The organism is Dysgonomonas termitidis, from assembly GCF_054657735.1.
Genome location: NZ_BAAHYD010000002.1, coordinates 2,941,246 through 3,171,931 on the forward strand (window position 1 = coordinate 2,941,246; position 230,686 = coordinate 3,171,931).

Consider the following 230,686-nt stretch of genomic DNA (forward strand, 5'->3'; position numbering starts at 1 on the left):
CAATCCAAAGACTTTCTACGACTGGAAGAAAACCCGTTCCGATTTCAACGACGCGGTGGATGATGCCATTACCCGCCGCGAAGAGACGCTTGTCGCCTCGGCACGTATCGGACTGAAACAATTGTTAGAGGGTTATGTACAGAAAAAAGAGAAGGTCACCTATGTCCCTGACAAGGACAATCCGGTGGAGGATATGGTGAAATGCCGCGTAGTGGAAAAGAAATTCTGCCCGCCGAGCATCCGTGCTATAAAGTACGTGCTGGACCGTGAGGAAAGGAAGAAAGACAAAGACCGTTTACTGGCATCGGAGCGCCATCCGCTGGTCATTGAAGTACAGGACGAGGAAACCCGGCGTCAGCTGATGATATTAAAGGAGAATGGCTTCCGTCCGGGCGGCTCGCTCAATCCGGAGGTAGTGGCGGCCGTGGATAAGGAACTGGAGGAGGAAAACAAAGTGAAAGGAGAAGAAAGAAAAACGAAAAACGGGCATGAGCAGACGGAACAAGTTATAGAGCATCCGCCTGTCATACAATTACCTGTCGCCCCGTTAGAAAAACCCAAGCCGAAGAATCTCTATCCGTTTCTGCCGCCGGGATATACATCGAGAACAGATTAATTTCTGGTTACAAGTTTGCCTCGCCTTCGCTTCGGCGAATGTTATTTCTTCGCCCCAGGGCAGTTACGAGTTACAAGTAAAGAGGTTATTCTTCATTCTTAATGCGAATCGGCAGTTAAGTTTTTACGTTCGGTTTTTTTCTAACGCGACAGTCGGCTTGTATTTTTAAGATCATTATTTGTTCAAAAGCTACGTCCGGCACCACCGCCTCCGAAGCTACCACCGCCTCCGCCACCAAAGCTGCCTCCTCCGCTGCTCCATCCACCGCCGGAAGAACTTCCGCCTCCCCAGCCGCCGAAGCCGCCTCCAAAACCTCCGCCACGCCTGCGCCCACCCGAAGAAGGGCCTCCTTTGCTATTTTTGGAAATAAAATAGAGGATAAGTAATACAGCAACTACAAGCACGATATTTGCAATAAGAGAGCTGCCCTGATCATTATCTTCATCAGCTTTAAATTCTCCCGCCAGATATTTAATAATGGCAAGGGCTGCCGCTTTGGATGCATTGTAATAGTCCCCCGTTTGCAGATATGGGATCATATATTCGTCTATGATGCGGCCACAACGGGCATCGGTAAGTATATGTTCCACACCGTAGCCTGTGGCGATGAATACTTGCCCGCGTTCGTTGCCTATGCGCGGTTTTATCAGTATAAGCACACCGTTATTCTTGTCTTTTTGTCCTATACCCCATTTTTCACCCAGACGTGCGGCATAGTCCGATACGGCATACCCTTGCAGGCCGGTCACCGTTACCACATATATCTGTGTAGATGTGCTGTCATTATACGCTTTCAGTATCTGCTCCAGTTCGTCACGTTGCGGGGTTTCGAATGTCCGGGCAAAGTCGTTAACGAGCCTCGGAGGCGACATTGGAGAAGGCAGATCGTCTTGCGCCTGTAATGAAATGGCGACAAACAAAAGCAAGAATATTCTAAATATCCGTTTCAATTTTGTAATATGTTAACTGCTGACTATTGATTGTTACCTAATTAAAATTCTACTTTAGGCGCGCTCTGAGCCGATGCGTCCGCTTCAAAATATCCTTTCTTTTCGAAACCGAACATGCCGGCAAAAATATTTTTAGGGAACATACGAATGTAAATGTTATAATCCCTCACTTTTTCATTAAACTTATTACGTTCGGTAGATATACGGTTTTCTGTTCCGGTAAGTTCATCCTGTAAGGCAAGGAAGTTAGTATTTGCTTTCAGGTCGGGATAATTTTCCTGTACCATCAGCAAGCGTCCCAGGGCAGCTCCCAGTTGTCCTTGCGCTTCCTGGTATTTTTTGATATTTTCTTCAGTCAGCTGGTCTGCGTTCACATTCATTTGTGTTGCTTTTGCACGGGCATCCACCACTGCCTGAAGAGTTTCCTGCTCGTGTGTGGCATACCCTTTCACGGTGGCTACCAGATTAGGAACAAGGTCGGCACGGCGCTGATAAGCATTCTGTACCTGAGCCCATTGCGAAGTTACACCTTCTTCTTTTCCTACCATACTGTTCTGAAGCGACTTTGCATACATAAATACAATCAGTCCGAGAACCACAAGCACAATAATGGCGATTATTCCTTTCGTTAATTTCATTGTTTCTGTTTTTTTGAATTAATATCAGATATATTTATGACTAAAACAACAAGGGAGAATGTTTTGTTGCTGTGATATATAATTAAGCCATAAAAGTATTAAATTATGTGGAGATTTCACTTAAGTAAGGTCGGTAATTAGGGCAAACGCGCGAAATTTAGCACCTGCTTAAATTTTATAGCTGAACTTTTTTATAATTATTCTGAGATATTTTTTTTGATACCAGCGGCCAGCGCAGCTAATTAGCAGCCTCGATCAAAAGTAAAAATGACACCGGATTTATTTTAAAAGAACCCTATGAAAAATTTTCGTTAAATTTTAAACGGGCTCTTGATCTTTTCAAAAAAGTTTATCTATATGTATATGATAGCTTTTAGCCATTAGCTGATAGCTTTTAGCTCTTTGAAATGATGAACGAGCCCCCAAGGGGGACTTACAGAGAGGAAAAAAAGGAACAGATAAAAAATAGTGGAAAAGTGTAACTTTTGCATACGCTTCGCTCCGCTCAGCAGGACAACGTACAGCACTGTTCACTGATATATCTGTTACTTCTATTACTTTTTAACTGAATATAGTCAATAAATCTAAATGCGCCGATAAATTATAAATCGGGTTTTGCTTCTTCACGCCTTTGCGGGAGAATATTATTATATATTAATATATCCATAAAGAATAATTTATAACTTTAGGCATGTTTCAAGGATTCAATATCTCCGGTTAGGTGTACAAATCCGGGCAGGCGGCGTTAACTCTGAAAAATAAAAAATAAAAAACTATGGACAATCCTCCATACAAAGAAGATATACTGAAAGACGGATTCGAGTCGCAAACCCTCAAATTGGGAGATGATTACGAGGGCACAGTTACAGCTACCCTTATACGCCGCCTGTGCAAAAGCGGAGCCGAAAAAGCGATATTGTACATACACGGATTCAACGATTATTTCTTTCAGTCGGAGATGGCGCACCGCTTCAATGGCGAGGGGTTTAATTTTTATGCCGTCGACCTGCGAAAATACGGACGTTCGTATCTCACCCATCAAAAATTTAATGATATACGCAATCTGAAAGATTATTACGAAGAGATACTCCAATCTTTGAATATAATACATAGCGAAGGAAATAAAGAGATTCTTCTGTTTGGCCATTCCACAGGCGGACTTATTTCCACTTTATTTGCCAAAGATCATACGAACAGCAGATTGTTTGATGGACTGATACTCAACAGCCCCTTTTATGAATTTAATCTCGCTAAATGGATCAAAAGGCTTTTGCCCCTTGTATCTTTTATCGGGCGGTTTATCCCTAAAGTTACTATTCCAGGAGGGTTCAGCGAAGAATATGGGAAGAGTATCCACAGATTATACAGGGGGGAATGGGAATATATACTGGATTGGAAGCCTAATCTCGCTCCTAAAATAAATCTGGGGTGGTTGCGTGCAATTCACAAAGCCCAAAGTGAACTGAAAAAAGTATTCTATATACCTAAGCCCATATTAATATTGCATTCAGCTCAGTCGGTAACGGATATCAAAAACTTGGAACAAGTATCGGGCCGCGATGCTATATTGAATGTAAATGACATTGAACGCATAGCGCACAATATAAAAGGTAATGTGGAAATACTTTCTGTAGAGGGAGGATTACATGATCTGATATTATCGGCGGAGAATGTACGAAACAATGTCTACAATATGATATTCGATTGGATAAAACTAAATGATCTGTAACTCACCATTTCTTTTTCCTACCCTATCTGTTTCCCGGGATAAGGCATTCTATTTGCATTGTGTATATATTTATTAATTAGATAATTAAATGCAAGAATAGTGTATTGTTTAATATAAATATAATCCATTCTCATATATGATCTTATATTAATTATTATATTTTGTTTAGATGCTAAAATAAGAAAAACCTGATTTAATAAGGATTTTAAAGAGTAATTTATTATTTAATAATCAGATGTAATATATTACGAACAATGTGTATATAAATAAATATATCGACCATTCTCAAACTGTTCTATCTTTTGAACTAAAAAAAACGTTAAAAAATATACTTCTGATAATATTACTGATCCTTATACATACCTATTGTTTCTCCTATAATCTTCAAATCCGACTATCAGAACATTTATTCCTCTCAATAGGGCTTTTATTAACCGGTTTCATTGATGAACTTTACAAAACGATAAGTCATATAAGGAAATGATGCAGCTTTCTAAAAATAAAGAAACAGGTACCTTACAGGAAAATAATATTTCCTCGGTTTTACTTTCGGCAGTATCTCAACTGGCAAAGAACATTGAAACTAAAAAGCCGGGCTATCCGGCAGATCGCTGGAACGGTAGTTTCTGAATAAAATTATCTGAGTATGAAAATAGCACTATTCCTCAAAAAAGACATAATAGACGAAGCGTACCTGGATACAGTACCTATTATTGTATTGCACATAGACAGTAAATCGGTAGTGGAGATAGAAAAAGACATTATCGTGAAGAAAGACGTCAACTATGTAGCGCTTTGGTTATTAACCAACCGCATCAAAGAAGTGTATGTAATGGATATTGACCCTCTGGTGAAAAAGCTGTTTGAAAAGCTGGGAGTTGCAGTCAAAAAATTCGAAGACATAGAAAAGCATCCTCTGCTAAAGCGATTTATGTCATGAAGCAATATCCGGTATGGCCGGTCTCTTTCTTTATGTCGGAAGGATTCATGCAGGTTAATACCTGTTTTTCAAAATGTTACTACAGACATCTACCCTGCCTTATAATTATAAAACTTAGTTTTCCCGATACTGCACCGGTGTCATTCCAGTATGTTTCTTAAAAAAGCGCCCGAAAAAAGACGGATTGGGAAAATTCAGTTCTTCCGAAATCTGCAAGATAGTCAGGTCTGTAGTCTTAAGCATATATTTTGTAGATGAAATAAGTATCTCATTTATCCACGAGAAGGCTGTGCGGCCTGTACGTTCTTTTATGATGGTAGACAGGTATTTGGGTGTCAGGCACATCTTATTGGCATAAAACTGGAGCGTTTTTTCCTTTTTATGATTATGCAGTAATAGCTTGAAAAAAGTAAAAACCTGCTCTTTCTGATATGAATTAGCATCTGACATCGTATCTGTTGCGGGATTATCTTCCGATTCCTTTATTTTGTTATAATAAATAGCTCCTACTTCTATTAATAACGCGTAGAGGAGACTTTTCGCCATTTGTTCCCTAAAGGGATGATCCCGACGTTTGTATTGGGTTACAATAAATGAATGGAACTCAAGCAGTTTCCCGGCTTGCGCCTCCGATATATGAAGGCAGGGCGACTGTATTATGCTCATCGAGATATCAAAATTACTTGAAACAGGTATTTCCGTTAGAAAATCGGGTGAGAAAATAAGGAACTCAGTCATCATGTCGTCACTCTGTTCAATGATCTCGAGTACATAACTAGGTAAAATGGTCAGTATAGTTCCCTTCTTGGTTTCATATTCCTTAAAGTTTATCTTTATCTTTCCCACACCGCTGATGCAAATGGCAAATACCACCCCGTCGATAATGATGGGATAGTTCGATGACATAGAAGGGAAATGTACCGCCTTATCCGATACGATAAAGTTTTTGATCGCGAACGGGTCTATCTGTTCCGAAATATCTTTGAGTTGTACTTTAGATAAGTTCATATGGTCTGTTATTATTTCTTCACGCTATCGGTATAAATAATTATCGGCACCCGGGGGCCTTATGAGTTCTTACCCGTAAAATAATGAAAAGGCAATTTATATCATAACATCTCTAATTTTTAAAGGCCGGATAACCTCATATTTACAAACGTACTATTTTTTATTCAAAAGCGACCTTTTTCCTTTATAAGAATTTCAGGACATACTGTAGGAATATCAGAACATTAGCCGGAAATACTTTTTCTTCATTTTTTGCGAAATAAGAATAATAGGACATTATTACCGCCATACGGGGCTTTTTTCACCATTGGTTTTGCACGACCTTTGTCATGTATTCGAAAGCAATGTAAGGTAAGGTGAATACGAAATAAAGATTAGTTAGGTTATCAATTTTAAAATGAAAGATTATGAAAAAGCTATTTTTTACACTTGCAATTATGTTCGGTTTGACTTCGGTTGTTAATGCCCAGACAGGCAAGGTCTGGATAGGTGGTAGTACAGGTTTTAATACAAGCAAAATAACAGATGGCGAACGATTGACAAATTACAACATAACACCTGAGGTGGGCTATATGTTGTCGGACAACTGGGGCGTAGGAATGAAACTGGGATATGCACATAAAGAATATAATGTGCCGGATGGTAAGGCTAAGTCCGACGGGTTCACAGTAAATCCGTTTGCGCGTTACTCATTCCTCAGAGGAAATATAGGTGGTTTGTTTGTTGATGGCGGCGCCGGATATACTTACAGTAAGGTAAAATCTACCGATACGAAGGTGCATGAGTTGGAAGTCGGCTTCAGACCCGGCGTTGCCATCAATGTTTCCGACAATCTGACCCTGACCGGAAAATTCGGATTCTTAGGCTATCAGTATGAAAAATTCGGCAGCCAGAAGACCAATACTTTCGGCTTCGATTTCGACCTCAGCCAGATACAATTAGGTTTAAATTTCGTGTTCTGAATAACTATATAAGCAATTACTCTAAATTACTCAAAAATCTCTTCAAAACATTGAGAGGCTGCTCCCGGGATGGAAGCAACCTCTCGCTTTTTATTGTAGTTCATTTGCTTATTTCATGGTTTTCCCCAACTCCGCTAATTTGCTTATCGTTCTAAAATTACGTGATGTGAATGGAACATCCGTTTTCTGTATACTGCCCGCTAATTTGGAATTACGGATACTCTTACAAAACAGCAGGTATATATCCCGCCCTGCTATCTTGTATTCATCTCCTTCCTTATCATATTTTATCAGGCGCCCGATATCTTTTGATGACGGATTCCGGGAAAACATAGATACATACAATACCTCACCTTCCGATGCAGCCATAGCCCCGGCTATTTTTTTCAACGTGAACGGGCATCCCGCTATAATGGTTTCCAATTCGCTCAATGTCCTCAATATTACGGCAACAGGAAACCCGAAAGTACGTTCTATAGTTGTTTCTATTTCTATGCGGAGTTGTTCTTCTTCCTTATCGGAAATAAACAATACATTACCGCTCTGAATGTATGACTGTACGTTTTGAAAGCCCAAATTTTCGAATACTTTTTTCAATTCAGCCATCTTTATAATATTCTTTCCGCCGACGTTAATACCCCGCAATAGTGCTATGTAGATCATAATTAAATATATAAGGAACTTTAATTTTAAATTCTTAATTAATTTATTTTCTCTTATCCGCCCTGTATAAATCAATGGACTTATAGCCCTTTCGAATAATGCCGGCCATCTCGTCAAGCCGTTTTTTTACAGTTTCCTCCGAGCGTGTATTATACACGAAACGTGCCCACCCTCGCTGATAACCGGGCGTAAGGTTATTAAAAAAAGCAAGTATCTCTTTATCTTCAGCGAAGTGTTTTTGCAGATCAGGAATACGGCCTATATAATCTGAAACGCACTGGCTGAGTTGATTTGCCCGGCCCTTCCGCGTTTCTTCATGTTTAAGCCCGATAAGAGTGAATGTATCATCAAAAGCCAGCATTTTAAAAAATTTCAGCAAACTGCCTTTTACATAACCATCGTCGTCCACGTCCACCCGCTCAAAAAAATCGTCACGGCCGATATACTCTTTATACCTCTTATTTCCTTTTTTGGGATAGATAAAGAACAGATTGCCGCCTCTATCCAGCATATCCTTCTCTATGACCATCTGCAATTTCTTCATAAATTCATCCAGAGTGAAGACAAATGCAAAAATGGTATTGTATTTTTCCTTTTGCACGCTATTGTCAGGAAGCAGGCTATCCAGGTCATGTATATCTCCGGGTTTATCCAGCGCCAGCACACTCCCGTAAGTATTAATTCTCAGTTTATTTATTATCTGTCCGCTCATAATTATATCGTATAAGGCATTATGTGTTTTCGGTCTGCAATTTAATATAAAAATGAGAACTCCGTACCCTCGCCTGAAAAATCATTCTGAGGATACGGAGCAAAAATTTTGTTCAATTTATCTAAAGGTTGAAAAGTCTGTTCACTCTTTTGTTTCTCCGTTATATTTTATACTCATAATTTACCATCCATAAAACTTCGAATTTATCTGTGAAATGGCCGAATAATGCGCCCCAAAACATTTTATCCAAAGGCATTATCACTTCCCCTCCAGCCGAAAGCTCATTGAATATACGCTGAGTTTCAGCTTCACTATTCATATTTACCGATAAAGATATATTGTCTCCAAACTTAGTCCTGATACCAAATACTTCGGATGTATCGGAACCCATAAGAATAGTTCCGCCTCCTATAGGCAATGACATATGCAGTATTTTTTCTTTCTCTGTATCGGGGAGCGGCTGTTCCGAAGGCATATCTTTGAAACGGCTCAGGTATGTAAATTCACCGCCAAATACAGATTTATAGAAATTGAAAGCAGCCTCGCAATTACCGTTGAAGGAAAGGTAGGGATTAACTGTTGCCATTCGTATTTTAAGTATTAAATCATTAGATACTATTACTTTAACTGTATGGCAGTATCAATTAACAATTAACCGTATTATTTATCTTATCTGCCTTTCAAGATATTAAACATTTTTGGGGTTAATAATGTTTTCAAAAGTGAATAATTATTTTCATAAACATTTAATACACTGTATATAAGGCGTATATTGTCAATAAATGTTGATTTATTTTCGCCTTTCTCCTAATGGAATACTTATTCCAAATTGAAAATTAAGCGCCCGACTGGTAGTAGGAATAAAATCTGATGAAATATGAGGCGTTGCATAATCACTCGCGAGGAACAAATTCAAACCTTTGGAGGGTACAATATGGAGTGCCAGACCAAATGTATCGAACTGACTGTGATTGACCGAATAGGTCAGACTGGTTGCAAACCATGTACAAGGACGGTAATTAGCAGAAAGGGTGAATTCCGAAATATTGGAATAACTGCCGAAACGGATGGTATATAATGCTCCTCCGGAAAGTTTATTCTTTATCAATTCGTATTCGGCTCCCAGATTCATATTCATACGAAGCATGGATGCCCGCCCCCTTTTGGTCTCCCCTTTCAGGTTCACTGCTTTTTTTATATCGTCCAGCGCGTCCTGAAAAACATCGAATACCGAAGAACCGTCCCTTTCATATATCGAATAATCGTTAGGGGAAACAATTACCTCTGTTTCGGGAGATTGCAGGTTTATGGTATTAGCCTTAGACCATGATATAAAACCAATATCGTTTATTGCTCCGGAAATCTTCAAACCGTTCAGAGCCGGAATCAGTTCTCTCACGTCATACACCACACCCATATCTATACCCAGTCCTAAACCCGGCAGATTAAAACTACCGAAAGTAAAGCCATCCAGATTTCCTTTTTCATCGTATCTGGGCGCTATGCCGGGGGCGGAACCGATTAGCGTGGCTTTTGATTTTGCTTTCCAGTAATCGGGACCAGCGTCTATATTCAGGCTTTTGGTATCTAATTTAAAATCGGCCAGCCCGCCAAGAAATTTCACCCGTGCACCCAATGTTAGTTTCTCATTCATAAACATACGTGAATGTGCAACACCGATTTCTATAAACGAATAACCCGTGGCATGCAGGTCGGACAGGTCGTATGTAGACTGCTCTTCCTGTCCGAATCCTCTTTTCAGAAGTTCAAAAAACGGTTTCGGAATATTAATATCTGCATGGGTTCTTATACCCAGATCGATATTCCAGTAATCATCCCCTTTGAAAAAGCCCAGTCCGAAAAGCTTTATATTTACATCCGTATTGGCATAATTATCGTAGGACAGTTTTGACAGAAATTGCTCTGCACCTACACTCTGATGCATAAAGGTCACACGCCCGCCATCGGGCCCCCTGAACGTAAAATTGTGTAAATTGATTTTATTCGTTTGCGCATTTGCGCCTATGCCGGGGAGCACTGGAATTACAAGGTATCCCTGTTCGGGACGTAATGCCGGATTAAGGCTGTTTCGGAGATAAGAGGTCTCCATAAAATAGTCCGATTGAGTAACCTGCCCATATCCTCCATTTATGGAGAAAATGCATAAAATGGTTATCGACACGGCATGTAGTCCTGTAATAAACTTCATATTCCTATCAACTGTGTTTAAAGTTCATAGTAGAAGCCACCGGTTTTTACTATGGCTCCCCATATATACAGGTAGTCGTCGTTGCTCAACCATAAAGTAGCATCTTTTGATTTGAGGACAATTATAAGCTGCAAATCGGAAGCATTCTCCATATATTGCATGTACCCGGACGTAATCTTGACAGAGAATTCCTGTTCTATTCCGGTAGTCAGCGTTTGTTTCGGTATAATGACTTGGGCAATCCTTTGCTTTTCGGTATTGATGATATTGAAATAGACATCGAGTGACACTCCCCTGGTAGCCACATAAATATCTATTTTTGCAGATATTTCCACCGTCTCGCTGCCTTCATAAAAAAATTTCCGGACCGCATTATCGTCAAACAGTCCGCGTATTGTATCGCTCAACGCGATAGAGCCGTCAGGAATAGGTATCCCCCACGACCCGTCCAGTTGCGGCAAACCTTTTATATATATTGTATCAATATCGCCTAATGGAATAGGCGGAATACTTATTACTCCGCTTTTATCCATATTCCCCCAGTCGTAGTCTTTATCGACACAGGCCTGCAAGCCCGACAGGAGTATGATGGCCAGGAATATATGGCTGTACTGAAGTCTCATTTTGGCCGATTTTTTTGCGATTTCCGTATTATATCCGGTTGTAACAACAAATTTAAAATATATAAACCGGAAATCCTATTTTTTAACGGAAAAGCAAGGTGAAAATGGTATATAAATTTATTTTTAACACTGTTTTTACTGATATTAACTTAATTAGACCCGGTTGTTTATAAATTAAAATCATTATCTTTATATACCTGAATATAACACTGTAAACCAATAATGACACAGGACAAAAATACCGGAAAGGGAATATCAAACCTGCTGAAAAGAATGTGGCAGGGTATTGTGGGAACAAAGAAGAATGACGTCACTGTGTATTTCATATCGGGCATGTGCTACAATTGCAGCGTATTTAACAACCTGAAATTACCCAGGGGGTTCAGGAAAAAATATATAGAATGGCATATTCCCCGGCCCGATGAATCGCTGGATGAGTATGCGCATGTAATGGCCGGAAAGATAGATACTTCGCGCCCTTATGTATTGGTAGGTTATTCGTTCGGTGCTGTTATCATGCAGGAAATGGGCCGTTTCTTGGAACCTGTAAAAAGTATAATAATATCGTCTTTCAAAAGCGAAGATGAAATCCCTACCCTGTTCCGTGCCGTGAAAAGAACTAATCTGGCAGAACGGGTGCCGATGCGTGTATATTCTTCTACTGAATTTATAACCAACGCATTCAACCGTTTTGTATATAATATGCCTGCTTCGGAGTTGTCGGAAGTAATGACATATACCGACCCGGCATATATTAAATGGGCTGTGAAACAAATTACAGAATGGATACCGGGAGGAAACCACAAGCATCTGTATCATATACATGGCACTCTGGATCAGATATTTCCCTATGAACATATAAGAAATGCATTTCCGGTCGAAGACGGCGATCATCTGATGGTAATAAAAAAGGCAGACGTTGTAAGCTCTGTTCTTAGCGGGATATTACTGATGAAGGAAGAAGATGAATAATATGAACCAGAAAAAACATAGGCTACAGTTTTATAAGATAATAAGTAGCACCACCCACCTTATTACCCATCTGTAGCCTGCTCTTTTACCTAAATTATTGCAGTTATACAGGTTATCCGTATCATTCTATACGTCACAAGAACGCCGTCATACACTTTTGCTGGTATAACATATACGTATTAAACAGTCAATAAAATTCTCTGCTGACTAAAAAGTTTAAAGAATTGTTTTTTCATGAAGCTTAGCGTGTACTTGTGATCTTACCGGTTGCAAATATATATAATATTTGGAGAAAAAACTCGATAAGTACCAAAACTCTCAATATAATTTTATCTATTATATGAAGTTTGTATTGGTCAAACCGAATATTTTTTTTAACTTCGGGGCATCAAAGTATTTAGATGTGGCTATAGAAAGACAGAAATTGCAATACAAAAACACAACTTTTCCTACCATTTTTTTCTTTGAAAATTTGGAAGTTAGTTTTATTTTGTTAGAGAGAGAGAGAGAGAGAGAGAGAGAGAGAGAGAGAGAGAGAGAGAGAGAGAGAGAGAGAGAGAGAGCTTATTAGCTACTACCCTTAAAAAAATAATCCACTATCATTTCTACAGTTTAATTGATTGCGCCCATATATGGGTGCGCAAAATTTACACATTTATTCCGAAATCACAATACAGGGTATATTCTGTTTTCCGGCAGAGTACGCCCTGTATTATTTTTCTCCCGGGGAAAGATAAATCCTATATTATGATTTTAATTATGAAACTACAATTATGGAACGAAAAACTTTAAAACTATTGGTCATAGGCGCATTATCCCTTATGACTTTACAACTGCAATCGCAAGTGACCATCGGTTCGGGTCTAGAACCCAGACGAGCGGCTTTGCTCGACCTGAAAACCCGCCAGGGCGCTGCGGGTACGGTATCTTCCGTTTCGGATGACGCTAATATCACTTCCGGATTGGGTGACGGCGGTTTGCTGCTTCCCCGCGTAAAACTGGTCAGCATCAGTACCCTCGAACCATTTATCCCGACCAGCGATCCTGACTTTACAGCCAATACCGACAACCTGAAAGAGCGCCTTGCCGGACTGATGGTGTATAATATCACCAACAACGGTGTGGGTAGTACCCTCTATCCTGCTGTTTATACATGGAACGGAGCGATATGGGTTACCTCACAGGCTAACGAGGCCGTATCGTCTATTACAGGGCAACCCCAACAGTTCACCTTCTACGAACTGGGTACTGAAACGGCCGCACCGCTAACCTTTACAGTAGACGGGCTGGGTACATGGACGTACCAGTGGTATCAGGTAACGGGTAATAATGTGCATGTGCTTATCGGTACACCTATTGGCGGAAGCGGGACCATATCGGGCATAGGAGCTACCACTACTTCCTTCACTCCTGCTGGAGCCCTTAAAGGCACTACCCGCAATGCCAATAATACAGGCTTTTATAAATTCTACTGCATCGCTACAAGCACCCTCGGCGCAGAATTAACCTCCGACATAGCCGAAGTAGCCGTGGGCTGTGGAGCTAAGAATAATGCCGGCGAATGGATTTCCTTTATGTGCTTTAACCTGGGAGCTACCGACCTGACTATTGCCGCACAAAGAAATCATCCCATGACCAATATTCTTAACGATTCAGACGGCAGGCATTATTATATTGCAGGAGAAGAAAACCTTTACGGCGACTTGTACCAGTGGGGCCGTATCGGCGACGGACATCAAAAGCGGGGAGCCGCACAGGGTTTTACTGTCGGAGCAAACACCGCGGGGACAAATCAGGTAGCCTATGGTTCAGGTCCGACGTACGAGGACGGCAATCTGATTGGTCCAACAACGCGTTACCCATGGAGACAGGTGGCCCGTACGGACGCTACTCATTACGGTATGTTTATTTACGGAACAGGTTCAGGACAAAATTACAACTGGGCATATAACTTGCTTGCAAACCAGATAGACCAGTTGTGGCGTACCGGACGTTTTGCCCCTAATGATCCCTGCGCCAAGATCAAGGAAGACGGGTTGACTTACGAAAGCTACTACCCTGCCCAAAGTAATAATATTAATGATGGCAGTGCAGATACGAGCTGGCGCACACCTTCGCAGGACGAATGGGGAAACCTGTATAAAGGCGGTACTGTTTCGGGATTTTCGTCAACAGCCACAGCTAATACCTGGGTATGGTACAATACTAACGGTCGTGGGTACGAAATCAGACCTGACGGCGCCACTACAACCCTCTTTTTGCCTGCTAATGGCACCCGGAGCTACGGCAGTGGCTCGCTCTACGGCCAGGGCGTGAACGGCTACTACTGGAGTATCAACATTATCAGTACAGATGCGTACGGCCTGCACTTCAACAGTGGTAGCGTGTACCCTGCCTACAGTATCTACCGCGCAGAAGGCATTGCTTTGCGTTGCATCAAGAATTCATAATCCGATTAAGATTTTATTAACTATATATAATGCACAAAACCATCAGGCTTTTCAGCATTCAATCCTTACTTTTACTGCTTCCGTCAATATTCTTTGCCCAGTCCGTATCCGTCCGGCTACCGTGGTATGCCGGACGCGACTATTATTTCTGCCTGCCGGAAGGGGCTAAGGAGGACACTATCGGAAGAGGGAAACTGGATGCCGGAGGCAGGGCGTCTGTTACCCTGCCACGAAACTACCGGGGAGTGGGACGCCTCTCTATCAGGAAATACGGCAAAATATGGAATATCGTTATCAACGGCAAAGAGGATGTTTTAATGAGTGAAGCCCCCTCCGGCTCCCCCGAAGGGGCAGGACAGGAAGCAAGCCCTGTATTTGAAGGCTCAGCCGAAAATAGTTTCCTGATTAATTCACTTGCCCGGCAAAACAAGATCATAAGCGAATATGTCGAAGTTTCGGGCCGTCCTCAAAACCAAAGCCCGTCCTATGTGCTGGCTCCGCCTGAACAGCATATGCTGGCATTGGATAATGAGTATAAGACTTTTCGCAAAGAAATAAATGACAGCCCTTTGTATGCCGCCCGCATAGTGGAGATACTGAATTGCCTTTCGGGAACAGGCAGTTCTTTCAATGTGTCGCAGGAGGGCATATTGGAAGAATTGAGGGATTTTATTGTCGGTAAGGTCGATTTTGGCGATCTGTACACCAGTGGTTTCTGGCAGCCTGTATTCGAAGTATGGGTGCAAACTTCGGTCAACGACAGCCTGCTGCTCAACGATGCCCGCCATATGATCGACAGGTGCGGCAACGATATATTTATCCGCAGGGAAGTAACGCAGGCTATTATCCGTATGTTCACTAAATATGCAAAAGACGCCCTGCTTGCCGAACTCGGCACGGAATACCTTACTATGCCTCTGAACGGGCAGCCTGCACCGGAGATCGTAGCAGGCGATAGCCTTTTCCTTCCCAAACACAGCCTGATCGTTTTTTACGAGACAGGTTGCGGCAACTGTCATAATGAGTTGGAGGAACTGAAAAGTAAATATAAACTATTGACAGATAACAATATCCGTGTGATAACCATTTCCGCCGATGTGGATAGGAATGTATTCGTGGAAACGGCAACGGGTTTTCCTTGGGTAGACAAGCTTTGCGACTTCAAAGGCTTCGACGGGGAGAACTTCCACAACTACGGCATTGTAGGTACGCCCACATTTATCCTGACCGACAGGGAAGGTATTGTGCGGGGACGGTACGCACAACTCAGGGAACTGTTTAAGAACTGAGGAATAGTATAGATTATAGAGCTTACTAAATATTATCGCTTAGTTTTGTTTAGTTTGTATTTTGACCCGGTGAGCCACGACGGTTCGCCGGGTCGAATACGTCAACGCCCACCGAAAGGCAAAATCCTGAAAAGGCAGGAGAAGCCAATAAAAGACAAAAAGTCTGTTAGTCAGTAGATTAACAGACTTTTTCGCTCCGGGCGAGAAGTTCACCCAATGGTAGAAAATGATAACCCTTGTTTCTTGCATCTTCTTTTTCTTTTCGGGCAAAATAAGCTATGTCCGCGCCAAAAAAGCTCAATGCGTCAGCTATCATGCCTCCCGATTTACCCAGTCCTATAATACCGGCCTTCAATCCTGTAATTTCGCGGGGCATCCCATCCCAAGGTTCCTGTCCGAATCCATGCAGACAACGCACAAGCTCGCTTATCACATATTCTACCACTCCTTCGTCACCATAATCCCGGATGCCTGTTACGGTAATACCCCGTTCGTTAGCATAACGGATATCCACGTTGGCGCTTTCGGGAGAATACAGAGAACAGCACATCCCGATATATTTAATATCGGGACATCTTTCCAAGATATAACGATTGATCTGTGATGTATAACTCAGGAGTACAGCGTCTGCATCTCCTATGCGCGCAACAATAGCGTCGTCGCCTATAGGTATATCCTGATGCATAACAACTTCTTTTGCAAAAAAATACAATTCCTCCGCAGCCGGCGGAATCAGGCTTACGGGCTCTATGGCTACAAGTTTTTTAAACATATCCTTAAAGATTAGAAACAATAAAGATAGTAAAAGAAGCCTGCAAGGACAAATCCCTACTCTGCCTGCACTTACATTATACTATATTATCCCCAGTGCCATAACGGCAATACCCCACTCTGTATTATTTAGTTTCATTGTTAACAGGCAGGCTTATATTTAACCACTGTTCACCGTCCCATACATAAACCCCATCCGGCATTGCACCGTCCTGCTTATCTTTATTCTGGTGAAAGATCATCAGTCCGGTCAGATCTTCCTTCTTGTCGTTATAGTCAGGAGTATTCTCCTCTGCATAAGGCGATAAACTGGTACGGGATTTCAGTTGTACCTTGTACAAGACCAATCCTCCGTAGATCGCCATAGGCTTTGGTTCTCTTTTTTTGGGCTGCAATACCGTGTTTACCGTTTCTTCCTTTACCGGGTTCTTCTTTTTTTCAATAACCGGAGTGCCTGATTGGGAATATGCCGCTACTGTCAGCAGCAGACCGATAATAATACTCAATGTAACTCTGTAGTATTTTCTTGTTTCCATTTTTTTTGTTTGAAATGTTAATAAAATCAAGTTATATAGGCATACTGTTACCCGGTTCAGGGGGTTATCTGTATTTATGTCAATATGTTTCATCTTTATTATGTTATATAAATAGAAAATAGGATTACCCTACCTGTCGCAGACAAGGTAATCCGTAAAAGACAAAAAATTTCCGCATATAATATTCATAATGTAAGATAAAGACAATTGAGATGCGGAAAAAGGAATAATATTATTTAGATATATCATATTCTTTAAGAAAATCCGGATATTGGCGAAACTGATTATTCAAAATATTTCAGGTTTTAATGCCCGGAGATAAAGTATATGATTCTAATATTCTGCTATTAGGAAATAGTATTACCTCAATATATTTTTTTATTCTCATATATTCAGTCGTTTAATTTTCGTTTTGTTGTTTGCTTCTGTTCCTATTCCCATTCACGTTTGTAATGCATTGTGCATGCTGTAATACAGAACTATATAAAACTATCGGTATCAATAAACAATGTATCAGAATGCACAAACGGAAAAATCAGCGCTTTCGCAAAATATTATTCATCCATGTATGCCATCAACAGCCTGTAACCAGGCCATGATTTACTGTTTTTAATACTGTTCTTTTAATTTGTTATTCTTTATATTTATCCGTTGTCAATTACTCTCTGATAAAAAGTCAATTCTTATTCTGTATCTCTGAATTATTTCAATTGCAAAGTTATATGGATGAAACAAAAATGCTTTTACATATATCCACCATAATGTAACAAAAAATCGTACATATGTAAAACATAGCTGGTCAGGGGCTTTATTCTCAAAAAAAGGGTAGTTCCTTTCTAATTTTCCTGAAAATCCGGTTCACATCCGTTTTCCCATATCTTCCCGTATTTCCTTATATTTGAAGGTGTATCCCCTAAATATGTCTTGCAGAAATTGGTAAAATGAGAGATACTGGAAAAGCCGAATTCGTCACAAATATCTTTAAAGCTTTGTTTTTCGAGCCGTATTTCATAATAGATTTTTTCCGCCTTGTTCCGGAGCATCCATTTATACGGGGAAACGCCGAATACACGCTTGAAGTGCTTCTCGAAACCGGAAACCGAGTAATGAAGCGCCTCTGCCAATTCGCTTACCGATTTATAGTTGTGGCTATTACGCATAATATAAGATGAAAACACGGAATCGGCACTGAGAGCCTTACGAAAAAAAAACGATAAATCTTTCTGGGGATAAAAAGCACGCAGGAGAAAGAACAACTCTTTTACTTTATTCCGGTAAAATATACCGCAATATATTCCTTGGTTGATACAGGTCAGCACAAACTCAATATATTTCTTTATTTCCACATTTAGGTCTAAAAGATATAAATCGTCCATGGTTTGATCGTTTTCGTTCTCAAAAAACCTGGCAATATCCTCAATATTCATGCAATTGCAAAATGTAATTTGTTCCTGAAGCCGTATGATCAACAAGGTAGAATACTCTAACGCATTAAGTGAATAATGTTGATTTACAGGAAGATATACAGCCTTATTTTCTTCAATAATCGCTCCAGTATGACTTGCGAACGACAAAGAAACTTTTCCTTTTATAAGAAAAACCATCTTATCATTCAGGGAATTATTATCTATCAGGTCATTCTGATTCAGTTCCAACAACTGAATAGTAGAATGACGCCCTTTTTCTTTATAAGGGCACGATAATTTATCCGAACAATATAATTCGCTCATATAAATTGGCTAATAAAACAAAAAACTATAGAATGACCTTATCATTAATAAGACCAGGTTCAACTCGTCTCTTGTAAAAAGTAATAATTAAATTAAATGAAAGTAGAGATATAAATAAGAATAGGTACTTCTTGTAAGAATTTGTATTCGGCACAAATGTAGAGGTTTGAATTGAATTATTTTTTACATATTTCCTCCATTTTTTATTATTTTTCTTCCATCCTAATGGATGCAGTATAAGTATATTATCCCGATATGTATAAGCGATATATAAAAAAAATGTTATATAATCTTATATATTCTTATCGTGAATTTAGAGGTTACCCTTCCCGTTGTAATTATATTTTTTAAATTACTGAGAACAAAATCAGGCAGATAGGTGTTTAAAAGACAGACGGAATGGAGGACAAAAAATAGTGATTCGAAATAAACATTTTATCATTTCATCACTTTCTTCGTGTTGCATTATAGAACAAATATCATCATTATTGTTTGCAATTTGTATATTTCTAACAGCTTCGATTTGATAAATATTACAGGAATATTTAATCATCGTAATTATATTCATGTAGCAAATATCTTATTTAAGATTCATTTTCGGGAGTTTTCTTGAATGTCCGGCCCGGGCATAAGAGATATAATTACATAAAAATTCTCATAGCGGTCTATTAATTAAGGAATATAATTTATGAATACTTTCTGTGATAATGATTGCCCTATGGCTGAAAAAGAAGATCCTACCTTTGAACTTTTAAAACTGGATCAGGGAAATGTAATTAAAGAAATATCAGCCGAAGATATAATGGCCTTTGTTATTAAAGGCAAAATCGATTTGTCTATAGACGTATCTATTAATTCTGAAATAAAAGTAGATGACATCATATACCTGCCTATAGATTGTCACTACTTAGCTCGTATTCTGGAAGATTCAACTTTGCTAATTGTACGCATACATGATCCCATTTTATTTTGCAATTGCCTGCGTATCATGGATCTAATAAAAAGTAACCTTGACGAATGCTGTAAAAGTAAGCATTACGTATATTTACTGGAAACAAATCCGGAAATCAAACAGTTTATATCGTTTATCCAGACTTGCATTGATAAAGGCATATGTTGCAGGGAGTTTTTTCAACACAAAATCGCAGAATTATTCTTTCTGATGCGGGCATTCTATCCCCAGGATAATCTTGCCCAGTTTTTCAGTAGAGCATTACATTCTGATTCGGGCTTCTCTTCTTATATCACACATTATGGACATAACTATAAATCGGTAAGCGAATTGGCAGAGGCGCTTCATTACTCGGTTTCCGGTTTCGAGAAGCACTTCAAGCGTGTATTCGGCGTTTCCCCGTATAAATGGATGCTCCGGAACAAGGCGGAAAAAATCTATTATGAAATACGGCTCGAAAAACAAAGCTTTAAAGAAATTTGTGACGAATTCGGCTTTTCCAGTATCTCCCATTTTACCAATTTTTGCAAGTCGTATCTGGGAACTACCCCTTCCAACATCAGAAAATCCGGAAAATCCATTGCCTATTAACATAGGCAATTAATAGATAATCTTTCGTCTGTAAAGGCTAATATTCCCTGTATTTTATTTCTTATTTCTTATATATTAAAAATAAGCAAGAGGCTCCGTTGATTGACAAATATTTAAATTCTAACAATATCCCATTGTTACATTTTTTCACACTACGAGGAGAAAATGTAAAATATAATGGCGAAAATCTATAAAATTTATGTGAAATTTTAGAAATAACTTGCAGTCATAAATTGAATGCAAATTATATTGAATGAAAATAAGAGTGAAATACTGCATTTTCAATCCCAATTCATCGGCTGAAAATCGAATTATCAGATATGCTTCAATAAAGGCATACACTGTAGCTTCACAACACCTGGCGAACAATGATAATCTAAAGAGGATACAGTTATTAAATAAAAGATCGTGTAAAAGGACGGCATGGTTAGAAATGGAATAGCCCAGACAGCTATAAAACAGAAAGATCAGATATTACAGGCAATGTATAAGGCCTTTTTAACATAATGTCAAACAACAAATCCGGCAAATAAAAAATACAAGGAGGAATTATGCAAACAGGCATTTAGTTTACCTCATACGAGTATGAAAGAATATCTGCATTAATATTTCTTATACTCATTCTTTATTAATCTAAAACTTTAATTCCTTTTTACAATTTGTTATTCTTTTGTTTTACTGTTTGTCATGATCGGAATTACCTTGATATAAATCAGTTCAAACAGAATCTCTACAATAGTTTGTGTCACAATAACTGCGGCGACCAGCTGATTTTCAGGGGCAGGCAAAGATAACGCAAGCGGCAGAACGACTAAAGAATTTCTTGTACCGGTAGAGAATGAAACAGCCCGTGAACCATATACATCAACTTTAAATATTTTAGCCGAGAGCTTTCCTGTCAAAGGGGCAATAATGGCAAATGTAACATAGATCGGTACAACGGTTAATATTGGTGCCGGATCTTCATATAACATCCCGACTTGAGAAGCAATAACGACAAAAAATGTCAATGCCATAAGCGGGACTGGTAACCAACCCGAGAAACTCAAAATACTTTTTCCTATTCTATTATCTGACTTTGAGATTAACTGTGTTATTATTGAAAGTACAAATGGAATAACGATCAAATAAAAAAATGCTTTCACAAAAGGTGTAACCTCGATTATACCGACAGTCTCTTTTCCAAGAAAAAACCACAGGTACAGAGGTAATAATACCATTTGAAAAATAAACAGTAAGGGGGTGGAAGCCAAAACCGATTTGGAATCTCCTTTCCCCAAATGGGAAAAAACAATTACATAATCAATACATGGCGTCAATAAAACAAGAAGAACCCCAATACTGGTTACAGGGTTTAGCGGAAAAATACTTACTAAGAGCCATACAAGCAACGGTATCAGTATAAAGTTTCCAAATAAGAGAGCAGCGAAGAATGAGCGATTTTTTAATGCCTGTTTCAGTTCCAGAAAAGGAATCTGACAAAACATACTGTAAAGTAAAACCCCGATTATTGGTTCAATGGCGTGTTCAAATATATTCGATTGATCCCAGGCCAATCCAACGATAACACTGATCAACAGTATTATTATATAGATACTTATTTGCTTTTCTTCAAGTATACTTTTATTTATCATGAAATTTCTATCATTATGCAGGATTTACAAAAATATAACTATTCACAAGAATATCCAATATCTAACTAAAGCGAGGGAATATGTCAGGAATAAGAAAATGAAAAAAGCTTATAATCAATTATTAATTTTCTCTTCCTCCTTTAAATTGGACAGGTGATATAGAAAATTGCTCTTTAAAGCACTTACTGAAGTAGAAAGGGTCATTAAATCCTACCTTGTAAGCAACTTCAGAAACATTCAGACCGGTTGTTTTCAGTAGTTCTGCCGCTTTTTTCAGGCGTATTATCCGTACGTACTCATTTGGAGAGTAGCCTGTAATTCCTTTTACTTTTTTATAGAGCATGGTTCTTCCCAGATTCGTAGACTGAGCGAATACATCGACTGAAAAATCAGGGTTATCCAGATTTGTATCAATTATAGAATGTACTTTGTCTATAAAGGCTTTATCTTTGTCTGTCGTACAAATCGTGGTAAGTCCTATTCCGGGTTCCTGTGAAAATTTCTGCTGTAATTTCTCCCGTTGTTCGATAAGTTTAATAATCCGGGCCATCAGATATTTTGTACTAAAAGGTTTGATTATATAGGCGTCTGCACCCGATTGTATACCTTCTACCTGATGTTCTACAGATGAATGGGCTGTGAGCAGAATTATAGGAATATGACTTGATTGAAAATCCGATTTCAGCCTCTTTGTAACTTCAAAACCATCCATTTCGGGCATCATAACATCGCATATAATCAGGCTGGGTTGCTCATTTACAGCCATATTAAGCCCTTCAACACCGTTGGGTGCGGTCAGAATACTGAAAACAGGTTTTAATTGTTCCGTCAGGAATGACCTGATATCTTCATCGTCTTCAATAATAAGAATCTTATATGAGCTCAAAGTTCCGTTCAGGTTATCCTCTTCAAATATATTCTCTTCAATGGAAGAAGAGTTGATTACGGGTTCAGGATGGATGATGTTCTCTCTGTTATAATTGCTGTCGGCCAAAGGAATCGTTACAATGAACGAAGCACCTTCCCATTCGGATTCTGAATATTCGATACGTCCCAGATGTACATTAACCAGCTCATAGGTAAGATTAAGGCCGATACCAATGCCCGGTATGGAATAATTAATCTGTTTGAATCTCTGAAACAGCAAGTCTCTTTTATCCTGAGGAATACCCGTCCCCGAATCAGAAACGGTCAGTTGCCAATAATCATCTTTTTCGTTAAATTCAAGCTTTACTGAAATATTACCCTCGGCCGGAGTATGCTTAAAGGCATTGGACAGCAGATTGAAAGCCACTTTATCCATCTTTCCCCTGTCTAATAATGTTATTTTCGAATCTTTGTCCGATGAGAATGTGAAATTGATATGATTTTTATCCGCTGTCTCAGTAAATATATGATAGATGTCAGAAAAAAAACTAACAGTTTCTGTATATTCCAGAGTGAGTTCCATTCTGTCTTTTTGCATTTTCCGGAATTCCAGTAATTGGTTTATCAGCCTCATTAAGCGTAATGAACTCTTCTCTAAAATCCTGATCTGTTTTTTTAAGGGCGCAGGCAAAGACTTCATTTCACTCATATTCTCAATACTTCCACTGATAATGGTCAGGGGTGTCCTGAATTCGTGAGATATATTGGTGAAAAAGCGTAAACGATATTCAGTCAGCCTTTTTTCTACTTCGACTGCATTATGTAGCCTGTTCATTTTCAGAATAAGTTTGGACGCGAAAAAGCAGAGGATAAGCGCTGTAATAATATATATAGCAATAGCTTTCGACGATGTCCAGAAAGGCGGGACAACGATAATCTCCAACACTGTTTCCTGTTCGGCCATAATACCGGAACTATTGCTCCCTTTTACTCTGAAAATATATTTTCCCGCCGGAATATTCTTGTAAGTTGCTACATTATATTGCGTGATGGGATTCCATTTATTATCATAGTTTTCAAGTATATATGTGTACCTGTCGGAATACGCGTCCTGAAAATTTAATGATGAAAATTCTATGCTAAAAGAATTCTGACCATTCTTTAACTTTATGGATTTCGTTTCGGTAATGCTTTTACTCAAAGGCGAATCCTGTCCGTTAGGTACTGCCGGAATACCGTTTATGCGAAGCTTGGTCAATAATACCGGCCGGTCGGGAGCATTGTTTTTGAAGGAAGATGGATCGAGTATATACATTCCGTTATAACTCCCCAGCATAATTTCTCCGTTTTTTCTTTTGTAACTCGAAGACTCACAGAACAGATCACTTTCCCAAGTGTCGGGGAAACTGTAATTCTCGAAAATCATTGTATCCAGATTCAATTTAGAAACTCCGCTTTCGGTACTTATCCATAAATTGCCGTTATTATCTTCTTCTATCGATTGTACTACATTGTTTATCAATCCTTCTTCGGATGAAAAATGTCTGAAGCTGATTTCTCCGTTCAGACTGTTTTTCACGGCTAAATTAAGGCCCCCGCCCGATGTTCCTATCCAGATTTGCCCCCGGCTGTCTTCGAATAAGCATTTTACTTCACTATGATTTAATGAAGCGGGATTGTTCCTGTCGAAATGAAAACTTCTGATATCAGCCGGTTGCTTATTCATTTTATCAGGGGTAAAGGTGACGATGCCATTGTTCCCTCCGAGCCAGATCATGCCGGATCTGTCTTGAATGATACACCGGATAAACTTTTGTTCGTTAGATATAGCCGGTATCCTTTCAAAGATTAAATCTTTACCATCCTTCTTACAATAGAGTAATCCTGCGCCGAAAGTCCCTACCCACAGGTTTTCTTTCGAATCGATTAATATCGAGTATATACTGTTATTAGCAAGACTTATGGTATCTGTCGGGTTGTGAGTATATGTTTTATATTCACCTCTGTTACCGGAGATGACCAACAGGCCGTTTCCTTTGGTACCTACCCATTTATCGCCCTTACTGTCTTCAATCATGCAATACGGCATTCCCTGCGATAATGAGATAATATTCTTTGATTGAAGGTTTTCATCGAAGACGTAAATATTGCCACTTTTCGTTCCTATCCATATATCTCCGGACTTATCCTGGAAAATAGTCCTGATTATTCTGTTTTCAGCGTTGGTCTTATCCATATCCGGAAAAAATACCTCATTCTGGTATTTTGTCAATGAGATTTTAGAAATACCGGTATGTTCTGTCCCTATCCATATCTCTCCGGATTTATCTTCGAATACGGAAAGAAGATAATTGGTTTTAAGCCCGCTGTTGTAGCGGGTATAATGGCTTAATTCTCCCGTGTTCTGATCTAAGGCGAACAGGCCGTTCCCGTATGTTGTAATCCAGATTATATCCCGCGAATCGCAATAAATATCATACCTTTCCAGATCAATGACCGGCAGAATGGATTTAGGTATTAACTCTATACGCCTAAATTTTTGTATAGGCTTTTCATACTTCCATATATTACCCGATTTGTTATATATCCACGGGTTATTATTGTTATCGGTAAATATCCTCGTTCCGGTCAGTTCCTCACCATTAAAAATATCTTTTGCGTCGGTTACTACGGATAAGCGGATATTTAATATATATGTTCCTTGTTTCCCGGTAATCAGAATTCTGTTTTCATCCAGGACAGCAGTCTGATTAATAATAAATTTACCTCTTTGCGGATAGATATCGATCATGGAAGAATATCTCTTCTTATTTTTTTCTCCTACAATAATTTTATTGTTATGAGTAAAAAAGTAAATGTATCTGCCTGATTCTTCAGCTTTCTGAAAGTTAAGATTATTGTCTCCCGTGATATAATATTCAGGATTATCCCTTATTATCTTATACAACTCTTTATCCGTCCCCAACCATATCTGATTACCCGAATCTTCATATACGAAGTTTACTATATTGGTTTGTATGTTATTCTTATCGAATAATGTCGGCAAAAGCTCGTTATTCACGTATTGAATGCGGCATGCGCCTTCTTTTGTTCCCCACAGCCAGATATCCCCGTTTCTTGTCACCAGGATATCCAGATAACTTCTCGCCTCATTCTTTCCGGTATAATCGACAAACGATTCGGTATGAGTATCGTAACAGTCGACAATCCCGGATGTAGAGAGTATCCAGATACGCCCGTTGTTGTCCTCTACCGTCTTTTTTATTTTGCTTTCGGTGAGTGACAATAAATTGAATTGAGGGCGCATTACATCAAATTCACGGCCATCATAGCGGTTCAGCCCATTTATGGTACTGACCCATATAAAGCCCCGTTTATCCTGCATGATACTCCTTACAGTATTGTGGGATAGTCCGTTTTTATTAGTAATATTCTCAAATTTCAGACCGTCGATGGCATATACAGGGAAAGTCAGAAAATACAGAAATATACAGATTAGATTTAATTTACTCATTTAATCAAAAGGCAACAATACAAAATTATACAAGTTCAGATAAAGGGAAGTTCTTTTCTTCTGTTTTTACAGGTGCTGTAAACATTTATCCATGCAATTTAACGATTATTCCATACGACGGGAACTGCGACAAGCATAAAATCGATTTTACTACACAAAAATACAGGTATAATGTCAAATCTTCGATGCGCGGCCCTTGAAACATCAATACATTTGTTGCGAATATTTTTTCACATCTGAAACTACATTATAAATAATACTATTGAAAATTCAAATTTTGGTTCCATAACCTAACTAAATTTAATATCATGAATAATTGTATGAAAAAAGAACGAAAGCCAATTCTTTTCAAGGTATTGCTATTCTTTGCTTTATCGCTTGTGAATAGCAGTATCATTTTTGCACAAAATGGGATTACAGTTTCCGGTACAGTGCAGGACGAATTAGGAACACTCGTGGGAGTGAGCATCGCGATTAAAGGAACTACTACAGGTACATTGACCGATGTGGATGGTAAATTTTCATTAACCGTCCCAAATGATAAGGTAGTTCTTACTTTCTCCTTTATAGGCTATGTTTCGCAGAACATAACAGTAGGTTCCGACAGAATTTTCAATGTAACGATGAAGACTGAAGATAATTCTTTGGATGAAGTAGTAGTTATCGGTTACGGCACCGTGAGAAAAAAAGATCTGACCGGATCTACCGTATCGGTCAAAGGTTCCGATCTGGCCAACATTCCGGTAACTACAGCAGCTCAGGCCTTAGCCGGTAAAGCTGCCGGTGTGAATGTTATTCAGCAAAGCGGCGCACCGGGCGCTAATGTTCAGATCACTGTACGGGGCGGCACATCTATTACGCAAGGTACAGAACCATTGTATATTGTGGACGGTTTTCAAATGGAAAACGGTTTGCAGAATGTAGATATTAATGATATCGAAAGTATCGACGTGATGAAGGATGCTTCCGCAACGGCTATTTACGGGGCAAGAGGATCGAACGGTGTTGTATTGATCACTACAAAATCCGGTAAATCGGGAAGAACGGAAGTTTCTTATAATGCATATGTCAGCTTCAACCGTCTGGGCAAAAAACTGGATTTATTAGGAGTCGAAGACTATGTGAAATATCAATATGAATATAACGTGCTTCGTGGTAATGCGGATAGTTTTGCCAATTTTTTCGGAGGTGATGTCAATGCAGCTGACTTTTATTCCGGAGCTTATTCCAGAATCTCTCAAGAATATGGGAATCGCGCGGGAATCGATTGGCAGGATATTGTATTCGGTGATACCGGAATTACCCAGAATCACAATATAAATATAAGTGGTGGCACCAATAAAACCAGGTATATGGTGAGTTATAACTATACCGGTGAAGACGGTATTATGGAGAAACATGGCTATAAGAAAAACAGTATTCGCGCCAAGATCAATCATGAATTAAGTAAAGGTGTACGTTTCGATTTTGCTTCCAGCCTGCAAATGACCAAGGTTGACGGTGGTGGTTCGCTGGGAGGAAAGCTAAAGCAGACAATCCTGCAACCGATCACCGGAGGGGCAAGGTGGACAAATGAACAAATGATAGGTTCCGATATAGGTACGGAGATCGGTAATATAATGAATGATGCCAATTATGATGCTCAAAACCCGATTCTGGATAACAGGGCTATTACTAACGAGAAATATACCCGTTTAGCAACTGTCAATGCCGGACTTGAATTTGATCTTATAAAGAACATGACGTTCCGCACGGCCGGCAGCTATACATGGCAGCAGATTCGTAAAGATTATTGGGATGACGGCAGCACCAAACAAGCTAAAGCAAATAAAAGCCCTTATGGTTATGGCTCCCGGGATAATAGTGAAAAATATTCATGGCAGATCACAAATACTTTGAACTATGCATTCAACCTGAAAGAAGTACATCGTTTTAATGTACTCTTGGGACAGGAGACTTATTATACCGAAAATATGATGCTGGAAAATGAATACCGTAGTTTCTCTGATGGTAACTTCGGACTGAATGATGTGAGTATGGGAATCCCTTATACATGGAAGTCTGATAAGGAGAAAGTAGGATTGGTTTCTGTATTTGGCCGTCTTTCTTATAATTTTGATGAACGTTATCTTTTTACGGGTACCTTGCGCGGAGACGGGTCGTCCAAGTTTGCCAGAGGCAAGCAATGGGGATATTTCCCTTCTGCTTCGGGGGCGTGGCGTATTACGGAAGAGTCCTTCATGGAAAATGTAAAAACGATTATGAATAATCTGAAACTGCGTGTGGGCTACGGTATTGCGGGTAACAACAATATTAAAAACAATATGTATGCGACCTCTTACGGATCCGGGCATTATGGATATAACGGAGGAGATTATATTACATACATTCCCGGTACGACATTGGGGAATCCAGACTTGAAATGGGAGAAAACGACCACCACTAATATAGGATTAGATATGGCTTGGCTCAACAGCCGTTTTAACCTCTCTGTGGACTGGTATAATAATGAATCATCCAACCTGTTGATAGAAAATAAAATACCTACTTCCACCGGATATTCTACCCAGATACAAAATATCGGCTCTATTCGCAACAGAGGGGTTGAAATCGTGTTGAATACAACGAATGTTTCCACCAAAGATTTTACATGGTCGACTGATTTTAATATCGCATTCAACCGTTCGAAAGTATTGGATCTGTATGGAAGTGACGAACTCAATTATTTTATAAAAGATTATGAATCCCGTATGGGATACAAAATAGAAGTGGGACAACCTTTAGGACAGTTCTACGGACTTATTTATGATGGCATCTATACTACCGATGATTTTATTCAGAACCAGGACGGAACTTATACGCTGAAGGATGATGTACCCTATCTGAAAGGAAGTACCCGCTCCAGCGTAAAAGTAGGCGATGTGAAATATAAAGCGATTGCCGGTGAAACGGATCAGGATGGAAATCCTGTTTTCTCTGTCAATGACCGTACGGTTATCGGTAAAGCACAACCTAAATTTACAGGAGGTATGAACAATACTTTCAGGTATAAAGGTTTTGACCTGAACATCTTCTTTAATTTTGTATATGGCAATAAAGTGTTCAATATGAGTACACAACGATTTATTGGTCCATATCTGGCAAATCAAAATACACTATCGAAGATGAGCGACAGGTTTACATTGATAGATTCTGAGACAGGCAAAGAGAGTACTAATCTGGCAAGATTGGCTGAGCTGAATCCCAACCAGAACGGAGGTTTATTATGGAATATTTCTTCCAATAATAAGACAGCTATCAGCGACCACAGTAGTTATTACCTGGAAGATGGTTCTTATTTGCGTCTGAATAATATTACCTTGGGTTATACATTGCCTAAGAAACTAGTACAAAAGGCAAGGATCAATAGTGTCCGGGTCTATGGTACGCTGAACAATATCCATACATTCACTAAATATAGCGGTTATGATCCCGAAGTATCGGCAAGCGATAATGCTTTGACTCCGGGTATAGACAATTCTTCTTATCCACGGGCAAAAAGTTGGGTGTTGGGAGTAAATTTAACCTTTTAAATAGATCATGAATATGAAAAAGATAATAAATATTTTAGGAATATCTATCCTGTTGCTGATGTTCAGTTCATGTGAGGACTGGTTGGACATGCCCTCCGAATCAAAAGCCGATAGCTCCAGTGTGTTTTCAACGGTGAGCAGAGCCGAAATGGCAGTAGTCGGAGCTTATCCATATATATTTACACAAGAATTGGGATACCAGTTATTGATGGGTACAGACGAATCAAGTTCGACGGAATCAAATTCCAAATACAATGTTTCGAATTATGATTATACGAATCTTACCGGGATGTTAAGTTCTACTTATACCACCATGTATCGCGCTATCGAATATTCCAATGTCTGTATTAAGAATATTCCTTTGATGAGTGCTGCCGAAGCTGAACAAACAAAGGTTAATTCACTGTTGGGTGAGGCTTATGCCGTTCGCGCGTATGCATACTGGAATATTGTGCGTTTTTATGGTGATGTTCCTTATACAGACATCCCTACTTCCGATTTGACGACTTTTTCATCTTCACGTGTCAGTCGCGATGAAATATGGGATCGTTGTATTGCTGATTTGCAGAAAGCCGTCGAATTACTCCCCTGGAAAAGTGAGGGGATGGTAAGTACAGGAGAACGTTTCACCAAGAATGCGGCGTATGGTATTTTAGCACGTGTAGCCCTGCATGCTGCCGGATATTCACTGCGCTGGGATTTGAATACCGTTCCTTATAATAAAAGCACTGTGAAAAATGCACAGCGTGAAGATGCAGCCCGCATCAGAGAACTATATCAGATAGCTGCCGACGCATGTGCAGCAGTCATTGCTAAAAATGAAAATAGCTTGTTAAGCAACTACGATCAGGTATTCCGTGACCTGGCTTTGAAACAATACAACAATGAAACGATCCTTGAATATGGCTGGTATGGCTCCGAAAGCCCGGATGTACGTACTGGTTATGTGAATGGGGTTGCTACCAGCGGAACAAGCGCTACATTCGGTAAAGGAGGTCCCCAGATGATAACTATGCCGACTCTTTACTTCGAATTTGATGAAGGAGATCAGCGCCGCGATGTATCGGTTTGCAACTATGGCATTCTGTCGGATGACAATTTGCAGATGAGTACATATATCGGGACTTGCCTGGGTAAATACCGTATCGACTGGAAAGCGGACCGGGGAACATCAGACAGTAAACGGGATATTAATTTCCCATTGTTACGCTATTCGGATGTATTGCTGATGTATGCAGAGGCTTTGAACGAATTGAATAATGGGCCTACGGAAGCTGCTGCAAACGCAATAAAAACAGTTCGTCTGCGTGCTTTTAATAAGGACGCTTCTAAGGTAGGTACTATTCCCTCAGAATATAACGGGTTCAAGGATGCCATTATCAAAGAGCGCAAACTGGAGCTTTCCAACGAATCGTTACGTAAGAGCGACCTTACACGCTGGGGTATATTATACGAATATTTAACAGCGGAAAGAGAGAAGCTGTACCAATTGGCAAAGCACGAAGGTCAATATGCAGATGTAGGTGTATACCGTGCATATAAGAAGGTGAAAGCTGTCGTTAAAAATCCGCTTATAGCTGTTCCTTATATTTCTATGGATGACACGGATATCAATTCTATGAACCTTACAGAAGGGGAAATTACGACTCTCAATACGATAAATGCCTCAGGCAAAGGCTATCTGGATAAAACTTTCTACGAAAATAGCGCCACAGGCAAAGTCTACTTTACCAAAAGCAGCGTGCCCACCGGAACAGACGTTACAGAAGTATCATATACTATATTAAATATGTTTGGTTGCCATTCGGTGAAACAGATGGGCGGGCTTTCCGTAGAGGACGTGCCGGGATTAGCTTCAGTTAATAAATGGATCGAGAATATGTTTTATGGCATGCAGAAGAATATGGTAGAAATCCTTCCATTCAATACTACGAATATAATTGATGTAAATCCCGGACTGATAGGTCAACAGCATCCAATGTATTAATCAGAAAGCCTATGCGTAATTTACTTCTTATACCGGTATGCATATTAGGATATATCTGTAATTTATCCTCGCAACCTCTTGCATTTCCTACTGCTGAAGGCTATGGTAAATACACTTCCGGCGGAAGGGGCGGACGTGTGATTACAGTTACCAACCTGAACGATTCGGGCACGGGAAGTCTGCGGGATGCCATAGAGCAGCAGGGAGCACGAATAATAGTTTTCGCGGTAGACGGGACTATCGACCTGCAATCGAAGCTGATTATTGAAACAGACAACATAACCATTGCCGGGCAAAGTGCACCTGGTGATGGAATCTGTCTCAAAGGTTACCCTCTCTATGTGAGGGCTAATAATGTGATTATCCGTTATATCCGCACCCGTATGGGGGACCTTCACGCGATAGAAGACGATGCGATGGGCGCTATGCGGGTAAAAGATTTGATTATAGACCATTGTTCCGTTTCGTGGTCGGTAGATGAGTGTCTTTCAGTTTACAGATCTGAAAATGTAACTGTACAATGGTGCATGGTTACACATAGTCTGGCTAAATCTGTCCATTCAAAAGGTGCGCATGGTTTCGGCGGAATATGGGGCGGCAGCAAAGCTACTTTCCACCATAACCTGTTGGCTCATCACAGCAGCCGGAATCCCCGTTTTGCGTCGGACGGATATTCTCCCGTAGATTTCCGGAACAATGTAGTTTATAATTGGGGATTTAAATCTGCTTATGGCGGAGGACAACACGGAAAAATAAATTTTGCGGCAAATTATTATAAGCCCGGCCCTGCAACTTCGGACAGCAAGAGGGCATGGTTTCTTGATCCGGCAGAAGATGGGACGGGCTCATATTACATTGCCGGAAATGTAATGGAAGGCAGCGATGAAGTTACTACCGATAACTGGAAAGGAGTGGGTACTGAAAAGAGGATAAAAGCCGGACAGCCGTTTCCTTATGAGCCGATTATGGAAGACATCCCTGAAATAGCTTACGAAAAGGTACTTGCCTACGCGGGTTGCAGCCACCGCAGAGATGAATATGATAAACGGGTGATTGAGGAAGTAAAGACAGGGACGGCCATAGGTGGGGAAACATATGGCGGAGGCAATAAAGGTATCATCGATTCGCAAAATGCAGTCGGTGGATGGCCCGGATTGAAACAAGGAAAATATTCCGCGGACAGTGACGGGGACGGAATACCCGATACATGGGAGACAGCACACGGATTGAACCCGAATGATCCTAAAGATGGAAATCTGTACAATCTCAATGAAGATTATACAAATATTGAAGTGTATCTCAATTCTTTAGTAAATTTAGACAACTATCATTATTCTGTGATAAGGAAAAATACAAATTTGAAAATAACGGGAAAATACCCTCAGGATAAGATTTCTGATTTTAGTAAAAAATTACAGCCGATTGGGCGTATTCTGGAATCGGAAGGATACTATGTATGGTGCTGTGCTCCGGTATTCGATAAAGAAGGAAAAGTCCATGTCTTTTATTCACGCTGGCCTGAAAAATATAAAATGGGAGGATGGATACATAAAAGTGAAATCGCACATGCTGTAGCAGATAAGCCGGAAGGGCCTTATACCTATGTGGAAACTGTATTGGTTCCCCGCCCGGGATATTTTGATGCGACGACCTGCCATAATCCGCATATACAATATGTGGACGGGACCTATTACCTTTTTTATATGGGTAACAGCGATGGAACGGTTTATACCAAACGTATCGGCATGGCAAAATCCGGGTCACTGGACGGGCCTTGGGAAAGATGCGAAAAACCGCTTCTGGAAGCAGGGAAGAGCGGTGAATGGGACGATTGCAATACGACCAATCCCGCATTCGTTTCACATCCCGACGGACAAGCATGGCTTTACTATAAGTCATGGAACAAAGAGGCTTACCAAAATGAAAAAGGAACTATCCGTGCCAACCGGAAATACGGTCTGGCTATAGCTGACAACATAGAAGGAAAATATAAGAGAATAAAGCAAAATCCGGTTGTCGATCTTTCAAAATACGGTGACAATAAACAGGTTGAAGATGCATATGTGTATATAGAGGATGGCAAATTTAAAATGCTGATGCGCGATATGGGATATTTCGATCATGAGGCAGGATTGATTTTCGAATCGGAAGACGGAATAAACTGGTCGGAGCCTCAGATAGCCTGGTTTGGCGCGGATGCCTATTTGCAGGAGCCGCCTGCTCCCAAACACCTCAAAAGATACGGACGGTTTGAGCGTCCGCAGTTATTAATGAAGAACGGAAAACCTGCATACCTTTTCAATGCTATGCAAGGAGGAAAATATGAAACAGCCTCCGGGTTTGTATTTAAAATATTATCTGATAATGAATAATACCTTTATGATGAAAAAATGGGCAGTTCTGCTTTTGACAGGCTTACTGGCTGGCTGCGGGAATAATGCTCCTGAAAAGATAGACCGTTACGCCCTGGTAGAGAGAAATAATCCGAAGGTGACGGAGTTCGAAGAATTATCTTCACTGTCCGTCGGCAACGGTAATTTTGCCTTTACGGCAGATGCTACCGGATTGCAGACATTTCCCGGGTTGTATTCTGCCGGAGTACCTTTGGGCACACAATCCCAGTGGGGGTGGCACAGTTATCCGGATACGGAAAATTTCAAACCCGAAGAGACCCTCAGAAATTACAACTTTAGAGGATGGGACGAGCCTTATGCCGTTCAGTTTAATGAAAAAGGCCGTCAACAGGATGCTGCGAATTATTTCCGTGTCAATCCTCACCGTCTGCATTTAGGTTATGTCGGGTTAGAGGTGACCGATGATAACGGCGAAAAGGTTAAGCCCGAAGAATTTAAGAATATTAACCAGACACTCGATCTGTGGAAAGGAATTATCTCCAGCCGGTACACAGTAAATTCCGATTCGGTATCTGTACAGACGGCAGTCCATCCTGACCGGGACCGTCTAGCTATAAACCTGAATTCACCTTTGATCGGAAAAGGAAAAATGCAAGTGAACTTCCGTTTTCCCTACCCTACCGGCAATCATTCAGACGATGCTACGGATTGGACTGTTCCGCAAAAACATAAAACGGAAATCATTTCCCGGGATGACCATTCTTTCGTCTTGAAAAGGACATTAGATACAACCGTATATTATATTTCGGTAAAATATGAAGGTAAAGCTGCTCTGTCGGAGAAAGAAGCGCATTATTTACTCCTGACACCTGAAAGTGATAAATTCTCATTCGTATGTGAGTTCACAGATAAAGCTCCCGCGAAACTGGATGACAATACAGATGAAACATTCGGGGCTTCATCACGGTATTGGACTGCATTCTGGGAAAAGGGGGGAGCCGTCGATTTTTCGAAATGTACAGACCCCCGGGCGAAGGAACTGGAGCGCAGGGTTATCCTGTCACAATATCTGATGGCAATACAATCTGCAGGAATGTATCCTCCGCAAGAGACAGGTTTGACTTATAACAGCTGGTTTGGAAAATTCCATCTCGAAATGCACTGGTGGCATGCCGTACATTTCGCATTGTGGAACAGAACCGATTTGCTGGAGCGTAGTATGGACTGGTATGCGCAGGTTTATCCCGTTGCTAAGCGGATAGCCGAAAGGCAGGGATTCAAAGGCGCGCGCTGGATGAAGATGACAGACCCTTCAGGTACGGAAGCGCCGTCGAAAGTAGGATCTTTCCTAATTTGGCAACAGCCTCACTTCATCTATATGGCGGAACTTATTTACAGGAATAACCCTTCGGAAGAGGTGGTTAAAAAGTATGGTTTCCTTGTTAATGAAACTGCTGAATTTATGGCGTCATTTGCCACCTACGACGAATTGGAAGGACGTTATATACTGAAAGGAATTATTCCGGCTCAGGAAACGTTGAGAGCTTCGGAAACGATCAATCCGCCTTTCGAACTCGCATATTGGCATTACGCCATGTCTGTGGCGCAACTGTGGAGAGAACGCGCAGGCGAAAAACGTAAACCGCAATGGGACGAACTGATTGATAAGCTTTCACCGTTGACGGCTTCAGATGGTTTATATTTAGCTTCCGAAGACGCTGTGGATACTTACAAAGATATCCGTTTTACGTCCGACCATCCGGCTGTATTGGGTGCATTGGGTATATTGCCTCAATGTAAGCTGGTACGCCCCGATTATATGAAGAACACATTGAACTGGATATGGGACAACTGGAACTGGGGTAAAACATGGGGATGGGATTATCCGATGACTGCCATGAGTGCGGCCCGTCTTGGCGATCCGGAAAAAGCGATTGGCGCCCTTCTGATGGAAAAGCGTACCAATACATATCTTCTTAACGGTCATAATTATCAGGATTCCCGTCTGCGGGTATATCTTCCGGGGAATGGGGGCTTACTTACCGCGGTGGCAATGATGTGCGCAGGCTGGGACGGAAATGGAACTGAAAACCCGGGATTCCCTAAAGATGGTACATGGAATGTCGTCTGGGAAGACCTGAAACCGATGCCTTAAATGAATGAAAAGTGAAAAATGAATAATTAAAAATGCAGGGGCAGAGTTTCTCTCTGCCCGTTTACTTACAACATGAGATATTTTGCGTTGATATACTTTCTGTTTGCAATTTCCTGTTTGCATGTTTCCGCTCAGCCGAAAGGCTATTGGCATGGAAAGGAACGGCAGTTACGCTATATGCCCGAAGACGGGGATTTCGTTATTGTGAATGGAAATAAGAAGTTTAACCGTGCCTTATATGGTACCAATACAGCCTTTCGCTTAGAAACAGGGGACCTGCCCGAATTCGGATTCTTTATGCCGGATATGGGAGGTAATATGCAATTAGGACTTATTAAAAACGGAAAAAGTATCTGGTTGAACGATGCGGAATATATCAAATCTGTTTACAGGGCGGGAAGCCGTATTTATGAAATAAAAGACCCGTTTATAGCTCATGGGGAAATTATTATTACAGCTTTGGCTATGGCCGGAACAGAAGGGATGATCCTGAAATTGGAAACTGTAAATTTACCTGCGGACGTGGAGTTGATATGCATGTATGGCGGGGCAAGCAACAAACGTTTCTCCCGGAACGGGGATTTAGGTGTTGATGATCCGGATGCCTTCGCTCTGAAGCCTGATGCTTGTGAGAATAACCGTTATACGATAAATCAGAATTCTTTTTCATTGGAATACGGACAAGGGACAAAAGGTGGGCCACTTAAAATAAAAGGAGTTTTTCCTGAAAAATCATTACTGAAAGAGGCTTCGCCTTATGCTGTAATGACTCCCCTTGGATTGTGGGATTCTTCTGTGCCCGGCAATAAGCCGGTACTCGTCTCTAAAACTATTTTGGATAAATCGGAAGTATATTACTTTTCTATAAAAAAAGAAGACAATAACAGTTTGAATTATACCCGGCTGAAAAATGAGTTCGATAAGGCTGAAACCAAACGTAAAGAAATAGCGGAAACGGTAAAAATCAATACTCCGGACCCTTATTTCAATACACTGGGAGGCGTATTGAGCATTGCCGCCGATGGTATTTGGGATGATGCCTCCAATACATGGCAACATGGCGCAGTCGGCTGGCGCATGCCGCTGAATGGTTGGCGGGCAGCGTATGCCGGGGATGTCATAGGCTGGCACGAACGTAGCCGTAAGCATTTCGACGGATATGCAAATTCGCAGATTACCAATATCGGGCCGGTTATCCCCCACCCTGCGCAAGACCGGAAATTAAATCTCGCCAGAGCCGAAAAAACATGGGGGACGCAGATGTATAGTAATGGCTATATCTGCCGCAACCCTGATAATACAAGCCAGATGCACCATTATGATATGAATCTGGTGTACATAGACGAACTGCTCTGGCATTTCAACTGGACCGGCGATATGGATTATGTCCGTAAAATGTGGCCTGTATTGAAGCGGCACTTAGCATGGGAAAAACGGAATTTCGATCCTGACGGCGACGGTTTATACGATGCTTATGCGGGAATATGGGCGAGTGATGCGCTACAATACAACAGCGGAGGTGTAACGCATTCTTCCGCATATAATTACCGTGCCAATAAAATGGCTGCCGGAATAGCTGAAAAGCTGGGAGAAAATCCCGAACCTTATAAAACTGAAGCCGGAAGAATACTGAACGCCATCGATAATCAATTATGGCTGCCGGACAAAGGGTGGTGGGCTGAATACAAAGACCTTATGGGCAACCGGATGATACACCCGGATGCAGCTGTATGGACGGTATATCATGCTATCGATTCTGATATTCACACGCCTTTTCAGGCCTATCAGGCAACACGTTATATAGATACGGAAATACCTCATATACCTGTATTGGCAAGCGGTTTAGAGGATGAAGGTTATCAGACGGTTTCTACTACGAATTGGCTTCCTTATTCATGGTCTGTAAATAATGTGGCCTTTGCCGAAGTTGCACATACCAGTCTGGCTTATTGGCAGGCGGGCAGAGCAGACGAAGCATACAAGCTGTTTAAAAGTTCCGTTTTGGATGGAATGTATCTGGGTAGCAGTCCGGGTAATATAGGGCAGGTCAGTTTTTACGACGCTGCGCGGGGAGAATGTTACCGTGATTTCGGCGATCCCATCGGAGTATATTCGAGAGTGCTTATTCAGGGACTTTTCGGGATATTACCCGATGCAATGAATAACCGGTTGGTTATCCGTCCCGGATTTCCCACACGATGGGATTATGCTTCCCTTTCTACTCCGGATGTCGTTTTTGATTATAAACGAAACAAACTGACAGACACCTATCTGATAAAAAACCGGTTTGGTAAGCAATTGCATATTGAACTGTTAATCAGGGCTAACCGGGAAAATATAACATCATTAACCGTAAACGGTAAAAAACAAGAATGGACGTTGGTTGAAAATATCGGCAATCCATTAATAAGAATAGACTGTACGGATGCCGAAGTGTTTGAGGTTGTTATCGAATGGTCGGGTAATACATTGAGTGATGCCGTCAGTCAGTATATGGGAGTAAAGGGTGAAAAATGGAATTTAAATTCTTCACGGGAGATAGTGAAAGTTTATGATCCCCAGCATGTTTTGCTAAATGTCAGGCAGAAAGAGAATAGCCTGTCCGGAATATTGAAAGGAGGAACAGGACACCGGACATTGTTTGTACAGGTAAAACAAGGCCGGATGTTGTGGTGGCAGCCCATCCATATCGAAATGCGAGAGCCGTTTTCCGTAGAATTTGACGCGGAAACGGACAAGTTGCAATTCAGGTTGAAGAACAATCAACAAACCCCGGCCAATATAAAATTATTTGTGAATAAGGATTCTGAAAATTATACCCGGTCTTTAACCTTAGGAAAAGGAGAAATATCGGCACTGATAACTATACCCGATGATAAAGTGAAGACCGGAACAAACTCCTTGCAGATAGAAAAAGAAGGGGAAGTTATTTACGATACGAATCTTATAAACTGGAATATCAGGAACAGCCAGCCTGTATATGAAACCATAGAGATAGATAAATACCTGAATGCTCCGGTTTCGCAGATATTCAGGAATGAATATCTGACACCCCGTTCTCCTTATACAACATTGCAGGTTCCGACGCAGGGTATGGGAGAATGGTGCCATCCTTTACTCACCGCCGCTATTGATGATGCAGGCCTGAGAAAATCCGTTGTAAACAACGAAGTCGCAACGCCTTTTGATATTTCTTTCCGGACAACAGGAGATACAAACGCGAACAATATAGCATTTACAACACTTTGGGATAATTACCCTGCCGAAGTAAGGATACCCCTTTCGGGTAAATCGTCACACGCCTATCTGATGATGGCGGGTAGTACCAATCATATGCAATGTCATGTGGTGAATGGCACGGCAACAGTTAAATATACCGATGGAAGCCAATTTGTTTTGCAGCTTGTTCCGCCTGAAACATGGGCTCCTATTGAGCAGGACTTCTATATGGACGGTCAGGCTTTCGGATCGAAACAACCCCGTCCGTACCGGGTAGCCTTTAAGACGGGTATAATCAGCCGGAATATGGAAAAGGATATGAAAATAGACTCCGGTGAAGTTTACGGAAGAAGTATTGATGGCGGAGCAGGAATAATTCTGGATTTACCGTTGGATAAAAGGAAAGAACTTCAGTCACTCGAACTGAAATGTATAGCCAACGAAGTGATTATAGGTTTGATGGGGATTACCCTTTTACGATAATAAGACAAGTTTATGAGAAAATTGGTATTAATTTTTATTTCGTTGTTTATTTTACAGTTGGCGCAAGCCCAGAAAACAGGAATCCTTTTTGCTGATTCCGAGATGAAGCGTTTTCCGCAGGCATGGCAGTTAGACCATGGGAAAAGATTGTATTTCGGATATTCGCAAGGGGTAGGCTGTACAGCCATGCTGAAAGTGTGGAAAAAGACCAACGATCGCAAATATCTCGATTATGTAGTTAATTGGGTAGATACTGTTATTAATGATAAAGGTGAAATCCATCTCTACAAAGTGGAATCCTATAATATAGACTATATAAATTCCGGTAAGGTTTTATTCGATGTTTACCAGCAAACCGGAGATGAAAAATACAAGCTGGCAATGGACAGGCTGGCTGCCCAGATGAAGATGCATCCACGTACACTGGAAGGCGCTTTCTGGCACAAACTGATTTACCAGCATCAGATATGGCTCGATGGTCTGTATATGGGATCGCCGTTTCTGGCACAATATGCAGTGACTTTCAATCAGCCCGATATAATAGAAGATGTAATCAGCCAGTTTCTTATTTGCGCCCGGCATACCTATGACGTTAAAACAGGCTTGTATTACCATGCCTGGGACGAAAGTAAAAAGCAACGCTGGGCCAATAAAGAAACCGGGCAATCTCCTAATTTCTGGGGGCGTGCTATGGGCTGGTGGTTTATGGCATTGGTCGATGTTTTAGATTTTGTTCCTGCAAATCATCCTCAAAGGGGAGAATTAATTAAAATGATAAACGGTCTGGCAGAAACATTACCCAAATATCAGGACAAGACAGGCCTTTGGTATCAGGTGTTGGATAAAGGGTATAAAAGCGGCAATTATCCTGAGGCATCGGTTTCGTCCATGTTTATGTATTCGTATGCCAAAGCTGTAAATAAAGGATATATCGATGATAAATACAGGGAGATAGCGGAAAAGGCTTATGACGGGCTGATGAATACATTGATAGTGAAGAACGCGGATGGCACATTGACCCTGACCAAATGCTGCGCCGTCTCCGGGTTGGGAGGGAATCCGTACCGTGACGGAAGTTTCGGATATTATGTAAGTGAGCGTATCCGCGATAACGACGCTAAAGCAACAGGTCCGTTTATTATGGGATGTCTTGAATTAGGAAAGTAACTAAATCTTAAAGAACCATGAAATACTATTATTTACCAGCCGTGCTGCTGGCTGTTATAAGTTGGGGTACGTCTTGTACGGATAGCCGGACGGAGAATAAATACGCATATCTCTACAAAGACTTGCCGTTCGAAATGGTCGCATTTTCTCCTCCCGTGTTTCCGGACAATGAAGTATCTATCAGAGATTACGGAGGAATAGGCGATGGTACCGGATTGAATACTGAGGCCTTTAAGAACGCGATTGAGGCACTTTCCCAAAAAGGGGGAGGCCGTCTGATTGTCCCTTCGGGAGTATGGTTTACAGGGCCTATTGTTCTGAAAAGCAATATCAATCTCCATTTGGAAGACCGTGCTATCGTGTTGTTCTCTCCCGACAAGGATTTATATCCGCTTGTAGAAACTTCGTTCGAAGGTTTGGATACCCGCAGATGCCAGTCGCCGGTTTCGGGAAAAGATCTGGAAAATGTAGCAATAACAGGAAGTGGGGCTATCGACGGGAACGGCCATTACTGGCGGCCGTTGAAAAAGCAGAAAGTTCCGGAAAGTCTCTGGAAAAAAGCGACTTCTAATGGCGGCGCATTTAAACGGGACGATTACTGGATGCCTTCGGCACAGTATCTGCACGGGGATACTATCAGCGACATGAATGTTCCCCGCCATTTGAAAACAGAAGAAGAATGGGCTTCGGTAAAGGATTTCCTGCGGCCAGTAATGATAAGTCTGCAAAATTGCAGAAATGTATATCTGCAAGGTATTATCTTCCAGAATTCCCCTGCATGGAATATACATCCGCTGCTGTGCGAAAATATAATTATAGACGGAGTACAGGTGCGCAACCCTTCCTATGCACAGAATGGGGACGGCCTGGATCTGGAATCGTGTAAAAATACCATTATAGTAAACTCCACATTCGATGTGGGAGATGACGGGATCTGCATCAAGTCGGGTAAAGATGAAGATGGACGCAGACGAAACCGTTCTTGCGAAAATGTGATAGTTGACAATTGTACTGTTTTCAAAGGTCACGGTGGATTTGTAGTAGGTAGTGAAATGTCGGGAGGAGTGCGGAATGTATCTGTGTCTAATTGCCAGTTTCTGGGTACAGATGTAGGGCTTCGTTTTAAAAGCAGCAGAGGACGGGGCGGAATTGTGGAGAATATTTATATTTCAAACATCAGCATGTTCGATATTGCGACAGAACCGCTTCTGTTCAATCTTTATTATGGAGGAAAATCTGCCGTAGAAACGCTCGAAGAAGGGATTACCCAGCCCCGGGAGGAAGTTTTCCCTCCTGTGGATGAAACCACGCCTACATTCAGGAATATTTATATAAAAGATGTGATTTGCAGTAAGGCACGCCGGGCTATGTATTTCTACGGATTACCCGAGCATCATATAGAAAATGTCAATATAGAGAATGTGACTGTTCATTCGCAGGTAGGCGCGGAGTTGATGGAGTCCGAGAATATCAGGTTGAAGAACGTAAATATTTATTCGGAGCAAGCACCTGCATTGTTACTTAGAAATGTGAAGAATGTGAGTGTGGAAGGCTTTAATACAGATGAGAGCTTAGAGACAATTTTTGAAATCACGGGAAGCAGGTCGCAAAATATAAACATCTCATCATCTTATGGAGCAGATAAATTAAAAACCGGAAAAGATACTCAACCGGATATTGTAAAACTGAATAAGCCGGATTAAGTTGCAGGTTCTTTGATTGCTTTGAAAAGCATAAAAAATAAATTAGTTGCGATAAAAAACGTATTATAGTATGAGAAAGATAATCTTAGCCTTATTCTTTTGTGCAGTTGTGAATTTGCAGTTTTCAGCAAAAGATGTATTTCCTGACGGGTCACCTGTTCCTGAATGGTTCAGACAGAATGAAGTTGCAGACATCAAAACATTAGGTATGACTTACCGGATTACAGATTATGGAGTAGTAAATGACAGTACCATAATACAGACAGGGGAAATTCAGTCTGTTATAGATAAAGCTTTTCAGGCAGGTGGCGGGGTAATCCTTATCCCGAAAGGAATATTCCTGAGCGGTTCCCTTTTCTTCAAACCCGGGACACATCTGTATTTAGAAGAAGATGCAGTATTGAAGGGAAGCGACGACATCAGCAATTTTCCTGTCCTGCTGACCAGAATAGAAGGGCAAAGCATAAAATATTTCGCGGCACTGGTCAATGCCGATCATGTGGATGGATTTACTATCACGGGAAAGGGAACTATCGATGGTAACGGATTGCGATATTGGAAGTCTTTCTGGCTGCGCAGGGAGGTCAATCCCAAATGTACAAATACAGAAGAGCTGCGTCCACGCCTTGTTTATATTTCGAACAGTAAAAACGTGCAGTTATCGGATGTCAGGCTGGTTAATTCTCCGTTCTGGACTACACACCTTTATAAATGCGAGAATGTCAAGTTGCTGAACCTGTATATTTATTCGCCGAAGGAGCCTGTAAAAGCGCCAAGTACGGATGGCGTAGATATAGATGTATGCACCAATGTGCATATCAAGAATTGTTATCTGTCGGTGAATGACGATGCGGTTGCCCTGAAAGGTGGAAAAGGGCCCAAAGCAGACAAAGACCCGGATAACGGGGCAAATCGTAATATAATAATAGAAGATTGTACTTACGGATTTTGCCATGCCGTTTTAACACTCGGCAGCGAGTCCATTCACAATCGCAATATCGTTCTACGCCGCTGTAATATAAATAGCGCCAAACGCCTTCTGTGGTTGAAGATGCGTCCCGATACTCCTCAGAAATATGAATACGTTTCAGTTGAAGATATCACGGGTAACGCGGATAGCTTCTTATACATAAGGCCCTGGATACAGTTTTTTGACCTGAAGGGAGAAAAAGAAATTCCCTTTTCATATTCGTATCATGTAACCATGCGTAATATTACTCTGGAGTGCGCCTCGTTCTTCGATGTACAGAAATCGGACCGCTACGGTTTGTCGGACTTTACTTTTGAAAATCTGGATATCCGGGCTGAAAAAGCGCTTGACATTCATACTGATTTTATAACCGGTCTCACTTTGAAAAATGTAAAAGTGAATGGTAAAGAGCAATGAGATAAACATGGAAGAGTATCAAAAGATCGTAATGTGAATGAAGAATAGAAAACTTTATCTATGTTATTAGCCGATAGCTCTTTGAAAGGATGAACGAGCGCCCAAGGGGGACTTACAGAGAGGAAAAAAGAACAGATAAAAAATAGTGGAAAAAGTGTAACTTTTGTAACTTTTTTGATATAGTTACGAGTTACTTCGCCCTTCGGGCAGTTACGGGTTACGAGTAGACAAGATACGAGTTGTTAACTGATATATCTGTTACTTTTGTTACTTTTTAACCATATACTGTTAATATATGTAAAAAACCTGCCGGTCATAAGGATAGGTTACAATACGAGAAAATTTAAAATATCAACTGATAAACAATAAAATTAATATAAGATGAATGTAAAAAGAATATTGTGCTTTATATTGGGAGTATTTTGCCTGGTTCCTGCTTTTTCACAAGCTACCCTCCCACCCGGGGAGTTAGCAGCAGTTATTGCGGAACGTATTATCTCGGAAACACCTTATACTTTTGTAAATACCAGAACCCGGCAAACTTATGCCAGCCTTAAAAATATTCCTGTGACACAGGATATTCGGGTTACCAGTGAATACAACGAATGGCATTATACCAATGGTGTTTTGAATATGGCTCTTTTAGAACTCGCAGATAAGACGGGTGATAAGAAGTTTCAGGATTATGCCTTCAAAAATATGGACTTTGTTTTCGATAAAGATAATCTGGGTTTCTTCGAAAAACAATATAATGAAGCATTCGAAAACGGAGGATGGCGTGCCATCCGTAATTTGAGCTGGCATATGATATTCCGTAATAAACGTTTGGATGATAACGGGCCTATGGGCGCAAGCCTTATCGAATTGGTGATGAGAAGGCCTAGCCCGGCATTTATGAATTATGTGAATACTACAGCCGAACATCTGCTGTATGCAGAACCTCGTCTGGAAGACGGAACAATAGCGCGTATATGGCCCCATGAAAACACGATCTGGGCAGACGACCTGTTTATGGGAATATCGTTCCTGTGCCGTATGGGTAAGATAACAGGCGATGTCAGGTATTTCGATGATGCGGCCAATCAGGTCTTGAATTACCACAAATATCTTTGGGATGACAGAAGAAAAATATATTACCATTGTTATCATACAGATGTAAAAGAGCATGGAGTCGCGCATTGGTCGAGGGCAAACGGATGGATGTTGATGGCCCAGGCGGATCTGTTAACTATGATGCCTGAGAGCCATCCTAAGCGTAGTGCCGTTATTGAGAACTTCAACCGTCAGGTGAAAGGTGTCCTGCAATATCAGGGTAAAAATGGATTGTGGCATCAGGTATTGGACAGAACAGATTCGTATGAGGAGATAACCGGAACAGCTATGTTTGTTTTCGGTATTGCCAGAGGTGTACGCGAAGGCTGGATCAATAAGGATTATATCTACGCCGCGGAACTGGGGTTGAAAGGGATGATGACTAAGATGACGGATAAGGGCGATGTAACAGCCATATGTGTAGGGACAGGGATTATGCCGTCCTTAACGTTCTATTACAATCGTAAAACGCAGGAAAATGCCCCGATGGGTGAAGGTCCTGTGCTGAGGGCACTGACAGAGATGTCGTATGCCAAGAAATATTCTGAAATATCTGCGGATGCCCAATATGATAAAATACAGATAAAAAAATAAGTCAAAGAAACAATTGTTTTTTACAGGCATTCATTGTCAGGACATACACAGGAAACGGACAAGATATATCGAATAGAAAATTTAAGGAATACGGTCTTATAATTTACGGCGTTAGTCATGGCTAAATATAACAATTATCAAAAAAAATAAAAGTATGACCCGTACTGATAAACGTATGTTTAGTGGAGCAGCCGATCGTTTGGATGCAGAAAAGATGATGCTGAGCGGTGTCTCTGATATTAGCCGCTCGCTGGAAGGACGCTCGGCGGGCGTTTCAGTACAAAATGTCTCGGGGACTTTCGGCACAGCTCCGAAAATCCGTATACGCGGGGCTACTTCCATCTATGGTAATTCCAAGCCTCTCTGGGTGGTCGACGGCGTGATTATTGAAGATGTAACAGACATTTCTGCCGATCAACTTTCATCCGGCGATGCCGTAACATTATTGGGCAATGCTATTGCCGGACTGAATGCGGATGATATTGAATCTTTCGACATATTAAAAGACGGTTCGGCAACTTCTATATATGGAGCACGGGCCATGTCGGGCGTTATTGTTATTACCACCAAACGGGGAAGGGCAGGAACATCCAGTATCAACTATACTGCGGAACTGACTTCCAGAATGAAACCCAGCTACCGCAATTTCAACATCATGAATTCGCAGGACCAGATGGGTATTTACAAAGAATTGGAAGCTAAAGGATGGCTTAATTTTTCTGATGTATTGCGCAGGTCAAAGAGCGGTGTTTATGGCCAGATGTACAGGCTGATCGACAGCTATGACAGAACAAGTGGTGTTTTTGGATTGGAAAACACACCGGAAGCGCGAAACAGATTCCTCACAGATGCTGAGATGCGTAATACAGACTGGTTTGATGAATTATTTTCCAACAACATAATGATGAATCATTCATTGAGCATTTCATCGGGTACGGAAAGATCCTCTTCATATGTTTCCATGAGTTTCATGGAAGACCCGGGATGGCATAAGCAAAGCAGTGTAAACCGTTACACACTGAATGCCAATTCTCAGTATAATATCCTTAACAATAAATGCTGCTTTTTTCGGCTATTTGAACTATGCATAACGGTATGACTCTTTAGACTTTGACGGGTACGACATTTTTTGCATTCGTAACATTCTTTGCCTTTCTTCCAATAATGTTCCTTGCTCCCACATCTGGGACACACAACTCCTTGTTTATCTCTGTATCAGGAGATATTTCCGTATTGAAAAGTAGCCCGGTATTTGTACCGGGCTGAAATAATTATATAACCATTTAATTGAAATCATCTACGGTTTCTTGTAAGGGAGGGGTACATTTAATGCGGGCTGGTGGGTAAGCAAATATAAAAGCATCATGTCCTAACGCTATATTATGTAATAACCAATAATTAAGTGTATAATAGATATCTCCGTTCATATTTATGAATAAATCAGTATTATATCCTCTTTGTCGAGCAAAAGATAGCATGTTATCAAAGTTTTCATCAAATCCGAATCTACTATTATTACCATCAATGATAACCTCTGTTGTACTTCTGTTATGAGTTTCGTCAAAGCTCTTTCGTACCATTATTCCCCTTTTTTCATAAGGACTATATTCGACACCCTCATCTAATAGAATAACAGCACCTATTTCTCCATAAGCTTCTATTATTTCAAATACAACGGGGAATCGTTGTTTTAAAACATTTCTAAATTCAATAATACTTGCACGATCGCAATAATTTACCGTTCTTAATTTAGATAAAACCTCTTTTCCAAGCCAAAAATGGTCATTAAGATTTGTCTTATTATACATTGGATTAGCATAAGAAAGAGGTGGTGGTATGGTAACTGCGTCTGGGTTAAGGTCAGGACGAGGTTGACCAGAGGGACCACCAGCCATCTCTCCTAAACATTCCTTTAATTTTTGCATGTCTTTATCTTTATAGAATTGTTCCCAACAACGTGCATACGTTGCAGATTGACTCTCATCTGAGTTGACGATAGTGCTTTGTTCAGACTTTTTAATTGGTATACCACCGTTGTCTAAATTGTTTTCATAGACTTCATCGTGTCGTGTACAGTTCATAATGGTTAGTGATAAAAAGGCAATCACTAAAATAGAAGTAATGATAATTCTTTTCATGATTTTTTTTTTAAGTTAACGATTTTCAAATTTACTTAAGGGGACTTCTAAAAAACACTTTATTTTCATTTTGATTTACGAAAGATTATAAGCACTACTTTAAGAAACTCCCTTGTATATGGATATGGGGGAGTTTCTTGTGTATCTCTTATAAGTTGCATCATATATGTAGATTGCAGAAAGGGTAGAAAATAGGTTTGTCAGCCATTCGCTATTCTTCATTATTTTCTTATCAACATAAGGATCAATCGATTACATTTTTTTCAAAATAAAAGTAGCCGTTTTTCCATCATTATGATGCTCTCTCAAAATTCGTCCGCCTTTATCAGCCTTCACTGTTTCAGCCCTACCATTTATTAACAATTTATACACCGCCTCCGGAATAAGTCCCGTCAAACTAAACCCATAATCATCTTTTGAGTTTATTTTCCATGAATATGTTCCTGTTTTCCAACTAATAACATCAATATAGATAGGGTGTTCGGACTTTGAATCTATAGCTAAAGTCATCTCTTCTTTATTATCCGGGTAATAAGTCAATATAGTTCCGGACTTATTTACTCCTAGTTTACTTTTGCTTCTAAGTGTAAATTCGCTTGTACTAATAGTATAATCATCGACACTAAGAGCGAGATGATAATCTGTACCACGGAGCTTGTAGGAAAACTCTGTTCCATTAAGGGTTTTAAGCATATTCGGCTCCACTCCCATCCTGTTCCATTTTGGACGAATGCCGTATATGTCCCTATATAGCGCAGTAATACTAGTACAAATACCGGCCAATATATCAGAGCCTTGCCCCAATTGTGTATCCCTGCTATAACGCTGAGATGAAAGTCCATCCTTATTGTATTGTTCAAGGATATTCCGTATATATTTCAATGCTGTTTCTTTATTGTAACCAACATATGCCCTGATCCCCAGATATCCCCAGGTAGGGAAAATATCTCCATTTTCATATTTAGGGAATGGCCAATTATTCAGATGTACTTCTTCCCTTTTATAAGAATCGAAGCACAAAGGCCAGTGAAAAAGTTTCTCGGCCACAGTTCGTTTTTCTATTTCATTGAGGATAACAGCTATGCGTTCTTTATCGTCACAAAGGCCAAATGCAATGACAGCAAAATTAACAGGGGTTACTAAATTGTCTCCATGCACTGTTCCGTCTTTGTCTCGCCAATAAACATATTGTTTCTTTTGAGGCGACCAGAATCCACCATTGTCTACAGGCTTATTGAAGTTCTCTTTTAGTCGTGATGCTACGGAAAAATAATAATCTGATTTTTCTTTATCACCCAAAATCAATTCACAATTGGCCCACAATCGGAGTGCTTCATACATTTGGGCATTTACAAATCCATTTTCGAAACTGGCCCAAACTATATCGAGCCAATCGCTTGCCTTTTGCTCCGCAATGGAACTGTTTACCATTTCAAAGATGCCGTTATTGTTCGAATCTCGCTTTATTAACCAACCTAACGCCTTTTCACAACTTTCTTTATGCGAACGTAACCAATCTATATCACCACACAAATCAAACTGTTCGGCTGTATTGATAATATAACCTGTTTGAGAATCAACAGTATATCCCCATCTGGCTTCATAATAGCCTGTCTTATAATTAAATGTCCCCGGCATCTGGTCATCATCCGCATTGTGCCAACGAGACAATACGCGGCCATCGGCTGTTATTGCATAATTTCTTTCCTGATCAAGGGTTGATGACAAATTGCGTGTATAATTCTCATCATTCAGAGCCATACCAATTTGAGCGAAGAACGGTTCATGTAAACATTTCCAATTGGTGGTCCAACCGTTGGCTCCGACAATATTATTATCCACTACTCCATATCTGCCTGTTGTATTCAATAACTCACGCACTGCTTCGGCATCAATCGCAGGCAGCTTGCCTCTCGAATATTCCTTTTCGTAATCTATATATTGTATTTCGAGGTTGATCGAAGTATTACCTTTTTGTACATCGAAAGCAGAAAACACATCTGCCTTCTTTTCTACAAACCGGTTTAGATTGTAACGAGGTTCAAGTTCCACATCTGTTACAGACTGAGTAAATGTAAATTCGTTCTTTTCACTTTGAGAATATTTTGCTGCTATATACTTCTTTTCATCCGATTTTGCTGCTATGCGCAAAGCATCACCGGAATCGGGATTCCAAAATGTCACACCTCCTGTATGTACGCCATAAGTATCATTCACAGTAGCCAGATACTTACACCAAACCATACCGCCATTGTCCAATATACCACCTTTCCATACCGAAAGACTGGCAAAACTCCATTGTGGAAAAGCAGTTTCTTCCAATTTTGCAAGATTGCTGTATCGACGATCTATTTTCCAGAATATCTTATCATCAACAAGTTTAAAATCCCATGACTCGTTTACATTGATAGAGTTATCCCCATAAACTATATTACTCATGGTTATCCCTCCGTCCGTTTTTTTTACTTCTATGCCGGATGTACTGTTACATGAGGAAAATTTACCTCCTCGTGTACTGAAACAGGTATAGACACCTGATGATGATAACGTATTTTTCCCTTTGACATTCAATCCGGTAATCTTACACCCTTTCGAGTAATCTATCAAAATACCAAGATTATCAGCCGAATCTGTGATTCTAACTGTTTTGGAGGCTGCATTATGATATATATGTTTTTTTATCTCAGCATCAGCATGGCGCGTCCCACCTTTCAGACTGTCATTGTAAGCATTTAAAATTGAGGGATATATAAAAATCAATAATAACATTAATAGATAATATCCATTTGGATTTATCTTATTCCGGATTGAATATTCTCTTTTCATACCTATACAAATGTTTTTAATAAACGAGCTCTTAAAGTTTTATTCATAAGACTATGAAACTATTTACAATAAGTCCTTTTTACCATCAAATAATTCAGGGTAATGCTTTCTTATCAGATCCTGATCTTTCTTGTCCAGCTCTTCTAAAAGCCTTGGTTCGTCTTGTGGCCGTAATCCTTTTTGATTCATCACATTTATTAAACTCCAGTCTTTGACAGGTTTTTGAGGTGTAGGGTCGGATGGTTCTTTTGCCTCGATATCGTAGCGGGTAAAATCGATAACACGGAAGGGTGTCTTTCTATGCCAATCGCGCAATAAAGCCAACCGGAATTCTTTATTCATAAACCACTTTATCTCCAGATTATTATATGAATCGCCAAGTCCCGATCCTCTTTCCTCAAATCTGTAGTTCCAGTCGTCATTCGTCTTATTATGTTCACGCCAGATGTTTCCAAACTCCCCAAAACTTATAAAATGAGTATCGGGCCAGCGTTCTTTTGTCCCGCTCACCCACATTTCCATAGCTTTGCATATAAACTCCTTTCCAAATTCATGTACCATTTGTGCTTCCCAAATATTGGTTACCCAGCCAAATCCGTTTAGTTCCACACCTTTATCGAAATGAATGGATTGTGTATGCATAACTTCCAGATGTCCCAAGTCGAGTCCCCAACCTTTATATGTCTCTATCGGGCCTACCCCGCGCCGGCTGTTATATCCTTCAATACCATGTCCGTTTTGCCCACTACGACGTGCACATAGGAAATCCATTGTCCAGCCATCGAGATTCACGCAGTCTATAAAATCTTTTTTGCCTTGCGCCGGCTTGCAAAAATGTTCTGTTGACGGATAGAATGGGTATGACGGGGAGCCGTCAGCCCCTCCTCCGTCTATATTGTGCTGACTCCAGATGACAGCATGTGCTGTATGTATCTTTTCTTTTTCTGCAAGGTATTTTAAGTTGTCGGCTGATAAAAATCCGCCGATAACTGACTGGGGACGATATCCATTCCCAACCATATCGGATATGAGTTGAATTGCTTCAGACATTTCACGGTTTACCCGCTCACGGGGCAGATACATCGCCGGAAAATAACCCGGAAAGTAAGATACCTCGTCACCATATTTTTTCTGACATTCTACAATATACTGACGGATCTGCTTGTAATTTTCACGCTGGTCTTCCAATGCATTCATCGTAAAACCCCAGGTCAATCGTCCATCCGGATTGTTCTTGGCAAAGGCCTCTCTCAATGAACGAACCCCATCCAGAGTATGCCAGTCTCCCTCGTCACGTGGATGAAGTTTAACATCGCGCGATACTTCCCAAGGGGTAGTACGTATCATTATACAAAGGGTTACAAATCTATTCCCCTTGAGCGGGATAGTTTCATTATTGGAGCCAAAGAAAGGTTCTGAGGCTTTTAGTAAGTTGGTAAAAGCAAAGATTACAAAGAGGATTATAGTCTTTGGCAAAAGAATATTTTTGTTCATATTTATTTGTTTTTTACAACATCTTTCGAAAGAAATTAAGAACGCAGTGCATTCTAAAAAAACGAATGCACTGTATGGTATTCATTTTATCGTTTATTTGTACAATCAACAACTAGTTTATTATTTACAGGTATCAAACGAAAGATATAGTTGGCAGTAATTCCCTTGTCTATTATCCCTTCTTTGCATGTAATACTGTATTTGTAGTTCATAAATTCAGCATCGATACGATTGTTGTCTATGGAGCGGAATGGTAATTCTTTTCCTTCGACAGTTTTAAGCTCAAGAAACCAATTCAGTCCATTGCTCGAAGGTTGGCTAGATACTTCGAATCTATCCTCATAGAATATGATTTTGAAGATATTATTATTTTGATCTTTACATTCCACTTGCAGCACATCTTTAGCTATTTCTGTTACTACAGGTTCGTTCAACAGTACCTCTGTCTTGTTTCCTTCCTTATCTATACAATTAATACGCAGGCCTGCACGGTCATCAGCTGTACTCCACATAAATCCGTCGACAACAGGAAGCGTAAAATATAAAAACTGATTCCCTTCTCCGGGTTTATTCAGATATGCCGATTCCATTTTTTCATCGAAAAGATGAATATCTCTAAAGCGGAACGATTTCCCTTCCCATAGCAGGTTGGTACGATAATAGCGGCTATTGAACCAGACTGTTTTTCTCCCTTCATTACGAATATCTGTAAGTACAGTTACTGCCGTCGGCGGTGTAAGTGAATATTTTTCTTTAAACCATTTGCCCGATTCGCCCAATGTCTGTATCTTGATTTTATCTAATTTCTTTAGCGAATCGAATATAGGGAATTGCATTTCCAATCCTTTCTGCATGCCGTTCCATGTAAAGGAATTCTCCTGCCCGGCCTGTGCATAATTAAAAGCGAGGCATGGCTGATTTACGATCGACTCCAAAAGGTATTCAACCCATTTCTTGTCCATCCCCGAATCCCTGTACACCGGCTCCAGTGATATAACCCCCTGCCTGTCACGTCCCAGTCCGGTATCATATTGATAAATAGGGTCGCTTCCCAACATGCGGAAGATTGGCACGGGTATTTGCCCTTCGATAGTCTGGGCAGGCATGTAGGCATTCAGCTTGCTAGGGTAATAGGCCTGATTCCAGTATCCACCCCAAAGCGTATATCCATCTGTTCCGACCTGATCTTTACAGTTACAGGATGCTATTATCTTGTATTTTTCGTACATATATGCGAGTGTATGCGAATCGATATACCATGAACCTACCGATTGCGGATATTTTCCGAATATTTCCCTGAATTTCTCCATATACACATCTACCAGCTTTTCCCTCTCCTGTGGTGTATATCCTGTAGTGAAGGCAATATTTGCATGAGAAACCCATGAATGTTCTCCACGCCACTTTATACCTGCCGCCTCTACATGGGGCTGGGTAATCTCCCACCACGCACCGATTTCAGAATCCGGTTTCAGTCCTTTCTTGAGTAATTCCTGATATTTTGGATTTATCAGGGCATCGTATTGAAGTAAAAAAGTAGCTGCAAAAGAATATCTATTCAGTAAGTTTATTTGTTCACGAACTGTTTCAAATAATAAACTATCTGCATTTTGTACCCGATAATCAGTCTGGCGGATAAAGTTTACAATATTAATTATCCTGGGAGACCCCGGTTCTTTACTTTGCTCCTTCTTACCTGTATCAGTATTACATCCCAGGCATATTACAGTTAGGAGTAATAGTATAAATCTTGTTTTCATAAAACTCATAATAAATGAAATATATCTTTTAGTGATAGTTTATAGTTTATATCTTAATCACCGGCGACCCGTTTTTCCTGAAGCGAATAGCCGGTGATATTATTCTATGTTTCAGGTATTACTATTTGTCAGTCAACAAATATGGGTAATATTTCTTAATTAACGCAAGTCCATCCGGAGATATTTTATTAATTACCTTCGGTTTATCTTGCGAACGGCTCTGTTTTTGATTGATTTCTCCCATCAGGCTCCATTTTCTGGTCATATCCTTAGGTTCTTCTGCCTTGAGGTTATAGTTGGTAAAATCAATTACATTTTCCCGTCTGTTCTTCTGCCAATCTTTAATCAGTGCCAGACGGAAATCCTTGTTCATAAACCATCTGATTTTCAGATTAGAATCAGAGCCTCCGATACCTGAGCCTTTCAGCTCGAAACGGTAATTGAAAGAATTATCTTTGTAATGATCTCTCCATAATAAGCCGAATTCGCCCTGAGTGATGAACTTAACATCTGGCCAGTTTCGTTTTATCTCATTCAACCAGTCTTTCAGTCCTGAAATATCTATTGGAAGGGACAACTCCCAGCAATTAGTTACCCATGCAAAGCCGTTGAGCTCAAAACCCCTGTCATAGTGCATAGCGGTAGTATATAGCATCTGTGTCAGTCCTGTCAATTTCCCATAAGCCATTAAGGTTTCGATAGGGCCTACACCCATACGGCTGTTGAAACCATCGGCAAAACCATCTCTACGAGCCGAGAGGAAGTCCATTGTCCATCCGTCCAGATTCACACAGTCAATAAAGTCATCTTTGCCTTGAGCGGGCTTACAAAAATGTTCCTTCGATGGATAGAAAGGATAAGAAACTGCCCCGTCGCCATCCTGATTATCGATAGAGAATTGGCTCCATATATTGCCCTGGCATACATGGATTCCCTCTTTTTCAGCTAAATATTGCTGATTTTCGGCAGCCAGAAAGCCGGCAACAACACTCTTGGGGCGGAATCCGTTCCCGACTATTTCGCTCACCTTAGCCAGTCCATCGTGCAAATCTTTATTTACCTGTTCGCGTGTGTTATAAGCATTGGCAAAGTATGCACCCGGTATGAATGTAATATCGTCACCATACTTATGGTGATACCCGACTACCAGTTCACGAATCTTCTTATAATTTTCGGTTTGGTCATGTAATGCCAGCCAACTGAATGCCCATGTTATTCTTGCACCCGGAAACTCTGATGATACAGCTTCCCTAAATGCAATTACGCGTTCGGGAGTATGCTCCGAACGTTCGTCCATACCTTCGTTTCTGTCCCTGCTTACCTCAATCTGATTTACACGGATTATAGTATTCAGGGTGAGAAACCGGTTTCCCATCAGCCCTGCCGGTGCAGGCTCCCCCCTACCCTGTCCTTTCAGGGAAGATAGAGAGCCACACCAAACAAAAGTGAAGGTTAATAGAATTAATAAGTTTTTCTTTATCATCTTATAACCGTTAATATATTTTACCAGCCTGGATTATTGGGCAATAAATTCGGATTGAGCTTTGTTTCATCCAAAGGTAGAGAATAATAATAATTTTTAGGTGCCACAAACTTACGGTTTGTCTCAGGCTCTACAATATAGAAACCATTCTCATCCAGTTTTTTTGCACTTTCATCATCCAGCACTTTCAATTCTGCATACTCACTATCTTTATACCTGAAGCCTTTCAAAGCTCCGACCAATTCAGCTTCTGCAGTTTTCCAACGTCTGAGGTCATCACGTCTGAACCCTTCGAATGCAAGTTCTATAGTACGTTCCCTCCGTATCTCGGTCTGCATGTTCAGCCCGTTTGCCTGTACAAATTCGTTTGTAAGGGCAGGCATCTCTACTCCCTTTCGCGAGCGGACTACATTAATTGTATTATTCAGGACTTCATTGCTGATTTTATCATCTTTTTCGAATGTGGCTTCTGCCAGGATAAGTAATACTTCCGCGTAACGGATGATATGATAATCATAGTATGAATCGTTTACCCCGGTTCTTTCTTCTCCCATAAACTTCCAAAGCTTATATCCTGTCTTGGTATTAGGACGGGTCTCAAAACCCGGAGCACTGACCAACTGGCCATCCTGCGGGCTCAGGAATGTTGTCCCAGGTGTCAGGAATGTCTGAGTCATACGCGGGTCGCGATTCTTAAATTCATCTGCCATTCTGCTATATCCTTCGAATCCGGAATTTGGATCATCTATAGGCAAGCCCGTACTTTTGCACAGATACATCTCAGCCAGCTTTTTTGTCGGAGTACCTCTCTGTCCCCAATATACTCCGTGCGCCTGCGAATGCATACGTATATCCTTAAAGTAACGGTTGGAAAGAATCGCTTCGGGGGCATCGTCCCCTTCTTCGATAAACAGGTAACGGTAGCTTTCGGCTCCTGAGCCTTCGTACAGGGAATATTCACCACTTGTCCTTACCTTTTCGGCAGCAACGATAGCCTGTTCCAGTACATCCTTATAGTCGGTCCGGTGATTATGGTATTTAGCCCAAGTGCCGGCAAACAATGCCACTCTTGCTTTCAGTGCTAATACCGCACCCTGAGTGATACGGCCCCTATCATCGGCTGCCAGCTCACTCTGTTTTGGCAATTTTGTATAGATTGCTTCCAGTTCCGAAAGTATAAAATCTTCTACTTTGGCCTGAGAATCCCTATGAGCAAATAATTCAGGGGAATCCACATTTAATGTTTTAGTAATGACAGGCACGTCAGCGAATCTCTTCATCAAACGCCAGTAGGTATAAGCCCTGAAGAAACGGGCTTCGGCGACATAGCGTTCTATTTCGGAAGGATCGCCTTCGTAGACTTCACTTTTCTCTATAATTTTATTACAATTACGGACATCAGTAAACCGGTCATTCCAATTCCCATCCGAAGGATTTGCTATATATGTCCCATTACTTACACTATTTGCTCCTTCGCCGTAAGCAATATCACTTTCACTATCGCTTGTATTAAAACTTTCCATCCTGTCATACAAGAGATTTGCCGCTTTCTTATAATCGGCCGGGGTTTTCCAAAACTGAGGATCGCTTAGGTTTTCTTTCGGAAGCAAATCCATATCCTGGCAACCTGACATTACCATTAAAATAGCAATGAGCGCAGAAATTATTGATATATATTTTTTCATGATTATTTACTTTAGCGAAATTTAGAAAACAATATTAACACCTAACGAGTAATTACGGGCAAACGGATAACTCACAAAACTGCCTCCGTCTTCAGGGTCCCATCCGCCGGGCGCATTGTGTATTTCAAAGAGGTCTTCCCCGCTGAAGTATACCCTGACTTTCTCCAGTTTCGCTTTCAGTGTATACTTTTTAGGGATAGTATAGCCGACCTGCAAGTTCTTCAACCTGATATACCCTACATTATGTTTGGTGTTGGTAGAGATATAATAGTTATAATTTTTTCTGGTACCATCGTTTGATATAGCCGGATACTTGGCATCGGTTCTTTCAGGCGTCCATGTTTTTCCATACCAGTATTCTGCCGACTGATACCATGGTGCATTAAAAGGTTTACTGGCATCTCCTTCGAGGAACATCGTGCGTTTGCCTACTCCCTGGAAGAATGCACCTAAGTCGAATCCTTTATATTCAGCATTGAGATTGAATCCGAAGTTGTACCGCGGATTAGTGTTCCCTAAATAAACAAGGTCGCCATCCCCGTCGGCATATTCAGTCAGGTTACCATCGCCGTTCAAGTCTTTGTACTTGGCATCCCCTACTTGTATCCTCTTATCCTGTACGGTTCCGCTATTAGGGAAACGGGACTTGTATTCGGCGAGTTCCTGTTCATTTTGGATAATACCATCAAATACATATCCGAAATATGAATCCATCGGATAGCCGACAGGTGTCCTGTTATTCCCGTATCCTATTATAGAATTCCCGATTCTTTTGGCTATTTCATTCTGAGCATCACTTAAACTCGCTCTTACCGAATATTTGAAATCACCGATCTGGTCTCTCCATCCTAATATGATTTCCCAACCGTGGATTTTCAGTTCTCCACTGTTCGTTGAAGGAGCTGCAATCCCCAAAATGGAAGGATAAGTAATGGAAATCAACATATTCTCATTGGTTTTCCAGAAGTAGTCGAAAGACCCGTATAATCTGTTATTCAGGAAGCTGAAATCTGTACCGACGTTTACAGACCTGATAGTCTCCCATGTACGGGAAGTAGAAACCAGGTTCGACTGATTCGCCATCTGACCTTTTGCTCCATTGCCGAACGGATAATAATTTCTGCTGATATTAATTAGTTCAATGAAATCATAAGGGCCTATATTAGACTGATTTCCCATTTCTCCATAGGAAGCCCTGAATTTGAGATCGTCGAAGATATTCAGTGGCTTTATAAATGATTCCTCGCCTATACGCCATGTTGCATTTACGCCCGGGAAATATCCCCAACGTTCACCCGGGGCAAACCGGGAACAACCGTCGCCGCGTAATGTACCTTCGATAAAATACTTATTGGCGAATCCATAATTAAGCCTCGAGAAGAAAGAGTTGATGGTCCATGCGTTACCATCACTGGCTGCATCCTGGTCTTCGGGGCTCCCCATGCTGACAGGCATCTGTTCCTGCTGATCGAAATTGATACGCTTTGCCCAGAATTTGTCATAGTCGGCGGATTCATGAGACCCTCCGAACATTATACCTATATCATGTTTTTCAGCAAATATCTTTTTGTACTCTCCATATAACGTAAAGTTTTTAGACAGCGTTTTGGCATAATTACGCTCGGCGCTATTGGGTTTTCTTGCTGTCCTATGATTTACATTTTCCCAATTGTAGCTGTAAAGCATCTTCTGGACTATATACTCATCGGCATCGCTCTTGCGAACTATAGCCCGGCCTATAAGGTTTAGCCCGTCTATGACCTGCCAGCGCAATTGGTTGTTGAAAGTAAAATTTCCGGTTGTTCGCCGAGACTCTCCTCCATCTTCCAATACTTGTGCCGGATTATCAAAACCTTCGAAAGTATAGAAGTTTCCTGCCGGATTATATACAGGTGCCCAGCTGCGGGTTTTGTATATCAATTCCCATATATTCTGTCCCTGGCTAATACCGGAAGAATAATCCCTGTCGCTGGCCTCATAGGATATATTAAGGTCGTAATTCAGGTTTTTTACTATTTCTATATTGGATTTTGCACGCACAAAATAACGCTTGTCCAAATCTATTCCGAATTTAGGTAGTCCCTCTTCTTTCTGGTAACCCAGGGAAATGAGATATGTATATTTATCTCCCCCTCCGGAAAGGCTGATATTATAATTCTGAATATTGCCATTTCCTATAATATGTTCATTCCAATTCTGGTCTTTATAGAATTTCGGATATGCATTGCCCCAGCGTCCCCATGTGGTTCCGGATGGTATGACTTTATCGCTGCCCTCAAGAATGAGTTGTAATTCGTCCTGAGTATATTCTATAGGGAAAGAACCGTCTGTAATTTCGAGAGCCATAGCAGCATGCTGATAAAGATTTGCAGGCTTTTTCAATAGTGCAGGTTTCTTTACCGAGTAATACGCATCAAGGGTTACTTTCAGCTTTTGATTCCTGTTTGCTCCTTTCGTGGTAATCAGAACCACCCCATCGGCAGCACGCGCCCCGTAGATAGCTGCCGTCCCGTCTTTCAGAACAGATATGTTCTCAATATCGGCAGGATTTATCGTACTCAGGTCACCTTCTGCTCCATCAATTAAAATTAACGGAGAACCACCATTGGTTGAAGATATATCACGTACACGCAAAACCGGACTGCTACCCGGGGCTCCGCTTGTACGTATCACAGTAAGGCCCGGGACCTCACCCTGAAGTGCAGAGGCGGCATTTTGTACAGGACGGGACTGGAATACTTTAGAGTCGGCTGTTGCGACAGCTCCTCCCAGATTGGCCCTTTTTACAGTACCGTAACCAATCACAACTACTTCATCCATTTCGCGGATTTCTTCTTTCAGTGATATATTTATAGATCTTCTGTTAGCCACAGGCTCTTCATGTTTCAGAAAACCTATCATCGAATAAATCAGAACAGCATTTCCGTCGGGAACATTTATGGAATACTTGCCATCTGTGTCGGTGATTGTACCTAATGTAGTATTTTTAAGGACAACACTTACTCCGGGTAATACTTCCCCGTTTGCATCTGTCACTATGCCTGTTATATTCATTTGTTGCTGATAGGCTTCGCGGGTCTTATCTTCTCCCCTGTTTTTTTCAGTAAGAATAACATCTTTATCAATTACTTTGTATTCTACATTGTAATTTGAGAACAATTCGTCCAGAATAGAAAACACGGCCTTCTTTTTCACTTTTACAGATACCGTACGGTCTACATCGACCAGTTTATTATTGTAATAAAAGCGGAATTCCGACTGCTTTTCGATTTCGTCCAAAACATCGACTACTTTCTTGTTTTGGATGTCAAGTGATAATGTTACTTGTTGAGCATACGAATGTGCTGCAAAAGATACATTAATTGACAAAATAAGTAATGCCAACGATAATTTCATAGTAAGAGGAATTTTGTGTAACTTGAGGAAACGGTTACAATATCCCCAAGTTTGTTGGAGATGATGGATTTTTCTCATATTTTTGTTATGCTTTAAGTAAAAAATAAATTGTTTTTCGAATTTGTTTTTTAGCACGGAGATATGCTGGTAACATGTTTCCGTGTTTTTTTATTAGATTTCTTCCGGTTATTTTTTCATAGGCTGTTAAATTTTTAAGGTTAGTTGGTTTTCAATACATATATTTAAGTTGTTTTCCTTTCGTTCTATCGTCTTAATACCACGACAGATTTAGTTCCTTTTTTATCTTTCTGGTAAGTTATATTATAATCTATCCGCGAGGATATCCTCATATAATCCAGCACCTGATACAACGGTTTGTCTTCGAAGGTTCCGGTGAATGTATATGTATTTATAATATTATTTCTAACATCGAACTCTATATTATAAAAACGGGACAAACGGGTCAGCACTTCGGGCATTGGAGTATTTTTAAAAACCAGTCGGTTATATAGCCAATCGGTTTCTCTCGCCGTGTTTGCTGTAACGACACTCAGTTCATTTGAAACAAGTGAATAAACTGCTTTTTGAGATGGAGAGAGTACAGTTCCGGCATTTTTGCCGGCAATATCTATCAGCACACTGCCCGACACTAAAGTAGTTTGTATTATTTCATCTTCTTCATATGCCTGCATATTAAATTCTGTCCCCAGCACTTTAATGTGGTATTTTTTATCCGACGTACTTACAATAAATGGTTTATCGGCATTGTGAACTACTTTGAAATAAGCTTCTCCTGACAATGTAACTTTCCGTTCATCTCCCATATAATGAGATGGATAGGTCAGGCTACTTCCTGAATTGAGGTAAACGTTCGTTCCATCGGGAAGTACCAGTTGGGTATGAGAATTATCATTTGAATGTACAGTAATCATGGACGGAGTAAATGCTTCTTGCAAATCCGATTTTTGTAAGAAAAAAGACCCTATTCCGAATAAGCCGATTATCAATGAAGCGGCAACAGCAATTTTTTTAAAGAACAATATTCTTGTTTTTTTCTTCAATCTGTTTTCTACCTGCCTGAAAGCAGATTCTACATCACGATCTTTAAGTCGTTGCTGTGTTTTTTGAGCATAGTATATCTGGGCCAGATGAATTAATACAGTTTCATTCTCTTTATTTTCTCCAATCCAATTTTCGACCGATACCACTTCACTATCAGTAACATCTCCAATGATGTATTTAAGTAATAATCCTTCGTCCGGAATATGAATGTCTGAACTCTTGTCCGATTCCATCAATACTTTATCTTCTTTGTTAATCTGTTCTTACCCAATCTCAATATCTGAGAAATAAGGCTTGTCCAAATGTACTCTTTATATATACGACACATATCTGTAAAATAACCCTAAACTTTTGCATGATTATTTTTATATAAATTTTTATCAAGAAGCAAAAACATAAAGTATCCGAACTATTATTCTAAAATATCTTGATTCCTTACTCCTATTATTTTTTTATCTTTTTAGGTATCTTTTGTTCATTAAAAATTATCTTTGCCACTAACTTAATAATCGCTATGAATGAGCAATTGCTTCTATCTGAAATCCAAGAAGGGAGTCCGGAAGCCTATAAGAAAATGTTTATGAAGTATTATTCTCCTCTTTGTGAATATGCTTCTCAATTTATCTCTGATACAGATGCCGAAGAATTAGTACAGGATTTGATGGTCTACATTTGGGAAAAAAGGGAGTATCTCTCAATAGAGAGCTCTCTAAAATCATACTTGTTCATGTCCGTAAAAAACAGGTCTCTCAATGCAATACGGAATCAGGAAAAAAAGAGGAAGGTACATTCCATATTATATGAGAAGCTTAAACAACAGTTTGAAGACCCTGATTATTATATGACAGATCAATTATCTGTTGAAATACAAAATACAATAGAAGAATTGCCTGAAAGATATAAAGAAGTTTTTGAAATGAGCAGGTTTGGAGAAAAAACAAATGCCGAAATCGCAGTAAACCTCGGAATATCTATAAAAACGGTAGAATATCGCATAACAAAATCCTTAAAAATTCTCCGTGCCAAATTGAAAAATTATATTGCTAAGTAACCCGCTTAATTACATATGAAGAACGTTAGACGCTGGTATTAGCACAAAACACATCTTTTTATAGTATTTAATAAAAAGTTTTTTCCTAATTTTGTCCTGTTATTCCAAAGGGAATGGAACTTCCCTGTTATAAACCGCTAATCAAGTAGCTAATAGTTCCTACCAATCAATTAATCTGTAACAAGGTATGGGTAGGAATTATATATATAAGCATTTGATAGCGGATTTTTTATTTCCACAAGACACATCTTAATAAATTCGTAAATAAACATACAATTGATTTTGTATGCAGAATCCCTATATCATTTTACCAATACTATCAATTAAATAAAAAATTAAATCATGAAAATTTCAAAAATAGAAGTGTCAGAAGCCGGGGACGGCAACAAAAAAAACATTAAAAGAATAATTAAGTAACAATATGTACCGGATAAATTCATACAAAAGGTTAATGATCAAAGTGGAGCAGATTCCACTTCTGTTTTACCTGTTCAAATGGTTAATTATAACATTAATTGCAGGAGCATTGATTGGTTCAGCATCGGCATTATTGCTTTTTTCACTAGATTTAGTAACAAATTACAGAGAATCACATAGATGGGTAATTGCTTTGTTACCAATTGCAGGTCTGCTTATCGGATTGATGTATCATTATTGGGGTAGTAATATCGTAAAAGGGAATAATTATCTGATCGATGAAATACATGCACCCAAAGATATTATTCCCTTTAAGATGGCTCCTTTTATTTATATAGGGACGGTTATTACGCATCTTTTTGGAGGTTCTGCAGGGCGGGAAGGAACTGCAGTACAAATGGGGGGAGCAATTGCCGATCAGTTTTCCCGTCTGTTTAAACTAAGGCAGCGCGACCATAAAATAATGGTCATAGTCGGTATCAGTGCAGGATTTGCATCTGTATTCGGAACCCCATTGGCAGGGGCCGTCTTTGCATTGGAAGTGATTATTGTAGGAAGAATGAGATATGAAGCTATATTGCCAAGTTTTTTCGCGGCTGTTTTTGCTCACCTGACCTGCCATTTATGGGGAGCGGCGCATACTCATTATAGTATTCCTTTTGTTCCCGAACTAAGCATTCCGAATATCATGCTTGTAGTAGCCGTTAGTATTCTCTTTGGTCTTACAGCTATGCTTTTTTCCCGCTCGGTACATTTCTGGGCCAAATTGGCGAAAGATAAGATTAAATATGCACCGTGCCGCCCGCTTGCAGGCGGAGCGATTATAGCTCTGGCCGTTTGGGGCTTAGGCACAACGAAATATATCGGGCTCGGTCTACCAACCATTATCGAGGCGTTTTCTGTACAGCAGGATTGGTATGACTTTTTAGCAAAAATACTTTTCACGACATTCACCATAGGAGTAGGATTTAAAGGTGGAGAAGTAACCCCGTTATTCTTCATCGGTGCTACACTGGGAAGTGCATTATCCTGTATTATTCCTCTACCTATAGCTTTATTAGCAGGAATGGGGTTTGTTGCTGTATTTGCAGGAGCAACAAATACTCCTGTTGCATGTACCTTTATGGGAACCGAATTATTTGGGATGGAAAGCGGTATTTATATAGGGATTGCTTGTGTAATATCTTATTTGTTTTCGGGACATACCGGAATATACACTTCTCAGATAGTGGGGAGTCCGAAACATCTTATATATGGAAGGATAAAAGGTACGCACATAAAATAAACAACACTAGAGTTTACATTAATGTAAAATATATTTTTCCATTATGATCGCAATATGATAAATTATTATTACATTTGCATATACCTATTTACAAAAGCAAGTATAAAATATTACTTTATAAATAAAAATCTAAAATCGCGAAAATGGGAAAAAAACTAACCCTTAACGTTGTATTAGTCTTTACTGTGATTAGTATTACGGCGTCGTGTTGCATCGGCGGCAAAACACCTGTGAAAGTAAATCTTTTATCCAATTCATGGACGTTTGAGAGCACACAACCTGCCTCCGGGACTCTATCAATGCAAAGTGCAGAAGCAGAGCTATCTCTACCTGCCGATACAATGAAAGGTTTTACAATCAAATTCAAAGTTGATCTGAAAAAAATTGAAGGAGAAAAAGAGATTCTCAACATCCCCGAAATGATAAGAGTATGCCTTCGCCAACATGATGTACAAGACCGGAAGAGACAAAACTATCCTGCCTATAAAATGGCGGACGGTTCTGTTCCTGTTCTGGAGGCAATTTTAAAACTACAATTACCTACCGCGAACAATCCGATAGAAGATATGACAATAGGTATTCCTCTCGCTATGCTCGACAATCCCGAAGGAGAACATGATATCGTCCTCAATTTTACCGATGCACACTTTACAATGTATGTGGATGGCAAAGCGCTCGACAATGACTATCCGTTAGGGTATCCGGTGGTAAGGGGCAAAAGTAACTGGAAAATAAATACGGAGTATGTGAAAAACGCAGAATTCTTTTATCCTTACATACCTGCCAAAAGAGTAGAGTCAAAGAATGCGGAAACAGCTACAAATATACAATATTGGACTCCTGAAGGACATAATAACTGGGTGGGTGATGTTGCTACATTATATCATAATGGCCGTTATCATATATTCTATCTATACGACCGCCGCGAGCATGGAAGCAAATTCGGTCGCGGAGGACACTACTTTGAGCATATCTCTACCGCCGACTTCAAAACATGGACTGAGCATGAAGCAGCAGCTCCTATCGAAGAGCAATGGGAAACACTCGGAACAGGAACTCCATTTGTATTCAATGGCAAACTCTGCATTAGCTACGGGCTCCATACAACACGTATCTACCCTTCAGAAAAAACAACATTGCCGATGCTTTGGGACGAACTGAACAAGAATGGGAAAACAGGCTCACACGACTACAAAACCATAGCAGGAATCCCCGCCGGCTCTACTTATTCCATCAGTGAAGATGGAGTCACCAACTTCAAAAAGACTCACATATTATTTCACCCTTGCGAAAACCCAAGCGTATATACCAACCCTGAAGGCACGCTGCGTATGATAGCCAATTACGGTTCGAAAGGAACATGGGAATCTGAAAACATAGACGGTGGATGGCATTGTATCGACCCGGATTTCCCTCGTGGTGGCGACTGTACATTCTATTTCCGTTGGAACAAATTTGATTATATATTAGGTGGATTCAATTGGATGTGGTCAAAACCCGCTACCGATCCCGAAAACAGTTATGTTGACATAGTTCAGCAAGGCGTGGATTATTACAACGGACTTTCAGTTCCGGCAGTCAGTGAAATCAAAGATGGCCGCTTCCTTATGGCTGGATGGGTAAAAATGCGCAACTGGGGAGGCTCTCTTAATATATATGAATTGATACAACTTCCTGACGGCAGGATAGGTTCGAAATGGATGGACGAAATCGTTCCTGCGACCACAAAATCCAAAAATCTGGACAACAATGACAAAATAGTTCAACCAACCGGAGAAAAGCCGTTTATGCTGACATTCGATGTTCATCCGTCAGACATTAAAAATGGTAAAATGTCTGTACTGCTTTTACCGGAAAATGGAGATAAAGGCGCATGTGAATTCCAGATACGGTTAGACGGTATGTATGCACAATACGCAAATGGTTCATTAAGTAATTATTCCGGCAAAGAAAAAAGCCTGCGAGAAGGAGGTGCTCCGCATGGCGCGCACAACTATGCAATAGAGAAACTTATAGATACCGACAAGCCATTTACTGTACGTATGGTGGTAAAGAACTCCAATAAATTCGGTGGAGCGTTGATTGATACTGAAATTGCAGGAAAACGTACAATGATATCTTATCGTCCGGATCTGACTGTAAGTAATCTGAGATTTCGCACAGAAGGGGCAGACGTGAAGAATATAAAAATAGCTGAACTGATAGAATAAAACTAATAAAACAGTAAAGAAAGAGGTATCCTGCAACAGGATACCTCTTTTTATACCTCAGTAAAAATGCAGGTTGAAGTGAATTGTGTAAGTCAACTATAAAAAACCTCTTTTCCATTAATGGAAAAGAGGTACTGCTTTTTTCTATATTAAAATATTAATTCATATCTTTTCCTTTGATCTGAGTTGTAAGGAAGACTAGATATAAAATACAAAGTGTAATAACTGCTATTGCACCCGCCTGACTGCCAACGGTATCAGACGCCACTCCCATAAATACAGGAAATATAGCTCCACCCGCAATACCCATTATCATCAATCCCGACACTTCATTGTTTTTATCCGGAACCATATGCATGGCTTGAGAAAAAATCATGGGGAAAATATTTGAATTACCGATTCCCAGAAGAGCTATACACACATAGATAACAATTTGGTTTTCAGCAAAAAATAATACTAAGACCCCCAATAACATAATTACCACACTCAAAATGAAAAATCGTTTGGCAGACAGGTATGAGAGAATAAAAGCTCCGGAAAAACAACCGATTGTACGAAATACAAAATAGAGACTTATGGCATAGCCGGCATCTTCAATATTCATATTCAACCTCTCCATCAGAATCTTTGGGGCGGTAAGGTTCACACCCACATCTATACCCACGTGTACCAATATTCCTATAAACAATAAAACAACGACCTTATTTGCCAATAGAGAAAGGCACTTTATGAACGATGACGTTTTCCCTTCTGCCATGTCTTCTTTGATAGGGGTCAGAAACAAATAAATGATAGCAATAATGGATATTCCTGCGAATACAGGATACAAAAGCCGCCAGTTGCCATACTCCAAAGCTGCCCATGAAGCGATGATTGGCGCAATAAATGAAGCTATAGCCTTGAAAAATTGCCCCAGAGTGAGTGTACTAGCCAATTGATGGCCACTTACTATATTAGTTATCAATGGATTTAAGGACACCTGCATCAATGTATTACCTATACCCAACAGAGCAAAAGACACCAGCATAATTGGCAGACTGTAACTGATAAGGGGCACAATCATGGCAAGAAAAGTAACAATAAGGCTCAAAAGAACCGTCTTACGGCGCCCTATTTTATTCATCAACAATCCTGTAGGGATAGAGAAAATAAAGAACCATAAAAAGACCATACTCGGCAAGAAGCTCGAAACTGTATCAGATAGTCGAAAATCTAACTTTACATGATTGGTGGCAATACCTACCAAATCTACAAATCCCATGACGAAGAACGCGAACATCACGGGTATTATTTTAAACAAGCTTTTGTTTGTATCCATAGTGTTGGTTAATTTATATTTTTAGTTATACAATAGCACTTTACATCACAGTATTATATTTCTTTTCCGACAAACCATTAAGAAAAGAACAGCTTTCTTCTTCCGACTTAATAACACCAATAGCTTTAGCAGCATTTACTACTGCGCCCATTGCTGCTTCTTCGTTGTAAGACGAAAAGTAAAGCGGATGACCGAACTCTTTCTCTATCATCTCGCAAAGTAACGGATTGCGTTTTACCCCGTTGCCGCTACCGCATATATAACGGACCCGGCTCTCCAACTCAGGAAAATAACCTGTTTTGTAATGAACTGACAATCCTTTCAGAAAACCCGCGACAAAATCATCTGGTGTGAAATTTGCCGTGGTCAGATCAGAGATACAGCCTTTCACGCCTTCATTCTTCCGTTGTCCTTCGAGTAATGGTGATACTTCAAGGGGTATTTTTTTCGTACAGTTGTCTCTGCCAGCCTCCAACATACGTTGCCACAACATATTGTCGTCTATTTCAGTTAACCCGAAAAGTTTTTTTCCTGTTTCTTTAAAGAAGCTGAACAAGGACTCATAAACCGAACCGCCATTGATAAAGCTTGTGGCTACGAGATAAGATTTATCGTCGAACGGACGTATCTGAGTTTCATACCCATCTATATATTTAGCAAATGTATTAAGGTCATCTTTGGCTATAAGGAAAGATAACTGCGTTCCCGTACCCACATTCAGCAATATCGATTCTGTGTCGTTGACGACACTTCCCATAAAGCTGGCCTGATTGTCGCCGATGGCACAGACTACAGGAATGGTATCCGGCTTGCTATTAGTATAACCGATAATGGTATTGTTTGACACTATTTTTGGAAAGCTCAAGTTATCTATCTCTAACTTTTGAACAGAACTTTCGCGCCAACTATTTGTGAATACATCAAACAAACCTATACTATGAGCCATAGTCGGACTCATCTTAACTTCTTCATTTTCATTGCTCCCTGCCAATTGTCTTGCAAAATAATCGGCAACAGTACAAAAACTATCTATATCCTCGCGTCCGTCATACTTTAACCATTTATACAATGTCACGGCACCATATCCGCTGGCTATACTTTCGTCAGCACCTGTAAACCCTTTCATTTCTTCCAATATTTTTTTACCGCCTGGCATTACCAGTTCACCGCTTTTGTCCTGCCATGTAACCAGATTAGTTACTGCTTCCTTCTTGTTGTTCACGCCTATTATACCATGCATTTGCCCAGTAAAGCCATAAGCAATTATCTTTATATCAGGATAGGATTGAATTTTGTCTAATAATTTATTGAATAAATCTCTAAGCTTCTCCACCGACTGTTCTTTTCTGTTCGCGTCGGAAAAGCTTATATAAGCATGGGTATTATAACTGAATACTTTTTCGATTGTCAAATTCCTTACATTTACGATGACTGCCGAAAGGGAAGTAGTCCCAAAATCAATACCTACAATACATGGCTTTGTTTGCATAAAGAGATGTTTATATGGTTATTCTTATTTGTTATTAAAATATTCAATTACATTAATTGTTTTGTATGACTCAGCATAATCAAAATAAATTTTTCTTCAGTTATCCCGAGAAATAGATGTTTCGCTATCACCCAATAATACAGGAAAGAACCTATGCGGAACTGTATCACTGAAGTAAGAAAAAGAATAGTTTATTCTATATCTTATTGCATTATTTTATAGATTTTGATATCCTTTATGGCGATGCTCCCGTTTTTGACGGAGAAAAACAGATTTTCGCCCTTCTGCTCCCCCAAACGATTGATAATACAACGCTCATTGTTGATATAAACATCTATAATATCGTCCATCACAATAGCATTGAGTTTGACCTCGTTCCTTAGTCCATCTACTCCTTCCAGCCTGGATTCGAACAAAGAAACAATTTGTCTGCCTGGATTCAATGTCAGTTTATATCCTTTCTTATCCTTGTCGGTCGCACGCATATACAGACCAAATTCATCGTAGTTTCCTTTCGGCTCTATCGTCATCGTTATACGATACTGACGAGGCAGATCTTTCATCGAAGCTATGCCTACACCGTTTGAGGCATTAATTTCCAATACACCGTTCCGGTATGAGCCCTTATTGTCTGAAATAGCAGGAACACTGATAACCGGTGTGGGAACAGGCGACATGGCCGGAGCTACTTCGGGCAGATATCCGACCGACAGCGCTCCATCCTCTTGCTGGAACAATTCGCGCAACACAATACAGCCACCCCAAACCTGACCTTCCGAATCCAGATTATTCTTTTTTACATTTGTGTAAAACGCGACAATGCGACGGCCGTTAAGTTCCGCAGTTTTTGCCACATTTGCCCATTTGTCCACCATCGGCTGGGTACGGGGATATTCCCAAGGGCCATAAGGATTTTTCGATTTCACGTAATATGTATCGCCATGAATACTATACAACAGATAATACCAATCGTTCCATTTAAAGTAATCGGGGCACTCCGGCACTCCATACTGTCCTTTAAGTGGGGATTCGGTTTCTGTCCAGTTTTTCAGATCTTTAGATGTCAGGTGCACCAAATATCCGCCCATTCCGCCAAGATTCGGATTCTTTTCATATCCCGAAATAAAGAGATGAAACACTCCGTCTTTATCTTTAAACGCACGCGGATCTCTGAAATCGCGACTTACACACTCTTCGGGAGCAAAGTAGAATGGGTTCGGCTGCTGCTTTTTAAAAGTGAAGCCCCCGTCTGTACTCATAGCATAACTCAATTGTTCGTGGACACCCTTTTCGTCCTTCACGCGGGTAGAATAAAACGCATAGGTTTTATCGCCGTCGGCAATAACAGAGCCTGTGCAGATGGATTTTTCCCATTCTTCGTCTATACCCAATGCTACGGGATAATGTTTCCAGTTTACCAGATCGGTTGTGGTACTCAATGCCCACTGATGCCCGCCCAGGCCATTGAGCCCTGAATGATTTCCTTCGTCCAGAAGCCAATAAAGATAAAGCGTGCCATTATGGGAAAAAGGCATACAATCGCCCGAAAAAAGATGAGACTCAACGGGTTTGAAATACTGAAAATGTGTTGTCCGCTGAATGGCAGGATTATAGTCTTTAGCTACTTGCGAAAATAGTGAAGGACTGAGGATACATACTAATACAGCGAAAAAGATTCGTTTCATTGCATTTTATTTTTTACAAAATTTATTTATAAAGTAACTATTTTTTATATAAAGATGTTGTTCCCAAAAGCGACATTCTCCTCTGTCTTGTTATATCGGACTATAGCGAGACATCTAAAATGCATCTAACTAATGGGATTCTTCACTAACAACTAAAATGACAGGGAGTGAAAATCGACTTTCAGGACAACATCTCAGTCTAAGTAAAAAATCACTCCATCTTTACTTCTCTCAGGAAATACCCTTTTATATTTCTCCTTATCGGAGCTATTTCCGTATTACTTTTATCCATATAAGAATAATCTATAAAGAACTTGATTGTTTTTGTCTTTTTTTCTGTTTCGGTAATCTGTACAATATTTATTTCATTATCCTTTTCCTTGTTTGGTGTAGCAAAGGTTAATTCTATATCGGCATTATTGGCAGAAAACGCAAGCGTACTGTCACTATTTACCTTCATATTAATGATATAGTCTTCTTTTTCGCTTGCCTTGTTCAGGTAAGGAACATGGAAGTAACATGAATTCAGATCAACGATTCTCAAGCTTTGTTCCTGATTGATAAAGATATTGCCTTCCGAGCTTCTAAGGTCGACAGCCATTGTGTAACTTCCTGAATAATCGTTTACTAATACAATATTAATCAATGATTGGTTATAGCCGTTGATGCCAATACTATGTTTCGACACAGAAACAATTTCTACAGGAAGAACATAATTTTTGTACTTATCCATATTATTCAGATTCAGGTTCAATGGAATAAGGGCGTATTCATCTCCTGCTTTTATTGTTGTTTTCATCGATTCGAAAGAATAACAATCTTCGGGTAGCAAGGTATAATAAGATGCTTCGTCATTTCTGAATTTCTCGAAATTATATTCGTCTAGCAATGCCGAATTCACAGCTATTTCAACATCCATATCTTCCGAGATTACGGATGTTCCGCTTACAGCCACACTAATAGATGTGGCAACTGAGCTTTCGTTGCTGAATGGTATGGCCCACTCATGGTAACCGCTGCGGATGATAACTGCATATTTTTCGAACAGTTCTTCGGGTAATTCGTTACATCCGGTCGACAATATTGCGAACAAGATACTTAAAAATATATTTAACTTTTTCATATAGATCTTTCTTTTTTATTTCCAGCCGGGATTTTGAGTTAATTTCTTATTTCTGGTTAATTCAGACTTTGGAATTGGCCACAAATACATTTTTTCCAGGAATACTTTTGGCATATCGGATGGCCGTTCATCGTAGAATCTTTGTTTTTGAGCATCGCTATTGTTCATATCCACATTCAATCCCATAACCGGCAAGTTTTCTTCTACTGCCGCATCTTTCCATCTGCGCAAGTCGAAATAACGGGCAGATTCAAGGAAAAGTTCTACTTGCCTTTCGCGTTTCAGTTCTTTCTTAAACTGTTCGTAGCTGCTATAATCGGCATCGGACAGATCCGGCAAACCTGCTCTAAAACGCACCCTGCTGAATCCATAACGCATTCCCTGCCTCGATTCTATAGAACCAGTCTCACGCTTAACAGATATATTACCCTGCTCCGAGTATGAAGGTATTTCGTAAACCTGTCCCGAGGTCAGTTCATTCAGAGATTCAGCGTACCATAGCAGTACATCGGCATAACGAATGGCAGGCTCTACTTTGTATTTTACCTGACCTCCTATATTCCATGAATCTTCCGGATGGTAATATTTTTTCACACCTATACCTGTACGAAGGTAGAAGTCCGGCTCCGACAATCTTTTTCCGCTCGGATCATCTTTATAATAGAAATATTGCAGTCCTATCTTCTGGGTTTCTGTTGTACTTCCGTTTTCCCATATAGATCCGTTGAACGAAATAGATGCATATAATCGGGGTTCGCGATTAGCGTATCTCAGAGAAACATTATTCCCTATATACGGGTACTCTGACAAGGACAACGTAAATCCTTGTGTCTGATAAGGATAATCGGGACTCGAATGCGTTATCGGTTTTCCGTCGCACATCAGGTACGCCTTCTCTTGCTTCAATGTAGTAGCTATTGTATTCCAGCCTATCATTTGGCGTGGTGCGGCATGTTTAGATATATCATTCAGATCGTCGCTTGTATAGCTCTGACGTGTGAATATAAATTCAGGATTCTTTGATGCGGTCACTTCTCCATTAAAACACTGCATATATGACTTATACGGGTCAATACCGCCACTTCCGTTCGGGTATGGAGTATTCGCCGTTGACACAGTAGAAGGCACAGGCACGGTCTCCTCACCGGCCTTTACTGTCAGCAACTCGTAAACTCCGAGATCTATCACTTCTTTCGCGGCAGCAGCGGCCTTTGCCCACTTTTCTTCGCTATATGTCTGCGATATCAATTGCCGCCCTGCATCATCGGTCAGGGAACTCAAATCCATATTTCCATTATATAGAGGACTTGCCGCATATAGCAACACTTTCGCTCTGGTAGCAAGGGCTGCTCCACGAGTAGCCTGCCCCAATCGGGACGCATTACGGGTAGGTGGCAATACCCTTGCGGACTGTATCAACTCCTGATTAATAAAATCGATACATTCGTCATACGTATTTCTTGCCACCGCGAGGTCTTGATATTCCAGGCTTATATCCTGAGGCTCATCGGGCATAATGGGCACCGGACCATACTGTTTGATAAGCATCCAGTAAAAGTATGCGCGTAGAAAACGGGCTTGAGCTCTCAGGTCTTCCCTTTCACTATTGGATAGTTCGCCACACTTGTCTACATTGTGGATAAATATAGATGCCTTACGTATTCCCTGATAAAGATGCGACCAACGGTCTTCGCTCAATTGGTCAGAAGCTGTATATTCGCAGTTTTGATATTTCTGGCATCTTTTTCCTCCATCCCAATCGCCAAAAATGGATTCGTCTGAGGCAAATGCAAATGCTGTGGTGCCTTTATTTGCTATTTCAGCTCCTTTGCCGTTGAGCGTGCTATACGTGTTCCACAACCATTGTTCGGTATAATGCTTTTTCGAAAATACGGTGTCTATTGTTAACATATCGTTGACATACTTATCTATCGATAGATAATCGTCGCAGGAATTGAGCCCTGCCAAAGATATGACCGACAATAGGAATATATATATTTTTTTCATGTTTGTTCAGTTTAGAAGTTAACAGTTAAACCAATAGTAAAATTCTTTTGTATCGGATATACAGCCCCATTCCCCGAAGCCTGCTCCGGATCCCACCATCCGAATTCGTCCCATACACACAGATTATTGCCCAAGAAGTAAATACGTGCATTATCCATCAATAGTTTGCGGGATATTTTCTGGGGGATAGTGTATCCGAAAGTAAGATTTTTCAGACGCAGGTAACGTGCATTACGTAACCAGAATGTAGATGCCCTATTATTGTTGGTGCTATTTCCGTAGGTAAGACGGGGAAAAACAGCGTTTGGATTTTCGGTATCGGCCGTCCCCGATATTTCGCGCGATATCCAACGGTCATACGGGTTTGAAGCAACTTTGAGTATATTGCCCACTTCACCGTCTGCGAAAGGATATACTCCCGATCCGCCTACAAAGAAGTCGCTATTTCCTGCACCTTGGAACAATACGTTGAAATCGAATCCGTTCCATTCAAGGCTAAGACCCATCCCGTAAATCAGGCCCGGTGTAGTTGTATATCCGATAGGAACAATATCGTCATCGTCTATCTTGCCATCCCCGTTCACATCTTTATATTTGATATCTCCCGGTTTTACAGGTCCAAATGTATGTGTGGGACTATTGATAATATCGTTCTCATCTTTGAATAAACCTAACGCTTCCAAGCCTCTGGTCTGGTTCAAGCGGTAGCCCTGAGTCATTTTGTACGGCAGTTCATTGGCCGGTTCGTCATACTCCAATACATTCGTGTTCGTATATGTTACATTACCGCGTATGGTATATGAAACCTTTCCTATTTTATCGGTGAAAGCCATCGTTCCGTCAAATCCTTTATTCTCCATTTTCCCTACGTTGGCCCAAGGCACCTGGCTATCGGTAAGTCCTGTTGTACCGGGTATGTGCTCACGCTTCTTGAAAATATTTCGACGGGTGTCCTTAAAGAAATCGACAGAAAAAGATAGTTTGTTGAAAAAGTCCGCATCTATACCTATATTATGTTTCACTGCTGTTTCCCAAGTCAGGTAAGGGGTACCAATGGTAGATATCTGCACACCATTCATGCCAGTCTGCCCTGTCTCTCCAAAACTATATCCTCCTGTTCCGTTTACGATTGTAATATAAGGGAATCGCGTGTCTCCACTCAACTTGTCGTTACCTACTTGTCCGTACGAATATCTGGCTTTCAATTTAGTGAGCCATTTGAGATTGTTTGCGATAAGCGGCTCGTTAGAAATCAGCCATCCTCCTGCAATCGCAGGAAAGAAGCCGAAACGTTTACCTTTTTCAAAGTTTTCGGAGCCTGTGTATCCAAAGTTAAATTCGAAAAAATAACGATCCAAATATGAGTAAGTCGTTCTACCCGAAAATGCTACATTCCTTTGCGGCACGGCTTTAAAGACATCCTCTCCGGCATCGTTACGTCCATAATCCTGCTGATAGTAGAGTAATAAGCCTCCCACACGGTGATCTTCGCCAAATGTGTTTTCATAGTTAAGATTCATTTCTCCGTAATAACGCCTGTCACCCCACGAGCTTGTACTCTGGGTAAGGGGACTTTCGTCTTGAATCTTTGTTAGTACAAGATTACCTTTGGCATCGCGCTGTGTTGCCCGATAAAGGGTGGGGCTTTTTAGCCTTGATACATGATTTTCGTTATATGCATCGTATGAAAAGCGTGCATAAAAGTTCAATCCTTTGGTAAGGAAACTCAAATCCTGTCTCAAAGCCAGGTTTGTCTCTATTTTGTTGTTCCACGTTTGCTTATATCCCTTTTCGTTTAACAATACATACGGATTGGTCTGATTGCCGGCTCCATAGGTAGGGAATAATCCATTGGAATACAACTTGGGTACCGTTACAGGAGTAAGAGTTGCAAATGAATTGTATATTTCGCCCGAACTTTCATTTCCGGGACTATTCTGAGTTGCTATCCATCCAGAAACCCCTAACTCGATAACAGTAGATGAGGTAATGTTGACATCTATATTGGAACGGAAATTGTATCGTTTATAGTTGCTGTTTGTATCATAGTTTTTCATTTTGGCGGCTTTATACAAGCCATCTTCGTTGTAATATGCTCCTGATATATAGTAACGTGCGGTAGTTCCCCCTCCACTGATATTTAGCATAGCACGGCTACTGGTGGTAGTACTGTTTAATAGCTCATCCTGCCAGTCCATATTCGGATAAAGGTCTTTATCCAATCCATAACCTATAATGGCTATTTCGGAACGTGTATATTTCGGCTCTTCACCTCTGCTCAACCTTGCCTCGTTGGCCATATTGGCATAAGTGGTAGCATCCACATATTTAGGCAGGCGGGATGGGGTAGTGATACCATATTCCAATTTCGCATTGATGTTTACCTTACCTGCAGTACCTTTTTTAGTTGTTATTATTACAACCCCATTAGCGCCTCTATTTCCGTAAATCGCTGTGGCAGAAGCATCCTTCAGTACCGAAAAAGATTCGATATCTTCTACGTTTACTTCATTAAAGTTACGTTCTATCCCGTCTACCAATACCAAAGCAGAAGCATTTGCCCCAAATGTACTGATACCCCGTATCCAGAACTCTGAATAACTTTGTCCGGGCTCTCCACTCAATTGTTGAGCAATGATACCTGCCACATTTCCGGCAAGCGAGTTACTTAAACTTGCTGATGCCGAATTTTTAAGCAAAGGAGTCTCTACTGAAGTAATCGCACCTACTACACTTACTTTTCGCTGGACACCGGAACCCACAACGGTAACTTCCTCTAATGTGGTAGTAGATTCTTTCAATACCACATTGATCTCACTTTTCCCGGATATGGCGATTTCCTGAGTTTCGAATCCCATGAATGAAAAAACAAGGACATCATTTGTTCCGGCTTTAATTTTATAATTACCATCAACGTCAGCAGAAGTACCCAAGCCCGGTTGATTCTTAACCACAATTATTGCTCCTGTCAGGGGTTCTTTGTTTTCGTCAGTTATTTTTCCCATAACTGTCAGTTCTCGTTGGGCATTCATATTAACGGCAAACGCCAGAATGCTTATCAATAGTAAAGCTTTTTTTATAAAAGTGTTTTTCATATTATGTGTTATCCATTTTAGATTAGTATTCTGAATATCAATCATATTTGATCATACGAATGCGATGATTCCCCCTGTCAGCCACATAAACTGTACCTTCTTTGTCAACTGCCACCCCCATAGGCTCTTTGAATCTTGCCTGCGATGGCTTTCCGTCTATATAACCCGACCGTTCCGGTACTCCCGCAAAAGTAGAAACTACACCATCAGGGGTAATTTTACGGATAACATGATTAAATTCAGCTACATAAAGATTACCATCCTCATCGACAGCTCCCTGGAAAGGCACTCTGAATTGTGCCGCAGTGCCTACTCCATCAGCATATCCGGCAGAGAATTGTGTACCTGCAAATACAGTTGGATTTTCAAGCCCTTTTGTAGTAAAGTTGTAAATTGACTTGTAAATAGCATTTGTGTCCGCACCCATAAGATAGAGAATCTTTCCGTCGGGTGTGAATGTCATACTGATAAAGTTATCGCCGCCGAGTGTTGTTACAAGGGTGGATGTTTTGGTCTCGAAGTCATATCTATAAACACTTCCTCCCGGTTTGCATGCATAAAAGAGTGTACCATCTACAGGATTTACTGCAACGTCTGATGCCTGCTTTTGCTTTATTAAGGATCTAGCATTCATAAAACCATTGTCACGTGTAGTTGTAAACAGACCGATTCCGTTATCATCCCACACCTCATTAGTAATATATAGAGTGTTATAGTCGGCCGAAAAATCAAGCATCACAGCATTGGACATCCCTCCAGAGCCACGGAAAGGAGAAGTTACCTCATTTCTGCTCTGTGATATAACCCGCAGCCCTCTACCCTCCTCTATCAGATAGAGATCACCCTCATTGTCAACTGTTAAGGTACGAGGCATTACAAGCCACGCATCTTCGAGCGTACCGTTTATAACTTCGCTGCTTCCATCATTTTTGGTATGTCCGCAAAGAGTAGATACTACTTGCGAAAACCGGTATTCGAAATTATTAGGAAAAGTGTGGGCTTGTTTTTCATTATCTTTGCCTATCGTTACTTCTACAGGCCCTACATCTGCTCTCCGGGGGACTACTGCGTATATAACGGTTTCATTGACTCCGATCACTGCCGCATTTTTGCCATTGACCGATACTCTGACCAACGATGTGTCTATCCCGAAATTGGAGCCTCTGATAATCAGTTGGGTTCCAACACCTCCACTATCGGGAAAAAACTCCTCACATACGATTGGCATTTTAGGATCATATGCCAATCCTATATTTTCATTTTCTTTACAATTTTGAAAAAAGATTGGGATCAGGAAGGTGAAAAAGACACCAATCTTAAATAATAAATCAGATTTTTTTTTCATGTTATTAAATTTAAATTTTAGAATAGCGGTAACCATCAAATTTTCCCTAATCGTTATCTATAAGATCATTACAAAATAAGAATATGTTTCCCCGGCACTAATCAAACGTTTGCTTACCTCTGTAAAGAATCAACACCGCAAATGTAACTATATTTTTTTATAATGCAAATAATATGTAAATAAAATACAAACACAATGAAAACAATTTTCAAAGAAACAGAATAAGAATACATAAAATATAAGACGATCCTGATTACAAATGGAAAAATAAAATATGTAACAAACTATTTACATTCCAGAAGCGCATTTCTGATTAATTAAGAAATAATTGTTAACTTTGTTTTTCAATTAAGGAAAATGTGATGAGTATTAAATGGAGCTACAAAACAATATATGATGTATTAAAGAACGAGATAATAAACAATGTATATCCGTTCGAGTCTTACCTTCCTACCGAATCGGTGTTGGCCGAAAAATACTCTGTTTCGCGACCAACAATAGCCAAGGTATACAACACCTTGCAGGATGAGGGATATGTGGTAAAAAGACCGGGGATGGGCACCACGGTGATCTACAAAACACAAAAAGACATCCCTTTATTTGGCCTTTTACTGCCCGGAGCGGGAGAATCAGAGATATTTTCGATCATAAACGAACGTTTTCTCAACCAATCTAAAAAAGGACTGTTCAACTGCCTGTGGGAGGGCACCACTACGAGTAATGCTGAACTACGAAGAGATCTTATAGAAAAATGCACTATGGATTACATCAACCAGCATGTCGACGGCATATTTTTCGCACCTTTGGAAAGGATCAGGGATGCTGAAAAATTTAACAAGGAAATCTGTAAGAAATTGGAGGATGCAGGAATCCCTATAGTACTTATAGACAGGGATATCCTGGATTTCCCATTGCGAAGTCGCTTCGATCTGGTTTGTCTTGACAATTTTCATGCCGGATATATCATGGCTCAGCATTTAATAAAAGCAGGTTGTGAAAAAATTTACTTTTTCTCCAGACCTGATTCAGCGAACTCTGTCAATATGCGTTTTTATGGCGTTTCGGCGGCTATGCAGGACAGTGATTTGCAGTTTACTAAAAGCAATATTGTAATGGGTAACCCCGAAGATACAGAGTTAGTAAAGTCATTAAAAATAATACCTCGAAAAACAGGTATTATATGCGCTAACGACTCAACTGCTGCCGTATTAATGTCATCGATAGATGGCTTGGGAATCAAAATAACTTCTGATGTTCTTGTCGCAGGATATGACGACATGAAATACGCCGATCACCTGAAATATCCTCTTACATCTTTCCGGCAACCTTGTACAAATATAACAGATGTGGCGATAGATATGATGTTCTTGCGCCTCAAAAATCCTAGCCCGAAAGCGTTGACCGTGAATTTGGAAGGAACATTGCTAGCCAGAGAATCAAGCAGGTTCATATAAAAAAGACAAAAAAAATTGTATATTATCCTTCAACACCCCATATTCCTAACTTGTTTTAGATAAGTCGGTTATGCATGTACAGCCGGTATTCAGGCGTAAATCTTATTTAATAGATATCCTTCCATCATAGCCCATGGTCCACTTTTAAAGGAAAAATATCCTATTCTTACATTAAATCTTATTCTCTCCCGGTTATTCTTATGAAGTCTGAATATTGTACATATACCAAATTCGGATTGCAACCGCATTTTTCCATAAGACACAATAAAATGTTAACGCTTTTACAACAACCTTGTAAAGTTTTTGTAACAAATATTATTTCCCTTTGTATAAAATAAATCATTAATAACATTACTTTATATCGGCACTTATACTAAAAAAGAAAATCGGAAAAGCCAGCCAGGTCCAGAGCTGTATATCCGGTTTTCTTTTTATGTATATGCCGGATGGTTCCGGAGAGAACCATCTGGACAAGTTAAACGAATCCATTGAATATGAAATAAATATAGACTTATTTTATGAAAAAAACGATACTGTTACTTATCTTGCTTACCACTCTTTCCCATACCACAATATATGCATGGGGAAAAAGCGGTCACAGAATAATTGCACAGATTGCAGAACAAAATCTGAGCAGGAAGTCTTACATGAAAATTAAGAAATTATTAAATGGCTATCCGATGGCATATTCATCCGACTGGGCAGATCAAATACGGTCGGATACCACCGGCATATGGAAACATACATATGTATGGCATTATATCAATATCCCGTCTGATTTGGACAGATTGGAGTTCGGGAAAGCTATAAAAGCCGTTAAACAGGAAAATATATATAGTGAAATTCCAAAACTGGAAGCGATACTGAAAAACAAGAAAGCCTCTACAGAAGACAGGCGTATAGCACTCAACTTTATTATACACCTTGTGGGCGACCTGCATCAGCCCATGCATATAGGGCGGGAAGAAGATTTGGGTGGCAACAGAATTACCGTAAAATGGTTCAGGGAAAACAGTAATATACATGCAATATGGGATTCTAATCTAATTGATTTTGAGCAATACAGCTATATTGAATATGCATCTATACTGGGCAACATTTCTAAATCACAACAAAAGCTGATACAGGAGGGTAATCTTTCCGACTGGCTTTTCGAAACATACCGGTTAACTAACGAGATATATTCTTCTGTTCAGAGTGGCGATGAATTATCTTATGGCTATTCATACAAATATAAACACATAGTAGAGTTACAGTTACAACGTGCCGGAATCAGGCTTGCCCTTATTCTTAATAGTTGTTTTTAATCTTAAACATAGTACATATGAGTATTAAAATCAGGCTCATAATAATGAATTTCCTGCAATTCTTTATTTGGGGATCGTGGCTCACCACATTAGGGGTATATCTGGGTAATTCTTTGGGGTTTACAGGCAGCCAGACAGCCAGCATATTTGCTACAATGGGTATTGCGGCTGTTATAATGCCGGCCATTATAGGGGTAATTGCTGATAAATGGATCAATGCAGAACGCTTGTTGTGTATACTGCATATCGGAGGCAGTATTGTTCTATTCCTTTTATCCGGGACAACAGTTTTCGAACATTTTTTCTGGCTTATGCTTTTATATAATTCCATGTACATGAGCACATTAGGACTAGCCAGCAGCCTTTCATATAATACACTGAAATTCAATGGGCTGGACATTGTCAAATCTTTTCCGCCAATCAGGGTATGGGGTACTATCGGCTTTATCGGCGCAATGTGGATGGTTGACATATGCCGGTGGACAACTTCGAAACAACAAATATATCTGACAAGTGCGGCATCTTTATTATATGGTATTTATGCGCTCTCATTACCAAAATACCGAAGGGAACACTCATCGGAAAATATTTCCATAAAAAATATATTTGGTATAGATGCCCTGCATTTATTCAAGGAAAGGCAAATGGCAATATTTTTTATCTTTTCTATGTTGATCGGTTCCGCCCTGCAAATAACAAACACATTCGGACAGCCCTTTCTAACGGACTTTTCTTTAGTGGGCACTTATTCGGATTCATTTACTGTCAGGCATCCCGGTATATTGACTTCCGTATCGCAGATATCGGAGGCCTTATTTATACTTGCCATACCTTTCTTTTTGAGGAAGTATGGTATTAAAACAGTAATGTTGATGAGTATTGCAGGATGGATGCTTCGCTTCGGCCTTTTTGGTATAGGAGATCCCGGAGGCGGTTTTATCTTTCTCATTCTCTCCATGATTGTATATGGGCTGGCTTTCGATTTTTTTCAGATTTCAGGTTCCCTTTTTATCGAACAGCAGGTAAATCCTACGATCCGGATAAGTGCACAGGGAATTTTTATTTTCATGACTAATGGTATCGGCACTATAATAGGGACTAAACTGAGCGGATGGGTAGTAGATTATTTCACTGATATGAACGGATATCGTAGTTGGGAAAACATCTGGTTTGTCTTTGCCGGATATGCACTTGTTTTAGGAATATTGTTTTTGATATTATTTAATCCAAAAAAATCAATATAGGATTATTACACGGCTTTAACATCTGTTTAAATTACAACTTTACAAAAACGTAACTTTTAGTTAGGCACAAAGAAACTCTTTTCCTATTGCTTTGTGCCGAACTAAAATAGGCAAACTATATGAAAAGAATTATTTTATTATTGTTAATCATTTCAGGTATAAATTACTTTGCATCTGCTCAGGTCACCACATCATCGATAAGTGGCAAAATAACAGATTCAAACAATGAAGCCATTATTGGAGCTACGGTTCAGGTTGTTCATGAACCATCAGGAACGTTCTACGGTGGTGCTACAAATACAGACGGGCGTTATACTATCCAGGGTATGCGTGCCGGAGGCCCTTATATGATCAAAATATCATATGTAGGATATGAGACGGCCGTATTTTCCCAAATCACTCTAAAATTAGGAGAAACAGCTAATATTTCAACGCTCCTGAAGGAATCAACCCAATCCTTAAATGAAGTGGTAGTGATCGGGAAATCAGGTGTCGCTGCAAATAAAACAGGGGCAGCAACAAGTATGAATGCTGATGAAATCACCCGTATGCCTTCTATCACACATGGTATTGCCGATGTTATCCGCATGAATCCACAGGTGAATATAAGTAATACAGGAGCAATGTCCTTTGCCGGGATCAACAACCGTTACAATAGTTTTCAGATAGACGGGGCGATGAATAATGATGTTTTTGGCCTTACAAGTAACGGCTCCAATGGCGGGCAGGCGGGAACTCAGCCCGTATCTATGGAAACAATCGAACAAATCCAGATAAACATCGCACCTTTTGATGTACGCCAATCGGGATTTACAGGTGGTGCCATCAATGCCATTACAAAATCGGGAACTAATACTTTCCACGGGTCAGCCTATGGCTTTGGCAACAATCAAAATCTAATAGGTAAAAAATATACGCTGATGAACGGCCAGACCAGCGAAAAATACGACAAGCAATCGGAATATCAGACCGGAATTACCCTTGGAGGGCCTATTATTAAAAACAAACTATTCTTTTTTGCCAATTATGAGAAAGCAAACAAAGAATATCCCAATGCATATGGCTTAGGCGATCCTGCTTCGAAAATCAGTGCAACCGATGCACAAAGAATAATGAATACAATAAAGGAGATGGCCGAAGCACAAGGGGTAACCTATAATGGAGAATTCAGTAGCTCTGATGTGTACACAAAGTCGGATAAAGCAGGTGCCAGATTGGACTGGAACATTAATGACAAACATAAAGCTGCTTTTCGCTGGAGTCTCGTTTCCGCAAAACAATTGAATAGTGTGAGTTCTGCATCAAATCTGAATACTTCCGATTATAGTTATGATTTTGTGTCTAAAACCAATACATTCGTTGCAGAATTACAAAGTCGTTTCTCAGATAATATAAGTAATGAATTCCGTACATCATATGTTCGTGCACGTGACCGGCGCGACCCGGGATCTCCGTTTCCGATGATTCAGATTTCAAATGTAGGAGACGGTACGTTAAATATAGGTAATGAACGGTCTTCTATGGCCAACTCACTCGATCAGGACATATGGTCTTTTACAGATAACCTTACATTATATAAAGGTAATCATACCCTGACATTCGGTACCCACAATGAGTTCTATAATTTTGCCAACCTCTTCATTCAGGATGCTTACGGCACCTATTATTTTAGTAGTGTAGACGATTTCTATGCAGGTAAAATCCGTCAGTACCGATTCTCTCAGGCAAATGTAGATGTAACGGGCGATCCTTTATGGAAAGCAGCATTCGGAGCCGGACAATTAGGCTTATACGCTCAAGATAAATGGAATGTGACGGATAAACTCGACCTGACTTTAGGCCTTCGTATGGATATCCCTTTATTTTTTGATACTCCTGCCGAGAATGCCGGATTTAATGAATATGCGGCTTCTAAAAGCTGGGGATTCAAAACAAACCAGAAATTAAGCAGTTCCCCGATGTTTTCTCCACGTTTGGGTTTCCGCTGGAATGCAGGTGAAGATAACAAATATGTTCTCAGAGGAGGGGTTGGTATTTTTACGGGACGTATTCCTTTTGTATGGTTAAGTAATAATTTCTCTAATACAGGTATCCAGTTATCTACATACAATACTACTTCCGCAGGTAATTTGTCTTTGATTCTCGATCCAAACAGGCAACGGGAAAATACAGATAAATTGACTGCCGCAGGTAGCCAGACTATCAATGTATTCAGTGATGATTTCAAATTTGCTCAGAATCTTCGTCTAAACTTAGGCCTGGATTTTGAATTGGGTGGTATCGACTGGACTGCTGAAGCCATCTATTCTAAAACGCTGAATGATATTCTTTACCAGAATCTGGCTTACGATGTGAATGGAAAAACTCTGGGTGAAACCGTTTCAGGTCTGGAATTCGATCAGCGTCCAATGTTTGGAAGAGTAACTACGGGAACCGACTATGCATATATTTATGCCCTGTCGAATACAAGTAAGGGTTATTCTTACAATTTATCTCTGAAAGGTGAAAAGAAGTTTGACTTCGGGTTGGACCTGATGGCTTCTTATACATTCACGCGTTCCAAGTCTTTGAATAGCGGTACTTCTTCCGTAGCACAATCGAATTGGGCTTATAACTATACACGAGGTAATTCCAACGATCCTGAACTGGGATTCTCAGCCTTTAATATCCCTCACCGTATCAATGCCTCAATATTTTACCATAAAGAATACGGTAATACCGGCTGTAACTCATGGACAACTACTGTAGGCCTCATTTATACAGGTTCATCGGGGGCTCCTTACTCAATATATTATAACGGTGACTTGAACGGCGATAGCTCAAATGGCAACGACCTGATTTTTATACCTACCAATGCTCAGATCGACCAAATGCCGTTCCTGTCTACAACTGCTTATTCTGCCGATCAGCAGAAGGCCAATATGAAAGCCTGGATTGCAAATGATCCTTATCTGAGTAAACACCAGGGCTCATATTATGAGCGTTATGCGGACAATGAGGATTTTGAACATCACTTTGACTTCCACATTGCACAGAAACTCAATTTCAATGTATGCAACAAAGTTCATTCGCTTGAGCTTTCATTCGATATGTTGAATATAGGGAATATGCTGAATAAAAAATGGGGACGCTACGCATCTGCCGGAGGATCGTCCACTTATTACAGCCCTGTCAACTTCAGTAATGGCCAGTTCCAGTTCTTACACGATGCTGATTTCAACATGCGCTCATATAGTGATTACTATTCTCGCTGGAGAGGTCAGGTTGGACTAAAATATATCTTCTAAACTTACTCTCTTTTCATACATCACTTTATTCGGGCATTGCTTACAAAATTGCAATGTCCGATTTTTTATATATAGTATCCGGGTTCATAATCCGTGTCTTCCTCATTATCCTGATAAACAGGGGTGATGATTTGCATCTAGAAACACCATAACCTTTGTTAATAATAATAAAACAATATTGATAAAAAATCTTAATAAGCATACTCTACCTTCGTTGCGTGTGAGGTAAGCTATATCGATATTATATTTCATCACTACACTAGCTAAAAGTAATTATTTGTATTTGTTTAATGTCTAAATTAAAATCAATGAAAATTTTGGTGAAGAAACTTTTTTTTGCCTGCTGTTTAATTTTGTATTTCGTGTACCCATCAAAACAGCTGTATGCTGCATCCTATGATAGGGAAAATGAATTACTCAAATCAGAGGCAATCAGTTCTATTATTGTAGAAAAAGAGAATAGTAAGACACAAAGCCGCAGGGTAGTAAGAGGGCTTATATTAGATTCTACGAACGAGCCTATAATAGGCGCTTCCATTTCAGTAAAAGGTACGACATTCGGTGCTCTGACCGATGTAGATGGTAAATTTACTCTTCAGGTTCCGGAAGAAGGAGAAATTTTAGTTGTTTCTTTTATAGGCTATAAACAACAAGAAATAACATTAGGGAATGAAACATATCTTAAAATCATACTGCAACCTGACTCCAAGACTTTAGATGATGTAATCATTGTCGGGTATGGTGTTCAGAAAAAAGTTAACCTGACCGGAGCTGTAGATCAAATAACCAGCGAAGTATTTGAAAATCGCTCTGTACCGAATGTTACCCAAGCCTTGCAAGGTGCGATCCCAAATCTGAATATTCAGTTGACAGATGGCAAGCCAACCCGTTCTGCCAGTTATAACGTACGTGGTACCACATCCATAGGACAGGGGGGAAACGCCCTGATCTTGATAGATGGAGTAGAAGGTGATCCTTCGATGCTTAATCCGAATGATATAGCCAGTGTAACTGTACTAAAAGATGCCGCTTCGGCAGCAATCTATGGCGCACGCGGTACATTTGGGGTGGTACTGATCACAACTAAAGAACCTGCAAAAGATAAAACATCCATTACATATTCCGGTAGCTTTTCTATACAAAAGCCTGTCACTGTACCAGACTTTGTTACAGATGGATACGAATATGCTTCACATTTCTATGAAGCTTATCATGCGTGGAACAACTATTCTGCCGATCCTAAGAATATCAATAAATCCCAAGAGTTTTCACTTGGATGGTTGGAAGAGTTCAGAAAAAGAAAGGAACAGGGCACCACCGGTCAGGTTACCGTAGATGCCAATGGCAAATATATTTATTACGGTAACGAAGATTATTATGATGCCCTCTACAAGAAGAATACTTATGCTCAGGATCATAATTTATCTATAACCGGAAATAATGGGAAACTGAATTATTACCTATCAGGACGTTTCTATGGTTATGGAGGTCTGTTCAAATATAATACTGACGATTATAAAATGATGAACCTGCGTGCAAAAGGTTCGATACAGGTATATGATTGGTTAAAAATAGAGAATAATATGGACTTCTCTAATATGGATTACCACAATCCCATCAATGTAGGAGAAGGTGGTTCTATCTGGCGTAATATTTCTGACGAAGGACACCCCTCCTCCCCCATTTTCAATCCCGATGGCAGCCTTACATTCTCTGCCGCATATTCTATTGGAGACTTTATCTATGGAAAGAATGGAATTGATACTAATAACCGGATTTTAAAGAATACTACCGGATTCACAGCTTCTTTTCTGGAAAACAAGGTTCATATCAAAGGAGACTTCACATTCCGCAATACCGATAATAATCAAACACAACGCCGTGTGCCTGTTCCATATAGCATCAATGACGGTGAAATAAGGGAGCTTAGTACTCAGTATAATGACCTGAAAGAAAGCAGCATGCGAACAGAATACCTTGCTACCAATATTTATACCGATTACGAAGACACTTTCAACAGCCTGCATTATTTTAAAGGGATGATAGGGTATAACTACGAGCAATCAAGATATAAAAGCACTAATGTTCAGCGTAATGGGTTGTTGCTTAGCGATCTGGAAAATATAAATCTGGCCTTAGGTGATGCCATTACAACTTCTGGTGGGTATAACAAATGGCGTGTAGCCGGAGGGTTCTTCCGCCTCAACTATGCATTCAACAGCCGTTACTTATTGGAAGTAAACGGACGTTACGATGGGTCGTCCAAGTTTCCTAACGAAGAACAATGGGCGTTCTTTCCTTCAGTTTCGGGAGGATGGCGTATATCGGAAGAACCATTCTGGAAAGTAAACCGTAGTATTCTTTCGGATATTAAAGTGCGTGCCTCCTATGGTTCGCTGGGTAATGGTAATATCTCTCCTTACAGTTATCTCGAACTATTGTCTATCAAGACATCAGACCGAGTATTAAACGGGCTTAAAAACAAATATACCAATGCCCCGGATGTGTTACCTGACGGACTAACCTGGGAAACGGCAACAACAACAGACGCAGGGTTAGATTTTAGTATGCTAAACAGCAGACTCAGCTTTTCGGGCGACTATTATGTCCGCAAGACAAAAGATATGTACACTGTAGGAAAAACTTTACCCGATGTTTTCGGAGCCACTTCACCGAAAGGTAACTATGCCGACCTGACGACTAAAGGATGGGAAATAACACTGACATGGCAAGATCAGTTCATGCTGCGTGGTAAGCCTTTCAACTACAATATACGTGGTACGTTGTCCGATTATATATCTACAATAGACCGATATAACAACGCCACAGGAGATCTCAACGACTATTATGTAAATAAGCGAGTCGGAGAGATTTGGGGATATGTGACGGAAGGTTTGTTTTCCGATCAGGCAGATATAGACAACCATGCTGACCAGACGCTGATACAATCGTCATCTAAACGTATAACCTATCCCGGGGATGTGAAAATAAAGGATCTCAATAACGATAACGTTATAGACTATGGAAACAATACGGTTGACGACCATGGCGACAAAAAGGTTATCGGAAACATGCTTCCCCGCTATTCGTACAGTTTCAATATCGCTGCAGATTGGAATAACTTCTTCTTTTCGGCATTTTTCCAAGGTGTAGGAAAGCAGGACTGGTATCCCAGTTCTGAAAGTATTTTCTGGGGACAATATAATCGTCCTTACAATAATTTACCTCAGTGGCATATGGGCAACTACTGGACAGAAGATAATAAAGATGCCTATTTGCCGCGTTATGCAGGGTATAATAATTCTTTGAAAGAAACTCCCCAGACCCGCTATTTGCAGAATGTAGCCTATATCCGTTTGAAAAACTTGCAGATCGGATATACTATACCCAAACAAATAGTAACAAAAGCCAAAATACAAAATATGCGTGTATATGCTTCTGCCGAAAATATATGGAACTGGTCTCCTCTTTACAAACACACAAAAGATCTGGATGTAACAAATATATATGGTTCCGACCCCGATCTTACCGACGCCGATATGTCATCGGGCCTGAACGGAAAACGTGGCAGCGGAGATGGAAACAGCTATCCGCTAATGAAGAGTTTTAGCTTAGGTTTGTCTATTACATTTTAATAAAAACTATCAATGAACAATATGAAACGAATTATATATTTTTCGATAAGTATCTGTCTACTGTTTCTTTCTTCCTGCTCTTTAGATGAAATGCCGCAGGATTCAGTAACCAAAGAAACAATATTCGGCACAGAGAAAGGATTGCAAACATATTCTTACTCTTTCTACAATATGCTCCCGTCCGTTGCAGACGGATTCAGGCAGGATGCAATGAGCGATTATGGTGCCGTTACCAGTTTTGATAACTTTATACGTGAAGGAGCTTATTCGGCCGAACTTAGCTCGGGCTGGTCATGGTCAGATCTACGCAATATAAATTATTTTATTGCAAACTGTAACAGCGAAGCAATAGACGAATCTGTAAGAAACCACTATATAGGTTTGGCCCGTTTCTTTCGTGCTTACTTCTATTACACCAAAATTGTACGCTTCGGTGATGTGCCGTGGATAGACCGACCATTGACCATCGATGACGAATTACTTTATGCAGGCCGGGATTCACGTACAGTGGTAATGGATCATGTTCTGGAAGATCTCAATTATGCATGTGAAAACATTTCCCTTGCCAAGGATAATACAGGTTCATTAGTTACAAAATGGGTTGCATACGCGTTGAAATCGCGTATTTGCTTGTTTGAAGCCTCATTTCGCCGCTATCATACAGATCTGGGCCTGACCAATACAGTGGATAAATGGTATACGGAAGTAATCAGTGCATCCGAAGTTTTAATGAACGAAAGCGATTATACAATTTATACGGGAGCGGGTGAAGATGCATCGTTCCGGGCTTTATTTATAAACGATAAACCGGTTACATCTGAAGTTATGCTTGCCAGTTGTGCTGATGCAGGATTAGCTATTTTAGGCCAGGCAAACTGGTGGTGGACATCGGGAACATATGGAGCACGCTTTAGTATGATACGTACCTTTGTAAATACGTTTCTTAATATAGATGGTACACCTTATACAGACCGTGCAGGATACGAAACTATGCAGTTTTACGAAGAATGTCAGAATAGGGATAAAAGGCTAGCCCAGACAATCCGTACACCCGGTTATAAGAGAGACGGAGCCCTTGTTCCGCCCAATTTCAATGGGTATTCTTATACCGGCTATCAACCGATAAAATATACTCTCGATGCTTCGAAATATGATGCCGGAGCTTTGAATACCAATGCAATACCATTGTTTCGTTATGCTGAGGTATTACTTAATTATGCCGAAGCTAAAGCTGAATTGGGGACTCTTACGGATGCTGATTGGACAAACACCGTAGGGAAATTGCGCACACGTGCAGGTATTACAGGAGGTGTAAATAATAAACCGACCAAAGTAGATACATATTTCCAGGAAAACTACTTCCCGGATATATCCGACCCCGTAATCCTCGAAATACGCCGCGAGCGTTCTATCGAACTGGCATTGGAAGGATTTCGTTTTACAGATCTTAAACGATGGAAATGTGGCGAACTGATGACCATGCGTTGGACAGGAATATATGTACCGGCTTTGAATGTACAAATGGATCTTGACCACAATGGTACTATGGATGTTATCTTCTATAAGGGAGAAAAACCATCAGGCTTACCAGCCAGTTGTACGCCGGTTTCCGTAGGAGACGGTACACAGCAAGGTTTGACCGGATCTACTTCTGGCAATCTTACCTGGTCAGATGCAGACCCTCGTATCTGGTATAGCAACGGACGTCAATATTATTATCCAATACCACAGTCGGCTATCAATAAAAATAAGAATCTGAAACAAAATCCCGGCTGGGAATAATTAAAAAAAGAATATGAAAACAAGAATATTATTGTACCTGTTTGCTGTCCTATCAGCAATTTCAATGCCATCACGAGCAATGGATGGGATCACAGACAACAAGAACGAATTGATTATTGCTACTTTCAACCTCCGGATGGATACTCCGAACGACGGCGTAAATGCCTGGCCCAATCGTAAAGAAATGGTGAAGGGACTGATAATGTTCCACGATTTCGATATATTTGGAACTCAGGAAGGCTTTAAGCATATGCTGGATGATATTGCAGAATTAGATGGTTATGTCTATATCGGAGCCGGACGTGATGACGGTAAAGACGGAGGCGAGCACTCTGCTATCTTTTATAAGAGAGATCGCTTCGAACTGTTGGATAACGGTAACTTCTGGCTTTCCGAAACTCCGGATGTTCCGGGAAAAGGGTGGGATGCAACATGCTGCAACCGCATTTGCTCTTGGGGTAAGTTCAGGGATAAGAACAATGAAAAAGAATTCTATTTTTTCAATGTTCATTATGACCATCAGGGAAAGATTGCCCGTCAGGAATCATCCAAACTCTTGTTGGCACGGATCAGGCAAATAGCAGGAAATAAGAGCAGTATATTTGTTACAGGTGATTTTAATGCTGTGCCAACGGACGCACCGGTCCTTATATTATCTAATGATAAGCTATTGAAAGATTCATATACAATCAGCGAATACCCGTGTTACGGAACCGTAGGTACCTCTAATGGCTTCAAGATAGATATTGAAGCAAAAAACCGTATAGATTATATATGGGTAACCCCTGATATTAAGGTGAAGAGATACGGTGTGCTGAACGATATGCAAAACGGGCGCTTTCCTTCAGATCATTTTCCTGTACTTATTCAGGCGGAATATTAGAGATCACAGGCTTTTCGTAGTCTGTGAACCGGGAAAGATATAAAGAAACAGCTTTCAACCTATAGATTTGAAAGCTGTTATCTTTTACTCTGATATCTTTCAGGACTAACTAACTTTGCGCAGCAGCCAGCCTTTATAATTATATCATCATTTTATTCACTGAAAATCAGCAGGAAAAAATATTCCGGCAGGGAAATGGGTATAATTCTGGTAATTATTACTTAGCACCGGCTCTGTACCCTCCAGATCGAATACACTTATATTATTGATAAGAAAATCCCATCCATAGGCTTTTATTGTATTCAAATATACTTTTCCGGTCCTCGGATGTACAGCAATATTATTATATACAATATTTGCATTGGTAACGAATGTTTTTGCATTTACCATCTCTTTCGATTCTCCGGTACTAAAGATATGACGATATATTGTAGTCGAGGCATTGCTATAATAAAGTGTGTCACCTTTTGCTGTAATACCCGGTGTAGCTCCTGCTCCTGCTCCAACTTTACCGATAGTTATCTCGTTCGTCTTTATTGTAGAATAGTTACTGCTGCTCACTTTTGATATCTTATTCGGAGACCCAGTTGTAGACACCCATAGATTACCGTCCTTCGATTTGATTACGCCACTGATGGCCGCACCCATGTCAATTGTTTGGGTCACATTCGTCTTTCCTTTCTCCAGTACGACCAGCTTGCTGCCAATGGAAGCAAAAACTTTATTGTCTGCCACAGCCATTCTGTTCTTCTTAGCGCCTGTTGTTCCGGTAATCAATGTCAATTCTTTTGTTTTACTATTGAATAAATGAACGCCATAATTATCCCTTATAAAGATATTTTCATCATCAAGTACAGCAATATGAGTCGGCCAGTTCAGATTAGAAAGTTCATCATTATAAGAAGCTTCCTTTTTTAAAGTTTCACTGTTAGCTACGACTAACATGCCATCATTTTCGAAACCAGTTCCTATTGGATTTTTTCTTCCATTTTGAGAAATTATATACATTTTCCCATTCTGAATAAACAAGTCTTGTGTAACATTACCAAGTTCTGTTCCATTTGAGCTGTTATAAACACGATCATATAATTGGCCTTCAGGGGATATATAAATTAACGAGCCGTTTTCTGTGGTCATATTCCCTTCATTCAGAATGAAGACACCATCAACGGCAGAATAGCCTTTACCCGCAATACTAACTTTTACTACAGCTAAATAAGTTAGTCCGTTTTTGTCTATACCCTGCAATTTAAGCTCACCTATACCATATCCGCTTTGTGCGGCTACAACATTTACATATTTGTCCGGTATATGGATATTTGTTGTCCATCCCTCCGGTTTCGAAATGACTTCCATCGATTGAATATTAGCAAACTTTATTCTCAACCTTTGAGCCTGTCCTGCATTAAAGACAGCCGAAGTAACTTCAAAGGACAGGAATGTGCCTTGTGATTTGGGTATAACAATAGATGTACCATCAGCGAGAATAAATGTAACTGTATCTTCATTTTCTTCTATTTCTTTGAAGAAAGAATCTCCTTGCGCTTTTACCAAGTCGCCATTCGCATCCTCGATCCGGGTTCCATCTATCGTCCAGTATCCTTCAGAATCGATCGTTACCTTTGGACTTTCTCCATTTTTACCGGAAACAGGTAGTTTATTACCATCTTTATCGGTCAGAAAATCTGTTTGTTTATCGGTTATTATTGTCCAATAATATATACCGTCTGATTCTTTTATTCCAACAACCGGAGCTTTTTCCCCATTCAGCACTTCAATTGAGGTAGCATCATTAAAGGTTATTTTATATCCTTTATTATCACTCAATGCTTCAACGGTGGTAATAACTTTCCCTTTGTTTAAGGCATCCACAATCGTTTCAAGGGATGACACCTGATTCTTTAAGGACTCAACCTCTGTTTTGATTTTGTCAATCTCCCCTCTAAGATAAGAGTCGTCATAGTCTTCACTACAGCTGAATAAAACTATACAACTCATTAGAATAAATAAGTAATTTACTGCTTTTTTCATTTTTGTATTTAAAATAGTTTAAAATTAGTCTGGCAATGCTGCCGAGAATTTACTTCCTAACTGATTTCCTTCCCATTGGCTCATATCATCAAGGAAAGACCAGCCATCCCAACTGCCATTGATGAGTTTACGGCTTGATGCACCCCAGCTTGAGTATCCCCATGCGGCTGCCAACGAATCTTTGGTCCAATAACTCCAGTATCCATTATACCATCCTGCACACCAGTGATCAGCTGCGTCTGAATATGTCCAGCTATCATAATTGTAAGCATTTGTAGTCACTATCCCGTTTACCGGATATATAGGATTATTGGTTTCATTGTTATAAATGAGATAGTGGCTGCCTGATTTATTGATATTATACCCCAATCCGGCAATAGTATAACCCATAGACCCAGTCATATGAGTTAGGAAGATAAGCCTTGGGTCCGCCTTTACAATTTCCCTGAGCATGTCAATACCATACGCATCTCCATTCCATTTGTACCCCCAGACTAAAGCATCGGGTGTTTTACCATCATGCCATTCTATAACCAATGCTGCTTTATTCGTACCTGTTCCCACCCAGAATTTTACATCATCCATTGTGAAATCCGGATCTCCCCCATTTGAAGTATCTGCTGATTTGGTTAAATACGCTGATTCAATACCCCTAATTGTCGATTTTGATAAATCATAAGGTTGTCCTTGTACAGTAAATGTATTTTCTTTTGCACCCGACACATTTGAGTTATCCATAATTACATTTTCTTCCGAACAAGAAAAAAGTGTTATTAAGGAAATCAGAATTAGATAAGAGAATAATTTTTTCATAAGTTTTACTTTTTGTTAACAAGATTAATTAATTACGATTACTCGTCTATAGTATTTATACTTTTTCCTGACATATGCAGATCCTCCCCTCGTTCAACTTCGGTAGAGCACTCTCCAAGCCACCCATTTTCCTGGTTTATTCCGTTGTATATTTTCACAAAGTCAATACCTGGCAGATCAGCCTTGTTTCCATTTTTATCTATCGCCCAGTCAATATCAATGCCCGAATTATCATCCAGATTCGGATAATTATCCACATATCCGTATCTGAAAGCATATAAAACAAAATAGGTGCTAGCCTCATTAATACCGGGAACATATTTCCCTTCATTTATTCCATTCTCTGGCAATCGTATCCCCTTAAAAGTCATCTGATTTTCCTTGATCCATGCCGGATAATAGGTTTGCTGATGGTAAACATTCTTTACTTTATATCCACTATTGTTCTTATTATCTTTCCATCGGATATATTTTTCGATTGTCATATATGCGTTTGGATTATCAGGCTCACCAATTATTTCCGGATCTTCTTTCGCCGGTTTATAATATGTCATCTCATAGTCACGGTAAACTTTAGTATCATTCTTATTTTCTTTTGCATAAGAAAACCAAGGCTCATTATCAGCAGAAAAGTTACTGCTACCCTTAATTTCGTACCATTCATCCTCATCAGGTTTTCCGTTTTTGTTTTTATCATATGCGACCATGATAATACCGGGTTCGCAACTTCCGCCAAAAGGAGCTCCCGGACGCCCGTAATTGGCGCCAAAGGCATTTCCGTTAATTCTGAAATCACGTTTTCCCGGAACATTTATAATCGTATGGTCAAATCCAACTGTAACATATCCCCCCCATCCTCCAAGGGTAATCATCCAGGCATCTTCTCCAACCAGCCATTCGTTTGCTTTCCTTACCATATCTGCATGTGTATCACCTTCTGTATATTCGGGTAATTTATTAACAAATTGACCCGGGGCGGGGAGATAGTCAAAGACTTTGGATATATAAGAACTTAATTGTTTCTCCGTTTTTTTTACTGTAATCTTTATTACGCTTTTTATTTCTCCATCTGTCACATGTAAATTATATTCTCCCATTTTAGCTGCAACGAACATTGCTGTTTTAGAATTTGCAGAAGAAAGCCTGTACAAATCGGACGGAGCATCCAGAACTTCCCATTTTACGTTTTCTACATTGGTTAAGTATGCCGGGGCTTCAAGTGAAAGAATAGTATATACCGGAGTCTCAACTTTGATACTCTCTCCGTTTACTATTATTATAATCTCTTTTTCAGTTGTACCTTTTTTATTCGTTACATTCAAAATCAACTTATATTTTCCGGACTCTAAGGTCTTAAATACATAGTCTTTGGTATCTGCCACTGCCCTACTCTCCAGTAACCATGAATACGTCACTTCGCTATCGCTAACTATCGAGGGAGATAAGTTCAGTTCTGTACCCGCATCAACTACATATTTCTCATCCAAATTTGTAATAACAGGAGGGGAATCTCTTTTCACGACAGTAATTTCAATTTCTTTTTGCACGCTTCCTCCTGCATTTGTAACATTTAGCACAAGTTTATAGCTTCCCGCTACCCTTTCTTTAAAGGTGTAATTTAATGTATTCGCTACTTCCTGACCATCCAAAAGCCACCTATAGTTCTCCGGATTACCATTTGTAATAACAGGCTTCAGATCAAGGGCATCTCCTTCCAGTACAGTATATTTATCTTCCAGTCCGGAGATCGCTGGTGCTAGAACGTCCTCGTCACTACTGTCGGAACATGCTGACAGAAAGGCGAACAGGAACAACACATAAATCAATAAGTGTTTATTATTCATAATATGAGAATTTAGTTTTGTCAATTATTTATATGTCTTATAATCATTCGTTTTTATATATAGGTTGCAGAGCGAAATGCCCCGGTATGTTTCCTGAACGCACCACCCACTTTTTCTTCCCTTCCGGGCTAAAACAATATAGAAGGCCGGGAGTTACATAGTTTCCGGCATCGGTTATGTATATCTCTTTTGTTTCCGGATCAACCATGATACCATAAGGTTTCTGTATTTCTTTATCAGTACCATCTGTTATGATATTTTTAGTAATTATTTTGTGGGTACGTGTATCAACAAGACTATAAGATATAGTCCAATCTTGAGTGATATGGCTCCATTCTGTTCCGTAAACATATAACATATCATCGTCGATCCAGTAGTTTGTGGCAGCGACAGGAATAGTATCTGTTACCTTTTGCAACTGTTTATTAATAAAATAAAGACGGGCTGGCAGTCCCTTATAATCTCCGCGAGAACTTACCCAAAGGTCACCACGGCTATCGGCTTTTATTCTTTCCAGATTATATGCAACATCTATCCGTTTTTCTTCTTTGAATGTTTTTATATCTATGACAGATACAGTCCGCTCATAACCTGTTGTGTTGCTAGCTCCCATATAACCTCCCGAGTTGGCGACATAAATTTTACCATCCACGATCTCTAACTCATCGGGCTGAAATCCCACAAGGCAACGATCTACTTCTTTGAGAGTTGTGGTATCTATTTTTGCGACATAGCCTATCTGCTCGTAATTGGGGTCAATTATTACAGGACCGGCATAGGATGTTATATATGCATATCTTCCGAGAAATTTAATAAAGCGGCAATTGGGAATATTTATCTGGGTGATTCGTTTGGCCGTCTGGGCATCCATTACTTCTACTTTGTTAGAGCAATTGATTACTGCATATAATTTACTGCCATAAATACCAACATCATTGCCTACATCCCCCATTTCTTTAGGGACTGTGGGATTTCTTTCGGCATAGATATTCCGTGTATAAACTCCGGTTTCGAAATTATAATAATCCAAAGTTGCTTTATTACTGCCCATATTACCCTCATTGAGCAAATAAAAGCCTCTGTATCCGGTAACTTCCCTGGGCTCTCCCATAAGTTGGTCTTCAGAAAGAATCATTTCTATATCTTCGCGACAAGCACTGAAGCCGAACGTTATTATAATAGTAAATAGAAATAAGTATATTGTTCTTTTCATAGCTCTATAGTCAATAAGATTCTATAATTTCGTTTTGGCATCGGATAATTTAATACTACTTCATAGTCTTGGCCGAACAGGTTATTGATTTCACCCGCAATACGCATATTGATGTTATTCATCTTGAAGTTTTTGATAATAGCCATATCATGGGTATACCATGGTTGCTGGTAAAACTCTTGTATATTGACAGAATTTTCGTAACGTTCCCCAACATATATAAAACTATAATTAAGCTGCCACGATTTATGTGTCATACTGGCTATTACCGAACCACTATGCCAGGGGATGTAGTTTATCTGCCCGCCATAACTCATTTCCTGCAGTACCGGATTATCTTTCCTTGTAAAATCTTGTGCCTTTTGATACGTATACGCCAGTTTTAGATTCATACCTATATCGTAAAGCAATTGAAATGCAGCGGACAAAGAGGCATCGATTCCCCATATCTCTACGGACCCTATATTGGTCATGGTCCAGCGATATAGGCTACTCTTTGCCGGTTCAGCCACAATTTTATCCGTTACTTCATTATAGTATGCATCTGCCTGCATTTGGACATATTTAATAAATCCATTTTTGAACGAACGGCTATACTGGAACCCGACATCGAACTGATGTGTGAATTCCGGTTTTAGCGCTGAAAAGCCAATGTTTGTATAATACAGGTCATTGAATGTAGGCATTCTGAATATTTTTTTATAAAAAGCCCTGAAATTTAAATCCTTGTTTCGAAAAGGCTTATAAGAAATAAAAAATGCGGGGGTCAACTCTTGTTTATCTGGAGCGGCAACAACAGTATCCTGATAGGGAGAATCCGGATTATAGTTCCCAATTCTAAGATCTTCATTGACGAATGTGGCAAGGATACTTCCTTGTATTTTGAAATTGCCCATTTCGACGGCACTGGCCAGTGCTATCAGCGAAGTTGTCCGCTGGGGGAAGAAAAAGCCGGGCATATCCGAACTCAGAGAATTATATTGTACATCGGTAGATAACGAGATATCCCAATTCGGAGTTATAGCATATTTATTAGCTAATGAGCCATACCATTCCCGTTGATGAAAAGAATTATCAATACGCATAGTCGTGGTATCCGGATTGAGAAAGCGCATAAAATCGTAAGCAAATTTTGCATTAGCCTGTATTTCATATTTATTCGTTACACTTTTTTGAAAAGAGCCTTGCACAAAAAAGCTCCTGTCCCACTGACGTTGCGAATTTTTCCACACATTATTGACAATAGCTCCCGGAAGTCCCCTGTTTGAATCATAATAATATAATTTAACTTTCCACAAACCATCAGGGATCGTACCGTATAAACCGGCTTCTGAACGGAAAGAAAAAACATCTCCGTTTTTGCGTACAGCCGTAGTATCATACATCACTTCTTTTAAACCTGGATAAACTCTCTTGTAACGATATTTATACTTTCCCGAAGTATTCATCATTTCGACATTAAAAGAAGCTTTTAAGTCATTGCCTATTTTGTGTTCGTATAAGACCGAAGGGTTTATTAAGTCGAAAGAACCGGTCTTTAAAGTAGTTTTCAGGTTATAATTTTTGTTTTTTGAAAATTGAGGAGTTCTAGTGTGAAGATATACTGAGCCAGATGAACCAAAATCTTTAGCCGGCTGAAATATGTCGCTCTTCTGCCCATTATATAGGGAAATATCCTCCATGTTGTCGAGGGAGAATTTTCCTAAGTCGATTTGTCCATTCTGGGCATTTCCCAATTGTATACCATCATAAAATACGCCTACATGATGCGTACCCATACTGCGGATATTGACTGTTTTGAGTCCTCCTATGCCTCCATAGTCCTTAACTTGTATCCCTGAAAAATATCTGATGGCATCAGCAACAGAGAAACTATTGAGAGCCTTTAGGTCTTCGCCTGTTAACTTTTGTGCGGGAATTACTTCTTTATATGATCTGACCGTAACAACAACCTCTTTGAGATGTTGAATACTGTCCAGTTTACTTTGACCATGAGCAAACTGAAAAATATTCAATAGTACAACTATCGAAATTAGTTTTTTAGTATTATGCAAATACATTTTTAGCTAAATGAACGTTATCAAATAGCTTACAGAAAATTAATTATAATGAAGATTGAGTGAATAAGAAAGGCAAAAGCACAAAGCGCAGATTGATTTCCTATCAGTGTTCTTCAGCTTCATTTCCCGAAAGCTTTAAACTAATCAATCTTGGCAGGTCTTCTGACAATAGAAGTTAAAGATATAACTATCTGAATATAAGCAATTATTTGTATCGTATAGTACTATTTCATACATGAGACCATACTTGGACATGGTTTAATACTATGGACTTACAATAATAACCATATACAGTTTTATCTTCATAAAACTCCTTTTGACAATTCTTTTTTGTATTCTGGATACATAGACTTTACAAGAGTAAGGTCCAAATATAAAAAGTAGGACACAAAAAAGACCTGACAAAATTTGCTCTGGCAGGTTTTCTGACTCGTTCCATTTTACACGCCTTCCCGGATTTATCCAGTGGCATAAGAATGTGTAAAACTATTAAGAACTCACAGCAGCGGGTCTGTTCAGGATTTGCACCTGATTCCCTCTTCACCACTATCTACGAATGCAGAAAGTGGCACCAAAACAGTAGACAAAGGTAGGATAAATTTCAAAACTAATCCTAATTAATATGAATTAATTTAGAAGAATAATTCGCATCAGGTACAGGCAGGATAAAAAGCGGGTCATTTTACCGGGTTTCCGTTTGTCAGCTTAAACTTAACAACCATCCTTTCCGGAAGGACAATTAACTCCCCGGTCTTCGGATTTCTTGACTTGCGTTCCTTCATGGTTTTTACCTGGAATGACCCGAAACCTTGTATGGTGATATTGTTTCCTCCGGACAATACCTCTATAATAGTTTCCAGTACCGGGCTTAAGCTGTCGGCTATGTATTTCTGGGATACCCCGGCTTTCTTCGCGGCCAAGCTTACCAGTTTATCTATTTCCGATTTCTTCTTTGCCATAACATTCATTAAAATAAGCGTGCCTTCCTATTCCTGCGAACCAGAAGGCACCGGTCTAACAATATTCATGTCTTATCATTTACACCCAAAATCTGCCGGATTTTCTCCCCATAAATCATTTTTCCAATGTAATATTTTAATCTTATCCACTTCCGTAGAAAACACTTTCAAAAAGACTTCGGCTTTCCCCAATTCCGTATTTTTCTTCCCTGATGCCGTTTTTTTGTTGTTAAGCCAGGTTATAGCCGTAAAGCTGTCTGTATAAATAACCCTGGGATGGTAATTATTTTCAATGATATATTTTACAGCCGCAACCACCCCCAGGAACTCGCCGATATTCACCGTTTGGTTGCCTAAATCCTCCAGGAAAATTTGCCCTGTCCACAGAGCTTCTACAAGGGGTATTTATACTCCGGGACAACCTTGTTTTCCCTGTATATGCAAGGACATGGCAAGATTTATTGTAACTATTTTATTTCCAACACATTTAATCCGGTTGATCACAAGCTGGCGACTATATATACCAGAACCATATTTTGAACAGGGAAGAAGCCCAGGAAATAGCCGATGCTATCATGGAGCTCTGGTTAAAACAACTTGCCAGAAAAAAGAAAAGCTAAAATAAAAATATATATCGTATTTATGCGTTTTGCAAAAACTACGAAGAACAGCTTTTACTATTATAAAGAAGGTAAACGATTCGATTCCGGCAATGCTTCAGAATATTCGGAATACGAAATGCCGGCAGCCACTTGTCAACCATGATTCCCTTGTATAAAACAAAGACTTCCAGATAAATACCTATCGAGCATAGGGTAAGAATGGTATATGCTAAGGGAGTGAGTAGCGGAGTAGAAATGTCTATGTAAGTAGTTCATAAACAGTAAGCGGTCGCACAACATTGGCTAAGCCGGCATAGCCTGCTTGTCTATGTGTCTTATTCATAAATATGAATTGAAATAGTCACGGTTTAACCCCGAATAATCTATGATAAGCCTTAATAACTATTTCTTATAATCAGTATCTACAGCTATTTTATAGATTCTGAAAAACAGCACTCAAGGACTTCTATCTCTCTGAAAGGCACTTTACAATTATTGTGATTAGACATATTAACTTTTACTGTCAAAAAACTCTCTCATGTAATTTAACATAAATGATAGATTTATGTAATGAAATTATAACAATAAATAAGTTTTTTTGCGATAAAATTATAAAAATATACTATAGATGTAAAACAGGAAAAACGCTCTTAATAGAATCAGTTAATCGTTTTTATATTTTACAGTTTTGAACCTATAGGTGATGAGATCTTTTTGTCTAAAGATTGAAATATATATTAAAATAACATAGCTCTATGAATAAGCATCTCGCAGAGTTTAAATCTCAATTAACTACTATACTGGACACGAAAGATATTCCAATTGGTCTTTTTTCAGGAAAGATGGGACTGTGTATTTATTTCTATCATTTGGGGAAAATAGAAAACAACGAACGATATACTAAAATTGCAGAAAAATTGATTGATGAAACATTTGAACAAATTACTACGGTTAGTACTATTGACATAGAAAGTGGTTTGTCAGGAATAGCCATCGGTATAAATTATTTAATAAAAAACGGATATGTAGAGGGGGATGAAAATGTGATTTTGAAAGAAATAGACGATGAAATCTTCAAACAAGTCAGTTTTCAAGAATCGGATAATAATATATCTATCCTCATCCAAATATTATTTTATATTTATATAAGAAAACAATCCTTACAAAAAGAACAAGAGTATCTTTTCAATGAACTTACGATACAGATAATTAATACTCTTCATACAAAAATAGAATATATATTAAAGGATAATACCATCGGCTTCAATATAAATACAGATTTACCATTATTCCTTTTCGCGTTAAGTAAGATTTACCAGCTTAATATATACAGCTATAAAATCATAAAGATTATCCAGGAAATAACACCTTTCCTTTTATCTAAGTTTGGATTTCTTAATTCAAAAAAACTTCATTTATTATGGGGTATTAGCAAGATAAATGCCTGTATCAAAGACAAGCATCTTGCCGAATATTGTATTTTATTGACTAAACAAATCAATATTGATGATTTGCTCAATGAGTTTCGAAACAAAAATATGTTTGTAAAAGATGGAATTTCAGGAATATGTCTACTAATGCTATCGTTAGATAAAAATGAAAAGCAAAATCTGAACTTAAATACATTTTATATTAAAGCATTAGAAAAGATCGAAAAATCGTTGATTTGGGAATCATTATCCAACACTGAATATCTGAAAAGACATATCGGACTGAATGGATATTGTGGAGTAAATATGATCATGCATATAATAAGAGATTCGATATGAAAATAGATATGAAAGACACAACATTTATTATAGTTGTAAGACTAGATTCTATTGATCGCTTAGAGAATATACAAGCTGTCACATCCCAGTTATGTAAATATTTCGAGACGAATATTATTATTGTAGAAGTTACGGATTACTATAATGGGATTTTGAAATCGTTGTTACCGGGAAAGGTAATATATAAATTTATCGAAGATAAAGACAACGTATTTCATCGCACATTCTATTTTAATCAGTTAACAAATGAAATTGATACACCCATTATGGCATTATGGGATACAGATGTAGTTATTGATAAAAAAGCTATTGTGGAAGCAACTAACTATATACGTACAAATAATGCAGATATCGCTTATCCATATAATGGCATATTCCTGGAAACTTCAGATATTTTACGCAAATATTATCTAAAGACAAAAGATATCAGGGTTCTATACAGAAACAAGAACAAACTAGACCTTTTATACCATCAACCGATGGTCGGTGGCGCAGTAATTGTTAATAGAGAAAAATATATAGAGGCAGGGATGGAAAATGAAAGGCATTATGGCTGGGGAAATGATGATTTTGACCGTTACTACCGCTTTGCTGGATTAGGATACAGAATATATCGGGTTAATACTCCGTTGTTCCACTTATCACATTCCAGAGGGGACAATAGCAAATTCAGGTCTTCTCTATTTAGCCAGATATCGTCAGCTGCCCGTTTCAACTTTGAAAATTCATCCATGCAGGAAATTAAAGAAAATCTAACAATACACTCCTAAATAGCATAACTATTATTATGAAATTATTTCTAAACAATAAAGAAAAAAATATTTTATCCTCTTTTTTAGATTATCTGGATGTAAAGCATACAAAGGAATATACCAATAAACTATATAACGAACACCCCCATAAGTATAATCTATTTGGGTTATCAAGGATGTTATCTAGCTATAACATTGAGAATACAGGCGTTAAAGTTCAAAATAAACAGGCAGCAATAAGAGAGTTGGAAACCCCATTTATAGCCCATATAGGTTCTGATTTTGTCGTTGTCTATAAAATAACAATTGACAGGGTTTATTATATCTGGAATAAGAAAGATTTGAGTATCACTATTGACGAGTTTTGCGAGATATGGTCTGGAATTATATTATATGCCGAATCCGATGAGAATTCCGTTGAACCTGAATATAAATCGAACTACAAAACACAAATCTTCAAACAGCTTCAAAAAAAAGGATTATGGACAGCCATATTTTTTGTTTTAGCTATTGCTTTTATTCGCAATAACTTAGGTAAGGGAATTGAATATTATTTATTAACGACAGTTAATATAGCTGGTATTTATATCAGTTACTTATTGGTTTTAAAACAAATACATATACATAGCGAGTATGGAGATAAAATATGCTCATTGTTTAGCCAGAGTGATTGTAATAATATTTTGGAATCCGATGCGGCTAAGCTGGGTGGTGTAGTTGGTTGGAGCGAAATAGGATTAGGCTATTTTATTGGAAATATAGTTATTACAGCTTATTTTCCCAATCTAATACCATATATGGTTTTGATAAACATCTTAGCTCTTCCGTATTCATTTTGGAGCATCTGGTATCAAAAATTTAAAGCAAAACAATGGTGCCCGTTATGTCTGATTGTCCAATGTTTACTCGGGATTACATTTTTCCTTAATCTAGGATTTGGATTAATTCAGTTCCCTGAAATAAGTATTTCAGATACCTTATTAACAATTTTACTGTATCTGATACCCATATTGTTAATAAATACGCTAATCCCTAATTTAGGGCAAAACAAGAAAATGGAGCAAATAACGCAAGAATTAAACAGTATAAAAACTGACGAGAATGTATTCTCTGCAATTTTAAAAAAACAACCTTTCTATGAGGTGGATAAAAGTACATCCTCAATCTTATGGGGAAATACAGGGGCAGACATTCTTGTAACTATCCTTACCAATCCTCATTGCAATCCTTGTGCCAAAATGCATAAACGAATAGAAAAAATGTTGGATGAGTCAAGTAATCTGTGTATCCAGTATATATTTTCTTCGTTTGGAGAAGAATTAAATATTAGTAATAAATTTCTTTCTGCTATTTATTTTGAAAAAGAAATTAAAGAGAGGCGCAAAATTTATAGGAGATGGTTTGAAGAGAAGAACCTTAAAAATGAAGAAATTTTTGAAATATATAATGTGAATAAAGAAAGTGATATTGTAAGAAAAGAGTTTCAAAAGCATGAGAACTGGAAAAAGGCAACAGGGATCCGTCCTGCTACGCCGACAATCTTAGTCAATGGATATAAATTGCCGGATAATTATAAAATTGAAGATTTAAAATATTTTACAACATTAGATTTATAAATCTATTCCTTGTAGTTAAGTTGCGGGACTACAGGCTGCAAGCTGATCACTTGTTAATAAGAATCTGCAATATCACTTAAAATTTACTTTTATGAAGAAATTAAGTAAACTAAAGCTTCAAGGTGCTTCAGAATTGAAAGAGTATGAAATGAAAATGATTTTTGGAGGAGAATACTCTTCATCTGGTGGACGTAATTGCAATAGTAGCTGTTCTGATGATTGTGGTAGCAATATGAGGTGTGTAAACGAAACTCCTAATGCCCATAAAGCTACCTGCAAATGTAAGTTGAAGGACTGATATCAGAATCTAAAAAACACTGATCTGAATTCAATAAGCGAGAGTAATCTGGAAGGATTACTCTCATATAAAATATTAATAATATGATAAAAAGATTTTTCCACTTTTTGTTCAGCATTCTAATTTCAACTTCTTTGTTTAGCCAGACAAACAGATCTTTTCATGTGAAAGGATTTACTAATCCCTATTATGAAGGGAAAATGGTTGTACTTAGTTTATACAACGAAAAAAACAATGTCGTTTCTGAAGATTCTACGCGGATAGCAAATGGAAAATTTAGCTTCGAAGGCAAGGAATACAAAAATGGGGTTTCTTATATTGGAATTGCCGATCATTATTATAACAAAGTCATAGCCTTAATTCCGGAAACGGGAATAATCGAAATAGATGTCGACTCTGTAGATCATCATTTAGAAGGCACTCCTATCAATAATAAACTTCAGATGTATAGAGATTCCACACACGCTTATTATGATGATTATTTTAAGTATGACCGGATTCCGCAAAAGTCATCTATAGATAGTTTGATACAATTGAATAACTATATTTCTTATAACAGTTTTATAGGAAATATGATTATAGACAATATTGATAATCCATTAGGTGAATACATACTTTCAGGACATGCAACATCTTGTCCGGACAGTATTTTTGAGAAAATAATAACTAATATAGGAGATAGAAAGACGAACAAATCCATAACAAAGATCATTAAAACCAGAGAGAATTATAAATCACGGGAACTCCTTGTCGGGACTCAATATAAAGACTTTTCAGCATTCGATACCAATGGTATACCTGTTACGCTTGGCGATTTTGTTGGTCGATCGGATTTTTTATATTTGGATTTTTGGGCATCGTGGTGCGGCCCCTGTATAGATGATATTCCTGTCTTAAATAAAATATATGATAAATATAAAACTAAAGGTCTGGAAATTATAGGGATTTCTCTGGATAAAGAGAAAAAGAATTGGATTAATGCGATCAAAAAGCACCAAATTAACAATTGGCTGCATTGTGCAGGTTTAGATGATGCCTGGATTTCCGAAATAAGAAATAAATATAAATTTGATGGTATTCCTTATGGAATATTAATAGATAAGCATGGTGTAATTTTAAGTGTAAACATTGATAGTGAAGATTTGGATGAGTTGTTGGACAAGATTATAAATAGCAGTAACGGGAAATACTTAGGTTATTAAATGATATTTTAGCTATGAGTTTTAGGTGATTAGATATCATCTTCAATAAAACTAGATACAATTAAAAATAAGACAGTTATGTGTTGTTCCATTCTCAATCTATCTTATTATTGATAATTGGGGAAAATTGTATATTGGACTTCTGGTGAGATCAACACTTCAAAACTATTTTATAATAAATAATACTTTTTTATGTTACAAATATTCCCTTCTTCCCGTCAATTAGATGCTATGGATTGTGGTCCGACTTGCCTTCGAATGATCTCGAAGTATTACGGACGTAGCTTTTCGGTTCATTATCTGCGGGAAAAGAGCTTTATTACTCGAGAAGGCGTTTCCATGCTTGGTATCAGTGATGCCGCCGAATCAATCGGCTTCCGCACGAGTGGAATTAAAATAAGCTTTGATCAACTTGTAGCGGAAAAACCTCTACCTTGCATTCTACATTGGAATCAGAATCATTTTGTCGTCTGTTACAGTATCAAAAAGAAACGCAATGGTCATTATGAGATTAAGATTTCTGATCCAGCCGGAGAAAAATATACAATGAACAAGACTGAATTCCTCAAATGCTGGATTAGTTCCTGTTCAGGTGGGGAAGATACTGGCACAGCCCTGTTATTAGATCCGACCCCTGATTTCTACATACAGGATAACAGATTGGATGGATCAAATAAAAGTATCCACTATTTTCTTGGCTATCTCCGTCCTTACAGATCACAGGTCATACAGCTTATTATGGGACTATTAGTCGGGAGTGTACTTTCACTTATCCTGCCATTTCTTACCCAGGCTGCCGTGGATCAGGGGATAGGATATAGCAATCTGAATTTTGTTACACTTGTATTAATATCCCAATTAATCCTTTTTATTACTCAGATAGCAGTTGAATTTATCCGCAACTGGATTACGCTCCATGTCAACAGTCGTATCAGCATATCACTTATTTCAGACTTTCTCTCTAAATTAATGAAGTTACCACTCCGTTTCTTCGATACAAAGAACGTGGGAGATATCATGCAGCGTATCGGGGATAATGACCGTATCAAATCCTTCCTTACGGGTTCTACCCTGACCACCCTGTTTTCGTTTGTCAACTTTATCATATTTACCTTTATCCTTACTTACTATAACCTTACCATATTAGCTATATTTGTTTTAGGCAATGCTTTATATATCCTATGGATACTTTTATTCTTGAGGTATCGCCGGAAACTGGATATGGCACGTTTTTCACAAGCCTCTGCCGAACAAAGCAATCTGGTACAAATAGTAACAGGTATGCAGGAAATCAAGCTTAATAATTGCGAAAAGCAACAACGCTGGAAATGGGAACGTATACAAGTAAAACTCTTCAATATAAGCATTAAAGGACTTGCATTGGGACAATATCAGCAAATGGGATCGGTCTTTTTCAGCCAGACAACCTCACTTTTTGTCTCATTCATTGCCGCCCGCTCTGTTATCGAGGGAGAGATGACATTGGGCATGATGATGTCCGTCAGTTACATTATTGGCCAGTTATCCGGCCCAATCGGACAAGTAATAGGCTTTGTGCAGGCGGCACAGGATGCCAAGATAAGCCTCGAACGTCTAAATGAGATTCACAATAAAGAAGATGAAGAACAAACCATCGGATCGAAAATAAACGAATTGCCTGCACGTAAGTCACTCTATATAGAGGATTTGTATTTCAGCTACGACGGCGCAGACCGGGATTATGTCTTAAACGGAATAAACCTTATTATACCCGAAGATAAGATAACAGCCATTGTTGGAGCCAGCGGAAGCGGCAAGACCACTTTGATAAAACTACTTTTGGCTTTTTATCAGCCTAATAAAGGAAAGATAAAGGTAGAGGATATTCCAATCGATGATATAAATCCTCATTTGTGGAGACATAAATCGGGAGCCGTAATGCAAGATGGCTTCATTTTCTCCGATACCATAGCTAATAATATAGCTGTAGGAGAAGATATCCTAGATAAGAAAAAATTATTACGCGCAGTAAAGATCGCTAATATTAAGGAATTTATAGAATCATTGCCTCTTAAATATGATACTAAAATAGGAATGGAAGGAAACGGTATTAGTCAAGGTCAACGTCAGCGACTTTTGATCGCCCGGGCTGTGTATAAAAACCCTGATTTTCTTTTTTTCGATGAAGCAACTAATGCATTGGATGCCAACAATGAAAGGATTATACTAGATAACCTGAATAGTTTTTATAAAGGAAAGACTGTTGTTATCGTAGCCCATCGCCTCAGTACAGTGCAAAGCGCAGACAACATTGTGGTCATGGACAATGGCAAGATCATAGAAGAAGGAACACATAAGGAACTGACTGATAAAAGAGGAGTCTATTATACACTGGTAAAAAATCAACTGGAATTAGGTATATAACAAAGGCAGAATGAATAAAGAGTTTCAAAGAAATATAAAAGATATCAATAAAATAAAGAATATATCAGAATCCGATAGTTCAGATAAATCTATTGGTTTTACATTGATCGAAACGTCAATAAGTAATACCGATATAGAGCTTCGTAGCGAAGAATTCCAGGAAGTACTGGGTAGTATCCCCTCATGGATATTACGGAGAGGCATTACTCTCATTGCTCTTATTGTATTAGTTATTTTAATAGGAAGTTCCATTTTCAAATATCCTGATATAATAGCTACCACCATGACTCTTACAGGGACTACTCCTGCCTCTGCATTAATTACAAGAACCTCTGGAAAAATACAGGAGTTGAACATACAGGACAGACAAGAAGTGAAAACTGGGGATTATCTGGCTGTTATAGAAAATCCAGCAAACACAGAAGATATACAAGTCCTCAAACAATATATAGAATTATTGAACCAAAATATAGATACTCTAATAACCCTCCCACCCAAAGATCTTAAATTAGGGGCAATACAGTCTCTGTATTCCAGTTTCTATATAAGGCTTTTCGATTACTATGAATTCAAACGCCTGCAATACTATACACAAAAGATTGATTTTATGAAAGAAAAAATCAGTCAATATCAAAACTACCATAAAACCATTGCAGGACAAAGAGCTATAGTGAAAGAGCAGTTCCAACTGGGTAGAAATCAATACCAAAGGGACTCGGTACTGAATAAAAAAGGGGTCATCTCTTCCGAAGAGCTTGAAACAACCCGTAACCAATACCTGCAAGGCTATCTTTCACTGGAAAATATACATTCCACTATCCAAAATACCGAAATGCAGATAACCGGAATGCAGGAAAGCCTGCTTGATACCGAATACCAGTATCAGGATAAAAAGAATCAACTGGAGACACAGCTTAAAACCTATATAGCGCAACTCCTGTCCGAGATACAAGCATGGGAGTTGAATTATGCCCTTGTCACCCCAATAGACGGTCGTGTGACATTTACTAGCTATTGGGTAAAAAACCAAAATGTAACAACAGGGGAAACTGTTTTTACAGTTATACCAAAAGATAATCTGGAAATTATCGGTAAGGCCCAGATGCCGTTAACCCGTTCAGGCAAAGTAAAGCCGGGACAAAAGGTAAATATCCGTTTCTCTAATTTTCCTGACAATGAATACGGTATCATAAAAGGCACAGTAAAGAGTATATCACTGGTTCCAACAAAAAACACACTAGGAGAAACCTATTATACAGTAGAAATTGAACTACCAGATGGATTAAAGACAACCTACGAGAAAGAATTACCTTACCTTCCTGAAATGCAAGCGCAAGCAGATATTGTAACCGAAGATATTTCCTTACTAGAACGCTTTTTTATGCCTTTGAGAAAAATTTGGACAGAAGGAATGGACAACTAACGAATGAATATGAACAACACTAAAATCGTAATATTATGCAAGCTATTATCTTAGCCGCCGGAATGGGGACTCGTTTGAAAGAATTAACTCGGAATAATACAAAATGCATGATTGATATTTCGGGAAAAAAACTCATTGATTATACTATCGATTGCCTCTTAAAACATAATATTCGTAAAATCATTATTGTAACAGGATATTGTGATGATAATTTGGAAAACCATCTGACAATTCAATATCCGACAATACCTATTTCTTTTGTAAATAATCCATTATATAGTCAGACCAATAATATCTATTCGTTGTTTTTGGCTAAAGAATACCTCAATGAAGATGATACTATTTTGTTAGAATCAGATTTAATATTTGAAGAAAAAATAATTAGTAGATTACTTTCAGATCCATATCCTAATCTATCAGTAGTAGCTCCATATCAGTACTGGATGAGTGGAACTATGGTAGAACTGGATAAAGAAAGGAGGATAACATCTTTTATCCTGAAATCAGCCTTTGAACAAACCAATACATCCCAATATTACAAAACGGTGAATATCCATAAATTCAGCAAGAAATTTTCCCGAAACAGATATATTCCTTTTCTGGAAGCTTATACAAAAGCATTCGGAAATAGCCAATATTATGAGGAAGTTCTGGGTATATTAACTCAAATAGAAAAGACTGAACTAAAAGGATTGCCCTTAGAAAATGAGAAATGGTATGAAATAGATGATGTTCAAGACTATCAAGTTGCACAGACACTATTTTCTGCTGAAAAAAATATACTGAATAATTATAAAGAACACTACGGGGGCTATTGGCGCTTCCCTGATATGATAGATTTCTGCTATCTGGTTAATCCATTTTTTCCGACTAAGCAGATCTTAGAGGAGATAAAACAATTTTCTATAACCTTATTGACCTCATACCCTTCAGGAAGCCAGGTTAACAATCGATTAGCCGCAAATTTTTTTAATATAAGTCCTGATTGCATTGTTCTGGCCAATGGCGCATCCGAGCTGATAAAAGCCCTAATGAATATATTACGGGGCAAGACAGGAATTATCTATCCAACATTCGAGGAATATCCCAACTGTTTGGAAGAGCAAGCAAAAGTTTGCTACACCGTAAACTCCGATAATTTTAGTTATGGCTCAAAAGATATAAAAGAATATTTTGAAGACAAGGATATATCATCTCTTCTATTAATAAATCCGGATAATCCGAGTGGGAATATGATAGAGAAGAAGCAGGTTTTAGATCTCCTCTTATGGGCTGGAGAACGTAATATTTTTATGCTATTAGACGAATCATTTATCGATTTCTCAGGTAATGGTCAAGAAGATACTTTACTTGATAATAAGATAATCCAAGATAATCCACATCTGGCTATTATAAAAAGTGTATCGAAATCATACGGAGTTCCTGGTATTCGTTTAGGAATACTGGCTACCTCAAACAAGGATATAATTGACCAAGTAAATAAGCAACTACCCATCTGGAATATTAATTCATACGGAGAATTTTTTATGCAAATTATAGATAGGTATCGAAATGATTATAAGCAGGCCTGTATCCGGTTTATGGAGGAAAGGGAATATATATACAGTGAATTATGTAAAATTACTTATTTGAGAGTTATCCCCTCTAAAGCCAATTATTTTTTATGTGAGGTTACCTCACAATATTCGTCAAAAGAGCTAACCCGAAAACTATTATTGGAATATAATATTTTTATAAAAGACTGCTCCGATAAAAAAGGCATAAAAAACAAAGAATATGTTCGAGTTGCCATTAAAGACAGATTTAATAATAATAAATTATTAACGGCATTAAAAATGTTAAGAAATGAGAACAAATAACTACTTAAAATACCCGCAATTCCCAGATGAAAGAGAGGCAGGGGGAACTCCTCTAAAACAATTAAATATTGTCTTATTCAGACTGCTTAGAATATTTAATTTTATTTGTGAGAAATACAACATTGATTATTGGTTAGATTATGGGACTTTGTTGGGAGCAATACGTCATCAGGGTTTTATTCCATGGGATTATGATATAGATATAGGTATGCTCAGAGAAGACTATAATCTATTTATAGAGAAAGGTGTAAAAGACTTACCTTTTGATATATTTTTTCAAAACCGAGACTCAGATCCTAATATAGGTGAATGGGGCTTTATTGTTGAAGGCCGCTTACGCGATCGGTTCAGTAATAATATTGGCGCCCAAAAGTCCAAAAGTAGTTCAACAAACTGGCATAATGGTATTCAACTTGATATTTTTGTTTATGATTATGATTCAAAAAATGGCTGGTTTTCTAATGGATTTGAGAGAATTCTCAGCCAGTCCAGAATCTATTTAAAACTTGAGGAAATAGAATATTTGGATACGGCCAGCTTTGAAGGGCATGAATTTCCAATCCCGATCGGTTATGATTCTTATTTGAAACGTTGTTATGGTGATTATATGAAGTTGCCCAGCATCGAAGAGCAAGAGAAACTTCCTGATATTGATATTTTTAATTCTTGTGATCATCCGGAAAGCCTGATTTGGAAAGAATTTCACCCAACTAAAATTAAGACTTCCGAATAGATAGAGCAGAGGATTCTGAATCAAAACTTAATTGTATATTGGAACTATTTAATAGTGAAGAAGCCTGGGAAGATAGCCGACGCTATCATGAAACTCCGGTTAAAACAACTCGCCAGAAAAAAGAAAAGCTAAAAAACAGATCCGGTATTTACCAAACACTACCGGCATTCATTTGATAATTCTTGCAAATATTACTTCAACACAATACCCTTTCGGGTATTTATTAAATAAAATCCTTATATTTGTACCCGAAAAGGTATCAAATATGAATAATTTACCATTGAACGAATATGTGAAGACTAAACGCAAGGCGCTTGGATTTTCACGGGAAGAGTTCGCACAGAAAGCAGGTGTAGGGCTTCGCTTCCTGCGTGAACTGGAACAGGGGAAAGAAACCCTGAAAATGGATAAAGTGAACCAGGTATTAAAACTGTTCGGGATGCAGCTCGGCGCTGTGCCGATGGACAGGACTAATTTGATAGAGTAATGAAGCAAGCCGGGATTTATATGCACAATGCTGTTGCCGAAAATTCTTTGGTAAATGAATTTTTCTTTTAACCAGTTATCTGAAGGCGGTATTGAGTCGGCTGGGATAAAATGCATGGGTTCTTGATATCTCCAGGGACTATTTCTTTCAATCCCTCCCTATCTTTCCGGCCACTGGCAATATCCGTACCTTGAGAGTTGATTCCGGCAGAGAATTGTCCAATCTTCAATTTGCTTACTGTTTTATTTTTTATATTTCACTCTTTTATTAGTATTGGCCATATACATTCCGCATCTTTGTCCATTAAATATTATCGGATAATATGAAATTACTGGTTCTTCGTATCTTTTTGCTGGCTTAAATTTTATCGCATATAACATTTCTTTCACTATAGTTCTTAAAGAATCATTATCAATTTTCGGAATAGTTTTTACACAGACAGGAATACCATTTTCATCTATAATTAAAGTGGCAATTACTTTTTCATATGTATTATTCAAAAGAATTTCACATAATTTACAGATTATTGAATCATTTGATTCTTTTAATATTGGCGCTCGCGACCACCTTGTTATTAATAAATCATTATTTATACATCTAAAATAATCTTCGCATTTAACACTGTCCATCGTTTGCCCTTTTAAAAAATAAAGAAGACAAGATTAATAGACTACCTGAAATAAATAATATTTTCTTTACCATCTTCGATGGAATTTTATAAATGAAATTATCCCACTCCCTTATGAAATGGCTTTCCCATCAAGCAAGACATTTATTTTTCATTTCTTTTTAAATTGCTTTTTCTTCTGTTCCACTTTTTGCATATAGTCTTTCCAGTCGGATTCGTTACGCCAAATCCATTTGTTTTCTTTTAACCAGTTGTCTGAAGGCGGTATTGAGTCGGCTGGGGTAAAATGCATGGGTTCTTGATATCTCCAGGGACTATTTGTTTTATAATAGTCATCATCTGCCTTTGATATGATTCTAAAATAAATTCTTTGTATCGTATTTTTGTCTACAACCTTGTATCTTATCTCAGATATGGCTAGTGCCTTTAATAGAGCCGGTTTGTCATATGAATGTACGATAATAGTATCATTTTGGATGGTATATACCCCCCAATCAACTCCCCATCGGATTTGTTTGTTTCCAGACCAATTTAACACAGATTCAGACATATTTTTTTTGATTTCTTCTATGGGGATTCCACTTTTAAATCCGAAATATACCCAAGTTCCATCTTCAAAAAATGTAATTGCTCCATATCGTAATTCTGACGAAATAGGATAATATCCATCAATATTAATCAATGACCTAATGCCTGCGGTTCCCCCTTCAATCTTTATTGTTGAACTCTTTATAACTTCCTTTTGTGAGAAACAAGAAGATAAAGCCAATATACAAATGAATAATACAATATATTTCATAAATATTTAATTAATTATAATAGTTATCGTTCCCATAAAGATAAAGGATTATTATATCCGGAATAGAAATATCCGCCAGTCCTGAAATCATCATAATTTAGAAAATAAGGAGCATTGCCTAGCCATGTATATTTATGTATCAGGTTTTGTGTCAGATTTTGAACCATCGGATGACTAAATCCTATACGGGTTACCTGACGGCCATTTTTACTCCTATATCCGAACCAGGCAGGTGCAAAATGTACACGCCCGTTTATCCAAGCTCCATTTTTATTTTTTCCAAGAAGTGGAGCTTCTCTTTCTAAATCTTTACCTTCTCCATCTTGCTTCCCCCAATTAGTATACAGATATGTACCTATCGAATACCTACCGATATTGAGTTCAACGGCATTTGTACGCCAACGATCTTCTTTATCACCAAGCGCATCATTAGAAAAAGTGAAAGAATGATGGTTGAAATAGCCAGTAATAGAACCTACTTTCTGTGCTCCATATTTCTGCCCTTCAATCTCCGATACCCCATAATATGTTCTTCCATAGCCACCGCCCCAGCCATCAACAGTTGCGGCAGCGTTCCATCCCCAATGATTATTTCCAACCCCAATGCCCGCCCCGATACTGAAGTCTCCATCGGTATAGCTTGCTCCGATATTCATACCTCCTGTCAAGCCGCTTGTACCAAAACCAAGTCCCGGGGATACGGATAATCCGAAGTGGTTGTTGATAGGAATAGTCATCGGTGGCGCAAGTTGATTATATGCTGTACTGAAAGCCATAGATCCCGCGAAGTTCCATGTAGAGCCTGTAATGTGTCCGGAAGCCAAACCGGCGGTATTGTATCCAAGCCAACCCGAAAGAGCACCCATACCACCGGATGCGAATGCTTTCGCTCCCCAATCACCTGTATAAATTCCATATCCAACATAACCGGTAACAAATCCTATTCCGGCAATAAGCAAATCATCTAGTCCAAACCATTCCCCACTCGGGTCCGTATATTTCAGCGGATTATTCAAACAGTAACTATACCGGTTGTAATTCTGGCTAAATTCCGGAAACTGGACATACGGGTCCGGACTCAGGAATCGTCCGAGTACAGGATCGTACATACGCCCGTTCATATCGATCAATCCGAACTCTTTCAGGTGCTCATGTCCGGTGTAGCCGCGATGAAAAACAAAGGCAGAGCCTACCGTGCGGTTACCCCAGGCATCGTAACTCGCATTAAAGATTCCCGAGCCGTTACCGTCGGTGATCTTAATTATACTTCCCAGATGGTCGGTATGCACATAATAAATCCTATCCGTCTGTCCCGGTTGCTTTACATAGACAGCAGCCAATCCGTCGCCGCCGCTTATGTAATACATTTGCATAGTTACCCCGTTTTCGGTAACCGCTTCATAGTCCCCTGCAAAAACAATTGTTTTCTGCAAAACGTTATTCTTTTTCAGTTCGGTTTTCCAGCGTTGTTGGTCAGGACCATATGTGAAATTCAGCAGGAGATTGTCCGCTCCGACCTTCTCACTGATGCTTGCCGCTTTGTTGAATGCCGTATAGGTTATAGCCTGGGTTTCGGATGATGACAGATTGCCCGTATTTTCAACAGATGTAACGGCATGCGGCTTAGTTCCGTAACCATAAATGCCCAGCCCTGTCTTGGAGCTTATGTTCCCGTTTGCCAGATAAGTCATTTTCATTGAGGATACAGCTCCCTGCTTCACCGAGGTAAGCCTGTCCATTTTATCGTAAACAAATGTTTCGGCAGCCGGCAGCATACCGCTACGGGATGTCAGGTTGCCGGTAGCCCCGTCAAATACATAATTCATATCACGTAACACAAACGTTCCTCTATAGGTATCATAGACAGTTCTCAGGTTGGTGAGTAGTCCCTGCGCATTTCGCGTCCGGGTAGCGGTAAGCGTTCCGCCCAGTTGCGTAGTAGTTACCAGGCCCGTCGTTCCTGTCAATTCCCAAATAACCTGTGTACCGGCCAACACTTTTACCAGGTTCCCGTATGCATCATATTGCTTGTTTACCTGTAACCCGTCCGGATAAGTCGTTGCACCCAATTGTCCCTGTGCATTGTAGACGTAGGTATAATCGAGCGTTCCGCTGTTGCCCTCTACCTGCCATTTTTCTGTTAGGATACGCCCGTAGCTGTCATGGGTATAGGCTATATAATTATTGCCGGTCTGCACTTTGGTCAATTGGAGCAGTTCATTACCTGATGTACCATAAGTGTAGGTGGTGGCGACACCGTCGATAGTTGTTGTTATCAGGTGTCCTAAAGCATTATAAGCGTTGGTTGTTACCTTTCCTTTTCCCTCAACCTGTTTTGTCAACCTTCCGGCAGCATCATAAGTGTATGAAATTGTCCCGGCATCCGGGTCAGTTAAAGTAGCCTTATTTCCTACAATGTCATACGTCATGGAGAAAGTGGCGCCATCTGCTACTATATTTTTCGGTTTACCCGACGAATAGTAAGTATAGGCAAGGGATGATGCCGGAGTATAAGCTGCGGTCGTTCCCTGGTCAATAACGGTTTTGATATTACCCCAGGCATCGGAAGTTTTGGTATAGGTACTCCCGTTGGCAACAGTCGTAACCTTTCGGTTGCCGTAAGTATAAGAGGCATTCTGTCCTGTGCTGTTGCTTGACGAAGCTATTCTTCCCTGCGTATCGTAAGTATAGCTCTCGGTAGTAGTGAGGTTTCCTGTTTGTGACTGCACCTGTGAAACCTGCCCTTTCGGGTTATAGGATGTAGTTTTCTTTATACTCATGTTTTTCTCCCCGTAGGATTCCACCAGTACTTCACGCCCTTTATCATCATACCATGTCTTTACCCAGGGCTGTCCTGTTCCTTGGGTAAGGGCATAATAACACTTGGACTGGAAAATGTCCCAACCCCATTGATTTGTTATTTTAGTTCCATCGGGAAAAACAGTGGAGGTTCTGTTTCCCCAATTATTGTATGTATGTGTAGTAGTAAGCACATTGGTTGAAAGCGTTTCATCTTTTTCAGTCAGTACATTGCCCCAGGTATCATAGGTGTAACTGCTTACTGAAGACGCGGGGGTAGTATACGTTTTAGTTAAGAACCGGTAGGTTGCATCATATATATTATTCACCGTAACCGATGTTATTCCTGAACCGCTTTCTTTCGAAGTCAGCATATTACCGGTATTATCATAGGTGTAATCGGCAGTTAATTGCAAGGCAGCGCCTTGATTCTCGATAACATTCGTCCGGTATCCTTTAGTGGTATTGTATGTAATGGCTGTCTTTTGCGTAAAGGCGGCATCATCATCAGTATGTTTTTGGGTTGAAGTAATCAATTGGGGTTTATAGCTTCCACCTGCCAGTATGTAACTGCCGTATTGCACGGTCTTATACATATTGTTGCCGAAGTCTGCTTTTTCCTCTTCCTGATAACCATAAATGGTATTAAATATAAAGGTTGTGGTAACGGTATTTCCCTCCAGGTCTTTATCCGTTTTGGTCGAAGGATAGGCGAAATATTTTTTAGAGCCTTTGTCCACAACCGTCAGTGTCGCATTTGTTTCGGCGGTCTTATCCCCTACCGTTGTTTTGGAGTATGTCTCGGAAGGTATATAGAAGCTTGTATTCCATGTCCTGACACCCGATTCGGTGACTATGCCAAGTGTGATATTATCCACTTTCTGAGAGGTAAGCCCCAATATTCCCTTTCCTTGCAAATGTACTTTCAGTCCGCTGTATTGGTAATTAGTCGTCACATCTCCGGCAGCGCCGTTACTGACAGATACCGATTTAACCGCATGGAATGGAACCATGTAATCGGCCACAGGGTAAACACTTCCCGTTCCTTTGGTATAAATTCCTCCATTGGCAAATGAGGCGTAGCTAATCGTAGTCCTGCCGCCATAACTGTCCGTAATCGTGCCTACTTTTCCTGCATCCGCGGAGAAATTACTGTTCCTGTATAACCGCCATACAGGATCGCTGTTCGCATTTGTGCTGTTGTAACAATCGTAGCCATAGTTCATCAGTTCTACTTGCCCGTCTCCGTTAAAATCACCTGTTAAATAACGATAGGATAGCCCGTCATCTGTCTTGCTTGACGTAGCCGACTTAACTTGTGTAAGTGTAGTTCCGTCCGAACGCATCCAGTAAGTATAGGTTTTGCTCAATAGCGAGTACATTGCCTTGGTAATAAGCACATCGTCTTTTCCATCGGAATCAAAATCAAATACCATGCATTCAAATTTGTCATCGTCGCTACTGGTGGAACTTTGATCGTAAGCATAAATCGAACAAGCTACCGATCTGGAGAATGTGCCATCACCGTTATTGAGGGCAAAATACCAATTAGTATCATTTGTGTCATTTGTTATATAATCCATTAGTCCATCGCCGTTAAAATCTCCGGAACGTATCATCGTCCAGTAACCTGCGCCGAAATTACTTCCCGTTGTTTTTTTACTGTCGGTAAATGTGGATGTGCTTATTCCGCTACCTTGGTTCCAGAAAATAGTATATCCGCCACTGTAGAATATCATCATATCATCCAGTCCGTCTCCATTAAAGTCCGAGACAAACATCTTTTCAGGGTTAGTGGGTAAAGTAAGTTCGAAAGTGGCTTTATATAATGTGGTTCCGGAATCCCATCCTACTATTGCTCCCGAATATTTATTATTATAGTGGCCCTTTTCCATATATATGACATCCCCTTTCCCATCCTTATTGAAATCACCTGTTGCATTGAGTGGCATTTCAGTGCTATACTTCAGGGTAAAGACAAATCTGCCGGATATAGAACCATAATAAGTAAAAGAGAAATCTGCCCGTGTGCCATCATTCGTTAAATTTGGTATGAATAATTCATTTACGCCATTACCATCGAAGTCGACAGCAGAAAATCCGCCTTTTTGCTGACTCCAGTATCCCATATTAAAACTGCTGCCGATAGAGAAATTCTCACCGGTCATAAACTGTACATTTCCGGAGGAGTTGAGTGAAGCATAATATATATATGCGTGTGTATCATTAGTAAATGGAGTATTAACAGAAGCTATCCCTACTATATCCGTCAGCCCGTCCCCATTGAGATCTCCGGAAGTGAACCGTTGTTCTTCAAAATTAGCCGTGGGATAACTTGAAGCGGCATTTACTGTAGGTTGACTAACTGATCCGGAAAAAGAAGGCAGATATATCCAGTTTAATGTAATAGGTATTAAGGCTTCTCCCACCGCATTTTTTACAGTTACGCCTGTCAGGCGTGAGTATTTGGTTGCCGTGCCATCATTGGTGTTATTATACATTAAATCATAGTTGCGGTAAGTATTACTGCCGGTTTTGGTCGTGATTGTTTTCAACCGGTAGTTCATCTGTCCTTTTATATTGCCTTCAAGGAAAAAAGGAGTAACATCACTACGGGATTCGTAACTGAAAGTAATCGTATTGGATAAGCCTGTGGATGAATTTTTATTCGTCCCGTAAATAATCGTATTAGGGCGCATGAAGTTATCCGTATTGGAATAGGTGTATGACATTGTATTACCCAAAGGGTCTTCCGCATAATCCAAATACCATGAATATATCCGTGGCGAACTACCGGAGGTATAGCTTAGCCTACCGGATGTGGTATTGCCATAATAATATTTCATACCATCGGGTGCCTGTACTTCAAGCCATAGATTAGCTGTGGAGGTATTGTATGTACCATGAACGATCACTTTTGTAAAAGGGTCGGATTCCGGATAAAATACAGTTCCTTCCAATCCGGCCGTTCCGGATGAATAGTAAATCAACCGCTTCCCATCAAGGTAGAATGCATCATCGGTCATATAGGTAAGTGGTTTAGCCATACCGTCGTGATAAATATTTTTCGGCCCGCGGGTAATTACCGACAAACCGGATATATTACATCCCCATCCGGCGATACCATTACCTGACTGGCTGTTATAAACGATAGAGAGGTTTGGCTGCATACCGCCTACTCCCAGCGGAACTTCAATAGGGATTGAAAACGTAGCTCCACCAGTAGGCGATACGCCAAACGTTCCATTGATGCCACCTACAGCCTCGGATTTGTAACTTGATGTATCCGGCACATCGGGATAATTAAATTCATTTGCTTGCCCATACAGTATTGTTAGGCTTGACAAAGTTGACAGTATGACGAGTAATATCTTTTTCATAATAAATTACTATCAAATTTTGCTTAATTTTTAATTATTTTCCACGAGGAAATTTTCCCATCAAGGCTAATTTGCATGATGTATACGCCGTTGGCTTTAGAACTGATATCTATACTTTCCCGGTCAGAACTGATAGCATTCCTTGTTATAACCTGTCCATTTATATTATAGATAGTTATATTTCCTTTCTGTCTATTGGCGGCATCAGGGATTTCTATTGTCAACTGTCCTTTTGTCGGGTTGGGATATATCTTAACTTCGACAATGTCATCCTCCAAAACAGAAGGTTTTATATCCGCTATGCCGGATTTTAAGTTTGCTTGCTGTGTATTAAGGGTGATTGTCCTTGTTATCCTGTTTCCCGCAACATCATAACTATAATAATTTGAATTGGATGCCGGCATATTACCCTGAAGGGAAATAGTCAATTTCCCCGGTACATCCGGCACACAACAGCTACAGTCCAGATAAGTAGGATTTGCAAAAATAGTTGAAAATATATCCTGTCCCAGCATACTGGAATGTACAGGAGCAACACCGATATTGTAATTACCCGGAGGAAGCAACATTTCGTGGGAAGTCCGGACTACTTCTATATATTCTGTCGGTATTATTATAATACCTGCTATAGTGGTTGTGGATGGCCCTTCATAACTGACGTCTATCTTCAACCTCGTAGGGCGAGTCAAAGGTAAGTAATACAAAACAGCACAGCCAAAAGTAGATTTACTCCAAACCCTGGTCTCTTCAAACGTAAAAACCTCGGGGATCGGACTCTGAAAACTAAAAAAGCTGTTTATTGTTCCCTGCCCGGAGGTTATTACTAACCCTGTTTGGGCTGAAATGGAATTGATAATAAGCCAGAATATGACAAAAGATAATATCTTGATGGTTTTCATAATATTGGGGATTTAATTTATCCTATGTATGTATAGATAATGTTTATTTTTGTCGAAAAAAATGTAGAGATATCCTTTCTTTATTATTTATCTTTAGGTCTGATATATCCTACCGGGTTATGCGATTTTAGTTCGGCCCGTCGTTTTATTAACACATCTCCGGAGCGGTGAGTGTTAAGTTTCCCGCAGATAGATATTAGAAAGGATAATGTTCTTGTCTTCATTGGACTGGGCGCTAGTTTTTTTTACATTTAAATGTTAAAATTAATTGTTTTTATATAACCAATATATTATCCGGATATGTTTGACAACATAGAAAACGGAAGAAGAAAATATACAGCCATTGTATCTCTATACTTTTGTAAATTAATTGTTCCCATGGTTCAAAAAAGCTATACCCTTTTGGGCCTTATAACTCTTCACTGTAATATCTAATTCTTTTGGCTTTAAGAAAAGTTCTCCGGTTAAATCATTTAGTTATTAGAAATTTCCTCAATTAGCATAAGGTAATTATTTCCCCCAATGCCTTTCGAAGTTTATATATGATAATTTAAAAATGCAGCTAATTTTTTAGTGTCCCATCAATATAATTTTTCCACTTAAAATGCAGGGAAAAAACTTATTTATTTTAAAACCTAAATCTTTCGGGTAACATCGCTCATTAAACGTCGAATCCTTTTCTATCCTATTCTTTACCGTATAAAACGGTAAAAAATGGCCAGACAACTTATAGCCCGCGGGCAGGTAAATATACAAACCCTGAATGACGCCTACACAATCAACCAGTCGGTAAGCAGTTGCGTGTTCGCAGCGGCAAGCAAAGGTACGGTATTAAATGCGGTAAGCATCATGTCGACAATCAAAGTAATGAAGGGGGATACGGACTTCACAGCATTTACTATCGGCTCAATAAGCAAGCCTGTGGGATTCTCCGCAGTTACCGTAAACAATGCAGACAAGACTATAACCTATACGGTTGCGGCCTATACAGCCAACCTTCCTGATAACGGTACCATTACCATACCCCTTACCAATATGTCTGTTCAGGATTTACACCTGATTCCCTTTTCATCACTTTTCCTTCATTATGGAATTGTGGCACCAAAATCCGGATACAAAGGTATTAACATTTTTTAATATCAATACTCATAATTTTATTTTTACATTAAATAGCATATAAGTAATTTTTATTCCGTAAGTATGAATCACGATCTTCTCAGTCCCTGCTGCTTTTTAACCGTAATATCCCTATTGAAAAATTTTATAATTAAACACACATTGACAGATACCAAAACTTTGTAGTAATAAAATTCGTTATTACTTTTACCACCCAATAATAAAAATAGTTAGGGGAAAATAAATATATCATGTTTCAGATAGAAGTAAAAGACGTATATAAGTCATTCAAAGATGTACATGCCGTAAAAGGTATTTCTTTTGCAATACATCCCGGAGAATTTGTTGCTTTACTTGGGCCTAACGGAGCCGGAAAAACAACAATGGTTGAAATGATGGAAGGATTAAAAAAACCGGATTCGGGAGAAATTTTGCTGCAGGGTAAAAATTGGCAAAAAAATGAAAAAGAACTTCGGTCAATTATTGGTCTGTCATTACAAGAAACACGTTTTTCCGATAAGCTGACTGTCTTTGAAACCTTACGCCTGTTTGCCAGTTTTTTCCGGCTTGGCGAAGAACGAGCGAATGAGATTATCGAATTGACCGGACTGGATAGTAAACGAAAGTCGATGGTAGGAACACTTTCAGGAGGACAACGGCAACGGCTTGCTTTGGGTGTAGCATTATTAAATACTCCACAAATTCTTTTTCTGGATGAACCTACTACCGGACTCGATCCCAATTCACGGCTCGACCTTTGGAATATTCTGAAGGAATTAAAAGACAGCAGGGAAACCACTCTCATCCTGACAACCCATTATATGGAAGAAGCGGAATCGCTTTGCGACCATATCATAATTATTGATGAAGGGGAAATATTAAAGGAAGGGAAACTGGAAGAATTGCTAGACGAGAATTCCCGAAATCTCGACGAATTATTTATCAGTCTCACAGGGAAAGCTCTTCGTGAGAATGGAAATGTCATGCTGTAATAAATACTTGTACACTTTCAATTATTTCAATAATGGAACCAATCAAAAACAATCAATTATATCAACTCTTCAAGACCCAATTCCTGCTGACGATCCGTGAACCGGAAGTCCTTTTTTGGGGCATGATTTTCCCGGTGCTTATCTCTATTGGGTTGGGCCTGGCTTTTACACAGCAAACAGAATCAAAATTTAATGTTGTTCTTGTTGAGAAAAATAAGACAGAATTAGATTCACTTCTCAACATTTATGCTACAAATGCGCAGAGCAAAGGAGAAAATATCCAAAATTGGAAAGTCAGTAACAAAACACTGGGTAATACTGTATTTAAGTTTTTAGAAAGCGACTGGAATTCAGCTATCATATCACTAAAGAGAGGTGAAGCAGATGTGATTGTTACGGATTCGTTGGGTAAAGCCGTTTATCATTTCGATCCGCTCAATACTCAGTCTCAATTAGCATATATGAAACTTTCGGCATTGGTGAAATCACCCGATTCAAGTATGAATGCTGAGAATACGGATATAGAACCATTAACATTGATGGGTGTTCGTTATATCGACTTCCTGATTCCGGGACTGATTGCTTTCGGGTTGATGAGTTCTATCATGTGGGGCATTAGCTATACAGTTATAGAACGGAGATCTCAGAAATTATTAAGGCGCATGGTTGCGACCCCGATGAAAAAATCGAATTTTTTGTTTGCATTGATGTTTGTCCGTATTCTCATGAATGTAGTTGAATCTCTGATCCTGTTGTTTTTTTCCTGGTTAATATTCGATATCCATATTCAGGGTAATATCGGAGCGTTGATTGTTTTATTTCTGGCAGGAAATCTTGCTTTTACCGGAATCGCTATCCTGGTTGCATCCCGCACTACTAAAACGGAGGTCGGCACCGGATGGATCAATGCTGTACAAATGCCTATGATGTTGTTATCAGGTATTTTCTTTAGTTACCATAATTTCCCCGAATGGAGTATAGGAGCCATTAAGTTACTCCCTCTGACAGCACTTACCGATGGAATCCGGAGCATTTTTAATGAAGGAGCCGGATGGATGGAAGTGATTTATCCGACTTGTATATTATCTGCTCTCGGACTTATCTGTTTCGCTATAGGTATGAAACTATTTAAATGGAATTGAATCTACGATTCTCATCATTCATTTTTTTGTAGTCTATACTAAGCTGAATTACTATTTTGTAAAGGTTGAGTACAGATACCTACAATATGATATTTATTGTTAGTATTAAGATGGTGAAATAATTATAATAATAGTTCCAGAGTTAATCACTAGCCGCCAAATAAGATAACAATACTTCAGGCAGGAGCCTATCATAATGAGAATGTTTTTCTCATTATGATAGGCTCCTTTAATTTACTCACCGCACCATTTACATTACAACACATTTATATCCAGACACATTAGCCTGTCCATCTTTCTTTGGCATATAAATAGCATATAGAGAAGAAACGATTAAAAGGATTTTATAAGTATAACTAAAAAAGAAGAATATGCTTACAGTGATATTAATAATAGCAGGTATTGCCTGCTTCGGATTATTTTATAAAACAATAGATTTTTTTGAAAAAATATAAAATTTACGATTATGATTCCATTATTTATTATAGCAATAGGGGTGTTTTGTTACATCTGCTACGTTTTGGTACGTCCGGAAAAATTCTGATAAAATAACAGACAAGAAAAATATAAGAAAATATGAACACAGAAATTTTAGGCATAATTGTAATGTTTGTTCTATCTGTAACTCTGGCAATACCTTTAGGAAAGTACATCGCAAAAGTTTATGGAGGGGAAAAGACATTCTTTGATCCCGTCTTCAATCCGATAGACAGGCTATTATATAAATTGGGAGGAATTAACCCTCTGGCAGAGATGACCTGGAAGCAACATCTTGTAGCATTACTCACCATTAATTTTGTCTGGTTTTTACTGGGGATGCTGATCTTAATGACACAAGGCAGTCTCCCTTTGAATCCGGATAATAATCCGGATATGTCTCCTGATCTGGCATTCAATACAACTATATCCTTTGTGGTAAACTGCAACCTGCAACACTACTCAGGGGAAACAGGTATATCATATCTGGGGCAAATGTGGCTGATGTTCCTTCAATTTGTTAGCGCAGGTACGGGTATGGCAGCGGCAGCAGTTGTATTCAGGGCTTTCCGGGATAAAAGCACTACTCAGTTAGGTAATTTCTATGACTATTTCATAAAATCATGTACCCGCATTTTACTGCCTGTATCTTTTGTTATAGCCATCATACTCGTGTTCGAAGGTACTCCGATGACATTTGAAGGAAAAGACAGTATCACTACATTGCAAGGGAATACGGTAGAAGTATCCAGAGGACCTGCAGCTGCATTTATAGCCATCAAACATGTAGGAACAAACGGAGGCGGTTTCTTCGGGGCTAACTCAACTCATCCGTTCGAAAATCCTTCTTATCTGACCAACATGGCTGAAATGTTTGCGCAGTTTGTTATCCCGATAGCCATGATTTTTGCTTTTGGCTATTTTACAGGAAGAAAGAGGCTCGCGCGAATGATACTTGGTATAATGACGATCGGATTCTTATTACTCGTTATTCCGAATATAGCAATGGAAATAAATGGCAATCCCGCAATATCAGCGATGGGCGTTGATAATTCACCGGGAGCGATGGAAGGAAAAGAAACCCGCATAGGAGCTGCTGCTTCGGGATTCTGGAGTATTGTCACGACCGTTATTTCCACAGGCTCTGTCAACTCTATGCACGACAGTACGATGCCATTGTCAGGTATGAACCAGTTATTGGCTATGATGGTCAACTGCTTTTACGGTGGAGTTGGAGTTGGCATACTCAATTTCCTTATATTTATAATCCTCGCTGTATTCGTCAGTGGATTGATGGTTGGACGTACACCCGAATTCTTAGGGAAAAAGATAGAGGCCCGGGAAATGAAAATAGCCATGATTATTGCGCTGATACATCCGTTCCTTATTCTGGCAGGAACAGCGCTTGCGACAGCCTTTCCCGGCGAGGGGGCATCCACCCTTAATAATCCCGGATTCCACGGATTCAGTGAAATACTTTATGAATACACTTCATCTTCAGCAAACAATGGCAGTGGGTTCGAAGGATTAGGTGATAACACGCTGTGGTGGAATATAAGTACCGGAATCGTATTGATATTATCCCGCTTCCTTCCGATAATAGGCCCGGTAGCCATTGCCGGACTTTTGGCTGAAAAGAAGTTTATCCCCGAAGGTGACGGTACATTAAGAACCGATACGGCGACGTTTGGCACAATGGTATTTGCCGTTATCCTTATTATCGCATTGTTGTCCTTTTTACCGGCTCTAACCTTGGGGCCTGTTGCCGAATACTTCACCTTGTATTAAATATTATAAAGAATATGAATAAGAATCAATCTTTGTTTCAGAAAGAATTAGTGCAGGAAGCACTTAGAAAATCTTTTGTGAAACTGAATCCTAAAATAATGTTCCGCAATCCGATTATGTTCACTGTGGAGATCGGGACAATAATTATGTTTTTCGTTAGCCTATGGACTTTATCCGGAGAAACTTCGCAAGGTAGTTTCGCTTACAATTTCATTGTCTTTCTCGTTCTCCTGGCGACTGTATTATTCGCCAATTTTGCTGAAGCTATTGCTGAAGCACGGGGAAAGGCCCAGGCTGATAGTCTACGGAAAACGAGAGAAGAAACCCCGGCAAAACTTCAAGACGGGAGCATCGTATCTTCCGCTCTATTAAAGAAAGGAGATGTCTTTGTTTGTGAAGCCGGAGATATTATTCCTGCCGATGGGGAGATCATTGAAGGGCTTGCTACAATAGATGAAAGTGCCATCACCGGAGAATCCGCACCCGTTATCAGGGAAGCTGGAGGAGATAAAAGTTCGGTAACAGGAGGCACAAAGGTTTTGTCGGATAAAATAATAGTACAGGTCACAACCCAGCCCGGAGAAAGTTTTCTGGATAAAATGATCGCATTGGTAGAAGGTGCAAGCCGTCAGAAAACGCCGAATGAGATCGCTTTGACCATACTCCTTGCGGGATTTACACTTGTATTTATAATTGTCTGCGTTACGCTGAAGCCTTTTGCCGATTACGCGAATGTTTCGATTACAATTGCGGCCTTTATCTCACTATTTGTATGCCTGATACCTACGACCATCGGCGGGTTATTGTCTGCCATCGGTATTGCCGGTATGGACAGGGCATTACGGGCAAATGTAATTACTAAGAGCGGAAAGGCCGTAGAAACCGCGGGAGATATCGATGTCCTGCTTTTGGATAAGACAGGGACTATTACAATCGGCAACCGTAAAGCAACTCATTTTTACCCTGCCGATGGAGTAAATAATGATGAGTTTGTCAGAATTACCGTTCTAAGCTCATTAGCAGATCAGACACCCGAAGGCAAATCAATCGTCGAACTGGCTCAGGTGAATCCGTCTAATTACGATATGCCTGCATCCCGTTTCAAGTTTATAGAATTCACGGCAGAGACACGTTGCTCAGGTGTTGATGTCGGAGATATGCAGATACGCAAAGGAGCTGCCGATGCTATCCGGTCATTAGCCGAAAGAAACGGAAACCCATATCCGGAAGATGTAGCCAACATGGTGAAAATAATTTCAGAGAACGGAGGTACACCTTTGGTCGTATCGGTTAATAATAAGATTGTCGGTACGATTGAATTACAGGATATTATTAAACCCGGCATACAGGAACGCTTCGAACGCTTACGCAAAATGGGAATAAAAACAGTTATGGTAACCGGAGATAATCCGCTGACAGCAAAATATATTTCGGAAAAAGCCGGAGTCGATGATTTTATCGCGGAAGCCAAACCCGAGGATAAGATGAACTATATAAAAAAGGAGCAGAATGAAGGGCGGCTGGTTGCAATGATGGGTGACGGTACAAACGATGCACCTGCTCTCGCACAGGCCAATGTGGGTGTAGCCATGAACAGCGGGACTCAGGCAGCAAAGGAAGCCGGTAATATGGTGGATCTGGACAATGACCCTACTAAACTGATAGAGGTGGTAGAAATCGGTAAGCAGTTGCTAATGACAAGAGGTACACTTACTACATTCAGTATTGCGAATGATGTCGCTAAATATTTCGCCATTATTCCGGCATTGTTCATTACAGCCATCCCGGCTTTGCAAAGCCTCAATATCATGAGATTGAACAGTCCCGAAAGCGCTATACTTTCAGCTATTATCTTTAATGCAATAATCATCCCCATTCTGATTCCGTTGGCATTAAAAGGAGTCGCCTACAAACCGATAGGAGCATCGGCTCTGTTAAGACGAAATCTACTTATCTATGGTCTGGGAGGAATCCTTGTTCCATTTGCAGGAATCAAGTTGATAGACATAATCGTATCATTATTCATCTGATAAAAATAAAGAAAATGAAACAGCATATTATTCCGGCCATCAGGCTGACAGTCGCTACACTATTACTCTTTGCGGTTGTATATCCGGTTGCGGTTTGGGGGATCGCCCAACTTTCCCCAAATCAGGGCAAGGGAGAGATAATAGAACTCAATGGGAAAAAATATTACTCGAATATCGGGCAATCATTTACGGATGACAAATATTTCTGGTCACGGCCATCGGCTGTCGATTACAATGCAGCGGGTTCCGGGGGGAGCAATAAAGGTCCATCCAACGAAGAATACCTGGCACAGGTTCAGGCGCGCATAGATACCTTTCTGATACATAATCCGCAGGTAAATAAACCGGAAATCCCGGTTGATATGATAACAGCCAGCGGAAGCGGCCTTGATCCTGATTTTTCGGTACAGGCAGCAAAGGTGCAGGTGAAAAGAATAGCAAAGATCCGTCATATGGAAGAATCTAAATTGCTTGAGTTGATTGACCGGGAAACTGAAAAACCATTACTTGGTTTATTAGGCCCTGAAAAGATTAATGTATTAAAGCTAAACATAGCATTGGATAACTTATAATAATAAAGCCGATTTAAGAGTGTGTCTAAATTTTGCAATGAATAATGAATTAAATTATCTGTATATAAATGATTTAATGTGATATATGAAGAATAAAAATTACCGTCGAAAAATGAGTGAAACCTGTTACCTTTGTTACTTTTTAACAGTTACGAGTTACTTCGCCCTGCGGGCAGTTACAAGTTACGAGTAGACGAGATACAAGTTGTTAACTGAAAAACCTGTTACCTTTGTTACTTTTTAACAGTTACGAGTTGTTCACTGTTTACTGTTTACTGATATTTTTATACTTTTATTTTATATAAAAAACTACTTTTAAAGCAGATTGTTTCATACTAAGTATCTAAGAACTAATTTGAAGATCGTACTAAACGATGGATAAAGATAGAAAAAGCGCTGAATATTTTCTCAATTTGATAAAGCAATCGAAAAGAGGTAAATTTAAATTATATATCGGGATGATTGCCGGTGTGGGCAAAACTTACAGGATGCTGCAGGAGGCGCATATCCTTCTGGATGGAGGCGTAGATGTAAAAATCGGCTATATCGAAACCCACAACAGACGCGAAACTATGGTGTTATTGGATGGAATACCTGTAATTCCCAGAAGGAAAATCTTTTATAAAGGCAAAGAGCTGGAAGAACTGGATGTACAGGCTGTTATAAATTTACACCCCGAAGCCGTAATCATAGATGAACTGGCTCATACAAATATAGAAGGCAGCAAAAACGAAAAACGCTGGCAGGATGTACTTGAAATACTCGAAGCCGGCATCAATGTTATCAGTGCAGTAAACGTTCAGCACATAGAGGGACTGAATGAGGAGGTCAAAAAGATCACAGGTATAGAAGTTGCAGAGCGTATTCCCGACCGGATTGTAGCTATGGCGGATGAAGTTGTGAATATAGATTTGTCTGCCGATGATCTGGTGACCCGACTTAAAGATGGGAAAATATATCCGTCTGATAAGATACAGGCTGCATTAGCTAATTTCTTTAAGACCGAACACATACTTCGCTTACGGGAATTAGCTTTAAAAGAGGTCGCGAGCCATGTGTTGAAGAAAGCTGACAATGAAACTTTTTCATCTCAGCCCGGATTACATAAAAACTTTATGGCATGTATTGGCAGTAATGGAAAGAAAGCCAATAACATAATCCGTAAAACCGCTCGTCTGGCCAGTTATTACAGTGGTGAATGGTATGTGCTGTATGTGCAGACTCCGAAGGAAGGGGCAGATAAGATAGCCCTGGACAGCCAGCGGAAATTAATAAACAGCTTCAAGATGGCTGTTGAATTAGGAGGACAGGTAATACAATTAAAGCACAAAAATATACCGAAAACTATTTTGGAACAAGCCATTAAAAAAAATGTATCGACAGTCTGCATCGGAATGCCTTACATCAGCAGATGGCGTATGCTATTGTATGTCGCCACATATAAGAAAATATTAAGTGAATTAAAAAAAGAAGGTATAGACCTGATTATTCTGTCATGAAAATAAAGACCAAATTAACATCCGGAGTTGGACTGCTTTTCTGCCTGATTATATTATTGGCAGGTGTCAGTATCTGGTATATCAACGATCTGAGGAGAGATACCAGAAATATACTTATGGCGAATTATAATACGTTGGAATACTCCCGGAATATGCTGCTTGCCCTGGATGAGATGAGAACTGATCCGGGAGCAGTATCCGCATTTGAAGCAAATTTAAAAAAGCAACTGAAAAATGAAACCGAAATAGGAGAATCCGATAAAACATTGCAAATTTCAAATCTTTTCTCGGATTTGAAGCGTAATACAGAAAACGACAGCCTAAAGGTCATAATACGAAAGGATATTGCAGCCTTAATGAAACTCAACATGGACGCTATTGTTCAAAAGAGCGAGATAGCAAATAATACAGCGGAGAACGCCATCATCTCGATCATTATAACCGGAGTCCTGTGTTTTCTTATTGCTTTCACTTTGCTTGTCAAACTACCCGGAAACATAGCAAACCCTATCCTTCAGTTAACTGCAAGTATAAGAGAAATAGCCAATCAGAATTACCGGCAACGGCTAAACTATGAAAGTCATAATGAGTATGGAGATCTGGCTAAATCTTTCAATATAATGGCTGAGAAACTGGAAGAATATTCAAACAGCAGACTTGAGAAAATACTCAAGGAAAAGAAACGGGTTGAAACGCTTATCAATAATATGCACGATCCTGTTATCGGGCTTGATGAAAATAAAATTATTATTTTCATCAACGATGAAGCATTAAAAATAACAGGACTGTCCCGCAATGAGATTTTAAATAAACCGGTTCAGGATATCGCTGTCACTAATGATCTGATCCGTACACTTATTGTTGATCTGATTGATCCTTTAGCAAAAAAAGACGAGGCCCCGTTAAAGATCTTTTCTGATGATAAACAATCTTATTTTGAAAAAGAAATCATCCATATAGAGATCAATAAAACAGGAGAAAATATAACAGAACTGATCGGCTATGTTATCCTGCTAAAGAACATCACTATTTTCAAAGAACTTGATTCGGCTAAGACGAACTTTATCGCTACTATATCTCACGAGTTGAAGACCCCGATATCTTCAATAAAGATGAGCACACAGTTGCTTGAACACAATGAAACAGGAGTATTGAACGATGAACAAAAACAGTTAGTGGAAGGCATAAAAGAAGACAGTACACGACTTTTACAAATCACCGGAGAACTACTCAATATGTCTCAGGTAGAAACAGGAAATATTCAATTGAATATTCAATCCACAGACCCCGGGCTTATAGTCAGATACGCTATTGATACCATACAGTTACAGGCAGAGCACAAGAAGATAAAACTTCAGCTGGATATGGAACCCGGTATTCCATCGATTGTGGCTGACGCCGAAAAAACAGCTTGGGTCCTTATTAATTTTCTGACTAATGCCATCCGTTATTCAATGGAAGATAGTGAGATTATAGTTTCTTTGAAAAAAGAAACTAAAGGAGCTTTATTCTCCGTAAAGGATTTTGGTAAAGGAATCGATTCCAGATATAAGAAAAAAATATTTGAGCGTTATTTTCAAATACCGGGAAGTTTAAAATCGGGATCAGGTCTGGGACTGGCTATCAGTAAGGAATTTATCGAGACACAGGGAGGAACAATCGGGGTGGATAGCGCCCCGGGTATGGGAAGTACATTCTTCTTTATTATTCCATACGGTAAGCTCTAAGGTTTCAAACCTATTTATTAACTTGCCTGGCATAACAACAATAGAAGGGTTATCTCTTTGGAATATATTCTTAAAAGCATGCTGTTACTAAAAAACGACCAAAATGAGAAAGATATTATTGATTGATGATGAAGAAAAACTCCGTAAACTGATGGCCCGGATCATCGAACTTGAAAAGATAGAAGTATCTCAGGCAGAGAATGCAACAGCGGGGTTGAAGCTATTGGAGAAACAGTATTTTGATGTTATCATTTGTGATGTCAAGCTACCTGATGCTAATGGTGTCGATCTGATTCCTCAGATAAAAAGAATACAACCTTTGGCCGAGATTATTCTTCTGACGGCATATGGGAATATTCCGGATGGCGTTCAGGCAATAAAGAACGGGGCTTTCGACTACATAACAAAGGGAGATGACAACAACCGTATAATACCTTTGATATACAGGGCATTGGAGAAAGCAGAACTATTTAAACGGGTAAACCAGCTTGAACAAAAAATTGAACAAAAATATTCCTTTGACAATATTATAGGGAGATCTACCCCTATTCTTTCTGCAATAGAAATGGGACGTAAAGTAGCACAAACAGGTGCTACTGTATTATTAACAGGAGAAACCGGAACGGGGAAAGAAGTTTTTGCCCAATCGATACACTACGGAAGCCAGCGAAAGAATAAGCCCTTTGTCGCCATTAATTGCTCTGCCTTTAGTAAAGAGCTATTGGAAAGTGAGTTATTCGGGCACAAAGCAGGAGCTTTTACCGGAGCTTTAAAAGATAAAAAAGGTCTTTTTGAAGAAGCTCACCAGGGAACTATTTTTCTGGACGAGATCGGAGAAATGCCGGTTGATTTACAGGCTAAAATATTAAGGGTACTCGAAACGAAAGAGTTTATAAAAATAGGAGAAACCAAATCTCAAAAGGTAGATGTAAGGATCATTGCCGCTACCAATCGAGTTTTAGAGGACGAAATTGAGACGGAGCATTTTCGCCGGGATTTATTTTATCGATTATCTGTATTCCAGATACATTTACCGCCTCTGAGAGAACGCATTTCAGACATAAAATTGTTTGTAAGTGAATTTGTAAATCTGTTCGCAACCAAATCCAACAAAAGAATCAATATAATTTCTCAGGATTATTTAAAGTTATTGGAACAAAGTAGCTGGAAAGGAAATATAAGGGAATTAAGAAATGTTATTGAACGCAGTGTGATCCTAACCGATGATGATACCTTAAATATCGAGACATTACCTTTGGAGATACGATATCCGGGTACTAATTCACCTGAATTTATAACAACCCTGGCTTTATCAGATATCGAAAGGCTGCATATCAAAAAGATTTTAGATTACACGAAAGGAAATAAAGCCGAGGCTGCCCGAATACTCAAGATAGGAATAGCCACACTTTATCGTAAAATAGAGGAATATAAACTGTAAGAAACCAATGGAACAAAAAAGCTACACTTTCTTAGCTGATCAAACCCAATGCAGAAGCATATTTTACAGCCTCCATGGAATTATTTACATCTAACTTTTCTAATATCCTTTGCCTATGTGTATTAACAGTGTGGACACTGATAAATAGCTGTTCTGAAATTTCCTTACTAAGCAAGCCTTCTTTTATTAGCTGTAAAACAGCGATCTCTCTGGTGGTAAGATCTGATTTTTTTCGGGATAATAGGTTCTCAATAGAAAAAAACTTATTCTCTTTTACGTTTAAGATATGGCATCTCACTGTTTTAAATGAGCTTTGGTCAGGAGATAAATCCAAAACACTTAATGACAACCATGCATTACCCGACTTATCTTTTTCTAATAGGGTATATTGCTCTACCACCCTCACATACTGGCCTATAGCATTGCAAATACGAAACTCTGAGATCATTTTATAATCCTGCAGGTTTTCTTTATTCGCATGTAGGAACCGGAGTGCTGTAATACCGTTTTTAATCAAAGGATGCAAATCGTCAGGGTGCACGCGTTCATCTATACCCTCTTTACAATCACCGAATATCCCTCCGAAATTAAAGGATGTATATACATGCTTCCTCTTATACATATCAAAGACCGTTATCCCGCTGTTGGAAACCTTAGCTAGATGGGATAGCATTTGCTTATGATATTCCAGCAGAGAGTAATCAAGATCAGCTTCATCAAAACTCTGCAATGATAAAAGCCGTGCATGTTCCTTTTGTAAATCTTCCATATGACAATATAATGATAAATCAGTATTGATCTCGCAGAGGATAGTATCTTACTTTGTACAAAGCAAAATTAGGCAAAATCATGAATAAAACGTTATTATTTCTTTTATTAAATGTCATCTCATTAGGTATATTATGTGGTCAGTCATCTCAAAATATACGTGGTATAGTATATGACAAAGAATCGAATATCCCGATTGAATATGCAACAGTTGCAATACTGAACAGCAAGACACCTTTAGGAGTAAGCACTGATAGTTCAGGACAATTTAAAATACAAAACGTTCCGATAGGCAGATATGACTTACAAGTATCGTATGTTGGATATGAACCAATTGTCATAAAGGAGGTACTGGTTTCATCTGCCAAAGAATTATTCTTAGAAATACGAATAAAGGAAAATTCAAAATTACTGAATGAAGTTATTATTACTCCTCAAATAAATAAGGCTCAGCCATTAAACAATATGATATTGGGAAGTGCCCGTATGCTGAGTGTGGAAGAAGCGAGCCGGTATGCCGGAGGCTTTGACGATCCGGCAAGGTTAGCGACATCTTTTGCCGGTGTAACAAGCAGTGTTGGGAATAATGGTATTGTGGTAAGGGGGAATGCACCCAAATTTCTGCAATGGAGGATGGAAGATGTCGAAATCCCGAATCCTAACCACTTTGCAGAAGTAACTACTTTCGGCGGCGGAGGTTTATCGGCATTGAGCAGTTTTGTTTTAGGTAATTCTGATTTTATGACAGGTGCATTCCCTGCTGAATACTCGAATGCTTTATCTGGAGTGTTTGATATGAATCTACGCACAGGAAATAACCAAAAACGGGAGAATACTGTACAACTCGGTTTAGTCGGAATAGATGTTGCTTCCGAAGGCCCATTCAAGAAAGGGAGTAATTCTTCTTATATTTTCAATTACCGGTATTCAACACTAGGATTGCTCTCTTCTCTGTTACCCGAAGATGCAGAGAACACAAAGTATCAGGACTTGTCTTTTAAACTTAATTTCCCAACCCAAAAGGCCGGTATATTTTCCATCTGGGGAGTAGGCCTGATTGATTGTTCGGGGCAAAATGCAGAAACCGATCCTAACAAATGGGAATATATGCAGGATAAAGAAGATCAGGATGTAAAGCAGTATATGGGAGCTGTTGGTCTGAATCACAGATTAAGAGTATTGGGCAATGCAACACTTAAAACATCTTTGGCTACTACTGTTAGCGGACTTGATATGCATACTGAAAGAATGGATGCCAATGTAAAACCTATTCCTCAGAACTTAATCAAGTCTACCAATTGGAATTTTGTATTCGCTTCATCACTCAATAAGAAGTATAATGGAACACACACCAATAAAACAGGCTTGAGGGTTACAGGGCTTAAATATAATCTGCTATTAGAAGAAGCGACACATCAACAGCCAATGAATACCATAACCGATGAATCCGGTTTCAGTTCTTTACTATCTGCTTATACGAATTCATCTTTACAATTTTCGGATAAATGGACGCTTAATCTTGGTATCAATACGCAATTGTTTACACTCAATGATAATTATACGATAGAGCCCAGAGCAGCATTGTCATGGAAATTTAAACCAAATCAATCTTTAGCCCTTTCATACGGGCTACATAGCAGACTCGAAATGTTGAATTATTACTTTACTAAATCGAAAGAGGGTGAACTTATTAACAAAAATATGGATTTTACAAAAGCTCACCACATTGTATTATCCTATGACCTAAATATAGGAAACAACTATCATGTTAAGATTGAACCTTATTTCCAACAATTATACAATGTTCCTATTATAAGCGATAGTACATTTTCGTTTATAAACCTTCAAAATGATTGGTTCATAACCAATAAGCTTTCGAATAAGGGAAAAGGAGTCAATTATGGTATCGATATAACCTTTGAGCGGTATATGTCAGAAGGATATTACTATATGCTCACTGCATCTCTCTTTGATTCTCGTTACAAAGCAGGGGATAATAAATGGAGAAACACAAGGTATAACCGAAACTTTGTATTTAACGTATTAGCAGGAAAAGAGTGGATGGTAGGGCGCAGTAAACAAAATATGTTCAATGCTAATATTCGATTATCTTATCAAGGAGGAGACAGATACTCGCCTATTAATCTTGATGCATCACAGAAAGAGGAAGATGCTATTTATGATGAAAACAAAGCCTTCTCGAAGCAATTATCTCCGGCCTTTCTTTTACACTTTAATGTAAGCTACAAAATTAACAAGAAGAATTTATCCCATGAGTTTGCGATTAAAGTGCTGAATGCAACTAACTATAAGGACTATCAAGGTCATCGATACAATTTTAAGACGCATTTGGTAGATCCAGAAAGAGAAGCTGTGATGATCCCAAACATTAGTTATAAGATTGAATTTTAGTTTATTTATCTCATTGGGCATAGTTTGTGCTATTTAGCAATACAAACTTAATTGTTTGCCCTTTAACTGTCAGATCAGGTCGAAACTATTTCAAATAAGGGCAAAGGCCTGATAACCTTTATCTTATACTCGTTATCTGACAAAAAGAGTTCTTGTGCAAGCGATCTATCCAATCAGCTAGGCTTGTCAAACTCCCGAACATCCAAAATACTGCTAAGTCTTGAGGAAAAGAAATATATTACAAGAAGAATGGGGAAGGTTGATAAAAGAAATATGCTCTTCTCCTTAACAGCTAAGGGTAAAGAAAAGATGAAAAAAATACAGGCAAGAGAAAACATATATATAGAACTCATAAGCCGATTAATTAAGTTGATAAAACAATTCATTAAACAATAAGATTATATTAATTATCATAAAAAATAAATACAAGAATAAGCTTATCACAAACGGAATTTCAAGAGGTGCATCTGTCGCAGCTTGCTTAAGGATATTTGGTTACTCAGGTTATTAAGCAAGGAGGTCCAATTTATTACCTGATGCGAATTGAACATGCATACATCCTCCTCTACTCACCGGCTAAAGGCTCTGTTAAAATGGCTGGATTTGCGGCAGATAATATTCTTAGAGAAAAGATAAAAATTATTCAATGACACGATATTGAAAAAATAGACTTCTCAAAAACAATATCATCAGATGTAAAAACAATCGAAGAATGTTGTAAAGGTTATAAAACATGCAGAGTAGACATAACAGAGTCCTCTTTATAAATAGAAAAACTCAGCTATCATTCTGTATTTAATGTAAATTAATATTTCAGTCAAACAATTTCCTGAAGAATTATATTCTAATGGAAATTAAATAGTATCTTTGTAAGGAATATAAGAGTAAATGAATATGCAAATTATAAAAAACAATTGGACATATCTGTTAGGGGCCCTCATAGGAGCAATAGGCGGCTATATGTATTGGAGGTACATCGGATGTAGTACCGGAACTTGTCCCATAACTTCATCTCCGACAATCAGTACATTGTATGGATTACTGGCAGGAGGTTTATTCGGTGGGATTTTTAAAAAGAATAAAGTAAAGAAACAATAATAAAATAAATAATTATGGCAGGATTTCTTAGTCGGTTACTTGGATTAGAAGATAAAGCGGACTTTAAAACACTTATGGAGAATGGAGCTATACTTCTGGATGTCCGCACAAAAGAAGAATATAAACAGGGAGCAACAACAAATTCGATTAATATTCCTTTGGATAACTTGAGAAATAATTTATCGAAACTAAAAAAAGATAAACCAATTATCGCTGTATGTGCCAGTGGTATGCGTAGCCGCAGTGCAGTATTTTTTTTAAGGAGTAAAGGTTTTCAGGAAGTATATAATGGTGGAAGCTGGTTTAATTTTAGATAAATAAATGAATCGTATATTAAAAAACTGGGATCTTGCCCGGATAATTCGGTTGTTGTTGGGAATGCTGATAGCTATCTATTCAATATCCTCTAAGGATTATATATTTCTTGTCTTAGCCGGATTCCTGCTTTTTCAGGCAATTATAAATATTTCCTGTTGTGGATCTGCAGGATGCTATACGGACACCAAGTACAAAAAAAACATCTACGGTGATCAGATAAAAAAATATAAACCGGATTAAATGAAGTATATAATATTATTCATCCTGATGGCATCATCGCTTATATCTTGTAATAACAAGGCTGAAACAAAAGAAACGATTAAAAAAGAAAATAAAATGACAACAATATATTTAACAAAAGTTGAATTCTTATCAAAAGTTGTTAATTTTGAAACAAATCCTACCCAATGGAAATATTTGGGGGATAAACCGGCATTGATTGATTTCTATGCTGACTGGTGTGGGCCGTGTAAGGCTATAGCTCCGGTGCTGGAAGAATTGGCTGCAGAATATGGAGACCGTATATATATTTATAAAATAAATACGGAAACAGAGTCTGAACTTGCCGCCGCCTTCGGAATAAGAAGCATACCTTCTTTACTGTTTGTTCCGATGGACGGGCAACCACAGATGGCTGCAGGAGCATTGCCTAAACAGCAATTAAAGGAGGCTATTGATAATATTTTATTAAAAGAATGACAGTAAATATAAACTTATACTAAAATGACAGACAATATAAATAATTCGCAAGTAAGAACACTATGCCAGATCAGAGATGTGTACCGGGCAATTTATGAATTTGAATTAAATTTTCAGCAATTATATGATCTTGGCCTGAATGAAGGAATGCTACTATGTTCGCTAAATGCTCAGAAATATTCATCAAATGAATTAGCGGGTGTATTGGGGCTGAGCAATTCGAATACATCAAAGGTGATAAAGTCTGTAGAGAAGAAGGGGCTTATCCGACGTATTGTTGGTAAGGAGGATAAGCGCCAGATGTATTTTGCTTTGACTGATTTGGGAAAGAAAAAACTTGAATCGATAAAATGTGCTGAGTTCGATATTCCCGAAACGCTAAAACCCGTAGTCGAATTATAATAGTAGGCTATGAAAACAATTATAAATGCAAAAAATATACACTGCAATAGCTGTGTACGGTCCATAGGTAAAGAAATCGGTATTATTCCCGGAATATATGGTGTTAATGTGGATATTGCGAATAAAGTAATAGCAATCGATCACACAGAGGAAATCACAGAAAAAGAACTTCAGGAAAAATTTGAAAAAATATATTGATACGTAAACGAAACAGAGGCAAGGATAAATGATAAACCTTGCCTCTGTTTTTATTTATATTTTTTGCCCGATAAAGCGTATTACAGAGGCTTTCCCATTATGCCCTATCCCTTCTGCCAGTTTTATTTCTTTTTCTTCTAAAAGATCGATCTCCAAAGAATCAAAGATCGAGAGAATCTCTTGCTTCGAATACATCATATCCACAAGTGGAGGACCTCCTGCCGATGGGTTTTGTTGTTGATATTTTATATGATCTTTACTGAATCCTTCAATAATAATATGCCCTCCGGTTTTCAACAAAGGCAATAACGATCTGTGATATTTTGCTTTTAACTGTTCCGGTAGGTGAACATAGGTAAGAGCAATTACATTATAAGAATCAGCTACATAGTTTTGTGCAACATCCTCGAAATTTATTACTTTATACGAGATATCCGCATTGTTCTTATGTGCCAGTCGCAAGGCTTTTTCTTTAGCCTGCTGGCTTTGATCGAAAGCATCCACACTCCAGCCCCTCATAGCTGCATATACGCCGTTCCGTCCTTCCCCATCAGCAGGAAGAAGTACTTTTCCGACAGGAAGTGCATCTATAATTTCTTTGAAAAAAAGATTTGGCATTTCTCCATACCGGTATTCTTCAATATTGTACCGTTCATCCCATTTATTATTCATAATTATTCATTTTTAATTAATATGCACTGAAGAAATCCGGTTTAATAGTAAACCCTATTCTGATTTGATTTGTGTATTTTTTATAGTTCAGTAACCCTTCTCCATAACCGGCATAATAATCCAAAGTTAGGTATTGGTTTGAATTTTTGGACACCCTAAACGATAAAGATGTATGTAAATTAGGGTTTATAAACTTATCCCGTGGAATTATATTAAGGCTGAACCACCATAAATTATTCTTATTTATATAATTGACGGAAAAGATACCATATCCTCTGTAACGCAACAAATCTTTATTATTGCCGCCATCCACATACGGCAGATATATTTGTGCTTTAGCCGATAATCGCATATTGTAAAAGTATTTAGCTGACAGATTCACATAGTTCCAACTACGCGAATCCTCACCTGCCTTCCCATTCGATTCATGTTCCAGAGAAACCATTACCGCTCCTTTCAATTTGTTGTCTTTTATAACATACCTGCCTATGCCTATCCCCGGATTGTAATTTGTATCGCGGAAAGGACTTGATTCGTCATAAATATCCCAGAATGACTTCTGTGAATATGTAATATATAAAAACGAATTGAACGGAAGTACACTTCTGGTAACTCTGTGGCGAATGCTAAACTGAAAAAATGCATCTGCTGATTTTCTGGTTACCGATTTATTTAAAGGGATGCCAGTTACCATGTAATTATCCTTGTATACAGCAAAAGCTGCTTGTTTATCAAGAACAGCCCTTACAAGATCTTCCGAAACTTCAATCGGCTTATGCTTCAATACATTTATCGACTGCATCTCGTGCAGATAGTTGTTCCGAAGTGAAAGACTATCCACGTGCAAGATCGTATTCTCTTGTGAATAAGCAATCGGGACGTGTATAATAAAAGTAAAGAATATGGCTATTATGTAAATTCTTGTTTTCATATCTAAAAAAGAGAGCAAAAGACGATTTCAATATTCGGTTTTGCTCTCTCAAATCTAATTAATCAATTTACCGTTTAACGTTCAATTTATCGAGCAGGATTTCCAACGGACAAAATTTAGTGAAGGATGACTGGATAAGATTTAGACCTACAAAGGCAGGCAGCAACAACCATCCGGCAGAAACAAAATAAGCCAAAGAAATGCCTGCTAACACCATTGTTCCCGCTACTATACGTACAATATATTCACGTTTCATAATTAAATCAGTTTAGAAAAGTTTTCTACATCAAGAATAAATGCATGCACAGGAAAAGGGTTTTTTGTTTCAATATTGCAACTATCAATTTCTGAAATAGCCTTATCTGCAATTTCTTTCGTTATAAAGCTGAAAAGCATTATAGAATTGGTTTTAGCATTACTTCCATTCGCCGCAAACCAGCCCAGGTTTTCTTCTTTCTTTTTATACCCGGTTATGTTGGTTACACTAAACCGTTTTACTCCGGCTTTATGGAGCAGGTTTGCTACCCGCTCCTGATATTCTTTTATACTTAATACAACTAATAGTTTCATAATCATTTTACTTTCTTTTTCAACATTTTGTAATATAGTAAGGGTACAACAATCAGTGTAAGTACTGTAGAAGTTATCGTTCCACCCATCAAAGAGATTGCCAGACCCTGGAATATCGGGTCGAATAGGATAACTATCGCGCCTAATACTACTCCTCCCGCTGTCAATACAATAGGAGTTGTACGCACAGCTCCTGCTTCGATAACAGTCTGTTTCAATGGGATGCCATCTTTTAGTCTAATATCTATGAAGTCAATCAGTAATACCGAGTTTCGCACCATGATCCCGGCAAGGGCTATAAATCCGATCATAGACGGAGCGCTAAAGTAAGCACCCATCACCCAGTGACCGAAAATAATCCCAATCAGTGATAATGGTATGGCAGCCAGCTGTACTAACGGTGTGATAAAGTTTTGAAACCATGCCACAATCAGCACATAGATAATGATCAGTACAAATAGAAAAGCCAGCCCCAAATCACGGAATACTTCATAGGTAATTTGCCATTCGCCATCCCACTTTAAGGCAAAGTTGTCTTCATATTTTGGTTGCTCACTATATTCTTCCGATAAAATGTATCCTTCGGGAAGTTTTACCTGCGATAATTTTTCCGACACTTCCATAATAGGATATATAGGGCTTTCTAAACTTCCGGCGACTTCGGTCAACACATATACTACCCGTTTCTGATCTTTGCGATGAATACTTTTACCTTTTTCTGCTTGGGTAATATTAACTAAATCACCGATGGGAATACCCACTCCTTGTTGATTCACAACCTTCAGGCTTAAGATATCCTCAATACTTGACTTCTCTTTTTCGGACAATTGAAGTACAATACCGACCTGATTGACCGATGAGGGCTGATGCAATACACCAACAGACATACCCGAAAGAGCTGCTCTCATATTCTGAACCACTTGCGCATTCGGAATCCCCAATTTCATCGCTTTGTCTTTATCCACCTCAAACTTGTATTCGGTTTGAGCATCTTCTACCGACCAATCCACGTCGATAACATTATCTGTTACAGCCAGCATATCTTTTACCTGCTTGGCAACGGCAATCTGCTGTTGATAGTCGGGACCATATATTTCAGCAGCAATTGTAGACATCACCGGAGGACCCGGTGGTACTTCTACCACTTTTACATTGGCATTGTATTTTTTACCGATAACTTGCAAATCGGCACGTACCGATGTGGCTATATCATGGCTTTGTTCTTTACGTTCACCTTTATCTATAAGATTGACTTGTATATCTGCCACATTGTCTCCTGAACGCAAATCGTAGTGACGCACCAATCCGTTAAAGCTGATAGGAGCGGATATTCCCACATAAGTTTGATAATTAGTGACCTTATCATTCTGGCTTATATACACCGCCAATTCTTTAGCCACGGCTGCCGTACGTTCCAGGGTTGTGCCTTCGGGCATATCTATCACTACCTGAAACTCATTTTTATTATCGAAAGGCAGCATTTTTACCGGAACAGATTTTGTATAGAACATCACAAACGACCCGAGCAAAACGACAGCCAATCCTATCATAAAAGTCCAGCGACGCTTTCTGTTTTCAAGAAAAGGAGTTACTATTTTAGCATATAATTTATAGATTTTTGTCTCGTGTAAATCGGGCTCTTTTTCTTCATTCTCAAGCCCCTCTCCTTTTTTATCTTTATGCCTTAAGAATAAATAACCGAAATATGGAGTCAACGTCAAAGCCACCAGTAAAGAAAAGATCATGGCTATCGAAGCTCCGATAGGCATCGGGCTCATATATGGCCCCATCATTCCCGAGACGAACGCCATAGGCAATACGGCGGCAATAACGGTCAGGGTTGCCAGGATGGTAGGGTTTCCCACTTCATTGATAGCATACAGGGCAGCTTGCAATGGCGGCAGTTTTTTCATTTTGAAATGACGGTGCATGTTTTCGGCAATCACAATGGAGTCATCCACAACAATACCTGTTACAAATACCAAAGCAAATAAGGTAATCCGGTTGAGTGTATACCCTAAGAAGTAATAAGCAAACAGAGTCAGGGCGAATGTTACAGGTACGGAAAGGAATACCACCAGGCCTCCACGCCATCCCATAGCCAGCATTACAAACAAGGTTACTACTATAATAGCAATAGACAAGTGGAAAAGCAATTCTGACACTTTGTGCGACGCAGTCTCTCCGTAGTTGCGAGTAATCTCTACATTCAGATCGTTGGTGATCACATCTTTTTTCAAATGCTCCACTTTGTCAGTTACCACCTCTGCCAGCTTCATGGCATCGGCACCTTTTTTCTTAGCAATAGAAATAGTCACTGCCGAATAGTCGTCGGGCATACCGGCTTTTTTATCGCCCGAGGCGGCTCCATATCCAAACGAAACATATTGTTTAGGCACTTCGGGACCATCCTCCACGTCTGCTATTTGATATAGGTAGACCGGTTGATTGTCATTTGTTCCTACAATCAGATTTTTGACTTCATCTACATCTGCAAAAAAGTTACCGGTCTGAATAGAGTATACCAGATCGCCCGAAACAATATTTCCGCTATGCATCTGCGCATTATTGGCTTGCAAGGCTTGAGTTATGGCTCCAAAATCGAGCTTACTCTGAGCCATCTTATCTTTGTCGAGCATCACTTTCACCTGACGACTTTGACCTCCAACAACGTTTACCTGTGCTACATCCGGTATTTTCTTTATTTCGTTGCCAACCACTTCGGCTACCTGACGTATCTGATAATCGCCCATCTTATCACTCCAAAGCGTGAAAGCCAAAGCAGGCACATCGTCTATGGCTCGCGATTTAAGCAGTGGCATAGTTGCCCCTTGCGGCATACGATCCATATTCTTCATCATTTCGTTGTAAAGTTTTACTAACGAACGTTCTACATCTTCGCCCACATAAAATTGTACGGTGAGCATACCCATACCATTCATAGAAGTAGAATAGACATGCTCTACTCCTTTGATATTCGAAATAATCTTTTCGATAGGTTGTATTACTCCCGACTCCACTTCCTGAGGTGTCGCTCCGGGATAACCAATCATGACATCCACCATCGGAACTTCTATCTGAGGTTCCTCTTCGCGTGGAATAAAATATATGCTGAACAGCCCCAAGAGCATAAAGGCAAGCATGAGCAGGATACTCAATTTAGACTTGATAAACGCTCCGGCTATTTTTCCTGAAATTCCGTTTTCCATAATACTATTTATTTACAGACACCTTTACTCCGTTATATAATTTGCCTTCGGCTTTAGAAACAACTCTCTCGTTTTGGCTCAAGCCGGAAAGTACTTCTACCTGATTGCCAATTATCTTGCCTAAGCGCACCCAGCGTAAGTTAGCTTGATTTTGATCGTCGACAACGTATACCCCTGTAAGTTGGTCGCGATAAACAACCGATTCTCTGTCCAGTATGATTTTCGATAAAATGTCCTCTGCTTTTTTATTGGGTATCAATATGTTGACATACATACCTGACCGGATGTTGTCTTTGTCTTTTGCATCTATTGACAGTTTCATATAATATTGCCCTCCTGTACGGAACGCCGACGGGCTAAGTTCGGATATTTTCCCATCAAGCATTATCCTTAATGATCTCAATTCTATTTTGGCTACATCTCCTACTTTCACGTATTGAATATAATTTTCCGGAACGGAGGCCACAATCTGCAACTCTCCACTCTGCTCGATTGTTAAAATAGGCATACCCGGGTTAGCCATGCTACCCTCATCCATCATTTTTTGTGTAACAACTCCTGAGAACGGTGCACGGATATTGACATATGCCAACATCGCATTTACCTCATTCATCTGCTGACGAGCCATTTGCACTTTAGCATTCATCGAAGTATTCTGTAAAGCCACATTTTCGAGTTCCTTGTCCGACACGCTGTTTTGGTTGCGCAAAATTTTGAAACGCTCGTAATCCCGCTGTGCATTCTTCGCCGCTGCTTCAGCTTCGGCAATCATGGCCTGTACCTGTGCTTTTTTTGCCAGAATATCATCGCTGCTGATTGAAACGAGAAGCTGTCCGGCCCCTACTCTATCGCCGGGTTTAACATATATTTTGTTCACATAACCTATCATACGTGTACTGATAGTCGCCGTTTGCTTAGCAGTGACTTCGCCGCTAAGGTAAAAGCCTTTGTTAGTAGACTGAGCCGGAGAATAAACTTCTACTGTTAGTATAGTCTTATCTTTATCCTCTGATTTATAGGAAGAAGAGCAAGAATAAAAAGCAGATATCCCCATCATTCCTAAAAATGCATTTCTTAAAGTTTTCATATTTATTTACAGGTTTTATTTGTTATTTAGTTTTTGATAAAAAGTCGAGGTATGCCTCTGTTATATTATATGACATAATGGATTGTGAAAGCAAAAGTTTTTGCTGAGAAAGTTGTGCCTGTGCCATCAATAGGTCCGTGGTGCTGGCTAAACCTTCGCGATGACGATTAGCGAGAATACGCAAGGCTTCGCCGGCTTGCTCAACACTAACCTTTTGCTTATTTATCTCTGTCTGCGAGTCATTCAGGTCACGCTTGGTTTTATCCAGTTCCAGTTGTTCTTTTTTGACATGTAAATCTAATTCCTCTTGCATTTTATCACGTTGAAATTGAGCAGACTTCATCTTACTCCGATTCTGATTGCCGGAGAATATTGTCCAACTTAAGTTTATACCAATCAGATAAGAATCATTCCGGAATTTGAAGGCTTTAGAGTCATTTAGTCCATATGAACCGAAAGCATTAATACGGGGAAGAAAAGCCATTTGAGACGCCTTCACCATCATATTGGTTGCATCCACAGCCTTATTTAAAGCCATGATATCAGCACGAAACGTCGAAAGTTCCCGATGCTGATATAACCCTTGTTCCTGTGATAGCGAATCAACTATATAGACATCATCGTTATTTTCCAATCCCATCAAAAGACATAGTCCATCTGAGGCATTATATATATTGCTTTCAGCCTTTGTCAAGGCTGTTTCAATGATATTAACCTGGACCTGAGCATTCAATACATCCGACTTTTGAACCAACCCCTGATTGTAGAAATTGTTGACTGACTGATGTATTTGTTTCACATCTTCCAACGATTTTTGAAGAATGCCCCGGGCCTGATATGACATTTGTAATTGAGTGTATGCCTTTCGCACTTCAAACTCAATATATTCTTCGGTACGTGCGGCTTTGTATCTATAGACTTCCTCTTGAGCTTTTGCTCCTTTTCGGGCATAGATCATATCCATATTTAGTAATGGAATCTTAGCCTCTACCTGTGTACTATAATTTTGACTGGCTCCGGGATTATTCAACTTTGCCGGATCGAAGTCCATCGCTGTAACAGATTCCTGTTGCAAAAGAAAACCGAATGCATTTAGTGGATTGTTTGTGCTTAAAGCTGTATATCCTACCGTAATCTGAGGGAGAAATACTGCATCGGTTTCATGGTAATTTGCATTAGCTATTTTACTATCCAATTCGGACAGTTTCACATTACTGTTGTTTTTTACTGCAATTTCTACAGCCTCATCGGCCGAAATATACCTGGCGGGTTGCGCCTGGATTGAGAGGCTAAACCAAATCACACTTAATGTAATAATTGTCGTTCTTTTCATTTTTTATTATATTCTTAATTATCGCTACTATATTTTCCATTGGAAATATAAGACAAAGGAAAATAATATTTTCCAAAGAAACAAATTTCCACAGGAAAATATAACAGGAAAAATATTTCTTCCTTCATTATGAACATATGTTCATAATTATATTATCTTTGATTATTTTAAAACTGGGATCAGATATAATTTATGGCTCGAATAAAGAAAAAGAGGCTTGTCCAGATGGCTCCAGGTTTTGGAGGATTCAAACCATTCGGGGTACTCTGCAAAAAAGAAGACAAGATTCTTATCAATATTGAAGAATATGAAGCCTTGAAGTTATGTGATTATGAAGATTTGACTCAGGCCGAAGCTGCAAAATTAATGAATATATCACGACCTACATTTACCCGTATATACGAAAGTGTCCGATCTAAAATTGCACAGGCATTCATTGAAGGATTGCCGATCATTTATGAGGGAGGGGACAGCCTGATTGCAGAATGGTACACGTGCGATAAATGCGAAATTATATTTACACTAAAAGACGGAGGTGAAATGAACTGTCCTCTTTGCAGGAATAAAGAAATTACATTAAATAAATTCGAGTAGATGGTTATTGCGATTTCAACAAATACGAATGATTTAGATCAGCCAGTTTCTGAGAACTTCGGACGATGTCAATGGTTCTGCCTGTACGATACGGATACCCAGAATATGAGGTTTGTTGAAAATATAGCAGGTTCAGCAAAACAGAATGCAGGAATAAAAACTATAAATTTCTTACTTGAATTAAACATTGATACTGTCCTGTCTGGCCGTTTTGGTACAATAACCACTGTTTTATTAAGAGAAAAAAACATTCAGATAATTATACCCTTGAAAACAAAAACATTAAATGAAATTATAAATCAATTAAAAAATCAAAACTTATGAAAATAGCAATACCAACAAGAGCCAACGCTGTTGATAATCACTTCGGACATTGTGAGTCTTATTCTATATTTACAATTGGAGAGAATAAAAATATAGAAGATACCGAGACGTTAGCTTCTCCTCAAGGATGCGGTTGTAAAAGCAATATTGCTTCGGTTCTTCAAAATATGAATGTAACAGTAATGCTTGCCGGCAATATGGGTGCAGGAGCATCAAATGTCTTGGCAAAACATGGTATAAAAGTATATCGCGGATGCTCCGGAAACGCAACAGCATTAGTGAACGATTTTTTGAATGGCAGGGTAACCGATTCGGGTGAAGGGTGCAAGCATCATGAGGATGGTCATCAATGCGAACATCATTAATTAATGATAACAACTGTCTTAACCGATAATAACCCGTATATTAAACCCCGACTTCGGCAAGCTTCTATTCTTTATTTGATTCATTCTACAATCTTACAGCCTTCCTTTGAAAGAATCGACAGTTAACGACCACAGTAAGTTCTCTCTGAATTTTCATAGAATTATTATGTATCTATATATTAATATCATAAGTGAAATACCAGAAAAAAGACCGGAGAAATATTTCTCCGGTCTTTTGTATATCTTATCAAAAATATAAACAGATTAAATCATAAAACATATTTATTAATATATTTGCAAAATATGCAACATATCTTAATCATAGAGGATGAGCCGGGAATATATAACTTTCTGAAACAGGGGCTTGAAGAAGAAGGTTACAGAATAGCTATTGCCATCAATGGAAAACAGGGAATCGAACTTTTCCAATCGGAGAAACCTGATCTTATTCTTCTTGACTGGATGTTGCCCAAAATGACAGGAATCGAAGTCTGCAAGGCTATCCGGGAAAAAGATGCTGAGATACCTGTTTTATTTCTTACGGCTAAAGATACAGTACAGGAAACAATAGAGGGACTACAGTCGGGTGCAAATGATTATATCAAAAAGCCATTTAGTTTCGAGGAATTACTGGAAAGAATAAAGATTCATTTCCGAAACCATAAAAATATATCGGGCCTTACTTTGGGTAATATTTTCCTCAACCTGAAAACATACGAAGTAAAGGTAGATTCCTTAGATATTTCTCTTACCCAGCGCGAGTTTGAATTGCTTGAATTCCTGATTAGAAATAAAGGAAGCGTATGTAAAAGGGATGAGATTATAGAGAAAGTATGGGGTATTAACTTTGAGTATGACACAGGTGTAATTGATGTATTTATCAACGCCATCCGTAAAAAGCTCAATCTGGATAAAGATAACGGACATATTAAAACCATAAGGGGAGTAGGATATATAGCTAACGATTAACCATGAAGAATTTTTCATTCAGAAACAGGATTGCTCTCAATTACATAATAACGACCGCGTTATTGATTGGTTTCGTATTTGCCACTATATACATAGTCGTAGAATTCAGCGTATCGGGCCATCTGAATGAAGATCTGCAACGGGAAGTTGATCGTCATTCTAATGAGGTTGAAGTCAAAGATGGAAAAATCGCTTTGAAGAGACATAAAGAATGGATGGAAAGAGAACATAATACAGTTGGTGTTGATCCTGTGTTTATCGAATTCCTGGATATAGAAGGTAATCTTATAGATAAGTCTCCTAATTTGAAGGAAAGCCACTTACTCTACGACTCCAGCCAGCCCGACAATGTATTTTATAATGGAGAACTGGCTGAAAAAAGAATCAGGCAGGTCCAGGTCCCCATTATGGATGGAAACGGAAAGCATGTGGGACACCTCTTGGTTGCAGTGGCACGCGAAGGAGCTGAAATAGTATTGGAAACATTGCGGCATATATTGCTTATCACATATCCTGTTATACTTATCATTTTATTCCTCGTTGCCCGTTTTATTGCAGGTAGAAGTATCAAGCCAATCAATGAGATTATAAATACATCGAATAAAATAACACGGGACAACTTGACAGAGCGTATCCCGTTGCCTCACAACAAAGACGAATTATATATACTTTCCGATACGATAAACAAACTTCTCGACCGTATTGAAAAGACCATAGAAAGGGAAAAATCTTTTACATCGTATGCCTCGCACGAATTCCGCACTCCTTTGGCTATATTGAAAGGAACCCTTGAAGTCCTGATACGGAAACCACGCCAACAAGAAGAATACGAAGAAAAAATAAGATATTGTGTCAAAGAGATTGACCGCTTAAACCATTTAGTGGACGAACTGCTAATCCTAACACGTTATGAAAACCAAAAACAGTCTTTAAGACTGGAAGAAACCGACATTAAGCAAATTATTGACGAATCATTAAAATTTTTCTCCGGGAATATCTCACAGAAGAATATTCAGGTTATGACCAATATCCCTCCCGAAAATATCGGCATTAAAACAGATATATATTTATTTTCTACCATCATCAATAATATTCTCTCCAATGCTATTAAATATTCATATCAAAACGGAGAAATTGAGATTAAAGTCAATGAAAAGAATAAATATATTTTCTGCGAAATTAAAGATAATGGTATAGGTATTCCAGAAAAAGACCTGGAAAAGATTTTCGATAAATTTTATCGGTCTACAGACCATGCTGACATCAAGGGCTTTGGCCTGGGACTATCCATTGTAAGAAGATTCTGTTCTCTTCTCAATATCCGTATAGAGTTGTCCAGCAAAGAAGGTGCCGGGACTACAGTCAGGCTGAAAATCCCTTAATCTTAAGCAAATCTTAAGCAAACTATTTTAACATACTTCTACTTTTGTTTGTTATTAAAAATTAGGTAAAAAGAGAAGTAGATGTTAGAAAAGATCATACGGTTCAGTCTCAACCGAAAGCTTATTGTCTTACTGTTTACTCTAGCCATATTCATTTATGGCATTTATTCCGTATTCCATATACCAATCGGGGCTGTGCCCGATATTACGAACAATCAGGTACAGGTTATCACTACTTCCACCAATCTTTCTACAGAGGATATTGAGCAATTCATTACTTATCCCATTGAGATGGAGATGGCCAATTTGCCCGGGGTACAGGAAATACGTTCTGTCTCAAAATTCGGGCTGTCAGTTGTAACCATCGTTTTTGATGAGAGCATGGGTACTTACCTTCCCCGTCAGTTAATAGCCGAAAAAATAAAAACAGCATCGGAACTTATACCCGAAGGATTCGGCTCTCCTGAAATGGGACCTATATCGACAGGATTGGGGGAAATCTACCAATACGTTTTAGATGTAAAACCCGGATACAAAGACAGATATTCGGTTGCGGACCTGCGCACGATACAGGACTGGATAGTGAAACGACAGCTTTCGGGTATTCCCGGAGTGGTTGAAATCAATACATGGGGTGGCTATCTTAAACAGTACGAAGTAGCTATCAATCCATCGCGGTTGAAAGCAATGTCTATAACCACAGGCGATTTGGTAAGAGCTCTGGAGAAGAATAACAGCATTGCCGGAGGAGCATACATCGAAAAGGTAAACCAAAGCTATTTCATCCGGGGCGAAGGGAAAATCAGTTCCATTGAAGATATCGAAAGTATAGTAGTCAAGAATATGGACGGTATCCCTGTCTTAATAAAAGACATCGCTACAGTACGTTTTGGGAGCGCCAACCGTTTTGGTGCGATCACAGGCAATGGCCAAGGCGAGAAAGTGCTTGGGCAAATAATGATGCTCAAAGGGGCAGATTCAAAAGAAACCATCAATGCAGTAAAAAAGCGTGTAGAGGAAGTACAGAAAGTCCTTCCCGAAGGTGTATATATCAATGCATTCCTCGAACGTAGCGAGTTGGTAGCTAAAACGACCTTCACCGTTGCAGAAAACCTTATTCTGGGATGTCTGATAGTTATATTTGTGGTAGTAGTATTACTTGGTAATTTCCGCTCGGGAATTGTTGTCGCATCAGTTATACCGCTTTCACTCTTGTTTGCTATCTCCCTGATGAGGATATTCGGCATAGACGCCAACCTGATGAGCCTGGGAGCAATCGACTTCGGTATTATAATAGACGGTGCGGTCATCATAGTCGAATTTGTTTCGGCACAAATGACAGCGAATGCCTCCAAACTCAGTCATCTGCCTGTAGCCGACAGAAAGAAGGAAATAAACAGGATAACGCTAAGCAGTTCATCTACCATGATGAATTCAGCAATTTTCGGACAATTTATAATCTTAATAGTATTCATTCCGATACTCTCTCTTTCAGGTGTGGAAGGGAAAATGTTCCGTCCTATGGCTCTTACATTCAGCTTCGCGCTGATAGGTGCAATGTTGCTTTGCCTCACCTATGTCCCCGTAGTTTCATCCCTTATTATAAAACCACAGGTACAGAAAAGGAATGGAATAACAGTCCGTATAATGAGGTTACTGACCCGCTCTTATTTACCCGTTATCACATGGGGGCTAAAACATACAAAGAAAACATTGGCAGGAGCAGCCGGATTGCTTGTTTTGGCAATAGTTATATTTTCCCGAATGGGAGGAGAATTTATTCCGCAGTTGGATGAAGGTGACTTTGTTATCCAGCCTGTTCTGAAAACCGGAACATCTTTGGCTAAAACGATTGAAACGACCACGTTAATAGAAAAAACGATACTGGATAAATTCCCCGAAGTAGAACAAATTGTCAGCCGGATAGGTGCCGCCGAAGTACCTACCGACCCCATGTCGATGGAAGAAAGTGATATTATCGTGAAGGTAAAACCGAAAAGCGAATGGGTTTCGGCAAGATCGAAAGATGAATTAGCCGATAAGATAAAAGAGGAGCTGGAAGCTACTATCCCAAATATGGAAATCGAATTTACTCAGCCTATCGAAATGCGTTTCAATGAGCTTATTTCAGGTACGCGTTCCGATGTCGCCATCAAAATATTTGGAGAAGACTTGGGTGTATTGGCCGAAAAAGCCGAACAGATAAAGCAAGCGATAGCTCATGTAGATGGTGCCGCCGATATTATAGTGGAAAAGATAGACGGACTACCCCAAATGACTGTCGAATACAACCGCACACGAATAGCGCAGTACGGACTGAATATATCGGATATAAACGATATTGTAGCATTATCCTTTGCCGGAACGGCCGTAGGAAGTGTATTTGAAGGAGAACGCCGTTTCGATCTTATAATCCGCCTTGAAGAAAATCTTCGGAATGATATTGAAGACTTGCGAAATCTGTATGTCCCGCTTCCTAATGGTGGGCAGATTCCTCTTCGGGAACTGGCAAAAGTAGAATATGCCGAAGGACCGGCCAAAATCTCCCGCGACGATACCAAACGCCGGGTTGTAATAGGCGTGAATGTGCGCAACCGGGATATGGAAAGTGTGGTAAAAGATGTTTCTACTATTATTAATGAAAAAATCAATCTGCCTCCGGGATACTATGTGACTTATGGCGGACAATTTGAGAATTTGCAGAATGCCAAAGACCGTCTGATGATAGCCGTTCCCGTGGCTTTATGCCTCATATTTATACTTCTGTATTTTGCTTTTGGCTCAATGAGAGAGACGCTGCTTGTTTTCACAGCTATTCCGCTATCCGCTGTAGGAGGTATTTTGTTACTCTGGATGAGAGGAATGCCTTTCAGTATTTCGGCAGGTGTAGGATTTATTGCCTTGTTTGGTATAGCCGTACTGAACGGAATTGTATTGGTTGAACATCTGAAAGAATTAAAACACAGAGGAATGAAAAATGTGGACGAGCTAATTCTGAAAGGTACTACCGACAGGCTTCGCCCCGTTACACTGACTGCCGCCGCCGCTGCACTTGGTTTCCTTCCGATGGCTATTTCATCTTCGGCAGGTGCGGAGGTACAACGTCCTTTGGCAACAGTGGTTATCGGCGGGTTATTTACAGCCACACTTCTTACTATGGTGGTTTTACCCATTCTATTTAAAATGTTTGACAAAAATCTGACTCAGGATGAAGAAGATATTTAAATATATATGGCTAGGTTCGTTATTGGTATTTAGTCCGGTAGCCTATTCACAAAGCAATCCGGAACTGGACAGACTGATAGAGGCGGCACTTGCCAATAATAAAGAATTAAGTTCCTACCAATTGCAGACACAGGCTTCAAAAGCGAAAATCAATACAGCTTTCGATTTTGATAAAACGACTGTTTATTACGGATATGACGAAAATAATGTTGCCCCCAACGATAGGGCTTTAAGGGTATTTGGTATTGAGCAGACATTCTCATTCCCTACAGTTTATAGTGCTCAAAAGAAAGTATATAAATCGCAATGGGAACAAAATAAGGCATTGTACGAAATACAAAAAAACAAGCTTGCACTAGCCATTTCCCTTGTGTATGAGGAGATTGTTTATACTCAAAATAAAGAGAAACTATATACACAACTGGATAGCCTTTATTCTGCTTTTTCAAAGGCCGGAAGCCGTAAGTTTGAGCTAGGTGAATCTAATTATCTCGAAAAGATTACAGCGGAAGCCAAATCAAAACAAATATATGCGACACTGATTCAACTAAAAAGCCAGAGACAGGCTTTGTATGAACAACTGAAATCGTTGATACAAAGCGAAGAAAAATTTCATATAGGCAATGATAAGTTGAGCTTGCTCTATCTGGAAAATACCAGTATAGGCAAAGAATTGCAGAAGAATTATATGGCAACTGTCAGCAACACTTATAATTCTCAATTGAAGTTACAAAATCAGAATTGGCTTCCCGACCTGAGTGTTGAATTATTCACGGGAACCAATAAAGGTTTGGGATACAGACAAAACGGTTTTCAGATAGGAGTAGCTATCCCATTGTTCTTTAGCGGAAATATATCAAGAAAAAAAACTGCAAAGTTGGAACAGCAAAGCTGGGAGGCTATGCGCAGCAACCGCGAAATACAGATGGAAGGTTTCTATATGCAAAAACAAGCCGAACTGAACCAGCATAAGGAAATGATTAACTACTATACAGATAATGGACAGATGCTTTCGGAAGAAATCATAAAGACCGCCGATATGAGTTATAAAAACGGCGAAATAGACTTTTTCCAATACATCCAAAGTATGGAAAATGCGATCGGTATAGAGTCCGGTTATCTGGACAATGTCCTTGCTTATAATAAATCCTATTTAGAGTTACATTACTTCAATTTTAACGAATAAGCGATGAAAAGATATTCTTATTATATACTGTTTGCGTTGACAATTAGCTTTTTAGGTTCTTGTGGAGGAGAAAACAAACCTTCGGAGGGGGAAAACACCAAACAGGAAGACGTCTCTTTGGTAGAGATTACAAAAGAGCAGTTCAACTCTATGAAAATGGAGATAAATACTTTGCAGAAAAGGGAATTTGATAACACAATAAAAGCTTCAGGCAAAATAGATGTGCCCCCAAAAAACAGGGCAAAAGTAACTTCATTTGTCGGGGGATATGTCAAATCCATTTCTTTGCTTGTAGGTGATAAGATAGCCAAAGGACAGCCACTCCTTACACTCGAAAGTCCTGAATATATTGATTTACAGCAGTCGTATCTCGAAATAGCCGGGCAAATGGAATATCTGAAATCGGAATACGAAAGACAAAAAACCTTATTTGATGAAAAAATATCCTCACAAAAGAAATACCTCGAAGCCGAGAGCGGTTATAAACGGACCAAAGCAACTTATGAAAGCCTCCGTCAGAAGCTGAATATGCTTCGTATCAATCCGTCGCAGGTAGAGCAGGGAAAATTCTCGTCTTATATCACGGTTTATTCTCCTATTTCGGGTGATATTACAACTATCAGTGCCAATGTGGGTATGGCAATTTCATCTACCGATGTTATTATGGAAATTGTGGAAACACAGGCCATGCATCTGGAATTGGCTGTGTTCGAAAAAGATATATTCAATCTGAAAACAGGGCAAAAGATAAAGTTTACAGTTCCGCAAGTAGGCTCGGATGAGTTTGAAGCAAAGGTTTCACAAATTGGAAAATCAGTAGGAGGAAATGACCGTGTTATTAATGTTTACGCCTCTTTAGATACCGATACAAAGCAAAAACTATTGACAGGTATGTTTGTGGAGGCTCAGCTTGTAGCAGACTCACGTAATGCTTTGAGTGTTCCATTTGATGCTGTTACAACAGAAGAAGGCAATAACTTCCTTTTAGTTTTGGAATCGGAAAAAGAGGGTATTTATACTTTCCGCAAAACTTTAGTAAAAACAGGTGAAAGAAATGGAAATTGGATAGAAATTATTCCTGATGATAGGCTGAATTCTGAAATAAAGGTCTTGACTAAAGGAGTATATGATGTAATGTGATATTTTGAACTATAAAAACACGCATATTGGATAACAAGAAAAAGCCGGGTCAGGGCATAACTCCATTATTATCTCGTTACTTCAATCCAAACAGGAAAAAGAACAGGGGATTTAGCGGAATAACACGACAGTCAGTCCAAAATTATTCGTAAATTTGGTGGCAAAAACCGCTGTATTATTTGGTTTTATGAGAATCTACCATATCGTTGAGAATCAATAATACAACAATAAAATCACAGGCATGGAAGTTACTATCCAAATAGAAAGCAAGGCAGACCACAAAACCATTCGACATAATGGGAATACGATACACTATTTCGTGAGCGGAAACGAGCATGGAAAGACTGTTGTTTTTCTACACCCTGCGTTTGGCGACCACCGATGTTTTGACGGTCAAACAGATTATTTTTCAGCCAATTACCAGGTACTAACTGTTGATATGTTAGGACACGGATTGACAGGTGTAGGAAAATCAAAAGACAAAATTTCGGCGACTGCTGCACACGTTGCGAAAATATTGGAATCGGAAAACAGGGTAAGGGCACATATAGCCGGTGTCTCTCTGGGGGCTCTGCTTGCACAGGATTTTGCGCTGAAATATCCCAACAAGGTTTTGTCCCTTACGGCACTCGGTGGGTATAACATTAACAGGAAACAGCCGGAGGTAGCTAAATCCCAAGGGCTGGAAATGCTAAAATGGTTCATCATGATGATATTCTCAATGAATGCTTTTCGCAGATATACGGCGAATGTATCCGCTATAAATGAGGCGGAACAAATCCGTCTTTATGAAAGTGCAAAAAACTTTACACGAAAATCTTTTACCGTCATGTCGGGGCTGGGTAGGTTGATAGCCGATCGAAATATAGAGCGTAGGTATCCACTGCTCATTTTGTCGGGCGAAAAGGATAACGAATTGGCGCTCAAAATGGCAAAACAATGGCACGAGAATGATTCTGGCAGCGAATTTCACATTATTGCAAACGCAGGCCATTGTGCTAATATGGATAATGCGGAAGCGTTTAACGGGATATTGATGAACTTTATCACAACGAGAGAGTAAGATTTGTGGACAATATATTTTTCCAGTATAATTAGTTTCCCAACAAAAAGTCAATGTTATCTCTATTATATTCCAGCCGCATGGAGCCAGGCCTTTCTATATTAACAAAAACAGTTCGTGATTTTGCGAATTAAAATCATATTCGTATATTTGCGAACAATAAATATAGAGTCTATGTCAAAGAAAGAATTAACAGCCGATCAGGAACAATTAGCCCGTTTTGCTAAAGCATTGGGGCATCCGATACGCATTGCCATTCTGGAAATGCTTGCCAATCAGTCATGCTGCTATCATGGCGACATGTCAGAGATATTACCAATAGCTAAAAGTACACTGTCACAACATCTGAACGAGTTAAAAGATGCAGGATTGATTCAGGGAACAATTACATTACCCACCGTGAAATATTGTATCAATAACGAGAATTGGAATAAAGCTAAAGAACTGTTTGGTGGCTTGTTTACTCAATTACAGAAAACAGACGATATTTGCTGATATGATGGACATCAGGTTTGCGACCCAAAAAGATATCCCTGGCATTAAAGAACTGTATCGTTCAACTATCCTTTCAGTCAATATGAAAGACTATACACCCGAACAGGTCGGATGCTGGGCTGCAAGAGGAGAAGAAGCGAGTGTATGGGAGGAACATATTAATGAGCAATACTTTATACTTGCTGAAGAAAACAATACAATATTAGGGTTTGCTGCCTTAAAATTGTCAGGATATTTAAATTCCATGTTTGTCCATAAGGACTATCAGGGAATGGGCATTGCATCATTCTTACTTAAAAAGATTGAAGAGTATGCACGGTTGAAAGATATTTCAGAAATAATTGCTGATGTCAGTATTACAGCTCAACCTTTCTTCTCAAAAAAAGGCTATGTTATTCTGGAACAACAGACCGTTTGCATTGGTATTTCCATGACAAACTATAAAATATCAAGGGTTTTATCCTGATATTTTTTTTAGATATTTATTCGTTATTCGACGAAACAGGAACTGTTAGTATAAATACGAAATTATAAACAATATGAGAATTTTAATTCTGTGTACAGGAAATAGTTGCCGTAGCCAGATGGCACATGGATTTTTACAATCATTCGATCCTTCTTTATCTGTTTATTCCGCAGGGACAAAAGCAAGCGGAAAAGTAAACCCGAAAGCAATAGAAGTTATGTGGGATGCAGGAGTGGATATCTCGCACCATACATCCGATAGTATAGAGCTATATATGAATGATGAATGGGATTATGTGATTACTGTTTGCGGGGGTGCAAATGAAAGCTGTCCTGCATTCTCAGGAAAAGTAAAGAACCGTCTGCATATAGGCTTTGACGACCCTTCCGAAGCTACGGGAACAGCCGAATTTATTCAATCCGAGTATATCAGGGTAAGGGATGAAATCAAAACAGCATTTTATGAATTATACACCGATAAGATAAAAGGTCATGAGTAAAAAGAAAATGAGTTTTTTAGATAAGAACTTAACACTTTGGATTTTCCTTGCGATGGCTATCGGTGTAGGATTGGGGTATTTTATTCCGTCTTTCAGCAGCTACATTGATTCCATGTCGAGCGGTACAACAAACATTCCTCTGGCAATCGGGCTTATCCTGATGATGTACCCGCCATTGGCAAAAGTGGACTACAAACAACTGCCGAAAGTTTTCAAGAATGTCAGAATACTGACTGTCTCGTTAGTCCTGAATTGGATTATCGGACCTGCCCTAATGTTCTTACTTGCCATTCTCTTTTTACACGATTATCCCGAATACATGGTGGGGGTTATTCTGATAGGTCTTGCACGGTGTATTGCAATGGTACTTGTATGGAATGATCTTGCAGAAGGTAATACAGAATACGGTGCGGGACTTGTCGCCCTGAACAGTATATTTCAGGTATTCTTTTACAGTTTTTATGCGTGGATATTTGTAACAAAACTACCTCCCTTATTCGGATTCGAAGGTGCAATCGTAGATATATCCATAGGTACAATAGCCGAAACAGTCGCTATCTATTTAGGTATTCCTTTCCTGATGGGTATTTTAAGCCGTTTGATATTGGTTAAAATAAAAGGGGAACAATGGTATAAGGATAAGTTTATCCCTGCAATTTCACCAATTACTTTAATCGCTTTACTATTTACCATTGTATTAATGTTTAGTCTCAAAGGAGAACTGATCGTACAAATACCATTGGATGTAGTGCGAATCGCCATACCGCTACTAATCTATTTTGTTGTCATGTTCTTCCTCAGCTTCTTTGCTGGAAAATTAATGGGTGCGTCTTATGATAAAAATGCTTCGATAGCATTTACGGCCACCGGCAATAATTTTGAGCTGGCTATTGCAGTTGCAATAGGTGTCTTCGGATTGCATAGCGGACAGGCCTTTGCAGGCGTAGTCGGTCCGCTTGTCGAAGTGCCTGTACTTATACTGTTGGTAAATATTGCCTTTTGGCTCAAAAAGAAATATTATAAATAAAATAACACTTTTAATATGAACACGAACGAAGAAAAGAAAGCTTTAGTAAAGCAGAGATATAGCGAACTAGCATTGAATAGCGATGCTCTAAAGTCAGGTTGCTGTTGTGGAACGAGTCCTGCTACTCCTTCAAAAAAGGTCTTTACGATCATGAGCGAAGATTACAGCGGGCTTAAAGGATATGAAGCCGATGCTGATTTGGGTGTAGGCTGTGGATTGCCTACTGAGTATGCAGGTATTAAAGATGGTAATACCGTTTTAGACTTAGGCTCAGGTGCAGGAAACGACTGTTTTATAGCCAGGGCAGAAGTCGGAGAAAAAGGAAAAGTAATCGGTATTGACTTTTCTCCACAAATGATAGAAAAGGCACGAAAGAACGCAACAAAGCGAGGTTATATAAATGTTGAGTTTATCGAAGGAGATATTGAGAATATGCCTTTACCCGACAATTCTATTGATGTAGTAGTCAGTAATTGTGTATTAAATTTGCTACCCGAAAAAGATAAAATCTTTAAAGAAATATATCGGGTATTGAAAAAAGGAGGCCATTTCTGTGTTTCTGATGTTGTGCTGAATGGTGTATTTCCAAAAGAATTTACTGATAATGCTTCCATGTATGCGGGTTGTATAGCCAGTGCGATACAAAAGGACGATTATTTAGGTGAGATTGAAAAAGCTAACTTTTCTAATATTAAGATAGAACGGACAAAAACAGTTGTCATTCCCGATGAAGTCTTACTGGAGCATTTGGATGAATCGACAATTGAAAAATATAAAAGGGGTAATGTCGGAATCTATTCTATTACTGTGACAGGGGTAAAATCATAGAGTTGTTTAAGGGAGTCTCCATAAAGCAAAAGTTGCATTCTTTCAGTTTTCAGAAATATCAAATACCGTTCTTTGCAGTTAAAATAACAGGTTTGCCGGAGGTTACTAAAAGGGTATGCTCATGCTGAACACAAAAGCCTCCTTTATTACCTATAAGAGTCCAGCCGTCCTTCATTGTATTAACCGATGTGGAATCGGTTGTAATGAATGTTTCAATAGCAACAATACTATTCTTCTTAAATCTCCTGTACTCATACCTGTCGTAATAATTTAAAATACAGTCGGGTTCTTCATGTAGACCTCTTCCAACACCATGTCCTCCCAAGTTCTTAATAACCTTGTAACCTTTAGCTTTAGCTGTTCTCTCGATAATTCGCCCGACCTCTGATATCTTAACACCGCCTTTGATCGTGGAAATGGCATTGTGCAAAGCCTCGATAGAAGCATCTACTAATTTTTGATTCTCATTTATATCTTCTCCAAGCACAAATGAACCTCCGTTGTCTGCATAAAATCCGTTTAATTCAGCAGACACATCTATATTGACCAAATCTCCCTCATTAAGGACTCTTGAGGACGGGATACCATGTGCCATTTCATTATTAATACTTATGCAAGTCCACCCCGGAAACTTGTATGTTACAAAAGGAGCTGATTTTGCCCCGTAATGTTTAAGAATTTCTGCCCCGTAATTATCCAATTCTTTTGTAGTCATACCTGTTCTGGCGTATTCTCTCATTTCTTTCAATGTGATTGCAACGATGTCGCTAATCTCCTGGATACCTTTTAAATCTTCATCTGTCTGTACTATCATATTATTTTTTGAGGTAAAGTTATAACTAAGAAAAAGTCTGCCATAGTATAAATTAGACATATCGTAAACTCATTGTAGTTGAACATTATGCATATCTTTGTACCCAGTATGCCAATCAACTTTCTGAAAGAAATTATTCAGCAAAAAAAAGGTCTTCCCTATGGTGGATATTGGATGAGGAAATCCCCATCTGAGGAATGTATTGACTATATTGAAGGTTACTATTTGTTTTATGATATTCAGAATAAAGCTGACCATTGGATTTTTAATGATGGTTTTCCTGCAATTATTTTATTCCCTGATAAAAGCAATAAGGCTTGTATTAATACTGATGGTAAAGAAGATATCATAAAATCGGGTTGGGTTGATGCGGGCGTGATGAAGAAGGTCTATGCAAGATATCCCGAAGATCTGGACTACATCCTGATTATAAGATTTAAGCCTGAATATTTTCATAAACTGTTCAACTTACATCCATCCTTTTTCAAATACAATAATGTCAGAACATTAGCAGATATTAATTTTGATCCGGAATTCCTTGATAAAGTATTTTCCACAGATTCTATTGATGACAAGATTGATATAATCGAATCGTACATAAAGAGCCTGATTAAAGTAAATACCAGAACAGGTTTATTAAATTCGGCTGTTGAACTAATCAATCAAGCTAAGGGACAAATCTCCGTGGCTGATGTAATCAGAGAGATAGGAGTAAATTACAAATGGCTGGAGCGAAACTTTTTCAAGCATCTGGGGCTTACACCTAAAGAATACATACAATTACAACGATTCATCTCTGCATATATAAATTTGCATGCTGAACCTGATGATTTGTTGAATGTTGCTATCGCTAATGGCTACTATGATTATAACCATTTCCTTAAAGAATTTAAGGATTTTACGGGGAAAACCCCGGTAGAGTATATTTCCGGAAAAGAAGCATTATAAGAATATTATAGAGCAATCCTCATAATCAGACCTAACAAACTAAAAATTATAAAGTGTGCCCCTCATCAAAGTAATCTGCTACGATTGCTCGGAATATATCATCTGCAAAAATTCAAATTACCATAGCAGGGAGAAAATATAATATTGCTCCTCTTCTTCAGTTGGATGCCTGTTTTATGTCTTTTCCCGGCTATATGAATAAAAAGAAAAATCGTACAATATGTTGATATTGTACGATTTAACTAATTTTTTTGTCGCCTATTGCCTTTAACTTTGGCGGTATGGACGGAATCCATTGCTTTTTAGTCAGATAGCTATATATCAAATATTTGTGTTGCCAATTTTTATAAAGGTGAACACTTTAGTATATTTCAAAATATCACATTTTGTCTTAGTATTGGACACACTTGTCCGTACAATAGCTACTCGTTAAAAATATAATATATTTTAATTATATACTGAAGCTTAAAGAATTAATAAGTATTACCTCTTCAATTTATGTACCCGTATAGCCTACAATATCAATTGGTATTCTCATCTCTGATGCTATTTTCCCGTGCCTTTATTTAAAACTGTTTTACACTATGAACTGTTATATACAAACACAAAGACATCGGTTTATATTTGCAGAATATAATGAAATAAATCCCTGATATAATAACATAACAGGTTTTTACAAAGATTTAATAGCTAAAAAAATGGACAATCGTATTAATATTTCTGTGTTAGATTTAGGTATAGTAGTAGAAGGGCAGGATATTCCGGATGCGCTCACCGAAATTGTACACAATGCACAACATATTGAATCGCTGGGATATAAAAGAATCTGGATAGCTGAACATCATAATACGTCAAGTGCTTCTACTGCTGCCACAGCAGTATTAATAGGTCATATTGCTGAAAGAACAACTACATTAAGAGTTGGCTCCGGAGGCATCATGCTTCCCAACCATACACCTTTAGCCGTTGCTGAACAGTTTGGTACACTGGATATTTTATATCCCGACAGAATTGATCTGGGTTTAGGACGGGCACCGGGAACAGACCAATTGACAGCCGCTGCTTTGAGACGTAATAACTTATCTACGACATATCATTTTCCAGAAGATATTAAAGCTTTACAACAATATTTCAGTAAAGAGAACAGCAGTTCAAAAGTCCGGGCTTTTCCGGGTGAAGGGCGGAATGTCCCCATTTGGATATTGGGGTCTAGTACAGACAGCGCTTACCTAGCTGCCGAACTAGGACTACCCTATGTATTTGCTTCACACTTTGCTCCGGCACTTTTATTGACGGCAATAGATATTTATAAAAAGAATTTCAAGCCCTCTGTATATCATGACAGGCCTTACCTGATGGTTGGTGCGAATGTAATTGTAGCCGACACAAACGAAGAAGCTACCTTTCTGGGAACGAGCCTGCAGCAACTTATATTTGGTCTTGTTACGGGGAACCCTACTAAGCTACCACCACCTGTAAAAAAATTACCTGTGACTTTCTCCCGTCCCGATGTGAAACAGTCTTTATATAATATGTTGGCCTGCACATTTTGTGGCAATAAAGAAAAAGTAAGGGCTCAGGCAAGAGATTTTATGGAAAAAACCGGCGCTGATGAACTATTCATTACCAATTACATATATGATAAAGCAGCCCGTTTCAGATCATTTGAATTATTGGCGGAAGCTATGAAGCTAAAATCGTTGAAATAACGCAGGACATCAATCAAACAATAATAAATCAAGCGATTTAATATCTCTACTCAACAGAAGATTTTACCATAAATCTTTTATAAAAAAGCGGATGAAATAAAATTCATGGAAATTCATTTCATCCGCTTATGAGAGGTGTTTAACTATTAATAACTTGTAGAAAATGACAAAATAAAGCAATTTACTATTAGTGCTTGAAAATAATTTTACCTTTACAATACACCAGCCTTTTACTGTAAAAGATTACCCTTCTCGAAAGTATTTGAGAAAAAGAAAAGATCAGTCATATAAGGCATTAATTAATATAGTACAATGTCAATTACAAATATCCGTTTAGAAGTCATGCACTTCTTAGAAAAGAATGTAGATAATTTTATTACCCAGTTTCTGGTTCCTGTTGAAAAAATATGGCAACCTACTGATTATCTTCCTGATTCAGAGAAAGAAACTTTCTTTGAAGATGTAAAAGAATTACGCGAACTGGCGAAAGAACTCCCTTATGACTTCTGGGTCGTATTGGTAGGAGACACCATCACCGAAGAAGCTTTGCCTACTTATGAATCGTGGTTAATGGACGTAGAAGGTATAGAAAATGTAGACGGCGAAAAGCGCAACGGCTGGTCAAAGTGGATCAGGCACTGGACGGGTGAGGAAAACCGTCACGGCGATTTATTAAACAAATATCTTTATTTATCCGGCAGAGTGAATATGAGAGAGATTGAGCAAACCACACAACATCTCATCAATGACGGTTTTGATATTGGTACGGGAAGAGATCCGTACAAAAACTTTGTATACACCAGTTTTCAGGAATTGGCGACCTTCATTTCACACAATCGTGTAGCAGAAATGGCTCAAAAAATGAGTAATGAAAAATTGTCGAGAATGTGTAAACGTATCGCAAGTGACGAAATGAGGCATCACCATGCATACAGCGAATTTGTAAGGCGCATATTTGAGGTAGACCCGAGTGAAATGATGCTCGCTTTCCAGTATATGATGAATCAAAAGATAGTTATGCCCGCTCACTTCCTGAGAGAATCGAAAGAGAAAATAAGCACTGCCTTCGAACAGTTTTCAAATGCTGCACAGCGCATCGGGGTATATACCGCCAGTGATTATGTAGATATTATGCAAAAACTGATAGATAAATGGCAGATAGATAAAATTTCAGGATTAACAGATGAGGCAGAACGTGCCCGCGATTTTCTGATGAAGCTTCCTGTACGTATGTCTAAAATATCAGAACGATTAGTTATTCCTGTCGATTCTTATATTTTCAAATGGGTACAACCTGCTGTAAAATAATATCTTCGGCTCAATATGGTCCTCTCTATTAAATATAGATTAATCAATGATATAAGTGAAATTCGAAGTATTGTCATTACTCGTGGTAAGGCAGGTGAAAGATAAACTCTTATTGAGTCAGTTATTATTGAGAGCTGGTCTAAAAACGTCACAATTATTATCATCCATAATAAAGAATTTTCCATAAAAAAACTTGTTCTAAATTTTAAAAATAAGTTCTTTGAACATATATCAGAAGATTATTATGCCGTTAGAATTGGTGTAGATTAAAATAATCTATCTTTGTAATATGAAATATTTATCTTTTATATTAGCAATAAGTGTATTCCTATTATCGGTAATACCTTGCTGTTTTGAGGATAAATGTCTTTCTATACATACGGAAAGGCTGAACACAGAAGATGATACAAGCAAAGCTTGTGATGACTGTTCTGATAACAATTACAGTTGTTGCTCTCCATTTCTCCATTGTAATACCTGCACCGGCTTTCCTGAAGCCCGTTTCTATAAACCAATAACAATCGCATTAGGGTTAGTATCTGATTGTAACTCAGATTATGTATTTAAAGGAGACGTACCCGGTTTTATATCTTCAATCTGGCAACCGCCACAAGCATAAACGAACTTATTTTTTACAGGCCATACTAAATCTGACCTGCAATTTTTACGGTAATGCAATCTTTGTAATATCGTAGCTTTCATGCTATTTCTAATTGAAGATTTAAAACATTTATCATAATGAAAATGAAATTTATGCTGATGCTATTCTTAGCCTTCAGTTTTTCCAATATTTTCGCACAAAATACGCTTAAAGTCAAGTTGATTGATTGCGAAACGAAAGAACCTCTGATCGGTGCAAGTATTGTTCTTCAGAACACAACGAACGGCACATCTTCCGATACTGAAGGGTTGGTCGTACTCACAAATATTCCGGACGGGAAACAGAAATTCGAAATCACTTATGTGGGATATGAAAAGACCATACAAGAATTTATCTTTCCGCTTACTTCGGACGAACTTATTATTATCAAAATTGAACCTGACGAAGAAACATTACAGGAAGTAGTTGTCGCTTCTACAAGGGGAACCCGAACATTTAAAGATATCCCTACTCGTATTGAGTTTATAAACGGAGAAGAATTAGGAGAAAAAGGAGTCATGAAGCCCGGAGATATCCGCATGCTACTGAATGAAAGTACGGGTATTATGACACAGCAAACATCAGCCATATCGGGCAATTCATCCATCCGTATTCAAGGATTGGATGGTAGATATACCCAGATACTAAAAGATGGTTTTCCTGTATTTTCGGGTGCAGCAAGCGGTTTAGGCTTGTTACAGACACCACCTCTCGATTTAAAGCAGGTTGAAATAATCAAAGGTTCTTCTTCTACCTTATACGGTGGTGGGGCAATTGCGGGATTAGTAAACCTCATATCAAAAACACCTGAAGAGAAAAGAGATTTTTCAATACACCTGAATGGAACAACAGGCAAAGGACTCGATGTAAACAGCTTTTTCGGTCAGAAATTCAATAAGGTAGGTACTACCATATTTGCATCATATAATCGTAACCGGGCTTATGATCCGTCCGATGTAGGCTTTACGGCAATACCCAAGTTTGACAGATTTGTACTGAATCCTAAACTATTCTTATACCTGTCTGAAAATACAGATTTTAATTTCGGTATAAACTCTACGATAGAAAACCGTCTGGGTGGCGATATGAAATATGTAGATGGGAAAGGAGATGAAGAACATTCTTATTTTGAAAGGAATAAAACACAAAGACATTCAAGTCAACTTACATTTGAACATCGTTTTGATAAGCAAAACCGATTGAATGTAAAAAACAGCGTAACTTATTTCAGTCGTAAAATAGAGATCCCCGATTTCACGTTTGACGGCAAGCAACTATCTTCTTTTTCGGAGGTTTCTTATATACATACCAAAGAGAAAACAGAATGGGTAGCAGGTGCGAATATTTGGACAGATAAGTTTACTGAAAAGAAACTGACCGATTTTCCTTTGCGGGATTACAACATGACTACTTTAGGCTTGTTTGTACAAAATAATACAAAGATAACGGACTGGATAAACCTCGAAACCGGGTTGTGAACAGATTACATTACTGATTATGGATTTGCTGTATTACCCCGTATCTCGTCTCTTTTCAAGATCAATGAAAAGTTCTCATCCCGTATAAGTGGCGGATTCGGATATAAAGCACCTACCATCTTTTCAGAAGATAGCGAACGCATCCAGTTTCAAAATGTCTTGCCGATAGATGATGATAAGAACAAGTTGGAAAAAAGCTACGGGGCAAATGTGGATTTTACTTATAAAACGGGCTTATTTGGCGACCAGGTATTTTTAAGTATAAACCAGTTATTCTTTTATACTTATCTTAAAAATCCGCTTGAACTGCAAGCTGCGGAAAACAGCCGATGGCAGTTTAATAACATAGACGGTCATGTCGATAGTAAAGGTGCTGAAACCAATATGAAAATAACGTATAAGGATTTCGGTCTGTTTCTCGGATATACCTATACCGATGCGAATGTTAAGGAAGACGGCAGAAGCTATCAAAAAAAACTTACCCCGAAACATAAAATCAATTCTGTTTTAATGTACGAGGTGGAAGATAAATGGAAAATCGGATTGGAAGCCTATTATACAGGAAAGCAAAAACTGAATGATGGAAAAACAGGGCAGGATTATCTGATTTGCGGACTAATGATGCAACGTATTTGGGAAAAGTTTTCTGTATATGCTAATTTTGAGAACTTTACCGACAGACGGCAAACAAGATTCGATACTATTTATACGGGTTCGATGACTAAGCCCGAATTTCGGGATATTTACGCACCGTTAGACGGTTTTGTGTTGAATGCAGGTATTATCATTAAACTGTGAGATAGAAAATGTAAATTAAAATGATCTGTAAATTATTTGGATTGTAATAGCAAAGACTTAATCTGACAGTTGTAGTATTTCTATGATTGTCAGATTTCTTTTTTATAGTTCACTCCCACAGTTTCTTGACTTCCGAAAGTAAGAATATTTTGTTGTTGCATTATGTTTTCCAAGAGTTTTTCTTTAGCAATACTTTTAGTATCAAGAAAAGTTTGCATCGGAATTTTACCATAGCAGTATTTTCCTGAATGCGTTCTTTCGATATAATAAACCTCCATACTAATCATAAACTACGAAATTCTATCAAAATAAAATCCTTGAAAAAATTATAAAAAACATTTATAATATGCTATTGTTATAAATTGGCAGTTTTATGTTATTGTGCTAATATAAAAAGACACAACTTTGAACTACAAAACTCAACGGTTTAATTACCAAAACTTAAATAAATTGTAATACCATGAACTTAAAAAGAATGCTATGGAAGAAAAAGAGTTTATCTCTGATTCTTCTCTTGTTTGGGTGCCTTCCAATTATTGCTCAAACAATTAAAATAGAAGGAAAAGTGACTGACACAAGCGGAGAAGAACTTCCTGGAGTAAGTGTATCCTTAAAAGGGACGACTTCGGGTACAATAACTGATGCCGTGGGACTTTATAGTCTCAATGTACCCAAAACCGATCAGCCTATATTAGTATTTACTTATATAGGTTATAAAACCAGGGAAATTATTCTGACTGATGCCCAGACTAAATATGATGTGGTCATGGAAGAAACATCTAAATATCTGGATGAAGTAGTTGTTGTTGCTTATGGTGTGCAGAAGAAGGCTAATCTGACCGGAGCAGTATCGTCATTGCGTGTAGATGACATTAAAGACATCCCTGCTTCCAATACATCGAGCCTCTTGCAAGGACGTATGAGCGGAGTTACAGTGAGTAGCTTTTCTGCTCAACCGGGAAAAGACAGCGATGTGGAAATCCGCATCAGAGGTATCGGTACTTTTGGTAATAGTAACCCTCTTATATTGATTGACGGAGTAGAAGGCAACTTAAGCAGTGTAGCGCCTAACGATATTGAAAATATTTCGGTATTGAAGGATGCTGCTTCCGCTGCTATTTATGGAGTTCGCGCCGCTAATGGTGTTATTCTGGTTACAACTAAGCGTGGAGCAGGAACCAATAAGCTTTCATATAGCGGTTCTTTCGGCGTTCAGTCAGCTACAGTGTTGCCGAAGTTCCTCGATTCATGGCAATGGGCCACCCTCTTTAATGAACAGAATAATGCGCTTGGAGGTGATGCATCTAATCGTAATTATACTCCCGAAATGATTAATGCTCTGAAAACCGGTTCAGATAAACAACATTTTGCCAATACCAATTGGATGAAAGAAATTTTCAGAACCGCACCGATTCAAAATCACTATTTATCAGCGACAGGAGGTGGTCAGAATTCAAACTATATGGCATCTTTAGGTTATATGAAACAGGAAGGGGTTATGAGAGGTACAGATACCGAGCGCATAAATTTCCGACTGAATGCCGATAGTAAATACCTTAATATGATAACATTCGGGATGAATACTGCGGGAAGCTACCAGAAAACAGGAGAACCGCTGGGAGGTACATGGAGCGTCTTTAATCAGATAATAGATCAGACCAGGCCAACAATTCCTGTAAAATATGATAATGGTAAATGGGGACAATACGACGGTAACCCTAATTTCCCACTATATCAAAGTAATCCGGTAGAACTTACTACAATGTCTTCCCAACAAAATACTTATAAATTTGATGGAAAAGTTTATCTGGATGTTGAGCCTGTAAAGAATCTGCACTTCAAAACCAGTTTTGCTTATCAGTACAATCAAGCTAATTATTCGGCTTTTGAACCTACCCATAACCATTATAAATCGGATGGAAGCTATATTACAAGCGGTGTTGCCTCATTAGAAGAGCAAAAAGCGCAACAGCAACAATGGATAAATGAAAATATTGTTACCTACAATCTGGATTTAGAGAAAATTCATTCTTTAGGCTTTTTGGTGGGGCAGTCTTCTCAGTATAATGGTAACAAAACCTCGAATGCAAAAGGAGAAGGATTCCTGAGTAATGATATCCATGTAATGAATGCCGCAAAAACGACATCCGCCACAGGATGGGAAGAAGAAGCCACCCTGCGCTCATTCTTCGGACGTGTTAATTATTCTTATAACAATCGTTATCTGGCAGAGGCTAATCTCCGTCGCGACGAATCGTCAAGAATACCTAAAAAAAATCGGGTAGGTTATTTTCCTTCGGTATCCGCAGGCTGGAACATAGCAGAGGAAAGTTTTTTACAGAAACAAAATACAATAGATGCACTTAAATTAAGAATAAGTTGGGGTAAACTGGGTAATCAGGATATTGGTTTTTATCCTTTTGCACAAACTTATAACCTTGGATTAGATAACTATATATGGGGCAATAATAAGATTTCCGGAGCAGCATTGGCCAGTGCAGCAAATCCCGATATCAAATGGGAAACGACAACAACTACCGATATAGGTTTGGATGCTGTATTTGCAAAAAACAAACTAAGTCTTACTTTCGATTATTTTAATAAAGTTTCGTCAGACATATTACTACAACTACCGGTTAGTGCTTTGATTGGAGTTGATGAAGCACCTTATGTAAACGCTGCAGAAGTCAAAAACAAAGGTTGGGAAATAAGTCTGGGCTATAATGATAAGTGGAATGACTTTTCTTTTGGTGCAAATCTTAATTTCAGTCATGTGAAAAACGAGATTACCAGTGTTAGCGGACGTAAGGACTGGATTAATGACTGGACTATCAATTTGGCCGGAAACCCTATAGGATCATATTACGGATATGTAGCAGATGGGCTGTATACTACTCAGGAACAAATAGACAATGCTCCTGTGGGTATCGGAAGCCCTCGTATCGGAGATATTCGTTATCTGGATATAAGTGGTCCGGATGGAGTACCGGATGGAGAAATAACTGATAAGGATCGTACTATTATTGGAAATCCTTTTCCTAAAATCACATATAGTCTGAATCTTACAGCAGGATATAAGAACTTTGATTTTTCTGCATTCTTTCAAGGCATAGGCAATGTTGACCGTATTGTTATGGATTACCCTTCGATAGGAGGTGGAGCTACTAAAGAAATGTGGAACCGTTATAATGCAAGTGAAAATCCTGATGGAAAATATCCATCTTTAGGCAATTCGACGTATAATGCTCTTCCATCTTCTTTTTGGATAAAAAGTGCATCCTACTTGAGACTGAAAAATTTAGAGATAGGTTACTCGCTGCCTTCTTCAGTACTTAGCAAGGCTAAAGTACAAGGTTTAAGAGTATTTATATCTGCTCAGAATCTGGTCACTTTCAGCGGGATCAAAAATTATGATCCTGAAAAGTATGCTGCAGATAGCCGGAATTGGACTTATCCCAATGCTAAAACATTTTCAGTAGGATTAAACATAAACTTATAACTATAATATAATAATATACAGCCATGAAAAGAATTAAGATACAATTAGTAACACTAATTATAGGCTTGGGATTTATTTTGCCTTCTTGTTCGGATTTTCTGGACCGGGAGAATCCTTCATCCGCTTCGTCCGGTTCGTACTGGAATAATAAACAGGAAGCAGAAGCTATGTTAGCTGGATGTTACGGGGTGTTGCAGCAACAAGGCCTATACTTCAATTATTATAATGGAGCCGACCCCAGAGCATTGGATGGTTTTGGTACAACAGATGGCTCTAGTGGTTGGTGGTTTTGGTCTCCGGCAGATAATGCTTTGAGCTGGGGACAACTTTCCCCATCTCAGGAATTGGTAGAAGTTGTATGGGATGCATGCTATAAAGGTATTGCAAGATGTAATGAAGTTATTTTGTATGTACCACAGATGGGGACTGATAAAATAGAACAGGCAGATGCCGACAGGATCGTCGGTGAAGCAAAGTTTTTACGTGCTTTCTTTTATAATTACCTGACATCTCTGTATCGCGATATTCCGTTATCTACGGAACCTACTTCGACAGGATATATTCCTAAGAGTTCTAAAGCAGATGTTGTTCAGTTTATAACCGAAGACCTGAAAAAGGTTGTAGAATCGGACGCACTTCCTGACAAAATATCTGCAGACGAAAGAGGTAGAGCAGACAAAGGTGCTGCATGGGCTTTGCTTTGCAAAATCTATTTGTATAACCAGAAATGGACAGAAGCGGCATCTGCGGCGCAGAAAGTAATCGATTTGGGCTATAGCCTCGAAGATAATTATTTGAAGTTATTTAGTGAAGCTGGTAATGATAGTGAAGAAGTGCTGTTTGCAGTACGATTCAGTGCTACCATTGATGGTACAGAAAATAAGATGAGAGGATTCTTGTCTACTCGCAATAACGAAAACTACTATACTCCTATAACTGTTACAGGTGACTTGTTAAATGAATATTACGATAAAAACGGAAAGGCTTTGAGTAAAACTTCTTTTACTTCCGAAGAACTTCTCGACCCTGCAAACAGAGATCCTCGCTGGGGATACAACTTCATTGGAATAGAAGAAACATGGAAAAGCGATGACTGGATCAACTGGTATCAGGTACTGAGCGGACATATAAACAAATATCAGGATTATACCGTAACAGAGAAGTTCTATGACGATCAGGATTACTACGTTATTCGCTACGCTGATGTACTATTGATGCGTGCCGAAGCTCTGGCAAACAGTGGTGATAGCCAAAGCGAAATAGAAGGCTTGATCAATCAGGTACGCGATAGGGCAAGTGTAAAAATGCCACATGTAACGGCAACAGAAATTTCAGAAGCAGGAAGTATACTGAATGTAGTCAAACATGAACGCAGAGTGGAACTTGCCTTCGAAGGTCATCGTTATTTCGATTTGAAACGTTGGGGTGAATATAACAAGCTGTCCGAATATGGATATGTCGGTGAAACGAAATCTAAGGTTTGGCCTATACCACAAAAAGAATTAGACAACAATAAGGTTCTCACTCAGGCATTGGAATGGGGTGGTGAATAATTCATTCACGTAATTAATAAATAACATTGAGTTATCTGTTCCTTATACGGATAACTCAATGAATTTGAGACTGTATTCGCAGGACTTATCAGGGGTATTATATTCCGAAAAGGCAACAGATATGAAAAGAAACCATATTATATTATTTCTCTCAATTATCATAGGATTAATCAGTTGTAAAAAGACAAATAATGAGACTCGTAAACAACTATTCGATGATAACTGGTTGTTCCACTATGGAGATGTAACTAATGGAGAAAATCCAGCGTTAGACGATTCGCAATGGCGAATATTAGATTTACCTCACGATTGGACTATCGAGGATATTCCGGCCACAAACTCTCCATTCGATTCAACAGTCGTTAATGGCGTAGCCAGTGGGTTTACACGAGGAGGTATAGGCTGGTACAGAAAACATTTCCATATTGATAAATCGCAGGCTGAGAAAAAGTTTTATATACAGTTCGATGGTGTATATATGAACTCTGATGTCTGGATCAACGGCCAGCACTTGGGCAATCAATTTTATGGTTACTCCGCATTCGGCTATGATATTACAGATTTTCTTAAATTCGGAGAAGATAATCTTATTGCAGTACAGGTGAAAACAGAAACAGTAACCTCGCGTTGGTATTCAGGTTCAGGTATTTATCGCCATGTGTGGCTCACATCTACATCACCATTGCATGTCGACAACTATGGTACAGTTATTACTACACCCGAAATTTCGGAAAAGCAAGCCAAAGTAACCGTTTCATCTACACTAGTTAATTCTACATCTGAGAATGTAGAGGCTACCCTTAAGCTAAAAATAGTAGATTCTGACAAGAAAGTTATAGTACAAAACGAACAAAAATTCAACATATACAGGAATAAAAAAACAACTGTAAATCAGGATTTAATTGTAGAAATTCCTGCTTTATGGTCAACAGACTTTCCTGCACTTTACACACTTGTTACAGAAATAGAACACAATAATAAGATAACTGACAGGACAGAAGAAATATTCGGAATCCGTTCTATCCGGTTCGATTCCGAAAAAGGGTTCCTCCTTAATGGAAAAGAAATAAAGCTCAAAGGAGGATGTATCCACCATGATAATGGGCCATTAGGGGCAATGGCATTCGACCGTGCGGAAGAACGTAAGGTAGAACTACACAAAGCTGCGGGATTCAATGCGCTCCGCATGGCACACAATCCACCGTCGCCGGCTCTGCTCGATGCTTGTGACAGATTGGGAATACTAGTCATTGACGAAGCTTTCGATGTATGGAGATACGGTCACTTTGAAGAAGACTATTCTAAACACTTCTACGAATTGTGGAAAGCAGATCTGGAGAGCATGATTCTGCGCGACCGCAATCATCCTTCGGTCATTATGTGGAGCATCGGCAACGAGATTAAGCAAAACGATACGCAAGAAATAGCCGATCTGTCCCGAAAATTAGCTGAATATACCCGTTCTATCGACAGTACCCGCCCTGTAACGGCAGGAGTAAATTCTGTTTCATCTAAAAAAGATGCTTATCTGAAAACCCTTGACGTTGCCGGTTATAATTATTCTCCAAAAGAATATGTTACAGGCCATGAACGAAATCCCGGTCAATTGATTTACGCTTCTGAATCATATGCAAGTCAGGCCTACGATTACTGGAAAGACGTGGAAAAATATAAATGGGTAATAGGAGATTTTGTGTGGACATCATTCGATTATATCGGCGAAGCCAGTATCGGATGGTATGGATATTATCTCGAACAAAGTTTCTATCCGTTCTATATGGCGTACTGTGGAGATATTGATATTTGCGGCATCAGGCGTCCCCAATCATACTTCAGGGAAACTTTGTGGAGTCAGCAACCGATTATTCATATAAGTGTAACTCCGCCCGTACCATCATTTCCCCTCAATCCTAAAAAAGAAGACTGGAGTGTGTGGAACTGGCCGGATGAAATAGATTCCTGGAATTTCCAAGGCTATGAAGGCAAAGAGTTGAAAGTATGGGTATATACCCAGTGTGAAGAGTCTGAATTATTCCTTAACGGCAAATCGTTAGGACGGGAGAAGAATACAGAATTTACCAAAAACAAACTCGACTGGAATGTGCCGTATCAGAAAGGCATACTGGAAGCCAAGGGTTACGACAATGGAAAAGAGGTAACTGCATCTGTACTGAAAACAGCAGATAAGGTTGCGACAATAAGACTTACAGCAGACAAAACTGTTCTGTCTGCAAGCGGACAGGACTTAAGCTATGTCACAGTAGAACTGATAGATGCCACAGGTAATGCTAACCCGATAGCTGACGATTTGGTGACATTCAGTATCTCCGGAGAAGGCTCTTTGATTGCCGTTGCAAATTCCGATCCGATGAGTACCGAAAGTTTTCAGAAAAATTATCGTAAAGCATGGAGAGGCACTTGTCTGGCCATTCTCAAATCGGACAAAAAATCAGGGAAGATACTGCTGAAAGCAAATGTTGAAGGACTACCTCAAGCCGAAATATCAATTGATGTAAAATAGAGGATTATGAATATACTAAGATATTTTGTTGTTTCCATCTTGTGTGCAACCTTTCTGATCTCGTGCATGGGTGGGGCTGAAGAAGAGTTTGCGCGTAAACTGAACTTCGATAAAGGATGGAGCTTTCATTATGGAGATATGCCGGCTGACCGGATTTTTATGCAAGATACGATACAATGGACAACAGTCGATATACCTCACGACTGGAGTATGGATATGCTCTTTGCCAAAAGTGACGGAGGCATAGCCATAGGACAAACGCAAGGAGGAACAGCATGGTATAGAAAAACATTCACAATACCTTCGATAAGTTCTGACAAAAAGCTGAGACTATATTTCGAAGGAGTATATATGGAATCGGAAATATGGATAAATGGTAAACAAGCTTCTTTCCATCCCTACGGCTATACTTCTTTTTTTTGCGATATAACGGAATATTGCAATCCTGCCGGACAGGAGAATATTGTTGCGGTAAAAGTGAAGAACGAAGGCAGGAACAGCCGATGGTATGCCGGTTCAGGCATATATCGCCATGTATGGCTGATTACCGAAGACAAGCTACATCTGGATGAATGGGGTACGTTTATTACTACAGATATAATGTCGAATGAAGAAGCAAATATAAAGCTGGCAGTCGATATTTTTAATGAAACAGATAAGCCGGTAGAAGCTATTCTTTCCATTGAAATAAAAGACAGCCTAAACAATATTGTAGGAAACCGGCAGGAGGCTATTAATCTGAGTAATACAGAATCAAAAACAATAAACCAATCTATTGAGATATTGAATCCTTCTCTTTGGTCTGTCGATTCGCCCGCTCTTTACACTGCAAATATAAGGTTGGAATCGGAAGGTAAAGTTAAAGATATGATTTCTGTTCCTTTCGGAATACGCTGTATCTCTTTCTCTGCTGAGGACGGATTTCTTCTTAATGGGAAACCGATGAAATTAAAAGGAGGTTGCGTGCATCACGATAACGGATTGTTAGGCGCAGCAGCCATAGATCGAGCCGAAGAAAAGAAGGTGGAATTGTTGAAAGCAAATGGATTTAATGCCGTACGATGTGCGCATAATCCCCCATCTGAAAAATTTCTTGACGTTTGTGACCGTCTGGGTATTCTGGTAATAGATGAAGTTTTCGACCAATGGCAAAAGCAAAAAAATCCGGAAGACTATCATCGTTTTTTTGATGAATGGCACGAAAAGGATTTAGCTTCAATGGTATTACGTGACCGTAACCACCCTTCCATTATTATGTGGAGCATTGGCAATGAAATACAGGAACGTTCCGATTCGTCGGGGGTGAAAATTGCGCAACAATTGAAAGATATTGTCAAAAAATATGATAATACACGTCCGGTCACTGCAGCCATAAACGACTATTGGGATAATCCCGATTTGAAATGGAAATCAGCTTCTCCTCTGGCTTTTGAATCTCTCGATGTCGGTGGATACAACTATATGTGGTGGGAATACGAAAATGATACAAAATCCTATCCCGAAAGAATAATATATGGCAGTGAGACTACGGCTATGGAACGTACAGTAAACTGGGATTTGGTGGAGAAATATCCAAATATCATCGGCGATTTCATTTGGACTGCAATTGACTATCTTGGTGAATCGGGCATCGGCCATGCTATCAATATTAAGGATGGAGAAAAAGACCCACCACAGTTTCTCGACTGGCCCTGGTTCAATGCATGGTGCGGCGATATCGATATTTGTGGATACCGGAAACCTCAGGCAGCTTTACGCGATGTGTTATGGAACAATAGCAAAATAGAAATGCTTGTACACACACCTGTACCTACCGGATATAAAGAAAAAATAAGTTATTGGGGATGGCCGGACGAAGAAGCTGGTTGGAACTGGAGCGGCCATGCAGGTGAAGATATGGATGTGAAGGTGTATACCCGTTATCCGTCTGTGAGACTGTATCTCAATGGAAAACTGCTTGTAGAAAAAGAAACGGAGAAAGACAGGATAAACAAATATTCAGTCCGGTTCAACGTCAAATATGCGCCGGGTGAACTCAAAGCAGTGGGAGTAGATACGGATGGCGAAAGAGAATCTGTTATACTGACCACTAGGGGAAAACCCACAAAGTTGAGGCTAAAAGCCGACCGTCTGAATTTAAAAAATACAAAGAATGATTTATCTTATATACAGATAGAACTCGTAGACAAAGACGGAAATATTGTTCCTGATAAAGATATTAACCTCCAATTAAGTATTTCGGGAGAAGGTAAAATATTAGCAGCCGGTAATGCCTGCCCTACGGATATGGAGAGTTTCCGTTCCCTGACCCCGAAAACATATAAAGGAAAGGCTTTAGCGATTATCCAGCCGACAGGAAAAAAAGGAGAAATCGTACTAAATGTAATAACACAGGAATATAGCGAACAGTCCATATCTGTAAATGTAAAGTGAAATATGAAAGATTTCAGCTTTAATCAGAAATAGTACCATTGATATAATCATAAAAACGAATATAACCAATGAAGAAGAAAAAACAATTGCTTTTTTATGCAATCGTCTGCCTGATAACTATCTGCGCATATGCGTGCAAACAAACACAGGAAAAACGAGCTGAAATCATTCCGGGCATAGTATGGAACGATACTGATGGTAATCCGATAAATGCCCACGGAGGAGGTATAATGTTTCATGATGGTACATACTATTGGTATGGAGAATATAAAGGGGATTCGACCTACCGCCTCGACTGGGTGACTACGTGGGAATGCTGGCGTGCCGATGCCGGAGGTGTTGCCTGCTATTCTTCAAAAGACCTTGTAAACTGGAAATTTGAAGGCGTTGTACTGCCAAGTACACCGGAAGATTCGACTTCAGATCTCCATCCCTCTCAGGTAATAGAGCGTCCTAAAGTCATTTACAATGATAAAACAAAGAAGTTTGTTATGTGGATGCACATAGAGAGTCCCGATTATGAGAAAGCTCATGCCGGAGTGGCTACCGGCGATTCTCCCACAGGTATCTTTACCTATCTCGGTTCCTTCAAACCGAATGGCGAAGACAGCCGCGATCAGACCATTTTTAAAGATGATGATGGTAAAGCTTATCATATTTATTCATCGGAATGGAATAAAACACTATACATAGGGCTGTTAAATGATGAATACACACAACATACAGGAAAATTTACCCGTAATTTTATAGACCGGTCACGCGAGGCTCCGGCCGTATTTAAACATGAAGGTAAATATTACCTGGTAAGTTCGGGCTGTACTGGTTGGGATCCGAATGTAGCCGAATGTGCTGTTGCTGACTCTATGATGGGTGAATGGAAAGTGATAGGAAACCCATGTATCGGTAAAGATGCTGATAGTACTTATTTTGCACAGAGTACCTTTGTCCTTCCGGTTACAGAAAAAAAGGGTGCTTATATAGCCATGTTTGACCGATGGAATAAAACAAACCTGATAGACTCACGTTATGTCTGGCTACCTCTTACGTTCAAAGATGGAAAGCCGGTGATAGAATGGAAAGAAAGTTGGTCTTTAGATTAAAAAACACTTGCAAAATGAAGATATTAAAAACAGCAGCTTGCTTACTTTTTCTTTTGGCCTATGTTCAGATTCCGCTCTGTGCCGACAATCTGCCCGAATTTAAAAATTCCTTAACCTGTGGGCTTAAACAACCATTTACAATCTATAATAATTGGTCGGCCTATGACGAATTATCGGACAATATACCTCAAACAGAAGAACTATGCATGAAGATGCTGGATAATGTTATCCGGTTGAAGCAACAGGGAGTTCAGATAGATTGTTATATGATGGATGCATTTTGGTTTGATGTAGATGGAGGTTACAGGACATGGAACAGAAAAAACTGGCCTGATGGACCGGATAGCTGGTTGAAAAAATGTAAAGAAAATAACATCATTCCGGGACTTTGGTTTTCGACAAACCTTATTCAAAGCGGAGGTTCGCCTATGTTGAATTTTATTTCCGAATGGGAAGGCTCACAAACATCGGACGGAGCTATTCTAAGTCTTTTTGAAGGAGGATACCTCAACCATTTGATAGAAACATTGCAGATATACGCAGACAAAGGATTCGGTGTTTTTAAATTTGATTTCGCCTATTTCGATGCTGCATCCAGTTTTGCAAAAAGTTCGATGCTCTCCGCCGATATAGAGGAGGCTAACAAACGGGCTTTTATACAGGCAATAAAAAAGTTCAGAGTGAAAAATCCGGATATAATATTCATCGGTTATAATGGTTTTGGCGGTGATATGGAAAATACTGTAACATCTTTCCGTAAAACAGTTGACCCGCGATGGCTCGAAATATTCGATACCTTATATTCGGGCGACCCCCGCTTCTCAGATGTGCCAATGATGAATGTATGGCGTTCGCAGGATATGTATAGCGACCATATGGTGCAGCAGTTCGCTTTCAATGGTTTACCATTGCCGCGTATAGACAATTGTTCGTTTATGATAGGTGAAACGGGTACATGCTATAAAAGAGGTATCGCCGCATGGAAAAGCTCACTCATACTAAATCTGGCGCGTGGTGGATGGCTCAACGTTTATCATGGTAATATCGACCTGCTGAACGATGAAGATGCGCAATGGTTTGCCAAAGTGCAACAAACCTATCTGAAGCTCCAGCAATTCGGACAGACAACTATCATCGGAGGTATTCCGGGTAAATCCGAAGTATATGGATATAAAGCAATCTCTGCAGATGGGTGCTTATTTACTATTGTCAATCCGTCGCAATCGTCACAAGAAATAGAGTTGCCTTCAAAATCATATAATCAAGGACGCATCTTATTTACTGACAATGGATTCACACCGACATTGGATGGAAATAAATTGGTGTTAGGCGCCGAACAGATGGCAGTTGTAGGCTTTGGTAAATTTAATACAGCCGGATACGATTGGGGAAAAGAAAACGATGTGATAGTACCCCAAGCCATAACGTCTATGAAAACGGATATTCAAATAAATGATAACCATACAGCACAAATCCGGCTAGAGAACATTTCAGAAAACATACGCATTGTCTTTAGCCAACTGGATGGAAACAGCAAACCATTCCGTTCGTGGGGCGGAGCACCCCCTGATGGAATTAAGATGAATGAATTTCTGAAAATAACCGCTAAGCAGGGAAAGAAGAATATTCAGGTAAGAATCAATTATGATAAGATGATTTGGAGCGGTCTTTCGTGGGGAGTAGGAGAAATCGACTTAAAAGATATAAATACAAAATCCCCATTGACTATTACATGCTGGTCGAAGGACGGAGATAGTAAAAACTTCAAGATAGAAGTTTATAATGTGACATATTAAAGAATATAAGATATGAAAGGTACAAAGTTATTTATATTGTTTTTTCTCGTTTCGGTATTTCTTAATGCTCAGGATTTAAAGCTGGCTGCAATATTTACCGACAATATGGTGCTGCAGCAACAGACACAAGCTCCTGTATGGGGGTGGGCAAAAGAAAAATCCAAAATCAACATTACAACGTCATGGGATGGGAAAGAATATGAAGCCGTTGCTGATAAAAACGGTAAATGGAAAATTCCGGTAACAACCCCCATCGCAGGTGGCCCGTATACAATAACAGTCAGCAGCTCGCAGAAAGTAGAACTGAAGAACGTATATATCGGTGAGGTATGGCTTGCCAGCGGACAATCGAATATGAGTATGCGGCTGAAAGGATATAAACACCAGCCTGTTGCAGGCTCTACGGAAGCGATACTTAACTCGAAAGGGAAGAACATACATTTTATAAATATTCCCGAATTAGCAGCCTACAGACCACTAGATGATGTTAAAGATGTACGGTGGGAAACGGCATCCTTGTCTACAACAGGAGAATGTAGTGCAGTATGCTGGTTCTTTGCCGATCTGATAAATCAGCAACTGGACATACCTGTCGGTATTATCAACGCCAGTTATGGAGGCTCCAACGTGGAAGCATGGATGACAGATGTGGCTTGCAGCGAATTTAAAGATATAGAAGTTCCTCCCAAAAGTGATGAGACATCGCCGTGGATAGGAAATGTAGCCACCTTACTATACAATGGGATGATACACCCGATAGAAGGATATAGAATCAAAGGCATGCTTTGGTATCAGGGAGAATCCAGTATTTTCAATGTCCCCCGCTATGCACCTTCTGTTGCTGCAATGGTAAAGGATTGGCGCAAAATATGGGAACAAGGCGATTTCCCTTTCTATTTTGCCCAGATTGCACCCTACGACTATAAAGAGTGGAATTTCTTTACACCGCAATGGCCCGAAATATCGGCATATCAGCGCGAAGCACAGATAAAGACTCTGTCACTTATACCCAACAGCGCTATGGCGGTAACATTAGATGTCGGTGAAGAATTCCAGATCCACCCTCCACGCAAAAAGGAAGTAGGGCAACGACTGGCTTTTCTGGCTCTGGCGAAAACATATGGAGCAACGGGGTTTGAATACCAAAGTCCTCTGTATGAACGTATGGAAGTACAAGACGATAAGGCAATCATTTATTTCACTCAACAGTTTATGGGATTGACCAGTTATGGAAAAGAGCTGGCCCTCTTCGAAATAGCAGGGGAAAATAAGGTGTTTGTAAAAGCTAAAGCTTATCTCGATGAAGAAAAAAGTGCAATAGTCGTATCCAGTCATCTGGTGAAAGAGCCAAAGGCTGTACGTTATGCCTTTAAGGATTATGTTGCTGCTGAATTGTTCGGAACCGGAGGTCTTCCTGTCTCATCATTCAGAACCGACGATTGGGAATAGAACTAATTAAAAAATAAGAATATACAGTGTTATGAAAAACATTTTTAAAGTTATCACTTTAGTTGTAATCGTATTTTCGACGGCATGCAGCCAGCCGAAAACAACGACCAATTATTATTTCGATGCTGACAGTGGCAATGACTCGAATACGGGAACTACTCCCTCTCAGGCATTCAAAAGCCTGAGTAAGTTAAAGGAACTGGAAGTTAAAGGAGGTGACAGTATCCTGCTCAGGTCTGGCAGTATTTTTACTGAAAAATTTTACTTCTCCGGTAAAGGAGAACCGGGCAAACCGATAGTAATAGGTAAATACGGAGGAGAAGCAATGCCTCATTTGAAAGGCGATGCCTCGAATCTCGAAATGATGCATATTTATAACTCCGAACATATTGTAGTTCGCGATATAGAGATTTCGAATAAAGGAGAAAAAATCCGACCGCGTCTAAGTGGCTTGTTTGTTGAGATCTACAATTATGGCAAGGCGCAGGATATCACTATCGACAATCTTTTTATCCATGATGTATATGGTTCATTGATCAAAGGAGAAGGACACGAGCACGAAGATGCAGGAGGAGGGCAAGCCATGATGCTGAGAAATTTCAGGGATGACAATACCGATTCCATTCCTTCTTACTTCGATGGACTATTGGTTCAGAACTGTCTGATTAAAGATTCGCAGCGAAATGGTATTATTATGTGGGGCAACTGGATAAGAAAACAATGGCTGCCTAGCCTGAATGTTGTAATCCGCAACAATGTACTGGACGGTGTGCCTGGAGACGGTATTGTACCTACCGCCTGCGATGGGGCATTGGTCGAATATAATGTGATGAAGAATTGTCCTGCCACACTACCTGCTACAGAAGCTTGCGATGGTATCTGGCCTTTCTCCAGCGACAATACTATTGTACAATATAATATAGTGAGCGGTCATAAATCGCAGACAGACGGTTATGGTTTCGATTCGGACTATAACAGCAAGAATTCTTTATTTCAGTACAATCTCAGTGATAACAGTGATGGCGGATTCCTATTGTTATGCAATTCGGGCGGATGGCCCGAAGACTGGAGCGCCGGAAATCAGGGAACAGTAGTAAAATATAACGTAAGTATAAATGACGGAATCAGGAAACATATTGTGAAAGAGAAGAAGACCGATTTTTATTCACCTGTTATCCATATCACAGGGCCAGCGCAAAACAGCACGATAGAAAAAAACATATTCTATATCTGTAAAAAAGAATTGCCGGGAATGGATAAACGCCTTGTACATTCCGATGATTGGGGAGGGTATGCCGATAGTACCTATTTCAGAAACAATTATATTTTTGTAGAAGAGCCTACAATCGCTTTCGATGCAACCAAGTCTACAAATAATTTTATAGAAAAAAACCTCTATATAGGGCCTTTACAATATACAGGAGAAGGATTTGAGAAATATGACGGTAAATTCGACAAAGCTATGTGGTATGACGCTAGCGATGAAAACTGGAACAAACTAATAGAATTTGTAAAAGATAAAAAAGTATTGCTGAACGGGAAAGAAGTTCCGGTACTGGATGTAATCGGATATAACTGATATGGTAATGGAAGGAAGATATAATCTGCTGTGGATGCTAATTATAATATGGGGTTTAAGTTCCTGTAACAGAGAACCGGCAGGTATTGTTACTTTAAACATATATCCCGACAGCATCATCAATGATGTATCCAATCATCCTATTGGTATAAATCTGAATTACTTTATGGATGGCGGACGTTTTCCCAATGCTAAACAATCAGTCACAAAGGTATTGCAGGACATGAACGTAAAATACCTGCGTTATCCGGGAGGAGAAAAGTCCGATTTGTATATGTTTGCTTCTTCTCCTTATGAGAAATCGCAGCCAACAGTATGCCGTAGAATCGGGCTTGAAGACTATCCCGGAATGTTTTCGAAAGAAGGCAAACTGTTATTCGACCCGCTCGATTTTGATGAATTTATGCAAATCTGCGATTCTCTCGGTGCTGAACCTATAATTGTAGTTGCAGCCGACCGCTACCTGATGCCAAAAGAAAAAGGAAAACGTCCGGCAAAAAGGGATAAGCTTATAAAGCATGCAGCCGAATGGGTTCGTTACGCCAACATAAAAAAGAAATATGGTGTCCGTTACTGGATGATAGGCAACGAGAGTTGGAATAAGAATAATACAAATTCTACAGCCGATATATATGCACAGGATGTAATTGATTTTTCGAAAGCAATGAAAGCTGTTGACTCGTCTATTCTAGTGATTCCCAATGGTGATAATGAAGAATTTTTCAGAACAGTGATAACTAAAGCAGGTGACTATATAGACCGTTTATGCGTCAGCAACTATGGAGTATTCTTCTTCGACAACGGATACCAGTCGTACGGTGATTCTGCCAAATGCCTGATTTGGCCGGCGCAAACAGCCTTGAATGCAATGAACAGATATGCGACAAAAGAGCAGTTGAGCCGCTGGAAAATGATTGTTGCCGAATATGGCACCATAGACTGGTCTAACCTTTGGAAAGGAAGTAATGATATGGGACATGCAATCGTTTCTTTCGATATGACAGGGCAATTGCTGATGGAACCACAGATAGAGTTTTCATGCTTCTGGAATACCCGATGGATAGAAAATGAAACCAACCTCAGAGACCATGATGCGCTGGATAAGGACGGAAACCTGACACCTACCGGCACTGCATTGAAAATATGGGGTAATTTTCTGGGTAAACAAATGGTTAAGAGTGAATCGTGTGACTCCATTCTCACATATTCCAGTATCGACAAAGAGCGTAACTTATTATATGTTTACGTAATAAATAAAAGAGGAAGCTTATCCAGATTAAAGTTGGAAATACCGAATCATAAAATCGAATCTCTGTCTCAGGCATGGGAATATTTCGGAAAAACACCAGAAGACCTCAATCCTGTATGGCAGAGAAAGGACGATACAGATAAACTTATCGGACTGAAAGGATATTCGATTACAGTGCTCGAATATAAGCTTGATTTTAATTAACATAGTGAGTAACAGATATTAAGAAAAGGATGCTTAACTTGCGCAAGACATTGAAAAACAAAGACATCCTTTTTTATTCTTCCTTCATGAAACGAATCATACTCATACTACTTATCCTAATCCTGATTATACCATTACAGGCACAGGAATATACCCATTACACTACTATCGACGGGCTGTCGGGTACTGATGTGACTGCAATATGTGAAAATGAGAACTTTCTCTGGATTGCTACGAACGATGGATTGAACCGTTTCGATGGGCGGGAGTTTAAAGTATACAGGAATGACAACACCTCGCCAAACAGCATATCGGAAAATAATATAGAGACACTGATGTTTGATTCGAAGGGGCTTCTTTGGATTGGATTTAAGACAGGAGGCGCAGACATTTTTAATCCCCGGAAAAACAAGTTTATACATATCAGTGAGATTATAAAAGATTATCCCCAACGGGTAATATCTATTTATGAAGATTCGGAAAAGAATATCTGGCTCGGAACATGGGAAGACGGTTTGTATCAGCTGACCCCGACCGGCGAAGGTGATTTGTCATATCATGTATCGAAGCATTATCCTAAAAATATAGTATCAAGTATTGTAGAAAAGCCGAAAGGTAAGTTATGGATCGGAACCTATTATGGTTACTTCCTGTACGACATAGAGAATAAAAAAGATATATCGCTGAAAGAGAACTATTATGCTGTTACTCAATTTCTGGATACAGGCGAAAAAAACAGCCTCTGGTTTTCAGTTTGGGCAAATGGATTGTACAAGTTGGAGTGGAACGAAGATACCTTTCTTACCAAAGAAACGTCTATGACAAAAAATATGGGAGATATTTACCGTATTTTTCCGGCTACCGACAATAAGCTTTATTTGGGGACTTGGGGTGATGGTATAAAGGAGACCGGTACAGGATCTGATGTTTATCCCAAATCTCTGCAAATCGATGCTCCTGTTATACTATCGTTTTACAGAGACCGCCATAGTAGATTCTGGGCAGGGACATATGGTACAGGATTGTTCCGTCTGAATGATAAAAGCAAAGGGATAACTGATCTTTCACCGATTAATAAGAATGGGCTTTCAGCCGCATATTCATTGCATTATTTTGGTTCTGACCAATTATTAGTGGGAACTCAGGGTGATGGGCTTTATTTGTATGACATAAAGAATCATAATTTACAGCCCCGGTTGATAAAAAATACGGGCAGTTTATTTCACAAATATATCCTGTCTCTTTATAAAGATGATGAAGTACTGATTGTAGGAAACGATGATACAGGTCTACAATATGCTCCCCTAAAAGCGGATGGCAAAACAGATTTTTCATTACGTACCTATCATATAGATAAAAATTTTGGAAAAGTAACAGCAATCTTCAAAAGTAGTAATTCCATTTTCTGGATGGGAACTAAACAATATGGTTTAGTATCTATGAAATATGATTCGGCAAAAGAAAATTTTATTGATTATATTCATTACGACTCGTTCGGCATGGATGAAATTACAGGTTTTTCGGAAACTGTAGACGGGCAGATATGGGTGTCTTCACATAGTGGTATATACTTACTCGATCCTATGACAAATAAGGTACAGCAGTATGATGAAAATGTGTCTGAAATGATATACAGTCTGGCTGATGACCAGAAGGATAAGTGCCTATGGTTGGGAACATCCGGAGGGCTAAGAAGGCTGAATTATGCAGGTAATGGTAAAATAGAAAATCCTTTCTCTTCGGAAATGTTGCCCGATGGAGCCATTCGCGATGTTATATTAGATACTTACAATAATTTATGGTTTTCGGTGTCGAATCGTATATTTTGTTATACTAATAGTGCTCATGAGCTGAAAGAAATAAACTCAGGCATACCTAACAAACAGTTATTGTTTTCTACAACACGTTGCAAAACTAATGGTAAGCAGTATGTTATATTCGGAGGAACGAATAGCTTATTGCTAATAGACCCACAAGTAGTATTGAACCAGCCGGAACATACCAAAATTTTACTGACCGAGTTACAAATAGATCATCAGACCGTTGATGTGGGACAAAAGATATATGGTAAAATTGTATTGGATGAGGATACAGAATATACAGATTCGATAACCTTATCGTATCTCTGTAAATGGATTAGTCTGTCTTTTACAGAAGTGGGATGGGATAATTATCACAATAGCTATCAGTATCAGATAAAGGGGTTTAGCGACGATTGGCAATATCTGGATATAACAAAGCCGATAACATTTTCACAATTGCCTCCCGGAGATTATACTTTACAAATTCGGTTGAATAATACTTCGCTGACTAAAAAATATGATCCATTGTGGAGTCTGCATATCACAATTACTCCTCCGTGGTGGCAAACGGGCACTTTTTATTCGGTTTTACTGCTAGTGATATCCTTAGTGTTACTGGGTATATTCTTTATAATAAAGAATTACTACAAAAAGCGTCAACTGCAAAGGCTGAAAGAAATAGAAAAGAAAAAGAAGGAAGAACTTCTTCAAGAAAAAGAAAGTTTTTTTGCTGGATTATCACACGATCTGCTGACACCGTTCTCGCTGATTATAGCTCCCGTAAGTGATCTGATCAGAGATGAGACAATGAACGAAGATCAGCACGAAAAACTGGAAATCATATCTAAAAACGCTACATTTTTAGCCGATATATTCAGTACAATTTTAGATTTCAAAAGAGCCGAACAGATAGATACAGAGATAAAAGAAAAGAATATAGAGCTAGTATCGTTTGTTTATATTATAGTCAATGCCTTTGATTATCTGGCGAAATCGAATAAAATAAAATTATCCTATCATTCCTGCATATCGGATTTATACATATCAATAGACAATATAAAGCTGGAACGGATTCTCTATAATTTGATTAGTAATGCTCTGAAATTCACTAAGGAAGGTGGTGAAGTAGATGTGCTGTTAAGCTATGATGAAGTTGCAGGAATCTTTTATCTGAAAGTAAAGGATACAGGAATAGGTGTCAGCCGGCAAAATAAGGAAAAAGTGTTTGAGAAATTTTACAGAGAAGAAAAAAATGGCGATTCTCAGGGGCTTGGACTCGGCTTGTATACCACCCGTAAATTTTTACATATGATGGGAGGTGAAGTAAATATTGAGTCTATACCGGAAAAAGGAACTGTTTTCACAATCAATCTCCCGGCTAAAATGATCGATAGACCGAAACCGGCATTAGATATAAAAGACAATATTGATACTGACGGTTTATTTACAATTTTACTGGTAGAGGATAATACGCAATTGCGCGATTACCTGAAAAAAAAACTATCTGTTCACTTCGAGGTGGCTGTTGCTTCTAATGGCATAGAGGCATTGGATTTCATTAAGAATAATCTGCCAGAAATCGTGGTTTCGGATGTTATGATGCCTGAGATGGATGGTTTCACTCTTTGTTCAACAATAAAGAATACACCAATGTATTCAGAAGTGTTTGTAATATTACTATCTGCAAGATCCTCGTCTGAAGATGAAATGCAGGGCTATAAAGCCGGAGCGGATTTCTATATCAAAAAGCCTTTCGATCCCGAAATCCTGATCAAGCAAATGGTGAATGTGTATGCTACCCGACAACAACGCAGAAAACAAATAATCACAGACCTATTATCTCCTCAGAACGATAGCGCTAAATCGCATTCTAAAGATGATTTTCTGGGTAAAGCTGTAAAAATAATAGAGGAGCATTTAATGGATGAGAACTTTAAAATAGATGAATTTGCAGCTGAAATGAATTTGAGTAAAACTGTATTGCACCGCAAATTTAAACTGATAGTGGGAGAGACGCCAAATATTTTCATCAGAAACATTCGTTTGCATAAGGCGGCTAATATGTTGAAAGAAACAGATCTTTCGATATCAGAGATTGGTTATCTGGCAGGTTTTAGTCAGGCTCACTATTTTATTAAGTGTTTCAAGGAACTGTATCAGGATACTCCTAAAAATTTCAGAGTAAAAAATAAAGTTGGTGATACGAATACAAATGAAGATAATTGAAAAACTTTATCTATGTTATTTAAGTGTACCAGTTAGTAGCGTGCTAGTTTACAAGAGAGTAGAATCACAAAAGCCGACAACTAATTAAATAGTGTAAAAAGTGTCAGGTTTGTCAAGTTTTGAGATTGGCACATTCGTTTTCTGTTACTATTGTTACTTTTTAACTAAAATAAATAATCAAAAATAAAAATCAAGAAAGTAAATGGATACCCAAAAAGCACTTCGATTACTCTTTATTTTATGTATATTTTTATGTGTAAAGTTACACATATATTCCCAGCAACTCAACTATGACAAAGAAGTAGAAATCCTTCTATCGAAGATGACACTCAACGAGAAAATAGGGCAGATGAATCAATTGAACTTTTACGAAATGAATGATGAACTGCTTGAAAAAGTGAAGAAGGGTGAAACTGGTTCTCTACTAAATACGACAGATCCGAGAACAGTAAATCTGTTGCAAAAAGCAGCAATGGAAAGCCGTTTAGGTATACCATTACTTATTGCTCGTGATGTTATACATGGCTATAAGACGATATTCCCGATACCATTAGGACAAGCAGCTTCATTCGATCCACAAATAGCAGAAACAGGAGCTCGTGTTGCTGCTGTGGAAGCTTCCGAGAATGGTATCAGATGGACATTTGCTCCGATGATAGATATTGCGCGGGATGCAAGATGGGGTAGAATAGCTGAAAGTCCGGGAGAAGATCCTTATCTGACAGGCATAATGGGTGAAGCAATGGTGAAGGGTTTTCAAGGTACAGACTTGTCGGACCCGACATCAATGGCGGCCTGTGCCAAGCATTTTGTGGGTTATGGAGCTTCTGAAGGCGGGCGCGACTATAACAGTACCAGCATTACACCTAACGCTCTCAAAAATACATATTTACCTCCATTCCAAAAGTCGATCGATGCTGGAGTGGCTACGGTAATGACTTCTTTCAACGATAATGATGGTATCCCTTCATCCGGTAATAAAAACCTGCTGAAAAATATTTTGCGCGGCGAAATGGGATTTAATGGTCTCATTGTTTCAGATTGGAATTCGGTGGGTGAAATGATTACACACGGATTTGCTGCTGACGGGAAAGATGCTGCAATGATTTCTGCAAATGTGGGTCTTGATATGGAGATGAATACAGAACTATATATAAAACATCTAAAACAGTTGGTAGAGGAAGGTAAGGTATTAGAAACAAATATAGACAACTCGGTGCGTTATATATTGAAACTTAAATATCGTTTAGGCCTATTTTCTAACCCTTATATAGAAGTAAACAAGCCGACAACAACTTATTCGGATAAACATTTACAGGCGGCAAAAGATGCTGCTATCAAATCGGCTGTGCTGCTAAAGAATGAAAATGTTTTACCACTGAATGAAACTCAGAGAATTGCAATTCTCGGCCCGATGGCTGATGCTCCGTACGACCAGTTAGGAACTTGGATATTTGATGGAAATGCTTCGCATACAGTTACTCCAATAGGAGCACTAAAAAGTAATAAAGACTATAAGAATTTGAAGGTTATTTATGAACCTATTCTGCGATCTACTACAGATACAGATACCTCCAATTTCTCTAAAATACAGGAGATAGTAAAAAAAACAGACGTTGCTGTTATCTTTTTAGGAGAAGAATCCCGATTGTCGGGAGAAGCCCATTCTTTATCGAATATCAATCTGATAGGTGTTCAATCTGAACTTCTCAAAGAGGTGAAGAAAGCAGGCAAACCTGTTGTACTTGTAATTATGGCAGGACGTCCTCTGACTATCGAACGCGATTTACCGTATGCTGATGCCATACTATATAATTTTCATCCGGGAACAATGGGAGGCCCTGCGGTACTTGATTTATTATTTGGGAAGGCTAACCCAAGCGGAAAACTGCCAGTGACATTTGTGAGAGAAGTTGGTCAGATACCTTTATATTATAATCATAACAATACCGGACGTCCTGCACCGGATAATGCGAAAACGTTGTATACTGATGAAACAAATGCAAAACAAACGTCGGTGGGTGATGTATCCTTCTATCTCGATTCGGGCAAAGAGCCTTTATATCCATTTGGCTATGGTTTATCATATAGTAAGTTCGAATATTCGGACTTGACTCTCTCTTCAAATGTAATGGGCATGAACGATACTCTCACTATGAGTGTCACGCTAGAGAACACCAGTAGTATTGAAGGTACAGAAGTTGTTCAGTTGTATATCAGAGACCTTGTTGGTTCGATAATTCGTCCGGTAAAAGAGTTGAAAGGATTTCAGCGAGTGAATCTTAAGGCAGGGGAAAGTAAGGCTGTAAGATTTACTTTATCAGCTGAAGATCTAGCTTTCTATGATGTAGATATGACAAAAAAAGCAGAACCCGGTTATTTCAATGTTTGGGTGGGTGGTAGTAGTAAGGCCGAATTAGGTGATACTTTTTTGTTAGAATAGTTTTTAGTGTACTGGTCTACTATATAATAGGTACAAGTAAACAAGACACGGGATACAAACAAATTTAAGGGTAAAACGGAAAATATAGAAAACCGATACACTCAATAAATTATGATTACTTCACATAATATAATGTCTTCATTATAAAACGGGCTATATACACAACTTTCAATAAATTAAAAAGAGCCGTAAAGTTAATCGGGTAAGAAGAGTCTCCTACCCGTTAACTATACTATTTGATTAATAGCGATTTCTATTATATCCACCGTTTCCGCCCCGGTTGTTATATCCGCCGCTGCTTCTTTCGGTTTTTGGGCGTGCTATGCTTACGCCAATAGTCTTTCCTTCAAAATCGGTGTCGTGCAATCCCGATATGGCATTTTGCCCTTCGGTATCATTTGGCATTTCTACAAAACCGAATCCGCGCGATCGTCCGCTTTCCCTGTCTGTGATAATCTTTGCAGATTCAACTTCACCATACGCTGCAAATAATTCCTGTAAACTCTCGCTTGTTGTGCTAAAGTTTAGATTTGATACATAAATGTTCATTCTTTTTCTTAAATTAATTATTATTGATTACTGGCCGTCCTTATTGGCAAGAGTAATCCTTACGGCATTCATGCCTTTTTGACCACGTTCCAATTCGAATGTCACCATATTTCCTTCTGTAATGGAAGCCGGAGCACTACTTATATGGAAAAAATATTTATCCGTACTTCCTGTATGCTTTATAAAACCATATCCCTTATCGGGGTTAAAGTATTCTACACGCCCATTCAATATAGGATCTTCCAGATCTTCTTTTTTCGGTGTAGAAACAGCTATATTTTCGATCTTGATTTTTCGTTTATTAGTGAGATCGGGAGGAGTACTGGTTATAACTCCGTTTTCATCTACATAAGCAATCATATCCTCAAAAGAATCGGCTGGATTATTTTTTCTTTCTTCCCGTTTTTGCTGTTTCTCTTTTCTTTTTTGTTGTTTGTTTTTTTCTATTTCTCTCTTGTTAAATGAGTTTGATTTAGCCATACTTATTCTTAAAATATCTTTGTTTTTTATAATGAATACTTATTATTTTTATCACAGCAATTCTCTAGAAACTATATCTTCGATTTATGCAATTCTATATATTTCTCCACACGGGCATCTATCTCTTCCTGTGATAAATGAGCCGGAAGTTCAATCGTAGTCCTGTCACTAATTACGACATGGATAACATCTCCGGCACGCTCCTTTGCATTTTTCAACACTGACTCGGCTTGTTGTGTTGCCGAAGTTCTTTCAGAACGGGTTATTTCACCTTCTTTCTTATTTGCTGAAGAATTCTGTTTTGCTACCATATATTGTAGTTTTAGTGAATGTTTATTATTGACTCGATACTGTTAGACGCTTTCCTGTAAGTTTCTGAATATCCTTGAGCAAGCCTTGTTCATCCTGAGCACAGAACATCAAGGCCATTCCTGTATTCACGGATATATCTTCTTATTGTTTCTTCTACCAGACTATAGTTCATGAGACAGCCCCATTGTAAATAATGTTCTTTTTTCCACCAGGGTAAATTCTTCTTTCAGCCTGCATACAACTTCTTTTACACTGCTTATTTTCTGTGCCAGATGTGCATTTACTCCGGCAAAAGCATACCCTTTTCTCATATCACCTTTCGCAGCATTAAATAATGCTTTCATAATACAGTAGGGGCTCTTCGTATAGTCACAGGTCTTTATACAATGTACAGGGCAGGTTTTAGGTATTTCCAACCCTTCGGAAACACGTTTGAGAAATTCTCCTTTGATGGCACGCCCAGGCATCCCTACGGGGCTGTTGATTATCATTAAGTCGTCTTCTTTAGCAGTAAGATAGACCTGCTTGAAGGCTTCTGAAGCATCGCATTCGTCTGTAGTAACAAATATTGTTCCCATCTGTACAGCTGATGCCCCCATTTCGATAAAACGGTATATATCCCCTCCTGAAGATATTCCACCTGCGGCAATAACTGATATTGTTTTTATTTCTTTATATAATGCGACTGTTTCTATAACCTCGGGAATTATCTGTTCCAGAGAATACAGGTTATCATCAATTTGTTCTTTTTTGAATCCTAAATGCCCTCCTGCTTTCGGGCCTTCTACAACGATCGCATCAGGTAGGTAACCGTAATTATTATACCATTTCTCACAAATTATTTTTGAGGCCCGGGCGGAAGAAACGATCGGAACTAACTTGGTTTTACTATCCACAGTTCTATAAGATGGTAGGTCCAACGGTAGTCCTGCTCCGGCAAATATGACATCCGCTTTTTCTTCGATGGCTGTACGCGCCATATCTGCAAAATTGGATAAAGCCACCATTATATTGACTCCTATTATGCCGGTTGTTTTTTCTCTGGCTAAACGCAACTCTTCTTTTAGCCCCCAAATACTGCTCTTGATAAAATTTCCGTGGCCTTTATGGATAAGTCCCAAACCAGCACACGATATAACTCCTATCCCTCCTTCATTGGCTACCGCTGATGCTAAACCGGACAAAGATACGCCGACACCCATTCCACCTTGGATAACAGGAAGTTTAACTTCCATATTCCCTATAAAAAATGATTTCATCTTATTTACAAAAATGTGTTACGACAAAAGCATTACACATTCTCGTAACTGATTAATAGCATAAACAAGAAAGTTGATTTTGTTGTCGATTTTGACGATGGGAAGATCCGCTAACCAGCGCGGAGCAAAACATTGAGAAGATAGATACAATAAAAACTAGATTGCTCAAGGTCTAAAGATACGAAAAAAAATCCCATTTATTTATTGTTTTACAATATTTTATTGAATAACGGCCTCTGTGAATAGAAAGGGACTGAAATTTCAGTCCGCCTCTTTGTCTGTTTTTAAAAAAATATCGGTGCATACCATGCATCCTGATAATTATCTCCAATCAGATTGAATACTCCACTCAATTTACTATCATGAGCAAATTGTTTAGCTTCGCGAATACTATCAAATTCACCTAATAGCTTAAAACCTATATATAATCGATACATATTTGTTTATTTTAATTTAATGAAATTTATGCTGCTAATCTTTCTTCAATAAGAGGAATATTCTGATTGACAAGATTGATTATCCGATTTTCCATTTGGATAATTTGGTTTTCTGCTACTGCTTTAACTTCTGTTTCGATTGTTGTTCCTGTGAATAATGAATATAATATTGTTTAAAAGATTAGAAATAAGAAAATTGAAATAAGGATGATAAAGGCAAGGATAGAAAGTATCATCTTGATGAATAGCTTTACTATTTTAAATACAAGGCAGATAATCAGATAGCTACCGATAAGCCCAGTAATAACAGAAGTGGTTATACTCACTTGTGTCACTATCCATGCACACAGAGCCACTATTGCTACCCCTAAACCCAATTTGATGATGATTACAGAGGGGAGGGAGAATAGATATCTTTTGTTTTAGAAAAACTTCGTATATATACAGCGACACAAGGTTAGCATAGTCCCATAGCTGCGTTCAAACACTCAATAATTCTTGTTTCTTCATTATGTCCATCAGTTGATAATCTAAGCAATGGGAGCCCGATAATTTCCAGAATATGATTTTTCTTATAGTCCCTTTCCTGTTGCAACTCATTGTCATGGAACGATACGCCATCTACCTCGATAGCTAAAACAGGGGTCTTATCTATTTTATTGTACAGTAGAAAATCTATTCTTGAGCTATTCCTTATAAACTGGATTTCATCTTCAGAGAATGGCTCGAAATTCCGGACAAGGTCTCTGAGCCGATATTCTCTAACCATATCAACCGATGAAAATTGAATATTGTTTAATAGAATTTTTTCACTCAATAGCTTGTGAATAATAATCTCTGCGGCAGAGCCTTTCACATTCTTGTTTGATGAGAGGAATGAAAGAAATGTTTTGTTATACTCTTTATACAGAAGGTCGAATACGGAACAGATGCTACCTTTAACAACCGTTTCATTCGGATCTGTATTATAGCAAATATAGCGTATCATATCACCAATATTTGTACCGTGAGGAAGTTCCATTGATACAGGTTTTATCACAATAAATTCTTTTACTGCTCTTGACACGGCTACATTTATTAAGTTGGGGTTGTCTATAAATTCCCCTATTTTGTTTCTAACCGTATTAAATATAATCACATCTTTCTCACGCCCTTGGTACTTATGTATAGTATCGGCTTCCGCACCATCCGGAAGTTGTTTTTGCAGCATATCGGCATGCTTTCTATAGGGAGCAATAACTCCGACTTTCGTATAGTCTTCAGAATAGTTCTGACGGATGTAGAGGTCTGTTTCATCTATCTGTCTTTGACTATAATTATCTCTTTCGCCGGATATATTTGTTTCTATGATTCTGAACGGATGGTTACTACCATCAGTCATAACAACCAAATTGTTATTGTAGTATTTCTTATTGCAGAATCCAATAATAGTAGGATGGCATCTGTAATGTTCTTTTAGTAAAACCGATTTTATCTTATTCCCATACAAGCTTTTCAGCGAGTTCAAAATATTATGTTTGACATAATCATATGCAGGAGAAATATTGTACTCTGTTTGTAATAGCTCTGCAACCTCTTTGCTCTGTTTATCTACAATATGAGTAAGCTGCATACTATCTCCGACAATAACCACATTCCGACAACACGAGAAACATACGGCAGACTTTATAATATCTACCTGTGAAGATTCATCTATAATCAGATAGTCAAAAAGATATCCTTTAGGAATACTTGTATGAAGCGAGAGTGTAGAGCTTAGTATTACCGGATAACACTTTATAAAATCATCAAACTGTTTACGGTAATCATCAACATTAAACGTTGATTTTTCTAAATGGCTATATTTTTCAAATAACACACCATTAAATACCTCTTTAGATGTTTCAATAAAACATTTAAGGTTCGCTTCTTCATTATTAGAGGCTAACCAGTTTTCAAGGTCCAAGATTTCGTGTTCTATTTTTGCTATGTATAACTCATAGAATTTGTGGTTTACATAAACAGGTAATTCCTCACTGTAATGGCTAATGCTGTTAAGATCAAGTAAGCCATATTGTAAAACAAAACGCAACTTATTTATGAAAGACAACTTGTTTTTAAGATCAATGAATGATAATAAATGTTTCAACTTTAGAGTTTTACCAAAATTCAAGTTGCGGTAAAACTTCTTGTCGAGTACAGATTTTATGTTTGGATTGAGCGGCTGTTCTGCTTTTATGTGGCTAAATTCTATCTCGCCATCTGATAATTCCGTTTTTAAGGTAGCTAGTTTATTCCGGTACTGAAAACACGTTGTTAATATGGAATTCAATTCCAAAATCTCATTCTTTGCTTTTTTCAGGCGTTCTTTCGAAATCTTAAAATTCGGATTGACTGTTTGCTCTTCAATATTGTCGAAGAATGAAGCTTTATTTTCATTATTGCCAAGTGATGCGACAACCATTCCATAGCCAAATTTTTCTAACTTCTCCCGTACATTGAATACTGCAGAGTTGTTGTTAGAAACAATTGCCACCGTTTTATTCTGTACAATAAGATTGGCTATTATATTTAGGATTGTTTGTGTTTTACCTGTTCCGGGAGGTCCCTCTACGATGCTTATGCTATTCCTGAGTGTAGTCTCAACTGCCAGCTTCTGGCTCTCGTTGCATCCGAAAGGATAGATTAGAATTTCGTCAGACGAGCTAACAGGAGGATTGGTTCCGTCAATGTAGTTAGATAGTACCGACCTTGATTCTAGTAAATCTATACATTCAAGAGCCTTGAGCAATATTTCGGAACTTATTTGATTTGGATTTTTGTTATCTGTCTCTTCTGCTGGAATATCAAATGACACTTCTCCTGCCCTTTTCAGTATATACTTAAAGTAATTGATAACAGATTCCGCCTGCTCGATGTTCTTTCTTATATCACAGATTTCAACATCAGCATTTTTTTCAACTGGATAAGAACAACTTTCCTCATTCCGAAAAACCAAATAACGACCATAATTATCAACAATATTATATATGTTATTTAATTTACCATTCTCATATATACGAACATCCTCTCGTGTTGCTATCAGCGGATAGTATTTAACCTTATCAGTTCCGTAATTATAGCTTTTCCCATTATTAAATGTGATACGATATCCATTGTCAGTACGAACAACAGTTGAAACATCTCTTTTGTATTCAAACTTCAGAGATGTTTTATTTTTTAAGTATACTATGAACGGGTGCTTCATAAATCTCTCTTATTCTAAATTAGGTAATAGAGCATGTCTTGTTCTATTTACATTCGTTAATTTAAGTATAAAAATAAGTAATTTGCTTTTTATCTTGATTAAAATTAAATAAAAACCGAAATTCGATAGCTTTTATTGTTGTACAATTAATTATGAACTATTATCAGCCCCTTTGTAATTGCCGAGTAAGTCCTAATAAATAGAGCTTCGCATTAGGTCTACAAATATCTCTGTATATTATCAAAATAGATATTACAAACAGATTTCAGCTCCGGCATACAGAGAAAGTCCTGATTTGATAATGAAGCAAGACACTTTTCGATATAATTTAACAGAGAATCTACAACCAGGCCATGAAATTGCGGCTGTGAAATATTTTGACTTAGAGATGTATAAGCTAGAACCGGCTCAGGTTCCCGGTGTATTAAAGGTTTTTAAACTATTGAAAGAAGACGGCATAATTTTATAAAGGTAATACTTGAAAAACTTATGCAGCATAAATCTTTGTAAATTGGAATGAGAAGATTGGTACAAGAAAAAGGGGCTATTGCTCCTCTTCTTCAGTTGGATGCCTGTTTTATGTCTTTTCCTGGCTATATGAATAAAAAGAAAAATCCTACAATATCAATTGGTATTTCTTATCTTAAATGCTATTTTCTCTTGCCTTTATTTAAAATTGTTTTACACTATGAACTGTTATACACAAACATAAGGGCTTCGGTTTATATTTGTAAAATAAATAGAAAGAATTCTAAAAAGAAATTGTAGTACCCACAAAAGCCCAGCTAACTAATAAAAGAAGCATGAGTAAATTATTCTCAGAAAATATACATGGGCGCAAGACATTGATGCTAATGATAAAAGCTATTAATGAGCAACATCCCGGTATTGTGCTGTTAGCCGGCGACATGTCCGATGGAAACCCTGAAATAGTCATCAAAAATAAGTTGGGAATGGAGTTCAGCCGTTTGAAATCCAAATATGTATATATTTCGTCAATGGCAATCACTAACGTATCCAGGGTGGAGAAGACGGTGCCTGTCATCACGACGGTACGGACTTTTTCAACTGTAAAATTATGAACAATCAGAAATAAAACAAAACTACTCTCACGAGTTTGTCTGATTTTTACCGTTTCTTTTTTATTGAAATTTTTTCGGATGAATATACATACATCACTTTCCTTGTAATATGTTTTGTGATATAGTGTTTGAAACGGCAATTCTCCCGTAGCACGATACCCGCTGCAAAGTCCTTCTGCTAACATTAAGCAACATATATAAATCCTGATTGTCGAGAAGAAATTCCCCGTCTAACATATTCCTGTGCTTACTCATTTTATCGAGAGTTTTATCCTGTTTGTCGAAACGCTCCATGATTCGTTTCATCCATGCTTCAAATTGATTGTTGTCTATATACATGGCTGTTATTTTTTAGATGATATGTTCCCGGAATTATTCGCCTTATTTGCCTGTCTTTGTATAGAATGGGATTTATGACTATTGATGAGGTCATTCATACATTCGTCCTAGTGGTATGTAGAATGAAAACATCCGGTTTCACAGTTATTTTGAGGTGAAATCGGATGTATCAATGATAATTACCGATTAATACTGAATTTTGTATGTAATCGGATAATTGTGTTAGAGGGACATTACCAAACAGATTCCCACTGTCTCATGAATAGAGTTGTTCCATTAATTCTGTCGTTGTCCGAATTTTTAGAATTTCAAACCTACCTTAAACGAAATGGAGTGGTGACTTAACTGTTCTTCAAACTCTTTCAGAAAGTAGCTATCGCTATGCTTTTTCAGCCGCGCTAATTCTTGTAATTCATAGCCGATAGCCAGTTGCAGCTTCATTTTGTTTTTTAGCGGATATTGAATTCCGATAGAAGGATTCATAAAAAATCCGCCGTTGGCATTACCGGACGGGGCGAAAGAATATCCGGCGGCACATTCAGCATAAGGGGTAAACTTACGTTCTCTGCCGATTTGAAATCGCACATCTCCATAAACCGGAACGAGCATCTTCTGGTAAAAAGATAATCCCGTTCCCACTCCGACCGACCATCTTTCAGTCAGATTGTAATATCCCAATACCTGCCATGCAAAAGGAGTAGATGACGGTGTGCTCATCATTGGTAATCCTGTTCCGATAGTCGTTGCAAAAGCTATTTTACTTTCGCCGTTGGTTTGTGCTTTCACACTGATAACTATAATACTCAGAAGTAAAATGAAAATAATTCGTTTCATATCATTGAATGTTAATGGTAATTTCTTTTGCGATGTTTAATGCGGAAGTCAGAGAAGAAGTGTCGGGATAGATGTCCCCATTACTGCCGTCTGGGCTGCTGTGTCCTATTATAGTTGCTGTATATTGTTTCCGGCTTAAATCAAGATCTATTTCTGCCGAATAAACTACGGCAGGTTGTCCGCTGCCTCCTTCACCGCCAGAATAATCCGTTTCTCCCTCTTTTGCATTTTCAGGATAGTTATCGTTCCAGTCTGTCGAATGGTTCAGTTCAATTTTCACAACAAACTGTTTCAAATCACCAACCGGACGGATTTTTACGTCAAAGCTGCCGTGTGGTGTTGCACCGGAAATTCCATCAACCAAAGGCTGGTCTTTTGTCGGCAAGTAGAGTCCGTCAGGATATTGGACTCCACGTGCATGACACCATACAGGCAACGCTTCTTTTCGCCTGTTCCCGCCATTAGCTTGCCACGACTCGGTTGCTACCTTGTGGCTTGCATAAATGGTTGTAAGGTAATTGCCTGCCAAATCCTCCACCCATATAGCTATTTGAGGCGGATTCTTCTTTTCGATACCCAGAAACAATGGAAAATCATGTAACCATTCATCACCTTTTGTTACCAGAACCTTCATATCATTCTCCTTGTAGATTACCAGGTCCTCACTACATGAAGCCAGCACGCCGAGTGCTGTAACTCCTGCTACTACTAATTTTTTTGCTTTCATTTTTACTATATTTAGTTGTTAATAATGTGTCCATCCGGATACATGTAAGATAAAAAAATATCATACATACCTCTCTAAGCCTTCAGACTGCTTTATGCGGTAATTATCCTGCCTGTCCAAATAAATGATATAGTATTCCATTGCTTCGTTTGTCCGTAGCAATTCATCCAGTTTGCCTGCTTCGACCGCCATTATTGCGGTAGCATATGCATCGGCGGTCGTGCAATCGGGAGCAATGACCGTAGTGCTCAGAATACGATTGTTTGCCGGATAACCCGTCTGCGGATTGATGGCATGCCCATATTGTTTGCCGTTTCGGGAGCGGTAATTATTATAGTTTCCCGAAGTGGCAACTCCTATTTTTCCTGACAGGTGAAGGATTACTTCAAACTTGGAAGATTGTTCAGCCCCTAAATACTTCGGTGGTTTGATGATCCCGACAGACCAATCCGAACCTGTTTTATTCTTACCTTTCGTAACAATCTCGCCGCCAATATCAACCATGTAATCATGCACGCCTTTGCTGTCTAAGTAACAGGCAATAATATCACATGAAAGTCCGTCCCCGATAGCGGAAAAGTTCAATTGAACGCGGGAATCGTCCTTTTCTATGGAATTGTTTGTGAGCGAAATCTTGTTATAACCCACATACTCCCTTATTTGATTTATCAAGCTCTCGGATGGTTCTTCCATATTCTTGAAACCAAATCCCCAAAGATTGATAAAAGGGGAACAGGTAGGGTCGAATATACCTTTTGTTTTATTGGCAAGCTCCATCGAACGATTGAAGGCTTCGATGAAGATGGCGTCCAAAACAACCTTCTCATTCTTATTTACTTTCGAGATAGTCGATTGCGGGTCAAACGGGTTGAGCGATTTGTAGAAGGTTTCATAAATAGACAGAATCTCTTCACTCAAATCATACGGATGATTATAGGTTATCCTGTAATAGGTATGCCTTTCTCCCGACAATACGTGATATTGACTTTTGCCTCCACATTTGGCAGAGTTATATAATAAAAAAGGGAACATCTGCATTGTTAGTTGGTTATTGATTGACATATATAGTAATCTCTTTCACAATATACAAGGCCGTAGTCAATCTAGAAGTGTCAGGATAAATCTTACCGTCAGAACCATCCGGGCTGCTGTGCCCAATAAGTTCCCCTTTAAATTCGTTCTTCCCACTATCTAAGTCAATTACCGTTTGATAAACAACAGCCGGTTGCCCGCTGCCCACCTTTCCTCCGGAGTAATTAACATCTCCTTCTTTAGCGTCTTTGGGGTAATACGCATTGAAATCCGTAGAATGGTTAAATTCGCATTTGACAACGAATTGCTTAATATCTTCATTCATTTGAAGGTTAGCAGTAAAGCTGCCTTTGGGTGTTGCTCCGGTTACAGCGTCAGGCAACGACTCGCTCTTGGTTGGGAGATAAAGCCCATCGGTATACTGCTTCCCTTGTGCATAACTCCAACAGGGAAGTGCTTCTTTGCGTCTGTTTCCTCCGGCAGCTATCCACGACTGAGTTGCCAGTCTCTTACTCACATAAATTGTGGAGAGGAAATTTCCTTCCAAATCCTCTGTCCAGATAGCTATCTGCGGTGCATTTTTCCTTTTGATAAACCAAAAAATCGAAAAATCATGCAGCCATTCGTTCCCTTGTTTTATGGAAACCTTAATATTACCGTTTCCAAACTCCGGACGAACAGTATCCTGTCCGCTACAACTGATTGTTGCTAATGCTAAAGTCATACTTAGAATTATTTTTTTCATTGTAAACTATTTTGTTATAATATCTATCAGGGAATCAATCCCTTTAGCAATCTGTTTCCAGCCGTCATCGCTTTGGATGTCGATACCGTTATACATTTGGCAATTTTCTTCAAGCATAGCCAGATAGGCTATTCCCGCATCCATAAGAGCGGTTATGGCTTGTAATTGTTCCTTATCCACCTTTGAAAACCCGGACATCATTTCCATAAATTGTACTCCATTCTTTTCTCTTTGGGCACGGATTTCCACTACAAAATCCTTATCGGAAGAAAGTTCCCATCTCTTTAACCTTTTAAGTGCGATATTATCCCTGTATTCTGCTATTTCCCTGCGATAAAATGTTTTCAGATAGCCTTTAATATCCGAAACATCTGGCTGTTTCAATGGCGTATTAAGCCAAAAATCATGCTTTTTCATATACGCATAGATTATGCCGTCCAGGGATTTAAAATAGCGGTAAATGAGGGTTTTATTTACTCCTGCCTGTTCAGCGACTTTCCTTACTCCAAGCGATTCAAAACCCTCCTTGACAATAAGTTCTCCTACTGCTTTAATCAGTTTTTCTTCGGTCATATCCCGATCTCGTTCCATCTTCTTTAGTTTGATTTACAAATGTATCCAATCGGACACAAATATAAGTGTCCAATTGGATACATGCAAGTTTTTTGGCGATTATTTTTTGAATTGGATAAATAAAACTGCGAATTGGTCAGATACCGTCTGACTTATAGTTCAGTTGGTTTTTCATAGATAGAATAATTATATTTTGCTTTCTGTTTATTTTCAACTATATTTTCAGTCGTAATCTATTAAAGTGATGCAGAAAAAAGATTTAAAGGCAATTCGGAATCGTACCTGTTGATTTTACGGTATTAACGATGATTTTGGGTAATTATAAGTCCCCAAAAAGTAAAGTTGCCGCCATGGAAAAGTCAGGTAATTTGATTCGTTTGAAGAAGGGATTGTTTGTTGTATCACCTGAAGTGAACGATCAAACCATTTCCCGTGAATTGATTGCCAATCATCTTTACGGACCATCCTACGTTTCACTCGAAACGGCATTGTCTTCCTATGGGATGATTCCAGAAAAGGTGTATGCTGTTCGGTCGATATGTAACCGTTCCCGAAGATTACTTCCAAATCGGTATCCGTCAGAAAATTGTAAATGATCAATATGCTTATATGTTTGCTACGCCCGAAAAGGCAATGTGTGACATGATTGTCACCACACGAAACTTACGCCTGCAATCGGTTAAAGCGATGCGGGAATATATTGAGGAAGATTTGCGGATAGACCTTTCCGCTATCGAATCATTTGATACGGATATTATTCGGCAATGTATCGCCACGAGAAAGAAGAATATTGAATTGACACAACTTTTAAAATTATTGGAACGATGAATAATAGTATATTCGACCAAATGTTGTCGCGCTACGAAGTAAAGACAAATGACGACTATACCAATGCGTTGCACGAAGTTATGCAGCAAACGGCCTTAGCGGGACTTTATCGCGGCGGATTCTTTAATAAGGCTGCTTTCTATGGTGGTACGTGTCTTCGTATCTTTTATAGAATGCAACGCTTTTCGGAAAATATGGGCTTCTCGTTGCTGCAATCCGATAAGGAATTCCATTTGGAAAATTATTTCGACTATATTGTCGCCGAATTTAAGGCTCTTGGCCGCGACGTGGTTATCACCAAGAAAGAAAAAAAGAATCAGACCAATGTGGAATCCGCTTTCCTGAAAGACGACACAGCTGTTTACAACCTACAATTTAGGACAGAAAAGAGCGTGAAAATCAAAATAGAAGTGGATATAAATCCGCCATCGGGTTTTACTACCGAACATAAACTTCTGTTGCTGCCGTTCTCATTTATGACCCGTTGCTATGTGTTACCGGATTTGTATGCGGGGAAAATGCACGCATTGTTATTCCGTGCATGGAAAAACAGGGTAAAGGGGCGCGACTGGTACGATTTTGAATGGTATGTGCGAAACAATGTAGCTTTGGATTTCAATCACCTTTGCCAACGAACTTATCAATTGGGTTCGCTAAAGGAAGATGAACTGACGCGAGATTCATTCACGCAACTATTAAAAGATAAAATTGCCAAAATCAATATTGAAATGGTCAAGAATGATGTCCGTCCATTCATCAAAAATCCTTCGGAAATGGATATTTGGTCGAATGACTATTTCACGCAATTGGTGGATATGATTCGGTTTGAGTAATATGCAATACAAGTAATCGCCCTTTTGTTTGATTATAGCAAATTTTGTAATCTCACAAAGCCTATATTAAACACACCTATAAGAAGGATGATATATTGCTGAGAGAAGTTGATCGCGTATTCATTCAAGATTTAGAATTCTATTTGAAGACCGAGAGGATTTAGCACCGTTGAAATAAACTCTTGAAAAATTGTCCACTTACAGCTATTTTGTTAATTTTGGTAATTATCATCTTAATATATGGATAGCACAAATGTTAATATAGCCCAACAATTAGAAGAGATTAGAGCACCTTCTACCCGGCGGGTGTTCGAAGCAAATACAAGTTGCGATAAAATCAGAATAGTACTTCATAATATGGAGAGCCTGCATGAAGATATGATTCAGGTATATAAAACTATTCTCGACTTGTTAATACCTTCCAAGAAATATTTATCTGAATTGGTATCATTTTATGAGCAGTACAAAATAAAAAGTATTTTCTCTTTCTCTAACAAACTATCCTGATAAATAGAATATAGTAAAATGAATACCCTCACGGGTTGGTATGCAACAACCACGAAATAAGCCCCTTCGATATCCGGTACTTTCCTGACTTTCTCGTCAAATTCAAATCTCTTATTCTTTTTGCCGTAGTTTGATAAATTTCTGCAAAAGTATGGATTAAGAGTTATTATAGAAATAATAATAACTGTTATCTTTAAAAGAACTCAATGATTAGACAAAAACACGTCCGCAAAAACGATCCGAGGAAAAACATCCCATATCTGATTTTCTAAATAAAGGTTAACACTATGATTAAAAAGAAACGGATGAATTACCTTCTATTTATTTCCTTTTGATAATTATACTTATTGAGTCTCGAGTTGCTAGAGAGAGGGATTTGTATTAAATAAATCCAGAATTTGAGAGCTTCATGAGCGACTGATATCTTCCTCTTCCCTCTGATAAATTAAAAGAGAATAGCGTGTAAACATAGAATATATAAACTAATTAAAAAAGAATTTCTATCTACTTTTACAAGGTCGGGCAAAAGATTTTACTTATATTTTAAATACTTTCGATGCTTTGAATGCCGGAATTACATGCCTTGAAAGCAGTTGGGCTTTTTGGAAAGAATATTTTTCAGGAATAATAGGTAATAAAAATTAAAGTAGTAAATTTAATAGAATATGCTACCTTACAAACCGTTTACCAAGCATATTCAGAAATGTTTTTATAGGTAATAATTTTCTTAATAACAACACTGTTTTTGCTTCTTTACCAACCACAGTTCTGAAAGCAGTCCTTTTATTGGTTGCCAAATCATAAATGACTTTAACAATAGCTATTGGATTGCTGGTTGCTCCCGGTCTTTGAGCGGCTTTGAGTTGTTCTGAAACCCGTGCGGTTATGATATCATAATCTCCGATAACCTTACTGGTGCTAAATTTAACGTTTTCGCCGAAATTAGATTCAAACCCTCCGGGTTCGACCAAGTGCAAATCAATATTCAATGGCTTTAATTCGAAGAAAAGACCTTCCGTAAGACCCTCCAGCGCAAATTTGGACATATTGTAAAGAGAACCTAAAGGTAAAGCGGTACTTCTTCCCATGACCGAGCTGATATTGATGAACTTTCCTGATTTTTGTTCCCTGAAATATGGCAAGGTGTTTCGTATTACATTGATTACACCTTTAACATTGACCTCATATTGTCTGTCAATATCTGCGTCTTCCATTAGCTCCAAGGCTCCATACATACCAATCCCTGCATTATTTACAACGACATCGATCTTACCGAACACATCAACGATTTCCTTTAAGGCTTCAACGATTGTTTCCTGCTCTGTTATATCAAGTTTGATGACTTTGATATTTGAAATTTCATTAAGTTCTGTTTCTTTTTCAGGTGATCGCATTGTCGCAGCGACATTCCATCCTTTTTCCGCAAAATATTTGGCAGTGAGTCTGCCTAAACCAGTACTTGTGCCTGTTATTAAGACTGTTTTCTTCATTTTTAATTTGTTTTACACAAAAGTACTTTAAAATTGATATATATTTGTAACCAGTATAACAGAGTATACCAAAATATATTGAAATGGAAAGAAATCAGGAAGAAGAATTACGGGCATTGCGAGATACTTTGTATTTTATTGGCGGCAAGTGGAGAATCCCTATTATCAACTCGATTTGCAACGGCAACAGAAGATTTCGCGAAATAGAACGAAGTATTCCCGGAATTACAACAAGGATGTTGTCAAAGGAATTAAAAGATATGGAAATGAACAAGTTGGTAAAAAGGATCGTTTATCCGGATACTCCTGTTCTGGTACAGTATGAGCCAACAGAATATTGCCGTTCATTTGGCAACATTATCCGTGAGATGGTCATTTGGGGAAGAGCACACCGGAAAGTAATCACCGGGATGTAAATCCAATTGTATTTTTAAACCCCTCTAAACGGAAAACATATAATAGAAAGAAGTAGGCGATGGCTAATTCATCAGTCACTTCTTCATATGCTACTTATTTACAACGCTGTTCTAAAAGGCATCTCCTACCTTTTCTGAAAACAACTGGACTTCTTTTATTTTATTATCCTCAATTCTCAATAAATCTACGCCTTAAATTCAAGGCTTTACCAAAAAGGCGGATTATAGAAAGAACACTGGCTTATATATCGTATTCGAGACGAAATTTAAGTGAGCCATACAACAAACAAAACTTTGAACCATACAGCAAACTTATATCTTGTGTCTCACGATACCTTTGCACTAACAAAATTTTAAAATTCATCACAATGACAAAAGTTTGGTTTATCACAGGAAGCTCAAGAGGGTTGGGCAAAAGTATCACAGAAGCAGTTTTAGCAAATGGGGACAAAGTTGCAGCAACTGCAAGGAATCCGAAACAGTTAAATGATTTGGCAAGCAAATATCCGGATCAGATTCTGACTCTACAGTTGGATGTAACGAACAAAGAACAAATTCATTCGACAGTAAAACAGACTATAAAACATTTCGGACGAATAGACGTACTGGTCAATAATGCGGGATTTGGCATTACAGGAGCTATTGAGGAATATACAGACGAACAGGTACAAAGCCAGTTAGAAGTAAATTTGTATGCACCGATTGAAATTTCAAGGGCCGTATTACCATACATGCGAAAACAACGTTCAGGCTATATCTTTAATATAAGTTCCATAGGAGGCAGAGTGGGAACGGCTGGGCTCTCAATATATCAAACGGCAAAATGGGGAGTTGCAGGTTTTACGGAAGTGTTGAGTAAAGAAGTAGCACAATTGGGCATTCAAGTTACGTCCATTGAACCGGGTGGAATCCGCACCGATTGGGCAGGCGAATCCATGTCGTTCACGAAAGAAATTGAAGATTACTCAGAGGTTTTAAAACCCTTCAAAAATTACCTTGCAACAGCCGAAGCTTTAAGTGAGCCGGACAAAATGGCAAAAGTGATTCTCAATTTATCAGAACATCCCAATCCGCCTGTACATTTGGTTTTGGGTTCAGACGCTGTTACGATTTTAGAAGCCGTTGATGCCGACAGAAAAGCCGAATTTGAAAAATGGAAACCGGTAAGCATATCAACTGATTTTGACGGTGTAGAAAATCCTTACGCTTCCGAAGAAAACAGACAAAATATTCTCAAAATGAATAAGCATTCATAATGAAAAAAACAGTATTTTTAGTGGTAATAGCAATATTACCATTAATATATTCGTGTAAACCAAATGCGGTCATGGAAGACAGAATACAAATCCAGGACTTAATAAATGCTTACGCTCATTGCGCAGACAATCGGGAAGCGCAAAAACAAGCGGAACTGTTTACGGAAAACGCGGTTGTAAACGTGTTTAATGGAAAAGAAAAACAAGCTGTGCAAACTTTACGCGGACGTAAAGAATTAGCAGAGGCTTTTCAAGGTTTAAATCAATATGATATAACAACCCATTTCAACGGACAAAGCTACGTTGAAATAAATGGTGATTCTGCCACAGGCGAAAGCTATTGTTTAGCCCACCACATAAAAATTGCTGAAAAATCATTATTGATTATGAGTATTCGTTACCATGACAAGTTTGTAAAACAAAACGGACATTGGCTGTTTGCGGAACGAAACCTATATGTAGATTGGACAGACAACAGGGAATTATTACATTAATTTACAATATAACAGACAATGAATGAAAGCAACATAGCAAAACTGATAAATTTCTCCTGCCACAGTTCCGATTTTAGGGAAGGCGAACATTTTACCTCTATACACAGTTTGGGTATGGTTATTTCAGGTGTAATGGACCTTGATGATGGACAGAGAAAACAAAAGTTTGAAAAAGGAGATTTATATTCTGTACGGAAAAATCACTTATTGAAGTTTGTAAAATATCCGCCTGTAAACGGAGAATTCAAATCATTGACAATTTCTTTTGATGAAGAATTACTTCTTGATTTCAGTAGGGAATACAACTACAAATCCGGGATAAAACAAAAGTCAACCGCATATGTTACTTTTCAAGACGACAAATCTCTGATTTCATTTATGCAGTCGTTATTGGAATATAAAGAAATATGGGATGACAGCGATATCAGGCTTATCCGGTTGAAGCAAAAAGAGGCTCTGATACTAATGCTGAAGTATGATATCAATTTTAAAGATGTCTTATTTGATTTCAGCAAGCCATATAAAATAGATTTAGAGGATTTTATGAATAAGAATTATCATTTCAATGTCCGTCTCGATAAGTTTGCCTATTTGACCGGTAGAAGTTTAGCTACATTCAAACGTGATTTCCAAAAAACATTCGGCACATCGCCGCGAAATTGGTTGCAGCAAAAACGGTTGCAAGAAGCACACTACCTGATTAGTGAAACCGGTAAAACATCGTCAGACGTATATTTAGATTTGGGATTTGAAAACCTGTCGCACTTCTCTTATGCTTTCAAAAAGCAGTTTGGATATCCTCCTTCATCTGTTGTGAAGCAAAATAAATAAACTCGTAATAACTTGTCTTTGTCATAACAAATTATTTATTAAGATATGGAACAAAACAATTATCAGGGAGCATTACAGAAACCAATTGGTTCAGGTTTTAATGCAACATCAACTTCAAAAGAAGTAATCAAAGGAATTGACCTTACCGGTAAAATTGCAATTGTAACAGGTGGATATGCAGGTATTGGTTTAGAAACAACAAAAACATTGTCATCGGCAGGGGCAACGGTTATCGTTCCTGCAAGAGATATAGAAAAAGCGAAGAAAAGTTTAGAGGGGATTCCAAATATAGAGTTGGAAACGATGGATTTAATGAACCCTGCTTCTATCGACCTGTTTGCTGAAAAAATTTTGGCTTCAGGCAGGCCATTACATTTGCTTATCAATAATGCAGGTATTATGTGGGTTCCGTTAGTCCGTGATGAACGAGGCTATGAAAGCCAGCTTTCCACAAACCATTTGGGGCACTTCCAGTTAACATCAAGGCTTTGGAGTGCGTTGGTAAAAGCTAATGGGGCAAGAGTTATAAATGTATCATCCTGGGGACATCACTATTCACGTTTCAATTTTGAAGATCCGAATTTTCTAAACCGCGAGTATGAAACATTATTGGGTTATGGACAGTCCAAAACTGCAAATGTCCTTTTCTCTTTAGAATTAGACATCAGAGGTAAAAATTTTGGCGTACGTTCTTTTTCTCTGCATCCGGGAGCGATTGTAGAAACCGATTTGAAGCGACATATGACATCAGAACAGTTACTGTCAACAGGTGTCATGGACAAAGAAGGAAACATCATTCGTGACGCATCAAAAGGATTGAAAACTATTCAACAAGGAGCTTCTACTACAATTTTTACAGCGACGAGTCCGTTACTCAACAATATCGGTGGTGTATATTGCGAAAATACAGAAGTAGCTGAATTAGATTTGCAAGATGATGACCCACGCAAAAGAATGCACGGAGTAACACGAATTGAAGGCGTTATGCCTTATGCCCTGGAAAAAGATACAGCTAAGAAACTATGGTCAACAAGTGAAGAGCTTACCGGAGTAAAATTCGAAATCTGATTATCAATAACTAATGCGTAGTTCTTCACGAAACTACGCATTTTAAATTTTATTTAAATCCAAAAAAATTCGTCATGTTTTCAGAAAAATAGCAGATATAAAATAAAGAAGAACTTCTTAAGAAAGTTGATCATCATCTATTATTGACTAATTGAATCAGACTACTAATGTATTTTAGTGGAAAAGTATACAGCCGAAGTATCTTTACTACAATGCCCTAACTCTTTCTGTATTGTAAGGGGGGCATTCCTGTGCGTTTTTTAAAATAACTTCCAAAAAACGATGGATTCGGAAAATTCATCTCTTCGGAAATCTGGGATACCGTCATATTCGAACTTTTCAGAAAAGCCTTTGCTGCCATAATAACCATTTCATCAATCCATTGCTGGATATTTTTACCACTTGTTTCATAAATAACCTGAGACAGGTATTTTGGAGTGATGAACATCTTGCCGGCATAGAAAGCAATACTGCGTTCCTGTATATGGTGCTTAAATAATAACTTGATGAAGTGATGTAAATGCTTCTCTTTACGGGTTAAAGTCTCATCATCATTTCCTATCTTTTTATCGTAATATAATTGCAGAACCTCATAGATAAGTGTATATAATAAATTTTTTGCTATTTTCTCCCTGTATAAATGATTTGTTTTCTTATACTGCTTTACGATAAATGCATGGAACTCCAGTAAGTTATTGGCTTCATCCTCGTTTATCTTCAGATAGGCCTTTTCTTCTATATTTTCAAAAAGTTCGGTTTCTGTAATTAATTTAAGGTCAGATACAAAGTCAAAGGAAAAGAATAAAAATTCAATAAGCAGGTCATCGCTCTGTTCCAAAATCTCTACAATATAATTGGGCAGGATAGTTATGATAGCATTTGCTTCTATCTGGAATTCTTTCAAATTAATTTTTATCCGGCCTGTCCCTTTTGCACAAATAGCGAAGGCAATACCTTCAACAATGTGCGGATATCGAAAATCAAACGGATAATCATGGATATTTACTTTATTCTCGGATATGATAAAATTCTTTATTCCTAATGTCAGTGATTGTCCTTCTATGTCCTCTAAAGATATTTTTGGATAATTCCCTCTATTCATAATCTTGTTGCTTAGATTTTACAAATGAATAACAAAAATCTGAATAAATTGATGATTTATATCCAAAATACGAAATTTTGAACATTTTTACAGTAGTATTGGATTGAGACAAACCATATTATAACGAGATCTTTGCAAATCGAAAAGAGTAATGATAATCATTCTTATAAATAAATTATGAATAAACTAAATTTGATTTTGAGAAAATGCATATATGGACTCCTTATAACAGGATCGATATCCTGTTCTTCTAAAAAAGACGAAAATCCTTACCCAAAGGTTATTCCGGTCAGGATACAGGAAATAAAATACAGCGATGATATTTACCAGCAAGAGTATATTGGTACGGTAGAGGGGGAGAATGCCGTCGATATCAGTTTTCAGGTTAATGGTAATATCGAACAAATCTATGCCAGAGAAGGGCAAAGTGTCCGGAAGGGGCAACTATTGGCAAAATTGAACACAAGCTCTATTGAAAGCATGTACACTGCAGCTAAAGCAAGCCTCACTCAGGCACAAGATGCATACGACAGGCAGACGATATTATATAACAGCAACAGTCTTCCTGAAATTAAGTATATTGAGGCAAAGACGGTATTGCAGCAAGCACAGGCCAGTGAACGTATTGCTCATAAAAATTTACAGGACTGCAATCTGTATGCTCCATTTTCGGGTGTAATAAGCCGTCGTTATCAGGAACCGGGTGCTAATGTCATGCCGGGAACACCAATTTTCAATTTGGTAACAATAAACCCGGTGATGATAAAAATAGCGATACCCGAAAATGAAATATCTTCAATCAAAACAGGTGAAACCGGCCGTGTGAAAATATCTGCATTAAACGATGCGTCCATTGATGGTAAGATTGCCGAAAAAGGGATTTCTGCCGACCTTGTTTCACATACATATGATATAAAAGTACGAATCAATAATCCTGATTTGCAAATTATGCCCGGCATGGTCTGTAAGGTTTATTTAAGCAATCCTGCGGCCACAGCTAACGGACAAAATATTATAATTCCACTCAACTCAATTCAGGTTGACTATTCCGGCAAACGTTTTGTCTGGATTAAAGATAAACAAAACAAAGCCGTATACCGGGAAATAACACAAGGTAAACTTATAGGAAACGGTATTGTAATAGAAAAAGGGCTTCAGGAAGGGGATAACCTCATCATCGAAGGCTACCAGAATATCAGCCCGGGAATAACAGTGGAAACAGCTAAATAAGAAATAAAAGATGAAACAAGAATCAGGTATTATCGGCTGGGCGATGAGATACAATAAGATTGTATTGCTTATTGTAGTTGTATTGGTTTTATTCGGGGTTTACGCACTAAATGTAATGCCTAAACAGGAGTTTCCTGTCTTCACCATTCGTCAGGGAGTTGTAGTTGGCGTATATCCGGGTGCAACTTCTGCTGAAATAGAAGAACAATTAGCCAAGCCTCTCGAAAATTTTCTGTTTACATACAAAGAAGTAAAGAAATCAAAGACATATTCACATTCCAGAGACGGGATAGTTTATGTATATGTGGAGCTTAACGATGAGGTAAACAACAAAGATGAAGTATGGTCGAAAATAAAACATGGTCTGACTACCTTCAAAGCACGACTACCCTCCGGTGTTTTGGCACTTATCGCTAATGATGATTTTGGTGATACATCAGCTTTGCTAATCTCATTGGAATCTGAAACAAAGACTTATCGCCAATTAGAAACTTATCTCGAAAATTTGGAAGACCGTTTGCGTACAATTGAGTCTGTGTCGAACCTGCGCCGTTATGGCGTTCAAAATGAACAGATAAGCATTTATATAGAGAAAGACAAGCTGGCAGCATATGGCATTAATATATTAAGCCTGTATCAGACACTGATGACAAAAGGTTTTATTACAACTGCCGGAAGAGTAGATAATCCGGATATGGTAATACCGATACATATAGAAAGGCCATATCAGTCAGAAAAGAATCTCGAAGAGCAAATTATCTATTCCGATGTACAAGGGAATCATATTCGCTTAAAAAATATAGCAAAGGTGGTAAGGGAATACCCTAAACCAACAAGCTATACTACAAACAATGGTCAGAAATGCCTTATCCTATCCACTGAAATGCGGGAAGGCTATAATGTCATTCAGTATGGGAAAGACATAGATGCTGTTCTCCGGCAATTTCAGAATGACATCCCTGATGATATCCATATCTACCGTATAGCTGACCAGTCACAAGTGGTCGGGCATTCTATCGATACCTTCCTGAAAGAATTACTGATGGCCATAGTTGCAGTTATATTAGTAACCGTGGCTCTATTGCCCCTACGGGTTGCCGGGGTAGCAGCCTCTTCTATTCCCATCACTATATTTATATCCCTGGGGTTGATGCTTAGTTTTGGGATTGAGCTTAATACCGTAACGCTGGCGGCCCTGATTGTCGTATTGGGTATGATTGTCGACAACTCGATTGTAATTGTGGATAGCTATCTCGAAAAATTAGACCACGGCATTCCCCGCCGGCAGGCATCCATCGAAAGTGCAAAAGAGTATACTAAAGCTATCATTTCTGCGACATTAGCTATCAGCCTGACGTTTTTTCCATTCTTAATTATGCTGACAGGACAATTCCTCGATTTTGTGCAACTTTTCCCTTGGACAGTACTTATTACTTTGGGGATATCATTAGCCGTGGCCGTTCTGTTTATCCCGTTCCTGCAATATTTTTTCATACGCAAAGGCCTACATGAGCAATCCGGTTCAGAAGATAAAGCAAAGAAAAAATCTTTCCTCGACATATTGCAAAGTGCATATAACGGGTTGTTGGAAAAAGTTTTCCAATATCCGAAGATATCCATATCCATTGGTGTTGCTTCTATTATAGCGGGTATTTATATGTTTGCCCATCTTCCCCAGAAACTAATGCCTATTGCTGAACGGAATCAATTTGCAGTAGAAATTTATTTACCGCAAGGAAGTTCTCTGGAGCAAACCGAAGCTGTTGCACAAGACATGGAAAAAGTATTAAAAGCTGAAGAAACAGTAGCTTCTGTCACATCTTTCTATGGGACCGGCTCCCCCCGCTTTCAAACGGCTTACGCTCCCAAAATGGGAGGGACTAACTTCGCACAATTCATTGTCAATACGGCATCGAATGAAGACACTGAATTATTATTGGATAAATATTCTACAAAATATGCATACCACTATCCTAATGCTTTTGTGAAATTTAAGCAATTAGACTATCAGGCAGTGGATGCGGACATTGATATTCGTTTATCGGGAAATAATACCGCCGGACTCAAGAGATTTGCGGACACATTGATGACTGAATTAAAAACGTTAGACGAACCTCTGAGGATATATACAAATTTTGAAGAGCCTTTACCGGGTATTAAAATATCAGTAGACCCTGTCGAATCAAACAGGTTGGGAGTCAATGAAGCCATATTAGGTATTGGCCTGGCTTCCCGTTTCGGAGGAGCACCAATAACGACTATCTGGGAAAATGACTATTCGCTGCCAGTGGTATTAAAATCAAAATGGGAACAGAAGGACCCAACAGCAGAAGATATTTCCAACGAATATGTTTCAGGTTTGTTATCCCCAAGTGTGCCTTTACGGCAGATAGCCAGTGTTTCAGCGGATTGGACAGAGGGGCAGATTAACCGGCGCAACGGAGTCCGCACGCTATCAATCTTTGTCGATTTGAAAAGAGGCGAAAAAGTGAGTGAAGTTCAATCGAAAGTGGAGAATATAGTCAGCTCTGTTGCAGGAAAGTCATTACCTAAAGGCGTTTCAATATCTTATGGTGGCGTAAAGGAATCCGATGAGGAAACAATGCCTAAGATGGTCAAAGCGCTTTCCGTCTCGATTGTTATTATCTTCTTTATCTTGATATTTCACTTTAAAAAAGTAAGTCTTGCAACTCTGGTTCTGGCTTCTACCTCACTGAGTATTTTTGGTGCGGCCATAGGTATCAAAGTAATGGGAATAGACTTTAGTGTAACCGCAATACTGGGTATTGTAAGTTTGATTGGCATTATTGTCCGCAATGGCATTATCATGTTCGATTATACCGAAGAATTACGCTATAAACAGGGGAAGACGGTATTAGAAGCTTCAATCGAAGCCGGTAAACGAAGGATGCGTCCGATATTCCTGACTTCTGCTGCTGCATCTATGGGCGTCATACCTATGATTATCAGCAGAAGCCCATTGTGGTGCCCGATGGGGACTGTTATCAGTTTCGGAACGATTTTTTCCATGATATTTATCCTTACCCTATTGCCTTTGGCCTATTGGCTCATATACAGGCATGAAGATGACAAACCCAAGAAACAAAAACTGAATAATTATGAATAAAAAATATTTTATGATACTGGTAATATGTTCTGTAATAGTACACTTACCTGCACAAACAAAATATAGCCTCAACGACTGTAAACAAATGGCTGTTGAGAATAATAAAAAGATTAAAAATAGCCAACTGGAAATTAATGCTGCCAAAGAAGCGAAAAAAGATGCTTTTACAAACTATTTCCCTTCTGTCAGTGCTTCCGGGTTCGGATTTAAAGCAAAAGACCCATTGGTCGCACTTAATATGGGGGGAGCTCCTATCGGTTTCTTAAAGGATGGGATGACAGCAACAATCAGTGTTAGTCAGCCCGTATTTGTCGGTGGAAAAATCGTATATGGAAATAAACTGGCCGACCTGGGCATTCAGGTTAGCCAATATCAGTCCAGGCTATCGGAGAATGATATTCTCTTAAATACTGAGAATTTATATTGGCAACTGGTTTCCCTGTCTGAAAAAGAAAAAACATTGGATATTATAGATTCTCAGTTGGATGTCTTGTTGAAAGACGTGGAACTGTCATACAAAGCCGGACTTATCACGAATAATGATGTGTTGAAAGTAAAACTTAAAAAGAATGAGATAGCCAGTAACCGCATCAATCTGGATAATAACATCAGGCTTGTAAAAATGTCTATGTGCCAACAGATTGGACTAGAATTGACTACATCGGAGACTTTTGAAATCACTGCACCGAATATCGAGGAAGTAGAATCTCCTGCTGTCTATTATGTCAATCATAAAGATGCCTTACCCAATAGAATGGAAAGCAAACTTTTGGACAAGAACATAGAAGCATCCAAATTGCAGACAAAGATAAAACGAGCTGATTATCTGCCTACAGTGGCTGTTGGTGCTACCTATTATAAAGAAAATTTTCTGGATGGATGGACCGGAAACGGTGCTGTATTTGTATCCGTGAGCATTCCCCTATCGGGATGGTGGGGCGGCTCGCACGTAATCAAGCAGCAGAAGATAAAAGAACAAATAGCCTATAATGATAAATTGGATATGGAAGAACAGCTTTTATTACAGATGCAGAAGGTCAGGAATGATTTGGACAATGCATACAAACAAATACTGTTGGCGAAAGAGGCTATCGGGCAATCATCTGAAAATCTGCGCCTCAACAACGATTATTATAAGGCAGGTACAGTTACTCTTACTGATGTTTTGGATGCCCAGTTCTTATTACAACAAAGCCGGGACAGGTATGTAGAAACATATTCAGCATACGAACAAAAAAGGTTCGAATATTTACAGGTAACAGGAAGATAGCTCTTTTCATATAGATAATCAGGCCGGAGTATCGTATTAATATCTATGATTCTGATAAAATATCTTCTATGCCTGAATTTTGATGAGTATAGAATTGCTGGACATAACTACCATTATTATTTTTTCTAATTGCTTAGTATAGCTATTAATAGTAGTTTTGAGGTGTGTAGAAGTTATATTATAAAGTACGGGACTATTCAGTATATTTTTCGACCCTTCTTTAACGAAATCAATTTCATCAGGAGTACGTGGATTTTCAAAAAGTAGTCTAATTTATTTGAGATTAAAATCGTATTTTCTAAGGAATAATAGTAACTTGTATTAATTAATATTTTAGTAGCATTAAGCCAGAAGAGTAAATCTATTACTTTCGGATAGTCCTTTTGCGGCAACAATATACAGTGAAACTAAAATTTTGCTGTATATTGTGTTATTGATAGAAGAACTCGAATAAAGGTATTTATACATAGCTTTAAAGCTATATATCGCTAATTGAGACCACGTCATCACTTTTTATATATTTTTTAATCTAATATCTGAAATATATATATACTTTTGTGTATTAGAAATTTGATTCTAAGTTAATTTAGTCAATGAGACGGTTTATATCCATATTCCTTTCACTTATAATACTTGTAGTAGGGGCTCATCCTGTACTGGCAATGCATTTTTGTGCGGGCGATTTATTTTCCGTCAATCTGACTAAGGCCAATCAGCAAAATCATTTCTGCTGTGAAAAAATGGAGAATATGCCGACAGAGGATTGCGGGAGCAAATCTCATTCCCATCATAAACCACATTCAGCATTTACCGAAGAACATGACAATTGTTGTACTTTTAAGCAGGTAAAATTGTCGACAGATGATTTCAACCATCAAATCCAACAATCCAGCCTGAATAATATACTGCCATCCTTTTTCAATGTCTGGTTTGTATTATATTCAGCCGTCAACTATCTCGAATCTGACAGTTCTGTAATAGTTCAACATATTTTTCCACCCGGAGGGCTGGACAAGTTGAATATTGACTTGCTCGCCTATATTTGTACCTATCGTATTTGATATTTAAGCCTGGTAACATAACTGTTATCAGCCAACGTATTTTGTCTTTGACAAAACAGCTTCCATTGTTGTTTTGTTAAAGTTATATCTATTTAGCTTATACATTTATGTTTGAGATATCGACATTAAATGAATTAACAAAATATCAAATATATCAGACTATGCTAAACAAAATCATTAAGTATTTCCTGAATAACAGGTTGATAACAATGTTATTACTGGTTATTCTGGTTGTTTGGGGACTATCGACTGCGCCGTTTAACTGGCATGGGGGATTATTACCGCGCGACCCGGTTCCGGTGGATGCCATCCCCGATATAGGAGAAAACCAGCAGATAGTGGCAACCGAATGGATGGGACGTTCTCCCAAAGATATTCAGGACCAGATAACTTATCCTTTGACGACATCCCTGTTAGGAATGCCGGGGGTAAAGACCATTCGCAGTACTTCCATGTTCGGGATGTCTTTCATCTATATTATATTCGATGATAATGTGGAATTCTATTGGAGTCGTTCCCGTATCCTCGAAAAACTGAACTCTCTGCCGGCCGGTACACTCCCCGAAGGCGTTCAGCCGGGTTTAGGCCCCGACGCAACTGCTTTAGGTCAGATATTCTGGTATACACTCGAAGGCCGTAATCCTGAAACAAGAGAACCGACCGGAGGCTGGGACCCCGATGAACTGAGGACGGTACAGGATTTTTATGCCAAGTATTCAATTTCATCGGCCGAAGGGGTTTCCGAAGTAGCTTCCATCGGAGGATATATCAAAGAATATCAGGTGGAAATAAACCCTAATTCGATGCGTGCCTACAATGTGTCTATAATGGATGTGATGAATGCCATACAAAAAAGTAATCTCGATATAGGAGCTGAAACCGTTGAAATCAATAAGGCGGAGTATTTGGTACGGGGATTGGGATACATTAAAAAAGTTTCGGATCTGGAAGAAGCGGTAATTACTGTCCGCAACGGTGTACCGGTCAAGATAAAAGATGTTGCATTCGTCAATCTCGGACCTGCTACCCGTAGAGGAGGGCTGGATAAAGAAGGTATAGAAGCTGTAGGGGGAGTTGTCGTTGCCCGTTACGGATCGAATCCGATGCAGGTAATACAGAATGTGAAAGATAAGATAAAAGAGATGGAGGCCGGTCTTCCTCAAAAAACATTGGCAGACGGTACTGTTTCCAAGGTCACAATTGTCCCTTTCTATGACAGGTCGGGGCTGATACAGGAAACAATCGGCACACTCGAAACAGCTTTATCACACGAAGTCCTTATCTGTATTATAGTGGTCATTGTACTTGTCTTCAATCTGAGGGCATCGGTCGTCATATCGAGTATATTGCCCATAGCCGTACTGATGACGTTTATTATTATGCGTTATCTGGGTATCGAGGCCAATATTGTTGCCCTGTCAGGTATTGCGATAGCTATCGGGGTAATGGTGGATGTCGGTGTCGTCTTTGTCGAGAATATTATCCGGCATATGGAAGAAGAGTCAAATAAAGGCATAACGAAGGGTAAAGCCTTTATAGACCTGATATATAAAAGTGTGAGTGAAGTTTCAGGTGCATTATCAACAGCTATGCTTACCACCATCATCAGTTTCCTTCCTGTATTTGCGATGGAAGCTCAGGAAGGTAAGCTGTTTAAACCATTGGCTTACACCAAAACATTTGCCTTATTATCGGCTTTCTTGCTTGGAGTAGCCATGTTGCCCACATTAGCCTACTATGTCTTTTCATTAAAGATAAGTTCCAAACTTATCCGCAAAGTTTGCAATATCACGCTTATAGCCAGCGGAATCGTTCTGTTTATATTGACGGGGATTGTTCCTGTGCTGGGATTATGCCTGTTCGGACTGAACAATCTTTTTTCATATAAATGGAAAAACAAAAAAACACCGACTTACCTCAATGTCGGCATAGCTATCCTCATCGCAGTCTATTACCTGACTATAGAATGGCTGCCTGTGGGTACGCAGGAAGGTATTCCGGTCAACTTCATATTTGTTGTTCTGGCTATTGCCGTCATATTAGGTATGCTATGGGTCTTAGTCATTTATTATGAGCGAATCTTGCGCTGGTGCCTTGCCCATCGTTGGAAATTTATGCTGATACCAGTCATCACTGTATTCTTCGGCATGATTATCTGGGTAGGATTTGAGAAAACATTCGGCTTTGTAGCCAATGGATTTGAGGCGATAGGATGGAAAACATTCAGGCAAACCGGCTTTTGGCAAGCATCCGCTGATAAGTTTCCGGGTATCGGTGAAGAATTTATGCCGAGTCTGAATGAAGGCTCTTTCCTATTGATGCCTACAAGTATGCCTCATACCGGTATAGAGCAAAATCTCAGTTATATAGAAACGCTCGATAAACGTATATCCAATATTCCGGAAGTCGAAATCACTGTCGGTAAATGGGGACGTGTCAATTCAGCTCTTGACCCCGCACCTGCCCAGATGTTCGAAAATACCATAAATTATCGTCCCGAATATATACTGGATGAAAACGGGCATCGCCAGCGATTCAAAGTAAATGGTAAAGGCGAATTTTTGCTTATCAACGGCTCTACTTACAACCCTGAAGACGGATTCAGGCTTATTCCTGCGGATAGCCTTGTCATTGATAAAAATGGGGATTATTTCCGTCAATGGCGTCCTCAGATAAAGAAAACGGATGATATCTGGCAGGAAATTGTGAACGTTTCCCATATGCCGGGGCTTACTTCATCGCCTAAATTGCAACCGATAGAAGCCCGTTTGGTTATGCTATCGACCGGGATGCGTGCCCCGATGGGTATAAAGGTATCAGGACCTGACCTCGAATCTATCGAGAAAGGTGGGAAAGCTTTGGAAACGGCCTTGAAAGATATACCGTCGATACTTCCTTCTACCGTATTCTACGACCGTGCAGTGGGTGCTCCATATATCGAAATCAAACTGAACCGCCAGAATATGGCGCGGTACGGCATTACGGTAGCAGACCTGCAAGAGGTAATCAGTGCAGCAGTGGGAGGTATGCCGTTGACGACGACCGTGGAAGGACGCGAGCGTTTCCCTGTCAGGTTGCGGTATCCCCGCGAGTTGAGAGAAAATCCCGAAGAGCTGTCCCGGCTTATTATACCTACAGCCACAGGTGCGCAGATACCACTTGGCGAAGTTGCGGATATAGAATATACCAAAGGCGCGCAAATGATACAAAGCGAAAATACCTTCCTGCTGGGATACGTTATTTTTGATAAAGTTTCTGGTAAAGCAGAAGTGGAGGTCGTAAAAGAAGCCGATAAGATATTGAACGAGAAAATCGCTTCGGGAGAAATCCAGCTACCCAAAGGTGTTTCCTACAAGTTTGCCGGAAATTACGAACAGCAAGAGCGTGCCGCCAACCGTTTGCTTATAGTGATACCGTTAAGCTTACTGGCTATTTTGCTCATCCTTTATTTCCAGTTTAAAACTGTCACCGCCTCACTGATTCATTTCTCGGGTGTCATTGTAGCTTTTGCCGGAGGGTTTATCCTGCTGTGGTTCTATGGAGAGCCCTGGTTCATGAATTTCTCGATAGGAGGAAATAATCTGAGGGATATGTTCCAGATGCACCCTATTAACTTAAGTATAGCTGTATGGGTCGGATTTATAGCCCTTTTTGGTATCGCTACCAACGATGGCGTACTGATGGGAACTTATATACACGATACTTTTCTGAAAAAAAATCCCCATACCAAAGATGAAATCAGGGAAGCAGTAGTAAGTGCCGGATTGAGAAGGGTACGCCCGGCAGCCATGACTACGGCGACAGCATTGATAGCCTTACTGCCTGTACTTACTTCTACAGGAAAAGGGGCGGATATAATGATTCCGATGGCTATACCGACATTTGGAGGTATGCTTATCCAGTCCATGACAATGTTCGTAGTTCCTGTATTTCAGTGCTGGTGGAGAGAATGGGCTATCAGAAAACACGGAAGTATTAAAGAATAAAACAAAGGTTATGAAAAGAAATTATATAACATATTTATTGGTTGTATTCACAATGGTAATTCCCATAACGAATACATATGGCCAGACGGCTGACTCGCTGAGCCATTACCTGCAAGTTGCGGCTCAGAATAATCCCGGAATCAAAGCCGGCTTTCTTGCCTATCAGGCTTCGCTGCAGAAAGTACCGCAGGCAGGAGCTTATGAGGACCCTCAACTCGAAATGGGGATGTTCCTTAAGCCTATGGATATTGTAGGGGGGCGGCAGGTTGCCGAATTCAAGCTGATGCAGATGTTCCCGTGGTTCGGGACAAAAAAAGCGGCTCAAACCGAAGCTGTACATATGGCAAAGATGTCTTACGAAAAATTCAGGGAGACAAGGGACAACCTTTATCTGGATGTCTATACGCAATGGTATATCTTATGCAGTTTACAACAACGATTGATGAACAACCGGGAGAATAAAGCCTTACTCACCCAACTGGAAGAACTAGCGATGCGAAAATTTGCCTCCCCTTCGGGTAGTTCGTCATCGGGATATTCCATCCCCTCCCCGGCTCCCGCACCCCGGAATAATACTTCCGCCGTTGCAGGAGGCGGTATGTCAGGTATGTCTTCAACGGGAGGCACTAGCTCGTCGACAATGCCTGCATCCCAGGGAATGTCATCCATGAGCGGAGGTTCTTCAGGAATGAGTGCTTCTACGCCCGGCATGTCCGACGTACTCCGTATACAACTGGAGATAGTGGAAACAGATAATAACATTGCCAGTTTACTGTCTGAGATAGCAGCAGAAAAAGCCAGGTTCAATACATTGCTGAACCGCCAGGTGAACAGTGAAGTACAAATCCCCGAATCATTTGTGCAGACGCCTTTCCTCTTCGACGGAGAATCTATAATGGCTAAGATTGAAAAGCAGAATCCAATGCTGGGTATGATAACCGAAGAGGGACTCTCCTATAAGGCAAAAGGCGAAATGGACAGAAAGATGGGTTATCCGATGTTCGGAATCGGGGTACAGTATATGCTCAATAAAAAAACCGATGAAGCTATGCTTTCAATGGGCGATATGAATGGTAAGGATATGATAATGCCGATGGTATCGGTCAGCATTCCCCTGTACCGCAATAAATACAAGGCGCAACAGCGCGAAAGCAAATTGTGGTGGCAGGCCAGCCGGGAAAGGTACGACAATACCCGCAATACACTGGAAGCCGAATTATACAAGACCAAACACCTCCTGGATGATGCAGCCCGCAAAGTCGCCTTGTATAAGAAACAGGAGGAGCTGGCTAAGACAACCTATAATCTGATTGTACAGGAGTTTGTTTCAGGCAAAAGTGACCTGACGAATGTGATTCAGGTACAACGGCAATTGCTCGATTACCAGTTGAAAGAAGCGGAGTCGATAGCAGGTTACAATACGATGGTCGCTTCTATTGAGAAATTAATTTCATTTAAAAAAGATACAGAACAATAAAAACTTTCATATCATGGATACGAATAAAATAAAACAAGTGTTCAGGAATAATTATATCAGGTACGGAATTATCCTGCTTATAGGGCTTCTGTTAGGATGGCTGATATTTTCAGGAGGCACTGATGCTACACTCGCTGAAGACCATTCGGGGCATACCCACGAAATGACTACCGATGAAAACGGGAAACAGGTGTGGACTTGCTCGATGCACCCTCAAATAAAAATGGACAAGCCGGGTAAATGCCCCATTTGCGGAATGGATCTGATTCCTCTGAAAACGACAGGTTCCGGAGATGCAGCTATCGATCCGGAAGCAATACAGATGTCAAAGGAAGCCGTCGCACTGGCAAATATCCAAACGACAGTGGTTAGCAAACAAAACCCTGTGAAGGAGGTACGTTTGTACGGTACAGTACAGGCTGATGAACGTTTATCCCAGTCTCAGACATCACATGTCAACGGCCGTATAGAGAAACTATTCATCAATTTTACAGGTGAAAGCGTGCAGCAGGGACAGACCATTGCCACCGTTTACTCTCCGGAGTTGTTAAGCGCCCAGCAGGAATTACTCGAGGCTGCTAAAATGCAATCTGTACAACCAGCTTTATTACAGGCAGCAAGGGAAAAACTGAGGCTATGGAAGCTTACCGATGAACAGATTTCACGGATAGAGCATTCAGGGAATGTATCTCCGTATGTAGATGTGAAGGCAACAACCAGCGGTATTGTAGCCGCTAAGAAAATTAGCCAGGGAGACTATGTGAATCAGGGTAATGTTCTGTTCGATATTGCCAATTTTTCAAGAGTATGGGTTATGTTTGATGCCTACGAATCGGATCTTCCTTTTTTAAAGGTAGGTGATAAACTCGAATATACGCTTCAGGCATTACCCGGAAAGACATTATCGGGAAATATATCTTTTATCAACCCGATATTAGACCCGGTGACACGTACCGCGAAGATACGTATCGAAGCAGCCAATCCCGGTATGCAGTTAAAACCGGAAATGTATGCCAATGCTGTGATTAAATCACCTCTCAGACAATATAACAACCAGATAGTGATACCTAAATCTGCCGTACTCTGGACTGGCAAACGTTCCATTGTTTATGTGAAACAGCCCGATACCGAAACTCCGGCCTTTATGCTTCGCCAGATAGAACTGGGACCGTCTTTAGGTGATTCCTATGTGGTTCTGTCCGGAATAAATGACGGGGATGAAATAGTCACTAACGGCACATTTACAATAGATGCCAGCGCTCAACTCGAAGGCAGGCGCAGTATGATGAATGACGCCGATTCGAGGCCGGTAACGGGTCATGAAGGCCATAACATGTCCGGAGGCTCGGGAAATATGAATAAAGAAAATGAACATGCCGGTCATAATATGTCGCCGATGCCTGACAATATGCCTCAAAAAACATCAGATAAGCAGACTCATACAATGATTCCGGTACAGGGCAATTGCGACATGTGTAAAGATCGCATCGAGAAGGCGGCAAAATCCGTCAAAGGTGTATCTACCGCAAGCTGGGATCAGAAATCGAAACAATTACATCTGAATTTTGATTCAACTAAAACTTCAATCGAAGCGATTAGCCGGGCTATAGCCAAAGCCGGACATGATACCGATAAATATAAGGCAGACAAAGCGATTTATGATGCATTACCCGCCTGTTGCAAATACCGGAATAATTAAAATAACAGATTTTTATAATAACTAATTTTTAACTAAAATGAAAAAGATTTTTATAGTAACAATGACCTTAGGAGCAACCCTGTTTATAGCATGTAACTCTGGTGCTTCAAATAAGAGTGAACAGAAAATACCAATGGCAGAAACCGGACAACCGGAAATGAATCATGATTCAAAGAAAGACGCTAACCTCGAACATGCTACGCTTGACGTACAAGGAAACTGCGAACTATGCAAGGAGCGTATTGAAACAGCAGCAAAAAGTGTGAAAGGTGTTGCTTCCGCAGACTGGGACATAAAAAAGAAAGAACTCCATGTGAGCTTCGATTCCAAACAAACTAATCTGGATGCAATAAGTAAAGTCATTGCCAAAGTCGGACATCGTACAGATAAAGACCCTGCAGATCCGAGTGCTTACGATGCTTTACCTCCATGTTGTAAAGTGTGATTCTCCCAACTAGGGCCGACAGTACAAATATATAATTCTTTTTCAAACACCCCCATATTTTTGTGAGGGGGATTTGAAAAAGAATTATTTGTAAAAGTTTAGATTATCGACCGATGGGAACAATGAAGAAACAAGAATTATTGAGTGTTTAAACGCAGCTATGAGACTATGCTAACCTCATATCGCTGTATATATACGATATTTTTCTAAAACAAAAGATATCTATTATTAAAACTTTATCTTAAAATAATTTCAAGATAAAATAATGGATTTAATTGTATTTCTTATTACACTTCCCTGTAAAATTCAGCAATATATTCTTCCATAAATAAATGGCGTTTTGCTGCTATCAGCTTAGCCGATTCAGTATTCATCAGACCTTTTAGCTTAAATAACTTATCATAAAAGTGTTGAATACTAGAGTTTTCCTTCTCTTTTTCATCAGGACTATATAGGATGCAGTTCTTACTACCGCCATAAGCAAAACAGCGTGCAATGCCGATTGCCCCGATAGCATCCAACCTGTCCGCATCCTGAACAATTTCAGCTTCGATTGATGATGGCTTATTGCCTTTACTGAACGAAACCTGGGAGACAATCTCAATTACCCGGTCTATGATAGACTGCTCAACAGCCAAGGATTTAAGGAATGAGCTGATTAACTCTTCTGACTTATCTATTCCGTTGTTGAGTTTCTTATCGCCTAGATCATGCAGCCAAGCCGCTAATTGGACAGTAAAACTATTGGCCTGTTCTGTCTGCAAAATCCTTCGGGCATTAGTTACCACTCGTTCTATATGATAGTAGTCATGTCCCGTTCCTTCTTTAAGAAAAGTTTCTTTGATATATTCCTGTGCTTTTATCAGAATTTCTTTATTCTCCATTCTTCTGCTTATTGAAAAATTTCCATAATGGTAAATTCACACTCTTTGGATTGGTGTTCATTAATCAGAGGAACAAGCCGTCTGAAATGCTCTGTCTGGCAATGCCTGTCCAACGCATCATGATCCGGCCATTCTTCAATGAAGATAAAGTGAGTTTTATCGTCCTGATCTATATAGAGGTTGTATTCTATACAATCCTTTTCTAATTTGGTTTTAGCAACCAATTCAGCATAAAGAGGCTTTACTATTTCCAGATACTCTTCCTTAATAAAGTCCTCGGCTATAACTTTTATCATTCCTATTTATTTCCCCCCTGTAATTAATATTTAAAATGAATTATTTTGTATAACAAAGGTAAAGAGAATTACCGGATTCAATATTCTTTTATGATCATA

162 protein-coding genes, 7 pseudogenes and 2 riboswitches (2 of these 171 running past the window's edge) are annotated in these 230,686 nt (G+C 39.1%); of the genes and pseudogenes, 102 read left to right on the forward strand and 67 right to left on the reverse strand.

The genetic code is table 11. The features are described 5' to 3' along the window. On the forward strand, positions 1–616 hold the 3' portion of the coding sequence (locus ACYQ3L_RS16210) for a hypothetical protein (RefSeq protein ID WP_379995193.1). The gene continues 92 nt to the left of window position 1, outside the view; the window shows 616 of its 708 coding nt (coding positions 93–708); the start codon falls outside the window, past its left edge; its stop codon occupies positions 614–616. A gap of 182 nt (positions 617–798) precedes the next feature. On the opposite strand, the gene ACYQ3L_RS16215 is transcribed toward ACYQ3L_RS16210, so the two are convergent. Beyond that, on the reverse strand, positions 799–1,566 hold the full coding sequence (locus ACYQ3L_RS16215; protein WP_379995195.1) for a TPM domain-containing protein: 768 nt from the start codon (positions 1,564–1,566) through the stop codon (positions 799–801). Positions 1,567–1,607: 41 nt separating this feature from the next. Further along, entirely contained in the window at positions 1,608–2,204 is a 597-nt protein-coding gene (locus ACYQ3L_RS16220) for a LemA family protein (protein ID WP_379995197.1), read from the reverse strand. 775 nt (positions 2,205–2,979) lie between these two features. Here ACYQ3L_RS16220 and ACYQ3L_RS16225 point away from each other — a divergent pair. Beyond that, on the forward strand, positions 2,980–3,933 hold the full coding sequence (locus ACYQ3L_RS16225; RefSeq protein ID WP_379995200.1) for an alpha/beta hydrolase: 954 nt from the start codon (positions 2,980–2,982) through the stop codon (positions 3,931–3,933). A gap of 646 nt (positions 3,934–4,579) precedes the next feature. Beyond that, the gene (locus ACYQ3L_RS16230) at positions 4,580–4,873 is read left to right on the forward strand and encodes a hypothetical protein (protein ID WP_379995201.1); all 294 of its coding nucleotides are present in this window, start codon (positions 4,580–4,582) and stop codon (positions 4,871–4,873) included. A 114-nt stretch (positions 4,874–4,987) separates the two neighbouring features. Here ACYQ3L_RS16230 and ACYQ3L_RS16235 read toward each other — a convergent pair whose 3' ends face one another. Then, positions 4,988–5,881, reverse strand: a complete 894-nt coding sequence (locus tag ACYQ3L_RS16235; RefSeq protein WP_379995203.1) for an AraC family transcriptional regulator — start codon at positions 5,879–5,881, stop codon at positions 4,988–4,990. A 407-nt stretch (positions 5,882–6,288) separates the two neighbouring features. Here ACYQ3L_RS16235 and ACYQ3L_RS16240 point away from each other — a divergent pair, with 407 nt between their 5' ends. Next, positions 6,289–6,843, forward strand: coding sequence for an outer membrane beta-barrel protein (locus ACYQ3L_RS16240; RefSeq protein WP_379995205.1), 555 nt, complete (start codon positions 6,289–6,291; stop codon positions 6,841–6,843). A 108-nt stretch (positions 6,844–6,951) separates the two neighbouring features. Here ACYQ3L_RS16240 and ACYQ3L_RS16245 read toward each other — a convergent pair whose 3' ends face one another. From ACYQ3L_RS16245 to ACYQ3L_RS16265, 5 genes are all read right to left on the reverse strand, one after another. Then, positions 6,952–7,506, reverse strand: a complete 555-nt coding sequence (locus tag ACYQ3L_RS16245) for a DUF1697 domain-containing protein (RefSeq protein ID WP_379995207.1) — start codon at positions 7,504–7,506, stop codon at positions 6,952–6,954. A 43-nt stretch (positions 7,507–7,549) separates the two neighbouring features. Then, the gene (locus ACYQ3L_RS16250) at positions 7,550–8,218 is read right to left on the reverse strand and encodes a YdeI/OmpD-associated family protein (RefSeq protein ID WP_379995209.1); all 669 of its coding nucleotides are present in this window, start codon (positions 8,216–8,218) and stop codon (positions 7,550–7,552) included. Positions 8,219–8,378: 160 nt separating this feature from the next. Beyond that, complete coding sequence (locus ACYQ3L_RS16255; RefSeq protein WP_379995211.1) at positions 8,379–8,804, reverse strand: VOC family protein; 426 nt, start codon at positions 8,802–8,804, stop codon at positions 8,379–8,381. Between the two features lie 204 nt (positions 8,805–9,008). Continuing rightward, complete coding sequence (locus ACYQ3L_RS16260; protein ID WP_379995213.1) at positions 9,009–10,427, reverse strand: DUF5723 family protein; 1,419 nt, start codon at positions 10,425–10,427, stop codon at positions 9,009–9,011. 17 nt (positions 10,428–10,444) lie between these two features. Beyond that, complete coding sequence (locus ACYQ3L_RS16265; protein WP_379995215.1) at positions 10,445–11,050, reverse strand: hypothetical protein; 606 nt, start codon at positions 11,048–11,050, stop codon at positions 10,445–10,447. 222 nt (positions 11,051–11,272) lie between these two features. Between ACYQ3L_RS16265 and ACYQ3L_RS16270 the strand changes: the two genes are divergently transcribed. The 4 genes from ACYQ3L_RS16270 (at position 11,273) to ACYQ3L_RS16285 (ending at position 15,761) form a co-directional block, all read left to right on the forward strand. Beyond that, positions 11,273–12,022, forward strand: a complete 750-nt coding sequence (locus tag ACYQ3L_RS16270) for an alpha/beta hydrolase (RefSeq protein ID WP_379995217.1) — start codon at positions 11,273–11,275, stop codon at positions 12,020–12,022. 340 nt (positions 12,023–12,362) lie between these two features. Continuing rightward, the gene (locus ACYQ3L_RS16275; protein WP_459952442.1) at positions 12,363–12,593 is read left to right on the forward strand and encodes a hypothetical protein; all 231 of its coding nucleotides are present in this window, start codon (positions 12,363–12,365) and stop codon (positions 12,591–12,593) included. Between the two features lie 202 nt (positions 12,594–12,795). After that, complete coding sequence (locus ACYQ3L_RS16280) at positions 12,796–14,472, forward strand: fibrobacter succinogenes major paralogous domain-containing protein (RefSeq protein ID WP_379995221.1); 1,677 nt, start codon at positions 12,796–12,798, stop codon at positions 14,470–14,472. 29 nt (positions 14,473–14,501) lie between these two features. Beyond that, the gene (locus ACYQ3L_RS16285; protein WP_379995223.1) at positions 14,502–15,761 is read left to right on the forward strand and encodes a peroxiredoxin family protein; all 1,260 of its coding nucleotides are present in this window, start codon (positions 14,502–14,504) and stop codon (positions 15,759–15,761) included. A gap of 181 nt (positions 15,762–15,942) precedes the next feature. On the opposite strand, the pseudogene ACYQ3L_RS16290 reads toward ACYQ3L_RS16285, so the two are convergent. From ACYQ3L_RS16290 to ACYQ3L_RS16300, 3 genes and pseudogenes are all read right to left on the reverse strand, one after another. Continuing rightward, positions 15,943–16,533 (reverse strand): annotated as a pseudogene (locus tag ACYQ3L_RS16290) (NAD(P)-dependent oxidoreductase); the annotation flags it as partial. Positions 16,534–16,657: 124 nt separating this feature from the next. After that, positions 16,658–17,068, reverse strand: a complete 411-nt coding sequence (locus ACYQ3L_RS16295) for a hypothetical protein (RefSeq protein ID WP_379995225.1) — start codon at positions 17,066–17,068, stop codon at positions 16,658–16,660. Between the two features lie 836 nt (positions 17,069–17,904). Beyond that, a complete protein-coding gene (locus ACYQ3L_RS16300) occupies positions 17,905–18,798 on the reverse strand; it encodes a helix-turn-helix domain-containing protein (protein ID WP_379995227.1) in 894 nt (297 codons plus the stop codon). Between the two features lie 688 nt (positions 18,799–19,486). On the opposite strand from ACYQ3L_RS16300, the gene ACYQ3L_RS16305 reads away from it, so the two are divergent. Beyond that, a complete protein-coding gene (locus ACYQ3L_RS16305; protein WP_379995229.1) occupies positions 19,487–20,341 on the forward strand; it encodes a helix-turn-helix domain-containing protein in 855 nt (284 codons plus the stop codon). A gap of 662 nt (positions 20,342–21,003) precedes the next feature. On the opposite strand, the gene ACYQ3L_RS16310 is transcribed toward ACYQ3L_RS16305, so the two are convergent. Next, a complete protein-coding gene (locus ACYQ3L_RS16310) occupies positions 21,004–21,975 on the reverse strand; it encodes an arsenic resistance protein (protein WP_379995231.1) in 972 nt (323 codons plus the stop codon). Positions 21,976–22,096: 121 nt separating this feature from the next. Continuing rightward, positions 22,097–26,356: a hybrid sensor histidine kinase/response regulator transcription factor gene (locus ACYQ3L_RS16315; RefSeq protein ID WP_379995233.1), complete on the reverse strand. Its 4,260-nt coding sequence runs from the start codon at positions 26,354–26,356 to the stop codon at positions 22,097–22,099. A gap of 320 nt (positions 26,357–26,676) precedes the next feature. On the opposite strand from ACYQ3L_RS16315, the gene ACYQ3L_RS16320 reads away from it, so the two are divergent. The 10 genes and pseudogenes from ACYQ3L_RS16320 to ACYQ3L_RS16365 form a co-directional block, all read left to right on the forward strand. After that, positions 26,677–29,928: a SusC/RagA family TonB-linked outer membrane protein gene (locus ACYQ3L_RS16320; protein WP_379995235.1), complete on the forward strand. Its 3,252-nt coding sequence runs from the start codon at positions 26,677–26,679 to the stop codon at positions 29,926–29,928. Positions 29,929–29,941: 13 nt separating this feature from the next. Further along, positions 29,942–31,915: a RagB/SusD family nutrient uptake outer membrane protein gene (locus ACYQ3L_RS16325; RefSeq protein WP_379995237.1), complete on the forward strand. Its 1,974-nt coding sequence runs from the start codon at positions 29,942–29,944 to the stop codon at positions 31,913–31,915. An 11-nt stretch (positions 31,916–31,926) separates the two neighbouring features. Then, positions 31,927–34,287, forward strand: a complete 2,361-nt coding sequence (locus ACYQ3L_RS16330; protein ID WP_379995239.1) for a family 43 glycosylhydrolase — start codon at positions 31,927–31,929, stop codon at positions 34,285–34,287. Positions 34,288–34,297: 10 nt separating this feature from the next. Then, positions 34,298–36,424, forward strand: coding sequence for a hypothetical protein (locus ACYQ3L_RS16335; RefSeq protein WP_379995306.1), 2,127 nt, complete (start codon positions 34,298–34,300; stop codon positions 36,422–36,424). A 72-nt stretch (positions 36,425–36,496) separates the two neighbouring features. Next, positions 36,497–40,126: a DUF4450 domain-containing protein gene (locus ACYQ3L_RS16340; RefSeq protein ID WP_379995241.1), complete on the forward strand. Its 3,630-nt coding sequence runs from the start codon at positions 36,497–36,499 to the stop codon at positions 40,124–40,126. Positions 40,127–40,213: 87 nt separating this feature from the next. Beyond that, positions 40,214–41,293: pseudogene (locus tag ACYQ3L_RS16345) on the forward strand (glycoside hydrolase family 88/105 protein); the annotation flags it as partial. 17 nt (positions 41,294–41,310) lie between these two features. Beyond that, positions 41,311–42,996 carry a glycoside hydrolase family 28 protein gene (locus tag ACYQ3L_RS16350; RefSeq protein ID WP_379995242.1) on the forward strand — a complete coding sequence of 562 codons (1,686 nt, stop codon included), beginning with the start codon at positions 41,311–41,313 and terminating at the stop codon, positions 42,994–42,996. 70 nt (positions 42,997–43,066) lie between these two features. Continuing rightward, positions 43,067–44,383 carry a rhamnogalacturonidase gene (locus ACYQ3L_RS16355; RefSeq protein ID WP_379995244.1) on the forward strand — a complete coding sequence of 439 codons (1,317 nt, stop codon included), beginning with the start codon at positions 43,067–43,069 and terminating at the stop codon, positions 44,381–44,383. Positions 44,384–44,764: 381 nt separating this feature from the next. Beyond that, the gene (locus ACYQ3L_RS16360; protein WP_379995246.1) at positions 44,765–46,069 is read left to right on the forward strand and encodes a glycoside hydrolase family 88/105 protein; all 1,305 of its coding nucleotides are present in this window, start codon (positions 44,765–44,767) and stop codon (positions 46,067–46,069) included. Positions 46,070–46,223: 154 nt separating this feature from the next. Beyond that, positions 46,224–47,123: pseudogene (locus ACYQ3L_RS16365) on the forward strand (TonB-dependent receptor plug domain-containing protein); the annotation flags it as partial. A 23-nt stretch (positions 47,124–47,146) separates the two neighbouring features. Here the strand turns inward: ACYQ3L_RS16365 and ACYQ3L_RS16370 are convergent. From ACYQ3L_RS16370 to ACYQ3L_RS16410, 9 genes and pseudogenes are all read right to left on the reverse strand, one after another. Beyond that, positions 47,147–47,284: pseudogene (locus tag ACYQ3L_RS16370) on the reverse strand (transposase); the annotation flags it as partial. A gap of 68 nt (positions 47,285–47,352) precedes the next feature. After that, a complete protein-coding gene (locus ACYQ3L_RS16375) occupies positions 47,353–48,207 on the reverse strand; it encodes a hypothetical protein (RefSeq protein WP_379995248.1) in 855 nt (284 codons plus the stop codon). A gap of 252 nt (positions 48,208–48,459) precedes the next feature. Then, positions 48,460–51,033, reverse strand: a complete 2,574-nt coding sequence (locus ACYQ3L_RS16380; RefSeq protein WP_379995250.1) for a glucosidase family protein — start codon at positions 51,031–51,033, stop codon at positions 48,460–48,462. Positions 51,034–51,096: 63 nt separating this feature from the next. Next, positions 51,097–52,527, reverse strand: coding sequence for a DUF3863 domain-containing protein (locus ACYQ3L_RS16385; protein WP_379995252.1), 1,431 nt, complete (start codon positions 52,525–52,527; stop codon positions 51,097–51,099). Positions 52,528–52,613: 86 nt separating this feature from the next. Further along, positions 52,614–54,296: a hypothetical protein gene (locus tag ACYQ3L_RS16390; protein ID WP_379995254.1), complete on the reverse strand. Its 1,683-nt coding sequence runs from the start codon at positions 54,294–54,296 to the stop codon at positions 52,614–52,616. Between the two features lie 112 nt (positions 54,297–54,408). Continuing rightward, positions 54,409–55,770 carry a DUF3863 domain-containing protein gene (locus ACYQ3L_RS16395; protein WP_379995256.1) on the reverse strand — a complete coding sequence of 454 codons (1,362 nt, stop codon included), beginning with the start codon at positions 55,768–55,770 and terminating at the stop codon, positions 54,409–54,411. A gap of 20 nt (positions 55,771–55,790) precedes the next feature. Beyond that, entirely contained in the window at positions 55,791–57,455 is a 1,665-nt protein-coding gene (locus tag ACYQ3L_RS16400; protein ID WP_379995258.1) for a RagB/SusD family nutrient uptake outer membrane protein, read from the reverse strand. Positions 57,456–57,476: 21 nt separating this feature from the next. Next, entirely contained in the window at positions 57,477–60,851 is a 3,375-nt protein-coding gene (locus ACYQ3L_RS16405) for a SusC/RagA family TonB-linked outer membrane protein (protein ID WP_379995260.1), read from the reverse strand. Between the two features lie 263 nt (positions 60,852–61,114). After that, on the reverse strand, positions 61,115–62,146 hold the full coding sequence (locus tag ACYQ3L_RS16410) for a FecR family protein (protein WP_379995262.1): 1,032 nt from the start codon (positions 62,144–62,146) through the stop codon (positions 61,115–61,117). Between the two features lie 281 nt (positions 62,147–62,427). Between ACYQ3L_RS16410 and ACYQ3L_RS16415 the strand changes: the two genes are divergently transcribed. The 3 genes from ACYQ3L_RS16415 to ACYQ3L_RS16425 all read left to right on the forward strand — a co-directional run bounded on the left by ACYQ3L_RS16415 (position 62,428) and on the right by ACYQ3L_RS16425 (position 66,876). Beyond that, positions 62,428–62,964, forward strand: coding sequence for an RNA polymerase sigma-70 factor (locus ACYQ3L_RS16415; RefSeq protein ID WP_379995264.1), 537 nt, complete (start codon positions 62,428–62,430; stop codon positions 62,962–62,964). A 100-nt stretch (positions 62,965–63,064) separates the two neighbouring features. After that, positions 63,065–63,133, forward strand: a riboswitch (Fluoride riboswitch). A gap of 282 nt (positions 63,134–63,415) precedes the next feature. Beyond that, the gene (locus ACYQ3L_RS16420; protein ID WP_379995308.1) at positions 63,416–64,666 is read left to right on the forward strand and encodes a voltage-gated chloride channel family protein; all 1,251 of its coding nucleotides are present in this window, start codon (positions 63,416–63,418) and stop codon (positions 64,664–64,666) included. Between the two features lie 143 nt (positions 64,667–64,809). Then, on the forward strand, positions 64,810–66,876 hold the full coding sequence (locus ACYQ3L_RS16425; RefSeq protein ID WP_379995266.1) for a glycoside hydrolase family protein: 2,067 nt from the start codon (positions 64,810–64,812) through the stop codon (positions 66,874–66,876). Positions 66,877–67,033: 157 nt separating this feature from the next. On the opposite strand, the gene ACYQ3L_RS16430 is transcribed toward ACYQ3L_RS16425, so the two are convergent. The 7 genes from ACYQ3L_RS16430 to ACYQ3L_RS16460 all read right to left on the reverse strand — a co-directional run bounded on the left by ACYQ3L_RS16430 (position 67,034) and on the right by ACYQ3L_RS16460 (position 78,938). Continuing rightward, positions 67,034–68,194 carry an MFS transporter gene (locus tag ACYQ3L_RS16430; protein WP_379995268.1) on the reverse strand — a complete coding sequence of 387 codons (1,161 nt, stop codon included), beginning with the start codon at positions 68,192–68,194 and terminating at the stop codon, positions 67,034–67,036. A 40-nt stretch (positions 68,195–68,234) separates the two neighbouring features. Beyond that, positions 68,235–69,683 (reverse strand): sedoheptulokinase, encoded by a 1,449-nt coding sequence (locus ACYQ3L_RS16435; RefSeq protein WP_379995270.1) that lies wholly within the window; start codon positions 69,681–69,683, stop codon positions 68,235–68,237. 203 nt (positions 69,684–69,886) lie between these two features. Further along, positions 69,887–71,368, reverse strand: a complete 1,482-nt coding sequence (locus ACYQ3L_RS16440; RefSeq protein ID WP_379995272.1) for a family 43 glycosylhydrolase — start codon at positions 71,366–71,368, stop codon at positions 69,887–69,889. Between the two features lie 211 nt (positions 71,369–71,579). Next, complete coding sequence (locus ACYQ3L_RS16445) at positions 71,580–72,491, reverse strand: BT_3987 domain-containing protein (protein ID WP_379995274.1); 912 nt, start codon at positions 72,489–72,491, stop codon at positions 71,580–71,582. A gap of 15 nt (positions 72,492–72,506) precedes the next feature. Next, a complete protein-coding gene (locus ACYQ3L_RS16450) occupies positions 72,507–74,498 on the reverse strand; it encodes a RagB/SusD family nutrient uptake outer membrane protein (protein WP_379995276.1) in 1,992 nt (663 codons plus the stop codon). Positions 74,499–74,509: 11 nt separating this feature from the next. Next, a complete protein-coding gene (locus ACYQ3L_RS16455) occupies positions 74,510–77,593 on the reverse strand; it encodes a SusC/RagA family TonB-linked outer membrane protein (RefSeq protein ID WP_379995278.1) in 3,084 nt (1,027 codons plus the stop codon). Positions 77,594–77,630: 37 nt separating this feature from the next. Then, positions 77,631–78,938 carry an SMP-30/gluconolactonase/LRE family protein gene (locus tag ACYQ3L_RS16460; protein WP_379995280.1) on the reverse strand — a complete coding sequence of 436 codons (1,308 nt, stop codon included), beginning with the start codon at positions 78,936–78,938 and terminating at the stop codon, positions 77,631–77,633. Positions 78,939–79,300: 362 nt separating this feature from the next. On the opposite strand from ACYQ3L_RS16460, the gene ACYQ3L_RS16465 reads away from it, so the two are divergent. From ACYQ3L_RS16465 to ACYQ3L_RS16495, 7 genes are all read left to right on the forward strand, one after another. After that, positions 79,301–80,392, forward strand: a complete 1,092-nt coding sequence (locus ACYQ3L_RS16465; protein WP_379995282.1) for a GntR family transcriptional regulator — start codon at positions 79,301–79,303, stop codon at positions 80,390–80,392. 518 nt (positions 80,393–80,910) lie between these two features. After that, on the forward strand, positions 80,911–81,699 hold the full coding sequence (locus tag ACYQ3L_RS16470) for a S1/P1 nuclease (RefSeq protein WP_379995284.1): 789 nt from the start codon (positions 80,911–80,913) through the stop codon (positions 81,697–81,699). Between the two features lie 17 nt (positions 81,700–81,716). Then, complete coding sequence (locus tag ACYQ3L_RS16475) at positions 81,717–82,943, forward strand: nucleoside permease (RefSeq protein ID WP_379995286.1); 1,227 nt, start codon at positions 81,717–81,719, stop codon at positions 82,941–82,943. A 119-nt stretch (positions 82,944–83,062) separates the two neighbouring features. Continuing rightward, positions 83,063–86,230: a TonB-dependent receptor gene (locus ACYQ3L_RS16480; RefSeq protein ID WP_379995287.1), complete on the forward strand. Its 3,168-nt coding sequence runs from the start codon at positions 83,063–83,065 to the stop codon at positions 86,228–86,230. A gap of 362 nt (positions 86,231–86,592) precedes the next feature. Further along, a complete protein-coding gene (locus tag ACYQ3L_RS16485) occupies positions 86,593–89,865 on the forward strand; it encodes a SusC/RagA family TonB-linked outer membrane protein (RefSeq protein WP_379995289.1) in 3,273 nt (1,090 codons plus the stop codon). A 21-nt stretch (positions 89,866–89,886) separates the two neighbouring features. After that, positions 89,887–91,647 carry a RagB/SusD family nutrient uptake outer membrane protein gene (locus ACYQ3L_RS16490; protein WP_379995291.1) on the forward strand — a complete coding sequence of 587 codons (1,761 nt, stop codon included), beginning with the start codon at positions 89,887–89,889 and terminating at the stop codon, positions 91,645–91,647. Between the two features lie 13 nt (positions 91,648–91,660). Further along, positions 91,661–92,530 (forward strand): endonuclease/exonuclease/phosphatase family protein, encoded by an 870-nt coding sequence (locus tag ACYQ3L_RS16495; RefSeq protein ID WP_379995293.1) that lies wholly within the window; start codon positions 91,661–91,663, stop codon positions 92,528–92,530. 156 nt (positions 92,531–92,686) lie between these two features. On the opposite strand, the gene ACYQ3L_RS16500 is transcribed toward ACYQ3L_RS16495, so the two are convergent. The 7 genes from ACYQ3L_RS16500 to ACYQ3L_RS16530 form a co-directional block, all read right to left on the reverse strand. Then, the gene (locus ACYQ3L_RS16500; RefSeq protein ID WP_379995295.1) at positions 92,687–94,561 is read right to left on the reverse strand and encodes a DUF5074 domain-containing protein; all 1,875 of its coding nucleotides are present in this window, start codon (positions 94,559–94,561) and stop codon (positions 92,687–92,689) included. Positions 94,562–94,585: 24 nt separating this feature from the next. After that, on the reverse strand, positions 94,586–95,374 hold the full coding sequence (locus ACYQ3L_RS16505) for a hypothetical protein (RefSeq protein WP_379995297.1): 789 nt from the start codon (positions 95,372–95,374) through the stop codon (positions 94,586–94,588). 38 nt (positions 95,375–95,412) lie between these two features. Beyond that, positions 95,413–97,218: a PKD-like domain-containing protein gene (locus ACYQ3L_RS16510; protein ID WP_379995300.1), complete on the reverse strand. Its 1,806-nt coding sequence runs from the start codon at positions 97,216–97,218 to the stop codon at positions 95,413–95,415. Positions 97,219–97,261: 43 nt separating this feature from the next. Continuing rightward, the gene (locus ACYQ3L_RS16515; RefSeq protein WP_379995302.1) at positions 97,262–98,431 is read right to left on the reverse strand and encodes a YncE family protein; all 1,170 of its coding nucleotides are present in this window, start codon (positions 98,429–98,431) and stop codon (positions 97,262–97,264) included. Further along, on the reverse strand, positions 98,428–100,491 hold the full coding sequence (locus ACYQ3L_RS16520; RefSeq protein WP_379995304.1) for a TonB-dependent receptor: 2,064 nt from the start codon (positions 100,489–100,491) through the stop codon (positions 98,428–98,430). The genes ACYQ3L_RS16515 and ACYQ3L_RS16520 overlap by 4 nt, the downstream gene beginning before the upstream one ends. A 398-nt stretch (positions 100,492–100,889) precedes the next feature. Further along, positions 100,890–101,082: riboswitch (cobalamin riboswitch) on the reverse strand. An 86-nt stretch (positions 101,083–101,168) separates the two neighbouring features. Then, positions 101,169–101,450, reverse strand: a complete 282-nt coding sequence (locus ACYQ3L_RS16525; RefSeq protein WP_379998078.1) for an HU family DNA-binding protein — start codon at positions 101,448–101,450, stop codon at positions 101,169–101,171. Between the two features lie 75 nt (positions 101,451–101,525). Next, complete coding sequence (locus tag ACYQ3L_RS16530) at positions 101,526–101,792, reverse strand: ribonuclease H family protein (RefSeq protein ID WP_379998076.1); 267 nt, start codon at positions 101,790–101,792, stop codon at positions 101,526–101,528. Positions 101,793–102,092: 300 nt separating this feature from the next. Here ACYQ3L_RS16530 and ACYQ3L_RS16535 point away from each other — a divergent pair, with 300 nt between their 5' ends. The 11 genes from ACYQ3L_RS16535 (at position 102,093) to ACYQ3L_RS16585 (ending at position 114,594) form a co-directional block, all read left to right on the forward strand. Next, positions 102,093–102,215 (forward strand): hypothetical protein, encoded by a 123-nt coding sequence (locus ACYQ3L_RS16535; RefSeq protein WP_379998074.1) that lies wholly within the window; start codon positions 102,093–102,095, stop codon positions 102,213–102,215. A 592-nt stretch (positions 102,216–102,807) separates the two neighbouring features. After that, positions 102,808–103,821, forward strand: a complete 1,014-nt coding sequence (locus ACYQ3L_RS16540) for a lanthionine synthetase LanC family protein (RefSeq protein WP_379998072.1) — start codon at positions 102,808–102,810, stop codon at positions 103,819–103,821. Then, positions 103,818–104,591 carry a galactosyltransferase-related protein gene (locus ACYQ3L_RS16545; RefSeq protein WP_379998070.1) on the forward strand — a complete coding sequence of 258 codons (774 nt, stop codon included), beginning with the start codon at positions 103,818–103,820 and terminating at the stop codon, positions 104,589–104,591. Before ACYQ3L_RS16540 ends, ACYQ3L_RS16545 begins: the two co-directional genes overlap by 4 nt. A gap of 17 nt (positions 104,592–104,608) precedes the next feature. Continuing rightward, positions 104,609–106,189, forward strand: coding sequence for a vitamin K epoxide reductase family protein (locus ACYQ3L_RS16550; RefSeq protein ID WP_379998068.1), 1,581 nt, complete (start codon positions 104,609–104,611; stop codon positions 106,187–106,189). A 91-nt stretch (positions 106,190–106,280) separates the two neighbouring features. Beyond that, positions 106,281–106,487 (forward strand): TIGR04149 family rSAM-modified RiPP, encoded by a 207-nt coding sequence (locus tag ACYQ3L_RS16555; protein ID WP_379998066.1) that lies wholly within the window; start codon positions 106,281–106,283, stop codon positions 106,485–106,487. A gap of 83 nt (positions 106,488–106,570) precedes the next feature. Continuing rightward, positions 106,571–107,689: a thioredoxin-like domain-containing protein gene (locus tag ACYQ3L_RS16560; RefSeq protein ID WP_379998064.1), complete on the forward strand. Its 1,119-nt coding sequence runs from the start codon at positions 106,571–106,573 to the stop codon at positions 107,687–107,689. 192 nt (positions 107,690–107,881) lie between these two features. Then, positions 107,882–110,092, forward strand: coding sequence for a peptidase domain-containing ABC transporter (locus tag ACYQ3L_RS16565; protein ID WP_379998062.1), 2,211 nt, complete (start codon positions 107,882–107,884; stop codon positions 110,090–110,092). A 10-nt stretch (positions 110,093–110,102) separates the two neighbouring features. Beyond that, complete coding sequence (locus ACYQ3L_RS16570) at positions 110,103–111,515, forward strand: HlyD family secretion protein (protein ID WP_379998060.1); 1,413 nt, start codon at positions 110,103–110,105, stop codon at positions 111,513–111,515. Between the two features lie 35 nt (positions 111,516–111,550). Beyond that, positions 111,551–113,374: an aminotransferase class I/II-fold pyridoxal phosphate-dependent enzyme gene (locus ACYQ3L_RS16575; protein WP_379998058.1), complete on the forward strand. Its 1,824-nt coding sequence runs from the start codon at positions 111,551–111,553 to the stop codon at positions 113,372–113,374. Next, positions 113,361–114,107, forward strand: coding sequence for a LicD family protein (locus ACYQ3L_RS16580; protein ID WP_379998056.1), 747 nt, complete (start codon positions 113,361–113,363; stop codon positions 114,105–114,107). Before ACYQ3L_RS16575 ends, ACYQ3L_RS16580 begins: the two co-directional genes overlap by 14 nt. Positions 114,108–114,372: 265 nt before the next feature. Beyond that, positions 114,373–114,594: a helix-turn-helix domain-containing protein gene (locus ACYQ3L_RS16585; protein WP_379998054.1), complete on the forward strand. Its 222-nt coding sequence runs from the start codon at positions 114,373–114,375 to the stop codon at positions 114,592–114,594. A gap of 67 nt (positions 114,595–114,661) precedes the next feature. On the opposite strand, the gene ACYQ3L_RS16590 is transcribed toward ACYQ3L_RS16585, so the two are convergent. From ACYQ3L_RS16590 to ACYQ3L_RS16610, 5 genes are all read right to left on the reverse strand, one after another. Continuing rightward, entirely contained in the window at positions 114,662–114,823 is a 162-nt protein-coding gene (locus tag ACYQ3L_RS16590) for a hypothetical protein (RefSeq protein WP_379998052.1), read from the reverse strand. Positions 114,824–114,836: 13 nt separating this feature from the next. After that, entirely contained in the window at positions 114,837–115,223 is a 387-nt protein-coding gene (locus ACYQ3L_RS16595) for a hypothetical protein (protein WP_379998050.1), read from the reverse strand. 150 nt (positions 115,224–115,373) lie between these two features. Beyond that, a complete protein-coding gene (locus ACYQ3L_RS16600; protein ID WP_379998048.1) occupies positions 115,374–116,021 on the reverse strand; it encodes a hypothetical protein in 648 nt (215 codons plus the stop codon). A 23-nt stretch (positions 116,022–116,044) separates the two neighbouring features. Beyond that, on the reverse strand, positions 116,045–122,200 hold the full coding sequence (locus ACYQ3L_RS16605; RefSeq protein WP_379998046.1) for a polymorphic toxin type 23 domain-containing protein: 6,156 nt from the start codon (positions 122,198–122,200) through the stop codon (positions 116,045–116,047). A gap of 23 nt (positions 122,201–122,223) precedes the next feature. Beyond that, the gene (locus tag ACYQ3L_RS16610) at positions 122,224–123,099 is read right to left on the reverse strand and encodes a T9SS type A sorting domain-containing protein (protein ID WP_379998044.1); all 876 of its coding nucleotides are present in this window, start codon (positions 123,097–123,099) and stop codon (positions 122,224–122,226) included. A gap of 714 nt (positions 123,100–123,813) precedes the next feature. Between ACYQ3L_RS16610 and ACYQ3L_RS16615 the strand changes: the two genes are divergently transcribed. From ACYQ3L_RS16615 to ACYQ3L_RS16655, 9 genes are all read left to right on the forward strand, one after another. Then, entirely contained in the window at positions 123,814–124,236 is a 423-nt protein-coding gene (locus ACYQ3L_RS16615; RefSeq protein WP_379998042.1) for a hypothetical protein, read from the forward strand. Between the two features lie 230 nt (positions 124,237–124,466). Continuing rightward, positions 124,467–125,207 (forward strand): ABC transporter ATP-binding protein, encoded by a 741-nt coding sequence (locus ACYQ3L_RS16620; RefSeq protein ID WP_379998039.1) that lies wholly within the window; start codon positions 124,467–124,469, stop codon positions 125,205–125,207. A 32-nt stretch (positions 125,208–125,239) separates the two neighbouring features. Next, complete coding sequence (locus ACYQ3L_RS16625) at positions 125,240–126,349, forward strand: ABC transporter permease (RefSeq protein ID WP_379998037.1); 1,110 nt, start codon at positions 125,240–125,242, stop codon at positions 126,347–126,349. Positions 126,350–126,925: 576 nt separating this feature from the next. Beyond that, positions 126,926–128,614, forward strand: a complete 1,689-nt coding sequence (gene kdpA / locus ACYQ3L_RS16630) for a potassium-transporting ATPase subunit KdpA (RefSeq protein WP_379998035.1) — start codon at positions 126,926–126,928, stop codon at positions 128,612–128,614. A 14-nt stretch (positions 128,615–128,628) separates the two neighbouring features. Then, positions 128,629–130,644: a potassium-transporting ATPase subunit KdpB gene (kdpB, locus tag ACYQ3L_RS16635; RefSeq protein WP_379998033.1), complete on the forward strand. Its 2,016-nt coding sequence runs from the start codon at positions 128,629–128,631 to the stop codon at positions 130,642–130,644. Positions 130,645–130,658: 14 nt separating this feature from the next. After that, positions 130,659–131,216 (forward strand): K(+)-transporting ATPase subunit C, encoded by a 558-nt coding sequence (locus ACYQ3L_RS16640; protein ID WP_379998031.1) that lies wholly within the window; start codon positions 130,659–130,661, stop codon positions 131,214–131,216. A 374-nt stretch (positions 131,217–131,590) separates the two neighbouring features. Further along, entirely contained in the window at positions 131,591–132,715 is a 1,125-nt protein-coding gene (locus tag ACYQ3L_RS16645; RefSeq protein ID WP_379998028.1) for a sensor protein KdpD, read from the forward strand. Beyond that, positions 132,712–134,442, forward strand: coding sequence for a sensor histidine kinase (locus ACYQ3L_RS16650; RefSeq protein ID WP_379998026.1), 1,731 nt, complete (start codon positions 132,712–132,714; stop codon positions 134,440–134,442). Before ACYQ3L_RS16645 ends, ACYQ3L_RS16650 begins: the two co-directional genes overlap by 4 nt. Positions 134,443–134,545: 103 nt before the next feature. After that, the gene (locus tag ACYQ3L_RS16655) at positions 134,546–135,883 is read left to right on the forward strand and encodes a sigma-54-dependent transcriptional regulator (RefSeq protein WP_379998024.1); all 1,338 of its coding nucleotides are present in this window, start codon (positions 134,546–134,548) and stop codon (positions 135,881–135,883) included. Positions 135,884–135,914: 31 nt separating this feature from the next. Here ACYQ3L_RS16655 and ACYQ3L_RS16660 read toward each other — a convergent pair whose 3' ends face one another. Continuing rightward, a complete protein-coding gene (locus tag ACYQ3L_RS16660; RefSeq protein ID WP_379998022.1) occupies positions 135,915–136,652 on the reverse strand; it encodes a response regulator transcription factor in 738 nt (245 codons plus the stop codon). 80 nt (positions 136,653–136,732) lie between these two features. On the opposite strand from ACYQ3L_RS16660, the gene ACYQ3L_RS16665 reads away from it, so the two are divergent. The 7 genes from ACYQ3L_RS16665 to ACYQ3L_RS16695 all read left to right on the forward strand — a co-directional run bounded on the left by ACYQ3L_RS16665 (position 136,733) and on the right by ACYQ3L_RS16695 (position 141,778). After that, positions 136,733–139,063, forward strand: coding sequence for a TonB-dependent receptor (locus tag ACYQ3L_RS16665; protein ID WP_379998020.1), 2,331 nt, complete (start codon positions 136,733–136,735; stop codon positions 139,061–139,063). A 120-nt stretch (positions 139,064–139,183) separates the two neighbouring features. Further along, positions 139,184–139,459 carry a MarR family winged helix-turn-helix transcriptional regulator gene (locus ACYQ3L_RS16670; protein WP_459952470.1) on the forward strand — a complete coding sequence of 92 codons (276 nt, stop codon included), beginning with the start codon at positions 139,184–139,186 and terminating at the stop codon, positions 139,457–139,459. A 498-nt stretch (positions 139,460–139,957) separates the two neighbouring features. Then, complete coding sequence (locus tag ACYQ3L_RS16675) at positions 139,958–140,161, forward strand: DUF6132 family protein (RefSeq protein WP_379998018.1); 204 nt, start codon at positions 139,958–139,960, stop codon at positions 140,159–140,161. A 14-nt stretch (positions 140,162–140,175) separates the two neighbouring features. Continuing rightward, entirely contained in the window at positions 140,176–140,478 is a 303-nt protein-coding gene (locus ACYQ3L_RS16680) for a rhodanese-like domain-containing protein (RefSeq protein ID WP_379998015.1), read from the forward strand. 241 nt (positions 140,479–140,719) lie between these two features. Beyond that, positions 140,720–141,178: a thioredoxin gene (trxA, locus tag ACYQ3L_RS16685; protein ID WP_379998013.1), complete on the forward strand. Its 459-nt coding sequence runs from the start codon at positions 140,720–140,722 to the stop codon at positions 141,176–141,178. A 24-nt stretch (positions 141,179–141,202) separates the two neighbouring features. After that, positions 141,203–141,580 (forward strand): MarR family transcriptional regulator, encoded by a 378-nt coding sequence (locus tag ACYQ3L_RS16690; protein WP_379998011.1) that lies wholly within the window; start codon positions 141,203–141,205, stop codon positions 141,578–141,580. Between the two features lie 9 nt (positions 141,581–141,589). Further along, positions 141,590–141,778, forward strand: a complete 189-nt coding sequence (locus ACYQ3L_RS16695; protein ID WP_379998009.1) for a heavy-metal-associated domain-containing protein — start codon at positions 141,590–141,592, stop codon at positions 141,776–141,778. Between the two features lie 54 nt (positions 141,779–141,832). On the opposite strand, the gene ACYQ3L_RS16700 is transcribed toward ACYQ3L_RS16695, so the two are convergent. The 7 genes from ACYQ3L_RS16700 to ACYQ3L_RS16730 all read right to left on the reverse strand — a co-directional run bounded on the left by ACYQ3L_RS16700 (position 141,833) and on the right by ACYQ3L_RS16730 (position 149,580). Continuing rightward, positions 141,833–142,450 (reverse strand): class I SAM-dependent methyltransferase, encoded by a 618-nt coding sequence (locus ACYQ3L_RS16700; protein ID WP_379998007.1) that lies wholly within the window; start codon positions 142,448–142,450, stop codon positions 141,833–141,835. A gap of 16 nt (positions 142,451–142,466) precedes the next feature. Further along, the gene (locus tag ACYQ3L_RS16705) at positions 142,467–143,381 is read right to left on the reverse strand and encodes a phospholipase A (protein WP_379998005.1); all 915 of its coding nucleotides are present in this window, start codon (positions 143,379–143,381) and stop codon (positions 142,467–142,469) included. A 67-nt stretch (positions 143,382–143,448) separates the two neighbouring features. Next, a complete protein-coding gene (locus ACYQ3L_RS16710) occupies positions 143,449–143,637 on the reverse strand; it encodes a YgaP family membrane protein (RefSeq protein WP_379998003.1) in 189 nt (62 codons plus the stop codon). A gap of 2 nt (positions 143,638–143,639) precedes the next feature. Further along, on the reverse strand, positions 143,640–143,951 hold the full coding sequence (locus ACYQ3L_RS16715) for a hypothetical protein (protein WP_379998001.1): 312 nt from the start codon (positions 143,949–143,951) through the stop codon (positions 143,640–143,642). Between the two features lie 2 nt (positions 143,952–143,953). Continuing rightward, the gene (locus ACYQ3L_RS16720; protein ID WP_379997999.1) at positions 143,954–147,160 is read right to left on the reverse strand and encodes an efflux RND transporter permease subunit; all 3,207 of its coding nucleotides are present in this window, start codon (positions 147,158–147,160) and stop codon (positions 143,954–143,956) included. Between the two features lie 4 nt (positions 147,161–147,164). Then, positions 147,165–148,247: an efflux RND transporter periplasmic adaptor subunit gene (locus tag ACYQ3L_RS16725; protein ID WP_379997997.1), complete on the reverse strand. Its 1,083-nt coding sequence runs from the start codon at positions 148,245–148,247 to the stop codon at positions 147,165–147,167. A 22-nt stretch (positions 148,248–148,269) separates the two neighbouring features. Further along, a complete protein-coding gene (locus tag ACYQ3L_RS16730; protein WP_379997995.1) occupies positions 148,270–149,580 on the reverse strand; it encodes a TolC family protein in 1,311 nt (436 codons plus the stop codon). Positions 149,581–149,772: 192 nt separating this feature from the next. Here ACYQ3L_RS16730 and ACYQ3L_RS16735 point away from each other — a divergent pair, with 192 nt between their 5' ends. From ACYQ3L_RS16735 to arsM, 14 genes are all read left to right on the forward strand, one after another. Next, entirely contained in the window at positions 149,773–150,174 is a 402-nt protein-coding gene (locus ACYQ3L_RS16735; protein WP_379997993.1) for a DUF134 domain-containing protein, read from the forward strand. Next, positions 150,175–150,498, forward strand: a complete 324-nt coding sequence (locus ACYQ3L_RS16740) for a NifB/NifX family molybdenum-iron cluster-binding protein (RefSeq protein ID WP_379997991.1) — start codon at positions 150,175–150,177, stop codon at positions 150,496–150,498. Next, positions 150,495–150,863, forward strand: a complete 369-nt coding sequence (locus ACYQ3L_RS16745; protein ID WP_379997989.1) for a NifB/NifX family molybdenum-iron cluster-binding protein — start codon at positions 150,495–150,497, stop codon at positions 150,861–150,863. Before ACYQ3L_RS16740 ends, ACYQ3L_RS16745 begins: the two co-directional genes overlap by 4 nt. Before the next feature lie 303 nt (positions 150,864–151,166). After that, the gene (locus ACYQ3L_RS16750) at positions 151,167–151,832 is read left to right on the forward strand and encodes a response regulator transcription factor (RefSeq protein WP_379997987.1); all 666 of its coding nucleotides are present in this window, start codon (positions 151,167–151,169) and stop codon (positions 151,830–151,832) included. 2 nt (positions 151,833–151,834) lie between these two features. Continuing rightward, positions 151,835–153,214: a sensor histidine kinase gene (locus tag ACYQ3L_RS16755; protein WP_379997985.1), complete on the forward strand. Its 1,380-nt coding sequence runs from the start codon at positions 151,835–151,837 to the stop codon at positions 153,212–153,214. Positions 153,215–153,295: 81 nt separating this feature from the next. Then, entirely contained in the window at positions 153,296–156,439 is a 3,144-nt protein-coding gene (locus ACYQ3L_RS16760) for an efflux RND transporter permease subunit (protein ID WP_379997983.1), read from the forward strand. After that, on the forward strand, positions 156,423–157,625 hold the full coding sequence (locus ACYQ3L_RS16765; protein WP_379997981.1) for a TolC family protein: 1,203 nt from the start codon (positions 156,423–156,425) through the stop codon (positions 157,623–157,625). Before ACYQ3L_RS16760 ends, ACYQ3L_RS16765 begins: the two co-directional genes overlap by 17 nt. Positions 157,626–157,628: 3 nt before the next feature. Next, positions 157,629–158,765: an efflux RND transporter periplasmic adaptor subunit gene (locus ACYQ3L_RS16770; RefSeq protein WP_379997979.1), complete on the forward strand. Its 1,137-nt coding sequence runs from the start codon at positions 157,629–157,631 to the stop codon at positions 158,763–158,765. 241 nt (positions 158,766–159,006) lie between these two features. Further along, complete coding sequence (locus tag ACYQ3L_RS16775; RefSeq protein ID WP_379997977.1) at positions 159,007–159,828, forward strand: alpha/beta fold hydrolase; 822 nt, start codon at positions 159,007–159,009, stop codon at positions 159,826–159,828. A gap of 174 nt (positions 159,829–160,002) precedes the next feature. After that, the gene (locus ACYQ3L_RS16780) at positions 160,003–160,323 is read left to right on the forward strand and encodes an ArsR/SmtB family transcription factor (protein WP_379997975.1); all 321 of its coding nucleotides are present in this window, start codon (positions 160,003–160,005) and stop codon (positions 160,321–160,323) included. Between the two features lies 1 nt (position 160,324). After that, complete coding sequence (locus ACYQ3L_RS16785; protein ID WP_379997973.1) at positions 160,325–160,789, forward strand: GNAT family N-acetyltransferase; 465 nt, start codon at positions 160,325–160,327, stop codon at positions 160,787–160,789. 73 nt (positions 160,790–160,862) lie between these two features. After that, positions 160,863–161,288: an arsenate reductase ArsC gene (locus tag ACYQ3L_RS16790; protein ID WP_379997971.1), complete on the forward strand. Its 426-nt coding sequence runs from the start codon at positions 160,863–160,865 to the stop codon at positions 161,286–161,288. Then, on the forward strand, positions 161,281–162,315 hold the full coding sequence (arsB, locus tag ACYQ3L_RS16795) for an ACR3 family arsenite efflux transporter (RefSeq protein WP_379997969.1): 1,035 nt from the start codon (positions 161,281–161,283) through the stop codon (positions 162,313–162,315). Before ACYQ3L_RS16790 ends, arsB begins: the two co-directional genes overlap by 8 nt. Positions 162,316–162,330: 15 nt before the next feature. Continuing rightward, positions 162,331–163,143 carry an arsenite methyltransferase gene (gene arsM / locus ACYQ3L_RS16800; RefSeq protein WP_379997967.1) on the forward strand — a complete coding sequence of 271 codons (813 nt, stop codon included), beginning with the start codon at positions 162,331–162,333 and terminating at the stop codon, positions 163,141–163,143. Between the two features lie 58 nt (positions 163,144–163,201). Here the strand turns inward: arsM and map are convergent, their stop codons facing one another. Next, on the reverse strand, positions 163,202–163,957 hold the full coding sequence (map, locus tag ACYQ3L_RS16805; protein ID WP_379997965.1) for a type I methionyl aminopeptidase: 756 nt from the start codon (positions 163,955–163,957) through the stop codon (positions 163,202–163,204). A gap of 87 nt (positions 163,958–164,044) precedes the next feature. Here map and ACYQ3L_RS16810 point away from each other — a divergent pair, with 87 nt between their 5' ends. From ACYQ3L_RS16810 to ACYQ3L_RS16825, 4 genes and pseudogenes are all read left to right on the forward strand, one after another. Next, positions 164,045–164,905 carry a helix-turn-helix domain-containing protein gene (locus ACYQ3L_RS16810; protein ID WP_379997963.1) on the forward strand — a complete coding sequence of 287 codons (861 nt, stop codon included), beginning with the start codon at positions 164,045–164,047 and terminating at the stop codon, positions 164,903–164,905. Positions 164,906–165,603: 698 nt separating this feature from the next. Continuing rightward, positions 165,604–166,614, forward strand: coding sequence for an LLM class flavin-dependent oxidoreductase (locus ACYQ3L_RS16815; protein ID WP_379997961.1), 1,011 nt, complete (start codon positions 165,604–165,606; stop codon positions 166,612–166,614). 312 nt (positions 166,615–166,926) lie between these two features. Beyond that, positions 166,927–167,922 (forward strand): acyl-ACP desaturase, encoded by a 996-nt coding sequence (locus ACYQ3L_RS16820; RefSeq protein ID WP_379997959.1) that lies wholly within the window; start codon positions 166,927–166,929, stop codon positions 167,920–167,922. A gap of 738 nt (positions 167,923–168,660) precedes the next feature. Further along, positions 168,661–170,838: pseudogene (locus tag ACYQ3L_RS16825) on the forward strand (TonB-dependent receptor). Between the two features lie 89 nt (positions 170,839–170,927). Here the strand turns inward: ACYQ3L_RS16825 and ACYQ3L_RS16830 are convergent. Next, positions 170,928–171,107, reverse strand: a pseudogene (locus tag ACYQ3L_RS16830) (IS481 family transposase); the annotation flags it as partial. Positions 171,108–171,298: 191 nt separating this feature from the next. Between ACYQ3L_RS16830 and ACYQ3L_RS16835 the strand changes: the two are divergent. From ACYQ3L_RS16835 to bglX, 11 genes are all read left to right on the forward strand, one after another. Continuing rightward, a complete protein-coding gene (locus tag ACYQ3L_RS16835; RefSeq protein ID WP_379997957.1) occupies positions 171,299–174,337 on the forward strand; it encodes a SusC/RagA family TonB-linked outer membrane protein in 3,039 nt (1,012 codons plus the stop codon). A gap of 23 nt (positions 174,338–174,360) precedes the next feature. Further along, positions 174,361–175,890, forward strand: coding sequence for a RagB/SusD family nutrient uptake outer membrane protein (locus ACYQ3L_RS16840; RefSeq protein ID WP_379997955.1), 1,530 nt, complete (start codon positions 174,361–174,363; stop codon positions 175,888–175,890). A 121-nt stretch (positions 175,891–176,011) separates the two neighbouring features. Then, positions 176,012–178,411 (forward strand): glycoside hydrolase family 2 TIM barrel-domain containing protein, encoded by a 2,400-nt coding sequence (locus tag ACYQ3L_RS16845; protein WP_379997952.1) that lies wholly within the window; start codon positions 176,012–176,014, stop codon positions 178,409–178,411. A 6-nt stretch (positions 178,412–178,417) separates the two neighbouring features. After that, complete coding sequence (locus ACYQ3L_RS16850; protein WP_379997950.1) at positions 178,418–180,844, forward strand: glycoside hydrolase family 2 TIM barrel-domain containing protein; 2,427 nt, start codon at positions 178,418–178,420, stop codon at positions 180,842–180,844. 68 nt (positions 180,845–180,912) lie between these two features. Next, positions 180,913–181,944, forward strand: coding sequence for a glycoside hydrolase family 43 protein (locus ACYQ3L_RS16855; protein ID WP_379997948.1), 1,032 nt, complete (start codon positions 180,913–180,915; stop codon positions 181,942–181,944). 14 nt (positions 181,945–181,958) lie between these two features. Further along, the gene (locus ACYQ3L_RS16860) at positions 181,959–183,740 is read left to right on the forward strand and encodes an alpha-amylase family protein (protein WP_379997946.1); all 1,782 of its coding nucleotides are present in this window, start codon (positions 181,959–181,961) and stop codon (positions 183,738–183,740) included. Between the two features lie 12 nt (positions 183,741–183,752). Beyond that, on the forward strand, positions 183,753–185,189 hold the full coding sequence (locus tag ACYQ3L_RS16865) for a sialate O-acetylesterase (RefSeq protein ID WP_379997944.1): 1,437 nt from the start codon (positions 183,753–183,755) through the stop codon (positions 185,187–185,189). A 31-nt stretch (positions 185,190–185,220) separates the two neighbouring features. Further along, entirely contained in the window at positions 185,221–186,768 is a 1,548-nt protein-coding gene (locus ACYQ3L_RS16870; RefSeq protein ID WP_379997942.1) for a right-handed parallel beta-helix repeat-containing protein, read from the forward strand. Positions 186,769–186,802: 34 nt separating this feature from the next. Further along, positions 186,803–188,221 carry a hypothetical protein gene (locus tag ACYQ3L_RS16875; RefSeq protein WP_459952443.1) on the forward strand — a complete coding sequence of 473 codons (1,419 nt, stop codon included), beginning with the start codon at positions 186,803–186,805 and terminating at the stop codon, positions 188,219–188,221. A gap of 86 nt (positions 188,222–188,307) precedes the next feature. Then, complete coding sequence (locus ACYQ3L_RS16880) at positions 188,308–192,249, forward strand: hybrid sensor histidine kinase/response regulator transcription factor (protein ID WP_379997937.1); 3,942 nt, start codon at positions 188,308–188,310, stop codon at positions 192,247–192,249. Between the two features lie 202 nt (positions 192,250–192,451). Further along, the gene (gene bglX, locus ACYQ3L_RS16885) at positions 192,452–194,692 is read left to right on the forward strand and encodes a beta-glucosidase BglX (RefSeq protein WP_379997935.1); all 2,241 of its coding nucleotides are present in this window, start codon (positions 192,452–192,454) and stop codon (positions 194,690–194,692) included. 240 nt (positions 194,693–194,932) lie between these two features. Here bglX and rbp read toward each other — a convergent pair whose 3' ends face one another. From rbp to ACYQ3L_RS16910, 5 genes are all read right to left on the reverse strand, one after another. Further along, positions 194,933–195,241, reverse strand: coding sequence for an RNA-binding regulator (gene rbp, locus ACYQ3L_RS16890; protein WP_379997933.1), 309 nt, complete (start codon positions 195,239–195,241; stop codon positions 194,933–194,935). A gap of 27 nt (positions 195,242–195,268) precedes the next feature. Then, positions 195,269–195,721 (reverse strand): cold-shock protein, encoded by a 453-nt coding sequence (locus ACYQ3L_RS16895; RefSeq protein WP_379997931.1) that lies wholly within the window; start codon positions 195,719–195,721, stop codon positions 195,269–195,271. A gap of 71 nt (positions 195,722–195,792) precedes the next feature. Continuing rightward, positions 195,793–196,032, reverse strand: coding sequence for a hypothetical protein (locus ACYQ3L_RS16900; RefSeq protein ID WP_006801039.1), 240 nt, complete (start codon positions 196,030–196,032; stop codon positions 195,793–195,795). A gap of 162 nt (positions 196,033–196,194) precedes the next feature. Next, positions 196,195–197,292, reverse strand: a complete 1,098-nt coding sequence (locus ACYQ3L_RS16905) for an NAD(P)H-dependent flavin oxidoreductase (RefSeq protein ID WP_379997928.1) — start codon at positions 197,290–197,292, stop codon at positions 196,195–196,197. A gap of 894 nt (positions 197,293–198,186) precedes the next feature. Beyond that, positions 198,187–200,955 carry an AAA domain-containing protein gene (locus ACYQ3L_RS16910; protein ID WP_379997926.1) on the reverse strand — a complete coding sequence of 923 codons (2,769 nt, stop codon included), beginning with the start codon at positions 200,953–200,955 and terminating at the stop codon, positions 198,187–198,189. An 803-nt stretch (positions 200,956–201,758) separates the two neighbouring features. Here ACYQ3L_RS16910 and ACYQ3L_RS16915 point away from each other — a divergent pair. Further along, a complete protein-coding gene (locus tag ACYQ3L_RS16915) occupies positions 201,759–202,037 on the forward strand; it encodes a hypothetical protein (RefSeq protein ID WP_379998086.1) in 279 nt (92 codons plus the stop codon). Between the two features lie 71 nt (positions 202,038–202,108). Here ACYQ3L_RS16915 and ACYQ3L_RS16920 read toward each other — a convergent pair. The 6 genes and pseudogenes from ACYQ3L_RS16920 to ACYQ3L_RS16945 all read right to left on the reverse strand — a co-directional run. After that, positions 202,109–202,376 (reverse strand): annotated as a pseudogene (locus ACYQ3L_RS16920) (helix-turn-helix domain-containing protein); the annotation flags it as partial. 300 nt (positions 202,377–202,676) lie between these two features. Further along, positions 202,677–203,210 carry a hypothetical protein gene (locus ACYQ3L_RS16925; RefSeq protein ID WP_379997924.1) on the reverse strand — a complete coding sequence of 178 codons (534 nt, stop codon included), beginning with the start codon at positions 203,208–203,210 and terminating at the stop codon, positions 202,677–202,679. Between the two features lies 1 nt (position 203,211). Beyond that, positions 203,212–203,937, reverse strand: a complete 726-nt coding sequence (locus ACYQ3L_RS16930) for a T9SS type B sorting domain-containing protein (RefSeq protein WP_379997921.1) — start codon at positions 203,935–203,937, stop codon at positions 203,212–203,214. Positions 203,938–203,997: 60 nt separating this feature from the next. Continuing rightward, positions 203,998–204,999, reverse strand: coding sequence for an FAD:protein FMN transferase (locus ACYQ3L_RS16935; RefSeq protein ID WP_379997919.1), 1,002 nt, complete (start codon positions 204,997–204,999; stop codon positions 203,998–204,000). Further along, on the reverse strand, positions 204,986–205,714 hold the full coding sequence (locus ACYQ3L_RS16940) for a hypothetical protein (RefSeq protein ID WP_379997917.1): 729 nt from the start codon (positions 205,712–205,714) through the stop codon (positions 204,986–204,988). Before ACYQ3L_RS16940 ends, ACYQ3L_RS16935 begins: the two co-directional genes overlap by 14 nt. Positions 205,715–205,720: 6 nt before the next feature. Further along, positions 205,721–206,305 (reverse strand): TetR/AcrR family transcriptional regulator, encoded by a 585-nt coding sequence (locus ACYQ3L_RS16945; protein ID WP_379997915.1) that lies wholly within the window; start codon positions 206,303–206,305, stop codon positions 205,721–205,723. A 504-nt stretch (positions 206,306–206,809) separates the two neighbouring features. Here ACYQ3L_RS16945 and ACYQ3L_RS16950 point away from each other — a divergent pair. From ACYQ3L_RS16950 to ACYQ3L_RS16960, 3 genes are all read left to right on the forward strand, one after another. Further along, a complete protein-coding gene (locus ACYQ3L_RS16950) occupies positions 206,810–207,115 on the forward strand; it encodes a hypothetical protein (protein ID WP_379997913.1) in 306 nt (101 codons plus the stop codon). Further along, on the forward strand, positions 207,112–207,948 hold the full coding sequence (locus ACYQ3L_RS16955) for a nucleotidyl transferase AbiEii/AbiGii toxin family protein (protein ID WP_379997911.1): 837 nt from the start codon (positions 207,112–207,114) through the stop codon (positions 207,946–207,948). Before ACYQ3L_RS16950 ends, ACYQ3L_RS16955 begins: the two co-directional genes overlap by 4 nt. Before the next feature lie 240 nt (positions 207,949–208,188). Beyond that, positions 208,189–208,455 carry a hypothetical protein gene (locus ACYQ3L_RS16960; protein WP_379997909.1) on the forward strand — a complete coding sequence of 89 codons (267 nt, stop codon included), beginning with the start codon at positions 208,189–208,191 and terminating at the stop codon, positions 208,453–208,455. Positions 208,456–209,123: 668 nt separating this feature from the next. Here ACYQ3L_RS16960 and ACYQ3L_RS16965 read toward each other — a convergent pair. Next, entirely contained in the window at positions 209,124–209,945 is an 822-nt protein-coding gene (locus ACYQ3L_RS16965) for an SDR family oxidoreductase (RefSeq protein WP_379997907.1), read from the reverse strand. A gap of 83 nt (positions 209,946–210,028) precedes the next feature. Here ACYQ3L_RS16965 and ACYQ3L_RS16970 point away from each other — a divergent pair, with 83 nt between their 5' ends. The 5 genes from ACYQ3L_RS16970 to ACYQ3L_RS16990 all read left to right on the forward strand — a co-directional run bounded on the left by ACYQ3L_RS16970 (position 210,029) and on the right by ACYQ3L_RS16990 (position 214,010). Continuing rightward, on the forward strand, positions 210,029–210,361 hold the full coding sequence (locus ACYQ3L_RS16970) for a winged helix-turn-helix transcriptional regulator (RefSeq protein ID WP_379997905.1): 333 nt from the start codon (positions 210,029–210,031) through the stop codon (positions 210,359–210,361). A 368-nt stretch (positions 210,362–210,729) separates the two neighbouring features. Then, positions 210,730–211,617, forward strand: a complete 888-nt coding sequence (locus ACYQ3L_RS16975) for an oxidoreductase (protein ID WP_379997903.1) — start codon at positions 210,730–210,732, stop codon at positions 211,615–211,617. Further along, complete coding sequence (locus ACYQ3L_RS16980; protein ID WP_379997901.1) at positions 211,617–212,111, forward strand: nuclear transport factor 2 family protein; 495 nt, start codon at positions 211,617–211,619, stop codon at positions 212,109–212,111. The genes ACYQ3L_RS16975 and ACYQ3L_RS16980 overlap by 1 nt, the downstream gene beginning before the upstream one ends. A gap of 18 nt (positions 212,112–212,129) precedes the next feature. Beyond that, positions 212,130–212,942, forward strand: coding sequence for a helix-turn-helix domain-containing protein (locus ACYQ3L_RS16985; protein ID WP_379997899.1), 813 nt, complete (start codon positions 212,130–212,132; stop codon positions 212,940–212,942). Between the two features lie 45 nt (positions 212,943–212,987). Beyond that, complete coding sequence (locus ACYQ3L_RS16990) at positions 212,988–214,010, forward strand: SDR family NAD(P)-dependent oxidoreductase (RefSeq protein WP_379997897.1); 1,023 nt, start codon at positions 212,988–212,990, stop codon at positions 214,008–214,010. Between the two features lie 217 nt (positions 214,011–214,227). Here the strand turns inward: ACYQ3L_RS16990 and ACYQ3L_RS16995 are convergent, their stop codons facing one another. Further along, complete coding sequence (locus ACYQ3L_RS16995) at positions 214,228–215,112, reverse strand: helix-turn-helix domain-containing protein (RefSeq protein ID WP_379997895.1); 885 nt, start codon at positions 215,110–215,112, stop codon at positions 214,228–214,230. A 177-nt stretch (positions 215,113–215,289) separates the two neighbouring features. Here ACYQ3L_RS16995 and ACYQ3L_RS17000 point away from each other — a divergent pair, with 177 nt between their 5' ends. The 8 genes from ACYQ3L_RS17000 to ACYQ3L_RS17035 all read left to right on the forward strand — a co-directional run bounded on the left by ACYQ3L_RS17000 (position 215,290) and on the right by ACYQ3L_RS17035 (position 229,407). After that, positions 215,290–216,342: an efflux RND transporter periplasmic adaptor subunit gene (locus ACYQ3L_RS17000; protein ID WP_379997893.1), complete on the forward strand. Its 1,053-nt coding sequence runs from the start codon at positions 215,290–215,292 to the stop codon at positions 216,340–216,342. Positions 216,343–216,352: 10 nt separating this feature from the next. Next, the gene (locus ACYQ3L_RS17005) at positions 216,353–219,469 is read left to right on the forward strand and encodes an efflux RND transporter permease subunit (RefSeq protein ID WP_379997891.1); all 3,117 of its coding nucleotides are present in this window, start codon (positions 216,353–216,355) and stop codon (positions 219,467–219,469) included. Continuing rightward, positions 219,462–220,739, forward strand: a complete 1,278-nt coding sequence (locus ACYQ3L_RS17010; RefSeq protein WP_379997889.1) for a TolC family protein — start codon at positions 219,462–219,464, stop codon at positions 220,737–220,739. The genes ACYQ3L_RS17005 and ACYQ3L_RS17010 overlap by 8 nt, the downstream gene beginning before the upstream one ends. A gap of 593 nt (positions 220,740–221,332) precedes the next feature. Next, the gene (locus ACYQ3L_RS17015) at positions 221,333–221,800 is read left to right on the forward strand and encodes an HYC_CC_PP family protein (protein ID WP_379997887.1); all 468 of its coding nucleotides are present in this window, start codon (positions 221,333–221,335) and stop codon (positions 221,798–221,800) included. Positions 221,801–221,961: 161 nt separating this feature from the next. Beyond that, positions 221,962–225,786 (forward strand): efflux RND transporter permease subunit, encoded by a 3,825-nt coding sequence (locus ACYQ3L_RS17020; protein WP_379997885.1) that lies wholly within the window; start codon positions 221,962–221,964, stop codon positions 225,784–225,786. 10 nt (positions 225,787–225,796) lie between these two features. Then, positions 225,797–227,263, forward strand: a complete 1,467-nt coding sequence (locus ACYQ3L_RS17025; RefSeq protein ID WP_459952444.1) for a TolC family protein — start codon at positions 225,797–225,799, stop codon at positions 227,261–227,263. 13 nt (positions 227,264–227,276) lie between these two features. Continuing rightward, the gene (locus tag ACYQ3L_RS17030; RefSeq protein WP_379997883.1) at positions 227,277–228,962 is read left to right on the forward strand and encodes an efflux RND transporter periplasmic adaptor subunit; all 1,686 of its coding nucleotides are present in this window, start codon (positions 227,277–227,279) and stop codon (positions 228,960–228,962) included. Between the two features lie 37 nt (positions 228,963–228,999). Continuing rightward, on the forward strand, positions 229,000–229,407 hold the full coding sequence (locus ACYQ3L_RS17035; RefSeq protein WP_379997881.1) for a heavy-metal-associated domain-containing protein: 408 nt from the start codon (positions 229,000–229,002) through the stop codon (positions 229,405–229,407). 287 nt (positions 229,408–229,694) lie between these two features. On the opposite strand, the gene ACYQ3L_RS17040 is transcribed toward ACYQ3L_RS17035, so the two are convergent. The 3 genes from ACYQ3L_RS17040 to ACYQ3L_RS17050 form a co-directional block, all read right to left on the reverse strand. Continuing rightward, a complete protein-coding gene (locus ACYQ3L_RS17040; protein ID WP_379997879.1) occupies positions 229,695–230,291 on the reverse strand; it encodes an HD domain-containing protein in 597 nt (198 codons plus the stop codon). A gap of 8 nt (positions 230,292–230,299) precedes the next feature. Then, the gene (locus ACYQ3L_RS17045) at positions 230,300–230,587 is read right to left on the reverse strand and encodes a putative quinol monooxygenase (protein WP_379997877.1); all 288 of its coding nucleotides are present in this window, start codon (positions 230,585–230,587) and stop codon (positions 230,300–230,302) included. 94 nt (positions 230,588–230,681) lie between these two features. Then, a protein-coding gene (locus ACYQ3L_RS17050; protein ID WP_379997875.1) for a nuclear transport factor 2-like protein crosses the window boundary here: on the reverse strand, positions 230,682–230,686 show its final stretch. The gene runs 328 nt beyond the window's last position; the window shows 5 of its 333 coding nt (coding positions 329–333); the start codon falls outside the window, past its right edge; the stop codon is at positions 230,682–230,684.

Coding starts and splice junctions, on each gene's coding strand:
- ACYQ3L_RS16755 (WP_379997985.1), top strand. CDS start 151,835: ATGAAGAATTTTTCATTCAGAAACAGGATTGCTCTCAATTACATAATA.
- ACYQ3L_RS16790 (WP_379997971.1), top strand. CDS start 160,863: ATGAGAATTTTAATTCTGTGTACAGGAAATAGTTGCCGTAGCCAGATG.
- ACYQ3L_RS16930 (WP_379997921.1), bottom strand. CDS start 203,937: ATGAAAGCAAAAAAATTAGTAGTAGCAGGAGTTACAGCACTCGGCGTG.
- ACYQ3L_RS16860 (WP_379997946.1), top strand. CDS start 181,959: ATGAAGATATTAAAAACAGCAGCTTGCTTACTTTTTCTTTTGGCCTAT.
- ACYQ3L_RS16725 (WP_379997997.1), bottom strand. CDS start 148,247: ATGAAAACTTTAAGAAATGCATTTTTAGGAATGATGGGGATATCTGCT.
- ACYQ3L_RS16420 (WP_379995308.1), top strand. CDS start 63,416: ATGATCAAAGTGGAGCAGATTCCACTTCTGTTTTACCTGTTCAAATGG.
- ACYQ3L_RS16985 (WP_379997899.1), top strand. CDS start 212,130: ATGAATGAAAGCAACATAGCAAAACTGATAAATTTCTCCTGCCACAGT.
- ACYQ3L_RS16270 (WP_379995217.1), top strand. CDS start 11,273: ATGACACAGGACAAAAATACCGGAAAGGGAATATCAAACCTGCTGAAA.
- ACYQ3L_RS17025 (WP_459952444.1), top strand. CDS start 225,797: ATGAAAAGAAATTATATAACATATTTATTGGTTGTATTCACAATGGTA.
- ACYQ3L_RS16880 (WP_379997937.1), top strand. CDS start 188,308: ATGAAACGAATCATACTCATACTACTTATCCTAATCCTGATTATACCA.
- ACYQ3L_RS16390 (WP_379995254.1), bottom strand. CDS start 54,296: ATGAGTTTTATGAAAACAAGATTTATACTATTACTCCTAACTGTAATA.
- ACYQ3L_RS16265 (WP_379995215.1), bottom strand. CDS start 11,050: ATGAGACTTCAGTACAGCCATATATTCCTGGCCATCATACTCCTGTCG.
- ACYQ3L_RS16700 (WP_379998007.1), bottom strand. CDS start 142,450: ATGAATAATAAATGGGATGAACGGTACAATATTGAAGAATACCGGTAT.
- ACYQ3L_RS16255 (WP_379995211.1), bottom strand. CDS start 8,804: ATGGCAACAGTTAATCCCTACCTTTCCTTCAACGGTAATTGCGAGGCT.
- ACYQ3L_RS16925 (WP_379997924.1), bottom strand. CDS start 203,210: ATGAAACGAATTATTTTCATTTTACTTCTGAGTATTATAGTTATCAGT.
- ACYQ3L_RS16690 (WP_379998011.1), top strand. CDS start 141,203: ATGACAGACAATATAAATAATTCGCAAGTAAGAACACTATGCCAGATC.
- ACYQ3L_RS16490 (WP_379995291.1), top strand. CDS start 89,887: ATGAAACGAATTATATATTTTTCGATAAGTATCTGTCTACTGTTTCTT.
- ACYQ3L_RS16475 (WP_379995286.1), top strand. CDS start 81,717: ATGAGTATTAAAATCAGGCTCATAATAATGAATTTCCTGCAATTCTTT.
- ACYQ3L_RS17005 (WP_379997891.1), top strand. CDS start 216,353: ATGAAACAAGAATCAGGTATTATCGGCTGGGCGATGAGATACAATAAG.
- ACYQ3L_RS16565 (WP_379998062.1), top strand. CDS start 107,882: ATGTTACAAATATTCCCTTCTTCCCGTCAATTAGATGCTATGGATTGT.
- ACYQ3L_RS16305 (WP_379995229.1), top strand. CDS start 19,487: ATGAATACTTTCTGTGATAATGATTGCCCTATGGCTGAAAAAGAAGAT.
- kdpA (WP_379998035.1), top strand. CDS start 126,926: ATGAACACAGAAATTTTAGGCATAATTGTAATGTTTGTTCTATCTGTA.
- ACYQ3L_RS17040 (WP_379997879.1), bottom strand. CDS start 230,291: ATGGAGAATAAAGAAATTCTGATAAAAGCACAGGAATATATCAAAGAA.
- arsB (WP_379997969.1), top strand. CDS start 161,281: ATGAGTAAAAAGAAAATGAGTTTTTTAGATAAGAACTTAACACTTTGG.
- ACYQ3L_RS16330 (WP_379995239.1), top strand. CDS start 31,927: ATGCGTAATTTACTTCTTATACCGGTATGCATATTAGGATATATCTGT.
- ACYQ3L_RS16740 (WP_379997991.1), top strand. CDS start 150,175: ATGGTTATTGCGATTTCAACAAATACGAATGATTTAGATCAGCCAGTT.
- ACYQ3L_RS16975 (WP_379997903.1), top strand. CDS start 210,730: ATGACAAAAGTTTGGTTTATCACAGGAAGCTCAAGAGGGTTGGGCAAA.
- ACYQ3L_RS16335 (WP_379995306.1), top strand. CDS start 34,298: ATGAAAAAATGGGCAGTTCTGCTTTTGACAGGCTTACTGGCTGGCTGC.
- ACYQ3L_RS16325 (WP_379995237.1), top strand. CDS start 29,942: ATGAAAAAGATAATAAATATTTTAGGAATATCTATCCTGTTGCTGATG.
- ACYQ3L_RS17045 (WP_379997877.1), bottom strand. CDS start 230,587: ATGATAAAAGTTATAGCCGAGGACTTTATTAAGGAAGAGTATCTGGAA.
- ACYQ3L_RS16815 (WP_379997961.1), top strand. CDS start 165,604: ATGGACAATCGTATTAATATTTCTGTGTTAGATTTAGGTATAGTAGTA.
- ACYQ3L_RS16450 (WP_379995276.1), bottom strand. CDS start 74,498: ATGAAAAAAATATATATATTCCTATTGTCGGTCATATCTTTGGCAGGG.
- ACYQ3L_RS16840 (WP_379997955.1), top strand. CDS start 174,361: ATGAAAAGAATTAAGATACAATTAGTAACACTAATTATAGGCTTGGGA.
- ACYQ3L_RS16640 (WP_379998031.1), top strand. CDS start 130,659: ATGAAACAGCATATTATTCCGGCCATCAGGCTGACAGTCGCTACACTA.
- ACYQ3L_RS16965 (WP_379997907.1), bottom strand. CDS start 209,945: ATGAAGAAAACAGTCTTAATAACAGGCACAAGTACTGGTTTAGGCAGA.
- ACYQ3L_RS16295 (WP_379995225.1), bottom strand. CDS start 17,068: ATGGAAACAAGAAAATACTACAGAGTTACATTGAGTATTATTATCGGT.
- ACYQ3L_RS16675 (WP_379998018.1), top strand. CDS start 139,958: ATGCAAATTATAAAAAACAATTGGACATATCTGTTAGGGGCCCTCATA.
- ACYQ3L_RS16445 (WP_379995274.1), bottom strand. CDS start 72,491: ATGAAAAAGTTAAATATATTTTTAAGTATCTTGTTCGCAATATTGTCG.
- ACYQ3L_RS16660 (WP_379998022.1), bottom strand. CDS start 136,652: ATGGAAGATTTACAAAAGGAACATGCACGGCTTTTATCATTGCAGAGT.
- ACYQ3L_RS16540 (WP_379998072.1), top strand. CDS start 102,808: ATGAATAAGCATCTCGCAGAGTTTAAATCTCAATTAACTACTATACTG.
- ACYQ3L_RS16585 (WP_379998054.1), top strand. CDS start 114,373: ATGAATAATTTACCATTGAACGAATATGTGAAGACTAAACGCAAGGCG.
- ACYQ3L_RS16395 (WP_379995256.1), bottom strand. CDS start 55,770: ATGATAAAGAAAAACTTATTAATTCTATTAACCTTCACTTTTGTTTGG.
- ACYQ3L_RS16955 (WP_379997911.1), top strand. CDS start 207,112: ATGAATAATAGTATATTCGACCAAATGTTGTCGCGCTACGAAGTAAAG.
- ACYQ3L_RS16515 (WP_379995302.1), bottom strand. CDS start 98,431: ATGAAAAGAACAATATACTTATTTCTATTTACTATTATAATAACGTTC.
- ACYQ3L_RS16595 (WP_379998050.1), bottom strand. CDS start 115,223: ATGGACAGTGTTAAATGCGAAGATTATTTTAGATGTATAAATAATGAT.
- ACYQ3L_RS16680 (WP_379998015.1), top strand. CDS start 140,176: ATGGCAGGATTTCTTAGTCGGTTACTTGGATTAGAAGATAAAGCGGAC.
- ACYQ3L_RS16340 (WP_379995241.1), top strand. CDS start 36,497: ATGAGATATTTTGCGTTGATATACTTTCTGTTTGCAATTTCCTGTTTG.
- bglX (WP_379997935.1), top strand. CDS start 192,452: ATGGATACCCAAAAAGCACTTCGATTACTCTTTATTTTATGTATATTT.
- ACYQ3L_RS16655 (WP_379998024.1), top strand. CDS start 134,546: ATGAGAAAGATATTATTGATTGATGATGAAGAAAAACTCCGTAAACTG.
- ACYQ3L_RS16600 (WP_379998048.1), bottom strand. CDS start 116,021: ATGAAATATATTGTATTATTCATTTGTATATTGGCTTTATCTTCTTGT.
- ACYQ3L_RS16300 (WP_379995227.1), bottom strand. CDS start 18,798: ATGAGCGAATTATATTGTTCGGATAAATTATCGTGCCCTTATAAAGAA.
- ACYQ3L_RS16765 (WP_379997981.1), top strand. CDS start 156,423: ATGAAGAAGATATTTAAATATATATGGCTAGGTTCGTTATTGGTATTT.
- ACYQ3L_RS16645 (WP_379998028.1), top strand. CDS start 131,591: ATGGATAAAGATAGAAAAAGCGCTGAATATTTTCTCAATTTGATAAAG.
- ACYQ3L_RS16360 (WP_379995246.1), top strand. CDS start 44,765: ATGAATGTAAAAAGAATATTGTGCTTTATATTGGGAGTATTTTGCCTG.
- ACYQ3L_RS16935 (WP_379997919.1), bottom strand. CDS start 204,999: ATGTCAATCAATAACCAACTAACAATGCAGATGTTCCCTTTTTTATTA.
- ACYQ3L_RS16730 (WP_379997995.1), bottom strand. CDS start 149,580: ATGAAAAGAACGACAATTATTACATTAAGTGTGATTTGGTTTAGCCTC.
- ACYQ3L_RS16235 (WP_379995203.1), bottom strand. CDS start 5,881: ATGAACTTATCTAAAGTACAACTCAAAGATATTTCGGAACAGATAGAC.
- ACYQ3L_RS16570 (WP_379998060.1), top strand. CDS start 110,103: ATGAATAAAGAGTTTCAAAGAAATATAAAAGATATCAATAAAATAAAG.
- ACYQ3L_RS16230 (WP_379995201.1), top strand. CDS start 4,580: ATGAAAATAGCACTATTCCTCAAAAAAGACATAATAGACGAAGCGTAC.
- ACYQ3L_RS16970 (WP_379997905.1), top strand. CDS start 210,029: ATGGAAAGAAATCAGGAAGAAGAATTACGGGCATTGCGAGATACTTTG.
- ACYQ3L_RS16280 (WP_379995221.1), top strand. CDS start 12,796: ATGGAACGAAAAACTTTAAAACTATTGGTCATAGGCGCATTATCCCTT.
- ACYQ3L_RS16275 (WP_459952442.1), top strand. CDS start 12,363: ATGAAGTTTGTATTGGTCAAACCGAATATTTTTTTTAACTTCGGGGCA.
- ACYQ3L_RS16770 (WP_379997979.1), top strand. CDS start 157,629: ATGAAAAGATATTCTTATTATATACTGTTTGCGTTGACAATTAGCTTT.
- ACYQ3L_RS16580 (WP_379998056.1), top strand. CDS start 113,361: ATGAGAACAAATAACTACTTAAAATACCCGCAATTCCCAGATGAAAGA.
- ACYQ3L_RS16835 (WP_379997957.1), top strand. CDS start 171,299: ATGAACTTAAAAAGAATGCTATGGAAGAAAAAGAGTTTATCTCTGATT.
- ACYQ3L_RS16440 (WP_379995272.1), bottom strand. CDS start 71,368: ATGAAACGAATCTTTTTCGCTGTATTAGTATGTATCCTCAGTCCTTCA.
- ACYQ3L_RS16460 (WP_379995280.1), bottom strand. CDS start 78,938: ATGAAAAAAAAATCTGATTTATTATTTAAGATTGGTGTCTTTTTCACC.
- ACYQ3L_RS16500 (WP_379995295.1), bottom strand. CDS start 94,561: ATGAAAAAAGCAGTAAATTACTTATTTATTCTAATGAGTTGTATAGTT.
- ACYQ3L_RS16505 (WP_379995297.1), bottom strand. CDS start 95,374: ATGAAAAAATTATTCTCTTATCTAATTCTGATTTCCTTAATAACACTT.
- ACYQ3L_RS16745 (WP_379997989.1), top strand. CDS start 150,495: ATGAAAATAGCAATACCAACAAGAGCCAACGCTGTTGATAATCACTTC.
- ACYQ3L_RS16405 (WP_379995260.1), bottom strand. CDS start 60,851: ATGAAATTATCGTTGGCATTACTTATTTTGTCAATTAATGTATCTTTT.
- ACYQ3L_RS16995 (WP_379997895.1), bottom strand. CDS start 215,112: ATGAATAGAGGGAATTATCCAAAAATATCTTTAGAGGACATAGAAGGA.
- ACYQ3L_RS16950 (WP_379997913.1), top strand. CDS start 206,810: ATGCTGTTCGGTCGATATGTAACCGTTCCCGAAGATTACTTCCAAATC.
- rbp (WP_379997933.1), bottom strand. CDS start 195,241: ATGAACATTTATGTATCAAATCTAAACTTTAGCACAACAAGCGAGAGT.
- ACYQ3L_RS16910 (WP_379997926.1), bottom strand. CDS start 200,955: ATGAAGCACCCGTTCATAGTATACTTAAAAAATAAAACATCTCTGAAG.
- ACYQ3L_RS16705 (WP_379998005.1), bottom strand. CDS start 143,381: ATGAAAACAAGAATTTACATAATAGCCATATTCTTTACTTTTATTATA.
- ACYQ3L_RS16555 (WP_379998066.1), top strand. CDS start 106,281: ATGAAGAAATTAAGTAAACTAAAGCTTCAAGGTGCTTCAGAATTGAAA.
- ACYQ3L_RS17020 (WP_379997885.1), top strand. CDS start 221,962: ATGCTAAACAAAATCATTAAGTATTTCCTGAATAACAGGTTGATAACA.
- ACYQ3L_RS16410 (WP_379995262.1), bottom strand. CDS start 62,146: ATGGAATCGGACAAGAGTTCAGACATTCATATTCCGGACGAAGGATTA.
- ACYQ3L_RS16775 (WP_379997977.1), top strand. CDS start 159,007: ATGGAAGTTACTATCCAAATAGAAAGCAAGGCAGACCACAAAACCATT.
- ACYQ3L_RS16225 (WP_379995200.1), top strand. CDS start 2,980: ATGGACAATCCTCCATACAAAGAAGATATACTGAAAGACGGATTCGAG.
- ACYQ3L_RS16350 (WP_379995242.1), top strand. CDS start 41,311: ATGAAATACTATTATTTACCAGCCGTGCTGCTGGCTGTTATAAGTTGG.
- ACYQ3L_RS16495 (WP_379995293.1), top strand. CDS start 91,661: ATGAAAACAAGAATATTATTGTACCTGTTTGCTGTCCTATCAGCAATT.
- ACYQ3L_RS16480 (WP_379995287.1), top strand. CDS start 83,063: ATGAAAAGAATTATTTTATTATTGTTAATCATTTCAGGTATAAATTAC.
- ACYQ3L_RS16560 (WP_379998064.1), top strand. CDS start 106,571: ATGATAAAAAGATTTTTCCACTTTTTGTTCAGCATTCTAATTTCAACT.
- ACYQ3L_RS17010 (WP_379997889.1), top strand. CDS start 219,462: ATGAATAAAAAATATTTTATGATACTGGTAATATGTTCTGTAATAGTA.
- ACYQ3L_RS16870 (WP_379997942.1), top strand. CDS start 185,221: ATGAAAAACATTTTTAAAGTTATCACTTTAGTTGTAATCGTATTTTCG.
- ACYQ3L_RS16465 (WP_379995282.1), top strand. CDS start 79,301: ATGAGTATTAAATGGAGCTACAAAACAATATATGATGTATTAAAGAAC.
- ACYQ3L_RS16720 (WP_379997999.1), bottom strand. CDS start 147,160: ATGGAAAACGGAATTTCAGGAAAAATAGCCGGAGCGTTTATCAAGTCT.
- ACYQ3L_RS16785 (WP_379997973.1), top strand. CDS start 160,325: ATGATGGACATCAGGTTTGCGACCCAAAAAGATATCCCTGGCATTAAA.
- ACYQ3L_RS16715 (WP_379998001.1), bottom strand. CDS start 143,951: ATGAAACTATTAGTTGTATTAAGTATAAAAGAATATCAGGAGCGGGTA.
- ACYQ3L_RS16900 (WP_006801039.1), bottom strand. CDS start 196,032: ATGGTAGCAAAACAGAATTCTTCAGCAAATAAGAAAGAAGGTGAAATA.
- ACYQ3L_RS16945 (WP_379997915.1), bottom strand. CDS start 206,305: ATGGAACGAGATCGGGATATGACCGAAGAAAAACTGATTAAAGCAGTA.
- ACYQ3L_RS17015 (WP_379997887.1), top strand. CDS start 221,333: ATGAGACGGTTTATATCCATATTCCTTTCACTTATAATACTTGTAGTA.
- ACYQ3L_RS16520 (WP_379995304.1), bottom strand. CDS start 100,491: ATGTATTTGCATAATACTAAAAAACTAATTTCGATAGTTGTACTATTG.
- ACYQ3L_RS17000 (WP_379997893.1), top strand. CDS start 215,290: ATGAATAAACTAAATTTGATTTTGAGAAAATGCATATATGGACTCCTT.
- ACYQ3L_RS16820 (WP_379997959.1), top strand. CDS start 166,927: ATGTCAATTACAAATATCCGTTTAGAAGTCATGCACTTCTTAGAAAAG.
- ACYQ3L_RS16285 (WP_379995223.1), top strand. CDS start 14,502: ATGCACAAAACCATCAGGCTTTTCAGCATTCAATCCTTACTTTTACTG.
- ACYQ3L_RS16380 (WP_379995250.1), bottom strand. CDS start 51,033: ATGAAAAGAGAATATTCAATCCGGAATAAGATAAATCCAAATGGATAT.
- ACYQ3L_RS16240 (WP_379995205.1), top strand. CDS start 6,289: ATGAAAAAGCTATTTTTTACACTTGCAATTATGTTCGGTTTGACTTCG.
- ACYQ3L_RS16610 (WP_379998044.1), bottom strand. CDS start 123,099: ATGAAAACCATCAAGATATTATCTTTTGTCATATTCTGGCTTATTATC.
- ACYQ3L_RS16425 (WP_379995266.1), top strand. CDS start 64,810: ATGGGAAAAAAACTAACCCTTAACGTTGTATTAGTCTTTACTGTGATT.
- ACYQ3L_RS16960 (WP_379997909.1), top strand. CDS start 208,189: ATGGATAGCACAAATGTTAATATAGCCCAACAATTAGAAGAGATTAGA.
- ACYQ3L_RS16615 (WP_379998042.1), top strand. CDS start 123,814: ATGGCCAGACAACTTATAGCCCGCGGGCAGGTAAATATACAAACCCTG.
- ACYQ3L_RS16310 (WP_379995231.1), bottom strand. CDS start 21,975: ATGATAAATAAAAGTATACTTGAAGAAAAGCAAATAAGTATCTATATA.
- ACYQ3L_RS16435 (WP_379995270.1), bottom strand. CDS start 69,683: ATGCAAACAAAGCCATGTATTGTAGGTATTGATTTTGGGACTACTTCC.
- ACYQ3L_RS16915 (WP_379998086.1), top strand. CDS start 201,759: ATGAGTAAATTATTCTCAGAAAATATACATGGGCGCAAGACATTGATG.
- ACYQ3L_RS16400 (WP_379995258.1), bottom strand. CDS start 57,455: ATGAAAAAATATATATCAATAATTTCTGCGCTCATTGCTATTTTAATG.
- arsM (WP_379997967.1), top strand. CDS start 162,331: ATGAACACGAACGAAGAAAAGAAAGCTTTAGTAAAGCAGAGATATAGC.
- ACYQ3L_RS16620 (WP_379998039.1), top strand. CDS start 124,467: ATGTTTCAGATAGAAGTAAAAGACGTATATAAGTCATTCAAAGATGTA.
- ACYQ3L_RS16855 (WP_379997948.1), top strand. CDS start 180,913: ATGAAGAAGAAAAAACAATTGCTTTTTTATGCAATCGTCTGCCTGATA.
- ACYQ3L_RS16980 (WP_379997901.1), top strand. CDS start 211,617: ATGAAAAAAACAGTATTTTTAGTGGTAATAGCAATATTACCATTAATA.
- ACYQ3L_RS16845 (WP_379997952.1), top strand. CDS start 176,012: ATGAAAAGAAACCATATTATATTATTTCTCTCAATTATCATAGGATTA.
- ACYQ3L_RS16990 (WP_379997897.1), top strand. CDS start 212,988: ATGGAACAAAACAATTATCAGGGAGCATTACAGAAACCAATTGGTTCA.
- ACYQ3L_RS16510 (WP_379995300.1), bottom strand. CDS start 97,218: ATGAATAATAAACACTTATTGATTTATGTGTTGTTCCTGTTCGCCTTT.
- ACYQ3L_RS16220 (WP_379995197.1), bottom strand. CDS start 2,204: ATGAAATTAACGAAAGGAATAATCGCCATTATTGTGCTTGTGGTTCTC.
- ACYQ3L_RS16415 (WP_379995264.1), top strand. CDS start 62,428: ATGAATGAGCAATTGCTTCTATCTGAAATCCAAGAAGGGAGTCCGGAA.
- ACYQ3L_RS16245 (WP_379995207.1), bottom strand. CDS start 7,506: ATGATCTACATAGCACTATTGCGGGGTATTAACGTCGGCGGAAAGAAT.
- ACYQ3L_RS16760 (WP_379997983.1), top strand. CDS start 153,296: ATGTTAGAAAAGATCATACGGTTCAGTCTCAACCGAAAGCTTATTGTC.
- ACYQ3L_RS16895 (WP_379997931.1), bottom strand. CDS start 195,721: ATGGCTAAATCAAACTCATTTAACAAGAGAGAAATAGAAAAAAACAAA.
- ACYQ3L_RS16550 (WP_379998068.1), top strand. CDS start 104,609: ATGAAATTATTTCTAAACAATAAAGAAAAAAATATTTTATCCTCTTTT.
- ACYQ3L_RS16375 (WP_379995248.1), bottom strand. CDS start 48,207: ATGAAAAGAATTATCATTACTTCTATTTTAGTGATTGCCTTTTTATCA.
- trxA (WP_379998013.1), top strand. CDS start 140,720: ATGAAGTATATAATATTATTCATCCTGATGGCATCATCGCTTATATCT.
- ACYQ3L_RS16320 (WP_379995235.1), top strand. CDS start 26,677: ATGAAAAAAGAACGAAAGCCAATTCTTTTCAAGGTATTGCTATTCTTT.
- ACYQ3L_RS16750 (WP_379997987.1), top strand. CDS start 151,167: ATGCAACATATCTTAATCATAGAGGATGAGCCGGGAATATATAACTTT.
- ACYQ3L_RS16940 (WP_379997917.1), bottom strand. CDS start 205,714: ATGAAAAAAATAATTCTAAGTATGACTTTAGCATTAGCAACAATCAGT.
- ACYQ3L_RS16665 (WP_379998020.1), top strand. CDS start 136,733: ATGAATAAAACGTTATTATTTCTTTTATTAAATGTCATCTCATTAGGT.
- ACYQ3L_RS16250 (WP_379995209.1), bottom strand. CDS start 8,218: ATGAGCGGACAGATAATAAATAAACTGAGAATTAATACTTACGGGAGT.
- ACYQ3L_RS16455 (WP_379995278.1), bottom strand. CDS start 77,593: ATGAAAAACACTTTTATAAAAAAAGCTTTACTATTGATAAGCATTCTG.
- ACYQ3L_RS16710 (WP_379998003.1), bottom strand. CDS start 143,637: ATGAAACGTGAATATATTGTACGTATAGTAGCGGGAACAATGGTGTTA.
- ACYQ3L_RS16525 (WP_379998078.1), bottom strand. CDS start 101,450: ATGGCAAAGAAGAAATCGGAAATAGATAAACTGGTAAGCTTGGCCGCG.
- ACYQ3L_RS16260 (WP_379995213.1), bottom strand. CDS start 10,427: ATGAAGTTTATTACAGGACTACATGCCGTGTCGATAACCATTTTATGC.
- ACYQ3L_RS16905 (WP_379997928.1), bottom strand. CDS start 197,292: ATGAAATCATTTTTTATAGGGAATATGGAAGTTAAACTTCCTGTTATC.
- ACYQ3L_RS16780 (WP_379997975.1), top strand. CDS start 160,003: ATGTCAAAGAAAGAATTAACAGCCGATCAGGAACAATTAGCCCGTTTT.
- map (WP_379997965.1), bottom strand. CDS start 163,957: ATGATAGTACAGACAGATGAAGATTTAAAAGGTATCCAGGAGATTAGC.
- ACYQ3L_RS16735 (WP_379997993.1), top strand. CDS start 149,773: ATGGCTCGAATAAAGAAAAAGAGGCTTGTCCAGATGGCTCCAGGTTTT.
- ACYQ3L_RS16355 (WP_379995244.1), top strand. CDS start 43,067: ATGAGAAAGATAATCTTAGCCTTATTCTTTTGTGCAGTTGTGAATTTG.
- ACYQ3L_RS16850 (WP_379997950.1), top strand. CDS start 178,418: ATGAATATACTAAGATATTTTGTTGTTTCCATCTTGTGTGCAACCTTT.
- ACYQ3L_RS16865 (WP_379997944.1), top strand. CDS start 183,753: ATGAAAGGTACAAAGTTATTTATATTGTTTTTTCTCGTTTCGGTATTT.
- ACYQ3L_RS17035 (WP_379997881.1), top strand. CDS start 229,000: ATGAAAAAGATTTTTATAGTAACAATGACCTTAGGAGCAACCCTGTTT.
- ACYQ3L_RS16385 (WP_379995252.1), bottom strand. CDS start 52,527: ATGAACAAAAATATTCTTTTGCCAAAGACTATAATCCTCTTTGTAATC.
- ACYQ3L_RS16470 (WP_379995284.1), top strand. CDS start 80,911: ATGAAAAAAACGATACTGTTACTTATCTTGCTTACCACTCTTTCCCAT.
- ACYQ3L_RS16810 (WP_379997963.1), top strand. CDS start 164,045: ATGCATATCTTTGTACCCAGTATGCCAATCAACTTTCTGAAAGAAATT.
- ACYQ3L_RS17030 (WP_379997883.1), top strand. CDS start 227,277: ATGGATACGAATAAAATAAAACAAGTGTTCAGGAATAATTATATCAGG.
- kdpB (WP_379998033.1), top strand. CDS start 128,629: ATGAATAAGAATCAATCTTTGTTTCAGAAAGAATTAGTGCAGGAAGCA.
- ACYQ3L_RS16625 (WP_379998037.1), top strand. CDS start 125,240: ATGGAACCAATCAAAAACAATCAATTATATCAACTCTTCAAGACCCAA.
- ACYQ3L_RS16315 (WP_379995233.1), bottom strand. CDS start 26,356: ATGAGTAAATTAAATCTAATCTGTATATTTCTGTATTTTCTGACTTTC.
- ACYQ3L_RS16605 (WP_379998046.1), bottom strand. CDS start 122,200: ATGAAAAAGATATTACTCGTCATACTGTCAACTTTGTCAAGCCTAACA.
- ACYQ3L_RS16695 (WP_379998009.1), top strand. CDS start 141,590: ATGAAAACAATTATAAATGCAAAAAATATACACTGCAATAGCTGTGTA.
- ACYQ3L_RS16545 (WP_379998070.1), top strand. CDS start 103,818: ATGAAAATAGATATGAAAGACACAACATTTATTATAGTTGTAAGACTA.
- ACYQ3L_RS16875 (WP_459952443.1), top strand. CDS start 186,803: ATGCTAATTATAATATGGGGTTTAAGTTCCTGTAACAGAGAACCGGCA.
- ACYQ3L_RS16535 (WP_379998074.1), top strand. CDS start 102,093: ATGCGTTTTGCAAAAACTACGAAGAACAGCTTTTACTATTATAAAGAA.
- ACYQ3L_RS16575 (WP_379998058.1), top strand. CDS start 111,551: ATGCAAGCTATTATCTTAGCCGCCGGAATGGGGACTCGTTTGAAAGAA.
- ACYQ3L_RS16650 (WP_379998026.1), top strand. CDS start 132,712: ATGAAAATAAAGACCAAATTAACATCCGGAGTTGGACTGCTTTTCTGC.
- ACYQ3L_RS16430 (WP_379995268.1), bottom strand. CDS start 68,194: ATGGATACAAACAAAAGCTTGTTTAAAATAATACCCGTGATGTTCGCG.